The following is a 220,906-nucleotide window of genomic DNA, read 5'->3' as shown; positions in this document are numbered from 1 at the left end:
TACGAGTCCCTCGAAGAAGACACGGTCACCCTCCGCGAACGGGACAGCACCGACCAGAAACGCGTCTCCATCGACGGCCTCGCGGAGACCTTAGAGCGCCTCACCGAGGGCGAGACGACCTTCGACGCCCTGTAAGATGGCCGACGAGGTCGCCCGCCGACTCGTCCACGTCACCGGGTCGGCGGTCCCGGTATCGCACCTGCTCGCCCCCGACCTCGTCACGTGGCGGGTCGTACAGGCGTTCCTGTCGGTGTGTCTGGTCGCCGTCGTCACGCTGGAGTACCTCCGCCTCTCGGTCGGCCTCGACTGGGCTATCTACGACCGTCTCACCCGCGAGTACGAACAGGACAACCCCGCCGGCTACGCGCTGTACATCGTCGGGATGGCCGTCGTCGCCGGTGCCGTCGCCGTCGGCCTGCCGACCACCGTGGCGGTGCCGGCGATGTTCATGCTCGCCATCGGCGACCCCATCAGCGGACTGCTCGGGTCCGCCGAGGCCAGCAACGTCAAGCAGGCGTGGGTGTTGCTCGTGATGTTCGGCGTCTGTACGCTGCTTGCGGCCCCGTTCGTCTCGCCGGCCGCGGCAGTGCTGGGCGGCGTCGCCGCGACGTTCGCCGACGGCGTCAAGCCCACCGTCGCGGGCTACGTCGTCGACGACAACTTCTCGATTCCCGTGCTCTCGGCCGCCGCGATGTGGACGGGTCTGGCCGTCGTCCCGGTCTAGGCGAGTGCGAGTGCGACCAGTCCGAGCAGGAGGTACTCCCCGTCTTTGGCCAGACACAGCAGTTCCGTCGCGTTCGTCTGCCCGAGGAACCACGTAATCGACAGCGAGTAGCTCACCACGGCGAGGCCGAACACCGCCGGGAGCGACGCGTCGGCGACGGGCGTGAGCGCGACCAGGACCGCGAGCGAGCACCCGTCCAGCGTCGCGAGTAGGTGGCGCGTCCGGCCGACGCCGAGGACGACCGGGAGCGTGTCGACGCCCGTCACGGCGTCGCCGACGACGTCGCGGACGTTGAACACCTCGACGGAGACGACCGACCGGAGGACGAAGAACAGACAGACCGCCGCCGCGAGCGGTCCGGCGGGCCGACCCGCGAGCACGAGCGGAAGCAGCGTCACCGTCACGCCCCACGCACCCGCCACGAGCGCAGTGTTGACGAGGAACACGTCTTTCAGTCGCCGGCGACCGGATGCCACCGGGACGCTGTACAGGATAGAGGCGACGACCGGAACCAGCGCGACGGTGACGGCGGCCACGCCGCCCGCCGCGAGCGCCAGTCCGACACCGAGAAGCAGGCCGACGACGGCGAGGGTCGCGACCGTCGCCCAGTGGTCGGAGACGAACGCGGACCGTTCGGGACAGTTGATGCCGTCTTCGGCGACGTCGGCGAGGTCGTTGGCCGTGTAGATGGCGAAGGTGACGAACCCGACGACGACGGGGGCCGCCGGGGCAGTCACCCCGAGGAGAGCCATCGCGAACGCCGTCTTCGCGGCCGCGACGACGCTCTGGACGACGCTGAGTTGCTGTGCCCACCACAGACACCGGACGGTGGTGTCCCAGAGCGAGTCGGCGCCGCGGTGACTGTGGAACGACATTCTCGTCGGCTACTCCCCCGGCGATAGTGAGGACTGTGCGCCACGCCCCGAGTTGCGGACCACGCGTCACCCCTCCAGTTCCGCCGGCGCACGGACGAGTGTGAACGACACTTCGCTCCCGCCCTCCGGCCCCAACTCGAAGGTCAGGTCGCGGCCGGACTGTTCGACGAAGCAGTAGACGAGCCACAGTCCGACGCCGGAACTGTGCTGGAGCGGCGTCTCCCCCTCTTCGAGGATGCGCCGCTCCGTGTCGGGGATGCCCGGCCCCTCGTCGGCCACGGTGACGGTCACTTCGTCGCCGTCGACGGCGACGGTGACGGTCACCGACGGGTGGGGGTCCGGGTCGTGTTCGATGCCGTTCGCGACGAGGTTCTCGAGGGCGGCCTGCAGTCCGACCGTCGAGCGGACGAACACCTCGTCGGGACAGGAAGCCGTCACCGTCGCCGCCGGGAACTGGTCCGAGTACCGGGCGACGACGGCCGCGACGGTGGCAGAGACGTCGGTCCGCGCTCTGCTCCGCTCGCTGGTGACGATGCGCTGTATCGTCCGGAGTTTCGCGCTCGTCTCCATGATGGAACTCGCGCTCTCGTCGATGGCGTCCAGATGTGTCCGCCCGCGTTCGTCGACGAACTCGTCTAACACCTCCGCGTGGCCCATGATGGTGTTGATTCGGTTGGCCATGTTGTGTCGCAGGACCCGGGAGACGAGACGGAGGTGGCGCTGTCGCCGCTCCTGGTCGGTGATGTCCGAAAGGACGACAGTCCAGCCGAGGTGGTGTGGCCCGTCGGTTATCGCGGACGTCTGGACCGAGAGGTACCGGTCTTCGTCGGTCTGGGGGGCGAACTCTATCCGCCCGCCGTCGGCGTCCTCGAACCACTCGTCGGCGTTCTCGACCACCCGGTCGAGCGGGTCGTTTCGGTGGTCCGCGAGCGACGGCAGGAACGCCGCGGCCGTGGGGTTGAAGTCGCGGATGCGACGCTCGGCGTCGAGGATGACCATGCCCTCGCTACTCTGCTCGACGGCCGTATCGCGGGCCAACGGCACGATGTCGAAGAAGTCTAGCTGGATGGACCACGTCGTCGCGATGCCGAACAGCGCCAGTCCGATAGGGGTGTAATCGAGCCCCGGAATCGGGGCACTGTCCAGTAGCGAGACGACGTTGACGAACAGCGGTAGCGCGCTCCCGAAGGCGACGAGCAACACCGACTCGGTGCTGTACCGACTCCGGAGGTGGATGCCGAGCAGCGCGTACACCGCGAGACAGTACAGCCCGTACGAGAGGAGGACGTAGAGGAAGTACAGCGGCCCCAGTCCCCTGTGGACGAGGTGGGGGAACACCGCCGTCGACAGTTCGATGTCCTCCCAGAACAGGTGGTGGAGCGGGTTCGTGAGGATACCGAGTCCGAGGCCGAGTAGCACGACCACCACGTACGCGACGAACACGGGGCGGCGGTGCCAGTCGCGGCCCGTGTACTGGGAGGCGAACACGAAGAAGACGAGGACGAACAGCACCCCCAGCGGGAGTTCGAGCGCGACCAACAGGCGTTCGACCGGCGTCGGCGAGACTATCTTCGCGGCGGCGCCGAACGACCACGCCGCCGTCAGTGCCAACAGGGCGGTAAACGAGCGGACACCCCGAATGCCGGTCGGATAGGTCCGGAGGTACAGCGTGAGCCCGGCGAGCGACAGCCCCGAAACCGAGAAGAACGCGACGAGTGCGATTTCGACCGGGCCGGTCACCGTCATGCCGTATGATTATCAGAAGATGAAATAATACCTTCGTCCACGCGGTTTCACTTCCACCACGCTACCTGAACCCTTAACCACCGCCGGGGCCAACGCCACGCCAATGGCGACCACCGACGCCGAGTCCGGTGGCGAGTACGTCACGGAACCGCTGGTCACCGACGGCTTGCTGGAGAACCGTCGGTATCAGGTCGAACTCGCCGACACCGCCGACGATACCCACGCCCTCGTCTGTCTCCCCACCGGCCTCGGTAAGACGACCGTCTCGCTGCTCGTGACCGCCCGACGCCTCCACAGCGTCGGCGGCACCGCCCTCCTGCTGGCGCCGACGAAACCGCTGGTCCAGCAACACGCCGAGTTCTACCGCGAGGCGCTGACGATTCCCGACGACGAGATCGTCGTTTTCACGGGTGAAGTCAGACCCGACGACCGGGCCGAACTGTTCGAGCGCGCCCGTGTCGTCATCGCGACGCCGCAGGTCGTCGAGAACGACCTCGTCGGCAACCGCATCGACCTCTCGGGGGTCACCCACTGCACGTTCGACGAGTGCCACCGCGCGACCGGCGACTACGCCTACAACTACATCGCCGACCGCTACCACGCCGACGCCGACGACCCCCTCGTCACCGCGATGAGCGCCTCCCCCGGCGACGACGAGGAAGCCATCCTCGAAGTGTGTGAGAATCTCGGCCTCTCGGAGGTCACCGTGATGACCGAGGACGACGCCGACGTCGCCGAGTACACCCACGACACCAGCGTGGTGTGGCAGCGCATCGAACTGCCGGAGGTGGTGATAGAGATACGCGACGCCGTCAACGAGGTGGTCGCGGACCGCTTAGAACAGTTGAAGGAGCTGGGCGTCACCAACAAGTCCTCGCCGGACCTCTCCGAGCGCGAGATTCAGGGGATGCAGGCCGAGTTGCGGAAACTCATGGACAACGACCAGAGCGAGGGGTATCAGGGGATGAGCCTGCTCGCGGAGATTCGGAAGTTGCGGACGGCGGTCACCTACGTCGAGACCCAGAGCGTCGAGTCGCTGCGGCGGTACTTCGAGCGCCTGAAGGAGGCCGCCCGCTCTTCGGGGGCGTCGAAGGCCGACCAGCGACTCGTCAGCGAACCCAAGATTCGCGAGGCGATGCGCAAGGCCAACGCGTACGACGACCTGCACCCGAAGTTCCGCCAGACGCGGATGTTGCTGGCCGAGACGCTGGGCATCGAGAACGGCGAGCGAGTCATCGTCTTCACCGAGTCGCGTGACACCGCCGAGACGCTGGTGGACTTCCTCTCGGACCACTTCCAGACCGAGAAGTTCGTCGGACAGAGCGACACCGACGGCAGCGAGGGGATGACCCAGACCGAGCAACAGGACACCTTAGACCGCTTCCGGGCGGGCGAGTTCGAGGTCCTCGTGTCGACCTCCGTCGCCGAGGAGGGACTGGACGTGCCGGAGGTCGACCTCGTGATGTTCTACGAACCGGTGCCGACGGCCATCCGCGCCATCCAGCGCAAGGGCCGGACCGGCCGGCAGGCGGAGGGCCGCGTCGTCGTCTTGCTGGCCGAAGACACCCGCGACGAGGCGTACTTCTGGAAGGCCCGGAACGACCAGAAGCGGATGAAGCGGGAGTTACAGAACCTCAAGAGCGTCGCCGGGGAGTTGGAGGCCGAACTCGACCAGACGGGCTTAGACGAGTACGCCGACGCCGAGGGTGACGGGACCGAGAGCGAGGCCGACCGGGACACCACCACAGACGACGGCTCCGGGTCCGCTCCAGCCGAAACCGGGGGCGAGAGCGGCGGCGGGGGCGGCGCCGAGAGCACGAGCGACGACGGACAGGCCGGCCTCGACGCGTTCGCCGGCGAGGACGTGGCCGACGAGGCCGGGACCGACGCCGACGAACTGGACGGGACTGTCGCGACGGCGGCCGGCGACACCGAAACCATCGAGATAGTGGCCGACCAGCGCGAACTCGACTCGACCATCGCCCGGGACCTCTCGACCCGCGACGGCGTCGAGACGCGACTGGAGACGCTGGCCGTCGGCGACTACGTCCTCTCGGACCGCGTCGTCGTCGAGCGAAAGACCGTCGCGGACTTCCTGGACACGCTGACCGGCGGCGACCGGTCGATGTTCGAGCAAGTCGGCGACGCCACCCGCCACTACGCTCGCCCGGTCGTCGTCGTCGAGGGCGAAGACCTCTACGGCGCCCGGAACGTCCACCACAGGGCCATCAACGGCGCACTGGCCTCGCTGGCCGTCGACTTCGGTGCCAGCGTGATGCGCACCGCGGACGAGGCCGAGACGGCCGACCTGCTAGAGACCATCGCCGGCCGGGAACAGGACGAGGGCGACCGAGAGGTGAGCGTCCACGGCGAGAAGCAGTCGAAGACGCTGGCCGAGCAACAGGAGTACGTCGTCACCTCCGTCGCGGAAGTCGGGCCGGTGACCGCCCGGAACCTCCTCGAACACTTCGGGAGCGTCGAGGCGGTGATGACCGCCGACCACGACGACCTCCTCGCCGTCGACGGCATCGGCGACGTGACCGCAGACCGTATCCGCGACGTCGTCGGCGGCGACTACGAGCCCTGACTCGCCCGGACCGGGACGACGGCAGTCCCCCGCGTGGCGACCCCGCCGTCCCGGTGTTACCCGACTATCGCTCGCTCCGCGACAGACTCGACGCCCATCGCGACGGAGCCGCCGTCGAACCCACCGACGCGGTCCGCGCCGACGGCTGACTCCACCACCGGGTACTCGCCAGACGCCGGACTCGCTCAGAACCTCGCCGCGTCGAGGGCCTCTGCGGCCTCGCGGGCGGCCGCGAGGTGTTCGCGTGCCTCTCTCGGGTCCTCGGCCGCCGCCGCCCGTTCCGCGAAGCGTCGGACCGTCTCCGCCAGCAGCGACTCCGCGGCGGCGAGGTCCGCGCGGACGTCACTCCGTGACCCCTCACCGGACGCGGTTCGAGTGGAAACGTCCGGGTCAGGCCGCCGGCCCGTGTGGTCCTCGCGGTCGGGAGACCGGCGCGGCGCGCGCTCTGGCTGGCGTGTGGCGTCGTCTCGCTCGTCCGTGGCTCGGTCGCCCCCCGCTTCGTCTGGAGTACGGGCGGGGTCGGCAGACGGCACTTCGCGTCGCGGTTCCGCCGGCGACGCCGGCTGCTGGTCGGCGGCAGTCTGGTCCGAGGGCTGTGAGTCCGGCCCGGCCTCGGCGTCGCCCTGAGCCTGCTCGTCCGTCCGGGCCGCCGGGTCGCTCGCCGCTTGGTCGCTCGCCGCCGCGTCGTCGCCACCGAACTGGACGCGCGCCTCGTCGCTCGGGTTCGCCACCTCGATGTGGTCCCCTGACTGGCCGTCGGCGGACTGGTCGCCCTCGTCGTCGGTCCCGTCCTCCGACGCTCCCTGCTCGCGTGTGATGGGCTTCTGGCAGGTGGGACAGAACTCCTGCCCGTCGTAGCGGAAGATGGGGTCCCCACAGTCCGAACAGTGGGCGTTCGTCATCGTGGCCCCCTTCAACAGGAGTTCGCTCATCTGCTCGGTGGCCGCGCGCTGTTCCTCCTCTTTCTCGAACTTCTCGCGGAGTTTCTCGCGTTCGGCTTCCTTGTCGAAGTCGCTCATACACGTACCAACGCCGTGGCGCTGAAAACCGTTTTCGGGTGCAATCAGCGACCCGTGGAGGGGGGTTTCGACACGTTTAACGTTCGCGCGAGAGGCGTTCCGAATGGTATGACAAAGGTAAGCGTAGTCGGCGCGGCCGGAACGGTCGGCGCCGCGGCAGGGTACAACATCGCGCTCCGCGACATCGCGGACGAAGTCGTCTTCGTCGACATCCCGGACAAGGAGGAAGACACCATCGGGCAGGCCGCCGACACCAACCACGGCATCGCCTACGACTCGAACACGACGGTCCGACAGGGCGGCTACGAGGACACCGCCGGCTCGGACGTCGTCGTCATCACGGCCGGCATCCCCCGTCAGCCGGGCCAGACCCGCATCGACCTCGCGGGCGACAACGCGCCCATCATGGAGGACATCCAGTCCTCGCTGGACGAGCACAACGACGACTACGTCTCGCTGACGACGTCGAACCCCGTCGACCTGCTCAACCGGCACCTCTACGAGGCCGGCGACCGCTCGCGCGAGCAGGTCATCGGCTTCGGCGGCCGACTCGACTCCGCGCGGTTCCGCTACGTCCTCTCCGAGCGCTTCGACGCCCCGACCCAGAACGTCGAGGCGACCATCCTCGGCGAACACGGCGACGCACAGGTCCCCGTCTTCTCGAAGGTCCGCGTCGACGGCCGTGACCCCGAGTTCGACGACGACGAGCGCGAGGAGATTCTCGGCGACCTGCAGGAGTCCGCGATGGACGTCATCGAACGCAAGGGTGCGACCGAGTGGGGCCCGGCCCGCGGCGTCGCCCACATGGTCGAAGCCATCGTCCGCGACACCGGCGAGGTCCTGCCCGCCTCCGTGAAACTGCAGGGCGAGTTCGGCCACGAGGACACCGCCTTCGGCGTCCCCGTCCGACTCGGCTCGAACGGCGTCGAGGAGATCGTCGAGTGGGACCTCGACGACTACGAACAGGACCTGATGGCCGAAGCGGCCGAGAAGCTCTCGGACCAGTACGACAAAATCGAGTAAGCCGCCGTCGCAGTTCTCCTCTCCCGTTTCCTCTCGTGACGCTCAGACGTGCTCTGACTGCTCTTCCAGCACGTCGGTCTCGTCCGTGTGGTCGCGTGACTCCTCGGCGATGTCCGTACCGAGGAGTGACGCCCACTCGTCGAGGTGTGCGCCCGTCTGTCCGTAGTCCCGGTGTGTCATGGTCGTACGCGATTCATCTCCGCGGTGTTATATAACGATTGTGCCGGGTTCGACCCGAAGAATGAGGGGTTACTCGCGGAACGACTCCGGGACCTGGATGGAGTAGCGCCCGTCCTCCTGCAACGCGACGATGTACTCCTCGCGGTCGTACAGTTCCATCAGGTTGAGTTCGTACTGGCCCGGTTCGAGGACCTTGATGGACTCGAACTGGTCGTTGAGTTCCTCGCGGAGTTCCTTGAGGTCCGGGCGCTCCGTCTCCTCGGGTTCCTCGGGCGGGTCCGGGTCGGCCCCGACGGGCCGGAAGCGATGTTCGCTCTCGGCGTCGGTCTGTGGCTCCTGTGGGAGTTCGTCCGGCGTCACCACGTCCGCGCGGGCGCTCGCCTGTGCGGCGTCCTCGGTATCCGTCCGCTGGGCCTCGACCTCCGGACGCGTCGCCGCCTCGTTCCGGTCTGTCTCGGGGGACGTCCCCTCGGCCCCGGTGGTTCCAGTGGAACTGCCGGCCCCGTGGTCGGCACCGACGCTCGGGTCGTCGCCCCCGTTACCGCCGACGATGTCACGGACCGTCGCCGCCGTCTTCCCGACGGTGCGGGCGACGGTGCTGTCGGCCCCCGGAGGCTCCGGGGGTTCCGGTGGCTCCGCGTCCGGGTCCGGCGGGTTCGAACTGTCGACGCCGTCGGGCCGGAACTGGAACTTGTTACCGCCACAGTCCGGACACCCCGACAGCATCTCCTTCGAGCCGTCGTCGAACGCGCGGCCGCAGTTCGTACACTGGTGTGGCATTATTTCCGGGAGACGAGCGCGCTGATGAGGGTTTCGTCCTTGTGGAGTGTCTCTATCTGGTTGGCAGGACCGATGACGGTCAGTTTCTTCGTCGACTCCTTGCCCATGATGCGGTCCAGGATGCTCTGGTCTGCCGTTTCCGATTTGGGGTAGGTCTCTATCTCGATGCCGTTGAACTCGTCGGGGCTTATCTCGGTCATCGTCACCTCGATGAGACGGGACTCCTCGTCGGGCGAGAGACCCTCTTCGAGGATGACGATGTTGCCGTCGCGCACCCCGTCGAGGATGATGCGTATCTTCTCCATCGAGGCGAGGCCGTCCATCCGTTCGCCGCTGATGAGGTCTATCTGCACGCCGTCGTCGGGGCCTTTTATCTCTGCCATGGTATCACCCGAAGTACTCCGCTATCTTGTCGTAGACCTCGTCCATGTTGTCGCCCTCCAGCGCGGAGAGCGGGATGGTCTCGTGTTGTGGGTAGGCGTTCCGAATCCGCTGGACCGACGACTCCTCCAGGTCTATCTTGTTGGCGAGAATCAACACCGGGAGGTCCTGACTCTCGATGATGCCGATGAGCATCGTGTTGACCTGCGTGAACGGGTCCGTCGCCGAGTCGAGGACGTAGATGACGCCGTCGACGTCCTCGCGAAGCCAGTGCATCGCTTCCGCCACCCCTTCGGTGGCTTCGCGGGAGCGACGGACCGCGTCGTCTTTCTCCATGTCGTGTTCCAGGAACTCGGTGTAGTCGACTTTCGTCGTCACACCCGGCGTGTCGACGATGTCGATGGTCACCTTCTTCCCGTCCCGTTCTATCTCGACGTTCTCCTTCCGGCGCGCGCGGCGCGTCTCGTGTGGCACGTGACTCTCCGGGCCGACGGCGTCGCCGGTCCAGTCGCGTGCGATACGGTTCGCGAGCGTCGTCTTACCGGCGTTCGGCGGACCGTATATCCCGATGCGCTTCGGGTCTTCTTCGGAGAACAGCGTCGATGCTGCCCGTGAAATGCTGTCTTTGAGGTTTGTTAGCAGTCCCATCCTATCCTCCCGCCGCCCGGACTTGCCGGTTTGGCGGCTTCTGCCCGTAGAAGAAAGGCGAATTCACTTAAGGCTACGTCAGACAAGCATAAAATCTTAGAGAGGTCTTGGAGAGCCGACTGAGCCGTCGTCGTGCTGAAACACAGGCGGCCGGCCGAGTGGAACGTCGAGGCGAGAGCTGACGACTCGGTTCGGCGTCGCGTGCGTTCGGATGCACGAGAAACCGAGGGCCTCACGCGGAGAAAGGGAACGAAGTCTCCGGGGCTACGGGGATCGGTGGCCGGTACACTGCCGAACGACCGAACCGAACGCGACGACCGAGCGTGCGAGCGGGTGAGGAGGACAGAGGGGAAACGGTGGGGAGGGTGTAGCCCCCCACCCCTTCGTTTCAGGTGGAACGACGAGCAGGCCCGGGGCGGACGGCGTCGAGACGGCACTCGACGGGAAGGAGTGGGGCGTCCGCTGTGAGCTAGACTAGCGTATTCGCGGACGAGAAGCGTCGAGACACTAGTCTAGAACAACTGTAGCACTCTAGTCACTTCTTTTTGTTTCCCGCGGGTTTGGTTTTTCTGTATATGTATTAAATCTTTCCTAGTCTAGAGCGTTCCCGTTCGCCCCCTCACCCCCCACCCCTGCTCGTTCCCCGCTCCACCTGAAACGAAGGGGTGGGGGGGGTCCACCGGAAATATCACTCTCTATTCACGTCGTCGGACAGTACCGTCGATATGCCCCACCTACTCACACTCACGTCCCCTCGCTCGTAGCCGACGGCCCTTGGCCGACCACCCCCTAGTTCGCCTGCAACCTTCGGTATCCACCAGTCTCGTCGACGAATTCGACGGTAATTCGTGCTTAAGTCGTGATTATCTCGGCGACTGACCCGCCTCGACCGCAGCAGCTCGCTTCGTGGAGGGGGACCTTTTCACGTGGACCCACGGCCACGATTCGACCGAAATGTTTAATATCGACTCACCCACGGGTTCATGTGGTTCAACTGGACGCACCCGAGAGCGTCGTCACTCGCCAGCGATAGCACAGACGTGGTCTTCACGTCCGCTCTTCGGGAGTATCCGTTGCTCTCCACTCGAAACAAGGGGGTTGCGCTCTCGACTATGACCGACTCACTCGACGACTCGGACGCCGGGCCCGACACATCGGAGGACTCGGAGTACGAACTCTCGTCCGACGACGCGGCCGACGACCAGTCCTCTCAGACACCGGACCTGGACGACGTCGTGCTCGACAACCTCGACACGGGGAGTAGCGACGACTCCGACGAGGCCTCTCGCGGCCTGTTCGACGACTTGCTCGAAGGTGAACCCATCTTCGAGAACAAGGAGGTACTGCGACCCTCCTACACGCCACACAAACTCCCGCACCGCGAAGAGCAGATAAACAACATGGCGACCATCCTCGTCACCGCCCTCCGCGGGGACACTCCGTCGAACATCCTCATCTACGGCAAGACGGGGACGGGGAAGACGGCCAGCGCGAAGTTCGTCAGCGAGGAACTGGAGACCACCTCCCAGAAGTACGAGGTGCCCTGCGAGGTCGAGTACATCAACTGCGAGGTGACCGACACCCAGTACCGCGTCCTCGCCCAGCTCGCGAACAAGTTCATCAACAAGAACGTCGACGTCATCGACGACCGGATCGAGACGCTCGAGGACACGCTGTCACGCGCACGCGAGGACGCCACCGCACTCGAAGGGACGGAGTTCGACAGCGTCGACGCGCTCGAAGCCGAAATCGACGCGCTCGAATCCGACAAGGACGACTTCGAGGAGGTTCCGATGACCGGGTGGCCGACCGACCGGGTGTACTCCTCCTTCTTCGACGCCGTCGACTACCACGAACGGGTCGTCGTCATCATGCTCGACGAGATAGACAAACTCGTCGAGAAGTCCGGCGACGACACCCTCTACAACCTCTCGCGGATGAACTCCGAACTGGAGAACTCCCGCGTCTCCATCATGGGCATCTCCAACGACCTGAAGTTCACCGACTTCCTCGACCCCCGCGTCAAGTCGAGTCTCGGCGAGGAGGAGATCGTCTTCCCGCCCTACGACGCCAACCAGTTGCGTGACATCCTACAGGCCCGTGCCGACGTCGCGTTCAAGGGGAGTGCGCTCTCCGACGACGTCATCCCCCTCTGTGCGGCCTTCGCCGCACAGGAACACGGGGACGCCCGCCGGGCACTCGACCTCCTCCGGACGGCCGGGGAACTGGCCGAACGCGACCAGACCGACCAGGTCGAGGAGGACCACGTCCGGCAGGCCCAGGAGAAGATAGAACTGGACCGGGTCGTCGAAGTCGTCCGCACCCTGCCGACCCAGTCGAAGATAGTCCTCTTCGCCATCATCCTCCTAGAGAAGAACGGCGTCCGCAACATCAACACCGGCGAGGTGTTCAACATCTACAAGAACCTCTGTGAGGAGATAGACGCCGACGTGTTGACCCAGCGCCGGGTCACGGACCTCATCTCCGAACTGGACATGCTGGGCATCGTCAACGCCGTCGTCGTCTCGAAGGGCCGTTACGGCCGGACGAAAGAGATCTCGCTGTCGGTCCCGACCGAAGAGACCGAAGCGGTGCTCCTCTCGGACTCGCGACTCGGCGACATCGACGACGTCCAACCGTTCGTACAGGCGCGCTTCGACAACTGACTGCGGGTGGCTACGCGCCGACGACAGTTCCGTTCTCCGCTGTGACCGACGTCCCGACCGTGGAGACGCGCGCGGCCTGATTCCAGCCGAGCCGAATCTCGCCGAGCAACGGCACGCGCCACTCGGCGGTACCGATGACCCACGTGGGCCTGACCGGGTCGCTGATGGGACTTGACCCCACCTGATCGTAGCGGCGGTTGTTGTCGCCTTTGGTGATGAACCCGTCGTGGGGCGCCGGACAGTTGGTGAGTTCCCGGCAGTTGTCCGCGACGCCGACGGCGGCGGGGTCGGCGCGGTCGTACCAGTTCTCGCCGTCTTCGACGTACAGCATCGCTCGGTGGATGATGGGTGTCGTCCCGTTGTCCCCGTCGGGCGCGTACACGATGACGTCGCCCGGTCGGCTGAACCGGACGTAGCGCTCGCCACGTGCGGCCGTGACGACGCCGTGCTCTGCGTTCGCTCCGGCGAACCGCTCCTCCTCCATGACGAAGACGAGGTCGCCCTTCTCGATGTGGGGGTCCATGCTGGGGCTCTCGATGGCGACGAGCGGGGGCCAGACGCCGCTGACGGCGAACAGCAACAGGCCGACCAGCAGGACGGCGCCGGCGCTCCCGACCATGTCGGTCACGTACACCAGTACACCAGCCCCGTCGTCGCTCGCCGACGGACGGTCGTCGCCGGACATGCTACCGGGACTACCGGGAGACGAACAATCAACGTTCCGTTGTGTGACCTACGCCCCCGTGGGCCGTGGACCGACCAGCAGGTGGCCGGACTGGAGTCGAAGCCACCCGAGGCCCGGAACGCGCAGTTCGGCCGTGCCCACGACCCACTCGGCACGGACGACCGTACTGGTCCCAGTCACCTGGTCGTAGGCGTCGTTGAAGTCCCCTTTCGTCACGAACCCGTCGTGCGGGGCGGGGCAGTTCCGGAGGTCGGCACAGCTATCGGCGGCACCGATAGCGTCGGGGTCGGCGCGGTCGTACCAGTTCTCCCCGTCCTCGACGTAGAACATCGCCCGGTGGATGACGGGGGTCCGCTGTGTGTCGCCGTCGGGTTCGAAGACGATGACGTCGCCGGGTTCGCGGAACATCACGTAGTTCGACTCGCTGCCCGTCTGAGCGGTGACCACGCCGTGCCGAGCGTCCGGGCCGGGAAACCGGTCTTCCGCCATGATGAACACCATGTCACCGGTGTCGATGTTCGGGGTCATGCTCCCGCTCTCGATGGCGACGAGCGGGGGCCAGACGCCGCTGACGGCGAACAGCAACAGGCCGACCAGCAGGACGGCGCCGACGCTCGTCCCGACGTCGCGAACGTACACCGAGACCGGGACGCCGTCGCTGTCGTCGCCGCTCCGGCCGCCGGCGTCGCTCGCAGGAGGGCCGCCGTCGGCCGACAAGTCGGGGTCCATCCGTACCTCGGCTTGTCAGCACCACGGCATCAATGTTGTGTCGCCCCGCGTCGTCTGCCGGTCCGCTACGTTTTTGCCTGCCGACGCGGAGTAGCTAACGTGCCGCTTTCGACGCCGGCCCGTATCGTCAGCGAACTCGCCAGCCGCGGCTACAACGCGGAACGCGACGCGGTGACGAAACTGGCCGACGCTCCGGACCCGGAGCGCGCTCTCGACCGCGCACTGGAAACGATGCCGGACGACGCGCTGAAACTCACGGCCGACCACGTCGACTCGGCGCTCGACCGTGGAGAATCGAGGGCCGACGCGACCGCCGGTGGTCGTCCGACGACCGACGGGACGACCGAGTCGAGCGCTACGGCAGACCCCCCTATTTCGACTGGAACAGACTCTCCCTCGTCGCCGGACACGGGCGGGGACGTTCCACCGGAAACGAGGGGGTCTCGCGACGTCGACCTCTCGAAGCGGGCCATCGAGGTCGCCAACGACATGACCGGCAACTCCACGGGAACCGGGGAGTACAGCGACTTCGTCTCGGTGTTCCGGGACCGCTACGAGAAACTCGCGAGCAAACTCCGGGGTCGCGTGAACCACCGCCCGACCGACGCCATCCAGAACATGACCGGCGGCAGCGAGGCCGCCCTCATCGGGATGGTGTCGGATATCCGCTCGACGGCCAGCGGGCACTGGCTCGTCGAACTCGAAGACACGAACGGGACGTTCCCCTGTCTCGTGATGAAAGACCGCCCCATCGCCGATCTGGTCCAGCAACTCCTGTTGGACGAGGTTATCGCCGTCGACGGGACGCTGGCCGACGACGCCGGCATCCTCTTCGTCGACTCGATGTACTTCCCGGACGTCCCGCGGACCCACTCGCCGTCGACGGCCGACCGCCACGTGCAGGCGGCGCTCATCTCCGACGTCCACGTCGGCAGTCAGGAGTTCATGGCCGACGCGTGGCACCGCTTTACGGACTGGCTCCACAGCCCCGAAGCCGAACACGTCGAGTACCTCCTCGTCGCGGGCGACATGGTCGAGGGCGTCGGCATCTACCCCGACCAGGACGAGGAACTGGACATCGTCGACATCTACGAGCAGTACGAGCGGTTCTCGGAGTACCTCAAGGAGGTCCCCGGCGACATGGAGATTCGGATGATTCCGGGCAACCACGACGCCGTCCGCCTCGCGGAACCGCAACCCGGTTTCGACGAGGAACTGCGGGACATCATGACCGCCCACGACGCGCAGGTCCACTCGAACCCCGCGCTCGTCACGGTGGAGGGCGTCACCGTCCTGATGTACCACGGCGTCTCGCTGGACGAGGTCATCGCCGAACTCCCCGACGAGGAGGCCAGTTACGAGGAACCCCACAAGGCGATGTACCAACTGCTGAAGAAGCGCCACGTCGCCCCGCAGTACGGCGGCCACACCCGACTGGCACCGGAGGACCGGGACTACCTCGTCATGGAGGAGGTGCCCGACGTCTTCCACACGGGTCACGTCCACAAACTCGGCTGGGGGAAGTACCACAACGTCCTCGCGCTGAACTCGGGGTGCTGGCAGGCCCAGACCGACTTCCAGAAGTCCGTCAACATCGACCCCGACGCCGGGTTCGCCCCGATTCTGGACCTCGACACGCTGGACATGACCGTTCGGAAGTTCGCCTGACGACCCTTTCCGTCGTCGGGTGACACCTCGCGGCGCTTCGTGCTGCTGTGGGCACCACTCGCGACCGCCCGGTTGTCAGTTGGTAGCCACGTAGGTATTAGAACGCCCCCCGTTTCCACTCGAACCTATTTGCCTCGGGCGGTCGAGGGCCCGCTATGGACGTCGTCGAGAACACCCTCGATACCTCGCTGGACGACTTTCTCGCTCGCCCGCTGTTCTGCTTCCTCGCGCAGTCGTCGGCGTCCGGGCCCCGCGTCTCGCCCCTGTGGTTCCACTGGGACGGCGAGGCGGTGTGGCTCGTCGCCATGGAGAACGGTCGCTCGTACCCCGAGCGAGTCCGAGAGTTCCCGGAGTCTGCCCTCGCAGTCGTGGACTTCGACCCGAACTCGGGGGGTGTCGAACACGTCGGGATGCGCGGGACGGCGACGCTAGAGCCGTTCGACGACGGGGTGGCCGGCCGGCTACTGGAGGCGTATCTCGGGCCCGACCGAGACGCGTGGGACGAGCGGTTCCGTGACCTCGACGACGACGGCTACGGCCTCGTTCGGTTCGACCCGGCGACGGTCGTCGCCCGCGACCAGTCGTACGCGGGTTCACTCGACCGCTGAGGACTCGGCGTCGGGCGTGGTGACGTCGCTGACCTCGAACCGAGCGCCGCCGGCGTCGCTCTCCCCGACAGCGACGGTCCAGCCGTGTGCGTCCGCGATGGTCTTGACGATGGCTACGCCGAACCCGGCGTCGTCTCCCGTCGCGGTCTCGAACAGCCTGTGGCGCTGGTGTTCGGGGATGCCGGGGCCGTCGTCGGCGACGTAGAAGCCGGCCTCGTCCGAGAGCGGCCCGACGGTGACGGTCACCGAGGGGGCGCTGTCGTCGGGTTGCGTCGGACTGTCGGTGGCGCCGTGTTCCCCGCCGTCTTCGTCGGCCTGCGAACCGGAATCCGTCGAACCGTGTTCGACGGCGTTCCGAAAGAGGTTCTCGAACACCTGTCGCAACCGTGTCTCGTCTGCGAGGAGCGTCCCGACGCCCGGTTCGACTTCGAGGGCGGCGGTGCCCGTCTCGGTCGTCTGCCACGCCGCCCGGGCGACCACTGCCACGTCGACGGCCACCGTCTCCCCGACTATCTTCCCCTCCCGGGCCAGCGTCAGGACGTTCTCGGCGAGTTCCTCGGCCCGTTCGATAGCATGGTGGGCCGCGTCGAGGTGTGTACTCTCCCCGTCCTCTCGAGCGAGTTCGACGTGGGCGGCGGCGATGCTCAGGGGGTTCCGGATGTCGTGGGTCACGACGCTCGCGAACTCTTCGAGCCGTTCGTTCTGGCGCTCCAGTTCCTCCCGATAGGCGGTTCGCTCGGTGACGTCGCGGAACACGGTGACGGTGCCGGCGAACGCCCCGTCGTCCAGCGGAAGCAGTCCGAGGTGGGTGTCGAACAGTCGCTTCTCACCCTCGGCCGTCTGGACGGGGACGGCGTCGATAGTCGCCGTCTCGGCGTCGGTGCGCGAACTCAGGAGTCGGCGGACGACGTCGTCGTACGCGTCGGATATCCACTCGGGGACGTACCCCTGTTCGATAACCCTCGTGTAATCCGTGCCCTCTATCTCTTCGGGCGTCGTCCCCATCGTGGTCGCGAAGACGTCGTTGACCCAGAGGAACGTCCCAGTCTCGTCGAGGACGTGAACACCTACGGGGACCGTCTCGACGATTCGCTCGTACAGTTCCAGTTCGGCCTTCCGTTCTTCTCGGTCAGTGACGTCCCGGGAGTTGATGACGATGGCTTCCAGTTCCGGGTCGTCGAGGCGGTTCCGGCCGATTGACTCGAGGGTGCGGTAGTCGCCGTCGGCCGTCCGGAACCGGTAGGTCACACGCCGCGTCTCACCGGCCGAACCCCGCAACGCGTCGAAGAAGTCGGCGATTCGGTCCCGGTCGTCCGGGTGGACCTTCTCTATCGGGTCCTCGCCGACGACGTCGGCAGGGTCGTATCCCAACGTGTCGGTGACCGAGTCGTTCACGTGGCTCAGATGGCCCGCCCGGTCGTACGTCGCGATGATGTCCGAGGAGTACTGGACCAGTTTCTCGTGGTGGTCCATCGACGCCGACCCGTCCCCCGTCTCGACGACCGCGGAGACGGCATCGGCGACGTCGCCGGCCGCCGATTCCGGGTCGTCTGCCGGGACGTACCGGTCGACGCCCGCCGCGACGGCCTCGGCGGCGACGGTTTCGTCACCGTCGAAGGCAACGAGGACGAACGGGTCGTCGCACGCGCCCCCGCTGTGACGCTCCAGCAGGTCCAGACCGCTCCCGTCCGGGAGGTCGACGCCACTGACGACGCAGTCGATGCCGTCGTGGAGGTGCCGTTCCGCCGCCGTCACCGAGTCCACGTCCCTGACAGTCGCCGCAGACGACGCTCGGAGTCGCTGGCCGACCTCGGCCTGTGACGGCGCCGAGACCAGGAGGACTGTCGTCTCCCGGGGGATAGTCATACCGTACGCATTGCACTACTGGGTGATAACTCTTTGATTTATCAGGGTGGTCGAACTGGGGCCGAACTGGTTCGGACCGGCGCGGGAATATCACCGGTATCTCGGATTCGGGGGGTGTCTCGCCGCCGTAGACGGAACTTAAGAGGGTAGCCCGTTACTACCCCAGTGTATGAGCGACGACGACCGCGGATTCGAGACAGACGCCCTCCACGTAGGGCAGGAAGAACCGGACGCTGAGGCCCGTGCCCGGGCACCACCGCTGTACCAGACAACCTCGTACGTCTTCGAAGACGCCGAGGACGCCGCGAAGCAGTTCGCCCTCGAAAAGCCGGGACACATCTACTCCCGGTTGATGAACCCCACCGTCGGGATGCTCCAGGAGCGACTGGCCGCACTCGAAGGCGGGGTCGGGGCCGTCGCCACCGCCTCGGGGATGGCGTCGCTGAACCTCGCCACGTTCCTCTTGGCCGACGTGGGCGACAACGTGGTCACCGCCTCCTCGCTGTACGGCGGCACCTACACGTACTACACCCACACTGCCCCCCGGAACGGCGTCGAGACGCGCTTCGTCGACACGCTGGACTACGACGCCTACGAGGAGGCCATCGACGAGAACACGGCCTACGTCCACTGCGAGACCATCGGCAACCCCGCGCTCGTGACGCCGGACTTCGAGCGCCTCGCGGACATCGCCCACGACAACGGCGTCCCCTTCTTCGTGGACAACACGTTCGCGACGCCGTACCTGTGCAACCCCATCGAACACGGCGCGGACCTCGTCTGGAACTCCACGACGAAGTGGATTCACGGCCACGGCACCACCGTCGGCGGCGTCCTCGTCGACGGCGGGTCGTTCCCGTGGGACGAGTACGAGGAGAAGTACCCCGAAATCGCCGGGGACAACCCGGCCTACCACGGCGTCAACTTCCGCGAGCGGTTCGGCGACGCCGCCTTCACCTACGCCGCTATCGCCCGCGGCCTGCGTGACCTTGGCTGTCAGCAGTCCCCCTTCGACGCCTGGCAGACCATGCAGGGCTTAGAGACCCTGCCGACGCGGATGGACCGCCACTGCGAGAACGCGATGGCCGTCGCGGAGTTCTTGGACGACCACCCCGAGGTGTCGTGGGTCACTTACCCCGGCCTCGAGGACCACGAGACCCACGACATGGCGACGAAGTACCTCGACGGCGGGTACGGCGGCATGATCACGTTCGGTCTCGCGGAGGGCTACGACGCCGCCCGGACCACCGTCGAGTCGACAGAAATCGCCAGCCTGCTGGCGAACGTCGGCGACGCGAAGACGCTGGTCATCCACCCCGCGTCCACGACTCACCAGCAGCTCACTGACGAGGAGAAGGACGCCGCCGGCGTCACCGACGACATGGTGCGTCTCTCGGTCGGGACGGAATCGGTCGACGACATCATCGGGGACCTCGACCAGGCCATCGCGCAGGCCACCGAGTAACGCCGAGCCGTTTTTTCCGCGTCGACGCCTCTTTCAGGGCACGCGACCCGTTTCCCGCCCGACGAGAACGGTAGGACGCCCGAACGTATTCGGTTCTCAATACTTGAGAACGGGACTCTCTCTTCAAGCCCTCTCCACACCGATTACTACCTGTAGAGGAAATCAATCATGTCTACCGACACCCGACACATCGACGTCGAACTGTTCGGCCGTAAGGCCGACTTCGCGTACTCCGAACACTGGATCGGCTACGCCATCCTGTCGCTCCGCCTCACGATGGGGTGGGTCCTGTTACAGGGCGGCCTCACGAAACTCGTCACGTACCTCGACGCCACCGCCGAGAACAACTGGACGGCGGCCGGTTACCTCGCCAACGCCATCCCCGAGGGCAACCCCTTCACCGGGATGTTCGCCTCGATGGCCGGGAGCCCGCTCGTCGACATGCTCGTGATGTGGGGGCTCACCCTGACCGGCATCGGCCTCATCGTCGGCGCGTTCGTCCGCTGGAACGCGTTCTGGGCCGCCGTCATGATGATGATGTTCTGGGCGGCGAGCCTTCAGGGCGGTCTCATGGCCGGCCTCCCGCTGGCCCACGGCTGGGTCATCGACGACCACGTCGTCTACGCGGCGCTCCTGTTCGGCCTCGGGGCCATCGGCGCCGGCCGCATCCTCGGCCTCGACGCCTACCTCGAACAGCTAGAGGTCGTGCAGAACAACGCGTGGCTCCGCGCCCTCCTCGGGTGACGCGCACGGGCCTGCCGCCGCTCGCCGGTCCGGCGACGGCGGTTCCGCCACCGAAGCAACATTTCAGTACACGGAGAGACAGATGGATACGACACTCTTGACGATGCTCGCGGTGCTCACGAGCGCCGTGGTCCTCGTCCTCGGCGGCGTGATTACCCACCTCGCCTACCGGGCGGCCCGCCGGAACGGGTCCCCGGTGATGCGCCGCTTCGCCGCCGGGTTCGGCCTCGTGACGCTGGGGCTCCTCCTGGGCGGCGGCGTCCACCAACTGCTCGGGTGGAGTTTCCTCGGCGGCGTCCTCCTCCAGCGGTCGGTCACCGCGCTCGGGTTCGGCCTGCTCGTCTACTCGCTGTACGGCCACGCGGACACGGAGACGGCGCGGGCCTGACTAGAGAATCTCCTTCTCCTCGAAGAGGTCCTGCAGTTCCGCCATCGTCGAGACGGTCACGTCACACGACGGGGCGACGGCCGGTTTCGGTTCGAACCCGACGGCCAGTCCCGCCACCTCCAGCATCGGCAGGTCGTTGGCGCCGTCGCCGACGGCGACGGTGCGGTCGCGGTCCTCGCCGACGATGGCCGTCGCCACCTCCAGCGCGTCGTCTTTCGTCCCCTCGACGAGCGGTCCCTCGACGGTGCCGGTGAGTTTCCCGTCCGCGACCGGCAGGCGGTTGGCGACGATGGCGTCGACTTCGACCCCCTCCTTCGCGAGTGCGGCCTCGACGCCGCGCTCGAAGCCGCCGGTGAGGATGGCGACGTAGTGGCCGGCCTCGCGTAGGGCAGCGATGACGTCGGCCGCGCCGGGGCGCAGTTCCACCTCGTCGAAGGCGGCCTGTGCCTGCTCGTCGGGCAGGTCTTCGAGCAGCGCACAGCGCTGGCGCAGGCTCTCGGCGTACTCGATTTCGTCGTTCATCGCTCGCTCGGTAATCGACGCCATGTCCTCGGCGGTGCCGTTCTGGTTGCCCAGCAGGACCGTCATCTCGGAGTCCGAGAGGGTGCCGTCGAAGTCGAAGGCGACTAGCATTGCCCGGGGATAGCAGAGCGGGGGTTTTCTATCCACCTCTTTCCGCCCGATGCGGTTCGACTGGCCGTTCGAGGCCGTTCCTCAGTCGGTTCGTCGTTCGGCTACGGCGACGAGGACGTACAGCAACCCGACGAGGCGGGTCCCCGAATACACCCAGCCTTTCCACTTGCAGTCGGCGGCGTCGGTGTACGCTAGCGCCGCGCCGTAGTCGACGTAGGCTTGCGGGGCGACCAGAGCGACGACGCCGACGAGGCCGAGGAGTCGCTTGAACGCCGAATACGAGGCGTCACTTCGTCACATCACGAATAGGATGGCGAGTCCTTCCGCTCGTGCCCCGGGCACGACCCACGACCGTAACTCGCACTCGTCTGGGTTGTCGAGTGCTATCCGTTCGGCCGCGCCGACGAGTGCTTCGGGAAACAGGAGTTCGACGATGCCGACGGCGGTGAGTGCGTTACGAATCATCGACAGTTCGACGTTGGTCGTCCGACGTGATGAACGACGCTGTCGTCCGAGTGTTCGTCGACTGTCACACCCACTGGCTCGTCGAACGGCAGGCCGGGGGTAACGAAACTGTCCTACGGCATCCGTGGCGGTTCACTGCTCAGGGCTTCGGCGGCGGCCCGTCGTAAGCGTCCATGTCCTGATAGAAGTTCAGCAGGGCGAACTTCAGTTTCTCGGGGCCGATGTCGACCATCTCGCGGCGTTCCTCGGGCGGGAAGGTGCCCCGGACCGCGTAGTCGCGCATGTCCATCTCGGCGTGTTCGGTGTAGCGCTTGTCGAGCAACACCCGCGAACCAAAGTCCTCGGGCGAGCGGACGACTCGACCGAGCGCCTGTCTCGTCTTGCGCACCGTCGGAATCTCGACGGCGTAGCGCCACCCGGCCTCGTCGGCGTCCTCGTCGCCGAACGCCGTCGCGTAGGCGTCCTGTACGGCCTCCATCCGGTCGTCGAGGTGGGGGTAGGGGACGCCGAGGACGACGACGGTGCGGGCGTCGTCGCCGTCGTAGCTCACCCCTTCGCCGAGGGTGCCCCACAGCGAGGTAAAGAGGACGGCGCCGTCGTCGTCGGTGAAGGCCTCGCGGAGGTCACGGGCCTGTTTCCCGGGTTCGTCCAGATACCGGGTGCCGCTGACGGCGACCATGTCGTGGTAGCGCTTCGCCTCGCTGTAGGACGGACAGAACACGAGGGTGTTGCCCGGCGTGAAGCGGACGACGTCTTCGAGGGTGCGAGCGATGGTCTGCTGTGTCTCTGGGTTGTCCCGTTCGCTCGAGAAGAGGGCGGGGCCGTCGACGGCGTAGGTCCGCCGGCGTTCCTCGGGGAACTGCGCGCCGTAGGCCATCGTCACCGGGTCGTCCACCCCGACGACGTCTTCGGTCACGTCGAACGGTCGCAGCGTCGCACTCATCAACACGGCCGCGTGCAGGTCGTCGAACAGGTCCCGGGTCACCTGCTCGGGGATGCAGGTGTACAGTTCGGCACGGCCGTAGACGTCGCCGCTGCCCTCGTCGCGGCGCACGCTCACCACGGGATACTGGCCGGCGGCGTCCGATTCGGCCAGCCAGTCCGAGAGGAAGGCGGCGGCCTGCAGGGTCTGACACTCCTTGCGCGTGTCGAGTTCCCCCTCTTTGAACTGCTCCTCGTACGTCGCGTCGAGTTCCCGACCCAGTTCGACGGCGTGGTCGACCTCCTCGTGGAAGCCGGGGCCGGTGTAGTGCTGGAAGAACGCGAGGGTGAGGTCGTCTTTCTTGTCGTCGTTGGCGACGGTGACGTCGTCCCAGTGCTCGTCGACGGCCTCCCGGTCGCCGAAGCCGAACGAGTCCTCGTACGTCTCGACGAGTGCGTCCCGGAAGGTTTCGAGGACGTTCGCGGCACCCTCCGCGCGGGCGTCGTCGCTCCCGTCGAGTTCGTCTAACGCTTGGTCCAGCGTGTTCTCGGTCAGGGTGCGCCGGGCGTGGTCGCGGGCCGCGGACTCGACGTTGTGGGCCTCGTCGAAGACGGCGACGACGTCCTCGGGTTCCCGGCCCAACCACCGGAAGAACTGCTCGCGGATGGTCGGGTCCAGCAGGTGGTGGTAGTTACACACCACGAGGTCGACGCCGTCCATCCCCTCCTTCAGCAGTTCGTAGCCACACATCCCCTGCTGTTCGGCGTACTCGTACACGTCGTCGGGCGTGCGCACGTCGTCGTAGAGCCACGCGTAGAAGTCGGTGGTGTCGACGGTGAGGTTCCGGTAGTAGTGGTCGCAGGTCGACCGTTCGCTCTCCAGTTCGTCGCGTTGCTCCTGTAAGTCCCGCAGTTCCTCGACGACGGCGCTACGGGCCTCCATGGCCTCGCTGTCGCCCGACTGGCCCGCTTCGAGCAGTTCCCCCTCGCGCCGTTCGAGGTCGGCGATGTCGCCCTCGACGTCGACCAGTTCGCGCGTCGTATCGCGAAGGGCCTGACACTCCTCGTAGTCGACGTCGATGTGACACATCGACCCCTTGCCGCGGAAGACGACCGCTCGCAGGTCCTCGTGGTCCGTGATGGCGCGGGCGTCCTCGACGAACTGGCGCATCTGCTGGTGGACGTTCGTCGTGATGACCACCGTCTTGTCCGTCTCGCGGGCGTGTTCCAGCGCCGGGACGAGCGAGGCCAGCGTCTTGCCGGTGCCACAGGCCCCCTCGAAGAGGACGTCTCGTCCGTCGTCGAGGGCGTCGTAGATGGTGCCCATCGCCTCGCGCTGGTGGTCGTACGGCTCCTCGTAGGGGAAAAAGCGGAGGTAGCCGTCGTCTGTCGTCGCCACGGGGGTCCGTTGGCCGTTCTCGGGCAAAAGGGTTCGCCCCAGTAGCTATCCCGCTCGCGCCCCTCTGGACACCCATGTGGCGGCCGGTGCTCCTCGTCGCGGTGGTCGCGCTCGCGGGCTGTTCGGGGCTGTTCGCGAGCGCCGATACGTCCTCGCCGGAGCGCCCGCTGACGCCCGCGCCGGTGCCGGAGACGACCACCGAGAACGTCACGCTCCCCCGCGAGAACGGGAGTGTCGACCTCGACCGAATTCTGGCCCGGCACGAGGCCGCGCTCGCCGAGCGGAGCTTCCACCGTCACGTCGAACGCGAGGGACCACAGAACACGCGGGACGTGTGGGTCGACCGAGAGCGCAGGATAACCCGCGTCCGGCGGACGTTCGGCCCGCTGACCGACGACGCCGTCGTCGCCGACGGGATGCTGTACCGCAGCGTCCGCGACGACCCCGACACGGACTACACCGCGACAGCCAGCGACGGGCAGATACCGTACGTCCCGTCGGCGTCGGGCGTCGCCAGACTTCGGGTGGTCCTCGACGCCGAGGGGTACGACCGCCTCGGAACGGTCCGGCGCGGCGGCCGCACGCTCGCCGTCGTCGGGTCCAACGACACGGGGGCCCCGGTCAGCGGCGCCGACCCGGACCCGGTCGTCGCGGTCCGGTCGCGCATCTACGTCGACCGGACGGGTATCGTCCGGTACGTCGACCACTGGATGCGACGGTCCAACGGCACGGTGTTCGTCCTCCGGTGGCAGGTCACGACCGGCATCGACCGCGTCCCGGTCCCGTGGTGGGCCGACGAAATCGGCCTGTACGGCTGACTCATGCCGTCTCGGGTTCGATGTACACTTTCCGGATGTCGCCGTTGAGCGCCTTCAGCGCGTCCTCGATAGCCGTGATCGCGTCGTCTATCTCCGCGGTGTCGAGGCCCTCGTCGAACACCACGTCGGCGGAGACGACCACGTCGTTCGGGCCGAAGTACACCGTCCGGAAGTCGACGATGTCGCTGACGTGTTCGTGGTCGGTGACGACGGCGCGGAGTTCTCGGCCCACGTCCGCCGGGAGGCTCTCGCCGAGGATGAGGCGTTTGTTCTCCCACGCGAGCGCCAGCGCGAAGCCCATCAGCATGATGCCGATGAGCACTGCCGATATCTGGTCGAACACCGGGTTGCCGGTCTGCTGTTCGAGGAACAGGCCGACCAGCGCGATGACGATGCCCGCCAGCGCGATGGTGTCCTCGGTCAGCGCCGTCAGCGTCGTCACGTCGCTGGTCTTGCGGAACGCCTCCCGATAACTGCCCCAGTCGTTGCGCTTCATCTGGCGCTGCATCTCGGCGCGGGCCTTGTACAGCGCCCACGTCTCGAAGACGAACGCGCCCAGCAGGACGGTGTAGTTGACCCACAGCGGGTCGAGCCACGCCGGCGGCGTGAAACTGATGAACAGGAACTCGACGGCACCGCCGGCGGCCTCTCCACCGTGACCGCCCGACGTGAGTTCGCTGTACCCGTGTTTCAGACTCTCCCACCCGGCGATGCCGAACAGGAAGACGGAGACCAGAAAGCTGTAGAAGAACTGTGCCTTGCCGTAGCCGAAGGGGTGCTCTCGGTTCGCCTCGCGCCCGGAGAACCGGATGCCGATGAGAAGGAACACCTGATTGCCGGTGTCGGAGACGCTGTGGTACGTCTCCGATAGCATCGCGGCGCTCCCGGTCAGGAGGAACCCGAAGAACTTCAGCACCGCGATGGCGCCGTTGGCGACGAGGGCGGCGAGGACGACTGATTTACTGCCTGCCATGCCCGGGCAGTCACGAGGCTGGGGGAAAGTGGTTCTGGATTTACGGCTGGAGACGCTATCCGGGGTATGCTCACTGTCGTCTCCGATACGCACGGTACCGACGGCCACCGACTCGACGGCCACACGCTCGACGCGGTCAGGGCCGCGGACCACGTCGTCCACGCCGGCGACTTCACCACCGAGTCGGTCCTCGACGCCGTCGCGGCCGAGGCGTCGGCGCTCACCGCCGTCTACGGGAACAACGACACGACGGCGGTCCGGGAGCGCCTCACCGACGTCGCGACGCTCTCGTGGGCGGGGCTGACGGTACTGGTCGTCCACGGCCACGACCACTCGGAGACGGCGCTGGGGCTGCTCGCCCGGCAGGAGGACGCCGACGTGGTGGTCGTGGGTCACTCCCACCGACCCGAAATCGGGGCCCTCGACGGCCGCCTCCTCGTCAACCCGGGGAGCTACGCCGACCCGAGACGCTACCGACCTGCCCACGCAGAACTGGAAGCGACCGACGGCGGGGTCCGCGTCAGCCTCCGGTCGCCGGATGGAGCGGTGTTCTCGACAGCGACCCGAGAACGGTGAGAGGGAGTGGGGAGTGCCGGCCGCGCCGTCGCGGGAATGCCAGATGGGAGTGTCAACTGCGGACCGTGGCGCGCCGAGCAGTTCGGCGCACGTGGTACGTTGCCACTACGCGATAAAGGACCTGTTGGAGAGTGAAACGCGGATTTGACACTTACTGACGGACGTACCAAGTGGCCCCGAGTACGGCGAGGACGAACGCCCCGCCGGCGAAGAAGGCGAGCCCCGGTGGTAGGCTCCCGAGCAGTTCCGCACCGCCCTGTGTCGCGGCGTCGGCCGTCTGTGTGGCCACCTCGCCGCCGTCCGCGACGCTCCCGTTCTCGATGTAGTAGTTCGGGTCGGGGTCGGCCGTGTCGGCACTGCCGCTTCGCACCGTGGGGCCGAACAGGGACCCGAACCCGCGCCCGAACACCTGCTGGACGAAGAGACTCGCCAGTCCGACGACGGCGAGGGCGCCCAGCAGGTTCGACAGCGCGGCCCGCAGGCCGGACGTCTCCTGCTCGTCGCCGGCACAGATGACCAGCGGTTGGTTCGCGGGCGCGAACACGTCCATCTCACGGCCCTTCTCGGAGTACGCGGTGTCGACGACTTCGACGGCACCGGCGTTCTCGAGTTTCTTGAGGTGGTACTGTGTGTTCTGGAGCGAGGTCCCCACCCTGTCGGCGAGTTCCGCGGGCGGCGCTGGCTCACGGTTGAGTGCCGCCAGCAACTCGCGGGCAGTCTCCGAGGAGAGCGCCGAGAGGACGTCGTCCGCGTCCTCGCTGTCGACCCCGATGACCCGGGGTTCCGCGTCGGGAATCGCCGGGTCCCGAGAGGGCAGCAACGACATGCGATATCGTATGTACTATGATGTTATGAGTCTTTGCCAAGGTAACACGTGCGTTGCACATATCGCTCAAAGACGGATTTCACTCTTCGAAATCGACCGTTTTGGGCGCGCTGCGTCGGGGTGGCGAAACCTCTTTGTCTCGTGCCTGTCAACCGCCGGGTATGCAGGATATCCTCATCTACGGACTGCTGGCCGCTGTGCTCGCGTTCTTCTTCTTCATGTACCTGATGCTCCGCCGGACCTTCCAAGGGTTCAGAGAGGGGTTCCAGCAGAGCAAAGAAAAGTAGCCGACGGCGAAAGTGGTTTGGGCCCGTCGCCGGACCTTCCCCTATGGACCCGCGCATCCGCGAACACGCAGAAGTCGTCGTCGACCACTCCATCGACCTGAGCGAGGGCGACGACGTCGTCATCGACGCCCACCCCGTCGCAGAGGACCTCGTCGTCGCGCTACACGAACTGGCCGCCGACCGCGGCGCGAACCCCCTCGTCGTGCAGGAGCGACTCGGCGAACGGTTCAACCGGGCGTTCCTCCGCAACCGCGACGAGTTCGAGACGCCCGGCCACATCGAAGCCCTCTACGAGGCGATGGACGCCTACATCGCCATCCGCGGCAACGCCAACGTCACCGAGGCCAGCGACGTCGACCCGGAGACCACCGCCGCCTACCAGCAGGCTCAGCAACCCCTCCTCGAAGAACGTCTCTCGAAGACGTGGTGTCTCACCCAGTACCCCGCGCCGGCCAACGCGCAACTGGCCCAGATGTCCACCGAGGGTTACGAGAACTTCGTCTGGGACGCCGTCAACAAGGACTGGGACGCCGTGCGCGAACACCAGTCCCAGATGGTCGAGATTCTCGACCCGGCCGACGAGGTGCGTATCGTCTCCGGTGACACCACCGACGTGACGATGTCCGTCGCTGGCAACGTGACGCTCAACGACTACGGCGAGAAGAACCTCCCCGGCGGCGAGGTGTTCACCGCGCCCGTCCCCGACAGCGTCGAGGGCGAGGTGCTGTTCGACAAACCGCTGTACCACCAAGGTCGGGAGGTCACCGACGTCTTCCTCCGGTTCGAGGACGGCGAAGTCGTCGACCACAGCGCCGAGAAGAACGAGGACCTGCTGACCGAAGTCTTAGAGACCGACGAGGGCGCGAGTCGCCTCGGCGAACTCGGCATCGGGATGAACCGCGACATCGACCGGTTCACCTACAACATGCTGTTCGACGAGAAGATGGGCGACACCGTCCACATGGCCGTCGGCCGCGCCTACGACGAGACGGTCGGCGAGGGCAACGAGCAGAACGACTCGGCGGTCCACGTCGACATGATAGTGGACATGAGCGAGGACTCCCGTATCGAGGTGGACGGCGAGGTGGTCCAGCGGGATGGGACGTTCAAGTTCGAAGAGGGCTTCGAGGCGTAGAGAGAGCGTACAGGTCGTCTCACACCGCACCGAGCGAAGCGAGGTGCGGCCTTTTTCAGTCGCCCTTCTCTAGCCGCGCCACGTACAGCGCTCCCTCACGTTCCACCTCGGCGACCGACCACACGGTGTCGGCCACCAGTTCGCGCATCGTCTCCGGCGCGACGTGGAGGTAGTCGTGCCACACGCCGGTGTACCGGCGGTAGCGGGTCCGGATGCGGAGGCGACCGGGGAGCCACCCGCGCTCGCGGTTGCGCTCGTGGTAGTCCAGATGTGCGGGGTCGTCGGTATCGAGAGGGTCGAGACTCGACGCGACGAGCGTGGCGTCGTGGGTCGTCGCGTCGGCCAGCGCCCCGAGAACCGTCGGCGCTCGGTCGGCACTCCCGACCAGCCCGAAGTTGTTGCCCAGCATGAGTGCGGTGTCGAACTGCTCGTCGAGGCCGTCGGCGTCGGCGACGTCGCACTCGCGGACGTCTGCGACCCCTCGGTCGCGAGCGACCGCCATCGCGCCCGGCGACAGGTCGATGCCCGTCACGTCGTGGCCGCGACGCTGGAGTTCCAGCGCGTGCCGGCCGGGGCCACAGCCCACGTCGAGGACACGCCCCTCCGCCCACGCCAGGGCGGTGTGTTCCCGTCCGTCCCACTCCTCGGGCGGCGAGAAGTACACTTCGGGGCCAGCGGGGCAATCGACGAACCCGTCGTCGCGCTCGACCACCTCGAAGGCGTCGCCGTGGTCGTGGTAGTCCCGACACATCGCACCGAACGCGTCGGTTTCGGGGAGGTCTGCCATGATTCCCTGCCCGTCCGGGCCGTAGAAAAGTGTTTCTCGGGCACGAGAGGACGTAGCAAGCTTCCCACCGGCGATTCTGTCGGCTCCGACTGGACAGGAAGCTTATGTCGCGCGGTGGGGTAGTGTCACTCATGAGTGACCAACGCTCCCTGCTGGTGCGGGCGGTGTGGTTCCTGCTGGTCGGGTGGTGGCTGACCGGCGTGTGGCTCTCGATAGCGTGGCTGCTTAACGTCACGATAATCGGCATTCCGTTGGGCATCAAGATGATAAACCGGGTGCCGCTGGTGCTGTCGCTGAAACGGCGGGGGACGCTGGTCGAGGAGAGCGACGGCGGCAGTCAGCACTCCCTACTGGTGCGGGCGGTGTGGTTCCTGCTGGTCGGGTGGTGGGCGAGCGGTATCTGGACGGGCGTCGCGTACGCGCTGACGCTGACTGTCGTCGGCATCCCGCTGGCCGTCTGGATGTACAACCAACTCCCGTACGTCGTCTCGCTGTACAACTACTGACGGCGCCGAAGGCTTCTCGTCGCTCCAGCACCATGTGGGTGTATGGCAATCGGCCAGCTAGAGCTGGCGTTCCGGGTGGCGTCGGGGCTGTTCGTCATCGTCGCCCCGACGGTGATGTTTCTGGCCCTGTGGCGCGGCTTGGAGGCGATGCGAGACGACGAACTCATCGAACGCGCCCAACAGCGTGCCGAGGCGATGGAGCAGTCGGGGTCGGAGTGGAGCGTCGACGCGACCGCGGTCACGGCGGCGGTGACGAGCGGCGACCCGGTGCCCGACGAGATGGTCGCCTGCCCGAGTTGCGGGACGGCGAACCGTGCGGGCGTGACCTACTGCCAGCAGTGTCTGCACGAACTCGACGACTGACTCAGTTCCACCGCAACTCGTCCTCGCCGACGGTCACGAGGAGCGTCGGGGACCGTCGGTCGACGGTGCAGTCGCGCCCCCGTTCGATGGCGTAGGTCGTCGACTCGGTCCGGTTCACGTCCACCGGGATACCGGCCTCGACGTCGAACTGACGCGTGACCCCGCCCGCGATGGTGTCGTCGCGGCTGTAGTCGACGTCTCGGTAGGAGAGCCAGACGTCCCGGCGGGGCACGTCGTCGACGCCGACCAGACACCCCTGCAGTCGCGGGAGCGACATGGCACGCGTGAACACGAACTCGTTGGTGACGGTCAGCGTCCCGACGCGTGCCTGTCGCTCGACGTACTCCGGTCGCGGGTCGGTCGTCGGCGCGTCGACGGTGACCGACTGCGCGGTCTGCAACTCGTAGCTGACGCCGCCACCGACGGCGTCGACGCCGACGAGGACAGTACTGAGGAGTACTAGTCCGACCACGACGCCGGTAGCGGTCCGGACGGGGAGCCGCAGGTCCCGCTCTCGGAGTGCGTATCCGAGCGCGACGAACAGTGCCGCCGACAGTGCGAGCAACAGGAACGTCCCCGTCTCGCCGGGGCCGTACCGCAGGACGACGTACCCGACGAAGACGACGTAGGAGACGCCGGAGAGGGCGAAGGCCACCACGTCCAACACGTCGCGCTGGACGGTGACGCCGGCGACGAAGAAGACGACGAACGCCGCGAACAGCAGGGCGGCTTTCACCGTAATCGAGAGGCCGAACACCACGTCGCGGACGAAGTAGACGAACGCCGCCGCGGCGAACACCACGCCGAGCGCGTACAGTAGTTTGCCGCTGTCGATGTCGAAGTTCATGGAGGGCAACGAGTAGACACACTCGGATCACCGGCATGAATCTTGGTCGGCGTCGGGCCTGTCGGCGCAGTTCAGTCGTCGTTCTCGGCCCGTACGACGACCCGTCCCGGTTCGGCCATGTACGGGTGACCGTATCCGCAGTAGACCGTACACGCGAAGCCGAACGACCCGGTCGTGTCGACGACGAACCCCATCTCTGCGGGCACCGTCGAGTGGTGCCAGAGGTACGTCGTCGGGGCGAGCGTCCCGGCGAACGCCGGCCCCCAACACCCGCCGGGCCCCATCGGCCCCTGTCCCGGCCCGTAGGGACCTCCACCCGGCCCGTATCCGCCACCCGGACCCTGGCCGCCACCGGGGCCGTGTGGCCCGTGATGGCCGCCCCACGGACCGCTTCCGGGGCCGTAGGGCCCGCCACCCGGGCCCTGTGGTCCTTGCCCGGGTTCACCCTGTCCCCGCCCGCCGGTCCGCAGGAACTCGTCCGAGACGATGGCGAGACTGTGGTCGGGATAGGCCGCTTCGGCGGCCTCGTGCAGGGCCTCCAGCGACGTGCCCCGAGGAACCGGAATCACCTGTTCGTTCCGCCGCGCTCGCTGTTCGGAACTCGGGACGCCCGCCCGGACGGCCCGTGGCAGTTCGGCCACGGCGTCGTCGGCCTCCACGTTGAACAGCGTCAGACGGAGTTCGTCGCCGGGCGACAGCGTCAGTCGGTCCACCTCCGTGCCGTCGGCGTCCAGCAGGAAGTACCCCCAGTGGTACGACCCGACGAAGGCCCGGACCGTCTCGCCGGTTCGGTCCGTCCCGTCGTCGTCGGCACCGGCGTCGGTCGGCGACTCCTGTTGGTTCGCTGCCCCCGTGGCGCTCTCCCGAGTCGTCGGTAACAACCCCGAACACCCGGCGAGCGACGTGCCGGCCGCGAGCGCCAGCATCTCCCGTCGCGTAATCGTGGGATACTGTGTACCCATACCTCTCCAGTCGAGAGGGTACCGGATTGCTATACTCACCTTACACTTCTCGGTCGGTTACCCACTTCCGACGCCGTGCTCTCCGGGTGTCCGGGCTACGTCGGTACGCTCCGTCCGCTCAGTCGTCGGCCGCCGCCCGGCCGCCCGTCGACCCGCCCGACAGCGGCGTCCGCTCGACGACGGTGCCGTCGTATGTCGGGTACTGCTCGACGATTTCGCCCTTCGGCACGTCGCCCTCCTCGACCATCTCTTCTAAGAGCCACCACGCCAGTTCGACGTGGTCGGACTTGACCGTGTAGAACTCCTCGGGGACGCCCAACTCTTCGAGGCGGGCCTCGCTCACCCACGCCTTCCCGTAGACGAGGGTACCGTCCTCGGTCACGTCGTCGAACTCGCGGCGGATGTTGCGGGCCATCCGCTTGAGTCGGGAGCGGTGCTGGGCGGCGTCCTTGAAGACGCTCGTACAGAAGTACACCTTCTCGTGGTCGCCCATCGTCTCTAGGATGTCGTGGCTCCCCTCGACGGCGCTCATGTGGTCGTCTTTGAGTTCGAAGCCCTCCTCCTGCATCCGGCGGTAGTTGCCGTCGGACATCTCGAACTCGTTGATGTTACAGAAGTCGGCGGCGCCCTCGTCTAAGAACTCGAGGAACTCCTCCTCGGCGCGGATGCCCGGAATCTCGAAGGCCGGCGTCAGACCCTCCTCGCGGGCGATGTACAGAATCTCCTCCCACTCGGTGCCGTGGAGGTCGCCCCACAGTTCCAGCGGCGGGTGGAAGCGAATCTCGTCGAGTCCCGCCTCCGAGAGGCGGCGCATGTTCTCGCGGCCGCCGGTGATACCGGTGTAGAGGTGCGTGTGGTGGTCCTCGCCGAACTCGTCTTTCAGCAGTTCCAGGTAGTGACAGGTCCGGTCGAGGGCCTCCTGCGGTTCGCCGCCCGTGATGGAGGTGCCCAGCGCGCTCATGCGCTTTGCCTCCTCGATGACGTCGCTGTCGTCCTCGACGGGACGCTCGTTGGCGTACATCTGGGTGACGTTCTTGCGGTTCTCCCCGAGGGGACAGTAGAAGCAGTCTCGCTGGTCGCAGTAGCCGTAGACGAACAGCACCATCTTCCCGCCTTTGGCGCACTGTTCGCAGCCCTCGGAGATCATCGTGTACGGCTAGGACTGCACCCAGCGGGAAAAAGCGTGCGCATCTACGCCGCCGTGGTGTGGGTCGGCACGGGTCGTCCATGCTCACTCAGAACAGTCGGTCGAAGGCCCCACCGAGGAGGCGGATGGCGAGTAGCACACCGACGAGTAGTCCCACCGCGAACAGGAAGTCGAAGACGGTCCCTGCCCCTTCGATACCGTACTGCAACGGGAGCATCATCGTGGCCGTGCGTCTCCGCCGGGAGTGTATAGCCTTTCGGGCTATCCGGGAGCCGACTTGCCCGGGGCCCCACCGGTTCTCCCCCACGCGCTTATCCCCTCGCCCGCCCGATTCCGTCCCATGTCGGACGCCGGCCGTCGTCGCGGCCTCGCAATCGTCTTCGCCGTGGTCTTTCTGGACTTGCTCGGGTTCGGTATAGTCATCCCCATCCTCCCGTTCTACACCCGGTCGTTCCCCGGCGGCACCGAGTTCGTCATCGGCCTGCTCGCGGCCTCCTACTCGGCGATGCAGTTCGGGTTCGCGCCGCTGCTGGGGTCGCTCTCGGACCGCGTCGGCCGGCGGCCGGTCCTCGTCCTCTCGCTGTGTGGATCCGTGCTGGCGTGGACGGTGTTCGGACTCGCCGACGCGCTGTGGTTGCTGTTCGCCTCGCGGATGCTCGCCGGTGCGATGGGCGGGAACCTCTCGACGGCGCAGGCCTACGTCGCGGACGTGACCCCGCCCGAGCGACGGGCCGCCGCACTCGGGTTCATCGGCGCGGCGTTCGGGTTGGGCTTCATCTTCGGGCCGGGCATCGGCGCCGTTCTGAGCTTCGACGCCACCGTCGCCGCCGTCGACGCGGCGCTGCCGGCCGCCGTCCCGATAACCCGCTTCTCCTTACCGAGTTTCGCCGCCGCGTTCGCCAGTCTCTGCGGCGTCGTCGTCGCGCTTCTCTTCCTCCCGGAGTCTCGGACGCCGACCGCCGACGGCGAGGCGACCGAACGCACGTCCTCGCTGGCCCAACTGCGCGCCGCCGTCGCCACGCCGGGCCTGCGGGAACTGCTCGGCGCGTTCTTCCTCGTCTCCTTCGCCTTCTCGGGCGTCCAGATAATGTTCATCCCCTACGTCGCGGACATCTACGGCTACACCGCGGCCCAGAGCGCCGTCCTGCTGACCTACATCGGCCTGCTCGCCGTCGTGACACAGGGCGTCCTCGTGGGCCGGCTTACCGCGCGATACAGTCCGGTCACCCTCTCGCTGGCCGGGACGGCGACCCTCGTCGTCAGCGTCGGGGCGCTCCCGTTCTCCCGGTCCCTCGCCGTCGTCCTGCCGGACCTCACCGCGCTGGCCCCGTTCCTCACCGACGAACTGCTCGGCCTGCTGGCCGTCCTGACGCTGTTGCCCGTCGGGAACGGCATCCTCTCGGTGACGCTGACGGCGCTGGTCTCCCAGCGAGCCAGTGCCGACGTCCAGGGGAGCGCCTTCGGCGTCACACAGGGGGCCGGCAGTCTCGCACGGACCGTCGGCCCGCCGGTGATGGGGGGTCTCTACGCCGCTATCGGCTTCTGGTCGCCGTTCGTCGTCGGGAGCCTCCTCTTACTTCCCGTGGGATTGCTGGTCGCCCGCCTGGGTACGCCCGAGGAGCCACCCGAGGCCCGGCCAGCGGACCCTGGCCACATCAGATAGGGACGAGTTTGATGTAAATCGGTGCACAGGTTCTCCTATGAGCGACGACGAGGCCGACGACCCGGTGGGTGGCTCGCTCACGCCGGCCGATACGCTCGACGAACGGGTGCTGGCCCGCAGCGAGGACCTGATGCGCTACGTCGAAGTGGTCGCGGCGCTCGTCCTCGTGGTACTGTTCGCTATCGGCGTGTTCGATCTGGGCCTCCAGATCGTCCAGCGCGCACTCGACGGCGACATTACCGACCCGCTGGTCGTCGTCGGCTTCATCGACACCGCGCTGCTCCTCTTCATCATCGTCGAGGTGTACCAGACCGTCGTCGCCTACACGCAGGAGGGAGAGACGCGCCGCATCGTCCGTCTGGTCATCTACACCGGCGTCATCGCGATGGTCCGAAAGGCCATCATCTTCCGAACCGGCGAGTATCCGAGCGAACAGGCCGCCCTGTTCGCCGCGGCCGCCTACACCCTCATCATCCTCGGTCTGGCGGCGCTACTGGTCGTCGAGCGGCGCACTCGCGAGGCGGCCACAGATGCCATCTAACCACAGGCCCGAAGACAGATAAACGCGGCTGGCGTACCCTCGCACGATGCTGCTGGTGCTGTGTGTGGACCTGGACGACGACCTCGGCCGCAAGACGGACGTCGAGACGCCGGTCGTCGGCCGTGACAACGTGGTCGACGCCGCCGTCGCCCTCGCGCAGGCCGACCCCGAAGACTCGGACGTGAACGTCCTCTTCGAGGGGGTCCACATCGCGGACGACATTGACGACGAACCCGTCGAGGTAGCGGCGGTGACCGGCGTCGACGCCGGCGACGTGGCCGCCAACCGCGCCGTCGGCGAGGAGGTCGACACCGTCCTCGCGTCGCTGGCGGCCAGCGAAGACGTCCGTGCGCTCGTCGTCACCGACGGCGCACAGGACGAGTCCGTCGTCCCGGTCATCCGCTCGCGCATCCGCATCGATGGGGTCCGCCGCGTCGTCGTCCGACAGGCACAGGACCTCGAGTCGATGTACTACACCATCAAGCAGGTGCTCGACGACCCGGAGACGCGGGGCACGCTCTTGGTGCCGCTGGGCATCCTGCTGCTCATCTACCCGCTGACCATCGCCGTCGACTCGCTGGGACTGCCCGGGTCCGCACTCGGCATCATCTCCGGGTTGCTCGGGCTGTACGTCCTCGCCCGCGGCCTGGGCGCGGAGCGACTGCTGGACGAGGCCGTCGACCGCGCCACCGCCGGGTTCTACGCCGGCCGAATCACCATCATCACCTACGTCGTCGCCGCCGCGCTGCTGGCTATCGGCGGCGTCAGCGGGGTCAACACGCTCGAAGCCCAACCGGAACCCCTCTCGCCCGTCGAGGTGCTCGCCGCGCTGGTCAACGGCGCCGTCCAGTGGTTCGCCGCCGCCGGCATCACCTCCAGTCTGGGCCGGGTCACCGACGAGTACCTCCACGACTCGTTCGAGTGGCGCTACCTCAACGCCCCCTTCTACGTGCTGGCCATCGGCGCCGTCCTCCACGGCCTGAGCGCCTTCTTCCTCGGGACGCAGGACCTCGAGTACCTCGCCGTCGTCCTCACCGGCGGCACGTTGCTGGGACTCGCCAGCACCCTCGCCTTCGCCGTCGCCGAGTCCCGCCTCGCGACGGGCGAACGGCACAACCAAGGGCCCGGCGGCCCATCGTCCGAGTGATGTACGTCTCCCGCGCCGTCGAGAGCATCCGTGCGGACCCCATCGAGGGCGAGTCGGTCGCGCTGGCACTGGAAACGACCGACGACGCCGACCCCGAGGCCGTCGCCGCCGCCGTCGAGGACGCCGGTGGCACGGTCGAACGCTACCTCCAGTTCGACGACCTCGCGGTGTCGGTCCCCCACGACCGGGTCGACGCCGTCTGTGCCATCGACGGCCTCGCCGCCGTCGAGACGACGGACGCCATCGCCATCACGACGGCCGAGGCGACCGACGAGGACGTGGAGTTCGACGGCTAATCCACACGGCTTTTGAGAGTGCCCCACTACCTCCGGGTGAGGGCACGTAGCTCAGTCCGGATAGAGCGTCGGACTTCTAATCCGACGGTCGTGGGTTCGAATCCCACCGTGCCCGTGAAGTCGCCGAGCACTGCGAGGCGTGCTGACATCGCTGCACGCAGAGGATTCGAACTACGCGAGACGAGTGCAACGAGTCTCGCCGTCGAGTGAGGGTCCCACCGTGCCCGTCCACTTTTTACGTCGTCGGGTTTCCTCGCTCCCGCCGGTCGCTGCGGGAACCACTCCTCGTAAAAACGTGGGGAAAAACTGCTCACCCTCACTCCGTTCGGGTGAGTGAACCGCGGCGCGGTGCGCCGAAGACGCACTGGGCGGATAGGAACTGCCCCCGACCTTTTGAGGGTGCGATTGCTACGCAGGCGCATGATAGACCTCCGGAGCGACACCGTCACTCGGCCGAGCGACGCGATGCGCGACGCGGCCCGGGACGCCGCCGTCGGCGACGACGTCTACCGCGAGGACCCGACGGTCGACGAACTCCAGGAGCGGGTCGCCGACGTACTCGGGACCGAGGCGGCGCTGTTCGTCCCGTCGGGGACGATGGGGAATCAGGTGGCCGGCCGGACACACACGGAGCGGGGGCAGGAGGTGCTCTGTGAGCGCGAGAGCCACATCTACAAGTGGGAACTCGCCGGCCTCGCACAGCACGCACAGGTCCAGCCACGCACTCTCGACGGCGACCACCGGGGCGTCGTCGCGCCCGAACAGGTCCGCGAGGGGTACGTCGAGGCCGACGGTCACCGGGCCGGAACCGGGTTGCTCACGCTGGAGAACACGCACAACAGCAAGGGTGGGACCGCTATCGCGCCAGAGCGCATCGCCGAGACGGCGGCCGCCGCTCACGACCTCGGGGTCCCGGTCCACCTCGACGGCGCCCGCCTGTTCAACGCCGCGGCGGCCCACGACGTCCCCGCCGCGGAGTTCGTCGCCCCCGTCGACACCGTGATGTGCTGTCTCTCGAAGGGGCTGGGCGCGCCGGTCGGGTCGGTGCTGGCCGGCCCCGACTCGTTCGTCGAAGCGGCCCGCCGCAACCGGAAACTGCTCGGCGGCGGGATGCGGCAGGCCGGGATGATTGCCGCCCCGGGACTCGAAGCGCTCGACAACCGTGACCGACTGACCGAGGACCACCGCCGGGCCGAGCGACTGGCCGCGGGGCTGGACCGTATCGACGGCCTCTCGGTCGACGCCCCGGAGACGAACATCGTCATCGTCGAGACGGACCGGCCGGCCGAGGCGTTCCTCGACGACTGCGCCGCGGCGGGCGTACAGGGGGTCCCGTTCGACGACCACGTGGTGCGCTTCTGTACCCACTGGGACGTCGACGACGACGACGTCGACGCGGCTATCGCGGCCGTCGAACGAGCGGTCTAACGTCGACGTGGCCGGTCCCGCCAGAGGACGCCGGCGAGGACGAGCCACACGGCGAGGACAGCGAGCCAGAGCGGCGGCGGTGGCACCTCCGAGCGTTCGGGGCCGCTCCGGTCGGCACCGGTCCCTGACGCACCGGCGACGCCGACGCGGTCGGTCGCCGCTCGCCCGTCACCCTCGTCGCCCTGTTGTCCCAGCGCGTCGTCTACCCGGGTTTCGGTGTGGTCGGCGCTCCCGTCGCCCATCGCCGCTCGGTACGGGTCGGTCCCGCGCTGTCGCTCCGCGTGCGTCGAGACGCCGTCACCGTCGGGGTCCGCGGGGACGGGCGGTGCGGGGCCGGTGACGGCCTGCCGCACGAACGCGTCGAGGTCCCGGCCCGCGACGGCGGAGACCGTCTCGGCGAACAGCGAGAGGGTGACTCGCTCGTCGGACCGCGAGAGGCGTCGGAGGACGGTCGCGAAGGTGCGCTCGCCGCCGGTCGCCTGCCGGATGTGGACGTCGAGGGCGGCGACGACGCGCGTCCCCTTGTCGTACTGGACGTCGGGCGACGGCCACGTCCCCGGACGGGTGAGGTTCGCGTCGTGGTACCGGTCGGTCGTCACCCGCCGTCGGTAGCGGTCGTAGCCGATGCGGCCCTGCCGATACGTCAACCGGGCGGCGTAGTAGTCGGCGCTCCCCTCCTCGAGCCACGTCATCCCGGCGCTGGTCCGGTAGGTCTGGCGCGTGTGGCGGTACTCGTGGACCCAGACGTTGGTCGGTACCCCGACGGGTTCGCCGGCGTTGACGAGGGCGACGGGCGCGCCGTTCGACGGCGTGTACCCGCCGACGGCGAGGTCGTTCGGCGTGGCGATGACCGTCACCGCGTCGTGGCGCTCCCCGATAGTGGTCGACCGCTGTGCGTCACCGATGGTGTCGAGGACGACCGCCGGGGCGGGTCCGAGCGTCGCCGCGTCGGGGACGACCAACCGGACGGTGCCGGCCGGCGTCGTCCGGGTCGTCGTCTCGTGGGGGCCGACGAAGACGGCCGTCTCCCCGCCGACCCCGGGTTGGCCGGCCGCGACCGTCATCGTCTCGTTCCAGCCGGGGTCGGGCCCGGTCTGCCAGCGCCAGCGAGCGTGGAGTGCGACCTCGCGACGGACGACCAGCGACCACTCTGCGGTGTCCGCGGTCCGCTGGCCGTACGCCGTCCGCAGGCCGACCGGCACGGTGTAGGTCACGGAGACGGTGTCGCTGTCGCCGTCCCATCGCCAGCGACTCCCGGTCGACGCGAGGCCGTCGGCGCTCAGGACCGTCGCGTTCGCCGGCGTTCGGACCGAGAGCCCGCTCACGCGGTCCGGGACGTCGACGACGGCCGTGACCTGTACGCGACCCACCTCCGACGGGAGGCGGTCGACGACGTAGCGGACGTCCATCGTCTGGACGCCCTCGCCGCCGCCCACCTGTTGCTCGGCGGCCAACACGGACGGCGCGCTGACCAGAACCGCGAGACACAGGAGGGCTGCCACGGCGCGGGTCCCCATGCGTGTTCGTTCCTCGCTATCGTGTGACTAGTTACCAGTCCAGAAGGAAAAGCGTTCGCCGGACGACCCCGCCTTCGAGACGGTGCACTGCCGCCCTCTGGCAGGTCGCAAGCGTTTTGCCGGCGGCCCATCTACGCGATGCTATGCCCGACTGTCCGCTCGCAGACGAGTGCCCCAGCTTTACCGAACGCATCGAGGGCATGGGCTGTACGCACTACGGCGACCGAGGTGGCGCCGAGTGGTGTAACCACTACAACCAGCCCATCTCGGACCTGAAGAGCCAACCCGTCAAACCGGGTCAGGAGGTCGTCGTCACCGTCGACGACATCCACGAGAGCGGCGCCGGCGTCGGCCGGACCGAGGACGGATTCATCGTCATGGTCGACGGCGTCCTGCCGCCGGCCAAATCGAAGGTCCAGATCACCAAGGTCCGCTCGAACCACGCGCGAGCGGAGGAACTCGAACGCCTCGAACTCGACGAGGGCGACGACGAGGCGGAGGACGACGACGAGGGCGGCTATCAGGGCGAGGACGACGACGAAGACGACGAACGGCTCGGCAGCCGCGACAACTTCTGGGGCAGCTAGGGACAGTCACCACGGAGCTTTTTGGGCCACTCGACCGTCGTGTCGGCTATGGACCTCGAACTCGACGGGAACGCCGCACTGTGTACGGCCGCGACGAGCGGACTCGGACTCGCGAGCGCAGAGCGACTGGCGAGCGACGGCGCAAACGTCGCCGTCTGCGGGACGACGCCCGACCACGTCGACCGGGCGCGCGAGCGCTTGGAGGCGGCCGGCGACGGCGACGTACTGGCCGTGCAGGCCGACATCACCGACCGCGACGAGGTCGAAGCGCTCGTCGAGGAGACGGTCGAGACGTTCGGCGGGCTGGACCACGTCGTCACGAGCGCCGGCGGTCCCGCACCGGGGCCGTTCCTCGACACGACCGAGCGGGAGTGGTACGGCGCCTACGACGTCCTCGTGATGAGCGTCGTCTGGACCACGCGCTTCGCCTACCCGTACCTGCGCGAGTCCGAGGCCGGCACCATCGTCAACATCACCTCCCGGTCGGTCGCGGAGGTCATCGACGACCTCGTCCTCTCGAACGCCGTCCGCCGGGCGGTCATCGGCCTGATGAAGACGCAGGCCCGCGAGTTCGCCCCCGAGGTGCGCGTCAACGCCGTCCTCCCGGGCGCCCACGAGACGCCGCGCATCGAGGAACTCGTCGAGGACGCCGTCGAACGCGGGGAGTACGACTCCTACGAGGCTGGCATCGAGTCGTGGTCGGACGCGCCGCTCGGCCGGGTCGGTCAGCCGGACGAACTCGGCGACGTGGTCGCGTTCCTCTCCTCGGCCCGGTCGTCGTACGTCACCGGGGTCTCCCTGCCGGTCGACGGCGGGTCGATGCGGAGCTAGCGACCGGGCCGCTCGAACCGGTCCCTGCTGGACCCGCCGCCCGCGAGTTGCCAGACGAGCAAGCCCAGCGAGACGAGCGCGACCGCCGCCGTCGCGACGTAGCCGACGCTCCCGACCGGGTACAGGTGTTCGGGAAAGAGTGCCGCGAAAACCAGGAGCCCGACGGCCGAGAAACCGGCCAGCAGCGGCACGACCGTGAGCCAGAACCGCCGCGCCATCCCGTCCATACTGCCCGCGTCACCGCCGACGGTAATGACACTTTCCCCGACACTGTGCCGGTGGTCCTCGCTAGCGATCTCGCTTCTGCCGTCCAGTCGAAACGGACCTTCGGAACTGTGGCCACACTCTCTCGCTCTCACGTAACGACGCGAATCGGCCCAGAAACACGCTTTTGGTGACAAAACGTGGCCGAGGAATCGGCGACAGGGCCACGTGACCGATACCCAGACCCCTCCGTTTCGACTGCGTCTCGGCCCTGCCGCTGGTGAGTACGTCGGTTGTCACCTTCGCTGACGTCGCGCGCCGTCCCGGCGTCGGACCGGGCGCGGTCACCACGTCTCGACGGTGCCGTCCCGGATGTCCTCGACACACCCCTGACAGTCGGGGTGGTCGGCGTCGAAACAGTCGGGGCGGGAGACGGGGTCCAGCGAGACGGCGCGGCGCTCGGCGTGGCGCCGACAGACGATTCGCGCCCGTCCGTCCTCGTCGCGGGGGAGGCCGGCGAGGGCGGCGCGCTTCCCGTCGCTGTACGCGCGCTTGGCCTCCGAGAGTTGGTTCCCGACCGACCGGAGCGTCCCCTGGATGAACCGCCCCAGTCTGGCCTCGTCTCGCTCGTCGCCGTCACCCATACCGCCACGTAACGACTGCCGCCAAATCAATCTTCTCGCGTGTCGCGTGGTACCGCGCACGTCCGCGGTGGGCCGCGCCCACGGACCTCGGCGGCGGAAACGGGACGCCGAGGCCCGTATCGTTCGTTCAACTCGGATTAAAACGATAGTTAGACGGGCTAAATCGGCTGAATACGAGTTAATTCGGCTTCTCCGCTTGTCCCCTTGAAGTGGTGTCGGTCGTGAGGGTGGGATGGAGACAACGCACGATGAAGCTCACAAAGATTGCCGGCGCGCTGCTGGCCGTCCTCGTCGTCACGGGGTCGGCGGCGGCGCTGCCCGCGGCGGCAGGCGCACAGGCCAACGACAACGCGGACGGCGCACAGGCAGACGAGTACGCGAACGAGACCGTCACGGACGCCGACGACAGCGAGGCGACGAACGAGTCGAACGAGTCTGACGCGGACGCGGAGGCGTCGAACGCGAGTGCGGCCGCCGAGCGTCAGGGCCCGCCCGCCGACGTCGGCCCGGACGGTGAACGCGGTCCGCCCGCGGACCTCCCCGAACAGGTGCCCGACTTCGTCAGCGAGATTCACTCGCTGGTCCAGCAGCACATGAACGGGAACCTCGACGGCAACCTCGGCGAGCAGATTAGCGACGTCACCCCCGACGACGCTGACGACAGCGACGCCGAGAGCGACGAGGAGAACACTGAGACCGACGACTCCGAAGACAGCGACGACAGCGAGGAAGAGACGACCGAGACCGAAACCAGCACGGACAGCGACGACCAGACGACCGACAGCGAGCAGTAACCCGGCCGATTCTTCGCCCGTTCCACCGACCCGACCGACGTAGCGACACGCTCGACTCGTTCTCCGGTGACACTCCGGGTCGCTCCACTCGTTCCACGACACCAGCGCCACAGTAGCGGTTCGTCTGACCACGGTTCTCTCACCGTGACGCTGCCTGCGGCGTCGCTATCGTCCGGTTTCACTTTCACCGTGCCGGGAGAGGGTTTATACGCTAAGGCGACCAACCGTCGAATGTCTCCCATCGAAAACAAGGCGGAGACAGTGACAGCACATGACTGAGTCAGATTTGCGTACACAGGCAGAAGAGATACACGAGCAGTTCGCCGACCAGCTAGACCTGGACGTCGACGACGTCGAGGAGCGCCTCGACACGCTGGTCAACGAGTACAAGGTCCCCCTCAACGAGGCCCGCCGGAGCGTCACCAACACGTACCTCGACGAGGCCGGCATGGACCGCGACCAGCTCGGCGGCGGTGGCGGCGGCAACGAACAGGTCGAGGTGGCCGACGTCGACTCGCCCGAGGAGTGGGTCGACATGCGCGTCACCGTCGTCGAACTGTGGGACCCGCGCGCCGACGCCGTCGCACAGGTCGGCTTGCTCGGCGACGAGACGGGCACCATCAAGTTCACCAAGTGGTCGAAGTCCGACCTCCCCGAACTCGAAGAAGGGAAGTCCTACTCCCTGCGAAACGTCGTCACCGACGAGTATCAGGGCCGCTTCTCCGTGAAGCTCAACCGGACGACCACCATCGAGGAACTCGACGAGGAGATAGAGGTCGGCGACGACAGCATCGAGGTCGAGGGCGCGCTGGTGGACATCCAGTCGGGGTCGGGCCTCATCAAGCGCTGCCCCGAGGAGGACTGCACCCGCGTCCTCCAGAACGGCCGCTGTAGCGAACACGGCGAGGTCGAAGGCGAGTTCGACCTCCGCATCAAGGGCGTGCTGGACGACGGCGAGGAGGTCACCGAGGTCATCTTCGACGAGGAAGCCACGGAGAAACTGACCGGTATCACCCTCGAAGAGGCCAAGGAGATGGCGATGGACGCGCTCGACACCACCGTCGTCGCCGACGAGATGCGCGACGACATCCTCGGGCGCTACTACCGGGTCACCGGTCCCACGTTCGGCCGGTACGTCCTCGCGGACGACCAGGAGCGACTGACCGGCGCAGTGGATGCGGACGAAGTACTCATCAAAGCGAGGTCGATATAGATGGCGAGCACCCCCACCCGCGAAGTCGCCCGACGCGTCTTCGCCCGCGAGTTCAACGACGCGAGTTACACGTTCAAGGAATCCGACGACGACCGAGCGCCGGTGTACGTCCTGCTGCCGACGGGCCAGCGCGCCAACCGCGTGTTCCTCGTCGGGACGCTGACCGAGACGGAGGACGTCGGCGAGGACAGCGAGTACTGGCAGGGCCGCGTGGTCGACCCCAACGGCGACACGTTCTTCATGTACGCCGGGCAGTACCAGCCAGACGCCGCCTCGATGCTGCGGGAACTGGAACCGCCGGCGTACGTCGCCGTGGTCGGCAAGCCACGCACCTACGAGACCGACGAGGGCGACGTGAACGTCTCCGTCCGCCCGGAGTCCATCTCGCAGGTCGACGAGGCCACGCGTGACCGCTGGGTCGTCGAGACGGCCGAGCGCACCTTAGAGCGCATCCGCCGGTTCGACGACGCCGACCCGGACGACCCCGACGTCGACGAGTACGTCCAGATGGCTCACGAGGAGTACGGCGACGACGTCGAGCGGTACCGACAGTCCGTCGTCGGCGCTCTGGAGAGCATGCAGGACGAACAGGCGGAAGCCAGCGCCGACTGAGTCGGCGCCTGCGGTTCGGTTCTTCGCGGTTCAGGTCTCTAGCAGTTCGACAAGCGTCCCCTCCGGGTCCCGCAGGAAGCAGATGCGGGTGCCGCTCTCGGTGGTCTGTGGCTCCGAGAGCGTCTCCACGTCGTCGGGGAGGGTCTCGTAGACGGCGTCGAGGTCGTCGACTGCCAGTCCGAGGTGGGTCGCGCCGGGTTGGTTGAGGTCCGCTTCGGTCCGTGAGTCTCCCTCGGGCGTGTACTCGACGAGTTCGACGCGGGCGCCCCCGGCGTCCAGATGCGCGAAGTCGGCGCTCGCGCCCGCGACGTCGACGCCGGTGGCGAACGCCTCGCCGCCGACGGAGAACCGCGAGAGCACGTCCAGTCCGAGGACGTCGCGGTAGAACTCGACGGCGCGTTCGAGGTCGCTGACGGTGACGGCGTAGTGGTGTGCAGTCGCGTCCATGTCCGGGGCGGGGAGCGGGTCGGGCTAAACCGCTTCGCTCTCGGCCGCGTTCGTGCCGAATATCGGCGTCGCGTGCGAGCGTCTGACAAACGATTAAATACGATGAGTGACGAGTAGGACACAACGATGGGGAACAAGAACAAGACCATCTCCTTCCGTGTGAGCGAGGACAAGTTCGAGACGCTTCGCGAAATCGCGGAGGAGCGTGACATCTCCCTCTCTGCGGTCTTCCGGGACTACGTCGACACGTTGGTGGCCCACGACGGGCAAGTGAAGGTCGCGCCGGAGCACGAACTGGAAGACGCGGCCGAGGAGAGCAGTACCGAGAGCTTCCCGCCGAAAGTCGAGGTGCCCAAGAGCTTCGTCCGCGAGCACGAACGCCTCGAACTGGAAGCCGAACACCTGCGCGAGCAACTGGAAGAACACAAGCGCTACGTGACGAAACTCCGCCAGCAACTCGACGAGATGGACCAGGACGAGGTCATCCACCTCGAAGACTTAGACGAAGGCGAGGAGGAGGACGCCTCCTACCGCATCGGCAGTTTCGACGACGTCTGAGCGAGCGCGACCGACACGCCGCCGCTCTTTCTCCGATATCCGTCTCAGTCGTCGTCGGCGGTGTGCCGTGCCGCGTCGACCGGTTGGTCGGCCGCGACGTCGTGGAGTGGGTTGCTCACCGTCCCGTGCTCGCAGGCGTGGGGGCGTCCGGGGGCGTCGTCGTAGCCGTACTCGAAGATGCGGTTCCGGTTGAGCGTGAGTTTCGTGAACTCCGGCGCGAGCAGGTCGAACAGTTCGAAGCGGTCTTCGAGTTCGGGGAACTGCGCCTGATAGTCGAGTATCGCCTCCCGTGCGTGGGTCCAGAACCGCTCTTCGGGGTACGCATCGTGCGTTTCGAGGATGTCGGCGACGTACCGGAGGACACAGACGAACAGGCCGGAGAAGATGAACTGGCAGAGCCCTTCGGGTGGCTCCTTCCGGAGGACGTCGTGCATCTCGTCGGAGAGCCGTTCCAGTTCGGGCAGTGGCTGGTCGCTGACGTTCACGTCGTCGACGAAGTCCTTGACGGCCAGTCGGGACGGGACGCCGTCGTCGTCGTCGAGGACGAGAATCGTGTTCTGCCCGTGGGGGGAGAACACCGTCCCGTAGCGATAGAGGAAGTGGAGGAGTGGCGGGAGGACCGTCCCGAAGAACTCGTCGAGCCACTCGTCCGTCGTGAGTCCCGACTGCTCGATTAGTCGCGAGACGTAGGGCACGCCCTCGCCGTCGACGTGCATCAGCGCCGAGAGGGTTACGGCACGCTCGTCGTCGTCGAGGAAGGTGTAGATTGACTCCCGCCAGACGGCGCCGAGCAACTCGTGGTACTGGTAGGGCGAGTCGTCGATGTCGGTGAAGTCCGAGTGGTCGTAGTTGACGCCGGCAATCTCGCCCGGTAAGACGAGGCCCTGCGCCTGCAGGAACTCGTCCTGTTCGTAGATGCCCTGGATGTACTCGGTGACCGTCGGCGCGAGTTCCGTTCGCTCGCCCGGCAGGCCGCGCCAGACGAGCGTGTTGAGGATGCGCATCGGGAGCTTCACGTGGTGTTTCGTCTCGTCGTCGACGTTGACGAAAGTGCGGACCGACTGCTGTGGGAGGTACTCGTCCGGCCCCTCGCCCAGCGCCACGACGTCGTCGGCGGCGATGTGGTCGGGGAACAGGGGGACGACGCTGTGCTCCCACTGCCAGTCGTGGACCGGGAGGAAGTAGTAGGCGTCCGGGTCCAGCCCCAGGTCGGTGAGGCGGTCGCGGAACACGTCGTAGTGGTCGCCGAGTTCGCGCCGGACCAGCGAATCGTGGGAGACGTCCTCGGTGCCGACGAACGTCGACTTCGACTTGCGGACGGCGGCCCACGAGAGGGTCACGGGTTCCTTCGACTCGGGCGCGTAGGCCCGGTAGTCGTCGTACCCCCACCCGAGGCGGCCCTTGTTGTAGGTTATCCACGGATGGCCCGCCATCTCGCCTTCGAGGTGGGCGTAGTCGAGGTCGGTGGGGTCGAACGCCTCGCGCTCTCGCTTGCGGGCCTCGACGTGGGCGTCGGCCAGCAGCGTCCGTTTGTACTCCCGGACGAGGTTCCCCTCGGTGAGGCCGTCGAGGTCGGTCGTCTCGCCGAGGTCGCGGAGCAGGCGAAGCGGGTCGTCGAGCCGTTTCCACTCCCCGTCCACACGCCGTTCGACCGTCCCCTCGTCGACGCTGAGGCTGTCCAGCAACCGCTCTGCGGCCTCGAAGCGATAGATCGCCTCGCCGAGGTCGAAGCGGTAGACGGCGTGATCCGCGTCGCCGTCGACCGCCCGTGGGTCGAGTATCTCCTCGTAGGCGAACTCCTCCAGCATCTTCGTCAGAAGGCGTCGCTCGACGGTCTGCCATACGTCCGGGTCCAGTGCGTCTCGTCGCGTGGTGTCGTTGGGGTTCATGGATTAGTCGTCCTGCGTGGGGGTCGGTTCCGGCCCGCGCGCTGCCGTCGCGCCGGGCGCGTGGTCGACGAACTGTTCGACGGCGAAGTCCTGATAGACGGTGTTCGCGTCCTCGGGGTAGGCCTCGCGGCCGACGAGTCGGTTGACGAACCGCGTGTTGCGGTGACAGCCGAGACCGAGGTCGGGGACGCCGACGCCGTGGGTGTGCAGGTCGGCGTTCTGGAGGAAGACGTCGCCGGGCAGGTCGATTTCGAGGCGGTGGTCCTCGGTCACCTCGAACCGGCCCCGTTCGTCCCAGTTGACGGCGTCTTCGAGCGGTTCGAGGAACCCCGGCATCGGCCGTTCGTACCCGGTCCCGAGGACGACTACCTCGCTCTCGTGGACGAACGACGTCTCGGACTGCCACTGGTGACAGTCCAGCGCGTAGGCGTCGCCCGCCGACGCGATGTCCCGCACCTCGGTCATCGCGAACAGGCCGACGTCGGGATCGCGGTCGCCGATGGACCGGCGGTAGAGCAGGTCGTAAATCTCGGCGCTCGTCCCCGGGTCGACGCCCTTGTACAGCAAGTCCTGGTTCGGGACGAGGTCGTCCTTGGTCTCCTGCGGGAGGTCGTAGACGTACTGTTCGTACTCGGGCGTGAAGTGCTGGAGACCGAGTTTCGAGTACTCCATCGGGAAGAACCCGTCAGAGCGGGTGAGCCAGTCCAGCCGGTAGTCGTGGGCCGACTGGCGTTCGAGCAGGTCCCGAAACACCTCGGCGGCGCTCTGGCCGGACCCGACGACGGTGACCGAGTCGGCGTCGACGACGCGGTCGCGGTTGAAGCGGTACTTCGCCGTGTGGAAGACGTCCTCCTCGGGGTGGCCCTGCAGTTGCTCGGGAATCTGGGGGCGACTGCCGACGCCGAGCGCGAGGTGCTCGCCGCGGTACTCGAAGCGCTCGTCCGTCTCGGGGTGGTGTGCGGTGACGACGTAGCACTCGTCGGCGTCGTCCCACCGGACGTCGGTTACCTCGCGGCTGAACCGACACGAGTCGAGACGCTCGGCGACCCAGCGAAGGTAGTCGTCGTACTCCCGTCGGGGCGTCTGGAACGTCTCGTAGAAGTAGAACTCGTAGATGCGGCCGGTCTCCCGCAGGTAGTTGAGGTAGCTGTGGGGGTTGGTGGGGTCCGCGAGGGTCACGAGGTCGGCGAGGAACGGCACTTCCAGCGTCGTCCCCTCCAGCAACATCCCCTCGTGCCAGTGGAACTCGGCGTCGCGTTCGAGGAACGCGGCGTCGACGGACTCCTCGACGCCGTCTATCATGGCCGCGATGCCGAGGTTGAACGGGCCGACGCCGACGCCGACGACGTCGTGGACCGTCTCGCTCATCCCCACACCCCCGTGGTCGGCACGGCCGCCGCGTCCGTGAGGACTTCCGACTCGAAGCGGTCGCGCTCACAGACCAGCAGCAGGGCGTCCTTCTCGGCCTTCTCGAAGTGGAACTCCCCGCGTGGCTCGAACCCGCACTGCTCGAAGACGTGGACGACGTGGTCGTTGCGCACGTCCGGTTCTGCGATTACCCGGTCGGTCTCGGGGTGGCGGAACTGCATGGCGACGACGGCCCGGAGCAGCGGCCGGGCGTAGCCGTTCCCGAGGTACTCCTCGGGGCCGACGAGCAGGTGGACGCCCTGATCGGCGGGGTCGGCGTCGTAGTGGGCCGCGACGTCGTCCTCGGCCGCCCAGTAACACTCCCAGTAGCTCATCGGGACGTGGTCGAGACAGCCGACGTAGGGCGTGAGGTGGTCGTCGTCCAGTTTCCCTGCGAGGCGGTCACGGAACGCCGGGAGCGGCAGGTCGAGTTGCCAGTACGGCTTCACGTGGTCGCTGGAGAGCCACGCGTGCAGGCGACCGAGGTCCCGGTCGAGCGTCGCCTGTCTGAACGATATCGTGCGGTCGATGCTCGGATCGTAGGTCTGGTAGTCGTACGCTGTCGCGATAGTGGCGTCTGGTCCTGTCATGTGTCGAGTTCGGTGACGAGCGGGTTCGTGACGTCCGTGTAGACGGACTGGTTCTCGATGTCGTTCTCCAGTTCGTCCAGCCCCCGGAAGCGCGTCAGCAGGTTGGCCTTGCAGGAGACCGTGGGCGATTCCAGTAGCGGGTCGAGGAAGTCCGAAGAGGGGCGGTCGTACCGGTCGCGGGCGCGTTCGAGTTCCTCGCGCAGATGCGCCAGCAGGCGCCGTTCGTCGACGAGGCCGGCGCTCCCGAACGCGTTGATAACGTCGAAGGCGTTGTTCAGGACGACGTAGTACCGCAGGCGCTCGTCGGCGACGGCGTCCGCACAGACGGTGTCCGCTCGCTCGCCGACGCCGGGGAGGTACGTCTCGACCCGGTCGTACTGCGACTCGGGGAAGTAGAACCCCTGATTGTCCCGGTAGCGGAACTCGCTGGGGTAGCCGTCGGCGTCCAGCGTGAGTACCGAGTTCTGCTGGTGGGCTTCGAGGCCGACGCCCTGTTCGAGGTAGAGCCACAGCACCGGCCGAATCGCGGTTTCGAGATACCGGCGGAACCACTCCTCGCTGACCGCCGCCGCGGTGCGGTCCTCGCGGTCGGCGATGGCCGTGACGAGACGGCCCAGACGCGACTGTCCGACGACGGCGTCCTGACACAGCGCCACGAGCGGGGTCGACCGCTCGGCCAGTTCGCCGCGGAACGGGTTCGCCCGCAGGACCGTCTCCAGCCCGGACTCCGGTCCATCGCCGGCGTCGAGTGCGAGATACGCGGGATCCCGAACCACGTCGAAGTCCGGGAACGCCGCGTCGAGTTCGTCACCGAAGCGGGTGTCGAGCAGTTCCGCGACGGCCACGCCCCGTTCGAGTTCGGGGCGCTTGTTCGTCCGGACGGAGTTGGTTATCTGGACGTTCAGCGACGACTTCACCATGAACGGGGCGTCCGGCGCGTACAGCGTCCGAACCGATGTGGTCGGGTAGAACTCCCGACCGACTGACCCGAGGTGTTCGAGGCCGTCGCCGAGGTGTCGTCGGACGTGCTGCTGGTCGAGGAGGAACTCCGCCTGCCACGGGTGGACCGGAAGCAAGACGTTCTCGCTCTCGACGTGTTCCTCGACGAACGAGTCCGAGACGGCGGGGTCCCCCCGGAGCGTGTCGTCCACCCACGCCGCCGCACCCGTCTCGAGCGCGGAGTCGGCCGCGACGAGGTCGGGCGACGCCCGGAAGTAGTGCAGCGGGAACGCCCCCTCCAGTTCCGGCGCGTACGTCTCCCGATTGCGGTCGGCGATGCCCTGCCGACTCTTCGGCGTCGGGTGGCGGTGGTGGCCGAAGGCAAGCGACTGTTCGGCCTCCCGGAACGACTGGTCGACGGCGGTGCGCGGGTCGTCGGTCCGCGCGGCCACGAACCGCTCGACGTTGCGCTTGCTCCGCAGGACGCGCTCAAGTACGGCATCCGGCACGGCCTCGCCGTCTCGTTCGAGCGAGAGGTCTTTCACCACGAGCGAGGCGAGCGTGGCCGTATCCGCGGCGTGGGTCGTCCCGTCGGGGAGGCGGTACCGGACGGGCGTCTCGAACAGGTGGCGCTCGGTCGGCGAGCGGTGGGCGAGCGGTGCCAGCAGGTCGACGCCCTGTTCGGGCAGTCGTTTCCGCAGGAGGCCGTCGGGGCCGGGGTCGACGCCGGCCACCGCCGCCTCGCCGACCTCGTAGTCGCCAGTCTCGCGCAGGTAGCAGTTGAGGAACGCGTGGACGGTGGCCGCGTCGGCCCGCCGTTCCGGGTCGACGGCTCGGTCGTCCCGTTCGAGGCCGAGGCTCATGCGGTCACCTCCAGTTCTGCGAGAGCGTCCCGCCCACAGTCCCGAACCACGTCCAGCATCGCCGCGACGTCGTCGAGCGTGGCCGTCGGGTTCAACAGCGTGACCTTCAGACTGGTCACGCCGTCGACGGTCGTGCGGGCGACGACCGCCCGGCCGTCGTCCAGCAGTCGCCGCCGGAGGGCGGCGTTCAGCCGACTCACCGTCTCGTCGCCTATCCCCTCGCGCGGCCGATAGCGGAAGACGACGGTGTTCAGCGTCGGGTCCGAGAGCAGTTCGAAGTCCTCGGCGTCGTTGAGGAGCGCCGCCGCGTCGTCCGCCAGTTCGAGCGTCGACTCGACGAGCGTCCCGAATCGCTCGCGGCCGACGGCGCGGAACGCGACGTAGGGTTTCAGTGCGTCGAAGCGACGCGTCGTCTGGACCGACTTCGCCACGAGGTTCGGGACCCCGCCCTCGTCGTGGGCCGTTGGGTTGAGGTAGGCGGCGTTGCGTGCCATCGAGCGGAAGTTCTCGCCGTCCCGGAGCAGGAACGCCCCGCAACTGATGGGCTGGTAGAACAGTTTGTGGAAATCGACCGCCACCGAATCGGCGAGCTCGATGCCGGAGAGGCGGTCGGCGTGGTCGTCGGTCAGTGCCAGTGCCCCGCCGTAGGCCGCGTCGACGTGGAACCAGAGGTCGTGTTCCGCGGCCCGGTCGACGAGTTCGTCCAGCGGGTCGACGGCGCCGAAGTCGGTCGTGCCGGCTGTCCCGACGAGGGCGAACGGCCGCCGGCCCCGGTCCGTGAGGTCGGCGAGCGTCCTATCGAGGGCGGCCACGTCCATCTGGTGGCCGTCGTCGGTCGGCACCGTGACGACGGCGTCCTCGCCGAGGCCGAGGTGGTGGGCCGCCTGCTTCACGGTGAAGTGGGCCGTCTCCGAGCAGACGACGCGGAGCGAGTCGGCCTCGGGCGGGAGTCCCTCGGCCTGTACGTCCCGACCGAACGCCCGGTGGCAGTACCGGTCCCGGGCGAGCAAGAGTCCCTGGAAGTTCGACTGGGTCCCGCCGCTGGTGAAGACGCCGTCCGCGCCGCTCGGGAGGTCGAACAGCCCACAGAGCGCGTCGACGACACGCTGTTCGAGGACGGTGGCGGCCGGCGCCTGGTCGAAGGAGTCCAGTGACTGGTTCGCCGCGGTGAGCATCGCCTCGGCGGCCAGCCCCGGCACCATCGGAGGACACTGGAGGTGGGCGCTACACCGCGGGTTCGACGTGGCGACCGAGTGGGCCAGCACCGTCTCGGCCACCTCGTCTATCGCCGCGTCGAGGCCGACGCCCCCCTCCGGGACGACCGGCGCGTCGAACTGCTCCGCGAGCGCCTCCGGTGAGCGACCCGTGTACGGCGCGTCGCCGTCGGCGACCGTCTCGACGACGGCCTCGGTCGCCCGGCGCATCGCCTCGCGGTAGGCCGCGTCGCCCGCCTCGGACCCGAGGAACAGGTCGGTGGCGCTCACGCGGGCACCTCCGCACGGGACGCCTTGTTCAGGACGGCGGTGACAGCCTCGTCGAAGATGGCCGCCACGTCGTCTATCTGCTCGCGCGAGACGACGAGCGGCGGGAGGAACCGCGCGGTGGCGCTGTCGCGCCCGCCGAGTTCCACGATGAGGCCGCGGTCGAAACACTCCGATTGGACGGCCGCCGCGAAGTCGCCGTCCGGCGCGTGCGGGCCGGCCCCCTGCCAGTCGGCGTCCGGGTCGACGAACTCGACGCCGAGCATCAGCCCGCGGCCGCGAACGTCGCCGATGGCGTCGACGCCCGCGCCGGTGCTTTCGAGGTGGTCGCGCAACCGAGCGCCCACCTCGGCGGCGTGGTCGTCGAGGTCGTTCTCCAGTACGTAGTCGATGGTCGCCTCGCCGGCCGCCATCGCCAGTTGGTTGCCGCGGAAGGTGCCAGCGTGGGAACCCGGGTCCCAGACGTCCAGCGACTCGTCGTAGACGACGACGGCGAGTGGGAGGCCGCCGCCGATAGCCTTCGAGAGCGTGAGCACGTCCGGCGTGATGCCCGCGTGCTCGAAGGCGTACGTCTCGCCGGTCCGTCCCATCCCCGCCTGAATCTCGTCCAGAATCAGCGGGATGTCACGCTCGCGCGTGATGCGGCGCATCTCCCGGAGCCATTCGTCGGGCGCGGGAACCGCGCCGCCCTCGCCCTGCACGGGTTCGAGAATCATCCCCGCCGGGTCGGTGATGCCGCTCTCGCCGTCGTCCAGCAGGTTCTCGACGTACTCGCTGGCGATGCGAGCGCCCTCTGTGCCGCCGACGCCGAACGGACACCGGTAGTCGTACGGGAACGGGAGGTGGTGGACGTCGTTCATCAGCCCCGAAATCGGTTCCTTGGCGTCGGTGTCGCCCATCAAGGAGAGCGCGCCGCTGGTCATCCCGTGGTACGCCCCCTGAAACCCGAGGACGCTCCGGTTGCCCGTGGCCGTCTTGACGAGTTTCAGCGCCGCCTCGACGGCGTCGGTGCCGGCCGGGCTACAGAACTGCACCTTCGATCGCTCGCTGAACGCGTCGGGGAGGCTCTCGAAGAGCGAGTCGACGAACCGCTCTTTCGCCGGCGTGGAGATGTCGAGCGTGTGAATCGGGTTCTCGGCGGCCAGTGCCTGCTCCATCGCCTCGACGACGCGCGGGTGGTTGTGGCCGAGCGCCAGTGTCCCGGCCCCCGCGAGACAGTCGTAGTACTCGTCGCCGTCCATGTCGGTCACGGTACATCCCTGTGCGTCGCGTATCGCCAGCGGGAGGTGACGGGGGTAGGTCCGCGCGCTCGATTCCCGGTCGGCTTGCTGGGCGAGGATGGCGTCGTTGCCGCCGTCCACGTAGTTCATGGCGTGACCCCTCCGAAACCGCACGGTGTGACCCTTCGATACCGCTCTCGTCGTGTCTTCGACTCTCGCATACAGTCTTTAGGCCAGCCTAAAAATACATAAAACCACTAGATTTTTAGGCCGGCCTAAAGCAATAGGCGAGGCGGGGTCGTAGGCCAGTCTCCCGTCGAAAAAACGCGACGATTTAGGCTTACCTAAACACGGTTCGCACTTCACTGTTCGGACTCGTTACATCCCCAATGGGTTCGGCGACGGCGCCACTGTCACACAGAACTGCCCGTGGCGGCCGCTCGGCGTCTCACGTTGGCGTGGTCGCAGACACACACTACACCAGTCGGTTGCGCCGCCGCTGGACTTCCTCGGCCACCTCGCGGTTGCCGTCGACGTCCGCCAGCGTCTCGACGGCTTCGAGGGTTCGCACGCTGTCGTCGAGGAACGAGAGCACGTCGCCGGGGTAGGCGTACAGCATGTAGTCGTCGCTCATCACGTCGACGATGGCGTCCGGCCCCAGCCCCTGTTCGCGCAGTTCCAGCAGGTACGCGACGAACTTCCGTTCCGGACAGCCACAGTGGGGCGCGGCCTGACAGTCACAGTCCATGAAGTCCTCGGCGAAGTCCAGCACTCGCTCGCGCGAGGCGTCGTCGAGTTTGGCCAGCCCCTCGCCCTGAAAGAGGATGTCCAGCGTCGCCCCCTTGAACGCACCCTTGGGGAAACTCGTCTCTAACTGGGAGACGAGCTGCTGGTGGTTCTTGACGTAAATCTTGTCGGTGATGGCCACGCTTGGCCGTCTGTACGCCGTGACCGTGTAAAAGCGTCCCGAACTCACCCCGGAGTCGTAACGTATTTCTGTGACAGCAGGATATCTAAGGATGCCTCAACGAGCGTGTCCGGGTTGGGGTAGTGGTATCCTTCAGCCTTGTGGTGGCTGAGACGTGGGTTCAATTCCCGCACCCGGACTTGGAACTTCTCCCGCCGGACGTCGACGACGTAGCGTCGCGACTCGCGGCCGACGGTGGCCGCTCAGGGTTCCGGCCGCAGCGTCCGTGACTCCGAGCTACCGCCGATAGAGCCGTACTCGCTGCTGGACTTGATGATGGAGAGCGCCGTCATGATGTCCGAGCGCGTGAGCAGGCCGAGGAACGCGCCGTCCGCGTCGGTGACGACCAGTCGGCCGACGGAGTTCTGCTGGAGCTGGGTGAGCGCGTCCATCACGTCGGCGTCCGGCGAGACGGTGTAGAGGTCGGTGGTCATCACGTCGCCGACAGTGTAGGCGTCGCGCTCGACTTCCCGCACCGCGCGGGCGTCCTCCAGCGTGACGAGGCCGACGACTTCGCCGTCCTTCTCGACGGGGTAGCCGGTGTGACGCTCCTCGAACATCGTCCGGATGAGGTCTCGCACGGACAGCCGCGGGGTGACCGAGGTGACGTGGTCGGCGGGGGTCATCACGTCCCGCACGGTCACCCCTTCGAAGGCGGCGGCCATCGTCGTCTGACGGGACTCGCCCTCGGCGCCGATGTAGATGAAGAACGCGAGGCCGGCGAGGAAGATGTTGCCGGCGACGAACAGGCCGAACAGGCCGAGCATGATGGCGAATATCTTCCCCACCTCGGCGGCTATCTTCGTCGCTCGGGCGTACGGGCGGGTGCGGGCGAGCAGGGCACGCAGGACCCGGCCGCCGTCCATCGGGAACCCCGGGAGCATGTTGAACACCGCGAGCGCGAGGTTCATGACGGCGAGGTAGGCCAACACGAAGCGAGCGGCCTCCACGACCGTCGACTGGGTGCCGGGGAGGACGAAGAAGGCGACGTACGACAGCACCCCCAGCGCGACGCTGACGGCGGGGCCGGCGACGGCGATGGCCAGTTCCTGTTTCCAGTCCTCGGGCGTCTCGGTCAGCTGGGCGATGCCGCCGAACAGCCACAGCGTGATGGAGTCGATGGGGTAGCCGTAGCGGATGGCGACCAGCGAGTGGCCCAGTTCGTGCAGGACGACGCCGGTGAAGAGGCCGACGGCGGCGACGACGCCGAGCACCCAGACGAGACTACCCTCGGTCAGCACGGCGGGGTCCAGCCCCGCCCCGAGCGAGTCGTTCAACAGCTCCGTCGTCTGCTCGACCTGCGTCCCGATGATCCACGCGAACAGGGGCAGGACCAGCAGGAACGTCAGGTCGAGCTGGATAGGGATGCCGAAGGCGCTCCCGATGCGAAACCGACGCATGTGATACTGTTGTCGGCCGACCGACTTAAACGCCCTGTGGCCAGCAATCGGTGGAGTACCGGCCGTCACAACCACTGCATCCCGGCCGCTTTCTGACCGTTCTGCACCGTCTTCTCGACAGCCACTACCGGTGGTGCGTTCGCCGAGCCAGTGCGAGTGACTGAAGTAGGTGCCACGTCGTACGTACAGGCGTGTCGCAGCAGGCCGCGAAGGTGGATACGCTGTTCCTCCACGAGCACGGCGAGGACGTCCGGGTGGTCGCCCAGCGCGACGGCGGGCGCCTGTTCCACGGCGTCCTCGAACTGAAGGAGACGGACGCGGGGCCGCGACCCCGCCGCCTCCGCATCAAGGACGGCTCCGGCGAGGACTTGCGCGCGCCCGACCAGTTCGTCGAACTGGCGCGCCGAGCCACGCGTATCCGCATCTCCGAGCAGACGTCGCCGCTGGCCCGCGAGCGCATCCGCGAGATGCTCGACGGCTACCAGCTCGAGGCGAAGGTGGTCCGGACCTGTCGGTACTGCTCGTCTGCCGGCCGGTACTCGCCCATCACGAGCGAGACGGCCATCGAGGCCGACGGGGAGAGCATCTGTCCCGACTGCGCCCGCGAGGAACTCGACCGGGAACTCGCGTTCGAGGGGGACATCACCGGCGACGCCCGGAAACGACTCGAGGAGCTCCTGCTGGAGGTGCAGGACCTGGACCGCATCACGAACCTCCTGTCGGGCCAACTGGACCCGGACCTGACGAAGTTCGACGAGATATCGGCGACCGTCGACGACATCGACCTCGTGTCGACGGAGACGCTGAACCTCCACCCGGGTATCCAACAGCACGTCGAGTCCCGGTTCGACACGCTGCTGCCGGTCCAGAGTCTCGCCGTCGACCACGGCGCGATGGACGGGCAGGACCAACTGGTCGTCTCCGCGACGGCGACGGGGAAGACGCTGGTCGGCGAACTCGCCGGACTGGACCGCGTCCTCAACGGCAAGGGGACGATGCTGTTCCTGGTCCCGCTGGTCGCGCTGGCCAACCAGAAGTACGAGTCGTTCAAGGAGCGCTACGGGGACATGGTCGACGTCTCCCTGCGCGTGGGCGCGAGTCGCATCGCCGACGAGGGCGGCCGGTTCGACCCCGAGGCCGACGTCATCGTCGGTACCTACGAGGGTATCGACCACGCCCTGCGGACGGGCAAGGACCTCGGCTCCGTGGGCACCGTCGTCATCGACGAGGTGCACACGCTCGGGGAGGACGAGCGAGGCCACCGCCTCGACGGCCTCGTCTCGCGGCTGAAGTACTACTGCGAGCGCGGGACGACCGAGGCCGCTCGCCACGACCGCGGCGGTGGGGAGCAAGCAGACGGGGACACCCAGTGGATATACCTCTCGGCGACGGTGGGCAACCCCGGCGAACTGGCCGAGAAGTTGGGGGCCCAACTCATCGAGTTCGAGGAGCGCCCGGTGCCCATCGAACGCCACGTCACCTTCGCCGACGGCCGCGAGAAGATAGACACGGAGAACAAACTGGTCAAGCGGGCGTTCGACACGAAGTCGAGCAAGGGGTACCGCGGCCAGACCATCATATTCACCAACTCCCGACGGCGCTGTCACCAGATTTCGCGCAAACTGGAGTACAGTTCCGCGCCCTACCACGCCGGGCTGGACAACCGCAAGCGCCAGCAGGTCGAGAAACAGTTCGCCGACCAGGAGTTGGCCGCCGTCGTCACGACGGCCGCGCTGGCCGCGGGGGTGGACTTCCCGGCCTCGCAGGTCGTCTTCGACTCGCTGGCGATGGGTATCGAGTGGCTCACTGTCCAGGAGTTCGAGCAGATGCTCGGCCGTGCGGGGCGGCCCGACTACCACGACAAGGGGACCGTCTACCTCCTCGTCGAACCCGACTGCTCGTACCACAACAGCATGGAGATGACCGAGGACGAGGTGGCGTTCAAGCTACTGAAGGGGGAGATGGAACCGGTCATCACCCGCTACGACGAGGGCGCCGCCGTCGAGGAGACGCTGGCGAACGTCACCGTCGCCGGCACGCAGGCCAAACGGCTCAACGACCGGATGGTCGGCGAGGTGCCGACGAAACACGCGCTCGGGAAACTACTGGAGTACGAGTTCATCGACGGCCTCTCGCCGACGCCGTTGGGGCGCGCGGTCACCCGGCACTTCCTCGCGCCCGACGAGGCGTTCCAGTTGCTCGACGGCATCCGGAAGGGGCTGGACCCCTACGACATCGTCGCCGAGATGGAACTGCGCGAGGAGCAGTAGGGGCGTACCTTCTTGTAGATAGCCCGTCTTGCGGTGGCCATGGGGCTGTTCGACAGCATCCGCCGTGCCGTCGGCGGGGGCGACGACGGGTCGGACGAGACCGAGGCGCGACCGAACATGGTCGACGTCACCGCACTCGGTCCCGACGCGTTTCGTGACCGTGCCGAGAACGCCGCCAGCGACGGCGACCCGCTCGACTTCTCGGTGGCCTCGCTCGAACGGCTCGACGAGGCCATCGCGGCCAAGGACGACTGGACCGAGCGCAGGCCGTCCGACGGGACCGCCTACTCCCCGAAAACCGTCCAGTTCGGGAGCTACCTCGGCGAGGTGCTGGTCCGGACCTACGACGGCGAGTGGACGGCCGACGACGGGTGGGGCGTCACCGTCGCCGGCCGGGACGACGACGTGACCGTCGACGTCTTCGAGGTGGCCGCCCGGTCGGTGGCCGGCGACCCGGTGTTCGCCGCCGTCGCCGAGCGGTTGGAGGCCGAACTCGAACTCGGCGACGAGAGCGGGTCGGACGAGGCCGATTCGACGACCGTCGACGACGAGACGGTGGCCGATGAAGTGTTCCCGACGATGGACGCGGTCGAAACCGACGACGAGACCCCGCCCTCGGCCGAGGACGGGGCCGAGCAACCGCCGGTAGCCGACGCGGCAGACGGACACGCCGACGACCCGGCGACGACCACGGAGACAGTCCCGTCGGACGCCGAGACAGAGCGCGACACGGCGACGACACCCGACCTGCCGGCCGATAGCGACCCCGAAACAGACGCGGCGCGAGCGACCGACGCGGCCGAGGCCGAGCAGTCGGACGTCGACCTGCTCGGTTCTGGTGCGCCCGATTCCGACACCGACGACGACGTCGAGACGGACACGCCGACCGCCCCCGATCCGACCGTCGGGGTCGGCGAACCCCCCTCGACGACTGGCGATACGGGTCCGGCCACGGAGACGGACCCCACGGCGGGCGACGGCCTCCGGGCCGAGTACGCCGCGACGGCGACGGAGTTCACCGACTTCTGGACCGAACACGTCCTCGACTTCACGCCGGCGTCGCTCGCCCGCCTCGACGACCTCGTCGGGGCCGAGTGGGACGACGACCGCTTCTCGGACGCGACGTTCGGGAGCGAGGCCACCTTCGACGACCGCGCGTTCACCAGCGTCACCACCGAACTCGGGAGCTACTTCGGCGAGGTGCTGGTCCGAGCACTCGACGGCGAGTGGTCTGCCGACACCGACCACGAGGCCGTCGTAGTCGTCGAGGGCACCGACGGTCCCCTCGCTGTCCCGGTGTTTCAGGTGGCGGCCAACTCTCTCCGGACGGTGCCGGTGTTCGCCCGGAGCTACGAGGCCCTGTTGTCTGACCTCGGGCGGGACGGCTGACGTAATCCGCAATCTTTTGGCAACCCCGGTCTACTCACCGATGTGTCGTTGCCCCCGGTCACGCCCGCCATGGCGTTCGTGTTCGCGCTGATACTCGTCGCCCTCGCGCTGTTCGCGACGGAGGCGGTGCCGGTAGACGTGACGGCCATCGCCGTGATGGTCGCGCTGATGCTGGCCGAACCCGTCACGGTGACGCTCGTCGACGCCGGCCTGCTGGCCGACCCGCTGTACGTGCTCCACCGACCGGGCGACGATGTCTCGCCCCTGACACAGGGGCTCTCGGGCTTCGCCTCGACGGCGACTATCACCGTGCTGGCGATGTTCATCCTCTCGGACGGCGTCCAGCGGACGGGCATCGTCCAGATCCTCGGGTCGAAACTCGCCGCGCTGACCGGCGACAGCGAGACGCGCCAGCTGGGCGCGACCGTCGGCCTCGTCGGCCCCATCTCCGGCTTTATCAACAACACCGCCGCCGTCGCCATCCTCCTCCCGATGGTGACCGACATCGCGCACAACGGCAAGATTTCGCCGTCGAAACTCCTCCTCCCGCTCTCCTATGCCTCGATGTTCGGCGGGATGCTCACGCTCATCGGCACCTCGACGAACATCCTCGCCTCGCAACTCTCCGCGGAACTGCTCGACCACCCGTTCGGGATGTTCGAGTTCACGCAACTGGGCGTCGTCGTCACCGTCGTCGGCACCGTCTACCTGATGACCGTGGGCCGGTGGCTGGTCCCCGGTCGCATCGAGGCCCGGGAGGACCTCACCGACGAGTTCGAGATGGGCGAGTACCTCACCGAAGTCGTCGTCCGCGAGGACTCCCCTATCGTCGGCCAGACGGTCCGGGAGGCTCTCTCGGAGACGGAGTTCGACGTCGACGTCATCCAACTCGTCCGGGGTGACCGGGTCTTCCTCGAACCGCTGGACCCGAAGTCGATTCAGCCCGGCGACGTGTTCGCGGTCCGGACCGACCGAGACACGCTCGTCGACCTGCTGGACGCCGAGGGGTTGGACCTCATCCCCGAAGTCGACGTCGACGACGCGGAACTGGAGAGCGCCAGCGAACAGCAGAACCTCGTCGAACTCGTCGTCGCGCCGGGGTCCTCGCTCGTCGGCGAGACGCTGGTGTCCTCGAACTTCCGACAGCGCTACGACGCGACGGTGCTGGCCCTGCGCCGCGGGCGCGAACTGTTCCGTCAGCGGATGGACCGCGTCAGCCTGAAAGTCGGCGACACGCTCCTCGTGCAGGCCACCGCCGACAGCATCGAGCGCCTGAACGTCAACCGCGACTTCATCGTCGCACAGGAGGTCCAGCGGCCGGACTTCCGCCGGTCGAAGATTCCCGTCGCCGTCGGCATCGTCGCGGCCGTCGTCGGTGTCGCCGCACTGACTCCCATCCACATCGTCGTCTCGGCGCTGGCCGGCGCCGTGGCGATGGTGCTGACCGGCTGTCTCCGCCCGCAGGAACTGTACGACGCCGTCCAGTGGGACGTCATCTTCCTGCTCGCCGGCGTCATCCCGCTGGGCATCGCGCTGCAGGAGACCGGCGGCGCGGACCTGCTGGCGGACCTGTTCGTCCTCGCCGCCCCCGGCTTGCCCGGCATCGTCGCGCTGGGCCTGATGTACGTCGTCACGGCGGTGCTGACCAACGTCATCTCGAACAACGCCTCGGTGGTGTTGATGATTCCCGTCGCCGTCGAGGCCGCCCAGCAACTGAACGCCAACGCCTTCGCGTTCGTCCTCGCGGTCACGTTCGCCGCGTCGACGGCGTTCATGACGCCGGTGGGCTACCAGACCAACCTCCTCGTCTACGGGCCGGGCGGCTACCGCTTCACCGACTACCTGAAAGTCGGCGCGCCCCTGCAGGCGGTGTTCGCCGTCGTGACCACGCTCGGCATCGCCTTCTTCTGGGGACTTGCGCCTGCGTGACACGGTGCGACGGCCAACGAAACCCTTTACTCGGTGACGGGCGCACGGTGAGATACGGGATCGTGGGGTAGCTTGGTAACCTTCGGGCCTTGGGTGCCCGTGCCCCTAGTTCAAATCTGGGCGATCCCATCCCCTTATCAAAGAAGCAACAAAAACAGCCGGTAGCTAAGCGGCCGTTCGGAGGTGTCTGGGCGTGAATCTTCCAGATACCACCGAGTCGGAGCTATCACTGGGGGACCTACCGGACCCGGTGTGCCGCTTCTGCGGCTGTTTCATCGAAGTGCGCGAGCAAGAGTGCCCCGCGCGAGACGAGGGGGTGTGTCGACCATGAGCCGCGCCGAGCGTAGCTGGCAACCGAGCGACGACCTCCCCGGCATGGTCGGCGGGCCGTCGACGCTCTCGTTCCCCGAGGACTGGACGCTGTCGACAGCATGGGAGCGTGCCCAGCGCGAGAGCGACGAGGGCGGAGCCGTGAACGACGCCGAGCGTATCGTCAGTCTCTCCGACGGCGACGACTACCACCGCGTTCTGTGGGCGCTCAAGGGTCGTACGCTCGTCGCTGAGTGCGACTGTGCGGGCTACAAGTACCATGACGGCTGGTGCGCTCACGTCGCCTCGCTGTGGTGGCAGTGGGTCCGTGGGTGCATCGTCGTGGCCCACCTCGACACCGGGAGAGAGTACCCAGCACCACCAGCATGGCTCCGCCTCGACGACGACCCGACCGCCTACGACTACCTCACTCCTGCCGAACTTGACGCGCTCCTGTCCTGCGACCTCGGTAGCTTCGGCGTTCGGGAGTTCGCCCGCTACACCAACCGCGCGGCCGGCACCATCGGCAACCTGCTGGCCGACGCCCGAGACAAGATGGAGGAACGACGATGACGGAGACCCCACCCTACACACTCTCAGAGCGGGGTGCGGGGGGGTGTCCGCCACCATACCGTCCACTCGAAATGAACCCGAGGTTCACCGCCACCCGGATGCGGGGTACTCGGACCCCTGTTTCATCTGTGTCCGCAACTGACCCCCAATCTGCGGACAGGAGGAACCCATGAGCGGGTCCGGCAGTCGGCTCCCCGGTGACTCCGAGAGCAACGACCGGCACAAGAGCGAAGAACGCGCCGAAGCGCGCTTGAAGGGCACTCTCAGTGCCCGTTTTGCCGAGTACGTCGACTCCCACGACGTTGCCAAGAGCGAGGTGGTCCGCAACGCACTGGACGAGTACCTGCCAGACTCCGAAGGCTCTCAGTACGTGCTGCCCGAGGACCCGGAACTTGCTGATGCGTACCTTGCTCTCGCCGGGGACGAGAAACGGGTGATGACCGTCGATAAGGCCAAGAGCGTGCTGTGTCAGGAGACGCACCCGAACACAGCGAAGAAGCTCATCCGCGAGGAAGTGCTTGAGCCACTGGCCGAGACACCGTTCTTGACGGTGAGCTACGGCCGGGTGGCCCTGCTACCCCTCACTCCAAAAGACAACCTCGCAGGTGGTGACGACGATGAGTGAGCAGTCTGCAGACGATACTGAGTCTACCGTGGACCGTATCCTCGATGTCGTTGATGAGTCCGTTGGTGTCCACACCTACAACACATGGACTGACACCGACGATTACCTCTTTCGCGGCCCTCACGGTCTGCTCGAAAGCATCGGCTGGAACGAACACCATGAGTGCTGGACTCGAAGCCCCTACTGTCGCCAGCCTGTGCTTCGGAGCTACGTCGAGAAGGCGACCGAAGGCAGTCCGGAGTACGTCGCGTGGCACTATGTTACGCGCGACGAGATTGGGGAACCAGAACCGGTATCGGGCGACCCTGTCCGTTGTACGCTCTGTGGAGAAGAGTTCGAGGGCGGGAACATATTGGCGTGGCACCTTGCCGACGTCCACCAACTTGCCGAAGACAAGCACCAGATGGAGTTTGGGGCTAAAGTCCCGACTGGTCAGCAGTCACTTGCCCGATACGCTACCGATGGTGGGCGCTCAGTAGACACGGCCACTGACCAGCAGAGCGACACGTAGTTATCCGGCTACTGTCGCTTTGGTTGCTTGCTTAATTATTAATTTCTCAACAGGTTTTATTTCTAGTAGGTCCGTCCGTTGTTTCGGAGGACCTTACAGAAGTGACTGAGAGAATTGAATATGGTACAAAAGCGGCCGCTGACGCCGCGAGAGATGAGTATAGCGAGTACCTGTGCAGTGACGACGACAAGCGCCTCAAGACCGTAGCGTTCGCGGAGAGCGGCACGCCCGAGAGTGTGCTTGAGGACGCCCGCCTGATGGCCGACGATTCGCACGTCGACACGGGCGAGAGTAGCGGCAGTGTCCCGCTCACCGACGAAGAGAAGGACGAAATCGACTTCTCAGAAACGGATACATGGACCGCGAGAGCGGCGAAAGGGGCGTTTCTGGACGAAGGTGTGAACGACTGGCTCACCTACTGGTCGGAGGACCTGACGACGACCGGCGAAGCCCGCGAGGCGGCAAAGCGAGCGAAGCAAGACGAGAAAGATACCCGCCTCGACGCCGGCCCCAGCGACGAAGAGCGCGCCCACCAGTACGGGAAGCGCGCTCGGCAGGCACAGGACCGGCAGTGCAACCACATCGAGGGCGAGTGTGAGAACGGCGATCCGGAAGCCTGCGAGTTCCTGACCGAACACTGCGGCTACGACGAGAGCGAGGTTTCGGCACTCCTCGACGACCAGCGCCATGCGAGCGAGCAGGATGTGTTGGTCACTGTCGGCGGCGACGAGTACCCCGAGATGGAGGTAACGCCCGAGGTAGCCGGTGCGCTTCGGGACTCGTGGACCGGCTACAAAGGCGGTCTAAGCGGCATTGAGCGCGCTTTATCCGATGCCCGCGAAGCGGTCATCAACACGCGGCAGGCATGGCGGGCCATCAACCGGATTCGGGAAGCGAACGGGCAGGACCCGATGCACCCCGACCGGCTGCACACCCTGCTTGACGCCCTTGACGGGATGCCCGCGAACATCCCCGAGGTGCGGACGCTCGACCACTACGCCGGGTCGGAGACCGACCGGTCGGCGGTGCTTGAGACCGACGACCAGCGCACTCTGGGCGGCGACCGCGCCGACGACCAGGCCCGACTGGCCGGTGGTGAGCAGGGCGAGCGCGGTCAAGGCGAGGTGGTCGACCAGACCGAGGAGAATCCCGGCGGCCTGCTGGCCGACGAGCGTGCCGACACCACCGACCCCGAGGACACAGAGCAGCAGAAACCCGACGCCTTCCGGGTCGCTGAAGGCGGTCAAGAGACGCTATGAGCAAGAAACCCAGTATTTTCACCCGCATCTGCATGGCTATCTCGGCCTTGCAGGGGAACGAGGTAGAAATAGTCACCTACGAGCAGCAGACCAGAGGAGCGTATCAGTGCCCTGTAGACGGCTGCACTGAGCGGTTTCAGTTCCCGAAGGCGGTGAAAACCCACATCGACGCCTCAGGTGACACGACGCACGAGGACGAGACCTCCCGAGACTACGACATTCATCCGGTGGAGCTATGACAGGACCAGCCTGCCCCGTTGAGGGGTGCGACTACAACGAAGACGGCGAGAAGAGCAAGCAGAGCGTCCGACGGCACATCAACGCGAAGACCGACGACGCTCACAGCGACAAGCAAGCACTCAGGAGCGCGCTTAACCGCCCTGACGAGGGCGCCGAGCAGGGCGCTCAGGGCGCTCCCGACGAGGACGGCGACGACGAGCAGGGCGAAGCAGCAGAAGAGGGCGCTGAACCGGCCGACAAGCAGGAGAACGACCAGCAAGAGATGGACCAGTCTGAGGAGTACGAGCAGCAGTTAGAAGCATCGACCGGCGAAGAGAGCGGAGAGAGCACCGACGAGAGCACCGAAACCGAGGGACAGCAGGGGAGCGAGAGCAGCACCACGAGCGGCGGTAGTGGCCCCTCACTGAGGGCGGTGCTGGGTGGTCTCGGTGGTCTGGCCCTGATCGCTATCGCGCTCGCCGGTGGCTCCGACGACGCCGACCAGCCGGAACCGGAGCCGATGGAAGTGGAGAGCGAGGTGGCCGACGTAGACGAGGACACCGAGGACACTGACGAGAACGGCGACGGCTTCAGTGCCACCGGGTGGGACGAATGAGCGGTGCCGAAGCGACCGATGCAGAGCAGGCACCGACCGACCCGGAGAGTGACCAGCCCGAGGACGACGGCGAGGAGGTGCCCGACGTCGAACCTGACGAGAAAGCCGACGTGGACCTCGAAGCGCTGGACGTCGACCCCGACGAGGTAGAGGAGACGGCCGGTGCCGGCGCCGAGGACGACCGCGACGACGAGCAGGACGATACTGGCGACGAGCAGCCAGACGACGGACTCCCCGCCCCGGACAGCGAGACGTGGGGAGACCAGTACGTCGACATGCTGGCACTCGTCCTCGGGGAGATAGCGGCGGCAGACGGTGAACCGGGCAAGACCGCCGAGGACATCGAGGAACTGGCGCGTGCCCCGCCGGTCGAACTTGACGACAACGTAGATCAGTGGCTTGCCGAGGCCGGCATGGGGCAGGACGTACCGCCCGGCAAGGCCGTCGCAATCGGCACAGCGGGCCTCGTGCTGGTTATCCTGCTGACGGAGACCGACATGGCGACCGACGCAGTGGACGCACTGAGCGAGCAACTGAACGGCGACTTACTCAACTTCTGACGATGCTTACGGACAAACTTCAGCGAGCGCGAGAGGCAAAGGCAGAAATCCAGAACCCCCACGAGAGCGAGCGAATCCGTGCAATCGCGGAGGTGCTGGCGACCATCCAGACCGAGACGAGAGGTGCAGTGATGGACCAGCGGGATACCCTCGGTGTCGAGACCGACGACGACACCGATCGACTCGACAAGAGCGAGCGAGTCGGCCAGATTCTGGACGTGGTGGACGGCTACGGGCCGGGCGGGCCGTCGCTGGCCGAAATCTGGCTTCGGCAGTGCGCTCCCGACGACCTCAACACCGAGGACCCGGAAGCACTGGCGCAGTACGCGGAGATGAGCCACGAGGAGTGGACTGCCCAGATAGAGCGATGGGCACAGACGTACCGTGACAGTGGCGCCGACGCGATGCATTCGGACCGCTCGCTGGCTGACGCGCACGTTTCCGGGAAGTGGGGCGTCTCACTGGAACGGTTCGAGTCGGTGGTGGTCGACTGGAACGCGGGGGACGCCCTGACCGACCTGCTGGGCGGTCCGTCCGAAGCGACCGAGGAGGCCGTGCGGGCCAACACGGAGGCGCTGGCATGAACCCCGACACAGACGAGGTGCTGCAAGCTCTCGGGGTGGGTCTGCTGGCCGCTGCACTCATCGCCACAGTGGAACGGCGTGGGCGAGACCGGGCACAGTCAGAAACCGACGAGAGACCGGACCACGCCGTTCTAACAGAGGTGGACCTGACAGCACTGGCTGACGGAGAAGCACAGACGGTCGGCACTGCACAGGGCGAGACGGTGCGCCTCGAAGCGGTCGACGTCGAGGAGGACGACAGCGACGAATGAATGACGACTGTACGCGCTCCCGGCGGGAGTGTGATGCTTGCGGCCGGCCCATCTGCCGGCGTTGCTCCCGGTGCTGTGAGCGGGTCCCTGCCGACCCCCACGCGACGGCGTGGACGGTCCGGTGCCCGTCGTGGTGGTGCCGTCTCCGCAAGCGTCTCCGCCGTCGACCACTCCGGCGCGGCGACACACCACGAACCGGCGTCTGCACGGGGGCCGACGAGTGAGCGCCCTGCTGTTCGCCGCACAGAGCGGCTGGGGGAAGTCCTACCACGGGCAAGCGTGGATGGAGAGCAACGCAGACGCCTACGAGTCGCTGACAGTCCTGGACTACTGTGGCGAGTACCGCGGTCTCGTCAAGGCGGGGCTGGCCTCTCACTGGATAGTGGGACCGGCCGAAAAGGACCTATCAGCCGACCAGTGGCGGCACATCCTCGTGAGCAACCCTCACGTCGTTCTTGAACGTCACAGCGTGCTGACGGCCGACGAGTGGCGCGTGGTCTGTGCCCGTGTCGCCGCGGCCGCTCGGACCATCGACAGGGACGAGTTGATAGTGGTCGACGAAGCCCATTTCGTCGCCCCGCAGAAGGAGAAGACCCCGAAGCCCATCAAGGAGATAGCGACGACCGGCCGGGGTGACGGTACTTCCTCGATGTGGATTTCTCAGCGGCTTGCTGAGTTGGAGAAGACCATCACAACACAGTGTCAGGCACGGGTTCTCGGTGGCTTCCGTGGCGGTGATGTAGGGGCAGTGGACCTTGAGTACCCTGAGGACCTGCACAACCCCGCGACAGACGTACCAGCATCCCGACTCCCTGACGCACTACTGCCAACGGACCGTAAGACGCCGACGACGCTTCAACTCCACAAGGACGACGACGGCAACACAGTGGGCAGTGAGTGGGTATACAGCGACAACAGCGGTGAAGTACGCCGTATCAACACGGCCAACGTGACCATGCACAGCACGCACTACGGGAGCGAAGGGAACGACCTCCAACCACCGGAGTACACTGCATGAGCGTACAAATCACACTCTACGGAGAGAGTGCCGAGCGATTCGAGAACGCACAGGAGCAGATTGCACGGGACCGTCCCGGTAGCAAGCCGGGCAACGCTGAGACGGTGCGCGTGCTGCTGGACGAAGGCGGCTACTGAACCGGTCAGACTGTCTCGCACATTCGCGTCCGATTCACACCCAATTCTCAATTCGTCGGTTCTTGAAGTTTAGAGAGTCTAAACGGTGGGTTGCATGGATTTTGGTAATGCAATGTCGACCCTCGCATCCGAGGACTACGTGACGGACGTGGCTCTCGTGATGGGTGGGTTCGCTGCACCGGCAGCAGTCAAGTACGGAGTCGAAGACAAGATGGGCAAGGACCTGCCTGACGAAGCGTACGGCCTGACAGTCGCGGCGGGCGGGGCCCTCTACGGCGGCGCCGGTCGCAAGGTCGCTATCGGCGGCGGCGTCCACACGCTCGAAGCGCTCCGAACGCGGTTCATGGAGGGTAACTGATGGGGGTCGACCTCTTCGCGTCTGAGGGCAAGACGGCCGACGCCGTCACCGTCTCGCAGAACGCGCCCTCGTCGCCGGTCCCGACGCCGATTCTCGAAATCGATCCGAACCGGGGCCAGTTCCTCCGGTTCTTCAACAAGGTGGCGAAGGGTGCCGCGCAGGGCATCCCCATCTATCTGGACCTGCGGGACTCCAACGACGACCCGCTTCCGGTGAACACGACGCTGTACTTCGCCATCAAGCCCAACGGCCACACCACCAACATCCTCGTCTCCGAGGTGGTCGAGTCCATCGACCAGTACGTGACGCTCTCCATCTCGGAGCAGCGGAACGTGGACAACATCGACGCGGCGAAGCTGACGCTTCAGTTCCCCGAGACCCACCCCGAGAAGGCCGGGGACCCTACCGAGTTCGTCGACGTCCGAGACATCGACCAGCTCTTCCTCTTCTGCGACTCGCAGGCACAGGTTGACTGGTCGAACTCCTCGGCGTACATCGAGAGTGATGCCGTCGAGCAGCGGAACCGGGCGTGACCATGAACGGAGACCTCGCACAGCGGCTTGAACGGACGAACCGCCAGCCCGGCCACATCACCCCCGGCAAGATGGACACGCAGGTCAACAGTCAGGGGCAGCGGTCGGAAATCGGCAGCTACCGGCTGGACACTGCCCACTACCTGCGACAGGGGCGGGACAACGCGCTCAAGGTCGCTGTCCCGGCCTACGAGGGCAAGACCAGCGACGGCACGGCCGACAACACCGAGACGTTCACACTCTCGCACGACGTGACGGACACGCCCGTCACGCAGTCGGTCGTCGTCTGGCTGGACGGGACGTACTACGGGACGCCTGACTCGGTGGACTACACCAACAACACCATCGACGTGACGGACCCCGGAACCGGCAGCAACGTCCACATCTACTACGTGGCTGCTGACGCCGCCTCGCTGGAGATTCGGAAGGTCGACCCCGGCGAGTCGACCAGTCAGAGCCAACGGGTCTACTCGGGCAACCTCGGACTGGTCCACCAATCGCCCCAGCTAGAGCAGCCCGAGTACATGACGCTGAACGACGGCGAGATGCACCCGTGGGTGGCTGCCGACCAGCAGCTCGTTGCTTACGTCGACGCGCCGTACACCATCCGCTGGACCGACCCGGACGGCGACGGTACAGAGCCGACGAACGCACTCCTGCATGTCCCTGTCCTGCGAGGGAGCCGCGAGGTGCCCGGCCTCCGGTCGGCCATCATCGCAGGCATGGGGCGGTAGTCGGAGGCCCTACCGTGACTTTTCAGAGCGATTACACCGCGATATGGGAGAGCGGCGCAGACCCCGCCAGTGACGACTTCGAGGACTCGGTGAGTATCACCACCGACGAGCAGGCAGACGAGTCGGCACAGGCGAGCAACAACCAGACTAACGGCCCGCTGACGCCTACGACCGTCGTGCAGGGCAGCGGGTGGACCGAGGACGACGTGATGCTGGCCGCGCAGGCCATCAACGTCCTACTGTTCCTCATACTGGTCTACGAGACGTTCTACGGAGGTGCCTGAGATGGCATACACGTACAACGGCGTGACCTACGGGTCTGGCGGGACCATCACCGACGGAGAGGAGAATCTGGACGACGCCAGAGAGGCAACAGCAACGTGGGAGTCCGACACGTCCGACGACTCCGACACCACCGACACGTCGACCAGCAGCGACAGCTACGACGGCTACACCGGTGGCAGTGCGTCGGACCACTACGGCGACAGCGACCCGGACGCCAACAACGAGGACGGCGCCAACGTCGTGGACGGCGACGGTGACGGGTCGGTCAACACTCCCGACGGCAGCACGTCGACCGACACCGACGACGGCGACCGCCACGAGGGGCTGTTTGGCGGTGCGACCGGCACCGAGTCCGACGACGGCTTCGGAGTCGACACCGACGACGACGGGGTGCAGGACCAGAACGACCCCAACCCCGACCGGAGCAACGGGGGTGACTCGTCTACCGACGACGGGGTGAACCAGTCCGACCCCGACGCGGCCCCGACCGAGGACCAGAACGCCAACGAGAGCGTCCAGCAGGTAGAGGAAAGCGTGACGGCACTCCGCGAGGACGTGCGCGACTCCATCGAGGCGCTGCAAGCCGAGATGCAGGGACAGACCGCAAGCACCGACGCCAGCCCGGCACTGGCACTCGGCCTACTGGCGCTCGTCGGTGGAGGTCTCTACGTGACTCAGGGAGGGCCGTCGGATGCCTGAGATAGAGGCCAGCATCGAGGAGATGGACGAGCAAGAGCGAGAGACACAGCGCCAGCGCATCGAAGAAGACGGGGGTGCAGCGTGACGGTCGTACCGGAACCCTCCGAGGGAGATGTGGGGTACAACGATCCCATCACGCGGCGCCTCAACGCTGGCGAAGTGCTGATAGTGACGTTCGAGCCGACCCAGCGCGTGACGGACTTCGTGCTGCCGTTCCTCGCCATGTCGAAGCAGCCGGACAGCAGTTACGAGGTGTGGATGGACGGGCAGCGCCAGTACGGCCCGGCACCCATCCCGCCGACGGACATCGACGACATGACGCCGACGTTCCTGCCGGCGAAGCGGTTCAGTGAGTCCATGACCGTCTACGTGCGGAACCTCTCGGACACGACCGCCCGGACCTACTCGGTCCAGCCCATCGGCTGGGAGGTGAACGATGGGACTTGATACCTTCGCGGAAGTGGGCGAACTCCAGACTGTGCAGGACAGTCAGGGGGACAAGCAGGCCCCGGCCAACGAGGCCGAGCAGCAGGCCATCCGCGAGGCCGTCGGGAACCCGAGCGGCGCGACCATCGAGACGTACAACACCAGCAGCACGAGCGCCGAGCAACTGCCCGACCTGACGATACCGGACGGGGTGACGGCACTCGTCGTCTACCTGCCGGGCAACGCCGGAGACGTGTATCTCGGGGACTCGGCCGAGCAGTTCATCCCGCTCACCGACCCCGGTCACGTCTTCGAGTGGGAGGCGTCGACCACCGCCGACCTCTACGTGAAAGCGAACTCGTCGGGTGATGGCGTCGGCATCGTCTTCGAGGGGGCGCAGTAGATGGCTGACATTCGCGTCCGATTCGTCGACTACCGAGACGAGCAGGCCGCGGACCAGCCTTTCCCGGTCGAAGTCGGTATCAACAACCTCGAAACGGTTGGGCCGGTCGGCTGGGGTCCGGTGGTCTGTCCCGACTCCGGCGCCGTCAACAACGGCCACATGACCGACGTGACGCTCACTATCCGCAACTCCTCGGGGTCGACCGTGGAGACGCTTGAGGAGCCGCTGTGCGTCCCGGTCAACCGTCCCTCGCTCGCCGGACAGGCCAACGCGACGGCGGAGTTCCAGCCGTCGCTACCGCCCGGAGAGTACACCGTGACGGCCGAGGTGGCCGTCCGGGGAAACAACGGGACCGACACATCACAGCCGCAATCTCTCACCGTCTCGGAGGGGACAGACAGTCTCCCCGGTGGCGATGCAGACCGCGGGTTCTGGCAGGACCCCGGCCCAGACGGGAACGACGGGAGCGACCCGTTCGCCGCCATCCCCGGAGTGACCGCGACCGAGGCGAAGGTCGGCGGAGGGCTACTGGTCCTGTTGATGCTGCTGTGGGTAGCGGCGCCGTACGCCTCTCTCGGGGCGTCCCTCGCGGGAGGTGGTCGGTGATGGAGGCAGTGACTGCCTACGTCGTGCAGGCAGCGGCCATCATCACGGCCTCGGCAGCGATCTACGCGGCGGGGGCCATCCGGTCCATCAAGCAGCAGGTATCGACCAACACCCAGCGGAGCAAGCGCAACGCACAGATGCTCACCGGCAGGAACTCGCACCTACGCGGGGCACTCCCCCGGCTCCGGCGCATTGAGCAGAAGGTACTCGGCGCCGTCCGAACCGTCGCCAGTGGCGACGAGGAGGGCCAGTAAGATGGCCGGACTCAACGCGGCACCCGGCGGCGGGTGGGACTACATACAGGCCGACACGCCCGCCGACCCTGAGAAGGGAGAATCGTGGTACGACACGGACGGCGGGACCGACGGGAACGGCGAGGCGAAGGTCTACGATGGCACCCAGTGGGACGTGACGGGGTACATCAGCCACGACCAGCTCAACAACGTCTCGGCGGCCGACCATCACGACCCGGTGACGGTGACGGCACCGCTCACCCGGTCGGCACAGGCCCTCGCTCTGGCGCTGGGCAATGCGCTCACCGTCGACGCGAACGACGACCTCGCCGTTGACGAGTCGGCCATCTCGCTGTCGAACCTGTCCGGCTACCCCATCGGGACGGGGGACCTCGGGTTTGACACGGCCACGCAGAGCGAGTTAGACGGCCACGCCGGGGACACGACGAACCCCCACAACGTCACCGACGACCAGACCGGAGCGGCCGCGGCCCTGTCGAACCACGAGAGCGACCCCGACCGCCACCACAGTCAGCCGACCGGGACGCAATCCCAATCGGTCGACGGGACGTTTCGGACGGACATTACGGGGACCAATTCTGCGTATGTTATACTGACCGAGGGTGAGACTGGTACGGCGGTGACAACGGTCACCCAACCGCAAAATCTCATAGTCGCCTCGGGGTGGCAATCGGATGTAGAAGTTAGCCCCTACATATCCTCGGACACCTTCGACGCCGACTACACTGTGAGGGTGCGAGACTTCAGCGGACAGACGCACTTCTTAGAATCGGGGACGCTAACTCAGGATGGCCGCGTCACGACACAGTCTACAGATATGCCGCCCCGTGCGGTGGAGAAAGTGGAGTGTACGTTCACCCTGAATAGCGCCGAAAGTCCGAACGATGACCACGAGTGTTACGTGTACAGCGGATACCCGTACCAGACCTACGTCGGCAACCACAGCCACAGTATCTAACCATGCAGGCAACACTACCAGCGATTCCGACGCCAGAGGCACAGACTCTCGCTCTCGCGGTCCTATGCTTCGTGGGAGGGATGGCGGTGCCCACCCGCTTCGGCATCGAGCGAGTGGAAGGGTTCGGCCGGTGGGTCGCCGTCAAGCTGCCGTACAAGTCCCCGCCGGGGATGGACGAGCAGCAGGGAATGAAGCGGGCGGTCTACGGTGAGGGCAGTGTCGTCGAGGACGGCGACGACCAACAGGCCGACCCCGACACGGCGCCGGTCGACAGTGAGGCCGGCGGGGAGAGCGCCCAGCAGTGATGTGGCCGTACCATCTCGCGCCGGACGGCAACGCGGCGCTGCCCCATCACTACTACATCGGCATGGGACTGGTCGCTCTCGTCGCGGCCATCGTTTGGGACGACCATCCGAAGCGGGAGCCTGTGGCGGTCATGATGGCCGCTGTGGGCGGTTGTTTCGCTTTCGGGTCCGTCTGGCCCCGGTACCCGGTCATCGGCGCCACGCTGGCGCTCGTCGCCAATGCGATGGTGATACTCGCTCCGCTTCGGCCGGCGTGGTGGTCGCTGTGGCCCCGGCGGCATCAGGTGGGCATCATCCTGTTGGGACTGCTGGCCGCCGACGACGTGGTACAGCACGCGATGGGCTGGCCGACGCCGATTGACCACCTCTGGAAGGCGGGCGGTCGGGCGGCGGTGGTCGACGTCTTCGGGGTGGTCGCTCATGTCGTCTGACCGGCCCGACGACCTGCTGGCGACGGTCGCGGAGCCGGTCGACGACTCGCCGCCCCTGCGCTTCGAGGAGATCGGGGACGAGGCGGTGGTGACAGTCGGCGGCACCGAGGAGCTACTCCGATGCGACCCGTCGGCGGTCGTCGAGGCGACCAGATAGGCCGCCCGAGAACCCCTCATTCTGGTGCAATCCTACCCGATTTGAGGCCTGCTGACCCCCGAGTTGACCGAAAAAACTAGATGTTTTGCAATAGAACTGAGGAACGAGTGCATGAGACTGAAGGACTACGACAACGACGACGGTAAGCGAGTGTGGCTGTCCGACGACGAACTGAAGCGATTCATCGAGCAGGCCGAGACGCCTCACCAGCGACTGGCCTTCTTGCTCGCCGGCCGGGTCGGACTCCGGCGCTCGGAAATCATCGAGGTGTGCCCGCAAGACCTCGTCGACGGACCGACCGGCGACCACATCCGCGTCTGGGAGAGCTACGCGAAACGCGACAAGTACCGAGAGCCGCCCGTGCCGAAGGAGGTCGTCACCATCGCGGAGACGCTGGCGTTCCAGCAGGACAACGATGAGCCGCTTCTCGACGTCGCTGGGTCGACCGTCTACCGCTGGGTCCGGCGCGCCGCCGACGCCCTCGAAGACGAAACGGGAGACGAGGGGTGGCAGTATCTCGACGTCCACGACCTTCGGCGGACGTGGGGCACGTACCTACTGGAGCAGGGCGTGATTCCGTCGGTCGTGATGGCCTTCGGCGGGTGGGAGGACTGGGACACGTTCAGAAAACACTACCTCGGGGAGTTCAGCCCGGAAGCGATTCGTCGGGAGCGTGGGAAAGTCGACTTCCTCGAGGGCGGCGACGAGGACACCGAGGTGGTCCACCCGGGAACCATGCCGGCGTCGACGCCACACTCGGCAGACTGAATCCATTTGCGAGGTTGCGACATCCTTTTTGGCAAGTAATTGGATATATCAGTGTGACCGAAACAACACGCCGGAATACCATTCTCAGTATTGCTGCTATGCTTCTGTCGGGATGTACGGGAGTTCTTAGCGAATCCGATACACCCACAGAGACGACAACACCCGCACCAGTTCCTGAATCAACCCCTACACAGACGCCTACACCTACGCAGACACCTACTTCTACACCAACACAGACAGAGACGCCAACTCCAGAACCGCGAACCATTGTTGACGAAACTGTAACTGTACCGCTCGGTGAGTGGGAAGCGTGGGAGTTTGAGTTATCTCGCGAACGGCACCTGCACCTTACAACGACTGTCCGCTCAGGCCCTGAAGTCGATGTTTTCGTAGCCCGCCCGGAAGAATACGAGCATTATACCGAAGGCGACCGTTTCCGTGCGTATACTGCAATCAGTCAAAGAGGGACTATCGGTGAGTCGACTGATGCAGAACTTGGCCCAGACACGCTATTCTTGTTCGTTGACCACACTTCTTCAGGGCCTACAGAACCAGCAGACGATTCGGAACTAGTCGAGATAACAGTCGAACTGATTGCGGAGTAGATTCAGCCGCGAAGAACGGGCATTATTGCTATCCTTAGAGACGAACCCGAAACGTCACCCCTGACTCTATCCAGCCGGGCGGCGTCGCGTACCGGTCCTCGAAGACCTTGCTGGGCGTCGGCCGTGGGCAGTGTCTCGCGTCAAGTTCGCCCTTCAGATACAGGATGCCCTCGGTCGTCAGGTCGTACAGATCGCCGCCGATGGGTGCGACCAGACCAGCGTACTGGAGCCACTTGCACCGGTCCCGAATATGGCCCGATGAGACGCTGAAACCACGTTCACGGGCGAGGATACCCGGCGACGCAAACCCGTTCTCGCGTATCCATTCCATGATACGCTCGTCTACCTGATTCATCCACGAAGCGGATTTTCGCTGTGTCATTACACCTGCTCGTGGTTCCCGCTCGCGCTGGGGCCGTCGTCTGCGTGCGACTCGACTTCGTCTGGTGCGTCCTCAGAGGTGTCTATCTCGCCGTCTAAGTACCGCTCTCCGCGGTCGGTAATGATGTAGACTCCGTTTCCAAGATGCTGGAGTAGCCCGTACTCGACCAGTTTCTTGCAACGTTGGTGAATGTACTGTCTGGAGTACCTAACAACACCACTGTTGGCCATCGCGGTTGGGCGACCAGATTCGTTTTCACGGATATATTCCAGAATCCGGTCATCAGCGAGTACCATCCAGTCGCCCGAGTAGCGCATAAACAAACAATTAAGACGAGCGTTCTTATTGTCCTCGATTGTCTGATTATCTAGACATTAACGTATCAGAGCGAACGTCGTAAACTATATTTGACTCTGGTTAATTAACAACTAACGCAATGCCACGAAGAAGCCTATCGGTAACCATCTCGATTCCGATGGAGATGGACGAACAAATCGGTAAAGAAGCTGAGAAACACGGAATGACGTACTCTAAGTACGTTCGTCAAGCTCTGCGAGAGAGTATGGGGACGCCCTTCGACTGCGACGAGACTGTTTTGTGCGTCGACGAGAACGGCGAGAATCGCCGAAGTGAGGGGGCCGCGTAAACTATGTCCAGTAGTCCAGCCCCCGAGTCTGACGACGGTAGCGACGAGCAAAAGCATGGCGACAACGCGGAGGACGGCCCATGAACGGTGCCTTTCGAGCGCGGCCCGTCGCCGTTGTCCGCGACGGCGACCGCGTGGCCGCTGGTGCGCTGATGCCGGGCGGCAACGTCGTCGTCCAGTGGAACCGTCAGGCGTTCCCTGAGGGCGAACGGACGGACAACCTGACGTTCTCCCACTACGCACACATCAGCGACGCCGAGCAGGCCACGGGCGGCACCGTTATCGTGAACCCCGGAGACGGCCCGATTTTGCTGGGCGAAGTGGACGACGAGAGTGACGGGGACGGCGACGCAGAGGGAGGTGAGAAGTGATGCGCGACCCGGATCCAGAAAACCTCCGACAGTCGGAGCATCCGGCGATGGTCGAAGTCGTCGGTCAGGGCGGTGTGTTCGCCGCCGACGCGACGCTGAAGGACAACGGCTGGCTTCGTGTGAAGCACTGGGACAGCAGTGTTGTCTACCTGCCGCCGCGCCGCGTCGACGCCGTGAAACGCATCATGACGGAAAGGCGCGAGGGCGGCCCTGACGAGCCGCATTCGGTTCGGTACATCGCCGAAGACGACTACCTCGCGCTGGCGAAGGAGTGGACGGCCGACGACACGGACGCCGACGCCGAGGCCGCCGAGCCGGTGGTCGGTGATGACTGACGACCCTCTCACATACACTGTCAAGCTGAAGCGCGGCGACGATACCCAGAAGTGCAAGGTCACTGCCCCGGATATAGAGACGCTGACCGAGCGGGTCGATGCCGTCCGCGAGAAGATGGCCGACTGGGCCGGCGACTATCGCCAAATCCAGCCTGACGATAGTCCCCGAGTCGCTGACGACCAGAGCGAACTGGGGGAGATCGAGGCGTGACAGGCCCGCCCGACCTGTCTATCTCAGACGCCGTCAGCCGGTGGCTGGACAAGCGGAGCGGCGAGATGCGGGAAGCGACGATCAGCACTTACCACTACCAGCTAAAACTGTTCGTCGACTGGTGCGCCGAGAACGACATTCAGCAGTGCTCGGACCTGACCGCGTGGGACCTCGATACCTACGAGACACACAGACGCCAGACCGCCGCGCAGGTTACGGTGGCGAAGGAACTCGGCACCCTCCAGCGGTGGCTGAAGTGGGCTGAGGGCGTCGGTCTACTCGAGGACGGTCTGGCCGACGCCGTCGAGCGACCGCGGATGCCAGACGACCCGAGCGACGACACGAAGCTCGCCCCCGAAGTGGGGACAACACTGCTTGCGTCCTATCGCGGTTCCGCCGACCACGCATCGCGCAGTCATACGCTGTTGGAGCTGCTCTGGACTATCGGCGCTCGTGTCGGGGGTATCCGCTCCCTCGATCTCCAAGACTTCGACGCCGAGGGCCAGTATATACAGTTCGTCAACCGGCCTGACACCGATACCCCGCTGAAGAAGGGTAGCAAGGGCGAGCGGGTCGTCGGTCTGACCGACACTGTCACCGAGGTGGTCGCCGAGTACATCGACGAGCACCGGATACCGCTTCAGGACGACTACGGCAGGACTCCGCTCTTTACGTCGCAGCGGGGACGCCCTGTTGCGAATACCCTTCGGACTTGGACCTACGCCGCTACCCAGCCGTGCCACCACAGGCCGTGTCCCCACGGGAAGGAGCGGCCGACTTGTGAGTGGACGAGCTACACGTCGTCGTCACAGTGTCCGTCGTCGCGGTCGCCGCATCAGGTCCGTACTGGCGCTATCACGTGGATGCGTCATCAGGGCGTCCCTCGTGATGTCGTCAAGGACCGCGCGAACGCTTCTGAGCGGGTGATAGAACAGCACTACGACAAGAGCGACCCCGTCACCGAGATGGAAGAACGGCGGCGTCAGTACACGGAGAATCTGGAGATCGAAGAATGAACCCAACAAAAACAACCGCAAGACAGCAGTACGACGATAGACTCGCAAAGACTCTGGGCGATCCCACTTCTTCGCGACCGACACTGCGAGCATCGCAGCCACAGCTCCCGGCGACAGAGGCGACGTCGTATCGGCGCCGACGGCGTGGGCCGCGTAAACGTGGGGCACAGAACTTACTTATCGATGATTACATAATCGGGTATGGCAACCGAGGACGCCGACGGGACCTGGTCGGTCCGCGAACTCGACCTCGACCGACCCGACGACGACACGTACCGCGACCTGGCAGCGGACCTGCGCTCGCGCGTGACGGGTGAGGTAGAGTTCGACGAGTACGCCCGGGTCCTCTACGCGACGGACGGGAGCATCTACCGCGCCGAGCCGGCCGGCGTCGTGTACCCGACCGACGTCGCCGACGTCCGGGCGGCCGTCGAGGTCGCGACGAGCCACGGCGTCCCCGTCCTCCCGCGCGGGACCGGGTCGTCGCTCGCGGGTCAGGCCGTCGGGCCGGGGTGTGTCGTCGTCGACGTCTCTCGGCACATGACCGACGTCCTCGAGGTGCGCCCCGAGGACAAGCGGGTCCGCGTCCAGCCCGGCGTCGTGCAGGACGACCTCGACGACGCCCTGAGCGAGTACGGGCTGAAGTTCGCGCCGGACCCGGCCTCCTCGAACCGCGCGACGATAGGCGGTGGCATCGGGAACAACTCCACCGGCGCCCACTCGGTCAGGTACGGCATCACCGACGCCTACACCGAGTCGGTGACGGCCGTCCTCGCCGACGGGTCGGTCGTCGAGGCCCGCGAGGTGGTCGTCGACTCCCCGGAGTGGGACGACATCGTCTCGAAGGACGACCGCGAGGCCGAGATATACCGGACCGTCCGGGAGGTGGTGACCGAACACGCCGACGAGATAGCGGCCCGCTATCCCGACCTCAAGCGTCGTGTCTCGGGGTACAACCTCGACCGGGTCGTCTACGAGAACGACGACGGCGACCGGGTGATGAACCTCGCGAAACTGTTCGTCGGCGCCGAGGGGACGCTCGGGGTCGTCGTCGAGGCGGAACTCTCGCTCGTGACGGTGCCCGAGGAGACGGCGCTGGCGCTGTACTGCTTCGACGACCTCGAGGCGGCGATGGCGGCGGTGCCGGTCGCGTTAGAGTACGACGTCAGCGCCGTCGAGCTGATGGACGACGACCTGTTCCGGCTGGCGGCGGACTCGGACGGCTACGCCGAGTACGTCGAGCCCATCCCCGACCGGGCCGCCGCCGCGCTCATGCTGGAGTACGACTCGGAGCTCCACGACGACTTCGCGGCGGCCATCGAGCGCACGACCGACCGGTTCGTCGAGGCGGGCGAGGCCTTCGCGGTCGTCGAGGCCTACACCGACGCGGACCAGGCGGCCCTCTGGAAGCTCCGGAAGGCGGCCATCCCGCTGTTGATGTCCATGGACGGCGACCCCAAACCGTACCCGTTCATCGAGGACGCGACGGTCCCGCCCGACGAACTCGCCGAGTACGTCGGGAAGTTCGAGGCCGTCCTCGACGACCACGACACCTCCGCGTCGTACTTCGCCCACGCGGGGTCGGGGACGCTCCACATCCGGCCGATACTGAACCTGAAGACGGAATCGGGCGTCGCGGCCATGCACTCCATCAGCGAGGACGTGACCGACCTCGTCCTCGACCACCACGGCTCGTTCTCTGGCGAGCACGGCGACGGGATGGCCCGCACCGAGTTCAACCCCAAGATGTACGGCGAGGACCTCTGGCACGCGTTCAAGCGGGTCAAGACGGCCTTCGACCCGGAGTGGTGGCTCCACCCGGGGAACGTCGTCTACCGGGACGGACCCGAGGACCCGGGCCCGGACACCGACCGCGGCGTCGGCGCGGACATGCGCGACCACCTCCGGTACGGCCCCGACTACCAGTCGCTGGAGCCACAGACCACCCTCGACTTCGAGAGCGAGGGCGGCTTCTCGCACCTCGTGGAGCTGTGCAACGGCTGTGGCACCTGCCGCCAGACCGACCAGGACGTGATGTGTCCGACCTACCGGGCCTCCCGGGAGGAGGTCCAGACGACCCGCGGGCGGGCGAACCTGCTCCGGGCGGCCATCAGCGGCGACCTCCCCGAAGAGGAACGCCACTCCGAGCGCTTCCAGGCCGAGGTGCTGGACCTCTGTATCGGCTGTAAGGGCTGCAAGAGCGACTGCCCGACCGGCGTCGACATGGCGAAGCTCAAGGCCGAACTGACCCACCAGCACCATCAGGAGGCGGGAGTCGGCCTCCGGGAGCGCCTCTTCGCCAACATCGACACGGTGTCGCGACTCGGGTCGGCGCTGGCCCCGCTGTCGAACTGGGCGACCGAACTCCCCGGGGCGCGGCGTCTCATGCAGACACTGCTCGGCATCGCGCCCGAGCGCGACCTGCCGCCGTTCCGCCGGGAGACGCTGCAGGACTGGATGCGTGCGCGGGGCGGGTCGACCGTCTCGCGGGCCGACGCCGCCCGCCGGGTCCTGCTGTTCCCCGACACGTACACGAACTACTCCTACCCGGCGGCGGGGAAGGCGGCTGTCGAGACGCTCGAGGCCGCGGGCTGTCACGTCGCCGTCCCCGACGACACCGCCCCGTCCGGGCGCGCGGCGTTCTCGACCGGGCTCCTCGACCGGGCGCGGGAACGAGCGCGGGCGAACACGGACGCGCTCGCCGACCGGATCGCCGACGGCTGGGACGTGGTGTTCGTCGAGCCCTCCGACGCGGTGATGGTCCAGGACGAGTACCGCGACCTGCTCGACGGGCCCGCGGTCGAACGGCTGGCCGACGGCGCCTACGGGGTCATGGAGTACCTCGACACCTACCGACTGGACGAGGACCTCCCGGTCGCGGACCGCTCGCACGGCGCGGCCGGGGCAGTGAGCTACCACGGTCACTGCAACCAGAAGGGGGTCAACGCCGACCACCACGCCGTCGGGGTCATGCGCCGGGTCGGGTACGCGGTCGACCCGCTGGACACGACCTGCTGTGGGATGGCCGGGAGTTTCGGCTACCACGACGAGCACTACGACCTCTCGCAGACCATCGGCGGTCTCCTGTTCGAGAAGGTCGCCGACAGCGACGCCGACCGCGTCGTCGCCCCCGGTGGCTCCTGTCGGTCGCAACTGGGCGACCGCCCCGACGCCGACGACGTCCCGCCCCACCCCATCGAGGTCGTCGCCGAGCGCCTCTGAGGGCGTCGGCACGCTCCGCAAGGCGGTCGTCGAGCACGACGCGGAGGCCGCCGACCGAACCTTCTTGCTGGCCCCAGTCGTTTCGCCGACATGCCCGATTACGCAGACTCCCACTGGCTCCGGGGGCACCTCCGGGGCGTGCTCGACCACTACTACCCGACCTGTGTCGACGAGACCCACGGCGGGTTCGTCGCGCAACTCGACGCCGACACCGGCGAGGTGTACGACCCCGACGCGAAGCACCTCGTCGCGGCGGCGCGGTTCACCCGGAACTTCGCGCTGGCCAGCGAGGTGCTCGGCGAGGTCAAGTGGCGCGAGGCGGCCGAACGCGGCGTCGAGTTCCTGCACAAGCGCTTCCGGGACGCCGAACGTGGCGGCTACCACTGGCTGCTCGACGGCACGACGCCGACGGATTCGCGGCGGGTCTGCTACGGCCACGCCTTCGTCGTCCTCGCGTACGCTCGCGCGGCCGACGCGGGTGTCCAGAACGCCGGGAAGTACTTAGACCAGACGTGGGACCTGCTGGACGAGCGGTTCTTCGAACCCGAGCACGGCCTCTACCGGAGCGGGTGGGACGCCGACTGGCGCGAGGCCGACCCCTACCGCGGGCAGAACGCCAACATGCACGCCTGCGAGGCGGCGCTGGTCGCCTACGAGGTCACCGGCCACCAGCGCTACCTCGACCGTGCCGCCACCGTCGCGAAACGGCTCTGTGTCGACCTCTCGACCGGCGACGGTCGCCTCTGGGAACACTTCGAGACCGACTGGACGCCCGACTTCGACTACAACCGCGACGACCCAGCCCACCAGTTCCGGCCGTGGGGGTACCAGCCCGGCCACCACATCGAGTGGGCGAAACTCCTCGCCGTGCTCGACCGGCATCTGGACGCCCGGTGGCCCGGTCAGCGCGCGCCCGAACTGTTCGAGACGGCACTGGACGGGTGGGACGACGACAGCGGTGGTTTCTACTACACGCTGGACGAGGACGGCGACCCGGTCGTCGACGACAAGTACAGTTGGGAGGTCGCGGAAGGCATCGGCGCCGCGGCGGCACTCGCCGAACGGACCGACGACGACTGGTACCGCGAGTGGTACGACCGGTTCTGGGACTACGCGCTCGACACCGTGGTCGCGCCCACCGGCGGGTGGTACGAACGGGTCAGCCCCGAGAACGACCCATACCCGACCGGCGACGACCCCGTGGTCGAACCCGGCTACCACCCCATCGGCGCGTGTTACGAGAGTCTTCGGAGCCTCGGCGAGTGACCGCCCCACCCCTTCGATTCGGCGTCGCACCGACCGCTGTCTCCGGGTCCGAGGACCGGCCCGACCACTTTCACTAACCTTTGCGAACCTTCTTAGGCCAGTGGGCGTAACGTCTGTGCACTCAGATGGCGACCGCCGAGAACACCGAACTCATCGACCGCTTCGAGGAGTTCTACCGCAACTACTACCGAAACGAAATCGGTGAGCTCGCCCAGAAATACCCGAACGACCAGAAGTCGCTGTACGTCGACTGGCAGGACCTCTACCGGTTCGACCCCGACCTCGCCGACGACTACCGGACGAAACCCGAGCAACTGCAGGAGTACGCCGAGGAGGCCCTTCGCCTCTACGACCTCCCGGTGGACGTCTCGCTCGGACAGGCCCACGTCCGCGTTCGGAACCTCCCCGAGTCCGAGGACATCCGGGACATCCGCCACGAACACCACGGCAACCTCATCTCCGTGCAGGGCATCGTCCGGAAGGCGACGGACGTCCGTCCGAAGGTCCTCACTGCCGCCTTCGAGTGCCAGCGCTGTGGCACCCTCACCCGTATCCCACAGGCCGCCGGCGACTTCCAGGAACCCCACGAGTGTCAGGGCTGTGAGCGACAGGGCCCGTTCCGCCTGAACACCGACCAGTCCGAGTTCATCGACGCCCAGAAGATTCGGGTCCAGGAGTCCCCGGAGGGCCTTCGCGGGGGGGAGACGCCCCAGTCTATCGACATCAACATCGAGGACGACATCACGGGGAAGGTCACCGCCGGCGACCACGTCCGCGCGACCGGTATCCTCAAACTCGACCAGCAAGGGTCGGACCAGGACAAGTCCCCGATGTTCGACATCTACATGGACGGCGTCAGCATCGTCATCGAGGACGAGCAGTTCGAGGACATGGAGATAACCGACGCCGACAAGAAGGAGATCGTCGAACTCTCCAACGAACCCGACATCTACGACCAGATGGTCGGAGCCATCGCGCCCTCCATCTACGGCTACGAGAAGGAGAAACTCGCGATGATGCTCCAGCTGTTCTCGGGGGTGACGAAGGACCTTCCTGACGGTTCGCGTATACGTGGAGACCTCCACATGCTGTTGATAGGAGACCCTGGAACCGGCAAATCCCAGATGTTATCATATATTCGAGAGATTGCACCTCGGTCCGTCTACACCTCCGGGAAGGGGTCCAGTTCAGCAGGGCTGACCGCAGCAGCCGTCCGGGACGACTTCGGCGACGGTCAGCAGTGGACGCTCGAAGCGGGGGCACTCGTCCTCGCGGACCAGGGTATCGCCGCCGTCGACGAGTTGGACAAGATGAGCCCCGAGGACCGCTCGGCGATGCACGAGGCCTTAGAACAGCAGCGCATCAGCGTCTCGAAGGCGGGCATCAACGCCACGCTCAAGTCGCGCTGTTCGCTGCTGGGCGCGGCGAACCCGAAGTACGGCCGGTTCGACCAGTACGAACCCATCGGCGAGCAGATAGACTTAGAACCCGCGCTCATCTCCCGGTTCGACCTCATCTTCACCGTCACCGACAAGCCGGACGAAGAGGCCGACCGTAACCTCGCGGAACACATCATCCAGACGAACTACGCGGGCGAACTCCACACCCACCGCACGCAGAACCCGACCTCGAACTTCTCCGAGGAGGAGGTCGACACCGTCACCGACGAGGTGGCGCCGACCATCGAACCGGACCTCCTGCGGAAGTACGTCGCCTACGCGAAACGGAACTGTTTCCCGACGATGACCGAGGAGGCGAAGACGGTCATCGAGGACTTCTACGTCGACCTGCGTCTGAAGGGTCAGGACGACGACGCGCCGGTGCCAGTGACCGCCCGGAAACTCGAAGCGCTGGTCCGCCTGGCCGAGGCCTCTGCCCGCATCCGCCTCTCCGACACCGTCGAGGAGACGGACGCCGACCGGGCGGTCGACATCGCTCACTACTGTCTGAAGGAGATCGGCGTCGACCCCGAGACGGGCGAGTTCGACGCCGACGTGGTCGAGACCGGCACCTCGAAGAGCCAGCGCGACCGCATCCAGAACATCCGGGGCATCATCGCCGACATCGAGGACGAGTACGACGAGGGCGCGCCCATCGACGTCGTCGTCGAACGCGCCGAGGAGGTCGGTATCGACGAGTCGAAGGCCGAACACGAGATAGAGAAGCTCAAACAGAAAGGCGAGGTGTACGAACCGCGCACCGACCACCTCCGGACGACGTAGATGGACCGCATCTCAGCCCTACGCAACGTCGAGGAGGCGCTGGCCGCCTTCGAGGCCGGCGAGTGCTCGCTCTCCGATCTCGAAACCGACGTCCGCAGCGTGTTGCGAACCTACGCCGCCGACTTCGAGGGCGAGATGCGGGCCTATCGGGCCAGCGGCGACGGACCGGCGGACGGCCTCGTCGTCCTCGCCGCCTCGGCACCCGAGGCCCGAGAGCGAGTCGCGGACCTCGTCGACGACTCGGTGACGTTCTCGGTATCGGCGGTCGACTGAGCGGCCCGGCGACGACCCGACAGATCACTATGTGTGACCTACCAGACGCGCTCGTGGACGCCGGGACGACCCTGCTGTGTCGCCCGTCGACCCCCGGCGAGCGTGGCCACGTCGGGAGCGAGACCTGTCTCGACCTGTTGGCCTCCGCGGGGTCGGACTCGACGGTCGTCGTGGTGACCTGTACTCGTTCCCCGGCAGCGTGTCTCGACGTGTACCCCCACGCCGTCGGGGCGGACGACACCCCCTCGCTGACCGTCCTCGCCGTCGGCGACGCGTCTACGGCGGCCGACCCGTCGCTTCCGGGTGTCGACGTCGACACCGTCTCGGCGCCCAGCGACCTGACCTGTCTCGGCATCACGCTGAGTCAGTCGCTGTCGTCGGCCGACGACGTCGTCCTCTGTTTCGACTCGTTGACCGCGCTGCTCGAGCACGTCGCCGAGGAGACGGTGTACGAGTTCCTCCACGCCGTCCTCGGGCAACTCGACGCGGCCGACGCCGACGCACACGTCCATCTCGACCCGACCGCGCACGACCGCCAGACGGTCGACAAACTGGCGCCGCTGTTCGACACCGTCGTCGAGGAGTGCCGAGATGGCGGCCGAACGGTTCGGACGCGGAAGTTTTCTGAATCTAGATAGCATAAAATTTTAGCCGAAGCGAGACCGAAATACGAAAGTGCTGTTGGTCGTGGCCCACTCCCGCCCTGCCCGCCGTGACCTGCGCAACGTCTGTCGAGCGCACGAGGACTGCGTCGTCAGGCAGTTCGGCCGGGCGGCGCTGCTGTCGTGGACGGAGTTCGCCGCGTTTCAGGCCCTCCGCCTCTACGAGAAACACGGTATCGACGTCCAGCTAGAGCGTGTCGTGCCGTTCGAACCCGCCGACGCGCCCGACGACGTACGGGCGGCGGCACGCGCTTACGAGGACCGCGACGCGCCCTCGACGCCGTACGCGCGGTTCGCGTCGGGCCGGGACCTACCCGCCCCCGACGAGATGCGGGGGACCGACCTGTGAGGCTCACCGTCCGAGGGACGACCTACGAGGGCCGGGCCGTCGACCTCCGGGGTCTGGGGGTCGACGGTGCGACGCTCGCGGCGGCCGTGCGCGGCGACTGCTGTCTCCCCGCCGTCGCGCCCACGGCGCCGTCGTCTGTGTACGACTACTGCGGTCACGTCCACCCGGAGATGGGGCTTCGGACCCGGACGGCCCTCGCCGCCGCTGGCCGCTCCCACGGCTACGAGACGCCTCACGACGACGCGATAGCCGACCGCCGCGAGCGACTGGCGTCGCTGGACCCCGACGAACCGTCGTTGCCGCCGGCCCGGGACCGAGTCCCGCAGTCGACGCTCGCCGACCTGCGGGAGACGGCCGCCACCGAGCGCGGTCGACTGACCGCTCGGGAGGCCCTCGACGGCGACACCGACGCCGCCGAGCAGGCGGTCCGGGAGGCCACCCGGACGCTCAGCGAACGGGAGACCGAGCGCGCCGCCGCCGAGGAGAGCCGACGGCGTCGTCGCGAACTGGCACGGGCGTACCGGGACCGGATGGCCGAGCGGCGCCGACTCGCCGACGCCCTCGCGAACCGTCGACGCGACGCCCGCGAGTGTCTCGTAGACCGCCTCCGTGACCGGTACGCCGCGGCGCTCGACGCCGTCCCGGGGCCAGCGCCCACCGACCCGTTCGAGGCACCGCCCGTGACGGCCGCGCTGGCCGTCCTCCGCGTCGCCAGAACCGAGGCCCCGGTCGTCCTCGAAACTGCCCGGTTTCCGGACCCGGCGACGGCCGCGGACACCCTCGATGCCCCGATTATCCGGTGCTGAGATTTAAACCCGAACGGGCGACCACGTCTGGCCATGGTTACGCTCGACTGCACGACCAGTCACCACGACGAGGTGACGCTGGTCACGCTCCGCCTGCGGGACCTCGACGCGCCGACTCGGGTGACCGTCCGTAACTGCCTCGACGGCCCGGTGTGGCCACCACGCCGCGAGGGACTCCCGGTCACTGGCTGGACCGAGGCGGGGTTCGAAGGTGTCGTCGGCCCCGGCGACCACGCGCTCGGCTACGCGACGCCGGCGTCGCCGGCCGACCCGCCGGCGGTCCTCGACGACGTGACGCCGGCGCCGGACGCCGACGGCACGCCCTCCGAGAGCGCCACCGACGTGGTCCGCGACCTCGGCGACCCGTCGCCGCCCGCTGACGCCGTTCCGGCCGGTGCAGCGACGACCGACGCGGAGTCCCGTGACACCGATGCCGACCCGTCTGAATCGGCCCCCGCGACACCCCGGTCCCGGGCCGACGGTCGGACGCCAGCGGTGGTCGAACCGTGGCTGGAGGCGATGACTGCCCGGGTCGAGGTGGCGGAGTCGCTGGCCGACGCCGACACGCTCCCGGCGGCGACGGCAGCGGTTCGCGAGGCCGGCGGACTGGCCGAGGTGCGGGCGCTCGCCGCGTCCGGGGCGGCCGACGAACGACGGCTCAGAGAGGTCGCGCGACGCGCGGAGACGCTCGCCAACCGCCGTGCCGCCGCCACCGTCCCGGTCGAGACGCTGGCTCGCATCGCATGATTCTGGCCGTCACCGGCGGGAAGGGCGGCGTCGGGAAGTCGACGGTCGCGTACAACCTCGCGGCCGAACTCGACGGCGTGGTCGTCGACGGCGACCTCGCGATGGCGGACCTGCCGGCCGGCCACGGCCCGGACCTCCACGACGTCCTCGCGGGCCGAGCGACCGTCCACGAGGCGGTTCGTCCCGACGGGCCGGTGACGACCGTGCCCTGCGGGCGGACGCTCGCGGGGGCCCGAGCGGCCGACCCGCGAGCACTGACCGACGCGCTGGCAACGCTCGACCGGACCTACCGCTGGGTCGTCGTGGACTCGCCGGCCGGCCTGCGCGCCGACGTCGGACTCCCCCTCACGGTCGCCGATGCGGCGGTGGTGGTGACGACGCCGTCGACGGCCGCTATTGCCGACGCGCTCCGGGTGCGCGAACTCGCCCGCGAACTGGACGCCGGGCTCTGTCGCGTCGTCCTCAACCGAACCGGGTCGGACCCGGCGACGCGACCGGTCGCCGACCGATTCGGTGCTCCTGTCGTCACGATACCCGACAGCGACGCGCTTGCGACGGCCCAGCGCCACGGCGTCCCGGTTCGGCAGACTGCGCCGGACTCGCGTGCGCGTGGCGCCTTCGAAGAACTCGCGGCGGCCGTCTACGACTGTAGCTCTGTGTAGGTCCCCCGGAGCGTCACCGGCGTCACGTCGCCCACCTCGGCCGCTTCGGCCTGTGTCAGCGCGACGCCCCGTTCCTGTGCCGCCGTGTAGAGACACGCCGCGGCGACGCCGGCAGGGTTGCGCCCGCCGACGATGTTCCGGTCGCGGGCCTCCGTGACCAACTCCTCCGCGCGACTGCGAACGCCCTCCGAGAGGTCCAGTTCCGTCGCGAACCGGGGGACGTACTCGCGGGGGTCGATGGGTCCCGTCGGTAGACCGAGGTCACGGTTGAGCGCGTCGTACGCGGCCCGGAGTTCGTCCGGGTCGGCGCGGGCCGCGCGACACAGCTCTTCGACGGTCCGGGCGACGCCCTCCGTCCGGCAGGTGGCGTACACCGCGGCGGCGGCGAACCCCTCCAGCGACCGCCCCTGCAGCAGGTCCTCGTTCTGCGCCGACTCGAAGAGGACACAGGCCCGGTCACGGATGGCGTCGGAGAGACCGAGCGACCCGACGACGCGCCGAATCTCGGTGAACGCGTATATCTGATTACGCTCGCGTTTGGAACTGACCTGTGCGCGACGGTGTTCGCGGCGGAGCCGGGCCATCTGCCGGCGCTTCCGACCCTTGAGCCGCGTCGAGCGGCCGATGTCCGTCGAGAGGCCACGGTCGTGGCGCGACCGGGTCAGCGGCGCACCGGTCCGGGCCCGCTGGATGTCGTCGTCGGCGAAACTGCGCCACTCCGGCCCCCGGTCGATGGTGTCCTCGCCAACGACCAGTCCGCAGCGGTCACACACCGTCTCCGTGCCGTCCTGTCGGAGTGCACCGTCGCACTCGGGGCACCCCGTCGTAGTCGTGCTCATCGTAGTTCGAGCTACGGCCGGGTGGCGGGTTAAAAAACCGATGGAAGCGCCCGTCTGCGGGCGGTTTCGGGCGCTACTACCGACCGGTCACCGGTAGGTACGTGAGCGACCGCTCGCGTCGACGGCGACCCGAGACACCATCCTTAAATTACGGGACGATAATCGTTGTACCAATGGGGTTGGCAGACATCGCCGCAGGCGTCGAGGTGACCGAGCGGCAACGCGACTGTGGGGTGGCAGCCGTCGACGACACCGACGCGCCACTGGCCGAGCGGTTGGGGCCGTTCGCCGAGGCGTTGCCGTGTTCGGCCGAGGCGGCGGCGACGGTGGTCGAGTCGTACGCCGCCGGTAACGCCGTCGACGACTGCGGGCACGCGGCGGGCGTCCCGCCGGTGACCGCGGCGAAGACGCTCCACCTCCTCGGCGAGCAGGTGTCCCCGCTCGGACCGCGTGGCCGCGATATCGTCCGGGACTGGCTCTCGGGGACGCTCTCACGGGGCGACGCTCGGACGCTCGCCGACGTCGGCGAGCGCACGTTCGCGCTGGCGGCCTACGTCGAGAGCCACGACCCGGTTCCGGCGGCCCGCGACGCCGTCGAGGGGGCGCTGTCGACGCCCGACGCAGACCCGCTTGCGGAGACCCACAGCGACGTCGACGACCTGCTGTGAGCGGCGTCGAACCGGGCGACGTACCGTACTCGGGGTGACTGGACCACACTTAACACGTCCGAACGTGAACCCGCGCCCATGTCGGCATCGGAACTGGCTGCGGCGGTCACACGGGCGCTCGACGTGGACCCCGAGGCGTTCCACGCGAACGCGCGCGAGGAGGCCGAACAGCTCAAAGAGGAGGTCCGGTCGGGAACGTTCGACAACACGGAGGCCATCGTCGGGATGGAGCTGGAGCTGTACGCCGTCGACGACCAGACCGACGCCCTCCGGCGAGTTCCCCGACAGTTGCTCGAACTCATCGGCTTCGAGAAGGAACTCGGACTCCACAACGCGGAGATGCAGACCAGCCCACAGCCACTGAACTCCCACGGACTGGCGGCCCAGCGCGACGAACTGAAGGCGTCGCTGATGCCGGCCCAACAGCGACTCGGGACCGAGGGGATTCGACTCGTCTCCGACGGGATGTGGACGGTGCCGCCGAACGGCGAGACGGCCGAGGGCTACCTCTGTGACGCCGTCTCCGAGGACGGCGTTCGCATCGGGACCAACATGTCCGACGCGGTGCGGTACCACACGATGGCCAACACCGACTACCCCTCGGCGTTCGAACTCGACGCGCCACACGTCTCCCTGCAGGCGGAGACGGTGATGCCCGAGGCGCTCATCACCTCCATCCAACCGCACTACCAGATTCCCCACGCGCCGGACCTCCCCGAGTACTTCAGCTACGCCCTCCGCGTCGCCGCGCCGCTGCTCGCACTCGGTGTCAACGCTCCCTTCTTCCCGCCGGACCTCTACGACGACGCGCCGGCCGAGGAGATACTCGACGACGCCTATATGGAGCACCGCATCGGCGTCTTCGAGTCCGTCCTCAACCCGCCCGAGGACGACCCGACGCCGCCGAAGGTGTGTTTCCCGCCGGATTTCGACACCGTCGAGGACGCCATCGACGACATCGTCGCCGACGACACCATCGTCCCGATGGACGTCCAATCCGGCACCCGCTTCGACGACGCGTTCGTCCACCTCCGGCACAAACACGGCTCGTACTGGCGGTGGATTCGCCCGGTGTTCGAGGGGGCGACCCGCTCTGCGGCCAACGCCCGCATCGAGTTCCGGCCGCTGCCGGCCCAACCGACCGTCGACGACGCCATCGCCTTCGAGGCGCTGTTCGCGGGTCTGATGGAGAGTCTGCCGCGACTCGAACACCCCATCCAGTCGCTGGACTGGGAGACGGCCAAAGAGAACTTCTACGCGGCCACGCGCGACGGACTGCGGGCCGACATCGAGTGGATAACGGCCGACGGCGCGACCACGACGTCGACGGACGAACTGTACGGCGAACTGTTCGAACACGCCCGCGAGGGCCTCGAACAGCGCGGGCTCTCCGCCGAGGAGGCCCACGCGTACATCCGCCCGCTCCGCGAACGGGTCGACCGTCGACTCACGCCGGCCCGCTGGAAACACGACTACGTCCGCCGGCGCGTCGAGGAACACGTCCCGCTGCCGGAGGCCATCTGGGGGATGCAGTCCACCTACATCCACCGGCAGAAGGAGACGCTACTCGACGGGAGTTTCGTCGACTGGTTCGAGTGACCCGAGCGCCGACTACACCGCCGACTCGACGTAGTCGACCGCTTCGGCGGCCGTCTCGACGTGTTCGATGCCGTCGACGCCATCGACCGTGTGTGTCCCCAGTCCGGCGACCGGCCGTCCCATGTCGAGCGCGTGACCCAGCTCCGAGAGCGTCCCGGTGCCGCCGTCGACGGCGACGACCGCCGCGCCGTTCATGACGACGAGGACGTTGCGGGCGCTGCCCATCCCGGTGGCGACGACGGTGTCGACGTAGTCGTTGGCCGCCGCCCGGTGTTCGCCCGGGAGGATGCCGATAGTGTGGCCGCCGGTCTCGCTGGCACCCTTACAGACCGCTTCCATGACGCCGGTCAGGCCGCCACAGACGACCTCGTGGCCCTGTTCGCCGAGCAACCGCCCGACTGTCCGTGCCTGTCGGTACTGTTCGTCTGTCACGCTGGACCCGCCGATGACGGAGACGCGCATAGCGATGCTTCGGCGGGCAGTGAGAAAAGGTGTCGCCGGGCTAGAGCTGGTCGAGCCAGTCCCGTGCGCGGGACTCGGTCGTCTCGGCGATGTCCGCGAGTTCGGCGGCGTCGTACCCCGCGAGGTCGCCGACGGTCTCGACGCCGGCGGCGCGCAGGCGGTCGGCGTAGGTCGGGCCGATGCCCGAGACGGTCTCGACGTCGGCGCCGGCCTCGGTGCCGAACTCCTCGGCCTCGACGGCGTCGTCGGCCGCGTCGTCTTCGGTCGCGTCGACGACGTCGTCGGCGACCTCTTCGACGGCTTCGGCGGCCGTCTCGCCGGGGGACTCGACCTCGATGTCGACCTCGTCGGACGGGTTGCGCTCGCTGTACCACTCGGCCACCTCGGGCCAGAGGTCCGCGTGCGTCGAGGAGGACACCGACAGGCCGATGTGACCCGTCGAGAACTCGATGGTCTTCGTGTCCTCGCTCGGGATGACGTCGGTGAACGGCTTCGAGGCCTCCGGCGGGATGAGGTGGTCGTACTCGCCCATGAGCTGGAGGACGGGCATGTCGATGTTCTCGAGGTCGACGTGCTTGCCGTCGAGTTCCAGTTCGTTCTTGTAGAGCTTGTTGTCCTGATAGACGTCCTCGAGGAACTGGACGTAGGCGTCGCCGGCGACGTCGATGCCGTCACCGAGCCACTTCTCCATCCGGCCGAAGTTCTCGACGAACGATTCGTTCTCTAAGTTCTCGGCGAGGCGGATGTACTTCGAGACGTAGTTGTCGACGGGGTCCATCAGCGCGAAGCCGATGTCGAGCATATCTGCGGGGACGTTGCCGAACGTGTCGACGACGTCCTGGGGGTCGTAGTACTCGTCGGAGCCCCACTCTTCGAGCACACCGCCGGTCTGGTCGAAACAGAGGCCGGCGGCCATCAGGCCGAGCGTGTTGACCTTCTCCTCGTGGAGGGCGGTGTACATCACCGACATCGTACCGCCCATACAGTACCCGAGGATGTTGATGGCGTCCTGCCCGGAGCGCTCGCGGACCACGTCGACGCAGTTGTCCATGTAGCGGTTGACGTAGTCGTCCAGCGTCAGGTGCTGGTCGAGCCGCGAGGGCTCGTTCCAGTCGATGAGGTAGACGTCGTGGCCGGCCTCGAGCAGGCGCCGGACCACCGACCGCTCCTCCTGCAGGTCGAGGATGTACGGGCGGTTGATGAGCGCGTAGACGATGAGGATGGGCACCGCTTCCTTGTCCTCTTCGGCCACCTCGATGCCGGCAGCCTCGGCGTCGTAGTGGAGGAGTTCGAGCTTGTTCTCCTCGTAGACGACCTCCGAGGGGGTCTGACCGACCTCGACGGACTCCATCAGTTCGAGCCGTTCGTCGGCGACCTGACTCGTCTCGGCGGCCTCGGACATCGACTCTATCGTCTTCGTCTGCCAGTCGAGCGCAGCCTTGAACGGATTGAATGGGTTACTGGACATGGCTTACTCCTCGAGGTGTTCGAGGACCCGGTCGAGCTTCTCCTCGACGGCGTGCTGGCGGCGTTCGACCTCGACGAGTCGCTCTGCGACCTCGTCCATGTCGTCGCGGGTCGGGAATCCCATCTGGGCGATGGCGTCCTGGTTGAGTTCGTCGGCCTCCTGTTGCATCTCCATCATCGACTCGACGAGCTGGCCGTTGGCCGCGGCGAACGCCGACGTGCCCATCACGTGCTTGAACGCCTCGTTGGCCGACTGGAGCCAGATGTCGCGGAACTCGGCGGGGTCGACGTCCTCGCCCTGCGCGGCCTCGGTCGAGCGCTCGACCATCTGCTCGGCCGCGTTGACCCACTCCTCGTAGGCCGCGTTGTAGCCTTGCAGTCCCTCGGAGAGTTCGTCTTCCTCCGGGATGGAGTCTTCTACGGCGTCGGCCCACGACTCGACGAAGGCCGCTTGGGCCTTCATGTTCTGTTCCATCGAGTCGGCGACGGCGTCGTTCATCTGTTCGACCATCTCCGCCCATTCGTCTTGCATCTGGTTCGTATCGCTCATAATTGTAGTCTAAGTGTATCTCGCGCGCTCGCGCACAAAAAACGGCTGGTTCGTTACGCTTCGACGGCGTCAGCGGCCTGCGCCTGCACTTCTTCGACCTGCTCCTGCATCTCCTCGACCTGCTCCTGGACCTCTTCGAGCTGGTCACCGAACTGCTCGGCGACCTCGACGGACTGGGACTCGAGTTCCTCGTGGGCCTCGACGAGGAGCTGGACCTGCTCGTCGACGGCGTCGACGTAGTCGGCGGTCAGCTCGTCGTAGGACTCGACGCCTTCGACGAGTTCGCTCTCGAGGTTGTCGAACACTTCGGCGTGGTTCTCGAGCAGGAAGTCGTACTGCTCGTCGACGGCCTGACGGACCTCGTCGACGGTGCCGGCCATGCCGGGGACCGTACTCTCGACGGCGTCGAGGTAGCTGTGGAAGACGGTCTTCGAGAGCTCGACACCGCGGCGCTGGGCCGACTCCTGCGTGTCGAGGCTGTCGATGACGGCCTCGTTGACGTTCTGCTGGAACGAGACGGTCTGTTCGAGGGCCTTCTGGCTCTGTTCGATGGACGCGCGCTGCATTTCGAAAGCGGTCGTGACGGGGGTTGTGTAGTCTACCATTGTTGTATTACTCGCTGTTGTTGTTGCTGACCGGGAGGACGACTGTCTGGACGATATCGCCTTCTTCGATTCCGAGCGCTTCACGCTCGGCGTCGGGGATGCTGATTCGTCCGCCGCTCTGGACGCGGGTCTTGAACGTCGCCATCTGACTCATCGCGCCGAGCTGATTCATATCGAAGCTCGGCATGCCGCCGCTCGCGAACATCTGCTTCATCAGCTGCTGCTGCTGTTCCATCGCGTTCTCGCTCGCCTGCTGCATCCCCTTGAACATCGGGGGCCACATCAGACCATCGTCCTCTTCGGCCATCTGTACTACTCACTACACTGTTCAGTGACTTAAAACTTCCCCCGATTTACCATCTGATACCATTGAGTACCATTGAATGGTGCGAGGTGATGAGAGATGGTGAGCGACGCGTTCGCCGCCGTTGGAGTCGTCATCGAGCCGCCATTACGCCGTTGTCGGTCGGTAGAAGCCGTCTCGTGGCCATCGAGGACGAAATAACACCAAGATTTAATAGCCGGACCGCTAAATACGACCCATCGATGAGTTCTGAATCACATCGGAATCCGCTGCTCGATACGTGGACCGAGACTTCTTCCCACATGTTCAACAGCGTCGTCGCGGCGAACCGAGCAGCGTTCGCGGCGTTCGGCGTCCAGCAGGACGAGGACGCCGCTGCCCCCCCTGCCGAGCGTATCGAACCGAACGAGGACCTGCCCGAGTGGCACGTCACGATCTCCGAGGACCACCCGGACGACCTGGGCGTCGGCGACCGCGTCGAGTTCACCAAGACCATCTCCGACGGCGACGTCAAGCAGTTCGCCGCCGCGAGCGGGGACACGAACCCGCTCCACCTCGACGACGAGTTCGCCGAGCAGACACGGTTCCGCGGTCGTATCGCCCACGGGACGCTCGTCGGCAGTCTCATCAGCGCGGCCCTCGCGCGCCTGCCTGGACTGACTATCTACCTCTCGCAGGACCTCGAGTTCCACAACCCCGTACGTATCGACGACCGTCTCACCGCCGAGTGCGAAATCGTCGAGGACCTCGGCGACGACCAGTATCGCCTGACGACGCGGGTCAAGAACGAGTCGGACGTCGTCATCGACGGCGAGGCCGTCGTCCTCATCGACGACCTGCCGAACTAACAGAACGAGCGCAGGGCCCGGTTGAACCGGTCCGGTCGCTCACGGGGTGGGCAGTGCCCGCAGTTCTCGACTATCTCTAACTGGCTCTCGTCTAGCGCCGCCGCCGCTCGCTTCGACCACGATTGCGGGAGGAGCGGGTCGGCCTCGCCGTGGACGAGGAGCGTCGGTACCGACAGTTCGTCGAGGCGGTCGGAGTAATCGGTCCGAAATCCCGTCCGCCCGAACTCGCTGCGTTGCCAGCGTCGCATCGCCCGCACGGTCTGCCGGTCGACCACCGCGTCCACGTCGTCGACGAGTTCCTGTGGGGGTTCGGTCGCGCCCATGCTCCGCAGTCCCGTCCTGATGGCCGGTTTCGAGGCGCTGACGCCCTGCCAGAGCATGTTCCCGAGGACCGGCGTCTGCAACACCCCGCTGGCGGCCGTCCGCCAGTAAGCGTCGGCACCCAGTCCGTAGCTATCGACGAGAGCGAGTCGCTCGACGTCGCCTCCGTCGAGTGCGTGGCCCAGCGCCAGCGCCCCGCCCATCGAGAGGCCGGCCATCGCCGGAGTCTCGATGTCGAGTGCGTCGAGGAACGCTTCGACCGTCTCCAGATAGTACGCCGTCGTGTACGCGCGGTCGGGTTTGTCACTCTCGCCGTGGCCCGGCAGGTCCGGCGCGTAGACGGTCCGCTCCTCGGCCAGTTCGGGGAGCGCGTGGCGCCACGAGACGGTGGCGGCGTCCAGCCCGATGCCGTGCAGGAACACCATCGGCGGTCCCTCGCCACCGGTGCGGTAGTGTACGTCCACGTCGTCGCCGTCGACCGTCAGGTCGAGGCGTTCCGACGTAATCTCGGCAGTCATCGCCCGACAGTCAGTGTTCGAGGGGGATGAGGCTTTCTCTCGTGCCCGTCGGTCACAGAATAAACTGTAGGCTGAGAGACGTTTCGAGCGGGCGAGACGGGACGCCGAGTACGATTCGACGGCCAACGACTCACGTGTCTCGATTGTTTCTCTCGTAGGCACCGTCTTTCGAGAGCCGTGCCTGTGCCCGCACGACAGACGGCGTCCGACACCGACCCGGTTCGCCGGCCACCTGCGGGACGGTGCAGTTGTTGCAACTCGCACACAGGGCGTCGTGGCCGTCCAGCAACCGGGCGCCGAGACGCGGTTCGGCGTAGAAGGGCCGCGCCATCCCGACCACGTCGGCCGCGGGTCCCTCCTCGTCGGCGCCCAGATACCGGTCGCAGTCGGCCCGCGTCCGCAGGCCGCCCTCCAGCATCACCGGCACGTCGACGCGCTCACGGACCCGACGGCAGAAGTCGGCGTTCCAGCCCGGTTCGTGGTCGAAGCGGCGCGCTTGCAGTCGGTTCAGGAACTCCACTGCTCGCGCGTGTGCGCGGCCACCGAACGCCGCCGCGTAGTCGTCCTGCAGGTCGCTGGCGGTCCACGCCCGGTCCGGGAACGCGCCGCGGACGATGCTCATGTCCCAGAACGTCGACACCTCGACGGGGACCAGTGCGTCGTAACCGATGGCTGCCAGTCGCTCGGCGACGTCGACACCGTCCGACAGCGCCAGGTGCCTTCGAACGAAACTGGGCGCGACGGTCTCGGCAGGCACCTTCGTCACCAGCGGCACGTCCCCGGCGTGGTCCCGGACGGCGTCGTGAACCGCTTCGAGGAAGCGGACGCCGTCGGCGAACTCGTCGGTCCGGTGGTTGTAGAACGGCGAGAGGAACTGCTGAATCAGGCTCATGTTCGCCGCCGAGAGGTGGATGCCGTCGTAGCCGGCGTCGACGGCGTAGCCCGCACACCGACCGAACTGCTCGGCGAGGTCGTACACCTCGTCCGTCGAGAGCACGGCCGGGTCGAGCGAAATCAGTCCCAGCCGGTCGAGCGCACGTAGCTGCCACGGCGGCCGGGAGACGGCCAGCTGTCGCTCCTCGGGATGGCGCTCCCGGTAGCCGGCGTGCCACGTCGCCATGCTCCGAAGCCCGCCGTGAGCGAGCTGTAGGAATATCTTGCCTTCGTGTGCATGAATCGCGTCGGTCAGCCGTTCGAGGCCCTCGACGAAGTCCGGGTCGTGGACGCGAGTCATGTTCGGCGCCGCACACCCGCCCTCCGGCGTGACGATGCTCGCACCCTGAAAGACGAGGCCGACGCCGGAGGCGGCGGTCGGTTCGAGTTCGTCGACGAGGGTGTCGACCGCACCGTCGCCGTTGCCGGCACACTCCAGTACCGGGGCGCGGTAGAGGCGGTTCGGCAGCGTGAGGCCGCCGACGGTCACGGGGTCTGTGAGCGTACTCATCGACGTCCCCGTGTGCGCTGCTGCGGGTCCATGTGTTCCCATAACGTACGGTTCGGCAAAACGATGGTGCTCGATGCCTCGCTACTGCTCTGCGGTCCGTTCCGTTCCCCGCGTCGCTTCGAGGACTCTCGCGGCGCTCGGTCCCGCTCGACGGCTCTCAGCCGTCGCCGCTCCGTCGAGGGCCGCGCTTCGCGCGCCCCTCGCTACTTCTCGACCGGCAACAGCGCCACCCGCTCGCGGACGGCGTCGGCGAGCGACCCGTCCGTGGCTTCGAGTTCGGTGTCGGTCACGCCGAAGAAGGAGCGGACGCGCTCGGGGTCGTACGTGCCGAGGACGTCGGCGGGTTCGAGGTGGGTACGCAGGTCGTCGGCCGCCCCGGCCTCGTCGCCGCCGACCACGACGGCGACGACCGGACACTCGCCCTCGCTGACGCCCATCTCCAGCGCGCGGTTTATCTGCCGGCGGCCGGCCGCGTACAGCAGTATCTCGACGCCGAAGTCGTCGGCGATGGTGTCGTCCCGCTCTCGGGCGCGGTCGGCCAGCGCCACGGCCCGTTCGAGGTGTGCGCGGTCGACGACGTAGCGCGCGTCGAACGCCTGCACCGTCGCGCCGTGTCGCTCGCCGACGGCGTCCAGTTCCGCGACGAACGCGCCTACGTCCGGAATCTCGGCGCGGCCCTCGACGACCCGCATCAGAAATCACCCAGACTGGACTGGTCCTCGCCGGTCTCGACGCCGTCCTCGTCCTCGCCGCCGTCCCGTGGGTCCTCGTCGAGGACGTCGACGTCTGGGTCCGGTTCGATACCGTCCATGGAGGGGTCGCGGTGACCGGCGTTCTCCAGTACGTTCTCGGCGGTCTTCCGGCGGCCCCGGAGCGCCGCCAGTACGACTGGCTTGGCGGCGTCGCGCAGTTCGGCGCGGTCGCCGATACCGGCCTCGAACAGGCGACGGGCGCGCTTCCGACCGACGCCGCGCACGCCCGCGAGGTCGACCAGTTCCTCGCGCACCCCGTGTTCGACGCGGATGCGGGCCTCGCTGACCGCGCGGGCGGCGTCGGTGTCTATCTCGCTGGCCAGCGACTCGGCGGCCCCCAGCAACCACTCGGCCGTCTCGACCTTCCCGCGGATGTCGCCCGGACCGACGCCGTAGCGCTCGGTGATGGTGTCCTCCTCGACTTCGTCCGCCCAGTCCTCCAGCAGGCGGGCGGTCTTCAGCGCCGACAGCCAGTCCTCGAAGCGCTCGTCCTCGAACTCCGAGGGAGTCGGGCCGAGCAGTTCGTCCTCCCGTTCGTACAGTTCCATCTCGTACTCCTCGCGGTCGCCGGAGCGCAGATAGAGTTGGTACATGTCCGGCGTCCGCGAGACGAGGTGATAGAGGCCCAGCGCCGAGATGTCGTCGGGGTCAGCCTCGCCCGCGGCGGCCTGTCCGTCGGCGAGTTCGCTCGCCGTGGTGAACCCGCCCTCGGCCGCGTCCGCGGTCGTCGACTCGGCGGCCGACCGCTGCCAGTCCCGGAGGCCGTCGATGATTTCGGCGGCGCTCATCGGGTCCAGATAGAGGCTGGAGACGGTGTGGCCCAGCGACGTGGCGTCGAGTTCGCCGCCGTCGATCTCCAGAAAGCCGTTCCGTTCGAGGTAGGTCAGCATGTCGTCGACCACACGTTCTAACCGCCCCGTCTCGTCGGTCTGACTGGCATAGAGCGTCTCTTCGAGGAACTCCAGCAGGCCAGACCGCGACCGGGCGAACCCGGAGGCGACGGTGGCGAGGACGTGGGTCCGCATCGCGGGTTCGGCGGCCAGTTTCGACCGCACCGGCTCCGGGTCGGCCCAGACGTACCGCTCGAACAGTTCGTCCAGTTCGTCGTGGCTGTTGGCGACGAGGACGGCCTCGCCGTAGGGGTCCAGTCCCGGCCGGCCAGCCCGCCCCATCATCTGGTGGACCTCCAGCACCGAGAGGGGTTGCATCCCGCCCGCGGTGCCGTCGTAGCGCCGCCAGTCCCGGACGACGACGCGCCGGGAGGGCGTGTTGACCCCGGCCGCGAGCGTCGGCGTCGCACAGACCACCTTCACGAGACGGTCCCGGAACGCGTCCTCGACGAGTTCGCGGTGGCCGCGGGCGAGGCCCGCGTGGTGGAAGGCCGCGCCCTGTTCGACGGCCTCGGCGAGGTCGTCGCTCGTCTCCGTGTCGCTCACGTCCCGAATCTCCGCGGCGACGTCCGCGAGTTCGGCCTCCTCCTCGCTCGTGAGGTGGGGGTGGACCGTACTGCCCAGTCGCCCCGCGGCGGCCTCGGCGTTGCGCCGGGAGTTGACGAACACGAGCGAGGACCCGCCCTCCTCGACGAGGTCGCCGTCCTCGTCGTAGTCGTCCTGCAGGGTGTCGCGGACGACGGCGGCGGTCGGTTTCTCGTTGTTCTGCACGGCGAGGCGCCGCTGACTCCCGTCTTCTAGGTGCAAGGCCTGCCCGTAGTGGACGCCCTTCTGCAACTCGATGGGGCGCCAGTCCGAGTCGACGAGTTCGGCGTCCAGCCACGTCGCCAGTTCGTCGGCGTTGCCGATGGTCGCCGACAGCGCCACCGTCTGCAGGTCGGGGTTCAGGCGGCGGAGTTTCGCCAGCGTCACCTCCAGCGTCGGGCCGCGTTGGCTGTCGTCGACGAGGTGGACCTCGTCGCTGACGACGCAGGTCAACTCTTCGAGCCACGGCGCATCGTTTCGCACGAGGGAATCGACCTTCTCGCTGGTGGCGACGACGATGTCCTTGTCGCCCAGCCACCCGCCGTCGGACTCGTAGTTCCCCGTCGAGACGCCCACGTCGAGGCCGTACTGCTCGAACTGCTCGAACTCGGCCTGCTTCTCGCTGGCGAGCGCCCGCAGGGGGACGATGTAGAGGGCTTTCCCGCCGCGGGCGACGGCGGAGAGCATCGCCAACTCGGCGACGAGGGTCTTGCCGCTGGCGGTGGGGATAGCCGCGACGATGTTCTGTCCCTGAGTGACCCCCGCGTCGACGGCCTCGGCCTGTGGGGGGTACAGTTCCTCGATACCGTCGTCGCGTAGGTGGTCGGGAAGCCAGTCTGGGACTCCCGGCAGGTCCGCAACGTCCATTACACCTCCGTTGGACCCCGCTCCGATTTAAACTGTCGTCATGAGTGCGGCCCCGAGGGGAACGCCTTTGGCCGTCACGGGCCAACCCGACTGTATGTACGTCGAATACGACCGTGACACCTGTATCGGGATGTTCCAGTGTGTCGCGGAGTGGGACGCCTTCGAGCGAGACGAGGACGCCGGCAAGGCGGTGCTGGCGGACAGCGAGGAGGAGTCCGAGGACCTGTTCGTGCGCGAGATACCCGACGACGCGGAGTTCGACGCGAAGTTCGCGGCCCGGGCCTGTCCCGTCGAGGCCATCACCGTCTACGACGACGACGGCGAGCAGTTGGTCCCCTGACGCCGAAACTGACAGGGGCTTGCCGTCCTCACTCCCGGTAGATGGTCCGCTGGCTCCTCCACCGCCTCGTACAGGGTGTGCCCGCCCTCCTGGCGCGTGCCGGACTGGTCGACCGCCAGAAGGCCACCGAGGCCACCGACCTCGCCGCGCCGGTGATGGTCACCGGCGGTCTCCGCATCCTCCTGCGACTGGCCGACTTCCTGATGGTCGGCGTCGCACTGGGCGACGCCGCCATCGCCGGCCTCGAACTGGGCTTTCAGTACTACTTCGTCGGCTTCGGCCTCTCGCTGGCGGTGTCCTCGGGTACCATCAGCGTCGTCTCCCGGTTGCAGGGGAGCGACCAGTCGGCCCGCGCCAACCTCGCGGCAAGCAGTCGCTGTGGATAGCGCTCCTCCTGTCGGCGCCGCTGACGGCCGTCTCGTGGCTCTACCCGGACGTGCTCGTCGGTGTCCTCGCCGACGACGCCGCCACTATCGACTTCGGCGCGACGTACCTCTCCATCGTGATGCTGTCGATGGCCCCGCGCTTCTGGAGCTTGGTCGCCTCGCGGGCGCTCGCGGGGAGTGCCGACACCCGCACCCCGATGTACGTCCGCCTACTCACGCTCCCGACCAACGTCGTGCTCAACGCCGTCCTCATCTTCGGACTCGGTCCGTTCCCGCGGCTGGACATCGCCGGGGCGGCCATCGGGACGGCCGTCGCCAACACGCTGGCGGCGACCATCTTCTTCGGCCTGTTGGCCTCCGGGCGGTACGCGGTGCGGTTGCCGCTGCGGGGCCCGCAGTTCGACCTCGGCCTGCTGACCGAAATCGTCCGCGTCGCCCTGCCGCTGTCGGGGATGCGCCTGCTCCAGACGTTCGCGCGGTTCCCGTTCCTGTTCGTCCTCGGGGTGCTGGGGACGCCGACGCTGGCGGCCTACGCCATCGGTCGGCGGGTGATGTTGCTGGCGCTGATGCCCGCGTGGGGGTACGCGACGGCGGCGTCGACGCTCGTGGGCCAGCACCTCGGGTCGGGCGACGAGTCCTCGGCGGCCGAGTACGGCTGGCAGACCCTCCGGGTGGCGCTGGCCGTCCAACTGGCTATCGGCGCCGTCCTCGTCGTCTTCGCCCGCCCCGTCGTCTCGCTCTTTGGCACGGAGTACCCGGGACTGGCCGCGCAGTTCGTCCGGGTGTTCGGCCTCATCGTCGCCGGGTTCTCCATCTCACGGACGATGCGGGGGAGTCTCCGGGGTGCCGGCGACACTCGCTGGCCGCTCTACGGCACGATTCTCGGCGGCTACTGTTTCCGTCTGCCCGTCGCGGCCCTCGCGCTTCCGGCGTCGTTCGTCGTGACGGTGCCGCTTGTCGGGGTGAGCGTCTCGCCGGGCCTCGGGCTCGGTCTGCCCGCCGTCTTCGTCGCCCTCGTCGGCGACTTCTACCTGAAGGCGGCGGTCAACACCGGCCGCTTCTGGACGGGGAAGTGGCGCGACGTGGCCCGCCGCTCCGGCGTCGGCGTGGCCGACGACTAATCGACTCTGGCCTCGGCCTCCACCTCGACGATGGCCCCCTCGGCGGCGAGTCCCGACACCTCGACCATCGTCGCCGCCGGTCGCACGTCGCCGAACACCTCCTCGTGAGCGCGGCCCACGTCGGTCTGGTGGGCCATCTCGGTGACGTACATCCGGGTGGCGACGACGTCGTCGGCGCTCGCCCCGAGGTCGTCCAGCGCGTCCGTGACGATAGCGAGCGCGTGTTTCGTCTGTTCGTAGGGCTGGCCGGGCGCGACCACCTCGCCGTCGTCGTCCGTCGCGATGGTCCCGGCGACCCGGACGGTGTCGCCGGCGCGTACCGCCCGCGAGTAGCCGACCTGCGATTCCCACTCCGTCCCGGTCGAGACGCGCTGTCTGTCCATACCGAGGCAGGGGTCCGGCAAGCGGATAGTCGTTTCTCAAGGTTTAATGCGGGGCCTGCGATAGACTCGGCTATGAGCACGGCAACGAAACTCGTCCTCGGGACAATCGCTGCGTCGGCACTGCTGTCACTCGTCATCGTCGCCAACCTGATCCTGTTCTCGGCCTGATGTTCACCGAGCGCTCGCTGGACGGAGAGTTACCCGCGGTCCGCGAGGCGTACGCCCCCGAGACGCTCGTCCTGAACTGCCAGCGGGACTTCGAGACGCTGGACTCGGCCGTCGCCGAGGAACTCCTCCTCGTGACGGACTCCGTCGACCCGCTCTCGTACGACCCCTCGTGGGTCCCCGAGGACGCCCCGGACCCGCTCCGTCGCTTCGCCGGGAGCGACCTCACCATCGGGATGCCCGGCGACGGCGGCGTCGCGTGGACCCACCAGACCGAGCCACCCTGCGTGTTCGTCAAGCCACGTCTCGAAACCTCGCCGTCGTCGTTCGTCGACTTCCTCGTCGCCGAGGCGCTCGTCGAGGTGGGGCTGGACGAACCCGAGCACTTCCTCGGCTTCTTCGGCGAGCGCTACCCCGAGTTCGCTCGCGTCACCGACCCACGACTCGGCCCTGCCGACACCTATCAACTCGCCGCGGCGCTGTACGACGCCTACCTCGGTATCCAGACCCGCGCCGCCTTCCGCGAGTGGGCCGAGGACTACCCCGCCCTGTACGACGCGTGGGCCGACGCCGGCGAGCGCCTCGAACCCCGCCTCTCGGACCTCGCGGGCGAGATTGCCCGCGGCCAGACCGGGTTCGCCGCGGCCGCGGAACTGGCCTGTAGCGCGGTCAAACACGGCGTCGACCTGCCGGCCCCCTTCGCCGCACTCGACACGGAGGCCTACCGCGAGTACGGCGCCGACTACGCGATTCAGTGGGCCGAGTCGACCTTCGAGAAACTGGAGTGAGAGTCGGCCCGGAGTTGGAAGAGAGTCGATACGGTTTCGACCCGCATGCGGCAGAGAGTCGGCCCGAACTTCGAAAAACGGCCTTTTACCCCCGCTACGTCGTCCCGACCGGGAGGTGCCCACCTCCCGTGACTCCCATGGACGAGCCAACTCCGACCCGACGACGACTCCTCCGCGCGATCGGGGCCCTCGCGATGGCCACGGTGGGTGTGGGGGCCACCGGCACCGCGGCCGCCGGGAGCAGTAACGCACGCGAGTTCGGACGCGTCTACGCCAACGACGTGCTGTGGCGGACGAACGTGGTTCGGCAACTCGACGAGCGACCGGACCCCGAGGACAAACTCTACTTCCTCCACGACGGCACTCGGCCTATCGTGGCCAACGAGGACGCGAGCGACGAGCAACTGTCCCCGTTCGTCTCTGAATCGGCCCCCGGTGACCGAGACTGGAACGGCGGCCAGTGGACCCACTTCGGCGCGAAGGTGACGGACGTCGACGCGTTCAACGCGGACGCACCGCTCTCGAACGACGCGGATATCCTCGACGCCGACTACGTCGAGACGGAACTCGGCCGCCCCGGCTTCGGCCCGCCGAACTACTTCGTCTGCCCGCTGAACGGCCGCGCGTAGGGCCGTTCAGCCCGCTCTCGTCGCGATACGTTTACGCCGACTGACAGCGTGTTACAGCCGCTCCAGCACCGCGTCGGCGTCGTAGTTGAGGCGCAGTTCCCGCGAGCGCCCGCGGCCTTCGACGTCGGTGTAGTCGGCGTCGATGATGCCCAACTGGTCGAGTTTGTTGATGATCTCCGAGTAGCGGGTGTAGCCCAGTCCGCTGGTGTCGTTGAACGCGTCGTAGATGTCGCCGGCGCGCTTGCCGTCGTGGTCGGCGATGACCTCCACGAGGGTCGCCTCCGAGTCGGACAGTTCCTGCAACCGTCGCGAGAGGTGGACGTACTTCGACTTGTCGTAGGCCGACTCGACGTCTTCGAGTTCGACCGACCGCGAGGCCCGCATCTCGGCGTTCATCCCGGCCCGGCGCAGGAGGTCGATGCCGACCCGCAGGTCCCCGCCCTGTTCTTCGGTGAGTTCGGCGACCCTGTCGAGGACTGCGGGCCCGACGACGCCCTCGTTGAACCCGCGCTCGACCCGTTCGTCGAGGATGTCCACGATTTCGGTCTGGTCGTACTTGTTGAAGTACACCTCCTCGGGCCGGAACACCGACTGCACGCGCGTGTCCAGCGCCTCGATGACGTCGAGTTCGAGGTCCGAGGAGACGCAGATGACGCCGATTTTCGCGCCGGAGTGGGCCTCGTGGGCCCGCAGGAGCGAGTACAGCGTGTCGCTGGCCTCGGACTCGTAGAAGAGATAGTTCACGTCGTCCAGCGCCACCACCAGCACCTCGTCTTCCTCGACGAGTTTGTCGGTTATCTGTGAGAACAGCTTCTTGAAGGAGATGCCCGAGGAGGGGGGTTCGTAGTCGAATATCTCGGCGAACAGCCGCGAGAAGACGGCGTAGCGCGTCGAGTCGACCTGACAGTTGACCCGGACCGCGCGCACGTCCGTCTGGGCGGTCAACTCGTCGAACAGAATCTGGGTCGCCGTCGTCTTCCCGGTGCCGGGCGGGCCGCGAGCGATGACGTTGAGCGGTCGCGACCCCCGGACGGCGGGGCGAAGCGAGTACTTCAGCGTCTCCATCTGGGTCTCCCGGTGTTTGAACGTCTCCGGGAGCCAGTCTATCTCGAAGACGTGCTCGTCCCGGAACACGGACTCGTCCCAGCCGAGCATCCCCTCCTCGGGGTCGTCGCTCATCACTTTCACCGAACTTCCCGGACCACTTAACCATTTGCCACCGATAGTGAAAGTGAAACTGCCAGTGGGCGTCCGGGCGCCTGTGGCCGGCGTGTTCCGGGGCGACTGCGGTCCGTCGTCGTCGGTCGCCCGGACGGTCAGTTTCGCGCCGGAGACACGCGTCCAGCAGACGGCACCGACGCCTAGTCGAACTTCCCGAGCAGACCGGCGTAGAAGCCGTCCTCGCCGTCGTCGTCGGCCAGTTTCTCGACGATGAGTTCCGGCGTCGACCGGGCGAGTTGCCCCTTGACCGGCGAGCGGTTCACCCGGAGTTCGCCGTCGACCAGCCCCTCCGCCTGGATGCCGTCGATGGTGAGGTCGGCGTCGGACGCCGCTACGATGTCCTCGGCGAGGTGCGAGACGAACACCCCGGTCGCCTCGCGGTCGGTCAGCGACTCGAGGATGCCGGCGACGATGGTCGCCGCCGCGCCGGGTTCCGTGATGGACTCCAGTTCGTCGACGAGCACCATCACCGGACGGTCGGCCGTGATGTCCGTGACCAACTCCCCGAACTCCCGGAGCGTCGACTCGAAGGCGCCGGCGTCCAGGGTCCCCTGCGTCTTCGCGTGGTAGTGCAGTTCGGCGACCCGGCCCACTCGCGCCGACTCGGCGGGGACGGGCAGGCCCATGTGCGCGAGCGTCGTCACCAGCGCCACCAGGTCGAGCGTGGAGGTCTTCCCGCCGCTGTTGACACCCGAGAGGACGGTGACGCCGTCGACGGCGTAGTCGACGGGTTCGACGGCCTCGAAGGGGACGTCCAGCAGGGGCGAGCGCCCGCCCTCGATGTCGAACCCCCCGTCGTCGGTGACCTCGGGCATCGTACACTCGAAGTCCGCCGCGAAGCGGGCGACGGCCAGCTCCACGTCCAGTTCGAGGGCGTTGGCGACCAACTGCTCGGCGTCGCCGCGCACGTCGGCGAGGTCGTCGGCCAGTGCGCGTTTCTGTCGGGTCGCGCGCTGGTCCCGGGCGGCGGTCAGTTCCTCGCGCAGGCGACTCACCACGTCCTCCTGTCGCTCGACGGGGTAGGTGGGTTCGTCGGGGAACGCCCGCCGGGCTATCGCCTCGGTGTCTCGCAGTTCGAGGGCGTCGACGAGGTGGTCGCGGGCCTGCTCGACGGCGGCGGCGTACTCGTCGGCCAGTTCCCGGCCCAGCAGCGAGTCGACGCCCGCGCCGCGTTCGACCAGCGAGAGGAGGTCGGTCCCCTCGATGGTCACGTCCCGTTCCTCGATGGCCTCCCGGAGGTGGTCGTTGGCGACGCTCTCGGCCGTCGAGACGGCCGCGTCGAGGTCGTCGACGGCCGTCGCCAGTCGGTCGAGTTCGTCGTCGCCGCGCACGCTGCCGTCTGCTTCCAGTCTGTCGAGCGCGTCGGCGAGCGTCTCGAGGTCACAGGGGGCCGCCAGCCCGGCGACGCGGTGGACCTCGGCGGCCGCGCGCACCCGGTCGCGATTGCGCGCGAAGAAGGTGAGGACGCGTTCGGGAACGACCGACGCGGGTTCCGCCAGCGCGTCCGGTTCGACGCGGACGTCGCCCTCGACGTCGACGCCGGCGAAGGCCTCGTCCAGCGCGACTACCGTCGAGTACGACCGGGCCAGTTCCGCGAGTTGGCGGGCGTCGTCGACGACTTCGACGCTCACCTCGGGGATGGCCTCCTGCGCCTCGGCGTAGCGCTCGGCGTCGCTCGTGGCGAGACAGCGGTCGCGGACCCGCACGTCGCCGGGGTCGGCCAGCGGTTCCACGCCCGACAGCGCCTCGCGTACGGCGGGGTCGGGGTCCCGCGCTATCGCGCGCTCGGTGAACTCGCGGACCTCCTCGATGCGACTTCGGACGCCGCTGGGGTACAGCGTCTCCAGTCGCTTCGCGGCGTAGTCGGTGACGGTCCGCTCCTGCAAGAGGCCGAGCGCCTCGCGGAAAATCTCTCGGGCGCGCGGCGTCGCCGCGAACCCGCCGGGGTCGTCGTGGTCCGCCCGGATAGCGCCCCGGGCGATGCGGGCGGCCCGCCCCTCGCTGACACCCGGTGCCTGCGAGAGGGTGGCGACGTCGCCGTCGCGCAGGGCGCGTTCGGGGTCGTCCAGTTCCCGAAGCGCCGTGGCCGTCTTCGCCCCGACGCCCGGCACCGATTCGAGTTCCATCTGTCCGCTCATTCGACGCCGACGAGAAAAAACCTCGCGTCACTCACAGTCCTCTCGACGCCGCCCTCGGTCCGACCCAAACGAGAAAAGTTATAGTGTTTAGGCTAACCTAAACAGAGTGTCGAAGATGGAACCGCAGGCAACGACTGTCGCTGTCGACACGCCGGCCCGTGACGAGGACTCGTCGCCGCAGGTCACGGCGCAGGAGACCGTTCCGGGGCGCACAGTGTTCACGGCGACCGACAACACGGACGGGTGGATAGCGACCGACCTGACGGTCGACGCCGCCGACGTCCGGTGACGAACAGCGCGACAGACGCTCGACGATTCGACAGCGAACGACCACCGATGACAGAGCCTACAGACGATACGACTACCGACGGCGAGAAGACCACGATTACGACCGGGCGGAACTTCGAGGAGGAGTACCGACTGCGCGCGGCCGACGCGGGCGAGTTCCTCGTCGACCTCGGCGAACAACTGCAGGAGACCGACGAACTCACGCTCGAAGGCGACGAGTGGGAACTCCCCTTCGCCTTCGGTGAGCCGGTGCGCCTCGAAATCGACTTCGAGGGCGTCGACGACCCGGAACTCGAAATCGAGCTCGAAATCCCGGGCCGCACCGACGAAACGGCGCCCGACGTCAGCTAACCGCGGTCGTCCCGTCTCGCCTACCGCGTCGCGGATTCGAGGACGAGCGTGTCGTCTTCGAGGTAGTGGTCGATGACGTGGGCGTGTTCCTCTAAGTCGACGAGTTGCTGCCGGAGCATCTCGCCCGTGGCGTGGTCGCCGAGGTTCTCGGCGAGGCTGATGTGGTCGCGGTAGCTCTCGATGACGTCGCCGTACATCTCCAAATCGTTCCCCAGCGATGTCCGGATGTCGTAGACGTCCTCGTCTTCGGCCTCGACGGACGCCGCCTCAGCGAGGGCCGGCATACTCGCGTGTGGGACGCCGCCGAGCGCCTGAATCCGCTCGGCCACGGCGTCGGCGGCCGCCTCTACGTCCTCGTAGGCCTCCTGTAACCAGACGTGGATGTCGTGGTGTTCGGCGCCCTCGACGTTCCAGTGGTGTTTGTGGAGCTGGTGGTAGAGGACGTACGCGTCCGCGAGGTCCCGGTTCAGCGCGTCGATAATCTGTTCGGCCTTGTCCGTGTCGAGACGGACGGGATTGTCCCCGACGGTGCCTGCCGTTCGACGGGTGAGTTGCTCTGTCGCCATGCCAAGTGTTAACAACACTGTCACTATACTAAACAGTTCCGTGTGGCTCGATTCTCGCGGTTTCCCGGCACGAACCGACTCTATGTACGGTACGTACACTTGCTCCTCACGACGCTAGCCGATAGTCCCCGTCTCCGAACGGACCGGTAGGGATGCAGAAAACCTATGGTCGCGTTGGCCGCCTTGCGAGATAGATGGCGACAGACGCCACCGACGTTCGCGGCCCGGTACGGACCTTCGCCGAGGACTACGGTCTGCTCGTCGTCGCCGGCCTCTTCGCCGTCCTCGGCGTCGTCGGCATCGCGCTGTACGTCTTCGGCGACACGGCCTACGCCCAGCGGCTCCTGGAACGGTACGGCCTGCTGGCGCTGTTCTTCGTCTTCGTCCTCGAAGGCGCGATGTTGCTCTACTTCGCGCCCAGCGAGGGCCTCGTTCCGGCCGCCGTCGCCGTCCTCGCGCGGACCGCCGGGGGGTACGACCTCCCGGCCGTCGCGGCCATCCTCCTCGTGGCCGTCCTCGGCGCGACGGCCGGCCAGACCGCGCTGTTCCTGCTGGCGAAACGCGGCGGCCGCGAGTGGCTCTTGGACCGGCCGTGGTTCCGCGTCGACGAGGCACAGATGGACCGCTTCGGCGCGATGTTCGACCGCTTCGGCCTGCTGGCGGTGCCGCTGTCGAACACGCTGCTGTTCACCCGCGGAATGTTGACGGTGCCGGCCGGCGTCGCCGGGATGGAGACCAAACGGTTCGTCCCGCTGTCGGCGCTCGGCACGCTCTCGTTCGAGGTTCTCCTCGCCGCGGCGGCGATGGGCGTGTTGGAACTGCTCTAGTCGACCGTCTCGATGCGCTCGCGGAGCCATGCCGCGGCCTGCCGGACGGACTCGGGGTCCTCGCCCGTCACCTTCACTCGACCCGGCGTGTCGTCCTTCCGGGGGTAACTGCCGACGGCGACGCCGAAGGACTCGCGGGCCTCCGTGACGACGCCGACGACGGCGCCCTCGGGGGCGGGCGTGTGGAGCGTCTCCGTCGTCCGGTCGCCGCCGAACTCGTCGGCGACGGTGGCGAACATCGCCTTCAGTTCCTCGGGGATACCGGGCATGACGTAGACGCCGTCTAGCACACAGCCGGCGGCGAAGCTCTCGTCGGTCAGGAGTGGCTCGGCCCCTTCGGGGACGCCCGCCCACGCGTCCAAATCGAGGTCCATGTCGTAGCGGTCGACCAGCTCGGGATTGTCGGCGGCGAACCGCTCGGCCTTCGCTTCGAGGTGAGCGCGGACGTCCTCGGGCACGACCAGCTCGCGGTCGAACGCCCGTGCGACCGCCGCCTTCGTCACGTCGTCGGGGGTGCCGCCGATACCCCCCGTCACGACGACGGCGTCGAACGCGTCGTGGTAGCGGGCGACGGCGTCGGCGATGACCGCCTCGTCGTCGGGGACGGTCAGAATCCGCGTGACCGTCGCGCCCGCGTCGCTCAACTGGCGGGCCAGCCACGTCGCGTTCGTGTTCTCGGTGTCGCCGGAGAGCAGTTCGTCGCCGACGGTGAGCAACGCTACGTCCATACCGGTCGGAAGCGAGCGAGCGAGGTAAGCGCGTTGCTCGTCAGGCGGCGACGGCCTCGGCCAGCAACTCGGTGAGGCCGACGATTTCGACGTCGTCCTCGTAGCCGCCCGTCTTGCGGCCGTCCTCGTACATCGTCATGCACATCGGGCAGGCGACGACGAACTTCTCGACCCGGTCGCCGGCGTCGGTGTCCTCCAGCGCCTCGCGCAGGCGCTCCTCGCTGGGTTTGGGCTCCTCGTCGAAGTCCATCCAGAGGCCGCCGCCGCCGCCGCCACAGCAAAAGGAGTCGGCGCGGTTGCGCGGCATCTCGTAGCGGTCACACCCGGTCGCGTCCACAAGGGCCCGCGGGGCCTCGAAGACGTCGTTGTACCGCCCGAGGTGACAGGGGTCGTGGTAGGTGACGGTGTAGTCGAGTTCGTCGCCAGAGAGGCCCAGCGCGCCCGACTCCGCGAGGTCGGCGACGACCTGCGTGTAGTGGAACACGTCGTCGGCGTCCCACTCGCAGGCCTCGAACTCGGGGTACTCGTTCCGGAAGGTGTTGAACGAGTGGGGGTCGGTCGTCACGATGGACTCGAACTCGCAGTCCTGTATGGCGGCGGCGTTGTCCTCGACCAGCATCTCGTAGAGGCCCTCCTCGCCGACGCGGCGCACGTCGTTGCCGTCGGTCTGTTCGGCCTCGTAGAGGATGCCGTACTCGACGTCGGCGGCCTCGAAGACCCGAGCCAGCGCTCTCGCCACCCGCTGGTTGCGCTCGTCGTAACTCGGGTAGTCGCCGACGTACCAGAGGTACTCCACCGACTGGTCGCGGGCGTCTGGCACGTCGAAGTCGAGGTCGTCGGTCCAGTCCGGCCGTCTGCGCTCGGGGTCGCCGAAGGTGTTGCCGTGCTGGAACACGTTCATCATCGCGTCCTGCACGTGCTCGTCCATCTCGCCCGACTCGGTGAGCCGTCGGTTCATCTCCGTGAACTGCGTGACGTGCTCGATGTCGACCGGGCAGGCGTCCATGCAGGCCATGCAGGACATACAGGACTCCATCGTGTGGGCGTCGATGACCGAGGTGCCGCCGTCGGCGACGATGGGCACCTCCTCGCCGCCGGCGTCTCGCGCCTCGCGGTAGCGCTTCAGGTCCAGAATCACGTTCCGAGGGTCCAGCGGCCGCCCGGACGCTTTCGCGGGACAGACCGACGAACAGCGGCCACACTTCGTGCAGGCGTCGTGGTCCAACAACTGCTTCCACGAGAAGTCGTCGATCTCGCTGGGGCCGATGTCCTCGGGGGCGGCGTCTTCGGGGACGCCCGGCAGTCGCACCCCCGCGTTCTCGTCGCGGGCGACGATGTTGCCGAACGAGGAGAGCATGTGGAACGGTTTGGCGTAGGGAATCCACGCGACGAACCACAGCGCCACCAGCGAGTGACTCCACCAGACGAACGGGTAGGCGGCGGCGGCCGTCTCGGGGGTCACGCCCGCGAGGACGAGGACGTCCTTGAGGAACCACCCGACGAAACTCACCGTCTCGAAGGAGACGTCACGGACCGTCGACGTCCCGAGGATACGGACGCCCTCGGTGAGGTAGCCGCCGACGCCCAGCACGAACAGCGCCCCCAGAAACAGGTCGTCTTCGCGGGACGTGTGCCGGTCGTGGAGTCGCTCCATGCGGCGGCCGTAGCGCCGCCAGAGGGCCACGCCGACGCCGACGACGAACAGCAGGCCCATCGCGTCCATCACGAAGGAGTACGAGAGGTAGAACCGACCGACGAAGAAGGAATCGCCGGTCAGCGGGCGGTAGAGGTCCATGTCGACGCCCAGAATCGTCGTCCCGATGAGCAGCGTCAGGAAGCCCCAGACGACGAAGGCGTGCATCACGCCCGCAACGGTGTCTCGGTCCAGTTGCTTGCGGTTCGACAGCGCCAACCGGGCCGCCGTGAACACCCGGTCGGGGAGGCTGTCCAGTCTGTCGAAGGGGTCCTCGCTCGCCCGCGCGTATCGCGACACGCGGCCGTACACGCCGTAGAGGAACACGAGGATAGCCAGCGCGGCCAGATAGTAGAAGACGGCTTTCCCCACGGGACCGATGCGCCAGAACGTCGGCCGCGTGGTCGTCTGCAGCGCGAGTGACATACACTACCACGAGGCACGATGACACTTGAAGCTTGGCACGAACCGTCGCCGTACCCGAGAATTTGTAAACGGTTGAAAGTTTCTGGCAGAATCGAGTCGCCCACCCAACACCTATATACGTCGGCGATGGAAGGTCCGGTCCGATGGACGAGAAGACCGAGGAACTCCGTGACATCTTCATGGACGTCGCCGAGGAGGGGACGGTCACGGAGTCACAGGAGGCCTCACGCGGGTCGCTGACCGACGTCGACGAGTCGACGGTCGCCGAGCGACTCCGGGAGGTGGTCGCCCGGATGCGGGACCGCTACGAGTTCCGCACCGACCTCGACACCGACGCCCTCGTGACGGTCGTCCGGGAGTTCTACGAGGGCCACGAGGACGACGCCATCGCGTCGGACCTCGGAGTCGACGAGTCGACGGTGTTCGAGGCCCGTCTCGACCTCCACCTCCTGCGTGAGGCCGACGACGCCGACGTCGCGTTCGACATGGCGGCGTTCCGCCGGCGGACCGTGGCCGGCGCGACGACCGACGAACTGGCCGCGACGTTCGACGTCGACGCCGACGACGCCGCCCACTACCGCCGCGTCGTCGAGGCCCAAGCCGCCAGCCGTCGGGTGAGTCACCGCTTCCAGAGCGAGTTCGAGGACGTCCTCACCGACGCCGGCCTCGCCACTCAGATGACCGCCGCCGTCCGCGAGAGCGGCCTCGACGAGGCGACCGAGGACATCGACTCGCTGGACTCGGACGCCGACGTCTCGATGTGACCCGGCGAAGCTTTTTGACCGAACGGGGGACCAGCGGCGGCTATGGCAGCCCACACCTTCCGCGAGTTGGAAACAGCGGCCTACTGCCCCCGGAAACTCTACTACCGTCGTCGCGACGGCCCGCCGGACGTCCCCGAGGGCGTCGGCGCGGTACGTGACCTCGCGTTCGACTACGAGCGGCTCCTGACCGACGACGCCGCCCTGCTGACCGCGCCTATCGAGGCAGACCCGACCACCGTCCGGAACCGCCTCCGCGACGCCCGGGAGCGTCTGGACGACTGGGACGCACTCGCCGACCCGGCCGACCGGGACGTCTACCTCTCGGGGAAGGACGCCCGTGGCGTCGCGCACAAACTCGTCCGGACGGACGCCGGCCCGGTCCCGTCGCTCGTCTTCGCCGGGAAGCCGCCCGAACAGGGCGTCTGGGGGCCACAGACTGTTCGACTGGTCGCGGCGGCGAAGGCGCTCTCGTGGGGCTGTGAGCGCCCCGTCGAGCGTGCGTACGCGGAGTACCCGGCCTACGGCGTGGTCCGGGACGTGGAACTGACGGCCCGGCGAGCGGGCGTCTACCGGCGAGCGCTCCGGACCGCCGAGAGCATCGACGGGCCACCGGCGCGGGCCGACAGCGACGCCAAGTGCGAGCCGTGCGAGTACCGCGAGGACTGCGGGGTGCGGACGCGTTCGCTCCGCTCGCTCCTCTAGGTCAGTGCTCGGCCAGCCACGCCTCGACGGCGTCGGCGTCGGCGCCCCGCCGGTGGATGGTCCCGGCCGACACGTCGACCACGGTCGACCCGGTGCCACCGGGCGTCTCGCCCGCGTCGAGGACGACGGCGGCCTCCGCCCGAATCGCGTCCAGTTCCGCGACGGTGGTCGCACTCGGGTTCCCGGAGACGTTCGCGCTCGTGGCCGTCAGCGGGGCGACCCGCTCCAGCAGCGCGAGCGCGACCGGGGCGTCGGGGACGCGCACCCCGACCCGCGACCCGCCGGCGGTCAGCACGTCCGGCACCGCCTCGCGGCGCTCGACCACGACGGTGACCGGGCCGGGGAGGAACTCGCGCATGAACCGCTCCTCGCGCTCGGTGGGTCGGGTGTACTCGAGGGCGGCGTCCACGTCGGGCACCGCCATAGAGACGGGCTTGTCCCGCGCCCGCCCTTTCGCCTCGAACACCCGCTCGACGGCGGCGGCGTCGGTCGCGACCGCACCCAGCCCGTACACCGTCTCCGTCGGGTACACCACGAGGTCACCGTCGCGGAGCGCCGCCGCTGCGGCCTCGAACTCGGTCTCGTCCGGTTCCGCCGACACGGTTACAACTGGGCTTCCACCGCGTCGTAGTCGGGGAAGGCGGGCCACTCCTCGCCGACCCACGCGTACTCGACGGTCCGGTCCGAGTCGAGGACGAAGACGGCGGGCCGCGGTTCCGCGAGGCCTGCCATCCCGTCGAGGTCCATGGCGATGCCGTACCGTTCGGCGACGCCGTTGGCCGGGTCCGAGTAGAGCCGGTAGTCGCCCTCGACGTTCCGCTCTTCGAGCAGGTCCTTGTGGGCGTACGGCGTCGAGATGGACAGGCCGACGACGGTGGCCCGTTCGTGCCACGAGCGGTCGCGAATCTCGTTCCAGATGTACGTCGCCGGGAACGCGCCGTCCATCGCGTGGAACACGAGGACGACGGGGCCCTCGCTCTCGGCACACAGCTCCGAGAGGGCGACGTCCTCCCAGAACTCGTCGTTGACCAGCGGCCGGGTGAAGTCCGGCGCTCGCTCGCCCGCCTCCGGGTGGTCGGCCTCGCCGAGTTCGACGACGTCGAATTCGAGGTCCATCGTTACGCGGCCTCCCCGTACGTGTTCTCGATGTACTCGACGATGTTCGCGCTCTCGCTCATCGTCACGCCCGTGTTCTCGTCGACGATGGCGGGGACGGTCCGCTTCCCGGAGAGTCGCTTGACCACGTCGCGTTCGGAGTGCATCGGCTCGACGAACCGCGAGCGGTACTCTAGCCCGTGTTCGTGGAGTTTTCGCACGACGCGCTCGCAGTACGGACACGCCTGCAACCGGTAGAGTGTGATGTCGGGGTCGCTCATACGCCCGTTCGTACGCCGGAGACGCTGGTAAGCGCTTCGGCGGTCCTGCCATGACAAGCCTTAATCCCCGGCGATTACAACTTCGACCGTTGATGGCTCTGGACCCCCCAGCGACGTTCGAGCTGCCCATAGCGATGCTGCAGGCCATCGAGGTCGTCGGCATCGCCGTTCCGCAGAGCGCCGTGTTGTTCGGTGGCATCGCCACCATCGTGTTACTCATCGTCCTGTCGGCCTTCTTCTCCTCGTCGGAAATCGCGATGTTCTCATTGCCCGCGCACCGGACCGAGGCGCTGGTCGAGGACGGCGTGCCGGGCGCGAAGACGCTCAAACAGCTCAAGTCCGACCCACACCGGCTCCTGGTGACGATTCTCGTCGGCAACAACCTCGTCAACATCGCGATGTCCTCTATCGCGACGGGGTTGCTCGCGATGTATCTCACGCAGGGACAGGCCGTCGCCGTCGCTACCTTCGGTATCACCGCTATCGTCCTGCTGTTCGGCGAGAGCGCCCCGAAGAGCTACGCCGTCGAGAACACCGAATCGTGGGCGCTGACCATCGCCAAACCGTTGAAGGCCGCCGAGAAGTTCCTGCTCCCGCTCATCCTCCTGTTCGACTACCTCACCCGCATCGTCAACAAGATAACCGGCGGCCGGTCGGCCATCGAGACGTCCTACGTCACCCGCGAGGAGATTCAGGACATCATCGAGACCGGCGAACGCGAGGGCGTCCTGGACGAGGAGGAACGCGAGATGCTCCAGCGGACCCTCCGCTTCAACGACACCATCGCCAAGGAGGTCATGACGCCGCGGCTGGACATGACCGCCGTCGCGAAGGACGCCACCGTCGAGGAGGCGCTGGAGACCTGCATCCACAGCGGTCACGCGCGCGTTCCCGTGTACGAGGGGAGTCTGGACAACGTCATCGGCGTCGTCCACATCCGCGACCTCGTGCGGGACCTGAACTACGGCGAGGCCATCCCCGAGGACATCGTCCTAGAGGACCTCATCGAACCGACGCTACACGTCCCCGAGTCGAAGAACGTCGACGACCTGTTGACCGAGATGCGCGCCGAGCGGATGCACATGGTCATCGTCATCGACGAGTTCGGGACCACCGAGGGGCTGGTGACGATGGAGGACCTCACCGAGGAGATCGTCGGCGAGATTCTCGAAGGCGAGGAGGAGGAACCCATCGAGTACGTCGACGACGACACGGTCACCGTCAAAGGCGAGGTCAACATCGAGGAGGTCAACGAGGCGCTGGAACTCGACCTCCCGGAGGGCGAGGAGTTCGAGACCATCGCGGGCTTCATCTTCAACCGCGCCGGCCGCCTCGTCGAGGAGGGCGAGACCATCACCTACGACGGCGTCGAGATTCGCGTCGAACAGGTCGAGAACACGCGCATCATGAAGGCCCGCGTCGTCCGCCTCGATCAGGACGACGCGGAGGTACCCGAAGCGGACGGCGACGCCGAGGAAGCCCAGCCGGAGTGACTCAGAACAGCGCGCTGACGCCGAGGAACAGGCCGTAACTCACGCCGAACGCCAGCACGAGCGACCCGACCCACGCCAACGCCGTCTTCCCCATCTTCTCGCGACTCACCTCGCCGCCGCCGGCGGCCGCGCCGGACCCGACGATGGCCGAGACGATAATCTCGTTGAACGAGACGGGGATGCCGAAGAAGACGGCCGTCTGCGCGATGAGGAAACTCGGGATGAGCGCCGCGATGGAGCGGCGCGGCCCCAGCGAGGAGTAGTCCTGTGAGAGGGCCTTTATCATCCGCGGCGCGCCGGTCCAGGACCCGAGGAGCAGGCCGAACCCACCGAACAGCAGGACGCCCGTGAGTGGGATGACGGCCGCTGGCCCCGAGTCGAGGAGCGGGAGCAAGGGGCCCAGCGCCAGTCCGACCTGACTCCCGCCAGCCGAGAAGGCGACGAGGCCGCCCAGCACCAGCAGGAAGTGGCGCTGGCCGGCCGCCTCGTCCGCGTTCACGTCCCGGTAGAGCAAGCCACCGCCGAGCACCGCGGCGAGAACCGTGAAGCCGACTATCGTCGGGAGTGTCGGCGTCTGGAGGGCGGCGGCGAGGGCCCCGGCGACCGAGGCCTGTGCCGCGCCGGGCGCCAGCAGCACGAACCGGACGTTCGCCAGCAGCGCCGCGACGAGGCCGCCGAGGGCGGGCACCAGCAGTCGCTCCGGGACGTCCTCGTGGCGCAGGAGCCACGCCGTCGTGAAGGCGATGCCGCCGCCGACGAACGGCACCGCGACCCACAGCGAGACGATTTCGACGTACTTCGCCGTCGCCGGTTGGCCCCCCATCGCGAGGCCGACGCCGACGACGGCCCCGGTGACGGTAAAGGCCGTCGCGATGGGGTAGCCGGTGAAGATGCCGATGGCGACGAGGACGGCGGCGGTGACCAGCGCGACGATGGCGGCGATGGCCGAGAGGCCACCGCCCTCGGGGAAGAGGACGAGGCCGCCACCGACCGTCTCGGTCACGTTCGCGCCCTGCAACACCGCGCCGGCCAACCCGAGAATCCCGACGAAGAAGCCGGCCCGCATCACCGATATCGCGTTCGCGCCGACGGCGGGCGCGAACGGTGTCGACCCCGAGGACCCCGCACCGATGGCCCACGCCATGAACAGACTCGCCGCCGACGCGACCACTAGCGTCACCAGCAGACTCGTCGCGACCATCTACACCCGCCTTTGCCCTTCCCCGCAATGAGGGTACCGTTCGCCGCGTCGGCTATCTCCACCCGAAGCGGAGGGGTATGGTAACTATACACATGGTGTGGCCGTGCGTTCGTTACTTACCGCGTGTAAACGAAATCTCGGTCCGACAGTGTCTGCGTTCGAGCCACGGTGCCGTCGTGGGTAGCGTCAGTGGTCCGCGACGACGGCGTCGGCGGCGTGTTGTCCGCTGATGAGACACATCGGGACGCCGACGCCCGGCGTCGTGAACGACCCGGTGTAGTAGAGGCCGTCGAGCGCCGAGGACCGGTGGCCCGGGCGGAGCGGCCCGGTCTGGCGCAGGGTGTGTGCCAGTCCCAGCGCCGTCCCCTGCGGGTCGTCGTAGCGCTCCGCGAACTCCGAGACGCAGGCCTCCTGTTCGACGACGATGCGGTCCCGCAGGTCGACGCCCGTGTGGGTCGCGAGGTCCGAGAGGACCCGCTCGCGGAACCACCCTCGGGTCCCCTCGTCGTCGTCCAGTCCGGGCGCGACGGGGACGAGGACGACGACCGTCTCGTGGCCCGCCGGGGCGACGCTGTCGTCGGTGACCGACGGGACGTTGACGTAGTAGGAGGGGTCCTCGGGCCAGCGCGGGTCCTCGAAGATGCTCTCGAAGTGCGGTTCCCAGTCCTCGGGGAGGAGCAGCGTGTGGTGTTCCAGCGGGTCGACGCTCCCCTCGACGCCCAGATACAGCATGTACGCCGACGGCGCGTAGGTCCGGTCGTCCCAGTACCCCTCGCGGTACTCCCGCGTGCCCTCGGGCAGGAGGTCCCGGTCGACGTGCGCGAGGTTGGCGTTCGCGACGACGACGTCGCGCGTCTCGACGCCGTCGCCGGTGACCACGGTGACGCCGTCGCTCGCGCGGGCCAGCCCCGACACCTCGCAGTCGGTCCGGACCGAGACGCCGAGTTCCTCGGCGAGGGCGACCAACCCCTCGACGACGCTGTACAGTCCGCCCTCGGGGTAGTAGACGCCGAGTTCGAAGTCGACGTGGCTCATCAGGTTGTACAGCGCCGGCGTGTTGTACGGCGACCCGCCCAGAAACACGAGCGTGTACTGCAGCAGTTGGCGGAGTTTCGGGTGATCGAAGTAGTCCGCGACGTGGTCCTGCATCGACCCGAGGAAGGTCAGTCCACGGGCCGACCGGAGGACGTCCACGTCGAGGAAGTCGCGCAGGCGCTGGCGGTCCTCGTAGACGAACCGTTCCATCCCTACCTCGTAGGTGTGTTCGGCCTCCTCGAGGTAGCGCTCCAGTGCCTCGCCCGCGCCGTCCTCGTAGGACTCGAACACCGCGCGGTTGTGCCGCATGTCGGGCCGCACGTCCACGCTGTCACAGACGTCGCTCTCGTCGCCCTCCTTCCAGACGACGCGGTAGTGGGGGTCCAACTGGACGAGGTCGTAGTAGTCGCTCGGGGCCCGACCGAAGTGGCCGAAGAACCGTTCGAACACGTCGGGCATGAGGTACCACGACGGCCCGGTGTCGAAGGCGAACCTGCCGTCCTCGATGCGGTTGGCGTGCCCGCCCGGGCGCTCGTGGCGTTCCAGCACCGCCACGTCCGCGCCGGCGTCGGCGAGGTAGCAGGCCGTCGCCAACCCCCCGAACCCGGCGCCGACCACCGTCGCCGTCCGTCCGGCCAGCGGCGTCCTCGTCGTGGGTGTCTGCGTGGGCGTCATCGCCGGCCCTAGGGACAGTCCGTGGGTAGGTCGTCACCCGCGGTTCTGTGGGTTCTTACACCCACCCGTCCGGGACGGCCGTTCGGTCGGTGGCCCGGGACGTGGTGGTCGACACAGAGGGGGCCTCAGTTCGTCTTCGCGTCTGCGATGCTGGAAGACGATGCCGCGCAGACGGGACTGCGCTCAGTTCGTCTTCGCATCGGTCTCCTCGCCCGGTTCGACCGCGTCGACACCTTCGGCGGCCTCGACGGCCTCGGTCACTTTCTCGGTGTCGACGTGCCAGCGGTCGACCGACTGGTCGTAGTCGGCCAGTCGGTTCGAGACGCGCATCTTCAGGTCGTCGTCGTTGACGTTGACCTCGAAGACGTACTCCGGGCGGTCCTCGTCGCCGATGCGCCGGAGGTTCGCGCTGACGAGTTCGTTGTCGAAGTAGTACGGCGCTATCTGGGTCATCACGTTCTTGTAGACGGCGTCCTCGACCTTCCGGAGCGCTTTCCGGCCCGCGGAGTCCGCGGCGCGGGCGACGTAGTCGACGGACTCGCCCCACTTGTCCATCGCCTCGTCGGGTTCGTCCAACTTCTCGTAGGACTCGCTCAACTTCTCGCCGGCCTTCTGGAGGTCCTCGTCGGGGTTCTTGCCTGCCTGTTCGCCTTTCCCTTCGTCGACGCTGGCCTGCTCGGCGGTCTTCTCGTTGACGTCCTCGTCGAGCCGCTCGTGGCTCTTCGGACGCCACTCGTCGAACTCCGAGAGGGCGCCCTCCTCGAAGTCGGTCGTGACGTCGTCGTCCGCGACGAGGTCTTTCAGTGCCTGTGTGATTCGCTCGCCGTGTTCGACGACGGCGACCCAACCACCCTGTGTCTTGAATCCGGAGACGCTCTCTTCGATGTCTGCCATTGTAGAACGAGTTCGTGGTAACGACGGTCTGTTACCTCAGTTGAAAAGTATTGTCGCTCCGTCCGGTTAAGCGTTTCCGCCTCGACGGGCGGCGGCCACTTATCAGGGTCGACCGTGTACTATTCGTCGATGCCATCCGCACTATTCGTAGTCAGCGAGCACGGCTACTGGGGCGAGGAGTGTATCGAACCGCTGACCACGCTGTCCGACGCGGGCGTCGACGTCACCGTCGCCACGCCGACGGGCGACAAACCGGTCGTCGACGAGCGCTCGGTCGACCCGGACGAGATCGGCGAGGAGGCCGCCGAACACATCATGGACGTCCACGAGAACGACGAGCGACTGAACGACCCGACACCCATCGCGCGGGTCGACGCCGCCGACTACGACGCCGTCGTCTTCCCGGGCGGCCACGGCACGGAGTGGGACGTCAATCAGGACTCCGACGCGCGTCGCCTCCTGCGGGACGCCGTCGAGGGCGACGACGGCAAAGCGCTCGTCGTCTGTCACGCCGTCGGCATCCTCGCGTTCACGCGGGACAGCGACGGCGGGTTCCTCGCGGCGGGCCGGTCGGTCACCGGGTTCCCGAACGCGTGGGAAGAGGGCATCGTCGACGAGGACGACCTGATGCCGGACGGCCGGAAACTCCCCTACTGGGTCGAGGACGAGGTCGAGGCCGTCGGCGCCGAGTGGGACGCCGAACTCGACGCCGACACGAGTGTCACCGTCGACGGTGACCTCGTCACCGCCCGGGGGCCGCCCTCCTCGGCGGCGGCCGCCCGCACCCTGCTGGACGAACTGGGCGTCGAACACCCGGCCTGAGCCGTTCGAACGAGCGGGCGAGTCGCCGCACCGCCCGATCTGTCTTTTTTAATACAGTAGAAAAAGCAGAAAAACTGTGGTACATAGTCCTAATGTAACTCACATAGCCGCTTTAATCACACGTATCTTAATATATATCCCCTACGATAGGACCGCCCGTATGACGGAAAAGCACACCCGAAGACGCTTCATCCAGACCGCAGGCATAACAGGAGTCGCAGCGCTCGCCGGCTGTGGCGGAGACGGCGGGGACGGCGGTGGCGACGGCGGCACCGATGGCGGCGACGGTGGGGACGGCGGGGACGGCGGCGACACGACGACCACGGGCGACGGCGGCGACGGTGGCGGACAGACGGAGACGCGCCTCTCGTGGCACGCCGGCGGGACCGGCGGGACGTACTTCCCGCTCTCGAACGAGTTCAAGACTATCGTCGAGGACAACACGGACTTCACACTGAACGTCCAGTCGACCGGGGCGAGCGTCGAGAACGTCGGCAACCTCGCCAGCGGGGACGCCGACTTCGCGCTCATCCAGAACGACATCGCCTCCTTCGCGAAGAACGGGACCGGCATCGAGGCGTTCCAGGGCAACGCCGTCGAGAACCTGATGGGCGTCGCGACGCTGTACCCAGAGACCATCACGGTCGTGACGCTCGCCGACACGGGCATCACGCAACTGTCGGACCTCTCGGGGGCGACCATCAACACCGGTGACCTCGGGTCGGGGACGCAGGTCAACGCCCTCCAGATTCTGGAGGCCGTCGGCATCTCCGACTTCAACGAGCAGAACGCCTCCTTCTCGCAGGCGGCCGACCAGCTCAGGAACGGCGACATCGACGCGGCGTTCGTCGTCGGCGGGTGGCCCGTCGGCGCCATCGAGGACCTCGCGAACACGAACGACCTCGTCATCGTCCCCATCGAGGGCGACAACCGCGAGGCCGTCAAAGACGCGGCGTCGTGGTTCGCCGACGACACCATCCCCGCAGGGACCTACACCGGCGTCGAACAGGCCGTCGATACCGTCGCCGTGCAGGCGATGATAGCCACCCGCAGTGAACTGTCCGAGTCGACGGTCCAGACGGTCACGGCGTCCATCTTCGACAACGTCGACCAACTCACCATCAAGACGGACTTCATCAGCAGGGATTCGGCACAGGACGGCATGTCCATCGAACTGCACCCCGGAGCGGCGGCCTACTTCGAGGGCTGACCCGACCCGTGGTGTCCGTATCGCCCGCCAACCGCGTCAATCAGATACCCACGACATGAGTCGGCGCGTCGCCGTCGCACTCGTGCTCGCCGCGGTGCTCGCAGTCGGGACCGTCGCGGCCGTCCCGACCCAGCGGACCCTCGTCGTAGAGGACGCCGAGACCGGGGAGACGTACCTGACCGTCCCGGTCGAGAACGGGACGACCGTCGCGCTGGAGTACACCCACAGCGTCGAGAAGACCCGGGTCTACGACGGCTACACCGTCCGCGGTGACCGCCTCGTGATGACTCGGATGGAGTTCGAATCGTACGGGTGGGGGCTGCCGAGTCGCGCGAACGTCACCCGGGAGAACGGGACGCTGGTCTACGACCCGCCGGGCGTCTACACCCGGCTTACCGTCGCGCCCGGCTCGGTCGCCGGGCACCGACTCCACGTGGGCGACCGGACCTACGACTTGGTTGCACTGACCGACGAGCGCTCGGTGACCCTCCACCTCACCCGGCGGTCGGCGCTCGCGACCGCCACGGATTCACTGGATACATGACTACGACACCACCTGACGACGACGGCTCGACGGAGGACGCGGCCGTCTCCGACGAAGAAGTAGAGGAGGTCTTACAGGAGATAGAGCGCAAACGGTCTCTACAGGGGGCCACGGCGGTCGTCGTCGCCGTCGTCGGTATCTCCTTCTCGCTGTTCCAGATGTGGCTGGCAGCGAAGGGGTTCGTCCTCTCTATCGACCTGCCGGGGTTCGGCACGATTCAGTTCGCATCGCTCCAGCTACTCCAGATAAACGCCATCCACGTCGCCTTCGGGCTGGTACTCGCCTTCCTGCTGTATCCGACCTCGACCGGCGACGGGCCGCTGTCGCGGCGCGCTATCGCGCTTGCGGGGTGGCTCGACGGCCGACTCGGCGCCGACCACCCCGTCACGCGAGCGGTTCGCGGGGTCGGTGGCGCGCTCGCGTGGGTGTTCGTCGACCCGGACTTCGACCGCGTGACGCCGTTCGACGTGGTGCTGATGGGCATCTCGGTGCTCGCGGCGGCGTACTTCATCACCGACTTCAGCGAGATACAGCGGATGCGCGCGCTCGGACTGGAGTCCGGGCGGCCGATACAGGAGGTGTTCACGTTCCTCGAACCCCTCGCCGGACTCCTCGGACCGCTCACCGACACCTCCTACGCGTTCGTGCTGGGCGTCGTCGGCGTCTTGCTGGTGCTGGAGGCGACCCGGCGGGCCATCAGCCTCTACCTGATGGTCATCGTCGCGGCGTTCGTCGTCTACGCCCGTTTCGGCTTCCTCATCCCACAGAACGCGGCCTACGTCGGCGTCCTCTCCATCCCGCCGCTGGACTGGACCTCCATCGTCCAGAACCTCTGGTACAACACGGAGAACGGTGTGTTCGGCATCCCGGTCACGGTGTCCGTGCAGTTCATCTACATCTTCATCCTGTTCGGCGCGTTCCTGGAGATGTCCGGGGCCGGCCAGTGGTTCATCGACCTCGCGTACGGCGCGACGGGGACCCGACGGGGCGGACCGGCGAAGGCGTCGATTCTGGCCAGTGGCTTCATGGGCACCATCTCGGGCTCGTCCATCGCCAACACCGTCACGACGGGCGCGTTCACGATTCCGCTGATGAAGCGCTCGGGCTACCGGCCGGAGTTCGCCGGCGGCGTCGAGGCGTCGGCCTCCTCGGGCGGCCAGATTCTCCCGCCGGTGATGGGCGCCGCCGCCTTCCTCATCGTCCAGTACACCGTGACGCCGTTCCGCGACGTCATCATCGCCGCGACCATCCCGGCCATCGTCTTCTTCTTCGGCGTCTGGGTGATGGTCCACTTCGAGGCGACCAAACGCAACATCGGCGGTCTCGACCCCTCCGAACTGGTGGACATCCGGCAACACCTCAAGAGCGGGTGGTTCTACCTCGTGCCCATCGGCCTCCTGCTGTACTACCTCATCATCGAGCGTCTCTCGGTCGCCCGGTCGGCGTGGTTCACGCTCATCGCTATCGGGGCGCTCGTCGCCCTCGTGGCGGCGTACAGCGACGAGACACGGGGACGCCTCGGTGCCGTCTTCGGCGCGCTGTTCGTCGCCAACTTCCTCGCACAACTGCTCGCAGGCGTCGGGTTCCTCGGTGCACTCCTCGGTGACGGCACCGGCGGCCAGTCGGTGCAGGCGGCCTTCGCGGCCACGGTCGGCGGCCTCGGCGGGATGGCCATCGTCGCGGGTGTCGTGACGCTGGCGACGAAGCCGTATCTCGACTCGCCCATCCTGTCGTTCGACGACGCCGTCGACGACGCCGCCGAGACGACGGCCGACGCCGTCGGGCAGTCGGAACTGGCACAGAACGGCCTCTACCGACTCACCGTCTTCCTCGGGAAGTCCATGGAGAGCGGCGCGCGGACGGCGGTGCCGGTGGTCATCGCCGTCGCCGCGGCGGGCATCATCCCCGGCGTCATCAGCGTCTCCGGTCTCGGCCCGAATCTGGTGGCGCTCATCCGGGCCGTCGCCGGCGGGTCGCTCGTGTTGCTGTTGCTGGTGACCGCCGTCGCCTCCATCATCCTCGGCATGGGGATGCCGACGACGGTCACGTACATCATCCTCGTCTCCCTGCTCGCCCCGGCGCTGGTGGGGTTCGGCGTGCCGGAACTGGCCGCCCACCTGTTCATCCTCTACTTCGGGGTGATCGCCGACATCACGCCACCGGTGGCGGTCGCGGCCTACGCGGCCTCGGGGGTGGCCAAGTCCGACGCCTTCCAGACGGGCATCGAGGCGTTCTCGCTGTCGCTGAACAAGGCTATCGTCCCGTTCGCGTTCATCCTCGCGCCCGGTATCGTCCTCCTGCGGCGCAAGGAGAACGCCGCGGAACTCCCGCTGGGCGAACAGTACCGCGTCGTCCAGCTAACCGACTTCCTGGACCCCGGATTCGCCATCTTCGAGGTGTTCGTCCCGGTCGCCGGGGTGTTCCTCGGCGTCGTGGCGCTGGCGGCGACGGTCATCGGGTTCGTCGAGGCCCCGGTCTCCCGGGGCCAGCGGGTCGCCTTCGCGGTCAGTTCGCTCCTGTTGATGGCGCCCGGACTGGCCGTCTCGGGGCTGTTCGACCTCCTCGGACTGGCCGGCTTCGGCGGCGCCGGCGAGGTGACGCTGGTCGTCGACGTCAGTCTCCGGGCGGTCGGTCTCGTGCTGTTCGTCGCGCTGATGCTGGAGAACCGCCGCCGTGGCGAGGCCGTCACGGACTCCGCTCCGAGTCCGGAACCGGCCTGACCCGGCGGCCCGTCGCCGCCGACCCGGCCCACGCGAATGTCGTCACAGTTTAATCGGCGCGCACCGACGGGCCGGGTATGACTATCGAAGAGCGCGGTGACGCCTCGCTCGTCACGCACGCCCTCGCGAAGGACGAACTGTCGCGACTGCGCGACGTCGAGACCGAACAGGTCGAGTTCCGGAAGGGGCTGGTCCGACTGGGCCGCATCTGCGGCTACGAGATAATCGACGGTCGGATGGAGACGGAGTACACCGAGATTCAGACGCCGCTGACGACGACGATGGGCGAACGCGTGAAAGGACTCGACGACGTGGTCATCGTCAACGTCCTCCGGGCCGCGACGCCGTTCGTCGAGGGCCTGCTCAAGGCGTTCCCCCGCGCCCGGCAGGGCGTCATCTCCGCGAGTCGCGACGAGTCGGCGGGGATGAACGAGGACGGCGAGTTCCCCATCTCCGTCGAGTACGAGAAGATGCCCGACATCAGCGAGGACGACACCGTCATCGTCGCCGACCCGATGCTGGCAACCGGGTCGACGATGTGTTCGGTCCTCGACCACATCACGAGCGACGGCCCCGACCCGGAGCGACTCATCGTCCTCTCGGCGGTGTCGGCCCCGCCGGGCGTCGTCCGCGTCGCCGAGGCGTTCCCCGACGTGGACCTCCTGACCGTCGCCATCGACGACGAACTCGACGACGACGGCTTCATCGTCCCGGGACTGGGCGACGCCGGCGACCGCGCGTTCCGCACGGACTGAGCGCGACGCGAAATCCCTTTAGGTAGGACCACACAACAGGCGTGACACCCCGATTCCGACGGTCTCTTCGTCGGTTGTCGAACCCCCTTTCTTCGGCTGGAGAACCGATAGACGAAGGCTTGTTTGCCCCTCCACCCGAAACGCCGTCAGACGCACGCATGACTGGTCAAGGCCCGGCCCGCCTAGTCGCCCGTCGAACTGTCACTCGTCGGACGCGTCCGCGTCGCCGGCCGACAGGCCCGCGTCCGCCGGTCGCTCGAGCGCCCGGTCGGCGTCGTGGTGAGCGGAGTAGCCGTCGAACCACCGGGCGATGCGCTCGATGCGGTCGACGACGTGACTCGGTTCGCCCGAGCGGGAGAGTTCGTGGCCCTCGCGGGGGTACCGGACCAGTCGCGTGTCGACGCCGTGCTTGCGGAGGCCGCGGTGGAACAGTTCGGCCGTGTTCGCCGGCGTGCGGTAGTCGTCGTCCGAGTGGAGGACGAGCGTCGGCGTCGACGTAGGCCGCCGGCGAGTGGCCCCAGAGCCGTTCGGGGTCCCCCCACGGCGTCGTGTCGAAGTCGCCCTCGACGAGTCTGTAGGCGGCGTCGGTCGACCCGTAGAACCCCGTGAGGTCGTAGACGCCGCGCTGGGAGACGGCGGCACGGAAGTAGTCGGTGTGACCGACGGCCCACGCGGTGAGGTAGCCGCCGAACGAGCCACCGGTGAGGAAGACGTTCTGGTCGTCGACGTAGGGTCGCTCGGCCACCTCGCGGGCCACGGCCTCGACGTCGGTCAGAGTCACTGCGCCCCAGTCTCGCTCGATGGCCTGCATGAACGCCTCGCCGTACCCCGTCGACCCGCGCGGGTTGCACCACGCGACGACGTACCCCCGCGCGGCCAGCGTCTGGAACTCGTGCCACACCGTCCCGCTGTCGGTCCACATCGCGTGGGGGCCGCCGTGGACTTCGACGACGAGGGGGTAGCTTTCGTCCGGGTCGAACGACGGTGGCGTGAGCACCCACCCCTCGACGCGGCCCTGTTCGGACTCGACGACGAGCGGTTCCGGGTCGGCGACGGCCACCGAACCGAGGTAGTCGGCGTTCAGGTCGGTGAGGCGTCGCGGGGCCTCGCCGTCGCGCACGAGGAACACGTCGCCGGGGTGGTCGGCCTCGCTCCGCGTGAGGGCCACGGCCTCGGCCCCGGCGTCGAGGCCGTCGACGTCGCCGCCTCGGTGGAGTCGCTCCGGGGCCTCGCTGGCGTCGCCCTGGGCGCGCCAGACTGCGGTCTGGCCCTCGTCCGGCGTGGTGAAGTACAGCGTCTCGCCCTCGGGTCCCCAGACCGGCGCGGCGTCCAGTCCCAGCGAGCGGTCGATGGGCGCGGTCACGTCGTGGAGCGTCTCGCTGGCCCGGTCGTAGACGTGGAGGTCGGTCGGTTGCATCGAGGAGCGCTCGCGTTCGTTGTGGAGGTGGGCGATACGGCCGTCGGCGGTTGCCGCGAGGCCGGCGGCCCACCCTGACGAGCGGTGGACGTCCGTCCGCTCGCCGGTCCCGGTGTCGTGGGCGACGACGTCGTAGCGAACGTCGTCGTCCGGGTCCGGGCCGACCTTCTGCGCCGCGACGTACAGCGTCTCGGCGTCGCCCCACGTCGGACTCGCGTGGTCGTGGTCGCAGTCGGTGATTCGCCGGACCTCGTCGCTGGTCACGTCGACGACGTACACCTGCGGTCGGCCGCCGTCGAAGTACTGCTGGCCGGTCCGGTACACCGTCCGGTCGACGACGCGCGGGTCCGGGTCCTCGGGGTCGTACTCCTCGGGGACCGACAGGTCACGGTCGGCGTCCCTGTCCTCGGGCGTGACTCGCTGGACGAACGCGATGCCGGTGCCGTCGGGACGCCACTCGACGTCCGAGACGCCGCCGACCACGTCGGTCACCTGCCGGGCCTCGCCGCCGTCGGTCGGGAGGACCCATAGTTGCTGTCGGTCGTCGGCGGCCCCCCGCGTCGACGTGAAGGCGAGGCGGTCCCCGGAGGGTGACCACCGGGGTTCGGCGTCCTCGCCCTCCGCGAGCGTGAACCGTCGCGTCGGGCCGCCGTCGGTGGGGACGACGTAGACCGTTCGCTCGTAGCGCTCCTCGTCGGTGGGTTCCCGCCTGACGAACGCGACGCGGTCGCCGTCGGGTGAGATTCGGGGGTCCTCGGGCGTCGCGACGTCGTGATAATCCGCCGCCTCGATGGGTCGGCCGGGCATACCCCACCCTACGGTCGGTCCGTGAAAGTCGTTCGGGCCTCAGCGGCCCGCGTCGGCGTCGATGGTCGCCCGACCGCTGGTCGCACTGCGGATGCGGTCACGCAGGCCCGCGCCGTCCTCGCTCGGGACGCGGACGGCGAAGGTGACCTCGGCCTCGTAGTCGGCTTCGAACTCGACGTCGGCCGATTCCAGCAGACTGCGGACGCTCCCCGAATCGTCGTACTCGACCGTGACCGTGAAGTGCTCGTGGGGCACCGACTCGACGACGCCCGCGGCGTCGACGCCGTCCTTGACCGCCCGACCGTACGCCCGAGCGAGTCCGCCGACGCCGAGGTTCGTCCCGCCGTAGTAGCGGGTGACGACGGCGACGACGTTCTCTATCTCGCGTTGCTGGAGGACGTTCAGCACGGGTTTGCCGGCGCTCCCGCTGGGTTCGCCGTCGTCGCTCGAGTACTCCCGGAACGGCGACGCGCGAACGCGGTAGGCCGGGACGTTGTGGGTCGCGTCGGCGTACGCCTCGCGGACGTCGGCGACGAACGCCTCGGCTTCCGCGACAGTCTCGACGGGCGCGACGCGGCCGACGAACTCCGAGCCCTGCACCTCGAAGCGGGCCTCCGCACGCTCCGCGACGGTCCGATAGCGCTCTGCCACGCTCGCCGGTACTCCCGGCGGGTGAATAGCCCTTACCGTTCGTCCGACCCGCCGTCGGTCTCGCGCCCGCCCCACACGCGCTTGTCGAGCACCTGTACCCGCATCCCGTCCCGGACTCGTAGCTGACAGGACAGTCGCGGGTAGCCGAAGCGGTCCGCGAGGTCATCGTGCCAGTGGTCGGGGTCGGGCGCCGCGGCCAGTCGGACGCCACAGGTCGCACAGAGGCCGCGGCCGCCGCAGTTGAGGCGTCTCGCGTAGCGGCCGTGCGGCGAGATGCCGGCGTCGAGGAGGGCGTCACGGAGCACGGCACCTTCGTCGGCGACGACCTCGCGGACCTCGCCGTCGGGCGTCTCGACGGTGACGGTGGCGGGGTAGCTCATACCACCCAGACGGCTTGCACCCGGAAAAAAAACGCTCAGGCCAGTTCGATGGTCCGGACGAACGGCATCTCCCGAATCTCGTTGATGAGGTCCCCCGGAAGCGCCTCGTCGGTGATGACGTACAGGCGCGGTTCGTCGGTGAACTCCGGGTCCTCTGAGAGGACCTGCCGGATGGAGATACCCCGCTCGGCGATGGCGCCCGTGACCGTCGAGACGATGCCCGACTCCTCGGCCGACCGCACGGAGACGGTGATGGCGGTGAGGTCCAGCACCGGTGCCAAATCGAGCAGACTCGGGACCGAGGAGATGTTCCGGAAGATACGCCGCAACTCCTCGTCGTCGAGGATGGCGTCGGTCGTCGCGTTCACGACTCGGCGGTCGACGCCGGCTTCGCGAGCGATGCCCGTGTTGGGAATCTCGATGCCGCCCGAGACGACCCGACCCTCCTCGTTGACCGAGAACCCCCGCTCCAGCAGGAGGCGGATGACCGCCTGCTGGCCCGGCGAGTCCTCGAACTTCGCCATTATCTCGTCGAACATCGGCGCTACAACTCGCCCTTCGTGCTCGCGACGTCCGACCGCCGCTCGTCGATGCGGGTCGCGTCGTCCAGCGCGCGGGCCAGTCCCTTGAACAGCGCCTCTATCTCGTGGTGGGCGTTCTCGCCGTCGACGCCGCAGTGGAGGGTCAACCCGGCGTTGGTCGCCAGCGAGCGGCCGAAGTGCTCGGCCATGTGGCTGGTCATCCCGCCGACCTCGCTCTGGGAGAACTCGCCCTCGAACTCGTAGTACGGCCGTCCCGAGACGTCCACGACGACGCTGGCGACGGCCTCGTCCAGCGGCACCTTCCGGTCGGCGAAGCGGACGATGCCGCGTTTCTCGCCCAGCGCCTCCTCGAACGCCTCGCCGAGCGTGATAGCCACGTCTTCGACGGTGTGGTGGTCGTCTATCTCCAAGTCGCCGTCGCAGTGGACGGTGAGGTCGAACAGGCCGTGCGTCGAGAAGGAGTCGAGCATGTGGTCGAAGAAGCCGATGCCGGTGTCGACGGTCGAGTCGCCGTCGCCGTCGACGTCGAGTGTCACCTCGATTTCCGTCTCGGCCGTCTCGCGGGTTACGGCCGCCGTGCGGTCGCTCATACGTTGACTCTGACGGGCCGCCTATATGGGAATTGTGTCCGCTAGCGACGTTCGGAGACGCTCGTGCGTTCGTGACCGTTCGACTCGAACAGCCAGAAAGTTCCACCCGATAGTCGACAGATGCAGGCGACGGCTGGGTCGTCGCGGCTAGGACTCCTGGACACTCCCGGCCACGTACCACGCCACGAGCAAGAGGGCGAGGAGCGCACACAGCGGAATCAGCAGGAGGCGCATCGCGCGGACGACGTCCGAGCCACTGATGACGAAGCCCATGATGGCCGGGACGGCGGCGAACCCCGCCGCGGACGTGACCGCTGCCGTCGAGTTGACCGGGGTGCTGTGTTCCGGCATGCCGTCGACGCCGTAGGCCACCAGCGTCGGGTACAGGCCCGAGAGCAGGAGGCCGAACGTGAAGATGCCCGCGAGGAGCGCGTACCCTTCGGCGACGAAGAACGTGAACCAGAAGGTCGGGACCGCCAGCGCCACGAGACTGGCACTCAGGCGCAGGTAGCCGAAGCGCTCCGAGAGACGGCCGGAGAGGAACCGTCCGGGGACGTACGCCGCCAGCAGGACCGACAGCGACGCCGTCGCCAGCGTGTCGGACAGTCGGCTCTGTGCGTAGGTGGTCAGCCACGTGAAGATACCGCCCTCGAACCCCGCCGTCAGGAAGACGCCGGCGGCCATCGCTACCACCTCTGGCCGGCGGAGGAGCCGCCGGACGGCGGCCAGATTCATCGGGTCGTCGCCGCCGCCGACGGAGGGCGCTGGCAGTGAGTAGACCAGCAGGAGGAGGGGGACGAACGCCACGGCGAGCGCGAAGTACGCGTAGCGCCAGTCGCCCGCGACGAGCGCTGCGGCCACGAGCAAGGGGCCGATAGTCGCGCCGACGGCCCACATCATGTCGTAGTAGCCGAACAGGCGGCCCCGCTGGCTCGGGTAGAGGTGGCTCAGGAGCGGACGGGCGCTCCCGCGGCCGACGCCGGTGAACATCCCCCGGCCGAACAGTGCCACGAGGAAGAACAGGAACGAGGGGGCGACGCCCATCGCGAGGATACCAGCGCCGGTGCCGACGACGGCCAGCAGGAGCCGACGGCGGGTGTCGAACCGGTCGCCGACGGCGCCGACGAGCATCACGATTACCAGAAAGCCGACGGTCCCGGCTGGCGCGACCAACCCAAGTTGCCACTCCGGCGCGCCGAACTGCTCGCGGAGCGCCGGGATGACCGCCCCGCGCATCTGCAGGCCAGCGCCCTCCAGTGCCATGTACGCGAACGCGACGACGGTCCACCACCGACGACTCGTCCGCTGGGCGTCGCTCTCGCCTTCCGTCTCCGCCGCCGTGGCGGTGGCCGTCTCGCCCATACGTTGGCCTGTGCGCACTAGTGGAAAAATATTTTGTATCTAATAACACAATCTTCGACCATGTCTGCGGAGACGCTACGCGAGCACCTCGCGACGTTCGGGCTCTCGGAGAAGGAGATAGCGGCGTATCTGGCGGTGCTGCGGGCCGGCGAGGCGACGACCGGCGAGGTGTCCGCGGCCGCAGACGTCTCGCAGGGGTACGTCTACGAGATAGCGGCGGCACTCACCGACCGGGGCCTCGTGACCATCGACGAGACGGCCAGTCCGACGGTCCTGCGGGCGCGGCCGCCGGAGGAGGCGCTGGGGTCGCTCGCCTCGCGACTCGACGAGGTCCGCGAGAGCGTCGAGTCGCTGTACACGGCCCCGGCCGACGAGGGGCCGACACTCGAAGTGGTCCACTCGCGGGCGACGGTGCGAAAGCGCGCCGCCCGCTACCTCGAGAGCGCCGACCGGGAGGCGTTCCTCGTCCTCCCGGCCCCCGAGGTGAGCCACCTCCGCGACGCGCTCGCCGCCGCACGGGACCGCGGCGTGTTCGTCTATCTGCTCGCCGCCGCTCCGCTCTCGGCCGAGGCCCTCGACGTCGACTGGGCCGCCTGTGCCGACGTGGTGCGGACGTGGGACGCCGCCCCACCGGTCCACGTCCTCGTCGACGAGACGACGGGACTGCTGGGGTCGCACGGCATCCTCTCCGGCCGGCACGGCGAGGAGTACGCGCTGGCGTTCTCCTCACGGGAGGTCGGCAGCGGGTTCTTCGGTAACGCCGTCGCCAACTTCTGGCCGATGGGCGAGGACCGCTACGTCACCGACCCGGACCCGCTCCCGGCCACCTACGGCCACCTCCGGACCGCCGCGACCAACGCCGCGCTCCACCGGGCGGCCGGTCGGGAGTTGCTGGCCGACGTCACCCTCGAAGACGTCGCCGACGGCACCGAGCGACGGTACGAACGGGCTCCGGTCGTCGACGTCCGCCAGAACCTCGTCGGCGACCCGACCAACGACTTCCCGATGGAGAACAGCCTCGTCTTCGAGACACCGGACGGCCGCGTCCCCGCGGGCAACGCCGACGGCGGCATCGGCCCGTTCTACGAGGGATTCGGGGCGAAGTCGGTGACGCTGTACGAGGGCTAGCGAGGGCCGCGAACGGAGTATGCGGCCCTCGCTACTCCACGGCGGCCATCGCCGATTCGAGCGTGAACGCCCCCTCGTAGAGGGCGCTCCCGACGACGACGGCCGCCGCACCCGCGTCGTCGAGGGCCACCACGTCGTCGACGGTGGCGACCCCACCGCTAGCGACCACGGGGATGTCGACGGCCTCGACGAGGCGGCGCACCGGGTCGGTCCGGACGCCCTCCAGTTGCCCCTCGACGTCGACGTCCGTGAAGAGGACGCCGCCGGCACCCAGTTCCTCGTAGCGCTGTGCGGCCTCGGCGGGGTCCAGTCCGGTCCCCTCGGTCCACCCCGACACGACGACCTCCCCGTCTTTCGCGTCGAGACTGACGAGGACGCTCTCGGGGTGGGACTCGCTGATGTCGGCGACGATGTCCGGGTTCTCGACGGCCGCCGTACCGAGGATGACCCGGTCGACGCCGCGGTCCAGCAGCGAGACGGCGTCGTCGGCGGTGCGGATGCCGCCGCCCAACTGCACGTCCACGTCGTCCCCGACGGCGTCCAACACGGCGTCGATGGCGTCGGCGTTCTCGCGTTCGCCCTCGAACGCGCCGTCCAGGTCGACGAGGTGGAGCGTGCGCGCCCCGGCCGCGACCCAGCGCTCGGCCGCCTCGACGGGGTCGCCGTACGTCTTCTCGGTGCCGCGTTCGCCGCCCACCAGTTGCACGACCTGCCCGTCCTGCATGTCGACGGCCGGCACGACCTCGAACTCTGGGAACATGGACGTGGCTGGGTCGGCGGCGGGCGAAAGCGTGTCGGTCCGGCGTGCGCGCGGCCCAGCGATGGGCGTCCACAGTGTCTGACACCGGCCCATCCCCACGTTTTTACGCTGGCGTGGGAAACGTCAGCTATGGCTACTGGAATCCTCATCCTCTCACCGTTGGCTCGTCGGCTCGAAGCCGCCATGTTCGGGCAGTACGAGGCCCAATACCGGCTGTTCGCACAGGCGATACTCGCCGTCGCCGTTGGCCTGTCACTGGCCTGGGGACTGACCGCGTTCGGTCTCGTGTCGGTGTCCGCCGGCGTGGCGTCGCTGCTCGCGACCGCCGCCAGCGTTGCTATCTCGGCGTTCGTCGTCGTCGGTCTCCTCCAGTTCCTCGTGATGGCGAACGTCCTCGAACGCACGAACGAGGACGTCGCCACCAAGGCGGCCGAACTGGAACAGGCCGCAGAGCAACTCGAACAGACCGCCGAGGAACTGGAGACGACCGCCGACGAGGTCGAGACCGCCGCGGAGACGGTCGACGAGGCCGCCGACGACGTGGAACAGACGGCCGACGAAGTCGAGCAGACGGCAGACGAGGTCGAACAGACAGCAGACGAAGTGGAACGGACCGTCGACGAGGTCGAGCAGTCGGCAGACGAGGTCGAACAGACGGCCGACGAGGTCGAACAGACCGCGACTCAGACCGGTGACGAGGAAGCGGCCGAGAAGGTCACCGAAGTCAAAGACAAGACGACCGAAGTGAAGGACAAGACGACTGAGGTCAAGGACAAGACGACCGAAGTGAAGGACAAGGCGACCGAGGCCAAAGACAAGACGACCGAAGTGAAGGGCAAGGCGACCGAGGCCAAGGACAAGACCAGCGACGCGAAGGCGACCGCCGAGTCGGTCACCGAGGAGGTCGAGGCCGCCAAAGAGACGGCCAGCGACGTCGAGGAGACGGCCGCCGAGAAACGCGAGCGACTGGCGAACGCAGACCCGGACGACGAAGACGACGAGACGAACGGCCGGTAACGCTCCGTGCCACCTGTGGTGCTGGCACAGGCCGAGACTGCTGTCGGTACCCTTTAACGGCCGCCCGGCTTGCATCCTGTATGGTCGAGGTTCTCTTCGCGCTCGGACTGGTAGTCGCCGTCTTCGTCGGTTTCAACATCGGGGGCTCCTCGACGGGTGTCGCCTTCGGCCCGGCCGTCGGGAGCAACACACTCACGAAACTCTCTGCGGCCGCGTTGATGACCGTCTTCGCCCTCGCGGGTGGCCTGCTCGTCGGCCCCGCCGTGGTCAAGAGCCTCGGGAGCGACCTCGTGGCGACCCAGTTCTCGCCGCTGGTCAGCATCGTCGTCCTCTTCTTCATCGGCACCGCGCTCTTCCTCTCGAACGTCGCGGGCGTCCCCGCGTCGACGTCGATGACCGCCGTCGGCGCCATCGCCGGCCTCGGACTGGCAGAGCAGACGCTCAACGAGGGGCTGATGCTCGAGATCGTCTCGTGGTGGCTCGTCTCGCCCATCATCGCCTTCTGGGTCAGCGGCGTCATCGGGCGGTACTTCTACCCGACGCTCGTCGAGTGGTTCGCCGTCTCCCAGAGCGAGGGGGCGCTGGTGACCGTCGATCGCTCGGGGACCATCCCGCGGGTCGAACTCGGCGACAACACCACCCCTCGGGAGTTCGTCGGCACCGCCGTCGTCATCGGTATCGGCTGTTACATGGGCTTCTCGGCGGGGGCCTCGAACGTCGCCAACGCCGTCGCGCCGCTGGTCGGGAACGGGTCGCTGGACCTCTATCCGGCCATCCTGCTGGGTGGCGGTGCCATCGGGCTGGGGGCGTTCACCATCGCTCGCCGGACGATGGACACCGTCGGCAACGACCTCACCGACCTCCCCCTCGTGGCCGCTATCGTCGTCGCTGCCGTCGCCTCGACCATCGTCACCTTCCTGTCGGCGCTGGGCATCCCCGCGAGTTTCGTCATCATCGCGACGATGAGCATCGTCGGCCTCGGGTGGGGCCGGGCGACGCGGACGACGACGCTCTCGGAGACGGTGAAAGGCGAGGTGCCGGCGGCCTCGGTCGGGTCGCTGACCGCCGACCCCGCGCCGACCGTCGGCGACCGGACCGGGAACCCGCCGCCAGAGGACCACGAACCCATCGGGAAGGAGTCCCGCGAGGACATCCCGACGGCGTCGGACCTGTTCGAACCCGGGACGACCGCACGGGTCATCTTCCTCCAGAACGTCGTCCCGTCCATCGCGACCGTCGCGGCGTACCTCGTGTTCCGCTACTTACCCATCGCGTGAACCCGCCGCTGTCCCTCACAATCGTTCATGCGAGCGTCCTGAAGGGCAAAGTCTAACAAGTCGGCCGCCGAACCACGCAGGTGATGCCCACGGTAGAGTACCTTAATTACGAAGTAGTGGACGACAACGGCTGGGACATGTACGACGACGACGTCTTCGGTGAGGCCGCGGATATGGACCTCAGCGACGAGGACTACGGCTCGCTCGAAGTCAACGAAGGCGAGTACATCCTCGAAGCGGCGGAGGCACAGGGCTACGACTGGCCCTTCTCGTGCCGCGCCGGCGCCTGTGCGAACTGCGCTGCCATCGTCCTGGAAGGCGACATCGACATGGACATGCAGCAGATTCTCAGCGACGAGGAAGTCGAAGACAAGAACGTCCGCCTGACCTGTATCGGCAGCCCCGACGCCGACGAGGTCAAGATCGTCTACAACGCCAAGCACCTCGACTACCTGCAGAACCGCGTCATATAACGCTGTTCTGCGGTTTTCACCGCTTTCTCACCGGGTAGCCACTGCTGTACCGAGGCCACGCTCTCGGACCCGGAACCATTAGGACCGTCGCCGTGGGACCACAAGGCGTGCTGGGGTCGATACCGGACCTGTTGCGACTGCTCGCGGTCCCCGTGTTCGGGTGGGCGGCGTACCGCGACGTGAAGACCCGTCGGGTTCCCAACCGGGCGTGGGTGCCACTGGCGGCGCTGGCGGTCGTCTTGCTCCTGTGGGACAGTTACGCGGTCCTCACCGGGCCGACGGCCGGCCGGGCGTTCCTGCTCCGCGTGGCCATCAGTCTGGGCTTCGTCGCGCCGCTGGCCTACGGGTTCTGGCTCATCGGCGGGTTCGGCGGGGCCGACGCGAAGGCGTTCATGCTCGTCGCCGTCCTCTTCCCCGTCTACCCCGTCTACTACCTCCCGACGGCGGCACTCCCGCTGGAACCCTCCGCCATCGGGGTGTTCTCGCTGACCATCCTCTCGAACACCGTCCTCGCGGGGGTGGTCTACCCGCTCGGCGTCGCGGTGACGAACCTCGCTCGCGGCCGCTTCTCGCTGGCGATGTTCATCGGCAAACCGGTCGCCGTCGAGCAGGTGCCCGAGGAGTACGGCCGACTGCTGGAGACCACCGACGGGTTCACCCGGAGCGGCCTCGACGTCGACGCCCTCAGGATGTACCTCCAGTGGCGTGGCGCCACGCTCGCCGAGGTGCGGGCCGACCCCGATGCCCACCGCGACCCCGACTCGCTCCCGCGGGTGCCCAACGACCCCGGCGACGGCTCTATCGCCACCGACGGCGGCGTCTCGACGGACGCACCCGAGTTCGGCACCGCCGCTACCGCCGACCCGTGGGGCGCCGAGCGCTTCCTGGACGACATCGAAGGGTCGGCCTACGGCACCTCGCCCGAGCAGTTGCGCGAGGGGCTGGAGGTGCTGGTCAGCGAGGACGAGGTGTGGATATCCCCCGGCATCCCCTTCCTCGTTCCGATGTTCGCCGGTCTGGTCGTCTCGCTGGTGTACGGGGACGTGCTGTACGCCCTGCTGGGACTCGTCGGAGTGGCGTGAGTCGCCCGGGCCGCGACCCCGAACCACGACAAAAGACCTATCTTCGGGACAGGCGACCCATCGGGTATGACAGACGTGGCCCTCGCGTTCGACGAGCAGGAGTACATCCCGGCGGTCGCACAGGACGCCGACTCCGGCGAGGTGCTGATGCTCGCCTACGTCACCGAGGAAGCGCTCGAACGGACCCGCGAGACGGGCTACGCCCACTACTACTCCCGGAGCCGCGACGAACTCTGGAAGAAGGGTGGCACCAGCGGCCACACACAGGCAGTCGAGGAGGTCCGGGTCGACTGTGACGGGGACGCCCTGCTGTACCTGGTCGACCAGTCGGGCGGGGCCTGCCACACCGGTTACGAGTCCTGTTTCTACCGCACCGTCGACGGCGAGACGGTCGGCGAGCAGGTGTTCGACCCCGACGACGTGTACTGATGGCCGACGCTGCCGCGACCCTCCACGCTGCCGCCGAGGAACGCGACCGGGCCAGAGAGCGCGTCGAGACGGTCGGCGAGGAGCGCTTGCGGGCCTGTCAGCGCGTCTACCGGGAGCTCCGGGACCTGCTGGACCGCTACGAGGACACCGCGACAGGGAGCGGCAATTTCAAAGCGTTCACGGAGTTTCAGGGCGCCGTCGCGACGCTGACCGAGGAGATGGACGAGGACCTGCCCGAGCGCGAGACGTTCGAGGCGATAGACGACTCGCTCCAGAAACGGCGCCTCAGCGAGAGCGACTTCGAGTCGGCCCGGTCGCGGCTCGACCCGGTCGCCGACCTCGTCGGCCGTCTCGACGAGTGGGAGCAGGCCCGCGAGGACTACGCCGACGCCCGCCGGACCGCCCGGAGACGGCTGGACGAGATAGCCGAGCGCGTCGACGAACTGGAGCGCCTCCAGCGACTCGGTGAGGCCGACCTTGACGCACCGGTCGACGCCCTGCAGGACCCCATCGCGGCCTACGACGACGCCGTCCGCGAGTCGTTCCGCGAGTTCCGCAGCGAGGCCCCCGCTCGCGAGGTGCTGGCGGCGGTCGAACGCGCCGAGGCCTTCCCGATGGTCGCGTTCCAGTCCCCGCCGACGGAGTTGCTCACCTACGTCCGCGAGCACGAGGCGGGGACCGAACCGATACCCAGACTACTGGAGTACGCCGACTACTCGGCGTCGAAACTCGACCACTACGTCGACGACACGGCGGCGCTCCAGCGGGCCGTCGCCACGCGGCGGACGTACCTCCGGAACCTGGACGCCGAACCGTTGACGGTGGGGTGGCCGCCGCCGCCCGCCGACCACCTGCCGTGGCTCGTCCGGGAGTACCGGTCCGTACTCGCCGGGTTCGCCGACGACGCGGTCGTCACGCGTCTGCGGGACGTGCGGGCGCTCGCCGACCGCGAGGACTACGCGACCCTGCGAGAGAGCGCGCTCGCCCGCGAGGAACTCTCCGCCGCGGAGCGCGACCGCCTCGAAGACGGCGCCGTCGCCCGTGAACTGGACTCGCTCCGGGCGGACCGGGAGGCTATCGAGTCGGCGCTCGACGAACACGACCCGCTGTGAGTCAGGCGTCGTTCGCGGCGGTCTGGTTCGTGGCGGCGTCGACCATCTGTGCGGCGAGTTCTTCGGCCCGTTCGGGCGACCGGGCCTCGGCGTAGACGCGGACGACCGGTTCGGTCCCGGAGGGGCGAGCCAACACCCAGCCGTCGCCGTAGTCCAGCCGCCAGCCGTCGGTCGTGTCGAGGTCGGCGACGGCCGCCTCGGCGTGGGCCTCGATGCCGGCGAGCATCGCCTCGCGCTGGGCCTCGTCCTCGACGGTGAGGTTCCGGCGGACGTTGTAGTACTCGTCGTAGGGCGCGACCAGTTCCCGGGCCGGCGTCTCCGCGACGAGTTCACAGAAGCGGGCCGCGGTGTAGGCGCCGTCGCGGGCGATGCGGTAGTCGGGGAAGAGGATGCCGCCGTTGCCCTCGCCGGCGACGCTGACGTGGGTCCCTTCGGCCTCCAGTTCGCGGATGCGACTGACGATGTGGGTCGACCCGATGGGCGTCAGCGAGAGGCGTGCGTCGGCGGCGTTCACGGCGTCGACGAGTCGCTGCGAGGCGTTGACAGCCGAGACGACGCCCTCACCGGCGTCGAGTTCGGCGGCCGCCAGCGCCGCGAGGGCGGCGTCGCCCTCGACGTGGTCGCCGGTGCCGTCGACGAACATCGCGCGGTCGGCGTCCCCGTCGTGGGCGATGCCGAGGTCCGCGTCCGTCGCCTCGACGTAGGCCCGCAGGTCGCGGAGGTTCGCCGCGACCGGTTCGGGGTTCCGCCCCGGGAAGTGGCCGTCCGGTTGGGCGTTGACCGTGTGGACCGTACAGCCCAGTTCGCGGAACAGGTCGGGACTGGTCAGACAGCCCGCGCCGTGGCCGGGGTCGACGACCACGGTGAGGTCGGCGTCGGCGATGCGCTCGCGGTCGACGGCGTCGACGACCGCCTCGCGGTAGGTCCGGCGCGCGCTCTCGACGGGGCGGTCCTCGCCTACGCCGTCCCACGCGGCCTGTTCGACGTCGCCCGACAGCGCCACCTCGACGCGGTCCAGCGTCTCCCGGGTCAACTCGACGCCGTCGGCCCCGACCAGTTTCACGCCGTTGTACGCCGGCGGGTTGTGGCTCGCGGTAATCATCACGCCCGGAATCCCCTCGCGGTCGCAGTAGGCCTGCAACCCCGGTGTCGGGGCGATGCCGAGCCGGTCGACGTCGAACCCGACGCCGGTGAGGCCGCTGGTGGCGGCGTTGACGAACGTCCGCCCGCTCGTCCGCGTGTCCCGCGCGATGGCCACGCGGTCGTACTCGTCGGTCCAGACGCTCCCAGCCGCCTGTGCGACCCGCAGGACGTACCGCGGGGTCAACTCTTCGCCCGCGACGCCCCTGACACCGCTCGACCCGAACACGTGCATTCAATCGGGAGTGTGTCGCCGACCGGCTTATGAATGTCGCCGTTACTCGGTGCGTCGACCGACGCCGACGGCTCCCAGAGTGATTCCAACAGCCATTAGCCACCGGCCCCGAACCAGAGAGTATGGCCAACGACGAACTCATCGCGGCGCTCCGGGACGCTGACGCGGTCAAGTACGGGGAGTTCGAGCTCTCCCACGGCGGCACCTCGAACTACTACGTCGACAAGTACGTCTTCGAGACGAACCCGCGGTGTCTGGAACTCGTCGCCGCGGCGTTCGCCGAACGGGTGACGGACACGAAACTCGCCGGCGTCGCGCTCGGCGGGGTGCCGCTGGTGGCGGTCACCAGCGTCGAGACGGGCCTGCCCTACGTCATCGCACGCAAACAGCAGAAAGAGTACGGCACCGGGAACCTCGTCGAGGGTGAACTCGCCGAGGGCGAGGAAGTCGTCGTCGTCGAGGACATCGCGACGACCGGTCAGAGCGCCATCGACGCGGCCGAGGCGCTGCGAGAGGCGGGCGCGGTCGTGAACCGCGTCCTCGTCGTCGTCGACCGCGAGGAGGGTGCCCGCGAGAACCTCGCCGAACACGACCTCGAACTGGAGTCGCTGGTCACGGCGTCGGACCTGCTGGCCGACGCGCCCGAGGACGTCGACGCGTAGCCGGGTCGGCCACCGAACTCGTCGTCCAGCCGACCATTACTGGCCGCTCTCGCCACGCTTAAGCCGGTCTGTACAGAGAATCGGGTAAATGGCGGGAACATTGGAGGAGTTGTTTGGACTCGAAGCGCACGACACGGACGTACGCACCGAGATTCTGGCCGGGATAACGACGTTCCTGACGATGAGCTACATCGTCGTCCTGAACCCGGCGATTCTCACGGCGTTCCCCGACGACAACACGCCGGGCGGCATCGCTATCTCCGGCTACGGCCCCGGCGAGATATTCCAGATGCTGGCCGTCGTGACCATCCTCTCGTCGGCGGTGGCGATGTTCGTCATGGCGTTCTACGCCAACCGGCCGTTCGGCCTCGCGCCCGGCCTCGGCCTCAACGCCTTCTTCGCCATCACCGTCGTCGGCGTCCTCGGCGTGCCGTGGCAGACGGCGCTCGCGGCCATCGTCGTCGAAGGTATCATCTTCATCGTCCTCACGGCCGTCGGTGCCCGTGAGTACATCATCAAACTGTTCCCGGAACCGGTGAAGTTCGCCGTCGGGGCCGGTATCGGCCTCTTTCTGGCCATCATCGGCCTGCAGGCGATGGGCATCGTCGTCGACGACCCGGCGACGCTCGTCGGCACCGGGCAAATCGCCAGCGACCCCGTGGCCATCCTCTCGGTGGTCGGCCTGTTCCTCACGTTCGTCCTGTACGCGGCCGGCCTGCGTGGCTCTATCATCGTCGGCATCCTGCTGACGACCGTCGTCGGCGCTATCGCGACGTTCCTCGGGATGGTCGAACCCGGCGTGCTGGCGACCGACGCGGTCCGGAACGGCGGCTTCGACGCCTCCCGCCTCGCCTCCGCACAGTACGACATCACGCCGCTGGCCGGCGCGTTCCTCACCGGGTTCGGCAACGTCGAGGCGTTCTCCTTCGCGCTCATCGTGTTCACGTTCTTCTTCGTGGACTTCTTCGACACCGCCGGGACGCTCGTCGGCGTCGGGCAGGCCGGCGGCTTCCTCGACGAGAACGGCGACTTCCCGGACATCGACAAACCGCTGATGGCTGACGCCGTCGGGACCACTATCGGCGGGATGCTCGGCACCTCGACGGTGACGACGTTCATCGAGTCCGCGACCGGCGTCGAGGAGGGCGGCCGTACGGGGCTGACGGCCCTCGTCGTCGCGCTCCTGTTCCTCGCGTCGCTCGTCGTCGTGCCGCTGGCGAGTGCGATTCCGCTCTACGCCTCTCACATCGCGCTGGTCGTCGTCGCCGTCCTCATGATGCGCAACGTCGTCGACATCCAGTGGGACGACTTCGCGCACGCGGTGCCCGCCGGTCTGACCATCATGGTGATGCCGTTCACCTACTCCATCGCCTACGGTATCGCCGCCGGCATCGTCTCGTACCCCGTGGTCAAGACCGCACAGGGCGAGTTCGACGACGTCCTCCTCGGGCAGTGGATACTGGCCGCCGCGTTCGTCCTCTACTTCGTCGTCCGGACCGGCGGTATCCTCTCCAGCGCGGTCTGACGGCGCTGTTCGACCGACACACACCACCGACGCCCTTTTTTTGGTCGAACCGCTACGACGTGTGAGATGGCGAACCTCGAACTCTACGAACTGGAAGGCTGTCCCTACTGCGCGAAGGTCAAGACGAAACTCGACGAACTCGGCCTCGAGTACGAGTCCCACATGGTCCCGCGCTCGCACGGCGAGCGGACCGAAGTGAAGGAGGTCTCGGGTCAGACCGGCGTGCCGGTACTGGTCGACGAGGAACACGGCATCGAGGGGATGCCGGAGTCCGACGACATCGTCGAGTATCTCGAAGAGACGTACGGCAGCGGCGCGGCGTAAGCTACGGAGACGTTCTCAGATTTTCCGCCTCCCCAGTGACAGCTACGCCACTTCTTCCGGTTCCTCGCCGCGTTCCATGATGAGGTCGCGCAGGTCGTCGGCGTCCTCTATCTCCTCCATCTCCCCCTCCTCGATGAGCGCCGTCCCCTCGACGGACTCGCGGGTGAGTTCGTCGACGACGTACACCGAGCGCGTGCGGGTGACCTCGCCGACGGAGGACATGATTCGGGCCCGTTTCTCGGCGGCCTCGGTGAACGCGGAGTGACCCGTCAGGACCTGCTCGCGCCGGCGCGCGTTCTCGTTGACCGTCTTGAACGGCGCGCGGTCGGTGGGGTGGACCTCGAAGCCGATGCGGGTGAAGACGGTGGCGATGGGTTCGTCTTCGGGGGCCACGTCCGGGTCCTCCGGTGTGGGTTCGTCGTCGCGGATGTCCTCGGTCCCTTCGAGGACGCTGACCGGCGAGGTCAGCGGCGCGTCGAACAGGTCCTCCAGTTCCGCGGCCACGTCCACGGAGGCGTCCATGCCGTCCTCGTACTTCGAGACGGTACGACGGGAGACGCCCAGTTCCTTCGCCAGACGACCCAGCGACCACTCTCGCTCCTCGCGGGCGTCCGCGAGGACTTCGGAGTCGATGTTGACGTACAGGCCGCCGGGTGCGGCGTAGATGAGCGGCGGGACTTCCTCGACGAACAGGTCCAGCGCCGTGTCCGGCGAGAGCACCGGGACGCCGTGGCGGAAGTAGACGACGCCCGGTTTCAGGTCCTCGTCGCGGGTCCGGAGGCCGACGACGATGGGCGTCGCGTTCAGGTAGGTGCCCAGACGCCGCATCTCGCCGCCGGTGCGGGCGTCGAAGGCGTCGATGTTGCCGAGTATCTTGACGAGCAACACGTCCTCGCCGCGGCGGGCCGCGACGTCGAAGCTCTTGGGTCGAATCGCACACCGGTCGCTCACGAGGAACCCGGCGTCCTCGAGCATGGCGGTGACGTTGCCGACCAGTGCCGACCGTGACATAGTACTCGGTACCTCTATTGATGGTAAGCCATTCACCGGATATATGAGTTGTGCCGCCCGCGCAGTGTCTCTCGAGCGACAAGACACTGCGAAACAGATTTGCCCGACAGTCGGATACGTCCGGTCGTGACAGTCGTCGGGCTCGACGATACGGACTCGCGCGAGACGGGGATGTGCACCACCTACGCGGCGGCCCAGTTAGCCGACGCCGTACGCGAGGAAGGGGGCAGCGTCGAGCGAGTCCTCCTGGTTCGCTTGAACCCTGCCGTCGAACACAAGACCCGCGGGAACGCCGCGCTGGCGGTCCACACCGACCTTGACGCAGAGCGCGCGACCACTCTGGTCCGGGAGACCCTCTCGCTCGCACAGACCGACGACCCGAAGACGAACCCGGGGGCCGTCGTCGCCGACTGCGCCCCCGAGGCGGTCCCACCGCAGGTGGCCGACTTCACGGTGGACGCCATCCGGGAGATACAGGACCGCGTGACGGCGACGACGCTGGCGGACTTCGCGGGATTCGCCCGGGTCGAACGCGGCAACGGCCGGGGCCTCGTCGGAGCGCTGGCGGCCGTCGGCGCGTGGGCGGCACTCGACGACTGGACCTACGAGCACATCGCCTACCGCGAGCAGTCGCGCTGGGGCACCGAGCGAGACGTGGACCCGGAGAGCGTGCGGGCCGCTGCGGACGAGCACTACCCGGTAGTGTGGGACACCGTCGACCGCGACTCGGGCTACCCGGTCTGTGTTCCGCGGACGCCGTGTCCCATCCTCTACGGGATTCGCGGCGACGACGCCGACGCGTGCCGGACCGTCGCCGACGCCGTCGAGAGCGAACCGGTCGCCGAGCGCGCGACGTTCGTGACGAACCAGGGGACCGACGTCCACCTGCAGGACGCCGCCCTCGGCGAGGTCACCGACGACAGCGCCTTCCGGGTCACCGGTACCGTCGCCGACCCGCCCGAGACGCGGCGGGGTGGACACGTCTTCGTCACGCTGGCGGACGGCGACGACCGCCTCCCGTGTGCCGCGTTCGAACCGACCAAGCGGTTCCGCGACCGCGTGCGTGCGCTCCGCGCCGGCGACCGCGTCACGGCCTGCGGTGAGGTGTCCGACGGGACGCTCAAATTCGAGAAGTTCGCGGTCCGCGAGTTGGTGCGGACCGAACGCGTGACGCCGACGTGTCCCGACTGCGGCGGGTCGATGTCCTCGGCCGGTCGGAATCAGGGGTATCGCTGTCGGGACTGTGACACCAGCGCCGACGGCAAGGTCGAACGACCGGTCGAGCGCACCATCGAACCCGGCTGGTACGAGGTGCCGCCGGTGGCGCGACGACACATCGCGAAGCCGCTCGTTCGCGGGGGGTTCGACGGCCCGACGCATCCGGCGCGGTAGGTGCGTGGCGTCTGTCCGATACGGCGGCCTGCGCGCCCGCTCTCGCCGCAGTTGGTCCGGCATACCGACCAGTCGTTACAAGCGAGAATCAGGTTATGCATGTTATAACAAGGATTACACCACCGTTAGTGGAGGCTATGAGTACCGAGCGCCGTCTCCCTGCCGACGACGGATTGCCACTCCCACAGGACGACTTCGCGGAGACGACACTGGTGGTCGAACTGGAACCGGCGGCCGACGGCGGCCAGCGAGCGCTCCTCTACCCCGACGACAGGCCCGGACACGAGGTGGCGACCCAGTGGTTGGCGGTCCCCGCCGACGCCCTCGTCGAACTCGACAGCGTTCGGTAGTCCCTTCTCTGAGATAACCGACTCGTAACAATACTGTCCCTCAGTGACGCCTCTCGGCATGGGCACGGACCACTGGTCCCCGACTGGCGGGACCCCGTCACCCGCCCCCGACGAGGGGGTCCTCCCTGCCGTCGTACGGAGTCGCTCGGACGGGACCGAGCGGTACATCTGCTACGCCGCCGACGTCGACCCGTCCGACGTCGAGACCCAGTGGATATCTGTCGACTCGGACATCCCGGTGTCGCTGCGCGTCTGGCGCTAGGCGTTCCGGCCCGTGAGGGCGACGACCACGTCGTCGGCGGTGTCGAGGACGCCACGCTCGCGAAACGCCGAGAGCGCCGCCGTCGCCGTCGCGCAGGTCGGTTCGACGTGGAACCCCGCCGCCGAGAGTCGGTCGTGGGCCCGCCGAGTGGCGGCCTCGTCGACGGCGACGGCGTCCCCGTCGGTGGCCTCGACGGCCCGCCGTATCTGGTCGGCGCGTGCCGGTTCTCGAATCTGGATGCCGTCGGCGAGGTCGTTCCGGCCTGCCGACTCGCCGTGCCGGTCGTCGGCGATGGGACTCGCGCCGGCGGCCTGTGCGCCCAGTAGCCGCGGCAGCTCGTCTATCCAGCCCGCCGCCTGGAGCGTCCGGAAGCCGCGATAGGCGCCCAGAAACAGCGTGCCGTGGCCCAGCGGCGTGACGATTGCATCGGGTGCCGTCCACCCGCGCTGGGCCGCCAGTTCGTAGGCGAACGTGGCCGTCCCCGCGAAGAAGGCGGGGTTCCACGCGTGGCTGGCGTACCACCCCTCGCCCGCCTCGACGGCCTCGATACAGGCGTCGGTGACGGCCTGCCGGTCGCCCTCGACGGCCACCACGTCGGCGCCGGTGCGCGCGATACGGCGACGCTTCTCGGCTTTCGCGTCGGCCGGGACGTAGATTTCGGCGTCGATACCCGCTCGCGCGGCGTAACTCGCCACCGCCAGTCCGGCGTTGCCCGAGGAGTCCTCCAGTATCCGGTCGGCACCGACCGACAGCGCCTCCGCGACGACGGTGGCCGCGCCGCGGTCCTTGAAACTCCCCGTCGGGTGGAGGAACTCCAGTTTGAGCGTCGCCTCGTACTTCGGGGCGTCGACCAGCGGCGTCCAGCCCTCTCCGAGAGTCACCCGGTCGTCCATCGGGAGGAACCCGTCGAACGCCCAGATACCGGCCTCGCGGTCGACGTCGGGCGGGGTGCCGCCGGGCGTCGGTTCGTCGGCGTAGTCGAGTGCGTGGCCGCACGAACAGCGCCACGGCCGGTCGCGGGGGTACTCGCGGCCGCAGGCCTCGCAGTGTCGCATGGATCGATGGACGGGACTGTGCGACCAGAAAGTGACGGTCGCCGTCTTAACGCACCGCAGAACTGACCGTGTGGACTCTCCGTCGGCGAGCGCCGACTGCCCCGTATGAACCGCACGACTGCACTGCACGGTGTGGCCTTCGACGAGGACGGAGACGAGGACGAGGCACCGGACGACGAGTACCGATTGGGGTGGCCCGAGTATCTGCAGTAGAGCGGTGACCGTGGCAACCCCGCAGTGACCCCTGAGGGGCCTAGTAGGTGTCCAGATTCGTCCCGACCGAGCAGACGTACTCGCCGGTGGCGACCTGCGGGAGGCGGCGCGACCGCCAGAAGACGCCGTCCGAGTCGGCGGTGATCTCGGCTTTCGACTGGCCGAACACGTCGGTTATCTCGAACAGCGTCTCGCCCCGCGAGACGCGGTCGCCGAGGTCGACGTGGAAGTCCACGAGGCCGCCGGCGGGCGATCCGTACTGTTCGAACCCGGTCGCGCGCGTCTGGGCGCGGGGACTGTACCGGCCGTCGAGGAAGTCGTAGTAGGTGAGGACGTTGAACACGCCGTCGACGCCCTTCTGGATGGAGGTCTCGTCCCAGCCGACACAGCCGCCGAGTTCGGGGTCGACGGTCGGGACGCCCTCGTCGGGCGCGGCCCGGGCGAGTTGGCCGTCGGGCCCCTTCTGGTCTAAGATGTAGCCACAGCCGAAGACCTTCGCGAGTTCGAGACACTCGCTGTGGAGGCGGTGGCGGGTGCCACACCGCACCCGGACTTCGTCTATCATCCGCGAGGTCGAGCCCTGATGGAGGTCCAGGACGAGGTCGGCGCCGACCGCCGCGTCGTACGTCGCGGCGGCGATACGCTCGCTGGAGGTCCCGTTCGCGTCGCCGGGGTAGGCCCGGTTCATCTTCGTGTCGTCGACGGGGTTGCGGTGTTCGGCCACCTGGAAGGCGTGGTAGTTGACGATGCCACACACCAGAAGCGTCCCCGAGAGTTCGGTCGGGTCCAGTCGCGGGAGGACCCGCTGGATGACCCCGACGCCGTTCAGTTCGTCGCCGTCGCTCGCCGCCTGCATGTAGAGCGTCTTCCCGTCGGCGGCGCCGTTGACGACGGCCACCGGGAGTCGCACCGGGCTACCGTCACGGGTTTCGCCGACCGCTAACCGCCCCGTGTCCATCTCTCCGGGGGCGGCACTCGCCGTACCGAGAGTTACCATTGGCGTGTCGTTCGGGGCGTTGACCTTTACTGGTTCGGATTTCCCGTGCCGAGGCCGACAGCGACCGGCCCCGGGCGGTGTCTGCGCTCGCCGGCGACGGACCGACGGGGCTTTTTGCGGGCGGACCGTACGCTCGCCCGTGTCAGAGTCCGAGCAACAGAGCGGCCCCGCCGCGATGATGGCGGCACTGAACGTCCCGCGCAACGCGAAACTCGGCTTCGGTCTCGCGGTGCTGGTGACCGCCGCCATCGTCGCGGTGTTCGTCCTGCCCGGCACTGCGCGGCCTTCGGCCCTCTACGTCGCGCTGGCGTTCGTGCTGGTCGTCTCGCTCGGTGGTCTGCTGACGACGGTGTTCACCGTCGTCTCGGCGGTCAGGTTGGCTCGTCGCTAGCGGCCGCCAGTTCGGTGAACCGCTCGGCACCGGTCCGGGTCCCCTTCGCGATGAGGACGTCGCCCGCCCGGAGCGGCGTCTCCGGACCCGGCGAGACGACCCAGTCGCCGCCCTCGCGGCCGGTGCGCTCGCTCTCGCCGGTGGCCCGGCGGACGGCGATGATACGCATCCCGGTGGCGGTCTTGACCGCCGCCTCGCCGATGGTCTGACCGGCGAGGTCGCTCGCCGCGTCGACGGTGGCGCGGATGATTATCTCGTCGGACTCCTGGACCGCCTCGGCGACCACCGGATGCGTCGAGAGGCCGCGCAGGACGCCCTCGCTGATTTCGAGGGCGGCGTCGGAGATGACCTCCGTCGACCGGGCCAGATGGACCAGTCCCCGGAGGGAGACCGGGTCGTCGACGTCGGCGGCCGCCCGCAGCGTCCACGCCTCGAACCGGGACTGGAGGGCGTCGACCTCCGCCTCCAGTTCGACGACTTCCTCGGCGACGGCTTGGCTGTCGAACAGCACCGCGCCGTAGGCCAAATCGACCGCGAGTTCGCCCATGTCTTTCATCAGGATAATCGAGTCGATGGCCCGTTCGAGGTCCTTGTCCTCGCCCTCGGGCGGTTCCGGTGGCACGTACGCCTCGCCGGTGGCGTCGGCGTACACCTCGCTGACGCCGGCCTCCGGGCCGCGGAACAGGACCACGTCGTCGGCTTCGAGTCGCGTCTCGCGGTCGGGGTTGAGCAGCCAGTTGCCCTGTCGACGAATCGCAAGCGCACGGACTCCGGTCTCGGTCTCTAAGTTCAACTCGCCCAGCGTCTCGCCGGCCAGCGGCGAGTCGGCGGCGACGGTCGCCCTGACCAGTGTCTCGACGGCCTCCGGCAGGGCCGCCCGGAGGGTGTCCGGCAGGCCGATGTCCTCTAGGACGATCTTCGCGATGTCGCCGGCGGCGTCGCTTATCTTCTCGGCGGCGCCGACCATCCCCAGCACCGGCGCCAGCGCCTCGGCGTCGTCCGTCGACCGACAGGCCATCAGGAGGCTCATGCGGGCCCGCATCTGGAGGACGTCCATCTTCGCCTCCAACTCCAGTACCTCGGCGGCCACGTCGTCGCTGCGCAACAGCACCGCCGAGTACGAGAGGTCGATGAGCAACTCGGCGGTGTCTTTCATCTCCGCCAGCACCGCCTTCACGCTCACCGGTTCGTACTCGACGGCTCCCGTCAGCTCCATGCCCACCGCTTCGGTAGCACGTCTCAAAAGCGTTCGCCGTCCCGTGGCATCCGGTCACGAACGCGAGGGTGGGTCACGGTACTACAAAAAGTGTGTTTGATGCCGTATATGTTCGATATGTTGGTCGTCACTTCGACGATAGTGGTCGAACGTCCAGTTTCACTCCCGACGACCGTGTGACACAGACGCCCGGAAAGAAAATGCTTTTCCCGGCAGGTCGGGAACCATTGGCGTATGTCCGACGACCTCAAGAAAGGGCTGGAGGGAGTCCTCGTCGCCGAGTCTGACCTCAGCGTCATCGACGGTGACGTGGGCAAGCTCGTCTACCGGGGGTACACGATAGAGGACCTCGCGAACGGCGCCAGCTACGAGGAGGTACTGTATCTGCTCTGGCACGGCCACCTCCCCGACGCCGGGGAACTCGCCGAGTTCGAGTCCGAGATGGCGGCCGAACGGGAGGTCGACGACGGCGTCATGGCGACCGTCCGCGAACTCGCGGAGGCCGACGAGGAGCCCATGGCCGCGCTCCGGACCGCGGTGTCGATGCTCTCGGCGTACGACCCCGCACCGGCCGAGGCCGACCCGACGGACGAGGCGGTCAACCTCGCGATGGGGCGGCGTATCACGGCCAAGATTCCGACCATCGTCGCCGCGTTCACGCGCATCCGCGACGGCGAGGACCCCGTCGAACCCCGCGAGGACCTCGACCACGCCGAGAACTTCCTCTACATGCTCAACGGCGAGGAACCCGACGACGTGCTGGCCGACGTCTTCGACCAGGCGCTGGTGCTCCACGCCGACCACGGCCTGAACGCCTCGACGTTCGCCGCGATGGTCACCGCCTCGACGCTGTCGGACGTGTACAGTTCGGTGACGTCGGCCATCGGGACGCTGGCGGGCCCGCTCCACGGCGGCGCCAATCAGGACGTCATGGAGATGCTCAAGGAAGTCGACGACGCCGACCAGGACCCGCTGGACTGGGTCAAGGAGGCGCTGTCGGAGGGCCGCCGTGTCTCCGGGTTCGGCCACCGCGTCTACAACGTCAAGGACCCGCGAGCGAAGATTCTCGGCGAGCGCTCGAAGGAACTCGGCGAGGCCGCAGGCTCCCTGAAGTGGTACGAGATGTCGACGACCATCGAGGAGTACATGGCCGAGGAGAAGGGCCTCGCCCCGAACGTCGACTTCTACTCCGCCTCGACGTACTACCAGATGGGTATCCCCATCGACATCTACACCCCCATCTTCGCGATGTCCCGCGTCGGTGGCTGGGTCGCCCACGTCATCGAGTACATCGAGGACAACCGTCTGATTCGGCCGCGCGCCCGGTACACCGGGCCGAACCCGGACGAGACGACGTTCGTGCCGCTGGACGAGCGATAGCCCGTCGGGTTCCGGTTTCGGCGCCCCCGAGCTGACAGACCCAGTCTCGACGCGCCGCCTGTGGTCTCACTCGAACAGCTCTGTGAACCGGTCGACGCCGTCGTCGGTGCCCGCGATGACGAGTTTGTCCCCGTACCTGATTTCGACGTCCGGCCCGAGGTCCGTGAGGACGGTGCCGTCGCGCTCGACGGCGAGAACGGTACAGCCGGTTCGCGACCTGACGTCGGCGTCGCCGAGGGTCTCGCCGGCGAGGTGCCCGGCGTCGGTACGGACGATTTCGACCTGCTGGTCCATCGAGATGACGTTCTCGTCCTCCAGAATCGTCGAGGCGAGCATCCGGCCGCTGACCGTCGCCAGCGAGAGGACGTAGTCGGCGCCGGCCCGGTACATCTTCTTGACGTTCTCCGTCTCCTCGGCGCGAGCGATGACCTCCACTTCGGGGTTCAAGTCACGGATGACCAGCGTGGCGAACTCGGTGTCGGTGTCTTCCGAGAGCGCGAGGATGACGGTGCGGGCGTCCTCGACGCCGGCGGCCCGCAGGTCGTCGGGTTCGGTGGCGTCCCCGACCACGTCGACGCCGGGTTTCTCCGCCCGGTCGAGGACCGTGTAGGGGACCCCGGCGACGGCGAGTTCCTCGGCGATAGTGTGGCCCACTTCGCCGTAACCGACGACCACTGTCTCGCCGCGGCGGAAACCGCGGACGCTGGAGAGGGTCTTCGACTTCAGCGTCTCCAGTTGCGAGGCCGTCCCCGAGACGAGTAGGACCGTACTGCCGTCGAGTTCGGCGTCCGGGTCGGGCGGGCTGACGAACTGGCCGCGGAACCACGCCCCGATGACGTTGACGCCCGTCTCCTCGCGGATGCCACTCTCGGCCAGCGTGGTCCCGACGAGGTCGCTCCCGCGGTGGATGGGGAGTTCGGCGATGTCGAAGTCGACGCCGATTTCGAAGTCCTCGCCGAGCGTCGTCGAGACGCCGGTCGTGACTTTGCTCGCCAGACTCTCGCCGAGCAGTTGCCGCGGCGAGACGACGGCGTCGGCACCCGCGAGGTCGTGATACTTCGCGCGGTCGGGTTCCTCGACGACGCTGACGGTTCGGACCCCCTCGTCGACCTCCCGGGCGGTGAGGACGATGCTGGTGTTGATCTGGTCCGAGGCGTCGGCGACGAGCGCACGAGCACCCGAGAGACGGGCTTTCTCTAGCCCTTCGATAGACTGCGGGTCGGCGTTGACGACGTGGTACCCCTCCGCGTACAGGTCGTCGGCCCGGTCGTCGTCGGGTTCGACGACCACGTAGTCGACGTCCCACGTCTCCAGTTCGGTCACCAGCGTCTCGCCGCGTGGCGTGAAGTGACAGATGACGACGTGGTCCGACAGTTCGGTCTCCAGCGTCGTCGGCGCGCGGGTCTCCATCGCCTCCTCGAACAGCGGAAAGAGCAGCACCGGCAGTGCGAGGAAGATGAGGACGACGCCGGTGATGTCCATCCCGATGATGAGCAGGCGCATCCCCGTGCTCTCCCACGGCGCGTCGGACCCGAACCCGGTGGTGGTGAACGTCTCGACGACGACTTGCAGCGAGTGGAGAAAGTCCCGCGGTCGCCCCTCCCAGACCGTCATCCCGTAGTCGTAGGCGACGGCGAACGCGAGGATGATGCCGGCGAGGCCGACGACGTACCCCAGTGTCCGTCGCTGCCAGGTATCCATCTACCGCATTGTCGCCGAGGCGGCGTAAAACAGTTCTGACAGCCGTGACCGCGGTCGGTCCGGTGTGAGTGTCCGTCACAGTGCGACGACCGTCTGACGCCGGGCTGACGGCCAGTTCACGGCGGCGCAGTCGTGCGGTTACACTTCCACTCCGCTTCGACGGAGTTTAAGTACGCTCGCACGCATCGTCCGGTTGCAGTCACACGCTCCCCCCATCCGTTCTCCGCCGCCACCGTCCGACAGCGCCGCGGCCCGACAGTATAACACCCACCAGCGAGTAGGCGGGGCCATGCTCTCGTTCGAGGACGTACTGGCCGCCCAAGACCGGGTCGCCGAGACGGCCCGGCACACGCCGCTCGACTACTCGCACACGTTCTCCGCGATGACCGGCGCGGACGTCCACCTGAAACTGGAACTGTTCCAGCGCACCGGTGCGTTCAAGATTCGGGGGGCGACCAACCGCATCGCCACGCTCTCGGCCGAGGAACGCGAGAACGGCGTCGTCACGGCCAGCGCCGGCAACCACGCACAGGGCGTCGCACTCGCCGCCACGCGCATCGGCGTCGACTCGACAATCGTGATGCCGAAACACGCGCCTATCTCGAAGGTGAAGGCCACCCGGAGCTACGGGGGTGAGGTCGTCCTCCACGGCGAGGACTACGACGAGGCCGCCGAGAGGGCCCACGAAATCGAACGCGAGGAGGGTCGCACCTACGTCCACGCCTTCGACGACGACCGCGTGATGGCCGGGCAGGGGACCATCGGCCTCGAAATCTACGAGGACCTCCCGAGCGTCGACACCGTCGTCGTCCCTATCGGCGGCGGCGGCCTCGTCAGCGGCATCGCCACCGCGCTGAAGGGCAAAGACGAGGACATCCGCGTCGTCGGCGTCCAGGCCGAGGGGGCCTCCAGCGTCGCCGAATCGCTGGCGAAGGGCCACCGCATCGAGCGGGACGGCGTCGAGACCATCGCCGACGGCATCGCCACCCGCACCGTCGGCGAGCGCACCTTCGAGGTCATCCAGGAACGGGTCGACGAGGTGGTCACCGTCTCGGACTCGGAGATAGCGGTGGCGCTGACCACGCTGCTGGAACGCTCGAAGACGCTGGCGGAGGGAGCCGGTGCGGTCGCGCTGGCGGCGGTCACCGAGGCGAAGTTCGACTACGCCGACGGCGAGACCATCGTCCCGGCGCTCTGCGGTGGGAACATCGACCTCAACACGCTGACCAACGTCATCATGCGCGGCCTCGTCGAGACCGGCCGGTACCTGAAGATACGCACCGTCCTCAAGGACCGCCCCGGCGCGCTGGAGGAACTGGTCGAGGTGCTGTCGGCCCAGCAGATAAACATCTACGGCATCGAGCACGACCGGACGAACCGCGACGTGGCGATGAACGACGCCGAGGTGGAACTGGACCTCGAAACCCGCGGTCCGGACCACGTCGACCGACTGCTGGCGGCCCTCCGCGAGAGCGGCTACGAGGTCGAAGTGCTGGTCTGACGGGCGTTTTATACGGCTGGCGCGACCCCTGTCGGTATGAGACGCACCGTCCACACCGACGACGCGCCCGCCGCCGTCGGCGCGTACAGTCAGGCGACGACAACCGAGGACCTCGTGTTCACGGCCGGCCAGATAGCGCTCACGCCGGACGGGGAGCTGCGGGCCGACGCGTCGGTCGCCGACCAGACCGAACAGGCTCTCTCGAACCTCCGGGCCGTCCTCGAGGAAGCGGGGTCCAGCCTCGACGACGTGCTGAAGGTGACCGTCTATCTGGCGGACATCGAGGACTTCGACGAGACGAACGCCGCCTACGGGACGTTCTTCGAGCGCGACCCGCCTGCCCGGTCGGCCGTCGGCGTCGACGCTCTCCCGAAGGGGGCGGCCGTCGCCACGACGTGATGGACCCGAAGACGAAATCCAGCCTCCTGTGGGGCGTCGTGGCGGCGCTGGCCTTCCTCGTCCTCGTACAGGGGTACGAACTGCTCTTCGGGGCCGGTGTCACCGTCCCGGCGAAGGCCGCCGTCGCCGTCGTCGTCGCCGCGGCCGCGACGGCGCTGACTTACGCGGCGGACGGACGCCTGCCCGGAAACGAAAGTCCTTAACCGACCGACCCCGCACACTCGACTGCGTGCCAGGATGGCCGAACGGTAAGGCGCACGCCTGGAAAGCGTGTTCCCTTTCGGGATTCTGGGTTCAAATCCCAGTCCTGGCGTTTCTACTGAACCACGCTTCGAGTGACACCGTCGCTCACAACTGTTCCAGACACTCCCGACAGTAGACGAAGTCGGCGTCGTTCTCGGTGCCACAGTGGGGACAGCGGGGGCGGTCCGGGTCGACCGACTGGCCGCCCGCGCCGGGGTTCGCTCCCTCGTCCGGGTGGGCCGGTGGCTCCTCGCCCAACCGCGCACGGCCGTCGACGACGATGCGGAGGAGGACCGGAATCGCCACGGCGAGCGCGACCAGTGCCATCGCGGTCACGAGGAGGACGTACACCTCACCGGGCGTGACCATGAGGGTGCTACGGGCCGGAAACGGGTAGCCGTGTCGGGGCTACTGGAGACGGTAGAACTCCAGCGTGTACCCGTCGGGGTCCTCCACGAAGGCGGCGTAGGCACCGGCCGCGTCGATCTCGGTCGGTTCGAGCACCGGCGCGGCGCCGGCGTCGATGGCCGCGTCGAACTGGGCGTCGACGTCCTCGACGGTGAAGGCGACGTGGTCGACGTCCGCTCGGGACGGTGCGATGGGCGTCGTCCGCTCGTCGTCGTAGCGCAACTGGAGGTACGGGTCGCCGTCCTGCCCGAGGTAGACGTTCTCGACGCCGTCGAGCGTGAACCGGTGGGTCTCTTCGAAGCCCAGCGCCTCGTAGAAGCGCATCGCGCGGTCGAGGTCCGAGACGCAGAGCGCGGCGTGTGCGAGTTCCATGGTCGGCGGTTCGCCCGCCGGTCGAAAGACTGTACCGGTTCGACGAACCGACCGTGGTGCGAGACCTGCTGTCGTCGCCGGTACTTTGGTTCTGGGGCCGTATCGTGCTGTCGAGATGGACGACTCGGAACCGACGGGACTCCTGCTGGATTACACGCAGGACAAGGTCGCGGTGCTCGACGAATCCGGGACCTACACCTACGTGAACGCCGCCGCCGAACACATCCTCGGGTTCGACCCCGACGCCCTCGTCGGACAGGACGCCTTCGAGTACATCCACCCTGAGGACCGCGACGAGGTACGGACGCGGTTCGAGGCGCTCGTCCGCACCGACGACGAGTTCGCGGCCGACACCGCGACCTACCGCCACCGCGCCAGCGACGGGTCGTGGGTGTGGCTGGAGAGTCGGATGTCGAACCTGACCGACTCGGAGTTGCGCGGCTACGTCGTCAGTTCGCGCGTCGTCACCGACCGCATCGAGGCCGAGCGCGAACGCCGCGAGACGCGGGAGCGACTGCAGGAACTCGCCGACACGACCGACGACGTGCTGTGGATGTTCGACGGCGACTGGTCGGAACTCCTGTTCTGTAACCCGGCCTACGAGAGCGTCTTCGGGGCCAGCGTCGAGGAACTGGAGGGGGACCCACAGAGCTTCCTCGAGTCGGTGTACCCGCCGGACCGGCCGGTCGTCGAGGAGGCGATGGGGTGTCTCTCGGACGGTGAGCCGACCGACCTCGAGATGCGGGTGAACCCGTCGAAAGACTACAACCGCTGGGTCTGGGTGCAGGGCGAACCGATACTCCGTGACGGGGAGGTGGTCCGTATCGCCGGGTTCACCCGCGACGTCACCGACCGGCGTCGTCGGGAACGGCAACTGGTCGTCATCGACAACTTCCTCCGGCACAACATCCGCAACCAGTTGAACGTCGTCCTCGGCAACGCGGAGACGCTGGCGGCAGACGCCGAGGGCGAGGCCGCCGACCGAACCGCGATGATTCGGCGGGCCGGCGAGGCGCTGCTGGAGACGGCCGAGAAGCAACGCGACATCGTCGACGTCCTCACGGCGATGCCACGCACCGCGACGACGGACGCCTGTGAGGCGGTCAGGGAGGCGGTCGGTTCGGTGCGCGACCGCTACCCGTCGGTGACCGTCGAGACCGACGTTCCGGCGTCGGTCACCGTCGAGGGACCGTCGGAACTGGCAGTCGCCGTCTCCGAACTCGTCGAGAACGGTATCCGACACGCACGTACCGAGCGCCCGTGGGTCGCCGTCTCCATCCGGACGACACCCGACCGTGTCGAACTGTCGGTCACCGACGAGGCCGCGCCGATTCCCGAGTACGACCGGAAGGTCCTGCTGGGCGACCACGAGATGTCGGCGGTCAACCACAGCCGTGGCTGTGGGCTCTGGCTTGTCTACTGGATAGTCGACCTCGCCGACGGGAGTATCGACCACGCGGCGGACGAGGACGGGAACACGGTCACGCTCTCCCTCCACCGCGCGTCGTAGCCCACGACGGCGTCGGTCGTCAGAACTGTTTAGGCGGGCCGGCCGTTGGGTCGGTCCATGGAGTACACGACCCTCGGCTCGACCGGGATCGAAGTCAGCAAGGTATGTCTCGGCTGTATGAGCTTCGGCAGCGACCGCGAGTGGATGCTGGACGAAGACGAGAGCCGCGACCTGATAGAGCGCGCCATCGAACTCGGCGTGAACTTCTTCGACACCGCCAACGTCTACTCGGCGGGCGAGTCCGAGGAGATTCTGGGCGACGTCCTCGCCGACTACGACCGCGACGAACAGGTCGTCGCCACGAAGGTCCGGTTCCCCGGCGCGAGCGACCACCGGAACGCACGGGGGCTCTCGCGGAAGACCATCGAACAGGAACTGTCGAACTCCCTCGACAGGCTAGGGATGGACACCGTCGACCTCTACCAGATTCACCGCTGGGACTACGACACGCCCATCGAGACGACGCTCAGAGCGCTGGACGACGCGGTTCGGCGCGGGCAGGTCCGGCATATCGGGGCCTCCTCGATGTGGGCCCACCAGTTCCAGCGCGCGCTCCACGTCAGCGACCGGGAGGGACTGGCCCGCTTCGAGACGATGCAGGACCTCTACCACCTCGCCTACCGAGAGGAGGAACGCGAGATGTACCCGCTCTGTGACCGGGAGAACGTCGGCGTCATGCCGTGGAGCCCGCTCGGCGCCGGCTACCTCACGCGCCCGCACGAAGAGTTCAAGTCGACGACCCGCGGCGTCCACGAGACGGAGAACGCCGAGGTGCCCTACGCCGAGGGGCCGGGCAGTCGGGAGATAAACGAGCGCGTGCAGGAACTCGCGGCCGACTACGGCGTGACGATGGCCCAAATCGCGCTGGCGTGGCAGTTCCAGAACGACAACGTTACCGCGCCCATCGTCGGCACCTCCAGCATCGAGCATCTGGAGGACGCCGTCGAAGCGCTCGACATCGACCTCTCGGCGTCGGACGTGGCGTATCTCGAAGACCCGTACGAGCCGGTGGAAGTGTACGGTCACGAGTAGCGAGGCTCCGAACGGAGTGAGGAACCTCGACGAAGCGGGGAGCGAAGCGACCCGCGGAGTAGCGAGGGGCGCGACCGAAGGGAGCGGCCCTCGGTGAAGCGGTGACCGCAGGGAACCGCGGCGCGGTCGGTGTCCCCCGCCAACCATTTGCAGGCTCGGCGACTACCGGCACGTATCGTCGCCAGTCCGGCACGACCATGATTCCACCCCTCGTCCGCCGCTGTCCCGACTGCGGACACCTGAGCTGGAGCCGCCGCTTCGCCGTCGTGAGCACCGCCGACGGCCCGCAACTCGTCGAGTGCCCGTCCTGCGGCCACCGGTTCGAGACGGTCGACGGCCCGCGACTCAACTGACGGCACGTAGCCTGCCGGCTCCGGATGCGTCGCGCGCGTCGTGGCTACGGGTCAAGCAACTCGCCGGTCGCGACCGGCACCACACCGCCGCCGACCTCGACGTGGACGTCCTCGCCCGCGCTCGCGTCGGCGTGGAGGTGGAGCAGCGACGGCCGCCCCATCTCGTAGCCCTGTTCGACCCGGACGCCGACGACGGGGCCGCCGCGGTACTCGGTGCGGGCGAGGTAGGCAGCGAGACAGCCGTTCGAGGAGCCAGTGGCGGGGTCCTCGACCACGCCGTAGAACGGCGCGAACACGCGGTCCGCGAGGTCGTTCTCGTCGCTCCGGGCGTCGGGCGCGAACGCCAGCACGTTCTTCGCCTCGCGGTCGCCGGTCACCCGGTCGTAGGCGTCGTGGTTGAGGGCGATACTGGTCAGCGCCTCGCGGTCGGTCAGCGGGACGACGATGGTCGGGAGGCCGGTCGAGACCACCTGCACGGGCCAGCGGTCGTCCAGCGCCTCCCGCGGCAGGCCCAGCACCTCGGCCAGCGCGGTGTGGTCGAGACGCTCGCCGAACTCGGGGGGTTGCTGTGTCATCCACAGCGTCTCGTCCTCGCGGGCGTCGACCGGGACCTCGCCCACGCCGAGGTCGAGCGTCACCGTCCCCGGCCTATCGTCGGCGAGGTGCTCTCGAATCACGTGGGCGGTGCCGAGCGTCGGGTGGCCGGCGAACGGAATCTCGCTATTCGGCGTGAAGATGCGGACCGGCCACGCGCCGTCGTCGGGCGGCCCGGTGACGAACGTCGTCTCCGAGTAGTCCATCTCGCCGGCGATGGCCTGCATCGTCTCAGTCGAGAGGTCGCTGGCGTCGGTGACGACGGCCAACTGGTTGCCGGCGTACCGCTCGCGGGCGAACACGTCGACGAAGTGGAAGGGCTGGGACATACGAGAGCCGAGGGCGCCGGGGACTAAGAGCGTGTGGCTCCCCTGTCTCGCCCTCACACACGGCACGCCTTTGACGCGCCGGGGCGTCGAAGGCCACATGGACACGGTCGCTATCGTCTGCTACGACGGGTTCGACGAACTGGACGCAATCGGCCCCTACGAGGTGTTCGAGAACGCCACCCGGTTCGGTGCGACGTGGGACGTGACGCTTCGGACGCTCGACGACCGGTCGACGGTCACCGCCAGCCACGGCCTCTCGGTCGGCGCCGACGGCTTACTCGCCGACGTCTCGCCGGACCTCCTCGTGGTGCCGGGCGGTGGGTGGAACGACCGGAGCGAGGCGGGCGCACGAACCGAAGCAGACCGCGGCGACTTGCCCGACGCCGTCGCGGCCGCCCACGAGCGAGAGACGACGGTCGCTGGCGTCTGTACCGGCGGGATGTTGCTGGCCCGCGCCGGCGTCCTCGACGACCGCCCGGCGGTCACTCACCGCGGCGCACTCGACGACCTGCGCGAGACGGCCGCCGAAGTAGTCGACGCTCGCGTCGTCGACGACGGCGACGTCCTCACGGCCGGGGGCGTGACCTCGGGGCTGGACCTCGCCGTCCACCTCGTCGACCGCGAGTGGGGCGCCGAGACTGCCGACGCCGTGACGGCGGAGATGGAGTACGAACCACGCGGGCCGGTCCACCGCTCGGGGTGAGCGGCACCGTTCTGACTCTCTGACGCGGGGTAGTCTGCGGAAAATCGGGTGAGAACTGCTACTGCTAGGCGTTCTGGCGGGCGTCGCCCAGCAAGTCCTGCACGTTCACGGCCTCGCCGCGTTCGCTGCTCTCGATGGCGGCGAAGACGACGGCCATCGACTGGAGCGTCTCCTCGACGCGGGTGGCCATGGGGTCGCCGCCGTCCAGCCACTCGCAGAACTGCTCGATGAGCCACGCGTTCTCCCAGAGCGGGCGCTCGGCGAGGGGGACCTGCTGGCCGTCGCCCTTCCGGACGCCCTCCCAGTTGCCGACGCGGTCCGGGTCGAAAGGGAACCGCTCGACTTCGCGGTTGTCCAGCAGCACCGTCTCCGCCTGACACTCCGCGCGGAACTGCTCGTGGCCCCAGCCGTTGAGCGTCGTCGCGTTGGCGTAACTGCCCTCGTACTGGGCGCGGGTGCCGTCCTCGAAGTGGAGGGTGACGAGGCCGGAGCAGTCCCCCTCGTAGTCGGCGCCGTCTGGCACCCACGTCTCGGCGTAGACGCGCTCGACGCGGGCGTCGACGAACGACCGGAGCATGTCCAGATGGTGGATGGCGCCGTCGAGCAACAGCATGTCCTCCATCTCGTGGACGTAGTCGGAGTAGTGGCCGCGTTCGCGGACGTTGCCGGTGTAGCGGGCGGTGAGGTAGTCGACGGGGCTGGCCTCCGCGAGCGCTCGCCGGAACGTCGTCTTGTCCTGGTCGTAGCGGTGGCTCATCGTGATGCCCATCTTCGCGCCGGCCTCGCGGACCTTCCGGGCGATTCGGACCGACCCTTCGAGGGTGTCGGCGATGGGTTTCTCGGAGATGATGTCGAGGCCGTGCGAGAGCGCCGTGTCGACGACTGGTTCGTGGGCCGACGGCGGCGTGACGACGGAACAGAAGTCGGCCTCACGCTCCGTGAGCGCGGTGTCGAGGTCGGTGTAACAGCGGTCCGGTGAGAGGCCGAGGTCGGTCTCGGCGCGTTCGAGGCGGTCGGGGTCCGTGTCGACGGCGGCGACGACTTCGACGCGGCCGGCGTCGACGTTGGGGGGAATCGCCTCCGTCGTCCAGTGCCGGCCCTGCCCACCGAGACCGACGTGGACCATCTGGTGTGTCATTGGTACGTAGCGACGCTGGCCGTCAATAAATGTCGCGCTATCCGTGCAGACTCACTCGCCGTCCGGGAACTGGACGTGTCGTTCCATCCCGTCCTCGGCGACGAACGCCTCGCCGTCGAAGCGCTCGCGGGCCTCGCCAGCCAGTTTCTCGGCCTGCCCGGCGTACCGGGTGGAGACGTGGGTCAACGCCAGCGTGCGGACGCCCGCCTGTCGGGCGACGTCGGCGGCCTCCTTCGCCGTAGAGTGGGCCGTCGCCTTCGCTCGCTCCTTGCGGTCCTCGGCGAAGGTGGCGTCGTGGACCAGCAGGTCCGCTCCCTCGCTGGCCTCGACGACCGACTCCGTGGGGAGGGTGTCGCCGGTGTAGACGAACGTGCGACCGGGCCGGGCGGGACCGACCACCTCCTCGGGTTCGATAGTCCGACCGTCGTGTTCGACCGGTTCCCCGCGGTGGAGTTTCGAGTACTTCGGTCCCGGCGGGATGCCCAGTTCCTCCTCGGCTTTCTCGCGGTCGAACTCGCCCTTGCGGTCGTCCTCGGCGAGGACGTACCCGACCGAGGCACAGCGGTGGTCGGTGGCGATGGCGCGAATCTCGTACTCCGGGCGGTCCAGTACGGTGTCGCCCGCGGACACCTCGTTGATACGGACCGGGTAGGAGGGGGTCGTGCCGTTGGCCTCGATGAGTTGCTTGACGTTCCCGCGGGTGCCCGCCGGCGTGTGGATGGCGACGGGCTCCTCGCGGTCGTTGAAGTCGAACGTCTGGAGGAGGCCCGGAATCCCCAGTACGTGGTCGCCGTGGAGGTGGGTGACGAAGAGGTGGTCGACGGCGAACCCGGTGCCGTAGCGCATCATCTGGCGCTGGGTGCCCTCGCCACAGTCGAAGAGGTGGTAGTCGCCCTCCCGGTTGACGAAGATACTGCTGGTGTTTCGCTGGGTCGTCGGGATGGCACCGCTCGTCCCGAGGAACGTCACTCGCATCGTCGTGTCGTCGGCCGTCGCCGCGTAAACGCGTGTCGAAAGCCGGCCGCCAAAGCCGACCTTTCGCGCGCTAACGTGAGCCTTGCGCTCGGATGGCTCTCTCTTCGGTTCTGAACTGTTGTAGCCGTTTATCCGATCCCCCCGTGTCACACCGGCAGCGTCGTCAACGAACTGACGCTACTGATTCACATGACACGGACTAAATTCGTCGCTGTGTTTTTGGCTGTCCTTGTGACGGGGCTGTTCGCCGCACAAGCAGTGGTTGCGGTGCCCGGCGTGACAGCACAGCAAGAGACACCAGAGACAGGCAACGAGACACAGGCCGAAAACGAGACACAGGCCGACAACGAGACGACGGCGACGGGTAACGAGACGGCGAACGAGACGCTGACGCCCTCGGTCACGTTCGACGACCAGGAGTCCGACGGGACGACCGTGACGGTGTCGAACGTCACGCTCCCGGACGGCGGCTACGTCGTCGTCCACGACGAACTGCTGCAGGACGGTGACGCGCTCAACAGCGTCATCGGCGTCTCGGAGTACCTCGAACCCGGGCAGTACGACGAAGTGACCGTCACGCTGTTCGACGTCCCCGGCGCCGACTTCGGTTCGGAGACGACGACGGACGAGGCGACCACCGCCAACGAGACCGAGACGACGACCAACGAGACCACTGCTGACGAGACCGAGACAGCGACGAACGAGACGGCAACCGAGACGACGGCTAACGAGACGACAACTGAGACTAACGAGACTGGGACAGCGACCGAAACGCCAACTGAGACCAACGAGACCGGGACGACGACCAACGAGACCACCGCTGACGAGACTGAGACGACGACGAACGAGACGACCAACGAGACCACCGCTGACGAGACCGAGACAGCGACGAACGAGACGACTAACGAGACGGAAGCCACCGAGACGACGACCGACGGGACGGCCGACGAGGGCGGTCAGGTGACGTTGACCGAAGACCAGACCCTCACGGCGATGCTCCACGTCGACAGCAACGACAACCAGACGTTCGACTACGTCACCACGTTCAGTCTGGAGGACGGTCCGTACGTCGTCGCCGGTGAACCGGTGACCGACAGCGCGAACGTCACTGTCGCCGACACCGGGAACGAGACCACCGAGACGGAGACGACGACCGACAACGGTACCGAGACCGCCACGCCGACCGAGAGCGGCACCGGGACGGAGACGCCGACGGAGTCGGGGACCGCGACGGAGACACCGACCGAGACCGGGACCGAGACTGCCACGCCGACCGGGACGGAGACCGGGACGCCCGGCGAGTCCAGCGGCTGACGCCACGCCCCGGCCTCGTCGGCCGCGGTCACCGTCGCGCGGCGCAGACAAAGTTCACCTTTCTCTCGCTAATTCGACCTTAGTGGTCGGTTGGTCGGTCCTTCGATTCTGAACTGTCTGAGCCGTTTATCGGCACTCCTACCTACCCATCGTTCGCGTCGTCGACCCACTGACGACAGGAATTAAGCCATGATACGAACCAGAACGCTCGCCGTATTGCTCGCATTGATAGCCACAGGCGCGGTCGCCATGCAGGTCGCCGCCGTCCCCGGAGTAACAGCACAACAACAAGACGGGCCGACAGCCCAGTCGGCGTCGTTCACCGTCGACATCCTGTCGGCACCCCAGAGCACCGCACCCGGGTCGACAGTCACCGTCGTCGCGGAGGTGACCAACGACGGCGCCCAGCGCGGCACGCAACCGGTCGAGTTCCGTGTCGGCGGGGCCGTCGCCGACCGGTCGGTCCTCACGCTTGACCCCGGCGAGAGTCAGGTCGTCACGTTCACCGCCGACACGGAGGGACTCGAACCGGGTGACTACCGCCACGGCGTGTTCACCCGCTCGAACGGACAGACGGCGCTGCTCGTCGTCTCGGAGTCGTTCACCATCGAGGACTTCGACGCGCCCGACACCGTCGAGGCCGGTGAGACGGTCACCGTCGACGTCGAACTGGAGAACCCCAACGACTTCGACACCACGCAGGACGTCTCGTTCTGGCTCGCGGGCTCACCCGTCGCCACCGAGGACGTCACCATCGACGACGAAGACACCGAAGACGTCACGTTCAACGTCTCCACGGAGGGCGTCCCGCCCGGCACGTACGTCCACAACGTGTTCACCCGCGACGAGGGCGAGTTCGCCGAGATTACCGTCGAGGAACCGGGGCCGGAGAACGCCTCGGTCGTCATGGACGACCAGGAGTCCGACGGGACCACCGTCACCGTCGACGAACTGGTCCTGCCGAGTGACGGCTACGTCGTCATCCACGACAGTAGCCTGCTGGACGGCAACGTCGTCGGGAGCGTCGTCGGCGTCTCCGAGTACCTCGAAGCCGGCGAGTACGAGAACGTCACGGTCACCCTGTTCGACGTCGAGGGGGCGGAGTTCAACGAGACGGAACTGACCGAAGACGGGACGTTCGTCGCGATGCCGCACAACGAGACGACGGGTGACGAGACGTACGACTTCGTCTCCAGCGACGGCGCCGACGACGGTCCGTTCCTCACCGACGGCGACCCCGTGGTCGACGCCGCGAACGTCACCGTCGCCGGCGCGGACGAGAACGAGACGGAGGCGCCCGAAGACAACGAGACGGAAGCACCGGCGGCGAGCGTGACCCTCGACGACCAGAGTTCGGACGGGACGAGCGTCGTCGTGACCGACGTCTCCGTCCCCGAGGGCGGCTACGTCGTCATCCACGACAGTAGCCTGCTGGACGGCAACGTCGTCGGGAGCGTCGTCGGCGTCTCCGAGTTCCTCGAACCCGGCGAGTACGACGAGGTGACCGTCGAACTGTTCGACGTGCCCGGCGTCGGGTTCGAAGAGCCGACCCTGACGGAGGACCAGACGCTCGTCGCGATGCCACACCTCGAGACGACGGGCGACGAGACGTACGACTTCGTCACGAGCGCGGGTGACGACGACGGTCCCTACGTCGCCGACGGCCAACCCGTCGTCGACGCGGGGAACGTCACCGTCGCCAACGAAACCGCCGGCTGACGCCCCTGTCACACGTTCACATTTTTATCCCTGGCTGTCGTACCCCGCGCCATGAAGTTCGTCATCGTCGGGTACGGTCGCGTCGGTACCCGGACCGCACGCATCCTCCAGAGCGAAGGCCACGACGTCGTCATCGTCGAACGAGAACCCGAGAAGGTCGACCGGGCCAGAGAAGAGGGGTTCACCGTCGTCGACGGCGACGGGAACGAGGAGTCGGCCCTCGAGGAGGCCGGCATCGACACCGCCGACGCCATCGGCGGCCTCACCGGCGACCTGAACACGAACTTCACGGCCTGCATGATAGGCAAGGAACACGGCTGTCGGACCGTCCTCCGCATCGACGCGGACTACCGCGAGGAGATATACGAGAAGTACGCCGCCGACGTCGACGAGATAATCTACCCCGAGCGACTCGGTGCTGCCGGCGCGAAGACGGCGCTACTGGGCGGGGACTTCAACGTCCTCGCGGACCTGACCGAACGCCTCTCCATCGCCAGCGTGCAGGTCCCCGATGGCTCGCCGGTCGTCGGCAAGCGCGTCGTCGAGGTGGAGTTGCCGGGCGACGCGCACATCTACGCCCACGGGAGCGGCCACGAACCGATGACGATTCCGCTGCCCCAGACGGTCATCGAGGCCGGCGACAGCGTCGCCGTGATGGCCGCCCCCGACGGACTCGACGACGTTCGCGCGTCGCTCCGGGGCGAGGCCTGAGACTGTCCGGTGTCGAGAACGGAAAGGGGTGCGGTGTCCGGGCGCGCGCCGGGAGGATGGGATGCGCTGCAAGCACGCAAGCAGCGGTGTAGATTGCCGTTGCGCGCCCGTGTGGACGGGATGCTCGCACCCGATATAAACTCCCGTCAGACGGACGGCACACGGCACGGCTTTTTGTCTCGGGTGGCGTCCCGTCGGGTATGGACTGGGCCGACATCTTCGAGCGAGCGCGGGCACACGAGACGAGCGTCGACGCCGTGCGGGCGCGACTCCGGGCGCACCGCGCGGAGGCCGACGATGACTGAGGCCGGCCCCGCCCGCGTCGTCGCCGACGCCGACGTCCTCGCGGCGGACCTGCTGTGTGGGGACGCGGACAACGCCGCCCGCGAGGCGCTGGACCACGTCCGGCGACACTCGTGGGTCACGCTCGTCGCCAGCGACCCGCTACTGGACGACGCCGAGGCCGTGATTCGGGACCTGAGCGACGACTCGCTCGCCGCCGACTGGCGCGAGCGCGTCGAGGCCGAACGGGAGCCCGTCGACCACCCCGAGGGCGACCACCCGGCGCTGGCCTCGGCCTACCGCGGCGACGCCGCACACGTCCTCACGTTCGACGAGGGGCTACGGAGCGCGAAGACCGGCCTCTCGCTCCAGCCACACATGCAGGTCAGCGTCCGGTCGCCGGACGCCTTCGCCCGCCTGTTCGACCCCGAACCGCTGTACGAAGTCGTCGAGGGCGGTGCCTACCCCGGTCCGGACCGGGACCCCCGAGCTTAGTCGTCGGCGCTGGGCGCGACCGCCGCCGCCCGTCGCCGGTCGGTCTCGTCGTCGTCGACGTGGAACGCCGTCAGCAGGTCGTGGAGGTCGTCGGTCCGGTCGGCGACGGCACGGACCTCGTCGGTCACCTCGGAGATGCTCGCGGTCTGTTGCTCGGTCGCGGCGGCGACGGACTCGGCCTCCGCCTTCGTCTGGTCGCTCACCGCCGCTACCTCGTCGACGGCCGCGACGACCTCCTGAGTCGTCTCGGCCTGCTGGGCGGTCGCGTCGGAGATCTCCTGAATCGCGTCGTTGACCTCGCCGACCACGTCGACGATGTCCTCGAAGTCGCGGAGCGTCGCCTCGATGGTGTCCGTGCTGTCGGCGACTCGCTCGTTCGTCGCCTCCACGTCGCTGACCGTCTCGTTGGCGGCCGTCTGGACTGTGTCGATGCGCTCGGAGACGTCCGCCGCCGCGTCGCGGGTCTCCTCGGCGAGGGCCTTCACCTCGTCGGCGACGACGGCGAACCCGTCGCCCTCGGCGTCGGCCCGCGCCGCCTCGATGGAGGCGTTCAGTGCGAGCATGTTCGTCTGCTCGGCCACGTCGGTGATGAGGTCGACCACCTCGTCTATCTCGGCTATCTGCTCGACGAGGCCGTCGACCGAGGTGGCGATGTCGTCGATGCGGCCCGCCATCGTCTCCAGTTCCTCGATCGCGGCGGCGGCCTCCTCGCGCCCCTCACGGCCACGGGTCGCGGCCCGCTCTGCGGTCTGGGCGGCGTCGTCGGCGGTGGCAGCTATCTCCTCGACGGTCGCCGACAGCGTGTTCATGTCCTCGGCGACGCTGTCGTGGCGGTCGGACTGCTGGCTCGCCCCCGCGGAAATCTCCTGCACCGAGCGGGCTATCTCGTCGCTGGCCCGGTCTATCTCGGCGACGCTCTCGGTGACGGTGTCGCTGGTCTCGGCCACCTCGTCGGCGAAGGCGGTCACCTCGCCGACGGTGTCGGCGAGCGTCGTCACGAGGTCGTTGTAGTCGGCGACGACGCGCTGGAACTCCGGGTCGACGTCGTCGAACTCGGCGTCGATGGTCGCGGTCAGGTCGCCGGCCTTCGCCCGTTCGGCGGCGTCGCCGAAGGCCGCTACCAGTTCCGAGAGCGCCTCGGAGCGGCGTTCGAGGTCCGCGGTCATCTGCTGGAGTTCGGTCGTGTACTCGTCCATGTTGGTCGCCATCCGGTCCAGTGACTCTCCGAACGTACCGGGGACGTCCTCGTCCATCACCGGGTCGTCGAACGCCTGTCGCGAGAGCGCGTCGGCCTGCCGGGACACCGTCTCCAGCGAGGACTGCATGGCGTCGAACGAGGCCAGCAGACTCGCCACCTCGTCCTCGCGGTCGCTGTCCGGCACGTCGACGTCCACCTCACCGGCGGCGATGCGGTCCGCCCGTTCAGAGAGCGTGACGACCGGGTCGACGAGGTCCTCGCGGGTGATGAACACCGTGTTGGCGAAGGCGACTGTCGCGCCGGCCAGCAGGAGCGCGGTGAGTGCGAACCGGGCGACGCCGCTCAGGAGGAAGGCGACGGCGGCGAGCGCCACCGAGGCCGCGAACTGGAGGCCGACGGCCGTCAGTACCTTTCGCTCGACGGAACCAGCGACGCCGAGGACGTCGAGCGACCCGCGTATCAGTTCTTTGTACCGGCGGACGAACGTGTTCGACATACGCCACTGTTGACCGCTACGGTACTTCAACTCGCCACGCCGTTCCCGAGATTTGAAAAGACTGGCTCTGTCCCGCGGACCGCGCCGCCGGACTCGGCTGTCGGTTCCCCGACTCAGCGGCCGCCGTTGACCCACGACGCGACCCGCCGGACGACCGACCGCGGCGTCACGCGGCCCACCAGGTCCACGACCCGCATCGCCCGACTCGGAATCACCACCGTCTCGCCCGCCAGCAGTCCCTCGTAGGCGGCCTCGGCGACGGCCGCCGGCGTGTTCGACGTGAGACTGCCGACCGCCGAGTCGCCCATCCCCGCTCGGTCCTGGAACTCCGTGTCGACCGGGCCGGGACACAGCAGCGTCACGCCGACGTTACCACGCAACTCCTCGGCGAGGGCCTCGGTGAAGCTGTTGACGTAGGCCTTGCTGGCGTAGTAGCCCGCGAGGTTCGGGCCGGGCTGGAACCCGGCGACGGACCCGACGTTCAGCACCTTCCCGCCGCCGTCGAACTCGTCGAGGAACAGGCGTGTCAACTCGACCGGGAGGACGACGTTCAGGCGCAACTGGGTGCGCTCGGCGTCGAGGTCGCTCTCGGCGAACGGGCCGTAGGTACCGACGCCGACGTTGTTGACGAGGACGTCGACGTCGATGCCGCGGTCGGTGACCGTCTCGTGAAGGTCCTCGGCGGCCGACGCCGTATCGAGGTCCATCGCGACGGTCTCCGCGCTCACCCCCTCGCGTTCGAGGTCGGCGGCCAGCGACGCGAGACGCTCCTCGCGCCGGGCCACCAGCACCACGTCGTGCCCGTGGCCGGCGAACTCGCGGGCCAGTGCCTCGCCGATGCCCGCCGACGCCCCCGTAATCAGGGCCGTGCCGCGCTCGTCGCGTCCGGCGGACGCCTCGCTCATCGTTCGGCGTACCACTCGGCGAACTTCGCCAGCGCACGGCCCCGGTGGGAGACGGCGTTCTTCGCCTCGGTGCTCATCTCGGCGAACGTCGCCCCGTCGTGTTCGAAGATGGGGTCGAAGCCGAACCCGCCGTCGCCGCGCGGCGCGACGAGTTCGCCGGGCACTCGTCCCTCGAACAGTTTCACGGGCAGGGCGTCCTCGCCGCCGGCAACTTGCTCGTCGGTGGTGGCGGCCCCGCGTTCGTCGCTCGCGAGGTCCTGTCCCCGCCGTTCGTCGCGGTCGACGGGTTCCGGCGTCGCCGCGAACCCTTCGCCGTCACAGTAAGCGATGACCGTCTTGAACGACGCGGCGTGGTCGTCTTCGGGTTCGGTCATCCGCCAGACGCCCTCGACGCCGACGGTGTCCTCGACGTACGAGGAGTAGGGGCCGGGGAAGCCGTCGAACGCGTCGATAAAGAGGCCCGCGTCGTCGACGATGACCGGGCCGTCGGCGGCGCGGTAGGCCGCCCGCGCGCCGTGGGCCGCCACCGCCCCGAGGTCGTCGGCCTGTATCTCGGGATAGTCGAAGTCGAACTGGACCACCTCGTCGTCCAGATACTCGGTGGCCTCCCGGACCTTCCCGGGGTTGGTCGTGACGAAGTTGAGCATACCGGCACAGGGGCGGCCGGTGACAAAAGAGGCGTCGGTCTGTCGAACGGCGTGGGCCGTCTCAGTCGACGACGACTTCGACCGGTTCGTCGGCTTCCTCGTCGTCTTCGAACTCCTCGGACCCGCTGTTGCGTTCGAGGTACAGCATGACGCCGGCCACGAGGAGGACGACCCAGGACCGCCAGTTGGCCAGGTTCAGCGTGTAGCCGATACCGAACGGCTTCTCGACGAGCATCCCGTCACCCGGCTGCCAGTACGACGACACTAACCGCTTGAGGCTCGGTCGCTCGAAGTTGTACGGCACGCCAAACAGGGTCCCAGACTGCGGTTTGTCTGCCATACGTCTCTGTACTGTCCCCGCCGTTAAGTCGTTTGTCACTACCCGCCTTTTTCGGCCTCGGGTTCGCACCAGGTGCGGACCACTCGCCGAAAACCGTGGTCTCGCCGAGCGAAGCAAGACTCGTCAGAGGTTGCTCTGACGGTGGCGAGACAGGCGCGAATCACGTGAAACCGTCCGCCAGCGGCGAGCGGGACCCTCTCGCTGGCACGCCTGCCCTCCCCCGTCGTCGCGGCACGGAGGCCGCTCCCGGCCACCGCGCGCCGTGGTCACTCGACGGAGGTCAGATACACCGCCAACACGGCGAGTCCGATGCCGGTCACCTTCCGCGCCGTCAGCGACTCCTCCAGAAAGAGGATGCCGACGATGGAACTGGTCGCGATGAACATCCCGAAGATGGGGACGACGACGCTGACCGGACCGGCCGCCAGCGCCCGGTAGTACGCGACGATGCCGACGGTCAGGGCGACACCGGCGCCGTAGGCGTAGATAGCGTCCTCGTGGGTGAGGTACTTCGTCACCGAGAGGTCGGTGGCGACGACGAGGCCGACGGCAGCGACGACCAGGATTCCGTTGGAGATGAGGAGGACGACGTCGCTGGGAATCTCGGCCGTCGCCAGCTTCGCCAGCGGCGGGACGAGCGTGTAGCCGACGAGTGCGAGGATTGCCCACGCGATGTAGTTCATAGCTACGTCCAGCGGGCCCTGGCCCCTGTGCGTTCCGGTTACTGGTACCGGCCGCGCCCCTCGATGTCGTCGAGGCTGGCGAAGACCGACTCGGCGTGGTCGCTCTCGGCGCGGTAGGCGTCCTCGGCGGCGGCGAGCAGCGTCTCGGGGTCGTCGGCGGTGCCCGACAGCGACTGTGCGAGGACATGGAGGTCCATCGCGTGGTCCTCGGGTTCGTCGGTGTAGTAGCCCAGTCCGAAGTCGATGAGGAAGACGCGGCCGTCCTCGCCGGCGTCGACGCGGACGTTTCTGGTCGTCGGGTCGCCGTGGACGAACCCGGCGTCGTGGATGCGGGCGAGATGGCGGCCGACGGCGGCCACACGCGCCTCGGTCAACGCCTCCCGAAGGTCCGACGCGCCGACCCGCTGGAACACGAGGCGGGCCTGTTCGGGGTCGGTGTCGAGCACCAGCGGCGTCGGGACGCCGTGCCGCCGGGCCTCGGCGGTGAGGCGGGCCTCCTGCCGGGTGCGCTCGACGCGCAGACGCTCGTCCAGCGCCGGGTGGCGGTAGCTTCGCGGGACGCGGTCCTTGACGACGCGGTCGGCCTCGATGCTGACCGTCGCCTCGGCGCCCTGCACTTCGCTCTCCGTCTCGACGACCCGGTCGACGGACTCCTCGGGACCGCGCCACGACACCGCGACGTCGTCGGGCCGGAAGTTCGAGTCGATACCGGACTCCTCGATAGCGAGGGTGTCCCCGGCGGCGTACATCTTCGCGCCGAGGATGGCTATCATGCCGGCGTTGTCCCGCAGGAACCGGTTCTCGGGCGCGAAGAAGTCGGCGCCCCGTTGCTCGCACATCTCCCGGAGCATCCGCTGGAGGCGGTCGTTCTGGCCGACGCCGCCGCCCAGCACCAGTTCGTCGGCGCCGGTCAGCGACAGCGCTCGCTCCGAGACCTCGGTCAGCATCGCGAAGATGGTCTCCTCCAGTCCACGGCAGACGTCCGCGACGGGCACGTCGTCGTCGTAGGCCTGCTTCGCGGCGCTCATGATGCCCGAGAAGGAGAAGTCCATCCCCTTGACGACGTAGGGAAGCGGGTGAAAGTCGCCCTCGCGGGCGTGGCGTTCGACCTTCGGGCCGCCGGGGTGTTGCCAGCCGACGTGCCGGGTGAACTTGTCGATGGCGTTGCCGACGCCGGTGTCCATCGTCTCGCCCAGCACGCGGTAGCGACCGTTCCGGTAGCCCAGTAAGTGAGCGTTCGCGCCGGAGGCGTTCAGACACACCGGCGACTCGAACCCGGAGCGGTGGCGGCCGACCTCGAGGTGGGCGACCATGTGGTTGACGCCCACCAGCGGGACGTCGAACCGCTGAGCGACGGCGCGGGCGGCGGTGCCGACGATGCGAAGACACGGCCCCAGACCGGGGCCACGGGAGAAGGCGACGGCGTCAATCGGCGGCCCGGACTCGCCGGCCGCGTCCGCTCGCTCGCGGGCGTGGTCGATGGCCGTCCGGACCACTTCGGGAATCGCCTCGCCCATGTGTTCGGCGGCCTCGCGCGGGTGGATGCCGCCGCTCTCGGGTTGGTAGGCGTCGCTCTCGACGAAGACGTGTTCGTCGTCGGTGGCTCGGGCGGGGCTATCGGTTTCGAAAACCGCAGCACTGGCTGCCCACGCGGTGCCCTCGATACCGAGAACGCGCATGTGGTGGCCTTACTTCCACTCGGTGTAGCCGCACTTGCCGCAGTGCTTGCGGTCGTCGTGGTCGGCCAGCACCGTGTCGCCGCAGCGCGGGCAGTTCTCCTTGACCAGTTCGCCGTCCTCGTAGTACTCGTTCCGGGCCATCTATGCTTCCTCCGCCTCTTCCTCGCCGTCGGCGACGATCTTGTTGCGTTCGAGCATGTGGTCCTGCTCGACGTCGCGGGCGTACTCGGGGCTGTCGTAGACCTTCGCGTAGCCGACCGTCTTGCGCATGCCGAACTTCGTGTCGAGTTCGTGGATGACGACTTCCTCGGCGTCCTTGTTCAGCGTCGCCGCCAGAGAGTCACGCACAGAGAGACGGGAGGGCGTCGCTTCGTCGTGGACGACCTCGAACCGGACGTCCGTTCGGTGCAACATGGGATTCGTTTCTTCTTCGATGATGTCGATATCCATGGTTCGTTGTCCATAGATTCCCGCCGAAGCGCCTAAAAGGATTTCGAAGCCGTAACTCCCGGTTTGCGGGGCTGGCGCTGGTGTGCAGTTCACACGGCTACGTCCGTAGCTGTGCGAGGAGGCGCGAGAGGTGGATGCGCTCGTTGGCCGCGTCGGTCAGCGCCATGTCCGTCTCGCCGGCCAGTCGGTGGACCTCGGCGAGTCGCTGGCCGGAGTACCGCGACCGGGCGACGTCTAAAACTTCCTCCAATACGTCTTCGGCGCCGTACCCCTCGTCGACGAGCAGGTCGTCCAGTGTCGAGCGCGCGTCCGAGAACCGCCCCTCCTCGGCGGCCTCGACCATGTCCGCGACGGCGTCGTCGGCCTCGACGTCGGCCAGCACCTCGTAGGCCGTCTCCATCGTCACCTCGCCGGCCTCCTCGTAGGTGGTCTGCGCGGCGAGGATGGCCTGCCGCAGGTCGCCCTCGGCGTAGCCGGCGACGTACTCCAGTCCGTCGTCGTCGTGGTCGGCGCCCTCGGCGGTGACGACGTCCCGGAGCACGGACACCGTCTCCTCGTGGCTCGGCGCTCGCATCACGACGGGGAAACACCGCGAGCGGATGGGCGGAATCAGCGCCGAGGGTTGGCGGGTGGCGATGACGAACTGCGTCGCCTCGTAGTACTGTTCCATCACCCGGCGGAGCGCCTGCTGGAAGTCCTCGCGCATCCCCTCGGCGTTGTCCAGCAGGATGGTCTTGTAGCTCCCCGACATCGGCGTGTAACTGGCCGACTCCTTCAGGACGTGGTTGATGAGGTCGGCCTTCGAGGACTCCCGGCGGCGCTTGCTGTCGATGAACGACGCGAACCGGGGGTCGTTCGCGACTTCCTTCTTCGTCATGTCGAACACGTCGGCGACGTTGAGTTCGGTGAAGTCGGCGTCGGCGTTGTCGTGGACCGTCTCGGCGAACGCGCGCACGGCGGCCGTCTTACCGGCCCCCTTCGGCCCGTGGACCAGCAGGTTCATCGGCTCCTCGACGGCGCCCTGCAGGTGCTCGCGGGCCTTCGGCTGCGGGATGTCTTCGAGTGTCGGCGCGTGGGTCTCGGTCCACAACGGCGCGTCCATCTGTCGGGCTGAGGTAAGCGAGGGCCCGACAAGTATCCCCCGGTCCGGGTGCCGGCGTCGGACGGAACCCTACGGCGACGCACGCCGGTTCGACGCCGCCGTCCCGTCGTCGCTCCGGTCGGCCCCGACGGCGGGCGAGGGGTCGGTGTCCGCGAGCGGCAGGACCAACTCGACGGCGGCACCGCCCAGCGTCGACTCGCTGATTCGGACCTCGCCGCCGTACTGTCGGACCGCCGACGCCGTCAGGAACAGGCCGAGACCGTCGCCGTCGCTCTCCAGCCCGCGCTGGTTGGCCTCGAACACCCGCTCCCGTGCGCTCTCGGGGATGCCGGGGCCGTCGTCGGCGACGGTCACGACCGCCACGCCGTCGGCGACGGTCGCACTGACGGCCACGGTCGGTCGGTCGCCGTCGTTGTGTTCGACGGCGTTCTCGACGACGTTCCCCAGTGCCCGGTCGAGGAGGTCGTTCGCCCGGACCGCACAGTCGGGCACCGAGTCGACGGTCACCGCGGCGTGCGGGTGGCTGTCGCGGGCGGCGGCGACGCGCGACCGGACGACCGCGGGCAACGACCGCGCGCCGAGGTCGGTGTCCTCGGTCAGCGTCCGCGTTATCCGGGCTATCTCCTCGACGGTGTCGGCCATCCGGTCGGTCCGGTCGACGACAGTCGTGGCCCACCGCTCCGGGTCCGCCTCGGTCCGCTCCGCGAGCAGTTCCGCCCGTCCCCGGACGACGGTGAGGCTGTTGAGCAGTTGGTGCCGGAGCGTCCGGTTCAGCAGGTCGTTGGCCTCTCGCTGTCGCTCGAGCAGTTCCTGCCTGACGCGGGCCTGCGTGGCTCGCTCGGCGGACTGGCGTGCCTGCACGCTGTACACGCCGACGAGCAGGCCGAACAGCCCGCCGGCGATGATCTCTGTCAGCAGGCGGACGCCGACCGGGACCGTCGGTTGCCCGACCGCCCGCAGGAGCACCGGCCACAGACCGAGACAGGCCATCACGACGAGCCCCCCGGTGAACCACCGGACGACGGTGTCGAGGTCCTCGAACCCGTCGGCCCGGTGGAGTCGGAGCCCCTGCCAGACGGCCACGCTGACGAACGCCGTCGGCAACAGGATGTCGAGCAGGGCGTACGCGGGTGTCGACACCTGCACCCAGACGACGGCCGTCAACGCCCCCAGCGCCATCAGACTCACCGTCGGCACCCACCACTCTCGGACTGTCCGCCACCGCTCCCGGTCCCCTCCCCGTCCCATCTCTACCCAAATGTCAATCAGACGTGTAATATACGTTGCCCCAGTGTCAGGATGTGACACCACCGCCAGACGGGGGCCGTTCGCTCTCACTCCGTGGTTTCTGGCGGTCACCGTGTCGCTTCGAGGGACGTCGCTGTCGCTCGGTCCCTCGCTACTGCTTCACGGCTCACTCCGTTCGCCGTCGCGCTTCGAGGGTCCTCACCTACTCGGACTCTCGCTATCGCTCACGGGTCGCGCTGCTCCCCGTTTGCGTTTCGAGGGTCTTCGCTGCCGCTCGGTCCCTCGCTACCGCTCGAACAACTCCTCGAACACCTTCTGCTGGGCGGCCCGGAGGTGCTGGTGGTACGTCGGCCGCGAGATGTCCATCGCCGTCGCGAGTTCGTCGCCGTCCACCTCGCGGGGCCACTCGAAGAACCCGCCGAGGAACGCGGTTCGCAGGGCCGTCTCCTGCCGGTCGGTGAACCGTTCCGCCAGCGACGCCCGGAACTCCTGTTGGGTCTGGACCGGCCGCTCGTGTTCGTGGTAGCCGACGAGGTCGGTGTTGCCGTAGTTGTCCTCGACCAGCGAGAACACCTCTCTGGCCTCGGTCTCGTAGGGCAGTTCGATGGTGTACCGGACGATACCGCTCTCGCCGGAGATGGCCTTCGGCACCGCGCCGTGGTCGACCAGCGTCCCCAGTAGCGACTCGCCGACGGTGACGTCGAACAGCGCACGCCCCTCGTGTTCGGCGACGCAAGTGGCACCGACGACGGCGTCGTCGTCGGTCAGTTCGGCGAGAATCGCCTCGCTGTCCCCGCCCTCGACCGTGAGGTAGAGGCGGATGGACCCGTCGTCCTGTGTGACCGCGCCGGCGGACGTGAACGTCGCACCGGTCGAGGCCGACAGCCGACTCAACAGGAGGGCCCGGTCGTCGACGGTGAACTCCAGTTCGACCACCTTGTCCGCCGAGAGAATCTTCCCGCTCTCGATGGCGTTGATGGCGTTGGCGACGGCCCGACCCAACGCTTCGAGGACGACCTGCTCGCGGTCGTCGAAGGCGTCCGGTTCGTCCGCACAGACGTACAACACGCCGTAGGTCGAGTCGGTGTACGACAGCGGGATGGCCATCACCGAGGCGACGCCGGCCTCGCGGACGCGGTCGACCCACTCGCCGTCGGCGGCCGAGAGGTCGTCCAGTATCTCGGTCGTGTGGTCGGTGAAGGCGACGCTGCCGGGCGTGCCGTCGCCGATCGGGACCGAGAGGTCGTCCATCGCTATCGCGGCGTCGCCGGCCCACTCGCTCGGCAGCAGCGCGCTCCCACGGACGTCGGGCCGGCCGACCCACGCGAAGGTGTAGGGGTCGGTCGCGGCCAGTTGCTCGCAGACGCCGGCCTCGACGGCCTCGCGGGTGGTCGCCTCGACCAGCACCTCGACGGTGTTCTCGATGAGGCCGTTGATACGGTCGAGGATAGTCGCGATGCGTTCCCGGGTCTCTCGCACCTCCTGTTCGCGCTTGGCCCGGTTGCACGCCGCCGCGGCGTTGGTCGCGAGCAGCGCGACGACTTGCCGGTCGATGTCGTCGAAGGCGTCGGGTTCCATCGACAGCACGCTCAGCGTGCCGTGGACGCCGATGGGGAAGTAGAGGCCGGACTGAACCGTCGGGCCGCCGTCGTCGAGTTCGTGGGACTCGCTCAGCGTCGCGGCTTCGCCCGACGCGAACACCTCTCCCGGCCGACCCTCGTCGAGTGCGTAGACGGGGCGCTCGCCGAGTCGTTCGACCACGGTGTCGGTCGTCGCCGCGGGCCGCAACACCCGCTCGTCGGCGTCGTAGAGGCGGACGACGGCCATGTCGAGGCCGAGGACTCGCTCGGCCGCGTCCGCGACGATGCTCGCGACCTCCTCTCTGCTGGGGGCTTGCATCAGCGCTCGAGACGTCTCTTGCAGGGCCGAGAGCATCTCCTCGCGGCGCTTCCGTTCGGTGATGTCGCGGATGACGCCCGCGGTGCCGCGGAACTCGCCGTCCGGTCCGTACAGCACCGTCATGTGGTCCTCGCAGGGCACCGTCTCGTCGTCCGCCCGCCGGAGTTCCAGTTCGAACGTCGTCCCGACGTCGTCGGGGCCGTCCGAGGAGAGCAGCGTGGCGAGTTTCGACTCGGCCAGTTCCACCGTCTCGCGGTCCTTGATGGCTGCGGTGTGCTCGCCGAGCAGTTCGTCCACGCTGTACCCGGTGAGGTCGGCCATCCCGTCGTTGACGAAGACGAACTCCCCCTCGTCGTCGAGCGCGTACACCCCGTCGTCGAGCGCTTCGATGACCTCGCCGTGGCGGTCGAACTCGCCAGCGCCGACCGTCCCCGAACCGCGGTCGGTGCCCACTACCCGTTCGATGCGGTGGGCGAGGACGACGTACTGCTCGTCGGTCCCCCGGTGGACGTACTCGACTCCCCCGGACGCCAACACCGCGTCCACGGCGTCCGGCGACCCGCGACCGAAGACGACCAGTGGGACGCCGGGCCGGTCCCGCCGTATCTGTTCGACCAGTTCCGTCACGTCGACGCCGTCGTTCACGATACAGTCGACCGCCCCGACGGCGCTCGCCGTCGCCTCGCCGTCGGCCGTCACGACGTCGAACTGCTCCCCCACCTCCGCCAGTCCTCGGGCCGTCTCTGCGACGGCCGCCTCGTCGGTCCCGCAGACGAGGACGGTAGCCCCGCTATCCATACCTAACTGGTTAGCCACTCCGTCACAAGAATGTGCAGGGTCCCGGACCGCTACGCACCTTCGTTGCGGAGTGTGTCGCTCATCCCCGGGTGACACCGCGCACAGAGCCACTCGACCGTCCGATGTGTCGTCGTCTCCGTCGGCCGGCGGTGTTTCCAGACGTGTGTCGACTCCTCTTTGCAATTGGTACACTCTGCCATCGTCACACGAACGAACGTGCGTTTCTATCGCATAAAGCTGACGTATGGTCGTGTTTAAGGAGATATAGTGTATGGTGACGGGAGTTCTGACGCGTGTCCGAGTGGCGTCGACGCCGCCGCTTCGCCCGCCGTCGACACTCGTCCACGAGAACGTCTGGGCGTGCAGACCGAGCGTGAGCGGTCCGAGCGGCCGCTCGCGGCTTCCTCACAGCAGAATGCGCCGGCCGGGAATTGAACCCGGGCTATTGGCTTGGGAAGCCAATGTCCTACCACTGGACCACCGGCGCGCTCACTAACAGTCTCTACGACCGTCGCACTTGAACGTAGCGCTTCCGGTGGACGGCGACCGACTGGACACGGCGTTCGGACGCCGCCCGTTCGTTGGACACACGTCCGAAAATACGGCGTCGATGGATGGCTATTTGTTCGATTAGGCCTACCGATAGGTATGGCCCAAGCCGACACCGTCGTGCAGGCGGACACCCCGCTCGACCTCACGTTCTCGGAGGCCGAACTGGCGGCGCACCGCGAGCACATCACCGACTTCGTCGAGGCGCAACTCGACGCCGCGGGCGTCGACCGGGCGGTCATCGGCCTCTCCGGTGGCATCGACAGCACGCTGACCAGTCACCTCGCAGTCGAGGCGCTCGGTCCCGACGCCGTCCACGGGCTGGTCATGCCCAGCGAGGTCAACCGCCCGGACAACATGAGCGACGCCGAACGCGTCGCCGACGAACTGCTGGGCATCGAGTACGACGTCGTCGAAATCAACCCGCTCGTCGACGCGTTCCTCGACGCCTACCCCGACGCCGAGGACGACCAGCTGGCGGTGGGGAACCTCCGCGTGCGCTGTCGGGCCGTGCTGAACTACCTCGTCGGCAACCACGAGAATGCGCTGGTGTTGGGCACCGGCAACCGGAGCGAGGCGCTGGTGGGCTACTACACGAAGTACGGCGACGGCGCCGTCGACTGCCACCCCCTCGCGACGCTGTACAAACAGCAGGTCCGCCAGTTGGCGAAACACGTCGGCGTCCCCGACGACCTCGCCGAGAAGACGGCGAGCGCCGAGATGTGGAGCGGGCAGACCGACGCCACGGAGATGGGGATGGACTACGACACGCTGGACTCGATTCTCGCGCTCCACGTCGACGGCGGTGTGCCGAAAGCCGCCACCGCCGACCACGTCGGCGTCCCCGAGTCACTCGTCGAACAGGTCCGCGAGATGTACGAGTCCAGCGCGCACAAGCGCGCGATGCCGCCGGGTCCGGACCCACTGTACTGACCGCCCTCGCCAGCGCTCGGCCGCGTCGTCGGCCCCCACCGTGCTTTATTTAGCTCCCGGTCGTCGGTCCGGTATGTCCCACCGCGCGAACTACGCACGCTGTACGTTCCAGCAACATCTCGGCCCCGGCGAGGACTCGCTGGACGTCCCGTGGGCCGAGTTCTCCGGCGACAGCACCGACCGGGTCGCGTTCGACGTGCCGACCGACGCGCCGGCCGAACCGTACGTCGAGATGCAGGTGTACGACGTCGACGCGTTCACGCACGAAATCTGTCTCAACGACCAGCCACTGTCGGGGTTCGACGTCGCGCCGGGCACCGGCTGGCAGTACTGGATGGACACCGTCGCCGCCGACCACCTCCACGCCGGGGAGAACACGCTCCAGTTCGAACGTGACCGGGACAGCGAGGACGCCTTCGTCGTCGGGACGGCCATCGTCCACTGGAAGGAGCCGGTGGAGTGAGTATATAAAATGCCGCCACAGCCGGCGAGTGGCCGTGGCACACAGTCACACGCTATCACGCGGTATTGGTCGCAGTCCGGTGGTTTGGGCGCGTCTCGGTCGTCGAACCTCACCCCCGCGACTCGCTTCTAACCCGCACTTTTATATAGAACCACATGCAATCTTTCGCTGACTATGAGCCAGCGCCAAATGCAGGGCCAGCCGATGATAATTCTCGGTGAAGACGCCCAGCGGATGAAGGACAAGTCCGCACAGGAGCACAACATCTCGGCCGCTCGCGCGGTCGCGGAGTCCGTACGCTCGACACTCGGACCGAAAGGGATGGACAAGATGCTCGTCTCCTCGATGGGTGACGTCACCGTCACGAACGACGGCGTCACCATCCTCACGGAGATGGACATCGACAACCCGACGGCCTCGATGATCGTCGAGGTCGCCGAGACGCAGGAGGACGAGGCCGGCGACGGCACCACCTCCGCCGTCGCCATCGCCGGGGAACTCCTGAAGAACGCCGAGGACCTCCTCGACCAGGACATCCACCCGTCGGCCATCATCAAGGGCTTCGACATGGCCGCGAAGGAGGCCAAGTCGGAGATTCAGGACATCGCGACCGACGTCGACCCCGACGACGAGGAACTTCTGAAGAAGGTCGCCGAGACGTCGATGACCGGCAAGGGCGCGGAACTCAACAAGGAACTGCTCGCCCAGATCATCGTCGACGCGGTCAACGCGGTCACCGTCGAAGCCGAGGACGGCTCCGTCGTCGCCGACCTCGAGTACCTCAACATCGAGACCCAGACCGGCAGCTCCGCCGGCGACTCCGAGCTCCTCGAAGGCGCCGTCGTCGACAAGGACCCCGTCCACGAGGAGATGCCGACCTCGGTCGACGACGCGAAGGTGCTCCTGATGGACACGGCCATCGAACTCGACGAGACGGAGGTCGACGCCCAGCTCTCCGTCGACGACCCGAGTCAGCTCCAGAACTTCCTCGACAAGGAGGAACAGCAGCTCAAGGACCTCGTCGACAAGGTCGAGGCCACCGGTGCCAACGTCCTGTTCTGTCAGAAGAACATCGACGACATGGCCCAGCACTACCTCGCCGAGAAGGGCATCCTCGCCGTCAAGCGCGCGAAGAAGTCCGACATCGAGTTCCTGAAGGAAGTCCTCGGCGCGAGCATCGTCTCGGACCTCGACTCGGCCAGCGAGGACGACCTCGGTCACGGGACCGTCTCCCGTGACGAGAACGAGGGGCTGTTCTACGTCGAGGGCGGCGAGAACGCCCACGGTGTCACGCTCCTCCTGCGTGGCTCGACCGACCACGTCGTCGACGAACTCGAACGCGGCGTCACGGACGCGCTGGACGTCGTCGCCTCCACCGTCGCCAACGGCGCGGTGCTCGGCGGCGGCGGCGCACCCGAAATCGAGGTCGCCGCTCGACTGCGCGACTTCGCCGACTCCGTCGAAGGTCGCGAACAGCTCGCCGTCGAGGCCTTCGCCGACGCGCTCGAAATCATCCCGCGCACGCTCGCGGAGAACGCCGGCCTCGACTCCATCGACACGCTGGTCGACCTGCGCGCCGCCCACGAGGACGGCGACGTCAGCGCCGGCCTGAACGTCTTCACCGGCGACGTCGAGAACACGCTCGACACCGGCGTCGTCGAACCGGCCCACGCGAAGACCCAGGCCGTCTCCTCGGCTGCAGAGGCCGCGAACCTCGTGCTCAAAATCGACGACATCATCGCCGCCGGCGACCTCTCGACGTCCGGCGACGGTGACGAAGGCGGCCCCGGCGGCCCCGGTGGCGCCCCCGGCGGCATGGGCGGCATGGGCGGCGGCATGGGCGGCATGATGTAGGGTAGGGCCGAGCGAAGCGAGGGCCTACCTCACAGTCGAGCGGCGGAAGCCGCGAGGCAAGCGAGGTTCCGTAGGAACCTCGATAGCGAACGGGCGAAGCCCGTGAGGTAAGACCACTTTTTGCAACTCTCTCGGGCGGCAAAGCCGCCCTCGGTCGTGCAAAAACGTGGGGAAAAATCGCGGCGTGCTCCTGTCGCGCGGCAAAGCCGCGCGGTAGTCGGTTCGCCGCGGCTGAACCGGCGCGCGCAGCGCGCCGGATGCTTACTGCGGCTCCTTTCTGCGATACGTTGTCGTCGGTAGCTCACACCACGAAGAACACGCTCGCACCGACCAGCCCACCGCCCAGAATGAGGTACATCGTGTCGACGTCTCGGGTGAAGAGGGCGAACGTCGCCGCCGCGAGTGCCACCCGGAACGGGTCGACGCCGGGGACGCCCAGCGGCGGCCCGGTGACGACGGCGGCGGAGCCGAGACGCCGAACAGGAGTGAAGCGACCTGTGAGGCGAAAACCATCTCACCGGCTCGGCTCTGGGGCGGTCGCGTTGAGAGCCTGTCCGTCGTGGTGACTGATGGAGCGGTCAGGCCATCGGGACGACCGTCGAGACGAGCAGCGTCGTGAACAGGCCGACGAACGCGGGCAGTTCGAGCCACACGAGAAGGCCGATGACAGCTATCAAGCCGAGCAGAAACGTCAGTAACGGGCTGTGTGCGAATTCTAGTGCCATTGTGTGTCACACCCGGCCGGCGGACGTGACTTTACAACTAGTTATGAGTTGTGAAGAGTTTAATTAAAGCGAGGTGTCTCTCCGACGTCGGCGATACCCTCACTGGACGTCATAGTCGGACAGCGACTCCCAGCGGCGCTCACTCCGGCGAGGATGCCGGGCCCCGACGCGGCGTCGTCGTCCCGAGGTCGCTGTATCGCAGGGATTCGGTGACGTGCAGCGTCGTCCCGTTCCGGACGACGGTGTACTGCGTGCCGTAGCCGTAGACGACGCCGCTGGGCCCGACGACGGCGGTGAAGCGAACGTCGCCGACTCGCTCGGCGTGGACGACCGGGAACTGCGAGCGGTCGGCCGCCCCGTCGGCGACGACGCGGGAGACCGGTGCCCGGTAGGTCTGCATGACCTCCTCACTGGTCCGGGTGACGGCAGTGACGTTCGCGCCCGCAAACAGCGCGGCGACCCGGCCGTTGTACGTCGGGTCGAAGAACAGCGCCGCTCGGGGCGGGAGCGGTGGTGCGCCGATGCCCCGGCCGTCGGCGACGATTTCCCGTCGGGTCGTCCCGTTCACCGTCGTCCACTGGACCGCACGCCCCTCCGCCCAGCGTGTCCGAATCTCCGTCGGCGGCACCTCGGTGCCGGTAATCGTCCGGGTCGCGACGTACGTCCGGTAGTTCGCGGCGAACTCGCCGGTGGTGACCTGCCGCAGACGGACCGTGCCGTTCGCCGTCTGGACCGTGCGGGTGTGCCGGAGCGTGTAGGAGACGTTCCCGAGCGTCGTCACGTGGGCCCGTGCGAGCGCCCGCGTGTCGGTGACGCCCGCCTCCGTGAGTCCCGGGGCGACCGGCGCCGGCGGTTGTGCGGGTACCGGTGCCGGCGTCACCGTCTCGCCGGCCGACGGCGACCCCGACCCGACGAGGCCGGTACACCCCGCAGTGACGAGACACAGCGCCAGCGCCGCGACGGCGGCCCCCCGGTGCATGCGACCAGAGACGGACTGGAGACGGATAACGAGTCGGGGCCACGAAACTTCCCTCGTGGGCAGAGACGCGGGCAGTATAAGTGCCGCGACGTGCGACGTTTTCGCATGCAGACGCTGCTGCTCGGTCCCGACGACGTGGCGGAACACGCCGACCTGCCCGCGGTCATCGACGCCGTCGAATCGGCCTTCGCGGCCGACGCCCGCGGCGACACCATCATGCCCGCCAAGTCCTACATCGACCTCCCGAAGTACAACGGTGACTTCCGCTCGATGCCGGCGTACGTCCACGCCGGCGAGTGGGACGCCGCGGCGGTCAAGTGGGTCAACGTCCACCCCGACAACCCCGCCGACCACGGCCTGCCGACGGTGCTGGGGACGCTCATCTACTCGGACCCCGAGACGGCGTTCCCGCTGGCGGTGATGGACGGCACCGTCCTCACGCGCCTGCGGACCGGCGCGGCGGCGGCCGTCGCCACCGACCACCTCGCCGTTCCCGACGCCGACTCGCTCGGACTGGTCGGCGCCGGCACCCAGTCGTACACGCAACTGGAGGCCATCGCCAGCGTGCGGGACGTCGAGACGGTGGTCATCGCGGACCGCGACGCGAAGAAACAGCAGGCGTTCGTCGACCACTTCTCCGACCGCTTCGAGGTGCGCGCCGGGTCAATCGAGGACGCCGCCGGCTGTGACGTGCTCTCGACGATAACGCCCGTCGAGTCGCCCATCGTCGACCGGTCGTGGTTGGGCGAGCGCACGCACGTCAACGCCATCGGGGCCGACGCCGCCGGCAAGCACGAACACGACGACCGGACGCTGTTGGACGCGAAACTCGTCATCGACGACTACGAGCAGTGTACCCACTCGGGCGAAATCAACGTCCCGTGGAGCGAGGGAGTGCTCTCCGACGGGGACATCTACGGCGAACTCGGCAGCATCGTCGCCGGAGAGATTCCGGGCCGAGAGCCAGAGGACGGCCTCACCGTCTTCGACTCGACGGGGCTGGCGATTCAGGACGTCGCGGCCGCCCACGTCGCCTATCAGGGCGCACAGATAGCCGACGAGGGGACGGCCTTCTCGCTGGTCGGCACCGAGACGCCCTAGTTCGACGGCGTCACGGCCTCGGTCACCTTCGAGATGAGCCAGACGATGAGGACGAACGGCAACAGCGGCAGCAACAGGACCAGCAGGCCGAGGAACATCCCCCACCCGATGACGTCCATGCTCTCGTCACGGTGCGGGCCGGTGAGCGGCGTGACGGTTCGCAACGGTTCCGGCAGGATGGAGTCGCTCGACTCGTCGGCGTCGTCTGTCATACCGACCGATAGGTCCGGCGCGAGCATAAGGCTACGGCTGGCATCCCGTGCCGCCGCTCGAGTCCCGTGAAGGGAAAGGTATAGCACCGTCCGTGTCCGAAATCACGGTATCATGACCACGACTGGCGAGGAACGCGAGCGTGGGTTCGACCACACCGCCATCGAACCCCGCTGGCAGGCGGCGTGGGAGGACGCCGACGTGTTCCGCATCGACGACGACGCCGAGGACCCCGAGTACGTGCTGGCGATGTTCCCGTACACCTCGGGCAGCCTCCACATGGGCCACGTCCGGAACTACACCATCACCGACGCCTTCGCCCGCTTCGAGCGGATGCGCGGAGAGAGCGTCCTCCACCCGATGGGGTGGGACTCGTTCGGCCTGCCCGCCGAGAACGCCGCCGAGGAGCGTGACACGAACCCCCGCGACTGGACGATGCAGTGCATCGACTCGATGAAAGAGCAGTTGACCGAGATGGGCTTCGGCTACGACTGGGAGCGCGAGATAGCGACCTGCGAACCGGAGTACTACCGGTGGAACCAGTGGCTGTTCAAGCGCTTCCGCGAGGAGGGCCTCGTCGAGCGACAGGGTGCCGAACTGAACTGGTGTCCGTCCTGTGAGACGGTGCTGGCCGACGAACAGGTCGAGGAGGGGGAGGCTCCGGAGGAGCCTCACGGAGACGGCGGAGCCGTCGAAGTCTGCTGGCGCTGTGACACCCCCATCGAGCACCGTGAGATGGACCAGTGGTTCTTCACCATCACCGACTACGCCGAGGAACTGCTGGAGGCCTTAGACGAGTTGGACGGGTGGCCCAACAACGTCCGGGAGATGCAGCGCAACTGGATAGGCAAGCAGGAGGGCGCGAGCGTCGCCTTCGAGATTCCTGGCTACGGCGAGGTGGACATCTTCACGACGCGACTGGACACTATCTACGGAGCGACCTACTTCTCGCTGGCCCCCGGGCACCCCGTCGCACAGGAGATCGCCGAGGACGACGAGGACGTCGCCGAGTACATCCACGAGGCCGAACAGGCCGACGAGGACGACCTCGACGTCACGTCGGGCGTGTTCACCGGCGAGTACGCCGTCAACCCCGCCACCGGCGAGGAGATTCCGGTCTACGTCGCCGACTACGTCCTGACCGACGTGGGGACCGGCGCGCTGTACGCCGTGCCGGCCCACGACGACCGGGACCACGAGTTCGCCCAGTACCACGACATCGACATCGTGCAGGTCGTCGAACCGACCGAGGACGCCGACGTAGACCCCGAGGACGTCGACGTACAGGAGGAGGCCTACACCGAGGACGGCCTGCTGGTCAACAGCGGCGAGTACGACGGCCTCCACAGCGAGGAGGCCCGCGAGCAGTTCGTCGAGGTGTTCGACGGCGAACACCGTACGGAGTACAACCTCCGGGACTGGGGCATCTCCCGCCAGCGCTACTGGGGAACGCCCATCCCGATGATTCACTGCGACGACTGTGGCTACGTCGAAGTCCCCGACGAGGACCTGCCGGTGGAACTGCCGGAGTTCGTCCACACCACCGGGAACCCGCTGGACGCCGCCGAGGAGTGGAAACACGTCGACTGTCCCGACTGCGGCGGCGACGCCGTCCGCGAGACGGACACGATGGACACGTTCGTCGACTCCTCGTGGTACTTCCTGCGGTACACCTCGCCGGACCTGGAGGACGCCCCCTTCGACGCCGAGCGAGCGACCGACTGGATGCCCGTCGACCAGTACGTCGGCGGCATCGAACACGCCGTGATGCACCTGCTGTACGCCCGGTTCTTCACGAAGGTGCTGGACGACACCGACCTGCTCGAGGGTGTGCGCGAACCGTTCACGAATCTCACGAACCAGGGGATGGTGCTGGGCGAGGACGGCCACAAGATGTCCAAGAGCCGCGGCAACGGCGTCTCGCCCCAGCGCATCATCGAGGAGTACGGCGCCGACACCGCCCGCCTGTTCATCATGGAGGCCGCCCAGCCGGAGAAGGAACTGGCGTGGAGCGCCGAGGAGGTCCAGTCGGCCCACAGTTTCCTCCAGAACGTCTATCGGCTGGCCGAGGAGTACGCCGAGGGCGAGGTCGAAACTGGCGACGCCGGCGCCGACATCGCCGACTACGTCGCCCGTGAGATAGACGCCACGGCGGCCCGCGCCACCGAGGAGTACGAGCAGTTCCGCTTCAACCACGCCCTGCAGGCGGTGCGCGAACTCGTCTCCCTGCTCCGCCGGTACGAGGACGCGACGACGCCGGACGCCGAGGTGCTCGAACGCGGTATCACCACCGCCGCGAAACTGCTCGCGCCGGTCGCGCCCCACGTCGGCGAGGAGATATGGGACCGCCTCGACCGGGACGGCCTGATGGCCGACGCCGACTGGCCCAGCGCCGAGGCGCCCGAGGACTACGCCGTCGCCCGCCGTCTGGTCGAGAACACCCGCGAGGACGTCCGGGACATCGTCGACACCGTCGGCATCGAGGACCCCCAGACCGTCACGCTCGCCGTCGCACCCGAGTGGAAGCACCGCGTGGTCGACGTCGCACGCGAGGCCGACAACGTCGTCCCCGCGGTGATGCAGAACGAGGAGTTACAGCGGTACGGCGAGGCCGCTGCCGACTTCGCGAAGGACCTCGCGGGTCGCGCCCAGTACGACGAGACGCTCTCGCCCGAGGGCGAACGCGCGGCGCTGGAACGGGCCGCGTGGCTCGTCGAACGCGAGTTCGACGCCGAGGTGGTCGTCCTCTCGGCCGACGAGGCCGACGACGGTCTGGCGAAGAAGGCCGAACCCGGTCGTCCGGCCATCGACATCGAGTCCTGAGCCCGCACGCCGTTTCGGCCCGTTACTGTTCTGGGGTGTCGAGGAGTCCTGCCTCGCCGAGGTCACGTAACACGTCGGTCGCGTGTCCGTCCGGGCGGACGCCCTCGTAGACGCCGACGACCCGATTCTGGGCGACGACGAACGTCGTCCGACGGCTTCGACCGTCGACGAGGTCCACGCCGAACGCCTCCGCGAGGTTCCCGTTGGGGTCCGCGAGCAGGTCGAACGAGAGATCGTGTGTCTCGGCGAACTCGCAGTGGCTGTCGACGTCGTCGGTGGAGACGCCGTAGACGGCGACGCCGGCGTCGTCGTACTGCTCGTAGCGCTCGTCGAACTGTCTGGCCTCGGTCGTACACCCCGGCGTGTCGTCTTTCGGGTAGAAGTAGACGACCGTCGGCGTCGCGAAGTCGGGGCGGACCTCCTCGCCGTGCTGGTTCTCGGCCACGATGTCGGGCACCGACGTCCCCGGTTCGAGGACCATCTCAGTTCACCGGGATGTCCGTACCGTCGTCGCCTTCGACGCTGACTTTCGGCAGGCGGACGGTGAGGACGCCGTCCTCGTAGGCTGCGCTGGTCCCGTCCTCGTCGACGGCCTCGGGGAGGGTGACCGTTCGACTGGCCGACTGTCGGCGGCGTTCGTGCTGGACGTACCGGCCGTCGGTCGCCTCGGTCGACTCGCTGTGGTCGGCGCTGATGGTGAGTTTCCGCTCCTCGACCAACTGGACGTCTATGTCCTCGCTGTCGTAGCCGGGGAGGTCGGCGTGGACGACGAAGGCGTCGCCCTCGTCCAGAATGTCCGTCGGGACGGTGTCGAGGTCCACCCCGAACTGCTCGCTCAGTGTGTCGAACGCGCGTTCTATCTCCTCGAACGGATCACGGTCGCTCATGGTCGGGTGTACGCCGCCCCGGGACTTAAGCGCTGGACGCTCAGTTCAGGACGGTCACGCTGTCGTACGAGCCGAGGTGTCGGACCCACCCGTTCTCGGCCAGTTCCTCGATGTCGTCGAGGGCCTTCTGCGTGCGCTCCTCGTAGAGGCCGGCGGCCGCGTCGATGTGGAAGACGTAGTCGCCCAGACGCTCGCCGCTGGGGCGGGACTCGATGCGGGTGAGGTTGATGTCGCGGTCGGCGAAGGCCTCCAGCAGCTCCAGCAACAGTCCGGGGTAGTCGGCGTTCGGGTAGACGATGAAGGAGGTCTTGCTCCCCGCCTCCGTCCGCTCGCTCGCCGGGGCGACGGCGACGAACCGGGTGGCGTTCGAGGACTGGTCCTGGATGTCCTCGGCCAGCAACTCCAGTTCGGTGCCGTTGGTGGCGTTCTCGGGGTGGCCGATGGCGGCGACGCTCGGGTCCTCGCGGGCGCGTTCGACGCCGCGAGCGGTCGAGGCGACGGCCTCCACCTCGACGTCGGGGTAGTGTTCGTCCAGCCAGCCCCGGCACTGGGCCAGCGCCTGCGCGTGGCTACAGACCAACTCGAACGTCTCGCCCTGTGCCAGCAGAGCGTGGCGGATGGGCGTGATTATCTCCTCGACGACGGCGACGTCGTACTCCGAGAAGGCGTCCAGCGACTCCGTCACCGACCCTTCGATGCTGTTCTCGACGGGGACGACGCCGCGGTCGGCCTCGCCCTCGGCGACGGCCTCGACGATGGCGGTCATCGACTCCGCGAACTCGATGTCGCCGTCCTCGACCGCCTTCGCGGCCCGGTGGGAGTAGGTCCCGGCGGGCCCCAGCGTGATGGTCGTCATACCGTCGGGTAGTTCGCTCGTCATGAAAAGGACCCCGGTCGTCGCTCGTCGGGGCGGGCGCTCTGCCGGTGGCGGTAGAGTTCGGTCAGCGACCGGAGCAGACCGCCCAGCAGGACGAGCAGGCCGAGGCCGACCACCAGCAGGAACACCCCGACGGCGCCCGGTCCCGCCATCGGTCCGGCGGGGATACTGGCGACGACGACGGCCACCGCGGCGACTGCGACGACGGCCGTGCCGAGTTCGACGAAACGCACGACTGCGTAGCCCGGATTGGCGGTGAGTGTCTCCGTCACGGGGCCGTCGGTCCGCGCGGCCCGGTAGCCCGCGCACAGGGCCTCGCCGGTGACGACGAGCGCGAGGAGGAGTGCCAGCAGCGGGACGAGGAACAGGGTCGTGATACGCTCGCTCGGGATGACTCGGAGGTAGACGCCGGCCGAGTACAGGAGTGTCAGCACGACGGCGGTGAGCTTGGCGGCTTGGAGGGGCTTCGCACGGTGGAACTGGGGACGCATGGGCTCACGCTAGCCTCCACAGCATTCGAGCAAACCTCTTGTGGTGGGTCCGCTACGAGAGTCGCGCCAGTTCGTCGTCGGAGAGGTCGACGGCGCTCGCGGCCACGTTCTGCTCCAGATGGTCGACGCTCGACGTGCCCGGAATCGGCAGGGTCACGTCCGAGTGCTGGAGGAGCCACGCCAGCGCTATCTGGTAGCGCGTGGCGTCGTGGCGCTCGGCTATCTCGTCGATGCCGTCGACGTCGTCCAGTCCGCCCGCGGCCAGCGGGAACCACGGGACGAAGCCGACGTCGTAGTTCTCGCAGGCCGCCAACACGTCCTCGTCGTCCCGGTTGGCGACGTTGTACTGGTTCTGGACCGTCGCTACCTCGACGACGTCGCGGGCGGCGTCCAGTTGCTCGACGCTGACGTTCGAGAGGCCGACGTGCCGGAGCAGGCCCTCGTCTTTCATCTCGGCGAGCGCGTGGACGGCGTCCTCGAAGGGCGTGTCGGGGTCCGGGCGGTGGTACTGGTAGAGGTCGATGGGGTCCATCCGCAGGCGGTCCCGCGAGCACAGCAGGGCGTTGCGGAGGTAGTCCGGGTCGCCGTGGGGTATCCAGTCGGCGTCGGTGTTCCGCAGGAGGCCACCCTTCGTCCCGACGACCAGGTCCTCGCGCTCGGTGTCCAGCGTCTCGCCGACGAGTCGTTCGGAGACGCCGGGGCCGTACGAGTCGGCGGTGTCGATAAAGTCGACGCCGAGTTCGACGGCCCGCTCTAACACGGCGCGGGCGTTCTCGACGTCGTCGGGTTCGCCGACGATGCCCTCGCCGGTGATACGCATCGCGCCGAAGCCGAGTCGACGCACCGTGAGGTCGCCGCCGATGTCGAACGTGTCGCTCTCGTTGTGGACCATCGACGGTGGGTTGGCGGGCCACCCTGAAAGGCGGTCGGGTCGGTCAGACGTCGGCGCCGCGCTGCCGGATGCGTTCCAGCGCGATGCGGACGGCGAAGTAGCTGCCGGCGTAGAAGACGAGGACGCTGGCGACGAACCCCGCCAGCGAGACGGTGCCGACCGAGAGGTCGAACCCGGAGGGGGCGTACGGGTTCGCGCCGGCCGTCGCGACGTACGAGGCGACGGCGCTCTCGCCGCCAAGCCCTATCGCGAACAGACAGACGGTGAGCAGGATGGCGAGGCCACCGGTCCCGAGGCCGACGTACCGCGCGAAGTCCTCGGTGTCGAGGGCCGCGTGGGCCTGTGCCTCCGTGAGTGGCGCGCGGCGGACCCGGTAGGCGGCCGTGGCGACGAGCAACACCGCACCGAGGACCTCCAGCAGGCCGCCGAACACGCCCAGCAACAGCACCTTCGGCGACGCCACTTCGGGGTCGGCCGCCGGGAGGAACTGGGCGACGCTCTCGGGGAAGAGGCCGTACATCGGGAGCAGTATCGCGAGCAGTCCGAGGAAGGCACTCTGGAGCGCGAGCGTTCTGGGCACGGTCTGTCGGAAGTACGAGTGGCGTTCGTAGCGGAGGCGTTCGTACGTGCTACCGGAGAGAATCGCCTCGGTGATGTGGTCGTCTTGGGCGGTGTCGGAATCCATGTTTTTTGCCGGTTCTTCGTCTGCCGATAATTTCCCAAGCGGCAATATAATCCTTTCGCGTGGTTCGAACCTCGCCCGTCGGTACCGAGCGCCGTGAGAGCTGTTACCGAGTGTGAATCGCCTCACCGCGGGCGGCCTTCGCGGCCTCGTGGACGGCCTCGGAGAGCGTCGGGTGGGTGTGGACGGTGCCGGCGACGTCTTCCAGACGGGCGCCCATCTCGATGCCGAGGCCGACCTCGGCTATCAGTTCGGAGGCCTCCGGCCCGACGATTTGCGCCCCGAGCAGGAACTCGGTGTCGGCGTCGGCGACGACGCGGACGAACCCCTCCTTCTCGTCGAGCGTCAGCGCCCGTCCGTTCGCGCGCAGGGGCATCTCGCCGACGACGGGGTCGAACCCGGCGTCGTCGGCCTCGGCCTCGGTCATGCCGACGGTGCCGATCTCCGGGTCGGTGAAGACGGCGGCGGGAATCGCCTGCTGGTCCAGCGCCGCGGGTTCGCCGGCGGCGACTTCGGCGGCCACCTCTCCCTCGGCCATCCCCTTGTGAGCCAGCATCGGTTCGCCGGCCACGTCGCCGACGGCGAAGATGTGGTCGACGTCCGTGCGCGCCTGGTCGTCGGTCGCGAGGAAGCCGTCCTCGTTCGGAGCGAGGTCGATAGCGTCCAGTCCGAGCGTGTCGGTGACCGGTTCCCGGCCGACGGCGACGAGACAGCGGTCCGTGTTGTACTCGCTGACCTCGTCGTCGGCGTCGGTCGTCCGCACCCGGATGCCGTCGTCGAGTTCCTCCCAGTCGCGGGCGGCCTCGCCGAAGGCGAAGTCGATGCCCAGCGACTCGGCACGCTCCCGGACTACCTCGGCCACGTCCGACTCGTAGCCCGGCAGGACGTCGTCCAGCATCTCGACGACGGTGACGTCCGCGCCCAGTTTCGCGAACACCGTCGACAGTTCCATGCCGATGTAGCCCGCGCCGACCACGAGCAAGTCGTCGGGCACCGACTCCAGTGCGAGGGCGTCCCGCGAGGAGAGGATGTACTCGCTGTCGAACTCGAAGCCCGGCACCTGGATGGGTCGGCTTCCGGTGGCGACGACGGCGTGTTCGAAGGCGATGGACTCCGACCCCTGTCCCTCGCCGCCGTGGGCGACCCGGACCGTCTCCTCGTCGGCGAACTCGGCGGTGCCCGAGACGAGGTTGACGCCGGCGCTCTTACACAGCGACTCGACGCCCTTCGTCAGGCGCGTGACGACGCCGTCTTTCCACTCGGTCATCCCCGCCATGTCGACGGCGGGGTCGGCGAAGACGCCCATGTCCTCGGCGTGTTTGGCGTCGTGGGCCACGTCGGCCGCCGAGATGAGCGCCTTCGAGGGGATACAGCCGTGGTTGAGACAGGTCCCGCCGTAGGCGTCCTTCTCGACCAGCGTCGTGTCGAGTCCCAGTTGTGCGCCCCGGATGGCGGCGACGTAGCCGCCCGGCCCGCCGCCGATGACCAGCAGTTCCGTGCCCGTGGTGACGTCTCCTACGACCATAGCGGCCAGTCGACCGGCCGGGTGAAAAACTACGCGCCCTCGTCACCGGTCGCCGCCGAGCGACCTCAGGAGTACGACCCGTGTTACTAAGGGCCAAGCTATGTTACGCCCCCGCTCCAACACCCCGATATGGCGGACCAACTCAGCGAGACGGAGGACCTGCCCGCGACGCCCGGCCAGTTCGCGAAGGAGAACCCGGCGGTCTGGGAGGCGTACAGCGACCTCGGCGAGGCCTGTTCGGCGGCGGGGCCGCTGGACGACGAGACGAAGCGCCTCGTGAAACTCGCGCTCGCGGTCGGCGCACAGTCCGAGGGCGCGGTCCACTCACACGTCCGGCGGGGGCTAGACGAGGGCCTCACTCCCGAGGAACTCCAGCACGTCGCCGCGCTGTCGATTCCGACTATCGGCTTCCCGAAGGCGATGGCGGCCAGAAGCTGGATCGCGGACCTGACGGAGTAGCTACTCCAGCAACAGGCGCGTCGGGTCCGAGAGGTACTCCTTCAGCGTGGCGACGAAGCGGGCGCCGTCGGCGCCGTCGATGACCCGGTGGTCGATGGCCAGCGAGAGCGTGAGCGTCGGCTTCGCGACCACCTCGCCGTCCTCGGCTACCGGCCGTTCCTTCAGCGCGCCGACGCCCAGAATCGCCGTCTCGGGGACGTTGATGACCGGGTCGGCGTACTCGCCGCCGATGGCCCCGAAGTTCGTCACGGTGAACGTCCCGCCCTGCATCTCCTCGCGGTCGATGTCGCGGCTCCGCGCCCGGTCGACGAGGTCGTCGACCTCGGTCGCGAGTTCCAGCAGGCCCTTCTCGTCGACGTCCTCGACGACCGGCACCACGAGGCCGTGGTCGGTCGCTGTCGCGACGCCGACGTTCCGGTCGGACTTGAACACGATCTCCTCGTTCGCCTCGTCGAGTTGGCTGGCGAGGATGGGGTGGTCGTCCAGCGCCCTGGCGACGCACTTCAGCAGGAACGGCGTGTAGGTGAGACGGACGCCGCGCTCCTCGGCGAGTGGCTGGAGGCGCTCGCGGGCCGCCACGAGGTCGGGGACGGCCACCTCGTCGTGGTGGGTCGCGTGGGGGACCTCCCGCCGGGAGCGGGTCATCTGCTCGCCGATGGCCCGCCGGACGCCGCGGTACGGTTCCCGCCGGTCGCCCTCGGTCGCGTCGACCCCTGTTGTCTCCTCGGCAGCGGCCTCGTCGGCGATCGACTGCATCTCCGAGACGACCGCCTCGGTCACCTCGCGGACGTCCTCGTCGGTGACCTCGACCGACTCGGCCTCGGCGAACGCGCGGACGGCGGCCTCGTCGACGTACGGTTCGCCGTCGCGCGTCTCGTCGGTCGGCACGGCGTCGATGTCCACGTCGAGTTCGCGGGCCAGTCGCCGGGTCGCGGGCGTCGCCAGCGTCCGGTCGCGCCGTTCGGCCATCGGTTCCGCGGCCGACACCTTCCTGACGGCCGATTTGACCGCCCGTTCGTCTGATTCGCCGCCGTCGCTCTCGTCCGCGTCGACTCGCGACACCACCGAGGTCGGGCCGTCGTCCTCGTCTTCGCCGACTTTCGAGACGACGCTGGTGGGGCCGTCGGCGTCACGCTCGCTCGCCTCGGCCGCGGCCTCGACGTCGGCCTCCGTGACGCGGCCGCCGGGTCCGGACCCCTCGACGGTCGCGAGGTCGACGCCCTCCTCGCGGGCCAGACGGCGGACGCTCGGCGCGGCGAACACCCGTCCGTCCGCGGTCGTGACGTCCGTCTCGGCACCGGCCGCGGCCGTCTCGCCGTCGGTGGTCGCGCCCTCGCTCGCGTCCGTCTCGGCGGCCTCGCTCTCGGCGGCGTCGCCGTCCTCCTCGATGGTGATGAGCACCTCGCCGGTCTGGACTACGTCGCCCACCTCGGCGTGTAGTTCGCGGACGACGCCGTCGACGGGCGAGGGGACGTCGACGGCGGCCTTGTCCGTCTCCACCTCGGCCAGCACCTGGTCCTCGGTGACCGTGTCGCCGACGGCGACGTGCCACGCCAGCACTTCCCCCTCGGCGACGCCCTCGCCGAGGTCCGGGAGTTCGAACTCGAACATGCGCTAAAACTCCGCGGCCTCTCTGATACCGTCTTTGATGCGGGCAGGTTCGGGGAGGTAGTAGTCCTCCAAGGCGTACAGCGGGAAGGGGACGTCGAACCCCGTGATACGGGTGATTGGGGCCTCCTGATACAGGAGCACCTCCTCCTGGATGGTGGCGATAATCTCGCCCGCGAGGCCGCCGGTCTTCGGGGCCTCGTGGACGACGGCCGCCCGTCCTGTCTTCCGGAACGACTCGACGATGGCGTCGGTGTCCATCGGTTTCAGCGTCCGCAGGTCGACCACCTCGACGTCGATGCCCTCCTCCGCGAGGTCCTCGGCCGCTTCCATCGTCGGGCGAGTCATCGCGCCCCACGTGAACACGGAGACGTCCTCGCCCTCGCGGCGGACGTTCGCCTCGCCCAGCTCGACGGTGTAGGACTCGTCGGGCACCTCCTCGCGGAACGACCGGTAGATGAGTTTCGGTTCGAGGAAGACGACGGGGTCGGGGTCCCGAATCGAGGCGGCGAGCAGGCCCTTCGTGTCTCGCGGCGTCGACGGGACGACCACCTTCAGGCCGGGTTCGTGCGTGTAGAACGCCTCCTTGGACTCGGAGTGGTGTTCCGGGGCGCGGATGCCGCCGCCGTAGGGCGCCCGTATCGTCATCGGGCAGGTGTACCGGCCCCTGCTTCGGGTGCGCAGGCGGGCGGCGTGGCTCACTATCTGGTCGAAGGCGGGGTACATGAACCCGGAGAACTGAATCTCGGGGACCGGGCGCATCCCGTAGGCCGCCATCCCGACGGCGGTGCCGACGATGCCCGACTCCGCGAGCGGCGTGTCGACGACGCGGTCCTCGCCGAACTCCTCGTAGAGGCCCTGCGTCGCCCGGAAGACGCCGCCGTTCTTCCCGACGTCTTCGCCCATGACGACGACGTCGTCGTCCCGGTCCATCTCGCCGAAGAGACCGTCTCTGACCGCCTGTACCAGCGTGAGACTCTGTGCGCTCATTCCAGTAGCACCTCGTCGCCGTGTCGCTCCCGCAACGCCTGCAGATAGTCGAGTTGCTGTTCCAGTCGTTTCGGCATCTCCGCGTACACGTGCGCGAACATCTCCTCGGGGGTAGGTCGCTCCGTCGACTCGGCGGCGTCGATGGCGTCGGCCACCTCCTCCTTGATGGACTCGTCGATAGCCGCGACCCGTTCGTCGTCCAGTAGCCCGCGGTCACGGAGGAACGTCTCCATCCGTGGGATGGGGTCTTTCTGCTTCCAGCGCTCAACCTCGTCGTCGTCCCGGTACACCGACGGGTCGTCGGCGGTGGTGTGGGCGCCGAACCGGTACTGGACCGCCTCTATCATCGTCGGGCGGCGCTCGCCGTCGCCCGGGTCCCGGGCCTTCGCGACGGCCTCGCTGGTCGCCTGATACACCGCCAGCGGGTCCATCCCGTCGACCTGTACGCCGTCGAAGCCGTAGGCGTTCGCCTTCTGGGCCAGCGTCTCGCTGGCGGTCTGTCGCTCTCGGGGGACCGAGATAGCCCACTGGTTGTTGTTACAGAAGAACACCGCGGGCACGTCGAAGACGCCGGCGAAGTTCAGTCCCTCGTGGAAGTCGCCCTCGCTCGTGGCGCCGTCGCCGAAGTACGTGAGGAACACCGTCTGTTCGCCCTCGAGTTTCGAGGCCCACGCGGCGCCCGTGGCGTGGGGAATCTGGGTGGCGATGGGTACCGCGAGCGAGAACACCTGTACGTCCTCGGGCGGTTCGTTCCCCCACTCGTTGCCCATCCAGTACAGGAGGTCCTCCGAGAGGTCCCAGCCCCGGACGTACAGCGCGAGGTGTTCGCGGTAACTGGGGAACGTCCAGTCGCCGTCGTCGAGCGCCATCGCGCTCCCGACCTGTGAGGCCTCCTGTCCGGACATCGGCGGATAGGTTCCCATCCGACCCTGCCGCTGGAGACTCACCGCCCGCTGGTCGAAGTGCCGCCCCAGTTTGACGTTGCGGTACATCTCGACGAGCGTGTCGTCGGACAGGTCCGGCACCGTCGCGCCGTCGACGACCTGCCCGTCCTCGTCGAGTACCTGTACTCTGTCCGTGGGGTCGCGCTGGAGGACACTCAGAGAGACCACCTGCCCTGGTGTGACATGTGATAAACCTTGACCCGCGACGGGCTTAGCGTTTGTGTGGTGTTATATTCGCGGGCGAAACATTACCACTGGGTATTGCCTTCGTAGGCTGTAACGGTTCGGTGGGTCACAATCGGGAGGCGTCCTACGCGTTCCGCGCTCGCTCGCGGGCGTCGGCCACGTCCTCGCCGCGCCTGACCGCCTCGACGAACAGTTCGCCGGCCCGGTAGGAGGACCGCACCATCGGCCCCGACGCGCAGTAGAGGAACCCCAGTTCCTCCTCGGCGACCCGCCGCCACGTCTCGAAGGCGTCGGGGTGGACGTACTCCGAGACCTCCAGATGCGAGCGCGAGGGCTGGAGGTACTGACCCAGCGTCACCACGTCGACGCCGACCTGTCGCAGGTCCGAGAGCGTCTGGTACACCTCGTGGGCGTACTCGCCGACGCCGAGCATGATGCTGGTCTTGGTGTAGACGTCGCTCTCCCGACTCGCTTGCCGCAGGACCGACAGCGACTGCTCGTAGCCCGCCCGGCGGTCGCGGACCGGCCACTGGAGGCGGTCGACCGTCTCGACGTTGTGAGCCAACACGTCCGGTTCGGCGTCGATAATCTGCCGGACGAGGTGCTCCTCGCCGCGGAAGTCCGGAATCAGGCACTCGACGAGGACGTCCGAGTCCCGCCGTCGTATCGCCCGAATCGTCTCGGCGAAGTGGCTCGCGCCCTGGTCTGGCAGGTCGTCCCGGTCGACGCTCGTCAGGACGACGTAGTCCAGTCCGATGTCGGCGACGGCGTCGGCCACCCGCTCGGGTTCGTCGGGGTCTAACGCCTCCATCCCCCCGGTCTCGACGTCACAGAAGTTACAGCCCCGGGAACAGCGGTCGCCCATCAACATGAACGTCGCCGTCCCCGGGCCGTTCCGGCCGCTCCAGCACTCCCCGAGGTTCGGACAGTTGGCCTCCTCGCAGACCGTGTTGAGGTTCCGGTCCCGGAGGCTCTGTTTGATGTCGGTGAACCGCTCGCCCGACGGTGGCCGCATCTTCAGCCAGTCGGGCTTGCGCGCACGACTCATTGTCCGACAGTTGGGGACTCCGCTCAAAAGAGGTTGCGCTCTGTGCGGACGTCGTCACTCCAGACTCGTCAGGTCCTCGCCGCCACACTCCGGGCACTGGAACCAGTACGACCCGGGGTCGGCGTCGGACTGGAACTCGTTGCCACACTCTTCGCACCGGTAGGACGGTTTCTCGTCGGCGATTCCCACTTTCTGCTTGACGGTTTGGAGTACGGACATAGTATCCAGTCGACGTATAACAGCGTGAGATTGTTATAACCCGGTCGGGCGCTTCAACCTCTGAAACGTCCGATATCGGCAGCTCGAGCCGTTCCGGGCGTGTCGGGAACGAATCCGCCCGCTAGCCACCGTGAACGCCGGGAACTGTCTCTCGCCGGGCCGTTTCAGACCACGAAACTCCGCGACGGAACCGCTCGATGGCGTCGGTATTCCTCCGGCGTATCTCTCCCCGCGCTCGGCGCTCTCACTCCGAGTCGTCGGGCGTCGCCTCGTCGTGGTCGACGTCCGCCACCTGGTCGACCGTCTCCCGTCGGAGTTGCAGGTCCACTTCGAACCCCCCGCCGACCAGTTCGAAACACACCCGCTCCAGCGTCGTCTCGTACACCTTGTAGTGGTTCCCGTCGTCGTCGACCCGGTCGGCCTCCCGCAGGAGGTCGTACTCCTGACAGACGTTCACCCGGCGGTAGACCGTCGGTTCGGAGGCGTCCAGTCCCTCGGCGAGGTCCGGCACCGAGACGGGGTCGACGTTGGCGACGGCGAGGATGCGGCGCACGTCCTCGCTCCCCAGCACCTCGAAGATGGTCTCTGGCTCCCAGTCCTTGCTCACAGCCACTCCCCACGGAGCCAGCCACATAAAATCGATGTCACGACCGCCCGATTCGGTCCGAAAAAGCCCGCTCTCAGCGGCTCGCCGCGGGGGCCCGCCGCCACGTCTCGCTCTCGTCGAGGTACGATTCGAAGTCGGTGGTCTCGACGCCGTAGGTCGATTCGAGCGCCGCGACGTCGACGTCGTAGCCCACGTCGTTGAACCACTGGAACATGTCGGCCATCTCGTCGCCGGCCGTCTCGCGGTACGCTTCGAGGTCGGCGTGGACCGGTTCCACGTCGTACCCGAGGTGGTCGCCGAAGGCCGCGGCGAACTCCTCGAGGGTCAGTTCGTCACCACTCAGCGTAATCGTCTCGCCGGCGAACTGGTCGGGGTGTTCGAGGGCCCGGACGACGGTCTGGCCGATGTCGTGAGCGTCCACGACGGCCAGCGAGACACCCTCGTCGAGGGGCATCACGAGTCGGCCGTCCTCGATGTCCTCGCGCATCATGTAGTCGAAGTTCTGCATGAAGAACACCGGGCGGACGACGGTCGCCGGGAGGCCGAGGTCGGCGATGCGCTGTTCGACGGCGTACTTCGACTCGAAGTGTTCGAGGCCGGTGTCCGCGTCGGCGCTCCCGACCGAACTGTAGACGAAGTGTTCGACGCCCGCGTCGGCGGCCGCTTCGGCGACGGTGATGCCCTGCTGGCTCTCCACTTCGGGGCCGTCCTCGAAGAACGTGGTGACACAGTAGACGGCGTCTACCCCGTCGACGAGTTCGACCATCCGGTCGGCGTCGGTCATCTCGCCCTCGACGACGGTGACCCCGCGCGATTCGAGTTCGCGGGCCGCGTCGCTCGACGCGTCGCGGGTCAGGCCGTGAATCTCCCAGTCTTCACCGCTGGCGAGGAGGTGGTCGACGACTGCGCCGCCCTGAGTGCCGGTCGCGCCTGTGACGAGAATAGTTTTCATAACGTATGGATATACGACGGAGATATACATAAAGCCGTATGTAGCCGTGCTACCTCGGTTCACGACCGTCCCCGACGGCGAGCGTTCGTCGGCCGTCGCCGCCATGGAAACGCCTTTGGCGTCCCGGACCCGCCTCTGTGACGTGTCACGCCGAGCCGAGAGTGAGCCGACAGTGGCGGTCGACGAGGTGGTGCCCGACTTCGCCGACGCCTTCCCCTTCGAGCGGTTCAACGAGATGCAGTCGACGGCCCTGCCCGCCCTGCTGAACCGCGAGGACAACGTCGTCGTCAGCGCGCCGACCGCCAGCGGGAAGACGGCGCTCGCGGAACTGGCCATCTGCAAGACGCTCGCCGAGGGCGGAACCGCGCTCTTTCTGGCCCCGCTCCGCGCGCTCACCAACGAGAAAGAGAGCGAGTGGGAGCGCTTCGAGGAGATGGGCTACTCGGTGTACGTCGTCACCGGCGAACGGGACCTGAGTCCGCGCCGTGCCGAACGCGCCGACATCCTCGTGATGACTCCCGAGAAAGCCGACTCGGCGACCCGCAAACACGACACGGCCCGCTACTCCTTCATCACGGACGTGGACTGCTGTGTCATCGACGAGGTCCACCTGCTGGACTCCGAGCGCCGCGGCGCGGTGCTGGAGGTCACCGTCTCGCGGCTTCGACGCCTCTGTGGCCCGCGCGTGGTCGCGCTGTCGGCGACGATGCCCAACATCGACGACGTGGCCGACTGGCTGGACGCCCCCGAGGAGACCACCTTCGCCTTCGGCGACGACTACCGGCCGGTACCGCTGAACGCCGACGTGAAGACCTACTCCCACGGCGAGAACGCCTTCGCCGACAAGTACCGGCGGCTCTACCGCGCGCTGGACCTGGCCGAACCGCACATCCGCGACGAGGGGCAGGCGCTCGTCTTCGTCTCCTCGCGACAGGACACGGTACAGGCGGCGAAGAAGGCCCGCGACGAACTCACCGAGCGCGACATCCCGATGGGCGCGCGCGGGGACTACGACTTCCACACCGACGCCGCCGACCTGCAGAACGACACGCTCCGGCAGTCGGTGCTGGACGGCGTCGGCTTCCACCACGCCGGCCTCGCACGCGAGGACAAGAACCGCGTCGAGCAGTGGTTCAAGGAGGGGAAGATTCAGCTCCTCTTCTCGACGTCGACGCTGGCGTGGGGTGTGAACCTCCCCGCCCGGTGTGTCGTCATCCGCGATACGAAGCTCCACGACCCGCTGGAGGGCGAGGTGGACATGAGCCCGCTCGACGTCCTCCAGATGCTCGGCCGGGCTGGCCGGCCGGGCTACGACGACATGGGGTACGCGTGGGTCGTCTGTGACCGCTCGGACGCCGACAAGTACCGGCGTCTCCTGCGGGACGGCAAGGAGATAGAGTCCCGGCTGGCGGCGGAACTGGACGCCCACCTCAACGCCGAAATCGCGCTGGGGACGATTCGGGACGTCGACGACGTGATGGACTGGCTGGAGACGACGTTCTACTACGCCCGGGCGCAGTCGGCCCCCGACGAGTACGACGCAGGCAGTGACCTCCGGGAACGGGTGAGCAACACGCTCTCGGAACTGGTCGCCGACGGCTTCGTCGAACAGGACGGCCTGCGCGTCGAGTCGACTCGACTCGGCCAACTCGCCTCGAAGTTCTACCTCCGACTGGACACGGCCCGCCGGTTCGCCGACCTCGCGGAGCGCTGTGAGGCCGCCGCCGAAGACGGCGACGCGGACGCTATCGACGCCGACGACCTCCTGACGACCGTCGCGGGCGCCACCGAGTTCGACAGCGTCAGCGCCCGGTCCGACGAACAGGACGCGGTCCACGCCGTCGTCGGTGACGGCGCGCCCGACCACCTCGACTCGGGCCAGCGGAAGGTGCTGGCCATCCTCCGGTCGGGCATGACCGGGACGACGCCGACGGAACTCAAGAGCGACGCGTGGGTCATCCGGCAGAACGCGCTCCGACTGCTCGCCGCACTCCGAGAGTTCCTCGACAACCTCGCGCCCGCCCGCTTCGCCAACCTCGCCTGCCGCGTCGAAGCCCGGGTCGAACACGGCATCAGCGCCGACGCGGTGGGCCTGACCGCCATCGACGGCGTCGGGTCCGGGCGCGCGAAGAAACTCGCCGCCGCCGGCCTCTCGACGCCGTCCGACGTCGTTCGGGCGGGCGCCTCGGCCCTCGTCTCGGCCGGGCTATCGGAGGGCGTCGCCGACCAGGTCGCCTCTAACGCGCGCGACCTCCCCGTGGTCGTCGTCGACTGGGGCGAGTTCCCCGATACTGTCGCGCCCGGCGACCACGAGATGTGCGAGGTGACGGTGGCGAACAACGCCGGCGGCGCCCGCGCGGGCCTGCGCGTGACGGTCAACGGCCGCGAGATGACCGCGAAACCGGCGTATCTCGGACAGACGAATCTGCCGGTCGCTGTCTTCGGGGCCGACGCCGACGAACTGGAGTACACCGTCGAGGTGTCGTACCCCAACCTCCCGCTCCCGCCGGTGACGTCCTCGCGAACGGTCGACGTCCGCTAACCCGGCGGGCGAACGCCGACAGCGAACGGACGGCGCAGAAGACTTCGTAAAACTTCTAAAGCCCTCTAAAAACGTCTGCCTGCTTCCGAAAACGACGATGAAACGGCGTGAAACCGGACAGGAAGCGTGTAACCTCGCGAACTGTCCGTAAGCATCTGGCGTTTATATGGGGGTATGGGTCGTGCAGTAGCGTGAGGAGGAAACGAATGTCCAGTGTCTCGCCCTTCCAGTCCCCGACCGAAGCACTCCCCGAGAAGAGTGTCGACTTTCGAACGCTCGCCTTCCGACCCGTCCAGTTCCTCGCGTTCTGGACCGCAGTTCTGGCACCGCTGGCGTACCCGGCACTCCTGCTGAGCGGTCTCGACGGACAGACACTGCTCGTCCTCCTCACCGGCGTGTTCCTCGCGAACGTCCTCGGCCTCGTCCTCGGCCGTGACTACCGCGCGGACGCCTGACTCCCCCCACGCTCCACCGCATCGGCCGGTCCCCGCTCTCTCCTCGCTGGCTCACTCGCCGAGCAACAGCGTCCGCAAGTCGTCGGCGTCGTCGGCCAGGTGGTGGACCATCGAGAGGTCCGTCGCGTCGCCGTCGCCGCGAAAGCCCACGGTGGTCATGCCCGCGCGCACGGCCGCCCGTGCGCCTGCGGTGGAGTCCTCGACGGCCCAGCACTCCCCCGGGTCGACGCCCAGTTCCGCCGCCCCGCGCTCGTAGATACCCGGTTCCGGCTTGCCGGGGCCGTCGACGTCCTGTGCGCTCACCGCCGCGTCGAAGTGCGAGAGCAGGTCGAACCGCTCGTCGATGACGTCTATCCAGTCCCACGGAGCCGAGGTGGTGAGCGCGAGGCCGACGCCAGCCGCGCCGAGGTCGGCGAGCAGGTCGTGGGCCCCCGAGAGCAGCGTCGCGTGGTCCCGGTAGATCCGTTCGCCGGCTTCCTCGAACAGGCGCTCGTACTCCTCGCGAGAGACCTCGATGTCGTACTCCGCGGCGATGTCCGGGTACACTTCGGTGTAGTCGCGGCCCGTGATGGCCGACAGCGGGATGTCGTCGTTCGGTGCGACGGTCGGGAGGATGTGGTCGCGCTGGACGCTCACCCAGTGGTCCTCGGACATGACGAGGACGCCGTCCATGTCGAAGCAGATGGCGGTCGGTGCGTCGCTCATTGTCCACCCTCAATCGCCCGAGGGGTTTGCCTGTTGCGGCCGCCTCACGTACAGCGGACGCTCTCCTCGTAGCTCGTCTCGGTGACGACGCGTATCTCCAGTTCCATCCGGCCCTGGTCACACCAGCTGAACCCGTAGGACCGTATCTGCTCGCCGCTCGGGGCCACGAGGGTGAACACTCTCGTGTCCGGAGCGAGGCCGGTGAACGAACCCTGCCGTCGCTCCCCGGCCGCGACGGTCAGTTCCCGCCGGTCGACGCCCTCGCCCAGCGGTCGGAGTCCGACCGCCCCGTCGATGGCGTCGCTGGGAAGTTCCCCGAGGTCCGTCGCCTCGACGGTCCGGGTGGAGCCGTCCGCATAGGTGAACTCGAACCCGGTCACGCCGTCCGGTGTCGCCGCCAGTACGACGTCGTGCGGGCCGGCGTCGACGTTCTCGACGGTGTAGGCGATGTCGTCGGGCGTCGGCGTCTCGCTGTCCGTGCCCGTACACCCCGCCAGTGCGGCGGTCCCGACCGCGGTCAACATCGCCCGACGTGACAGGTCCATGCCTCACCCACCGGTGCCCGGGACAAAACCCTTGTTCCGGCCGAGCATTCATATACCGAGACGGAACCATCCCGGTCTATGCACGACGGAACGCGCGTGATGGCCGGCGAGTGTACGACTGTCTTCGAGGGGTCCCGCGAGCGCGAACAGCGCGGCGACGTACTGGTGGTGGTCAAGCCCGACAACACCGTCCTCGTCCACGACGCCGCCGGCTACCAGCCGGTGGCGTGGCTCACCCGGGCGGAGAGCGTCGCCGTCGAGGACGGCGTCGTGACCGCACGCGACGGCGAGGAACTGCTCCGCGTGGTCGCCCACGAGGAACACGGCAGCGCCCGGTTCCCGGCCTCCCACGCCGGCGTCCCGGTGGCCGACTGCCCGGACTGTGCCGGGACGCTCGTCCGCGCCCGCGGGAGCGTCACCTGCACCGACTGTGCGGCGGCGTACGGCCTGCCATCGAACGCCACCGTCACCGGCGGCCGCTGTGACGACTGTGGCCTCCCGACGATGCGCGTCGAACGCGGCGAGGCCTTCGAACTCTGTCTCGACCGTGACTGCCAGTCGCTGGACGACCGGGTGACCGCCGCGTTCGACCGCGCGTGGGACTGTCCGGACTGCGACGGTGACCTGCGAATCATCCGCCGCGGTGGGTTGCTGGCCGGGTGTGAACACTACCCCGACTGCGACACCGGCTTCTCCGTGCCGTCCGGTGTCGTCGTCGACGAGTGCTCGTGTGGTCTCCCGGTGTTCGAGACGGCCGGCGGCCGGCGGTGTCTCGACAGCACCTGTGAGCAGGAACTAGTCGGTACGCCCTGACTGGAATCCTACGAGGACCGGTGAAACAGAGCCGGAGTGGCCGGGGCTTTCGAGGCGTTCACGGTGGCGGTCCTCGCACGAGCGTTCCCGACCGACTGCCAGCCGTGACCCGCAGGGGATTTGTCCGCGCACGAACCACGCACAGACATGGACCTCACACTCGACGGCGACGTCGTCCGGGCCGGGGGCCGCGCCCGGGAGCGGTTCTACGACTCGCGCGGCTACGGCCGCGCACGGAACGGGGACCTCGACCTCGCGCCGGTGGAGGCGGCCCACCTCCTCTATCGGGGGGACGTCGAGGCCGTCGACGGGATGGCCTTCCGCGAACTGCTGGGGTCGTCGGCCGTCTCGATGGTCGACTTCCTCGTCTACAAGGACCTCCGGGACAGGGGCTTCTACCTCACGCCCGCCCGCGAGGACTGGGTCGAGGACCCTGACGGCGTGGACTTCGTCGTCTACCCCCGCGGGCAGGGACCGTGGGACGACGAGGTCGCCTACCGGGTACGCGTCGTCGGTGAACGGGACGACGTGCCGGCGTCGTCGCTCGGCGACTGCGTGCTGGCCGTCGTCGACGAGGAGAGCGAGATTACGTACCTCGAGACGGCCACTCGCGAGGTGGGCGGCACCAGCGACGCGAGCGTCACGGCGGTCGACGGCGAACTGCTCACGGAGCGTGTCGTGTGCTGGGACCCGCCGAGCGACGTGTACGAGCAGGCGTTCTACGGCCAGCGACTCGACGACGACGCGGTGCAGTTGTCGCTGGTCGAGGCCGCGTACCTCGCTCGGACGGGTGACCTGCGAGTCGAGGGCGGGCCCGACGCCGTCGCCGAACGCGGCCGCGAGGTGGAGGGCGAGCGGTTCGACCGCCGACTGACCGTCTACGCGGCCCTGCGGGACGCGGGCGTCGTCCCGAAGACCGGGTTCAAGTTCGGCGCGGACTTCCGGACCTACGCCGACGTCGAGAGCGTCGAGAACCTCGGCCACTCGGAACTGCTCGTGCGGGCGTTGCCGGCCGCCCACCGGTTCGAACCGCGGGACCTCGCGCTGGACGTCCGACTGGCCCACGGCGTCCGGAAGACGATGGTGTTCGCGCTGGTCGGCGACGGCGTCGAGTGGGTCGAAGTACAGCGTCTCACGCCCTGAGTGGCGGGCGACCGCCCGACCGACGGCGACCCGAAGCGAACCCTTTTTGCGCCGACCGGAGCCAACGATGACGTACGCAGTCATCCGACCATGACCGACAGCGACTCCCACCACGACGACGCATCGCCCGACGAGGACCGCCGCCAGTCGGGAGACTCGTGGCGGGAGTCCGACCTGCGGACGGATGGAGGGGCGGACGCCGCCGGTGCCGACGAGGTCAAACTCGACCCGTGGGGCTCTTCGACCATCGCGGACTACCGGAAACTGTTCGAGCAGTTCGGTATCGAGGAGTTCGACGCCGTCCTCCCGGACGTGCCGAACCCCCACTACCTGATGCGCCGGGGCGTCATCTTCGGCCATCGTGACTACGACCCCGTCGCCGAGGCCATGCGCGAGGGCGAGGAGTTCGCCGCCCTCTCGGGGTTCATGCCGACCGGCGACCCCCACATCGGCCACAAGATGGTGTTCGACGAGATAATCTGGCACCAACAGCAGGGCGCCGACGCCTACGGCCTCATCGCCGACCTCGAGGCCCACGCCGCCCGCGGCCTGACGTGGGCGGAGATAGACGAGCACGCCCGCAGTTACGTCCTCTCGCTGCTCGCACTGGGCTTCGACCCCGAAGAGGGCGAACTGTACCGCCAGTCCGAGAACCGCGAACTGCAGGACCTCGCCTTCGAACTCGGCGCCGAGGCCAACGCCTCCGAGTTGCAGGCCATCTACGACTTCGACGGCGAGACGAACATCTCCTACATGCAGTCGGTCGTCACGCAGATGGCCGACATCCTCTACCCGCAACTGGACGAGCCGAAACCGACCGTGATTCCGGTCGGCCCGGACCAGGACCCGCACATGCGACTGGCCCGTGACCTCGCGGCGCGGATGCGCTACTTCGGCGTGACCGAGGCGTTCGCGAGTTTCGAGGCCCAACCCGAGGAACGGCCACTGCTCCGGCAGGCCTACGACGCCCGCGCCGAGTACGCCGAGGACGCCGAGACGCCACGCTGTGGCGAGGCCGCGGACTGGCTCCGAGACAACGAACCGGCCTCGACCGACGTCCGCGAATCGACCGTCGAGAAACTCGCGAACGCCGGGAAAGAGCCGCTCCGGCCGCGGACGCGAATCTTCGACCGCCGGGCGACCGAGGAGGCGTTCGAGGCGCTCATCGAGGCCGTCGACGGCGAGAAACGGGTGTACGACGAACACGTCGACGCCTTCGACCTCTCGCAGTCCGAGGCCGAGGAGTTGGCCCGCGAGGTGGAACTGGACAACGGCGGCTACGGGTTCCTGCCGCCCTCCTCCGTCTACCACCGGTTCATGACCGGCCTCACCGGCGGGAAGATGTCCTCCTCGGTGCCGGCCTCGCACATCTCCCTGCTGGACGACCCGGAGGACGGCTACGACAAGGTGAAGTCGGCGACGACCGGCGGCCGCGCGACGGCCGAGGAACAGCGAGAGAAGGGTGGGAAGGCCGACGAGTGTCCGGTGTACGAACTGTACGCCTACCTGCTGTCGGGCGACGACGACGAGTTCGCGACCGAGGTGTACGAGGAGTGCGTCGGCGGCGAACGCCTCTGTGGCGGGTGTAAGGAACAGGCCGCCGAACTGATGGCGGAGTTCCTCGAAGACCACCAGGAGAAGCGCGCCGAGTGGGAGGAGAAACTCGACGAGCTGGACATCGACCTCGACTCGGACCGAAAACGGTCGTGAACGGTCGGTAAGTCGATACAAACCGTCCGGGCGGCGGCGCGACCCGCTCGACGGCGGCTTTCGTTCGGCTTACAACCGCGGTAAGGCTCACTTCCGCGTGTGCGACGGCGTGAACGATACTCCGCCGTTTTACTGTCGGTGTTCTAACTTTTGGGTGCCATGCACCGACGGGACTACCTCCAGTACACCGGTGCGACGCTCGGTGGTACCGCCCTCGCCAGCGGTGTCGCGTCCGAGGCAGCGGCCATCCCGCTCCCACTCGACGACCTCCCGGACGGACCGACGGCCGTCGCGTGGGGCGACGCCGACGACGACGGGCGCGACGAGGTCGCCGTCGCCCTCCGGACCGACGACGGGCCGCGGTTCTGGGTCCTCGACGACGAGGACGCGGAGTTCGAGGTGCTGTTCTCCGGCAGCGACGAGTGGGGCGACGGCGCCTTCGCGACGGCGCTGGCCTTCGGCGATTACGACGACGACGGGGCCGACGAACTCGCGGTCGGTCGGCGGGCCGGCGGCAACGCTCGCTTCTTCGTCTACGACGACGCCGACGAGGACTTCGACCGACTCCTCGCGGCGGGTCGAAACTGGGGGCGCGACGCCGACACGACGGCGCTGGCGGCCGGTGACTTCGACGACGACGGCGTGGACGAACTCGCCGTGGGACGCTCGGCCAGAACCAACGCCCGCTTCTTCGTCGTCGACGTCGAGGACGAGGACGTACTGCTCCGCGGCGGCCGCAACTGGGGCCGGGGCATCGCCACCTCGGCGCTGGCGGCCGGGGACGTGGACGACGACGGGGTCGACGAACTCGCAGTCGGTCGGCGGGCCGGCGGGAACGCCCGCTTCTTCGTCCACGACGACGCCGACGAGGACTTCGACGTGCTGTTCCGCGGCGGCCGCGAGTGGGGGTCGGACGCCTACCCGACCGACCTCGCGTTCGGCGACGTGGACGACGACGGCTTCGAGGAACTGGGCGTCACCCGGCGAGCGAGGTCCAACGCCCGCTTCTTCGTCTTCGAGGACGCCGAGGTCGACTTCGAACGGGTCCTCGCGGCGGGCCGCAACTGGGGCCGGAACGCCTACGCCACCGGCATCGACTTCGGCGACGTGGACGACGACGGCTACGACGAACTCGTGGTCACCCGACGGGCCGAGTCGAACGCCCGCTACTTCGTCCACGAGGACGAGGACGCGGAGTTCGAGTTGCTGTTCACCGACGGCGACGACTGGAACGCGGACGGGTACGCTATCGACGCGGCCCTCGGCGACATGGACGGCGACGACTTCGCCGAACTCGCCGTCGCTCGTACCGGACAGGGACCACGCGCCATCCTCCGAGAGGACGAGGGCGCCGACTTCGAGTTCCGCGGGTTCTTCCTGTTCCCGGTGTGAGCCGGCGGGACAACGTTTTTACTGGCGCGTTCCCACGGAATCGGTATGGCACCCGAATCCCACCGTGCCGGCGCCGCTCGACAGCCAGTTCGCCGTCCGGGGTTCGGTTTCTTCTTCGCTTCCGGCCGGTAGTGGACTCGGGCGGCGCCGAGAGGCGGCGACCCGACGAAACCGCTGGCGGGAAGTGAGAACCGTTAACTGAGCGACCCGCGCTATTTCCCGACAACGACCGAGACACCCGTATGAAACGACCACAGGCACAGGTGGCCGTCCTGCAGGCCGCCGACGCACAGGAGGACAGACGAATCGACGGGGTGGCCGAGGAGGCCGACCTCGTACCCGAGGCGGCGACGCGGGCCGCCTTCGAACTGGAGGCCGACGGTCTGGTGACCGTCACCGAGGCGACCCTCGAACACTACGACCTGACCGAGGAGGGCGAGCGCTACGTCCGCGAGAGCCTCCCCGAACAGGACCTCTACGAGGCCGCCATAGACGCCGGCGCCGACGAGGAATCGGTGCAGATGGGGCAGGTCATCGGCGCGTCCGGACTGGAGGGCGGTGCCGTCGACATCGCGCTCTCGAACTTCGCCCGGAAGGGGTACGGCCGGATAGACAGCGGCGAGATAACCGCCGATCCCGACGCCGCACCCGGACGAGACCCGGAGATGCACGCGCTGGAAGCCGTCGCCGACGGCCGCGCCGAGGACGCCGACGCCGACGCGCTCGACCAACTGGAACGCCGTGGCCTACTGGAAATCAGCGAGCAGACTGTCCGCTCGGTCCGCCTCACCGACGACGGCGTCACCGCGCTGATGGAGGGCGTCGAGGCCGCCGAGACGGTCGACCAACTCACGCCGGAACTGCTCACCAGCGGCGAGTGGAAAGACGTCGAGTTCACCGAGTACAACGTCGAAGCGGACGCCGAGGACGTTCCCCACGGCAAGGAACACATCCTCCGACAGACCGCTAACCGCGTGAAGGACACGTTGGTCGGTATGGGCTTTCGGGAGATGGAGGGTCCCCACGTCGACGCCCAGTTCTGGATCAACGACTGCCTGTTCATGCCACAGGACCACCCCGCCAGAACCCACTGGGACCAGTTCGCGCTGGAGCGACCGGACGAAATCGCGCACCTGCCCGAGGACCTCGTCGAACGGGTTCGCTCGGCCCACAAGAACGGCGTCGGCCCCGACGGCGAGGGGTACCACTCGCCGTGGGAGGAGGAGGTCGCCCGCGGTCTGGACCTCCGCGGCCACACCACCTCGCTGTCGATGCGCTACCTCTCGGGCCACGAAATCGGCGAACTGGAACCCCCCGAACGGTTCTTCAGCGTCGAGAAGGTGTACCGCAACGACACGCTGGACCCGACCCACCTGCTGGAGTTCTTCCAGATAGAGGGCTGGGTGATGGCGGAGGACCTCTCCGTGCGGGACCTGATGGGGACGTTCACGGAGTTCTACGAGCAGTTCGGCATCACCGACCTGGAGTTCAAGCCGCACTACAACCCCTACACCGAACCGAGCTTCGAACTGTTCGGCACCCACCCCGAGACCGGCGACGTCGTCGAGGTCGGCAACTCGGGCATCTTCCGCGACGAGGTACTCTCCCCGCTGGGCGTCGACTGCGACGTGATGGCGTGGGGGCTCTCGCTCGAACGACTACTCATGCTCATGTACGGCTTCGAGGACATCCGCGACGTGCACGGGACGCTCTGTGACCTGGAACTGCTGCGGGAGACGGAGGTGATGCGGTAATGCCCGTCGTCGACGTCGACCCCGACGAACTGCGCCATCTCACCGGCCACGACGAGAAGGACGACGAGGAACTCAAGTCCGACCTGTTCGACCTCGGACTGGAGTTCGAAGGCTGGACCGAGGACGACGAGTTCCAACTGGAGTTCGCGCCCGACCGCCTCGACCGCCTCTCCGTCGAGGGCGTCGCCCGGTCGCTGCGCTACCACTACGGCGACGACCGTGGCGTCTACGTCCCGACGACGAACAGCGCCGAGTGGACCATCGAAGTCGAGGACCAACCCGAGGAGCGCCCCTACGTCACCGGCGCCGTCGTCCGCGGCCTCGACATGAGCGAGGACGCGCTGGAGTCCCTGATTCAAGTACAGGAGAAACTCCACGCCACGATGGGCCGCAAGCGCGCGAAGGGCGCCATCGGCGTCCACGACCTGACGATGCTGAAAGGCGAGGCCGCCTCGGACGGCACCGGCAAGTCCATCACCTACACGAGCGCCGACCCCGACGAGGCGACGTTCGTGCCGCTGGACGCCGACCGGGAGATGACGCCCAACGAGGTGATGGCGGAGCACGAGACCGGTCAGACCTACGGTGACCTCGTGGCCGACTTCGACCGCGTGCCGGCCATCTACGACGCCATCGGCCTGTTCTCGTTCCCGCCGGTCATCAACGGCCGCCGGACCGAGGTCTCCGAGGACTCCCGGGACCTCTTCATCGAGATGACCGGGACCGACCAGTGGACCATCGACCGGATGTGCAACATCGTCTGCTACGCGCTGGAAGCCCGTGGTGGCAAAGTCGAACGCGTCGAGGTCCAGTACGCCGACGACGCGCCCGGCGAGTACGCCGGCCGGACGCTGGAGCGCCCGGACTTCGAGGTGCGGACGAAGACGGTCACGCTCGACCGCATCGAGTCCATCCTCGGCGTCGACCTCGACCCGCGCGACGTCGTCGACTACGCCGAGCGTGCCGGCCTCGACGCCACCGAGACGCGGAGCGAGGACGGCGTCTCGTTCGAGGTCGAGATTCCGCCCTACCGCGTCGACGTCATCCACCCGCTGGACGTCGTCGACGACATCGGGCGGGCGCTCGGGTTCAACAGCCTCGAACCGACCTACCCGGACGTCTCGACGGTCGGCGGCCGCCACGAGCGGTCCCGGCTGGAGGACGCCGCCCGCGACACCCTCGTCGGCCTCGGCTTCGAGGACCTGCTGAACTTCCACATGACCAACGAGGCGGAGAACTTCGACCGAATGAACGTGGCTCCCGACGACGACTGCGTGGGCGCGGCCGAACCGGTCACCATCCAAGAGCCCTACAGCGAGGACTACACCATCCTCCGCACGTGGGCACTCCCGTCGCTCATGATGGTGCTGGAGAACAACACCCACCGGCGCTACCCGCAGGACCTCGCGGAAATCGGTCTCGCAGCGTGGCTGGACGACACCGAGAACACGGGCGCCGCCGAACACCGCACCGTGGCCGGCGCCCTCGCCCGGACCGACGCCTCCTACGAGGACGCGAAGGCCCGCCTGCAAGCCATCGCCGAAGCGTTCGACGAGGACCTCCGGACGCCGGCGACGACGCACCCCTCGTTCATCGACGGCCGGGCGGCCGAGGTGGTACTGGACGGCGAATCGGTCGGTGTCGTCGGCGAGATTCACCCGAGTGTGCTCGTCGAACACGACCTCGAACTCCCCGTGGCGGCCTTCGAGTTCCGACTGGACGCGCTCGAGTAGGCCGCTAACCGGTTGTCGCTTCTCTTACCGGTCGCTCGGGTACACGTACTCGACGTCGCTCGGCCGTTCGTCGGCGTCTCCGTCCGTCTCGACGACGATGGTCGAAGAGAGCCTGTTGAACAGACGCAGTCCCTCCTTCTCGTAGGCGAGCCAGCCGATGACGATGTCGAGCGGCAGCAGGAAGGCCTTGCCGAAGCTCTCGATGGCGGCGGTGCCGTAGTCGATTGGGTCGCCGCGTTCGTCGGTGACCGCGACGTTCAGCACCATCTTGCCGGCGGACTGTCCCTGATACCCTTCGAGTGCCGTCCAGTACAGGAAGAGGGCGAGTCCGTTCAACCCCGCGAACGGCGTCGTCAGCGAGAGACTGCCGGTCAGGACTGCGAAGACGCCCGCGACTTCACCGAGGCTGGTGAGGACGGAACCGACCAGTAGTACGTCGACGAGCCACGCCAGAAACCGGTCGTCCCAGGTGGCGATGTGGAGCGTGCGAGGGGTGTCCGTCATGCCCCGTCTTCTCCGACCCGCTACTTCAGGGTTCGCTACAAGTCGGCACCGACGGCATCTTCGACGCTGTCGAAACCGTCCGCCTCTAACAGTTCGAGCAGGCCCCGGTTGATGTCTCGGGCGGTCGACGGGCCGTTGTAGACGAGGCCGGTGTACAACTGGACGAGGGAGGCACCGGCACGAATCTTCCGGTAGGCCCCCTCGGCGCTGGAGACGCCGCCGACGCCGACCACCGGCACGTCCACACGGTCCGCGACGAAGCGGACCATCCGGGTCGACTGTCCTTCGATGGGCTTGCCGGAGAGGCCGCCCTGCTCGCTGGCGTTCGGCGAGCGGAGGCTGGTCGGCCGCTCCGTCGAGGTGTTGGTCGCCACGACGCCGTCGAGGTCCAGTTCCGTCACGAGGTCGAGCGTGTCCTCGACGGCCGGTTCGGGGAGGTCGGGCGAGAGCTTCACGAGCAGCGGTGACGCACCGGCGTCTCGCAGTTCGGAGAAGATGGCTGTCATCGCGTCTCGGTTCTGCAGTTCCTCGAAGCCCTGTGAGTTCGGACAGGAGACGTTGACGACGAAGAAGTCCCCACCCTCGGCGACCCGTTCGTAGGTGTATCGGTAGTCCGCCGGCGCGCCGTCGGTGTCGACGTGCTCGCTCTTGGCGATGTTGACGCCCACCGGGACCGGTGCGTCTGTCGACGCGAGGCGTTCGCCGACGACGTCCGCGCCGTCGTTGTTCAGCCCCATGCGGTTGACGATGCCCTCGTCCTCGCGGAGCCTGAACATCCGCGGCCGGGCGTTGCCGGTCTGTGGTTCGGCGGTGACGCCGCCGACCTCGACGAACCCGAAGCCCAGTGACGCGAGCACCGACGGGATGGTCGCGTTCTTGTCGAACCCCGCGGCGACGCCGACGGGATTGTCGAACGTCTGGCCGAAGGCGTCGACCGTCAACCGTTCGTCCGAGACGGTGTACTGCCGTGCCATCACGTCGGCGAGTGGCGTTCCCTGTACGGCTTCGAGGAGCGTGTGGACGCCGTTGTTAGCTGTCTCTGCTGGCAGTGAGAACAGTGCCGGTTTCGCGATATCGTAGAGTCTCATGAGCGTTCTCGAACCCCTTCTCGGTGGCGCCGTGGCACCGACGGTGGGCCGTTAGAAATCGTGTTCGACCTCTTCGGGGTCGGCCTTCTGGATGATAATCTTGTTGTCCCGCACCCGCACGAACACTTCGTCGCCGATCTCCATCCCGGCGACGGCGAGTTCGTCTTCGTGGATGTTGATATGTACGTTGTGGTACTCGCCGTCCTCGTCCTTGGCGCCACTCGGGCTGAGCTTCTTTTTTCGCACCATCGCGCTATCCTATTCCGTGCATCGCCGTAGGATACACTTAAGTCTACCGTGCCGCAGGTCGGCAGACGGCGGGTGGTCGGGGTGCGCGCGCGCCGTCACGGCCGCTTTTCGGCCCGATTTCGACGTGTATTCCGGTCGATATCTGTCGGAGCCTCTCCTAGTATATAAACATACCCCGGGACGGAAGCCGGATTGGGGGGTATATTTATAATGTGCCATGTGCTGAATTGACATGGAGCGGTGAAAACCATGGCACGCGACAGTGACAAGCGCAACTTTGCGCTCCGTGAGGATGGTGACGAATCGAGCGTCTTCTCAGGCGGGACTCCCCGACAGGCTGCGTTGAAGGCAGCCCGACGGCTCGACCCAGCCGATAGCGAAGACGACGCCAACCGACAGGAGATACGACTCCGGGAGAAAGGGACTCACAAGGTCCATATCTACGAGGCATGGGCGTGGGTCGAAGAGGCTCCCGACGACAAACCCGACTGGATGCCGGGCGACATCACCAAGGGGAACGTCTCGAAACAGGGTGTCGAACACCTCGACGACATCTGAGTCGTCGACCAGCGCGGGATTTTTCGTGACCGATTCGTCCCCAGTCACGACTCTCTCCAGAGTCTGCGGGTGCGCTCCGTGCCACTCGCCGGTGTTCTACCACTCGCTTCCGAGTTTCCACGTATGTGCCTCTCTCACTCGTGTAACCGCCTGACGTAGCGCTCCCGGTCCGACGAGGTTAAGTGTGGTACTCCCATCGACTTCGATGTGAACTCGGTACGGGGCGACGCGCCCCGGTCAGGCCGACTCCCGACTCCGTCACTTAAGTACGACAGCAGGTTCGGATGTGAGGCGGTGCGAACTCACGTCGTGCGGTTCGGCGCGTCCGGACTCCGACGCACTTAAGTGATAGACGGCGTTCGGAACGAACGCGAACGAGGCCTGGCCGGGGCCGACGAAACCCGGCCGAACTGGACCGCGGCGAGGTCACTCGCCATCGTAACTCGAAGCCTTTAAGATGGCTTCGAGATAACATACAGGTCCGGAGAAATGAGGATTCCACCCCTGCGGTCCGCCGTCAAGATGGGATCTGATGTTAGCCCTGATAGTTCGGTGACACCCGGTCGATGGGTGTCCTCGAACACCCTTCGATAGCGACCACACCCTTACGGGTGTGATCCCGCCTAACCCTCCCGGCCTCGCGCCGGGATACATTCCGGTTGATCCTGCCGGAGGCCATTGCTATCGGAGTCCGATTTAGCCATGCTAGTCGCGCGGGTTCAGGCCCGCGGCGTATAGCTCAGTAACACGTGGCCAAACTACCCTATGGACAGGAACAACCTCGGGAAACTGAGGCTAATCCCTGATACAGCTCTCACGCTGGAGTGCCGAGAGCTGGAAACGCCCCGGCGCCATAGGATGTGGCTGCGGCCGATTAGGTAGATGGTGGGGTAACGGCCCACCATGCCCATAATCGGTACGGGTTGTGAGAGCAAGAGCCCGGAGACGGTATCTGAGACAAGATACCGGGCCCTACGGGGCGCAGCAGGCGCGAAACCTTTACACTGCACGACAGTGCGATAAGGGGACTCCGAGTGCGAGGGCATATAGTCCTCGCTTTTCTGTACCGTAGGGAGGTACAGGAACAAGTGCTGGGCAAGACCGGTGCCAGCCGCCGCGGTAATACCGGCAGCACGAGTGATGGCCGATATTATTGGGCCTAAAGCGTCCGTAGCCGGCCGTGCAAGTCCGTTGGGAAATCGACGCGCTCAACGCGTCGGCGTCCAGCGGAAACTGTTCGGCTTGGGGCCGGAAGACCTGGGGGGTACGTCCGGGGTAGGAGTGAAATCCTGTAATCCTGGACGGACCACCAATGGCGAAAGCACCTCAGGAAGACGGACCCGACGGTGAGGGACGAAAGCTAGGGTCTCGAACCGGATTAGATACCCGGGTAGTCCTAGCTGTAAACGATGCTCGCTAGGTGTGCCACAGGCTACGAGCCTGTGCTGCGCCCTAGGGAAGCCGAGAAGCGAGCCGCCTGGGAAGTACGTCTGCAAGGATGAAACTTAAAGGAATTGGCGGGGGAGCACCACAACCGGAGGAGCCTGCGGTTTAATTGGACTCAACGCCGGACATCTCACCGGTCCCGACAACAGTAACGACGGTCAGTTTGACGAACTTACCCGAGCTGTTGAGAGGAGGTGCATGGCCGCCGTCAGCTCGTACCGTGAGGCGTCCTGTTAAGTCAGGCAACGAGCGAGACCCGCACTTCTAGTTGCCAGCAATACCCTCGAGGTAGTTGGGTACACTAGGAGGACTGCCGCTGCTAAAGCGGAGGAAGGAACGGGCAACGGTAGGTCAGTATGCCCCGAATGGACCGGGCAACACGCGGGCTACAATGGCTACGACAGTGGGATGCCACGCCGAGAGGCGGAGCTAATCTCCAAACGTAGTCGTAGTTCGGATTGCGGGCTGAAACTCGCCCGCATGAAGCTGGATTCGGTAGTAATCGCGTGTCAGAAGCGCGCGGTGAATACGTCCCTGCTCCTTGCACACACCGCCCGTCAAAGCACCCGAGTGGGGTCCGGATGAGGCCAGGAAACCCTGGTCGAATCTGGGCTCCGCAAGGGGGCTTAAGTCGTAACAAGGTAGCCGTAGAGGAATCTGTGGCTGGATCACCTCCTACTGATCGGGATTGGGGCGCTGCCCCAACCCACCTACGGTGTTCGAGAACACTCGTCGACCGGGCACCTATGAACTATCAGGGCTAACACCTGCGGATCTGTCGGGCCCATAGCTCAGCGGCAGAGCGCCGCCTTTGCAAGGCGGAGGCCCTGGGTTCAAATCCCAGTGGGTCCATGTCACGTGCCAGCCCCGAACCGTGCCCCTTAAGTGTGGGACGGCGATGGGTTATGGTACGAAGACCGGTGCACTATTCCGGGTAAAACCGAGGATAGGAAGGGTCGATTCGCCCACCATCTACCACCTTGGGGGCGAGGATGAAACCGTGTGTACGTGCGATCCAGGCGTCCACTGGACTCGTTCAGTGTAACGAGTCACAACGACGTTGGCTACTATGCCAGCTGGTGGATAGCTCGGCTCGAGAGCTGAAGAAGGACGTGCCAAGCTGCGAAAAGCCTAGGGGAGCCGCACGGAGGCGAAGAACCTAGGATGTCCGAATGAGAATCTCCTCAGCAATTGCTTCGCGCAATGAGGAACCCCGAGAACTGAAACATCTCAGTATCGGGAGGAAAAGAAAACGCAACGTGATGTCGTCAGTAACCGCGAGTGAACGCGATAC

Annotated in this window: 233 protein-coding genes, 6 tRNA genes, 2 rRNA genes and 2 pseudogenes (1 of these 243 cut by a window edge); 134 read left to right on the top strand and 109 right to left on the bottom strand. The window is 67.6% G+C overall.

Annotated elements, in window-relative coordinates; all coding sequences use genetic code 11:
* On the top strand, positions 1-135 hold the 3' portion of the coding sequence (gene glyS, locus EGH21_RS05815; protein ID WP_220617535.1) for a glycine--tRNA ligase. 1,602 nt of this gene lie to the left of the window's left edge; only the last 135 of its 1,737 coding nucleotides appear in the window; its start codon lies off the left edge, out of view; it ends in the stop codon at positions 133-135.
* A gap of 1 nt (position 136) precedes the next feature.
* On the top strand, positions 137-724 hold the full coding sequence (locus EGH21_RS05810; RefSeq protein WP_220617534.1) for a diacylglycerol/polyprenol kinase family protein: 588 nt from the start codon (positions 137-139) through the stop codon (positions 722-724).
* Here EGH21_RS05810 and EGH21_RS05805 read toward each other — a convergent pair.
* Both EGH21_RS05805 and EGH21_RS05800 read right to left on the bottom strand, forming a co-directional pair.
* Positions 721-1,599 (bottom strand): UbiA family prenyltransferase, encoded by an 879-nt coding sequence (locus EGH21_RS05805; RefSeq protein WP_220617533.1) that lies wholly within the window; start codon positions 1,597-1,599, stop codon positions 721-723. The two genes, EGH21_RS05810 and EGH21_RS05805, sit on opposite strands and share 4 nt — an antisense overlap.
* Positions 1,600-1,665: 66 nt before the next feature.
* Positions 1,666-3,345, bottom strand: a complete 1,680-nt coding sequence (locus tag EGH21_RS05800; protein ID WP_220617532.1) for a histidine kinase N-terminal 7TM domain-containing protein — start codon at positions 3,343-3,345, stop codon at positions 1,666-1,668.
* Between the two features lie 103 nt (positions 3,346-3,448).
* On the opposite strand from EGH21_RS05800, the gene EGH21_RS05795 reads away from it, so the two are divergent.
* Positions 3,449-5,932 carry a DEAD/DEAH box helicase gene (locus EGH21_RS05795; protein ID WP_220617531.1) on the top strand — a complete coding sequence of 828 codons (2,484 nt, stop codon included), beginning with the start codon at positions 3,449-3,451 and terminating at the stop codon, positions 5,930-5,932.
* Positions 5,933-6,117: 185 nt separating this feature from the next.
* Here EGH21_RS05795 and EGH21_RS05790 read toward each other — a convergent pair whose 3' ends face one another.
* Complete coding sequence (locus EGH21_RS05790) at positions 6,118-6,951, bottom strand: Sjogren's syndrome/scleroderma autoantigen 1 family protein (protein ID WP_220617530.1); 834 nt, start codon at positions 6,949-6,951, stop codon at positions 6,118-6,120.
* Positions 6,952-7,059: 108 nt separating this feature from the next.
* Here EGH21_RS05790 and mdh point away from each other — a divergent pair, with 108 nt between their 5' ends.
* Positions 7,060-7,974 carry a malate dehydrogenase gene (mdh, locus tag EGH21_RS05785; RefSeq protein WP_220617529.1) on the top strand — a complete coding sequence of 305 codons (915 nt, stop codon included), beginning with the start codon at positions 7,060-7,062 and terminating at the stop codon, positions 7,972-7,974.
* Positions 7,975-8,016: 42 nt separating this feature from the next.
* On the opposite strand, the gene EGH21_RS05780 is transcribed toward mdh, so the two are convergent.
* The 4 genes from EGH21_RS05780 to EGH21_RS05765 form a co-directional block, all read right to left on the bottom strand.
* The gene (locus EGH21_RS05780) at positions 8,017-8,154 is read right to left on the bottom strand and encodes a hypothetical protein (RefSeq protein ID WP_220617528.1); all 138 of its coding nucleotides are present in this window, start codon (positions 8,152-8,154) and stop codon (positions 8,017-8,019) included.
* Positions 8,155-8,223: 69 nt separating this feature from the next.
* A complete protein-coding gene (locus tag EGH21_RS05775; protein WP_220617527.1) occupies positions 8,224-8,934 on the bottom strand; it encodes an OapC/ArvC family zinc-ribbon domain-containing protein in 711 nt (236 codons plus the stop codon).
* Positions 8,934-9,317 (bottom strand): DUF2073 domain-containing protein, encoded by a 384-nt coding sequence (locus EGH21_RS05770; protein WP_166967293.1) that lies wholly within the window; start codon positions 9,315-9,317, stop codon positions 8,934-8,936. The genes EGH21_RS05775 and EGH21_RS05770 overlap by 1 nt, the downstream gene beginning before the upstream one ends.
* A gap of 4 nt (positions 9,318-9,321) precedes the next feature.
* Positions 9,322-9,963, bottom strand: a complete 642-nt coding sequence (locus tag EGH21_RS05765) for an Era-like GTP-binding protein (protein ID WP_004590329.1) — start codon at positions 9,961-9,963, stop codon at positions 9,322-9,324.
* A gap of 1,112 nt (positions 9,964-11,075) precedes the next feature.
* Between EGH21_RS05765 and EGH21_RS05760 the strand changes: the two genes are divergently transcribed.
* On the top strand, positions 11,076-12,629 hold the full coding sequence (locus EGH21_RS05760) for a Cdc6/Cdc18 family protein (protein WP_220617526.1): 1,554 nt from the start codon (positions 11,076-11,078) through the stop codon (positions 12,627-12,629).
* A 10-nt stretch (positions 12,630-12,639) separates the two neighbouring features.
* Here EGH21_RS05760 and EGH21_RS05755 read toward each other — a convergent pair whose 3' ends face one another.
* Together EGH21_RS05755 and EGH21_RS05750 are read right to left on the bottom strand one after the other, a co-directional pair.
* The gene (locus EGH21_RS05755; protein WP_236035432.1) at positions 12,640-13,314 is read right to left on the bottom strand and encodes a S26 family signal peptidase; all 675 of its coding nucleotides are present in this window, start codon (positions 13,312-13,314) and stop codon (positions 12,640-12,642) included.
* Between the two features lie 48 nt (positions 13,315-13,362).
* Positions 13,363-14,043 (bottom strand): S26 family signal peptidase, encoded by a 681-nt coding sequence (locus tag EGH21_RS05750; protein ID WP_236035431.1) that lies wholly within the window; start codon positions 14,041-14,043, stop codon positions 13,363-13,365.
* 99 nt (positions 14,044-14,142) lie between these two features.
* Between EGH21_RS05750 and EGH21_RS05745 the strand changes: the two genes are divergently transcribed.
* Both EGH21_RS05745 and EGH21_RS05740 read left to right on the top strand, forming a co-directional pair.
* A complete protein-coding gene (locus tag EGH21_RS05745; RefSeq protein WP_220617525.1) occupies positions 14,143-15,711 on the top strand; it encodes a DNA-directed DNA polymerase II small subunit in 1,569 nt (522 codons plus the stop codon).
* A gap of 155 nt (positions 15,712-15,866) precedes the next feature.
* Entirely contained in the window at positions 15,867-16,319 is a 453-nt protein-coding gene (locus EGH21_RS05740) for a pyridoxamine 5'-phosphate oxidase family protein (RefSeq protein ID WP_220617524.1), read from the top strand.
* Here the strand turns inward: EGH21_RS05740 and EGH21_RS05735 are convergent.
* Positions 16,305-18,185, bottom strand: coding sequence for a PAS domain S-box protein (locus EGH21_RS05735; RefSeq protein ID WP_220617523.1), 1,881 nt, complete (start codon positions 18,183-18,185; stop codon positions 16,305-16,307). The two genes, EGH21_RS05740 and EGH21_RS05735, sit on opposite strands and share 15 nt — an antisense overlap.
* A gap of 169 nt (positions 18,186-18,354) precedes the next feature.
* Between EGH21_RS05735 and EGH21_RS05730 the strand changes: the two genes are divergently transcribed.
* The 3 genes from EGH21_RS05730 (at position 18,355) to EGH21_RS05720 (ending at position 20,782) form a co-directional block, all read left to right on the top strand.
* A complete protein-coding gene (locus EGH21_RS05730; RefSeq protein WP_220617522.1) occupies positions 18,355-19,650 on the top strand; it encodes an O-acetylhomoserine aminocarboxypropyltransferase/cysteine synthase family protein in 1,296 nt (431 codons plus the stop codon).
* Between the two features lie 168 nt (positions 19,651-19,818).
* The gene (locus EGH21_RS05725; RefSeq protein ID WP_220617521.1) at positions 19,819-20,394 is read left to right on the top strand and encodes a DoxX family membrane protein; all 576 of its coding nucleotides are present in this window, start codon (positions 19,819-19,821) and stop codon (positions 20,392-20,394) included.
* A gap of 82 nt (positions 20,395-20,476) precedes the next feature.
* Positions 20,477-20,782 carry a DUF7521 family protein gene (locus EGH21_RS05720; RefSeq protein WP_220617520.1) on the top strand — a complete coding sequence of 102 codons (306 nt, stop codon included), beginning with the start codon at positions 20,477-20,479 and terminating at the stop codon, positions 20,780-20,782.
* Here EGH21_RS05720 and serB read toward each other — a convergent pair whose 3' ends face one another.
* From serB to EGH21_RS05705, 3 genes are all read right to left on the bottom strand, one after another.
* Positions 20,783-21,415, bottom strand: coding sequence for a phosphoserine phosphatase SerB (gene serB / locus EGH21_RS05715; protein ID WP_220617519.1), 633 nt, complete (start codon positions 21,413-21,415; stop codon positions 20,783-20,785).
* A gap of 294 nt (positions 21,416-21,709) precedes the next feature.
* Positions 21,710-21,880, bottom strand: a complete 171-nt coding sequence (locus EGH21_RS24035; protein WP_236035430.1) for a hypothetical protein — start codon at positions 21,878-21,880, stop codon at positions 21,710-21,712.
* 139 nt (positions 21,881-22,019) lie between these two features.
* Positions 22,020-24,200 (bottom strand): ATP-dependent DNA helicase, encoded by a 2,181-nt coding sequence (locus tag EGH21_RS05705; RefSeq protein ID WP_220617518.1) that lies wholly within the window; start codon positions 24,198-24,200, stop codon positions 22,020-22,022.
* A 74-nt stretch (positions 24,201-24,274) separates the two neighbouring features.
* Here EGH21_RS05705 and EGH21_RS05700 point away from each other — a divergent pair, with 74 nt between their 5' ends.
* Positions 24,275-25,018, top strand: coding sequence for a hypothetical protein (locus tag EGH21_RS05700; protein ID WP_220617517.1), 744 nt, complete (start codon positions 24,275-24,277; stop codon positions 25,016-25,018).
* A 1-nt stretch (position 25,019) separates the two neighbouring features.
* Here the strand turns inward: EGH21_RS05700 and EGH21_RS05695 are convergent, their stop codons facing one another.
* The gene (locus EGH21_RS05695) at positions 25,020-25,991 is read right to left on the bottom strand and encodes a cation diffusion facilitator family transporter (protein WP_220617516.1); all 972 of its coding nucleotides are present in this window, start codon (positions 25,989-25,991) and stop codon (positions 25,020-25,022) included.
* A gap of 66 nt (positions 25,992-26,057) precedes the next feature.
* Here EGH21_RS05695 and EGH21_RS05690 point away from each other — a divergent pair, with 66 nt between their 5' ends.
* Complete coding sequence (locus EGH21_RS05690; protein WP_220617515.1) at positions 26,058-26,567, top strand: metallophosphoesterase; 510 nt, start codon at positions 26,058-26,060, stop codon at positions 26,565-26,567.
* 151 nt (positions 26,568-26,718) lie between these two features.
* On the opposite strand, the gene EGH21_RS05685 is transcribed toward EGH21_RS05690, so the two are convergent.
* Positions 26,719-27,393 (bottom strand): ArsR/SmtB family transcription factor, encoded by a 675-nt coding sequence (locus EGH21_RS05685; protein ID WP_220617514.1) that lies wholly within the window; start codon positions 27,391-27,393, stop codon positions 26,719-26,721.
* Between the two features lie 161 nt (positions 27,394-27,554).
* On the opposite strand from EGH21_RS05685, the gene EGH21_RS24380 reads away from it, so the two are divergent.
* Together EGH21_RS24380 and EGH21_RS05680 are read left to right on the top strand one after the other, a co-directional pair.
* Complete coding sequence (locus tag EGH21_RS24380; protein WP_268899046.1) at positions 27,555-27,680, top strand: DUF7859 family protein; 126 nt, start codon at positions 27,555-27,557, stop codon at positions 27,678-27,680.
* 43 nt (positions 27,681-27,723) lie between these two features.
* Positions 27,724-28,815, top strand: a complete 1,092-nt coding sequence (locus EGH21_RS05680) for an aminopeptidase (RefSeq protein ID WP_220617513.1) — start codon at positions 27,724-27,726, stop codon at positions 28,813-28,815.
* 55 nt (positions 28,816-28,870) lie between these two features.
* On the opposite strand, the gene EGH21_RS05675 is transcribed toward EGH21_RS05680, so the two are convergent.
* Positions 28,871-29,602, bottom strand: coding sequence for a class I SAM-dependent methyltransferase (locus EGH21_RS05675; protein ID WP_220617512.1), 732 nt, complete (start codon positions 29,600-29,602; stop codon positions 28,871-28,873).
* A gap of 131 nt (positions 29,603-29,733) precedes the next feature.
* Between EGH21_RS05675 and EGH21_RS05670 the strand changes: the two genes are divergently transcribed.
* Both EGH21_RS05670 and EGH21_RS05665 read left to right on the top strand, forming a co-directional pair.
* The gene (locus EGH21_RS05670) at positions 29,734-30,108 is read left to right on the top strand and encodes a YccF domain-containing protein (RefSeq protein ID WP_220617511.1); all 375 of its coding nucleotides are present in this window, start codon (positions 29,734-29,736) and stop codon (positions 30,106-30,108) included.
* Between the two features lie 42 nt (positions 30,109-30,150).
* A complete protein-coding gene (locus EGH21_RS05665; protein WP_220617510.1) occupies positions 30,151-30,471 on the top strand; it encodes a DUF7577 domain-containing protein in 321 nt (106 codons plus the stop codon).
* Position 30,472: 1 nt separating this feature from the next.
* Here EGH21_RS05665 and EGH21_RS05660 read toward each other — a convergent pair whose 3' ends face one another.
* From EGH21_RS05660 to EGH21_RS24375, 4 genes are all read right to left on the bottom strand, one after another.
* A complete protein-coding gene (locus tag EGH21_RS05660; RefSeq protein ID WP_220617509.1) occupies positions 30,473-31,318 on the bottom strand; it encodes a DUF1109 domain-containing protein in 846 nt (281 codons plus the stop codon).
* Positions 31,319-31,389: 71 nt separating this feature from the next.
* The gene (locus EGH21_RS05655; RefSeq protein WP_220617508.1) at positions 31,390-32,280 is read right to left on the bottom strand and encodes a cupredoxin domain-containing protein; all 891 of its coding nucleotides are present in this window, start codon (positions 32,278-32,280) and stop codon (positions 31,390-31,392) included.
* A 118-nt stretch (positions 32,281-32,398) separates the two neighbouring features.
* Positions 32,399-33,427, bottom strand: coding sequence for a radical SAM protein (locus EGH21_RS05650; protein WP_220617507.1), 1,029 nt, complete (start codon positions 33,425-33,427; stop codon positions 32,399-32,401).
* Positions 33,428-33,515: 88 nt separating this feature from the next.
* A complete protein-coding gene (locus EGH21_RS24375; RefSeq protein ID WP_268899045.1) occupies positions 33,516-33,647 on the bottom strand; it encodes a hypothetical protein in 132 nt (43 codons plus the stop codon).
* Positions 33,648-33,767: 120 nt separating this feature from the next.
* Between EGH21_RS24375 and EGH21_RS05645 the strand changes: the two genes are divergently transcribed.
* From EGH21_RS05645 to EGH21_RS05620, 6 genes are all read left to right on the top strand, one after another.
* Complete coding sequence (locus tag EGH21_RS05645) at positions 33,768-35,090, top strand: MFS transporter (protein WP_220617506.1); 1,323 nt, start codon at positions 33,768-33,770, stop codon at positions 35,088-35,090.
* A gap of 37 nt (positions 35,091-35,127) precedes the next feature.
* Positions 35,128-35,631 carry a phosphate-starvation-inducible PsiE family protein gene (locus EGH21_RS05640; RefSeq protein WP_220617505.1) on the top strand — a complete coding sequence of 168 codons (504 nt, stop codon included), beginning with the start codon at positions 35,128-35,130 and terminating at the stop codon, positions 35,629-35,631.
* Positions 35,632-35,677: 46 nt separating this feature from the next.
* The gene (locus tag EGH21_RS05635) at positions 35,678-36,778 is read left to right on the top strand and encodes a DUF373 family protein (RefSeq protein ID WP_220617504.1); all 1,101 of its coding nucleotides are present in this window, start codon (positions 35,678-35,680) and stop codon (positions 36,776-36,778) included.
* A complete protein-coding gene (locus EGH21_RS05630) occupies positions 36,778-37,074 on the top strand; it encodes a hypothetical protein (protein WP_220617503.1) in 297 nt (98 codons plus the stop codon). Before EGH21_RS05635 ends, EGH21_RS05630 begins: the two co-directional genes overlap by 1 nt.
* Before the next feature lie 40 nt (positions 37,075-37,114).
* Positions 37,115-37,189: transfer RNA gene (locus EGH21_RS05625), tRNA-Arg, on the top strand.
* Positions 37,190-37,494: 305 nt separating this feature from the next.
* The gene (locus tag EGH21_RS05620) at positions 37,495-38,502 is read left to right on the top strand and encodes a threonine aldolase family protein (RefSeq protein ID WP_220617502.1); all 1,008 of its coding nucleotides are present in this window, start codon (positions 37,495-37,497) and stop codon (positions 38,500-38,502) included.
* Here EGH21_RS05620 and EGH21_RS05615 read toward each other — a convergent pair.
* On the bottom strand, positions 38,499-40,019 hold the full coding sequence (locus tag EGH21_RS05615) for a hypothetical protein (RefSeq protein WP_220617501.1): 1,521 nt from the start codon (positions 40,017-40,019) through the stop codon (positions 38,499-38,501). The genes EGH21_RS05620 and EGH21_RS05615 overlap by 4 nt on opposite strands.
* A gap of 143 nt (positions 40,020-40,162) precedes the next feature.
* Between EGH21_RS05615 and EGH21_RS05610 the strand changes: the two genes are divergently transcribed.
* Positions 40,163-40,606: a TRAM domain-containing protein gene (locus tag EGH21_RS05610; protein ID WP_220617500.1), complete on the top strand. Its 444-nt coding sequence runs from the start codon at positions 40,163-40,165 to the stop codon at positions 40,604-40,606.
* A 48-nt stretch (positions 40,607-40,654) separates the two neighbouring features.
* On the top strand, positions 40,655-41,437 hold the full coding sequence (locus EGH21_RS05605) for an SDR family oxidoreductase (protein WP_220617499.1): 783 nt from the start codon (positions 40,655-40,657) through the stop codon (positions 41,435-41,437).
* Here the strand turns inward: EGH21_RS05605 and EGH21_RS05600 are convergent.
* Entirely contained in the window at positions 41,434-41,664 is a 231-nt protein-coding gene (locus EGH21_RS05600; RefSeq protein ID WP_220617498.1) for a hypothetical protein, read from the bottom strand. The genes EGH21_RS05605 and EGH21_RS05600 overlap by 4 nt on opposite strands.
* A 321-nt stretch (positions 41,665-41,985) precedes the next feature.
* Entirely contained in the window at positions 41,986-42,285 is a 300-nt protein-coding gene (locus EGH21_RS05595) for a DUF7091 family protein (RefSeq protein WP_220617497.1), read from the bottom strand.
* Between the two features lie 248 nt (positions 42,286-42,533).
* Here EGH21_RS05595 and EGH21_RS05590 point away from each other — a divergent pair, with 248 nt between their 5' ends.
* From EGH21_RS05590 to EGH21_RS05580, 3 genes are all read left to right on the top strand, one after another.
* Positions 42,534-43,079, top strand: coding sequence for a hypothetical protein (locus EGH21_RS05590; protein WP_220617496.1), 546 nt, complete (start codon positions 42,534-42,536; stop codon positions 43,077-43,079).
* A 271-nt stretch (positions 43,080-43,350) separates the two neighbouring features.
* Entirely contained in the window at positions 43,351-44,292 is a 942-nt protein-coding gene (locus EGH21_RS05585; RefSeq protein ID WP_220617495.1) for a replication factor A, read from the top strand.
* Positions 44,293-44,904: an RPA family protein gene (locus EGH21_RS05580; RefSeq protein ID WP_220617494.1), complete on the top strand. Its 612-nt coding sequence runs from the start codon at positions 44,293-44,295 to the stop codon at positions 44,902-44,904.
* Positions 44,905-44,934: 30 nt separating this feature from the next.
* Here EGH21_RS05580 and EGH21_RS05575 read toward each other — a convergent pair whose 3' ends face one another.
* On the bottom strand, positions 44,935-45,351 hold the full coding sequence (locus tag EGH21_RS05575) for a VOC family protein (RefSeq protein WP_220617493.1): 417 nt from the start codon (positions 45,349-45,351) through the stop codon (positions 44,935-44,937).
* A 126-nt stretch (positions 45,352-45,477) separates the two neighbouring features.
* Between EGH21_RS05575 and EGH21_RS05570 the strand changes: the two genes are divergently transcribed.
* Positions 45,478-45,909, top strand: a complete 432-nt coding sequence (locus EGH21_RS05570) for a DUF8146 domain-containing protein (protein WP_220617492.1) — start codon at positions 45,478-45,480, stop codon at positions 45,907-45,909.
* 44 nt (positions 45,910-45,953) lie between these two features.
* Here EGH21_RS05570 and EGH21_RS05565 read toward each other — a convergent pair whose 3' ends face one another.
* From EGH21_RS05565 to EGH21_RS05535, 7 genes are all read right to left on the bottom strand, one after another.
* Positions 45,954-47,798 (bottom strand): IucA/IucC family protein, encoded by a 1,845-nt coding sequence (locus EGH21_RS05565; RefSeq protein ID WP_220617491.1) that lies wholly within the window; start codon positions 47,796-47,798, stop codon positions 45,954-45,956.
* A 3-nt stretch (positions 47,799-47,801) separates the two neighbouring features.
* Positions 47,802-49,166, bottom strand: coding sequence for a lysine N(6)-hydroxylase/L-ornithine N(5)-oxygenase family protein (locus EGH21_RS05560; protein ID WP_220617490.1), 1,365 nt, complete (start codon positions 49,164-49,166; stop codon positions 47,802-47,804).
* Positions 49,163-49,795: a GNAT family N-acetyltransferase gene (locus tag EGH21_RS05555; RefSeq protein ID WP_220617489.1), complete on the bottom strand. Its 633-nt coding sequence runs from the start codon at positions 49,793-49,795 to the stop codon at positions 49,163-49,165. The genes EGH21_RS05560 and EGH21_RS05555 overlap by 4 nt, the downstream gene beginning before the upstream one ends.
* Positions 49,792-51,597: an IucA/IucC family protein gene (locus EGH21_RS05550; RefSeq protein WP_220617488.1), complete on the bottom strand. Its 1,806-nt coding sequence runs from the start codon at positions 51,595-51,597 to the stop codon at positions 49,792-49,794. The genes EGH21_RS05555 and EGH21_RS05550 overlap by 4 nt, the downstream gene beginning before the upstream one ends.
* Positions 51,594-53,081, bottom strand: coding sequence for a pyridoxal phosphate-dependent decarboxylase family protein (locus EGH21_RS05545; protein ID WP_328765339.1), 1,488 nt, complete (start codon positions 53,079-53,081; stop codon positions 51,594-51,596). The genes EGH21_RS05550 and EGH21_RS05545 overlap by 4 nt, the downstream gene beginning before the upstream one ends.
* The gene (locus EGH21_RS05540; RefSeq protein ID WP_220617487.1) at positions 53,078-54,448 is read right to left on the bottom strand and encodes a diaminobutyrate--2-oxoglutarate transaminase; all 1,371 of its coding nucleotides are present in this window, start codon (positions 54,446-54,448) and stop codon (positions 53,078-53,080) included. The genes EGH21_RS05545 and EGH21_RS05540 overlap by 4 nt, the downstream gene beginning before the upstream one ends.
* A gap of 325 nt (positions 54,449-54,773) precedes the next feature.
* On the bottom strand, positions 54,774-55,226 hold the full coding sequence (locus EGH21_RS05535) for a DUF5814 domain-containing protein (protein WP_220617486.1): 453 nt from the start codon (positions 55,224-55,226) through the stop codon (positions 54,774-54,776).
* 108 nt (positions 55,227-55,334) lie between these two features.
* On the opposite strand from EGH21_RS05535, the gene EGH21_RS05530 reads away from it, so the two are divergent.
* Positions 55,335-55,405: transfer RNA gene (locus EGH21_RS05530), tRNA-His, on the top strand.
* A 63-nt stretch (positions 55,406-55,468) separates the two neighbouring features.
* Here EGH21_RS05530 and EGH21_RS05525 read toward each other — a convergent pair.
* Complete coding sequence (locus tag EGH21_RS05525; RefSeq protein WP_220617485.1) at positions 55,469-56,665, bottom strand: site-2 protease family protein; 1,197 nt, start codon at positions 56,663-56,665, stop codon at positions 55,469-55,471.
* A gap of 191 nt (positions 56,666-56,856) precedes the next feature.
* Here EGH21_RS05525 and EGH21_RS05520 point away from each other — a divergent pair, with 191 nt between their 5' ends.
* The 29 genes from EGH21_RS05520 (at position 56,857) to EGH21_RS05380 (ending at position 75,832) form a co-directional block, all read left to right on the top strand.
* On the top strand, positions 56,857-58,935 hold the full coding sequence (locus EGH21_RS05520) for a DEAD/DEAH box helicase (RefSeq protein ID WP_220617484.1): 2,079 nt from the start codon (positions 56,857-56,859) through the stop codon (positions 58,933-58,935).
* 39 nt (positions 58,936-58,974) lie between these two features.
* Positions 58,975-60,324: a hypothetical protein gene (locus EGH21_RS05515; protein WP_220617483.1), complete on the top strand. Its 1,350-nt coding sequence runs from the start codon at positions 58,975-58,977 to the stop codon at positions 60,322-60,324.
* Between the two features lie 69 nt (positions 60,325-60,393).
* Positions 60,394-62,253 carry an SLC13 family permease gene (locus EGH21_RS05510; RefSeq protein ID WP_220617482.1) on the top strand — a complete coding sequence of 620 codons (1,860 nt, stop codon included), beginning with the start codon at positions 60,394-60,396 and terminating at the stop codon, positions 62,251-62,253.
* Between the two features lie 56 nt (positions 62,254-62,309).
* Positions 62,310-62,382 (top strand) — tRNA-Pro (locus EGH21_RS05505).
* Positions 62,383-62,580: 198 nt separating this feature from the next.
* Complete coding sequence (locus EGH21_RS05500; protein ID WP_220617481.1) at positions 62,581-63,135, top strand: SWIM zinc finger family protein; 555 nt, start codon at positions 62,581-62,583, stop codon at positions 63,133-63,135.
* 169 nt (positions 63,136-63,304) lie between these two features.
* Entirely contained in the window at positions 63,305-63,760 is a 456-nt protein-coding gene (locus EGH21_RS05495; RefSeq protein ID WP_220617480.1) for a hypothetical protein, read from the top strand.
* A complete protein-coding gene (locus EGH21_RS05490; protein WP_220617479.1) occupies positions 63,753-64,271 on the top strand; it encodes a hypothetical protein in 519 nt (172 codons plus the stop codon). Before EGH21_RS05495 ends, EGH21_RS05490 begins: the two co-directional genes overlap by 8 nt.
* 101 nt (positions 64,272-64,372) lie before the next feature.
* Positions 64,373-65,530, top strand: coding sequence for a hypothetical protein (locus EGH21_RS05485; protein WP_220617478.1), 1,158 nt, complete (start codon positions 64,373-64,375; stop codon positions 65,528-65,530).
* Positions 65,527-65,769, top strand: a complete 243-nt coding sequence (locus EGH21_RS05480; protein WP_220617477.1) for a hypothetical protein — start codon at positions 65,527-65,529, stop codon at positions 65,767-65,769. Before EGH21_RS05485 ends, EGH21_RS05480 begins: the two co-directional genes overlap by 4 nt.
* On the top strand, positions 65,766-66,365 hold the full coding sequence (locus tag EGH21_RS05475; RefSeq protein ID WP_220617476.1) for a hypothetical protein: 600 nt from the start codon (positions 65,766-65,768) through the stop codon (positions 66,363-66,365). Before EGH21_RS05480 ends, EGH21_RS05475 begins: the two co-directional genes overlap by 4 nt.
* On the top strand, positions 66,362-66,925 hold the full coding sequence (locus EGH21_RS05470) for a hypothetical protein (protein WP_220617475.1): 564 nt from the start codon (positions 66,362-66,364) through the stop codon (positions 66,923-66,925). The genes EGH21_RS05475 and EGH21_RS05470 overlap by 4 nt, the downstream gene beginning before the upstream one ends.
* Before the next feature lie 2 nt (positions 66,926-66,927).
* Positions 66,928-67,509 (top strand): hypothetical protein, encoded by a 582-nt coding sequence (locus tag EGH21_RS05465; RefSeq protein ID WP_220617474.1) that lies wholly within the window; start codon positions 66,928-66,930, stop codon positions 67,507-67,509.
* The gene (locus EGH21_RS05460; protein WP_220617473.1) at positions 67,506-67,760 is read left to right on the top strand and encodes a hypothetical protein; all 255 of its coding nucleotides are present in this window, start codon (positions 67,506-67,508) and stop codon (positions 67,758-67,760) included. The genes EGH21_RS05465 and EGH21_RS05460 overlap by 4 nt, the downstream gene beginning before the upstream one ends.
* A 220-nt stretch (positions 67,761-67,980) precedes the next feature.
* On the top strand, positions 67,981-68,778 hold the full coding sequence (locus tag EGH21_RS05455) for an ATP-binding protein (protein WP_328765338.1): 798 nt from the start codon (positions 67,981-67,983) through the stop codon (positions 68,776-68,778).
* A complete protein-coding gene (locus EGH21_RS05450; protein WP_220617472.1) occupies positions 68,775-68,915 on the top strand; it encodes a hypothetical protein in 141 nt (46 codons plus the stop codon). The genes EGH21_RS05455 and EGH21_RS05450 overlap by 4 nt, the downstream gene beginning before the upstream one ends.
* A 112-nt stretch (positions 68,916-69,027) precedes the next feature.
* Positions 69,028-69,273: a hypothetical protein gene (locus EGH21_RS05445; protein ID WP_236035429.1), complete on the top strand. Its 246-nt coding sequence runs from the start codon at positions 69,028-69,030 to the stop codon at positions 69,271-69,273.
* Positions 69,273-69,806: a hypothetical protein gene (locus tag EGH21_RS05440; RefSeq protein ID WP_220617470.1), complete on the top strand. Its 534-nt coding sequence runs from the start codon at positions 69,273-69,275 to the stop codon at positions 69,804-69,806. The genes EGH21_RS05445 and EGH21_RS05440 overlap by 1 nt, the downstream gene beginning before the upstream one ends.
* A gap of 2 nt (positions 69,807-69,808) precedes the next feature.
* Entirely contained in the window at positions 69,809-70,540 is a 732-nt protein-coding gene (locus EGH21_RS05435; RefSeq protein WP_220617469.1) for a hypothetical protein, read from the top strand.
* 14 nt (positions 70,541-70,554) lie between these two features.
* Positions 70,555-70,824 (top strand): hypothetical protein, encoded by a 270-nt coding sequence (locus EGH21_RS05430; protein WP_220617468.1) that lies wholly within the window; start codon positions 70,555-70,557, stop codon positions 70,822-70,824.
* Between the two features lies 1 nt (position 70,825).
* A complete protein-coding gene (locus tag EGH21_RS05425; protein ID WP_220617467.1) occupies positions 70,826-71,524 on the top strand; it encodes a hypothetical protein in 699 nt (232 codons plus the stop codon).
* An 81-nt stretch (positions 71,525-71,605) separates the two neighbouring features.
* A complete protein-coding gene (locus tag EGH21_RS05420) occupies positions 71,606-71,971 on the top strand; it encodes a hypothetical protein (protein ID WP_220617466.1) in 366 nt (121 codons plus the stop codon).
* Positions 71,961-72,353, top strand: coding sequence for a hypothetical protein (locus tag EGH21_RS05415; RefSeq protein WP_220617465.1), 393 nt, complete (start codon positions 71,961-71,963; stop codon positions 72,351-72,353). The genes EGH21_RS05420 and EGH21_RS05415 overlap by 11 nt, the downstream gene beginning before the upstream one ends.
* On the top strand, positions 72,354-72,959 hold the full coding sequence (locus EGH21_RS05410) for a hypothetical protein (protein WP_220617464.1): 606 nt from the start codon (positions 72,354-72,356) through the stop codon (positions 72,957-72,959). It begins immediately after the preceding gene.
* Positions 72,959-73,213: a hypothetical protein gene (locus EGH21_RS05405; RefSeq protein ID WP_220617463.1), complete on the top strand. Its 255-nt coding sequence runs from the start codon at positions 72,959-72,961 to the stop codon at positions 73,211-73,213. The genes EGH21_RS05410 and EGH21_RS05405 overlap by 1 nt, the downstream gene beginning before the upstream one ends.
* A gap of 1 nt (position 73,214) precedes the next feature.
* Positions 73,215-74,171, top strand: a complete 957-nt coding sequence (locus tag EGH21_RS05400; RefSeq protein WP_220617462.1) for a hypothetical protein — start codon at positions 73,215-73,217, stop codon at positions 74,169-74,171.
* Between the two features lie 86 nt (positions 74,172-74,257).
* Complete coding sequence (locus EGH21_RS24030; RefSeq protein WP_236035428.1) at positions 74,258-74,476, top strand: hypothetical protein; 219 nt, start codon at positions 74,258-74,260, stop codon at positions 74,474-74,476.
* Positions 74,476-74,907 (top strand): hypothetical protein, encoded by a 432-nt coding sequence (locus tag EGH21_RS05390; protein WP_236035427.1) that lies wholly within the window; start codon positions 74,476-74,478, stop codon positions 74,905-74,907. The genes EGH21_RS24030 and EGH21_RS05390 overlap by 1 nt, the downstream gene beginning before the upstream one ends.
* A complete protein-coding gene (locus EGH21_RS05385) occupies positions 74,897-75,064 on the top strand; it encodes a hypothetical protein (RefSeq protein ID WP_220617460.1) in 168 nt (55 codons plus the stop codon). The genes EGH21_RS05390 and EGH21_RS05385 overlap by 11 nt, the downstream gene beginning before the upstream one ends.
* 111 nt (positions 75,065-75,175) lie before the next feature.
* The gene (locus EGH21_RS05380) at positions 75,176-75,832 is read left to right on the top strand and encodes a site-specific integrase (RefSeq protein ID WP_220617459.1); all 657 of its coding nucleotides are present in this window, start codon (positions 75,176-75,178) and stop codon (positions 75,830-75,832) included.
* Between the two features lie 639 nt (positions 75,833-76,471).
* Here EGH21_RS05380 and EGH21_RS05375 read toward each other — a convergent pair.
* The gene (locus EGH21_RS05375; protein ID WP_236035426.1) at positions 76,472-76,792 is read right to left on the bottom strand and encodes a hypothetical protein; all 321 of its coding nucleotides are present in this window, start codon (positions 76,790-76,792) and stop codon (positions 76,472-76,474) included.
* Between the two features lie 26 nt (positions 76,793-76,818).
* On the bottom strand, positions 76,819-77,136 hold the full coding sequence (locus EGH21_RS05370) for a MarR family transcriptional regulator (RefSeq protein ID WP_220617457.1): 318 nt from the start codon (positions 77,134-77,136) through the stop codon (positions 76,819-76,821).
* A gap of 409 nt (positions 77,137-77,545) precedes the next feature.
* On the opposite strand from EGH21_RS05370, the gene EGH21_RS05365 reads away from it, so the two are divergent.
* From EGH21_RS05365 to EGH21_RS05305, 13 genes are all read left to right on the top strand, one after another.
* Positions 77,546-77,836, top strand: a complete 291-nt coding sequence (locus EGH21_RS05365; RefSeq protein WP_220617456.1) for a hypothetical protein — start codon at positions 77,546-77,548, stop codon at positions 77,834-77,836.
* Entirely contained in the window at positions 77,836-78,171 is a 336-nt protein-coding gene (locus EGH21_RS05360) for a hypothetical protein (protein WP_220617455.1), read from the top strand. Before EGH21_RS05365 ends, EGH21_RS05360 begins: the two co-directional genes overlap by 1 nt.
* On the top strand, positions 78,164-78,382 hold the full coding sequence (locus tag EGH21_RS05355; RefSeq protein ID WP_220617454.1) for a DUF7389 domain-containing protein: 219 nt from the start codon (positions 78,164-78,166) through the stop codon (positions 78,380-78,382). Before EGH21_RS05360 ends, EGH21_RS05355 begins: the two co-directional genes overlap by 8 nt.
* Entirely contained in the window at positions 78,379-79,398 is a 1,020-nt protein-coding gene (locus tag EGH21_RS05350) for a tyrosine-type recombinase/integrase (protein ID WP_220617453.1), read from the top strand. Before EGH21_RS05355 ends, EGH21_RS05350 begins: the two co-directional genes overlap by 4 nt.
* A 201-nt stretch (positions 79,399-79,599) precedes the next feature.
* Positions 79,600-82,620 (top strand): FAD-binding and (Fe-S)-binding domain-containing protein, encoded by a 3,021-nt coding sequence (locus EGH21_RS05345; protein ID WP_220617452.1) that lies wholly within the window; start codon positions 79,600-79,602, stop codon positions 82,618-82,620.
* A 90-nt stretch (positions 82,621-82,710) separates the two neighbouring features.
* Entirely contained in the window at positions 82,711-83,886 is a 1,176-nt protein-coding gene (locus EGH21_RS05340; RefSeq protein WP_220617451.1) for an AGE family epimerase/isomerase, read from the top strand.
* Between the two features lie 125 nt (positions 83,887-84,011).
* The gene (locus EGH21_RS05335; protein ID WP_220617450.1) at positions 84,012-86,108 is read left to right on the top strand and encodes a minichromosome maintenance protein MCM; all 2,097 of its coding nucleotides are present in this window, start codon (positions 84,012-84,014) and stop codon (positions 86,106-86,108) included.
* Entirely contained in the window at positions 86,109-86,381 is a 273-nt protein-coding gene (locus tag EGH21_RS05330; RefSeq protein WP_220617449.1) for a DUF7854 family protein, read from the top strand. It begins immediately after the preceding gene.
* 29 nt (positions 86,382-86,410) lie between these two features.
* Positions 86,411-87,019 (top strand): DUF7504 family protein, encoded by a 609-nt coding sequence (locus tag EGH21_RS05325; RefSeq protein ID WP_220617448.1) that lies wholly within the window; start codon positions 86,411-86,413, stop codon positions 87,017-87,019.
* Positions 87,020-87,056: 37 nt separating this feature from the next.
* Positions 87,057-87,392 carry a DUF7855 family protein gene (locus EGH21_RS05320; protein ID WP_220617447.1) on the top strand — a complete coding sequence of 112 codons (336 nt, stop codon included), beginning with the start codon at positions 87,057-87,059 and terminating at the stop codon, positions 87,390-87,392.
* Positions 87,389-88,198 (top strand): DUF7856 family protein, encoded by an 810-nt coding sequence (locus EGH21_RS05315; protein WP_220617446.1) that lies wholly within the window; start codon positions 87,389-87,391, stop codon positions 88,196-88,198. Before EGH21_RS05320 ends, EGH21_RS05315 begins: the two co-directional genes overlap by 4 nt.
* Before the next feature lie 33 nt (positions 88,199-88,231).
* On the top strand, positions 88,232-88,945 hold the full coding sequence (locus EGH21_RS05310; RefSeq protein ID WP_220617445.1) for a DUF7857 domain-containing protein: 714 nt from the start codon (positions 88,232-88,234) through the stop codon (positions 88,943-88,945).
* Positions 88,942-89,607: a MinD/ParA family ATP-binding protein gene (locus EGH21_RS05305; protein WP_220617444.1), complete on the top strand. Its 666-nt coding sequence runs from the start codon at positions 88,942-88,944 to the stop codon at positions 89,605-89,607. Before EGH21_RS05310 ends, EGH21_RS05305 begins: the two co-directional genes overlap by 4 nt.
* Here the strand turns inward: EGH21_RS05305 and EGH21_RS05300 are convergent.
* Positions 89,586-90,446 carry a transcription initiation factor IIB gene (locus EGH21_RS05300; protein WP_220617443.1) on the bottom strand — a complete coding sequence of 287 codons (861 nt, stop codon included), beginning with the start codon at positions 90,444-90,446 and terminating at the stop codon, positions 89,586-89,588. The genes EGH21_RS05305 and EGH21_RS05300 overlap by 22 nt on opposite strands.
* 173 nt (positions 90,447-90,619) lie before the next feature.
* Between EGH21_RS05300 and EGH21_RS05295 the strand changes: the two genes are divergently transcribed.
* Positions 90,620-91,114: a DUF7858 family protein gene (locus tag EGH21_RS05295; RefSeq protein ID WP_220617442.1), complete on the top strand. Its 495-nt coding sequence runs from the start codon at positions 90,620-90,622 to the stop codon at positions 91,112-91,114.
* Positions 91,115-91,192: 78 nt separating this feature from the next.
* Positions 91,193-92,713, top strand: coding sequence for a glutamate-cysteine ligase family protein (locus EGH21_RS05290; RefSeq protein ID WP_220617441.1), 1,521 nt, complete (start codon positions 91,193-91,195; stop codon positions 92,711-92,713).
* A gap of 12 nt (positions 92,714-92,725) precedes the next feature.
* Here EGH21_RS05290 and EGH21_RS05285 read toward each other — a convergent pair whose 3' ends face one another.
* From EGH21_RS05285 to EGH21_RS05265, 5 genes are read right to left on the bottom strand one after another with little or no spacing between them, the layout of a single operon-like run.
* Entirely contained in the window at positions 92,726-93,175 is a 450-nt protein-coding gene (locus tag EGH21_RS05285; RefSeq protein WP_220617440.1) for a TIGR00725 family protein, read from the bottom strand.
* Positions 93,176-93,215: 40 nt separating this feature from the next.
* Positions 93,216-94,643 carry a poly(3-hydroxyalkanoate) polymerase subunit PhaC gene (phaC, locus tag EGH21_RS05280; protein WP_220617439.1) on the bottom strand — a complete coding sequence of 476 codons (1,428 nt, stop codon included), beginning with the start codon at positions 94,641-94,643 and terminating at the stop codon, positions 93,216-93,218.
* Positions 94,644-94,646: 3 nt separating this feature from the next.
* Complete coding sequence (locus EGH21_RS05275) at positions 94,647-95,192, bottom strand: poly(R)-hydroxyalkanoic acid synthase subunit PhaE (RefSeq protein WP_220617438.1); 546 nt, start codon at positions 95,190-95,192, stop codon at positions 94,647-94,649.
* A 53-nt stretch (positions 95,193-95,245) separates the two neighbouring features.
* Positions 95,246-95,797 (bottom strand): hypothetical protein, encoded by a 552-nt coding sequence (locus tag EGH21_RS05270; protein ID WP_220617437.1) that lies wholly within the window; start codon positions 95,795-95,797, stop codon positions 95,246-95,248.
* Positions 95,798-95,804: 7 nt separating this feature from the next.
* Positions 95,805-96,104 carry an AbrB/MazE/SpoVT family DNA-binding domain-containing protein gene (locus tag EGH21_RS05265; RefSeq protein ID WP_220617436.1) on the bottom strand — a complete coding sequence of 100 codons (300 nt, stop codon included), beginning with the start codon at positions 96,102-96,104 and terminating at the stop codon, positions 95,805-95,807.
* A 299-nt stretch (positions 96,105-96,403) separates the two neighbouring features.
* Between EGH21_RS05265 and EGH21_RS05260 the strand changes: the two genes are divergently transcribed.
* Positions 96,404-96,949, top strand: a complete 546-nt coding sequence (locus EGH21_RS05260) for a MaoC family dehydratase (RefSeq protein WP_220617994.1) — start codon at positions 96,404-96,406, stop codon at positions 96,947-96,949.
* On the opposite strand, the gene EGH21_RS05255 is transcribed toward EGH21_RS05260, so the two are convergent.
* The 4 genes from EGH21_RS05255 to EGH21_RS05240 all read right to left on the bottom strand — a co-directional run bounded on the left by EGH21_RS05255 (position 96,946) and on the right by EGH21_RS05240 (position 102,326).
* The gene (locus tag EGH21_RS05255; protein WP_220617435.1) at positions 96,946-97,788 is read right to left on the bottom strand and encodes an alpha/beta fold hydrolase; all 843 of its coding nucleotides are present in this window, start codon (positions 97,786-97,788) and stop codon (positions 96,946-96,948) included. The genes EGH21_RS05260 and EGH21_RS05255 overlap by 4 nt on opposite strands.
* Positions 97,789-97,918: 130 nt before the next feature.
* Positions 97,919-99,232 carry an oxidoreductase gene (locus EGH21_RS05250; RefSeq protein ID WP_220617434.1) on the bottom strand — a complete coding sequence of 438 codons (1,314 nt, stop codon included), beginning with the start codon at positions 99,230-99,232 and terminating at the stop codon, positions 97,919-97,921.
* A 203-nt stretch (positions 99,233-99,435) separates the two neighbouring features.
* Positions 99,436-99,924, bottom strand: coding sequence for a KEOPS complex subunit Cgi121 (gene cgi121, locus EGH21_RS05245; RefSeq protein ID WP_220617433.1), 489 nt, complete (start codon positions 99,922-99,924; stop codon positions 99,436-99,438).
* Positions 99,924-102,326 (bottom strand): ATP-dependent DNA helicase, encoded by a 2,403-nt coding sequence (locus EGH21_RS05240; RefSeq protein ID WP_220617432.1) that lies wholly within the window; start codon positions 102,324-102,326, stop codon positions 99,924-99,926. Before EGH21_RS05240 ends, cgi121 begins: the two co-directional genes overlap by 1 nt.
* Before the next feature lie 94 nt (positions 102,327-102,420).
* Here EGH21_RS05240 and EGH21_RS05235 point away from each other — a divergent pair, with 94 nt between their 5' ends.
* Together EGH21_RS05235 and EGH21_RS05230 are read left to right on the top strand one after the other, a co-directional pair.
* Positions 102,421-102,666 (top strand): ferredoxin, encoded by a 246-nt coding sequence (locus EGH21_RS05235; RefSeq protein WP_220617431.1) that lies wholly within the window; start codon positions 102,421-102,423, stop codon positions 102,664-102,666.
* Between the two features lie 41 nt (positions 102,667-102,707).
* Positions 102,708-104,173 (top strand): annotated as a pseudogene (locus tag EGH21_RS05230) (MATE family efflux transporter).
* Here the strand turns inward: EGH21_RS05230 and EGH21_RS05225 are convergent.
* Complete coding sequence (locus EGH21_RS05225) at positions 104,170-104,556, bottom strand: RidA family protein (protein ID WP_220617430.1); 387 nt, start codon at positions 104,554-104,556, stop codon at positions 104,170-104,172. The pseudogene EGH21_RS05230 and the gene EGH21_RS05225 sit on opposite strands and share 4 nt — an antisense overlap.
* Before the next feature lie 167 nt (positions 104,557-104,723).
* Here EGH21_RS05225 and EGH21_RS05220 point away from each other — a divergent pair, with 167 nt between their 5' ends.
* Both EGH21_RS05220 and EGH21_RS05215 read left to right on the top strand, forming a co-directional pair.
* Positions 104,724-105,509, top strand: coding sequence for a DUF7089 family protein (locus tag EGH21_RS05220; RefSeq protein WP_220617429.1), 786 nt, complete (start codon positions 104,724-104,726; stop codon positions 105,507-105,509).
* A gap of 137 nt (positions 105,510-105,646) precedes the next feature.
* Positions 105,647-106,138 carry a hypothetical protein gene (locus tag EGH21_RS05215; RefSeq protein WP_220617428.1) on the top strand — a complete coding sequence of 164 codons (492 nt, stop codon included), beginning with the start codon at positions 105,647-105,649 and terminating at the stop codon, positions 106,136-106,138.
* A gap of 51 nt (positions 106,139-106,189) precedes the next feature.
* On the opposite strand, the gene EGH21_RS05210 is transcribed toward EGH21_RS05215, so the two are convergent.
* Together EGH21_RS05210 and EGH21_RS05205 are read right to left on the bottom strand one after the other, a co-directional pair.
* Positions 106,190-107,317, bottom strand: coding sequence for an ORC1-type DNA replication protein (locus tag EGH21_RS05210; protein ID WP_220617427.1), 1,128 nt, complete (start codon positions 107,315-107,317; stop codon positions 106,190-106,192).
* Between the two features lie 182 nt (positions 107,318-107,499).
* The gene (locus tag EGH21_RS05205; RefSeq protein WP_220617426.1) at positions 107,500-109,485 is read right to left on the bottom strand and encodes a helix-hairpin-helix domain-containing protein; all 1,986 of its coding nucleotides are present in this window, start codon (positions 109,483-109,485) and stop codon (positions 107,500-107,502) included.
* Between the two features lie 127 nt (positions 109,486-109,612).
* Between EGH21_RS05205 and EGH21_RS05200 the strand changes: the two genes are divergently transcribed.
* Together EGH21_RS05200 and EGH21_RS05195 are read left to right on the top strand one after the other, a co-directional pair.
* Positions 109,613-109,786, top strand: a complete 174-nt coding sequence (locus tag EGH21_RS05200) for a hypothetical protein (protein WP_220617425.1) — start codon at positions 109,613-109,615, stop codon at positions 109,784-109,786.
* Positions 109,787-109,833: 47 nt separating this feature from the next.
* The gene (locus tag EGH21_RS05195; protein WP_220617424.1) at positions 109,834-110,136 is read left to right on the top strand and encodes an amphi-Trp domain-containing protein; all 303 of its coding nucleotides are present in this window, start codon (positions 109,834-109,836) and stop codon (positions 110,134-110,136) included.
* A 20-nt stretch (positions 110,137-110,156) separates the two neighbouring features.
* Here the strand turns inward: EGH21_RS05195 and dpsA are convergent, their stop codons facing one another.
* Positions 110,157-110,702, bottom strand: coding sequence for a DNA starvation/stationary phase protection protein DpsA (gene dpsA, locus EGH21_RS05190; RefSeq protein WP_220617423.1), 546 nt, complete (start codon positions 110,700-110,702; stop codon positions 110,157-110,159).
* A gap of 194 nt (positions 110,703-110,896) precedes the next feature.
* Here dpsA and EGH21_RS05185 point away from each other — a divergent pair, with 194 nt between their 5' ends.
* Positions 110,897-111,529, top strand: coding sequence for a DedA family protein (locus tag EGH21_RS05185; protein ID WP_220617422.1), 633 nt, complete (start codon positions 110,897-110,899; stop codon positions 111,527-111,529).
* Here the strand turns inward: EGH21_RS05185 and EGH21_RS05180 are convergent.
* The gene (locus EGH21_RS05180) at positions 111,526-112,257 is read right to left on the bottom strand and encodes a competence/damage-inducible protein A (protein ID WP_220617421.1); all 732 of its coding nucleotides are present in this window, start codon (positions 112,255-112,257) and stop codon (positions 111,526-111,528) included. The genes EGH21_RS05185 and EGH21_RS05180 overlap by 4 nt on opposite strands.
* 40 nt (positions 112,258-112,297) lie before the next feature.
* Entirely contained in the window at positions 112,298-114,376 is a 2,079-nt protein-coding gene (locus EGH21_RS05175) for a (Fe-S)-binding protein (RefSeq protein ID WP_220617420.1), read from the bottom strand.
* A 143-nt stretch (positions 114,377-114,519) separates the two neighbouring features.
* Here EGH21_RS05175 and EGH21_RS05170 point away from each other — a divergent pair, with 143 nt between their 5' ends.
* Together EGH21_RS05170 and EGH21_RS05165 are read left to right on the top strand one after the other, a co-directional pair.
* Complete coding sequence (locus tag EGH21_RS05170; protein ID WP_220617419.1) at positions 114,520-115,140, top strand: conditioned medium-induced protein 4; 621 nt, start codon at positions 114,520-114,522, stop codon at positions 115,138-115,140.
* Positions 115,141-115,182: 42 nt separating this feature from the next.
* Positions 115,183-115,842 carry a CRISPR-associated protein Cas4 gene (locus tag EGH21_RS05165; protein WP_220617418.1) on the top strand — a complete coding sequence of 220 codons (660 nt, stop codon included), beginning with the start codon at positions 115,183-115,185 and terminating at the stop codon, positions 115,840-115,842.
* Position 115,843: 1 nt separating this feature from the next.
* Here EGH21_RS05165 and EGH21_RS05160 read toward each other — a convergent pair whose 3' ends face one another.
* From EGH21_RS05160 to EGH21_RS05150, 3 genes are read right to left on the bottom strand one after another with little or no spacing between them, the layout of a single operon-like run.
* Complete coding sequence (locus tag EGH21_RS05160; protein WP_328765329.1) at positions 115,844-116,443, bottom strand: L-threonylcarbamoyladenylate synthase; 600 nt, start codon at positions 116,441-116,443, stop codon at positions 115,844-115,846.
* A 2-nt stretch (positions 116,444-116,445) separates the two neighbouring features.
* Entirely contained in the window at positions 116,446-116,958 is a 513-nt protein-coding gene (locus EGH21_RS05155) for a redoxin domain-containing protein (RefSeq protein ID WP_220617416.1), read from the bottom strand.
* Positions 116,959-116,960: 2 nt separating this feature from the next.
* The gene (locus EGH21_RS05150; RefSeq protein WP_220617415.1) at positions 116,961-117,218 is read right to left on the bottom strand and encodes a glutaredoxin family protein; all 258 of its coding nucleotides are present in this window, start codon (positions 117,216-117,218) and stop codon (positions 116,961-116,963) included.
* Positions 117,219-117,310: 92 nt separating this feature from the next.
* On the opposite strand from EGH21_RS05150, the gene EGH21_RS05145 reads away from it, so the two are divergent.
* Positions 117,311-118,711, top strand: a complete 1,401-nt coding sequence (locus EGH21_RS05145; protein ID WP_220617414.1) for a hemolysin family protein — start codon at positions 117,311-117,313, stop codon at positions 118,709-118,711.
* Position 118,712: 1 nt separating this feature from the next.
* Here the strand turns inward: EGH21_RS05145 and EGH21_RS05140 are convergent, their stop codons facing one another.
* The 3 genes from EGH21_RS05140 to EGH21_RS05130 all read right to left on the bottom strand — a co-directional run bounded on the left by EGH21_RS05140 (position 118,713) and on the right by EGH21_RS05130 (position 122,516).
* On the bottom strand, positions 118,713-119,912 hold the full coding sequence (locus EGH21_RS05140; RefSeq protein WP_220617413.1) for an inorganic phosphate transporter: 1,200 nt from the start codon (positions 119,910-119,912) through the stop codon (positions 118,713-118,715).
* A 186-nt stretch (positions 119,913-120,098) separates the two neighbouring features.
* A complete protein-coding gene (locus EGH21_RS05135) occupies positions 120,099-121,622 on the bottom strand; it encodes a phytoene desaturase family protein (protein ID WP_220617412.1) in 1,524 nt (507 codons plus the stop codon).
* A 183-nt stretch (positions 121,623-121,805) separates the two neighbouring features.
* On the bottom strand, positions 121,806-122,516 hold the full coding sequence (locus EGH21_RS05130; protein WP_220617411.1) for a DUF5828 family protein: 711 nt from the start codon (positions 122,514-122,516) through the stop codon (positions 121,806-121,808).
* Positions 122,517-122,645: 129 nt separating this feature from the next.
* Between EGH21_RS05130 and EGH21_RS05125 the strand changes: the two genes are divergently transcribed.
* From EGH21_RS05125 to upp, 5 genes are all read left to right on the top strand, one after another.
* A complete protein-coding gene (locus EGH21_RS05125) occupies positions 122,646-123,338 on the top strand; it encodes a type 1 glutamine amidotransferase domain-containing protein (RefSeq protein ID WP_220617410.1) in 693 nt (230 codons plus the stop codon).
* A gap of 160 nt (positions 123,339-123,498) precedes the next feature.
* Positions 123,499-124,548, top strand: a complete 1,050-nt coding sequence (locus tag EGH21_RS05120) for a TAXI family TRAP transporter solute-binding subunit (protein WP_220617409.1) — start codon at positions 123,499-123,501, stop codon at positions 124,546-124,548.
* Between the two features lie 55 nt (positions 124,549-124,603).
* Complete coding sequence (locus EGH21_RS05115; protein ID WP_220617408.1) at positions 124,604-125,092, top strand: DUF1850 domain-containing protein; 489 nt, start codon at positions 124,604-124,606, stop codon at positions 125,090-125,092.
* Positions 125,089-127,812: a TRAP transporter permease gene (locus EGH21_RS05110; RefSeq protein ID WP_220617407.1), complete on the top strand. Its 2,724-nt coding sequence runs from the start codon at positions 125,089-125,091 to the stop codon at positions 127,810-127,812. Before EGH21_RS05115 ends, EGH21_RS05110 begins: the two co-directional genes overlap by 4 nt.
* A 77-nt stretch (positions 127,813-127,889) precedes the next feature.
* Positions 127,890-128,567, top strand: a complete 678-nt coding sequence (gene upp, locus EGH21_RS05105; protein ID WP_220617406.1) for a uracil phosphoribosyltransferase — start codon at positions 127,890-127,892, stop codon at positions 128,565-128,567.
* 201 nt (positions 128,568-128,768) lie between these two features.
* Here upp and EGH21_RS24685 read toward each other — a convergent pair.
* From EGH21_RS24685 to EGH21_RS05075, 6 genes and pseudogenes are all read right to left on the bottom strand, one after another.
* Positions 128,769-130,791: pseudogene (locus EGH21_RS24685) on the bottom strand (dipeptidyl-peptidase 5).
* Positions 130,792-130,830: 39 nt separating this feature from the next.
* Complete coding sequence (locus EGH21_RS05095) at positions 130,831-131,442, bottom strand: IMPACT family protein (RefSeq protein ID WP_220617405.1); 612 nt, start codon at positions 131,440-131,442, stop codon at positions 130,831-130,833.
* Between the two features lie 32 nt (positions 131,443-131,474).
* Positions 131,475-131,822: a 2Fe-2S iron-sulfur cluster-binding protein gene (locus EGH21_RS05090; RefSeq protein WP_220617404.1), complete on the bottom strand. Its 348-nt coding sequence runs from the start codon at positions 131,820-131,822 to the stop codon at positions 131,475-131,477.
* A gap of 35 nt (positions 131,823-131,857) precedes the next feature.
* A complete protein-coding gene (trpY, locus tag EGH21_RS05085) occupies positions 131,858-132,361 on the bottom strand; it encodes a TrpY family transcription regulator (protein WP_220617403.1) in 504 nt (167 codons plus the stop codon).
* A 5-nt stretch (positions 132,362-132,366) separates the two neighbouring features.
* Positions 132,367-132,954 carry an imidazoleglycerol-phosphate dehydratase HisB gene (hisB, locus tag EGH21_RS05080; RefSeq protein WP_220617402.1) on the bottom strand — a complete coding sequence of 196 codons (588 nt, stop codon included), beginning with the start codon at positions 132,952-132,954 and terminating at the stop codon, positions 132,367-132,369.
* 147 nt (positions 132,955-133,101) lie between these two features.
* Positions 133,102-134,316: an MFS transporter gene (locus tag EGH21_RS05075; protein WP_220617401.1), complete on the bottom strand. Its 1,215-nt coding sequence runs from the start codon at positions 134,314-134,316 to the stop codon at positions 133,102-133,104.
* Positions 134,317-134,376: 60 nt separating this feature from the next.
* On the opposite strand from EGH21_RS05075, the gene EGH21_RS05070 reads away from it, so the two are divergent.
* Positions 134,377-135,444, top strand: a complete 1,068-nt coding sequence (locus EGH21_RS05070; RefSeq protein WP_220617400.1) for a TrmB family transcriptional regulator sugar-binding domain-containing protein — start codon at positions 134,377-134,379, stop codon at positions 135,442-135,444.
* A gap of 31 nt (positions 135,445-135,475) precedes the next feature.
* Here the strand turns inward: EGH21_RS05070 and hisA are convergent, their stop codons facing one another.
* Entirely contained in the window at positions 135,476-136,204 is a 729-nt protein-coding gene (gene hisA, locus EGH21_RS05065; protein ID WP_220617399.1) for a 1-(5-phosphoribosyl)-5-[(5-phosphoribosylamino)methylideneamino]imidazole-4-carboxamide isomerase, read from the bottom strand.
* A gap of 129 nt (positions 136,205-136,333) precedes the next feature.
* Between hisA and EGH21_RS05060 the strand changes: the two genes are divergently transcribed.
* The 6 genes from EGH21_RS05060 to EGH21_RS05035 all read left to right on the top strand — a co-directional run bounded on the left by EGH21_RS05060 (position 136,334) and on the right by EGH21_RS05035 (position 141,594).
* Entirely contained in the window at positions 136,334-137,221 is an 888-nt protein-coding gene (locus tag EGH21_RS05060; protein ID WP_236035425.1) for a hypothetical protein, read from the top strand.
* Positions 137,222-137,301: 80 nt separating this feature from the next.
* Positions 137,302-138,498: an inorganic phosphate transporter gene (locus EGH21_RS05055; protein ID WP_220617398.1), complete on the top strand. Its 1,197-nt coding sequence runs from the start codon at positions 137,302-137,304 to the stop codon at positions 138,496-138,498.
* Between the two features lie 83 nt (positions 138,499-138,581).
* A complete protein-coding gene (gene fer1 / locus EGH21_RS05050) occupies positions 138,582-138,971 on the top strand; it encodes a ferredoxin Fer1 (RefSeq protein WP_220617397.1) in 390 nt (129 codons plus the stop codon).
* Between the two features lie 107 nt (positions 138,972-139,078).
* On the top strand, positions 139,079-140,053 hold the full coding sequence (locus EGH21_RS05045) for an A24 family peptidase (RefSeq protein ID WP_220617396.1): 975 nt from the start codon (positions 139,079-139,081) through the stop codon (positions 140,051-140,053).
* A gap of 66 nt (positions 140,054-140,119) precedes the next feature.
* The gene (hisI, locus tag EGH21_RS05040) at positions 140,120-140,482 is read left to right on the top strand and encodes a phosphoribosyl-AMP cyclohydrolase (protein ID WP_220617395.1); all 363 of its coding nucleotides are present in this window, start codon (positions 140,120-140,122) and stop codon (positions 140,480-140,482) included.
* Complete coding sequence (locus tag EGH21_RS05035; protein WP_220617394.1) at positions 140,482-141,594, top strand: DUF7118 family protein; 1,113 nt, start codon at positions 140,482-140,484, stop codon at positions 141,592-141,594. Before hisI ends, EGH21_RS05035 begins: the two co-directional genes overlap by 1 nt.
* A 1-nt stretch (position 141,595) precedes the next feature.
* Here EGH21_RS05035 and glmM read toward each other — a convergent pair whose 3' ends face one another.
* On the bottom strand, positions 141,596-142,969 hold the full coding sequence (glmM, locus tag EGH21_RS05030; protein WP_220617393.1) for a phosphoglucosamine mutase: 1,374 nt from the start codon (positions 142,967-142,969) through the stop codon (positions 141,596-141,598).
* 122 nt (positions 142,970-143,091) lie between these two features.
* On the opposite strand from glmM, the gene pyrE reads away from it, so the two are divergent.
* The 3 genes from pyrE to EGH21_RS05015 all read left to right on the top strand — a co-directional run bounded on the left by pyrE (position 143,092) and on the right by EGH21_RS05015 (position 145,480).
* Positions 143,092-143,631, top strand: coding sequence for an orotate phosphoribosyltransferase (pyrE, locus tag EGH21_RS05025; RefSeq protein ID WP_220617392.1), 540 nt, complete (start codon positions 143,092-143,094; stop codon positions 143,629-143,631).
* An 88-nt stretch (positions 143,632-143,719) separates the two neighbouring features.
* Positions 143,720-145,156: an NCS2 family permease gene (locus EGH21_RS05020; protein WP_220617391.1), complete on the top strand. Its 1,437-nt coding sequence runs from the start codon at positions 143,720-143,722 to the stop codon at positions 145,154-145,156.
* A 66-nt stretch (positions 145,157-145,222) separates the two neighbouring features.
* Complete coding sequence (locus tag EGH21_RS05015) at positions 145,223-145,480, top strand: glutathione S-transferase N-terminal domain-containing protein (RefSeq protein WP_220617390.1); 258 nt, start codon at positions 145,223-145,225, stop codon at positions 145,478-145,480.
* A gap of 42 nt (positions 145,481-145,522) precedes the next feature.
* Here the strand turns inward: EGH21_RS05015 and EGH21_RS05010 are convergent, their stop codons facing one another.
* Positions 145,523-146,491, bottom strand: a complete 969-nt coding sequence (locus tag EGH21_RS05010) for a transcriptional regulator (RefSeq protein ID WP_220617389.1) — start codon at positions 146,489-146,491, stop codon at positions 145,523-145,525.
* 126 nt (positions 146,492-146,617) lie between these two features.
* On the opposite strand from EGH21_RS05010, the gene EGH21_RS05005 reads away from it, so the two are divergent.
* From EGH21_RS05005 to EGH21_RS04995, 3 genes are all read left to right on the top strand, one after another.
* Positions 146,618-147,883, top strand: a complete 1,266-nt coding sequence (locus tag EGH21_RS05005) for a tRNA(Ile)(2)-agmatinylcytidine synthase (RefSeq protein ID WP_220617388.1) — start codon at positions 146,618-146,620, stop codon at positions 147,881-147,883.
* Between the two features lie 137 nt (positions 147,884-148,020).
* Positions 148,021-148,233, top strand: coding sequence for a DUF7511 domain-containing protein (locus tag EGH21_RS05000; protein ID WP_220617387.1), 213 nt, complete (start codon positions 148,021-148,023; stop codon positions 148,231-148,233).
* A gap of 58 nt (positions 148,234-148,291) precedes the next feature.
* Positions 148,292-148,495: a hypothetical protein gene (locus tag EGH21_RS04995; RefSeq protein ID WP_220617386.1), complete on the top strand. Its 204-nt coding sequence runs from the start codon at positions 148,292-148,294 to the stop codon at positions 148,493-148,495.
* Here EGH21_RS04995 and EGH21_RS04990 read toward each other — a convergent pair.
* Both EGH21_RS04990 and EGH21_RS04985 read right to left on the bottom strand, forming a co-directional pair.
* Positions 148,492-149,550, bottom strand: a complete 1,059-nt coding sequence (locus tag EGH21_RS04990) for a threonine synthase (RefSeq protein WP_220617385.1) — start codon at positions 149,548-149,550, stop codon at positions 148,492-148,494. The two genes, EGH21_RS04995 and EGH21_RS04990, sit on opposite strands and share 4 nt — an antisense overlap.
* Before the next feature lie 253 nt (positions 149,551-149,803).
* The gene (locus EGH21_RS04985) at positions 149,804-150,760 is read right to left on the bottom strand and encodes a succinylglutamate desuccinylase/aspartoacylase family protein (RefSeq protein ID WP_220617384.1); all 957 of its coding nucleotides are present in this window, start codon (positions 150,758-150,760) and stop codon (positions 149,804-149,806) included.
* A gap of 139 nt (positions 150,761-150,899) precedes the next feature.
* Here EGH21_RS04985 and EGH21_RS04980 point away from each other — a divergent pair, with 139 nt between their 5' ends.
* Positions 150,900-151,151, top strand: a complete 252-nt coding sequence (locus EGH21_RS04980; protein WP_425433296.1) for a DUF7536 family protein — start codon at positions 150,900-150,902, stop codon at positions 151,149-151,151.
* On the opposite strand, the gene EGH21_RS04975 is transcribed toward EGH21_RS04980, so the two are convergent.
* Positions 151,132-152,367, bottom strand: a complete 1,236-nt coding sequence (locus EGH21_RS04975; RefSeq protein ID WP_220617383.1) for a potassium channel family protein — start codon at positions 152,365-152,367, stop codon at positions 151,132-151,134. The genes EGH21_RS04980 and EGH21_RS04975 overlap by 20 nt on opposite strands.
* 234 nt (positions 152,368-152,601) lie before the next feature.
* Here EGH21_RS04975 and citZ point away from each other — a divergent pair, with 234 nt between their 5' ends.
* Positions 152,602-153,747: a citrate synthase gene (gene citZ / locus EGH21_RS04970; protein ID WP_220617382.1), complete on the top strand. Its 1,146-nt coding sequence runs from the start codon at positions 152,602-152,604 to the stop codon at positions 153,745-153,747.
* Between the two features lie 66 nt (positions 153,748-153,813).
* Here the strand turns inward: citZ and EGH21_RS04965 are convergent, their stop codons facing one another.
* On the bottom strand, positions 153,814-155,448 hold the full coding sequence (locus EGH21_RS04965) for a potassium channel family protein (protein ID WP_220617381.1): 1,635 nt from the start codon (positions 155,446-155,448) through the stop codon (positions 153,814-153,816).
* A 289-nt stretch (positions 155,449-155,737) separates the two neighbouring features.
* Between EGH21_RS04965 and ilvA the strand changes: the two genes are divergently transcribed.
* From ilvA to EGH21_RS04945, 4 genes are all read left to right on the top strand, one after another.
* Positions 155,738-156,949 (top strand): threonine ammonia-lyase, encoded by a 1,212-nt coding sequence (gene ilvA, locus EGH21_RS04960; protein ID WP_220617380.1) that lies wholly within the window; start codon positions 155,738-155,740, stop codon positions 156,947-156,949.
* A gap of 36 nt (positions 156,950-156,985) precedes the next feature.
* A complete protein-coding gene (locus EGH21_RS04955) occupies positions 156,986-157,348 on the top strand; it encodes a Rid family detoxifying hydrolase (protein ID WP_220617379.1) in 363 nt (120 codons plus the stop codon).
* Positions 157,348-157,551, top strand: coding sequence for a DUF7981 family protein (locus tag EGH21_RS04950; RefSeq protein WP_220617378.1), 204 nt, complete (start codon positions 157,348-157,350; stop codon positions 157,549-157,551). The genes EGH21_RS04955 and EGH21_RS04950 overlap by 1 nt, the downstream gene beginning before the upstream one ends.
* A 28-nt stretch (positions 157,552-157,579) precedes the next feature.
* Positions 157,580-157,661 (top strand) — tRNA-Ser (locus EGH21_RS04945).
* 35 nt (positions 157,662-157,696) lie between these two features.
* Here EGH21_RS04945 and EGH21_RS04940 read toward each other — a convergent pair.
* Entirely contained in the window at positions 157,697-157,960 is a 264-nt protein-coding gene (locus EGH21_RS04940) for a zinc ribbon domain-containing protein (protein WP_220617377.1), read from the bottom strand.
* 39 nt (positions 157,961-157,999) lie between these two features.
* Positions 158,000-158,371 carry a VOC family protein gene (locus EGH21_RS04935; protein ID WP_220617376.1) on the bottom strand — a complete coding sequence of 124 codons (372 nt, stop codon included), beginning with the start codon at positions 158,369-158,371 and terminating at the stop codon, positions 158,000-158,002.
* Between the two features lie 115 nt (positions 158,372-158,486).
* Here EGH21_RS04935 and EGH21_RS04930 point away from each other — a divergent pair, with 115 nt between their 5' ends.
* The 3 genes from EGH21_RS04930 (at position 158,487) to EGH21_RS04920 (ending at position 161,266) form a co-directional block, all read left to right on the top strand.
* Positions 158,487-159,881, top strand: a complete 1,395-nt coding sequence (locus EGH21_RS04930) for a PAS domain-containing sensor histidine kinase (RefSeq protein WP_220617375.1) — start codon at positions 158,487-158,489, stop codon at positions 159,879-159,881.
* A 57-nt stretch (positions 159,882-159,938) separates the two neighbouring features.
* Positions 159,939-160,913, top strand: coding sequence for an aldo/keto reductase (locus EGH21_RS04925; RefSeq protein WP_220617374.1), 975 nt, complete (start codon positions 159,939-159,941; stop codon positions 160,911-160,913).
* Between the two features lie 197 nt (positions 160,914-161,110).
* A complete protein-coding gene (locus EGH21_RS04920; RefSeq protein ID WP_220617373.1) occupies positions 161,111-161,266 on the top strand; it encodes a hypothetical protein in 156 nt (51 codons plus the stop codon).
* 44 nt (positions 161,267-161,310) lie between these two features.
* On the opposite strand, the gene EGH21_RS04915 is transcribed toward EGH21_RS04920, so the two are convergent.
* Entirely contained in the window at positions 161,311-162,189 is an 879-nt protein-coding gene (locus EGH21_RS04915; RefSeq protein WP_220617372.1) for a PhzF family phenazine biosynthesis protein, read from the bottom strand.
* A gap of 97 nt (positions 162,190-162,286) precedes the next feature.
* On the opposite strand from EGH21_RS04915, the gene EGH21_RS04910 reads away from it, so the two are divergent.
* On the top strand, positions 162,287-162,892 hold the full coding sequence (locus EGH21_RS04910) for a DJ-1/PfpI family protein (protein WP_220617371.1): 606 nt from the start codon (positions 162,287-162,289) through the stop codon (positions 162,890-162,892).
* 64 nt (positions 162,893-162,956) lie between these two features.
* On the opposite strand, the gene EGH21_RS04905 is transcribed toward EGH21_RS04910, so the two are convergent.
* Both EGH21_RS04905 and rnz read right to left on the bottom strand, forming a co-directional pair.
* Positions 162,957-164,030 carry a Gfo/Idh/MocA family protein gene (locus tag EGH21_RS04905; RefSeq protein ID WP_220617370.1) on the bottom strand — a complete coding sequence of 358 codons (1,074 nt, stop codon included), beginning with the start codon at positions 164,028-164,030 and terminating at the stop codon, positions 162,957-162,959.
* A gap of 51 nt (positions 164,031-164,081) precedes the next feature.
* Positions 164,082-165,005: a ribonuclease Z gene (gene rnz / locus EGH21_RS04900; protein ID WP_220617369.1), complete on the bottom strand. Its 924-nt coding sequence runs from the start codon at positions 165,003-165,005 to the stop codon at positions 164,082-164,084.
* 189 nt (positions 165,006-165,194) lie between these two features.
* On the opposite strand from rnz, the gene EGH21_RS04895 reads away from it, so the two are divergent.
* The 4 genes from EGH21_RS04895 (at position 165,195) to EGH21_RS04880 (ending at position 169,526) form a co-directional block, all read left to right on the top strand.
* Positions 165,195-166,319 carry a DUF7282 domain-containing protein gene (locus EGH21_RS04895; RefSeq protein ID WP_220617368.1) on the top strand — a complete coding sequence of 375 codons (1,125 nt, stop codon included), beginning with the start codon at positions 165,195-165,197 and terminating at the stop codon, positions 166,317-166,319.
* A gap of 189 nt (positions 166,320-166,508) precedes the next feature.
* The gene (locus tag EGH21_RS04890; RefSeq protein ID WP_220617367.1) at positions 166,509-168,038 is read left to right on the top strand and encodes a DUF7282 domain-containing protein; all 1,530 of its coding nucleotides are present in this window, start codon (positions 166,509-166,511) and stop codon (positions 168,036-168,038) included.
* A 51-nt stretch (positions 168,039-168,089) separates the two neighbouring features.
* Positions 168,090-168,749 (top strand): potassium channel family protein, encoded by a 660-nt coding sequence (locus EGH21_RS04885; RefSeq protein WP_220617366.1) that lies wholly within the window; start codon positions 168,090-168,092, stop codon positions 168,747-168,749.
* 297 nt (positions 168,750-169,046) lie between these two features.
* The gene (locus tag EGH21_RS04880; protein ID WP_220617365.1) at positions 169,047-169,526 is read left to right on the top strand and encodes a DUF7384 family protein; all 480 of its coding nucleotides are present in this window, start codon (positions 169,047-169,049) and stop codon (positions 169,524-169,526) included.
* Here the strand turns inward: EGH21_RS04880 and EGH21_RS04875 are convergent.
* From EGH21_RS04875 to EGH21_RS04815, 13 genes are all read right to left on the bottom strand, one after another.
* On the bottom strand, positions 169,523-171,220 hold the full coding sequence (locus EGH21_RS04875) for a methyl-accepting chemotaxis protein (RefSeq protein ID WP_220617364.1): 1,698 nt from the start codon (positions 171,218-171,220) through the stop codon (positions 169,523-169,525). The genes EGH21_RS04880 and EGH21_RS04875 overlap by 4 nt on opposite strands.
* Positions 171,221-171,333: 113 nt before the next feature.
* Positions 171,334-172,125: an SDR family NAD(P)-dependent oxidoreductase gene (locus EGH21_RS04870; RefSeq protein ID WP_220617363.1), complete on the bottom strand. Its 792-nt coding sequence runs from the start codon at positions 172,123-172,125 to the stop codon at positions 171,334-171,336.
* The gene (locus EGH21_RS04865) at positions 172,122-172,772 is read right to left on the bottom strand and encodes a non-canonical purine NTP pyrophosphatase (RefSeq protein WP_220617362.1); all 651 of its coding nucleotides are present in this window, start codon (positions 172,770-172,772) and stop codon (positions 172,122-172,124) included. Before EGH21_RS04865 ends, EGH21_RS04870 begins: the two co-directional genes overlap by 4 nt.
* Positions 172,773-172,833: 61 nt before the next feature.
* Complete coding sequence (locus tag EGH21_RS04860; RefSeq protein WP_220617361.1) at positions 172,834-173,112, bottom strand: DUF5808 domain-containing protein; 279 nt, start codon at positions 173,110-173,112, stop codon at positions 172,834-172,836.
* A 266-nt stretch (positions 173,113-173,378) separates the two neighbouring features.
* A complete protein-coding gene (locus EGH21_RS04855) occupies positions 173,379-173,795 on the bottom strand; it encodes an EamA family transporter (RefSeq protein ID WP_220617360.1) in 417 nt (138 codons plus the stop codon).
* Positions 173,796-173,833: 38 nt separating this feature from the next.
* Complete coding sequence (locus EGH21_RS04850) at positions 173,834-175,474, bottom strand: bifunctional N(6)-L-threonylcarbamoyladenine synthase/serine/threonine protein kinase (RefSeq protein WP_220617359.1); 1,641 nt, start codon at positions 175,472-175,474, stop codon at positions 173,834-173,836.
* A 9-nt stretch (positions 175,475-175,483) separates the two neighbouring features.
* Positions 175,484-175,615, bottom strand: a complete 132-nt coding sequence (locus EGH21_RS04845) for a 30S ribosomal protein S27ae (protein WP_135303338.1) — start codon at positions 175,613-175,615, stop codon at positions 175,484-175,486.
* Entirely contained in the window at positions 175,616-175,924 is a 309-nt protein-coding gene (locus EGH21_RS04840) for a 30S ribosomal protein S24e (protein WP_166967012.1), read from the bottom strand. It lies immediately after the preceding gene.
* Between the two features lie 97 nt (positions 175,925-176,021).
* Entirely contained in the window at positions 176,022-177,026 is a 1,005-nt protein-coding gene (locus tag EGH21_RS04835; protein ID WP_220617358.1) for an AAA family ATPase, read from the bottom strand.
* Positions 177,027-177,095: 69 nt separating this feature from the next.
* A complete protein-coding gene (locus EGH21_RS04830) occupies positions 177,096-178,274 on the bottom strand; it encodes a sensor histidine kinase (RefSeq protein WP_220617357.1) in 1,179 nt (392 codons plus the stop codon).
* Positions 178,275-178,559: 285 nt separating this feature from the next.
* Positions 178,560-180,971, bottom strand: coding sequence for a bacterio-opsin activator domain-containing protein (locus EGH21_RS04825; protein ID WP_220617356.1), 2,412 nt, complete (start codon positions 180,969-180,971; stop codon positions 178,560-178,562).
* Positions 180,972-181,021: 50 nt separating this feature from the next.
* The gene (locus EGH21_RS04820; RefSeq protein ID WP_220617355.1) at positions 181,022-181,171 is read right to left on the bottom strand and encodes a hypothetical protein; all 150 of its coding nucleotides are present in this window, start codon (positions 181,169-181,171) and stop codon (positions 181,022-181,024) included.
* Positions 181,172-181,387: 216 nt separating this feature from the next.
* Positions 181,388-181,458, bottom strand: a tRNA-Gly gene (locus EGH21_RS04815).
* Positions 181,459-181,619: 161 nt separating this feature from the next.
* Between EGH21_RS04815 and EGH21_RS04810 the strand changes: the two genes are divergently transcribed.
* From EGH21_RS04810 to thsB, 3 genes are all read left to right on the top strand, one after another.
* The gene (locus EGH21_RS04810) at positions 181,620-182,453 is read left to right on the top strand and encodes an NAD+ synthase (RefSeq protein WP_220617354.1); all 834 of its coding nucleotides are present in this window, start codon (positions 181,620-181,622) and stop codon (positions 182,451-182,453) included.
* Positions 182,454-182,526: 73 nt separating this feature from the next.
* Entirely contained in the window at positions 182,527-182,916 is a 390-nt protein-coding gene (locus EGH21_RS04805; RefSeq protein ID WP_220617353.1) for a DUF7383 domain-containing protein, read from the top strand.
* Between the two features lie 174 nt (positions 182,917-183,090).
* Complete coding sequence (gene thsB / locus EGH21_RS04800) at positions 183,091-184,770, top strand: thermosome subunit beta (RefSeq protein ID WP_425433295.1); 1,680 nt, start codon at positions 183,091-183,093, stop codon at positions 184,768-184,770.
* Positions 184,771-185,348: 578 nt separating this feature from the next.
* On the opposite strand, the gene EGH21_RS04795 is transcribed toward thsB, so the two are convergent.
* Positions 185,349-185,495 (bottom strand): hypothetical protein, encoded by a 147-nt coding sequence (locus tag EGH21_RS04795; protein WP_220617352.1) that lies wholly within the window; start codon positions 185,493-185,495, stop codon positions 185,349-185,351.
* Between the two features lie 139 nt (positions 185,496-185,634).
* Positions 185,635-186,474, bottom strand: a complete 840-nt coding sequence (locus tag EGH21_RS04790; RefSeq protein WP_220617351.1) for a hypothetical protein — start codon at positions 186,472-186,474, stop codon at positions 185,635-185,637.
* A gap of 105 nt (positions 186,475-186,579) precedes the next feature.
* Here EGH21_RS04790 and EGH21_RS04785 point away from each other — a divergent pair, with 105 nt between their 5' ends.
* Positions 186,580-187,575 (top strand): ornithine cyclodeaminase family protein, encoded by a 996-nt coding sequence (locus EGH21_RS04785; protein WP_220617350.1) that lies wholly within the window; start codon positions 186,580-186,582, stop codon positions 187,573-187,575.
* Here the strand turns inward: EGH21_RS04785 and EGH21_RS04780 are convergent.
* Positions 187,572-187,787: a DUF7535 family protein gene (locus tag EGH21_RS04780; RefSeq protein WP_220617349.1), complete on the bottom strand. Its 216-nt coding sequence runs from the start codon at positions 187,785-187,787 to the stop codon at positions 187,572-187,574. The genes EGH21_RS04785 and EGH21_RS04780 overlap by 4 nt on opposite strands.
* Positions 187,788-187,899: 112 nt before the next feature.
* On the opposite strand from EGH21_RS04780, the gene leuS reads away from it, so the two are divergent.
* On the top strand, positions 187,900-190,608 hold the full coding sequence (gene leuS, locus EGH21_RS04775) for a leucine--tRNA ligase (RefSeq protein ID WP_220617348.1): 2,709 nt from the start codon (positions 187,900-187,902) through the stop codon (positions 190,606-190,608).
* Between the two features lie 22 nt (positions 190,609-190,630).
* Here the strand turns inward: leuS and EGH21_RS04770 are convergent, their stop codons facing one another.
* From EGH21_RS04770 to lpdA, 7 genes are all read right to left on the bottom strand, one after another.
* Positions 190,631-191,089 carry a peroxiredoxin gene (locus tag EGH21_RS04770; RefSeq protein WP_220617347.1) on the bottom strand — a complete coding sequence of 153 codons (459 nt, stop codon included), beginning with the start codon at positions 191,087-191,089 and terminating at the stop codon, positions 190,631-190,633.
* 1 nt (position 191,090) lies between these two features.
* Positions 191,091-191,495: an Hsp20/alpha crystallin family protein gene (locus tag EGH21_RS04765; RefSeq protein ID WP_220617346.1), complete on the bottom strand. Its 405-nt coding sequence runs from the start codon at positions 191,493-191,495 to the stop codon at positions 191,091-191,093.
* Positions 191,496-191,535: 40 nt separating this feature from the next.
* Positions 191,536-192,351, bottom strand: coding sequence for a prephenate dehydratase (gene pheA, locus EGH21_RS04760; protein WP_220617991.1), 816 nt, complete (start codon positions 192,349-192,351; stop codon positions 191,536-191,538).
* 20 nt (positions 192,352-192,371) lie between these two features.
* Positions 192,372-192,863 carry a hypothetical protein gene (locus EGH21_RS04755; RefSeq protein WP_220617345.1) on the bottom strand — a complete coding sequence of 164 codons (492 nt, stop codon included), beginning with the start codon at positions 192,861-192,863 and terminating at the stop codon, positions 192,372-192,374.
* Between the two features lie 52 nt (positions 192,864-192,915).
* The gene (locus EGH21_RS04750) at positions 192,916-193,755 is read right to left on the bottom strand and encodes an aldo/keto reductase (RefSeq protein WP_220617344.1); all 840 of its coding nucleotides are present in this window, start codon (positions 193,753-193,755) and stop codon (positions 192,916-192,918) included.
* A gap of 43 nt (positions 193,756-193,798) precedes the next feature.
* On the bottom strand, positions 193,799-194,440 hold the full coding sequence (locus tag EGH21_RS04745) for a hypothetical protein (RefSeq protein ID WP_220617343.1): 642 nt from the start codon (positions 194,438-194,440) through the stop codon (positions 193,799-193,801).
* 103 nt (positions 194,441-194,543) lie between these two features.
* The gene (lpdA, locus tag EGH21_RS04740; protein ID WP_220617342.1) at positions 194,544-195,962 is read right to left on the bottom strand and encodes a dihydrolipoyl dehydrogenase; all 1,419 of its coding nucleotides are present in this window, start codon (positions 195,960-195,962) and stop codon (positions 194,544-194,546) included.
* Between the two features lie 129 nt (positions 195,963-196,091).
* Here lpdA and EGH21_RS04735 point away from each other — a divergent pair, with 129 nt between their 5' ends.
* Positions 196,092-196,421, top strand: coding sequence for a carboxymuconolactone decarboxylase family protein (locus EGH21_RS04735; protein WP_220617341.1), 330 nt, complete (start codon positions 196,092-196,094; stop codon positions 196,419-196,421).
* Here EGH21_RS04735 and EGH21_RS04730 read toward each other — a convergent pair whose 3' ends face one another.
* The 7 genes from EGH21_RS04730 to EGH21_RS04700 form a co-directional block, all read right to left on the bottom strand.
* Positions 196,422-198,032: a 2-oxo acid dehydrogenase subunit E2 gene (locus EGH21_RS04730; RefSeq protein ID WP_220617340.1), complete on the bottom strand. Its 1,611-nt coding sequence runs from the start codon at positions 198,030-198,032 to the stop codon at positions 196,422-196,424.
* Between the two features lie 3 nt (positions 198,033-198,035).
* Positions 198,036-199,019, bottom strand: a complete 984-nt coding sequence (locus EGH21_RS04725) for an alpha-ketoacid dehydrogenase subunit beta (RefSeq protein WP_220617339.1) — start codon at positions 199,017-199,019, stop codon at positions 198,036-198,038.
* Positions 199,016-200,122 carry a pyruvate dehydrogenase (acetyl-transferring) E1 component subunit alpha gene (gene pdhA, locus EGH21_RS04720; protein WP_220617990.1) on the bottom strand — a complete coding sequence of 369 codons (1,107 nt, stop codon included), beginning with the start codon at positions 200,120-200,122 and terminating at the stop codon, positions 199,016-199,018. Before pdhA ends, EGH21_RS04725 begins: the two co-directional genes overlap by 4 nt.
* 151 nt (positions 200,123-200,273) lie before the next feature.
* A complete protein-coding gene (lipA, locus tag EGH21_RS04715; protein ID WP_220617338.1) occupies positions 200,274-201,197 on the bottom strand; it encodes a lipoyl synthase in 924 nt (307 codons plus the stop codon).
* Positions 201,198-201,251: 54 nt separating this feature from the next.
* Complete coding sequence (locus tag EGH21_RS04710; RefSeq protein ID WP_220617337.1) at positions 201,252-201,416, bottom strand: FmdB family zinc ribbon protein; 165 nt, start codon at positions 201,414-201,416, stop codon at positions 201,252-201,254.
* A gap of 244 nt (positions 201,417-201,660) precedes the next feature.
* Positions 201,661-202,023, bottom strand: coding sequence for a winged helix-turn-helix domain-containing protein (locus EGH21_RS04705; RefSeq protein WP_220617336.1), 363 nt, complete (start codon positions 202,021-202,023; stop codon positions 201,661-201,663).
* 73 nt (positions 202,024-202,096) lie between these two features.
* Positions 202,097-202,975, bottom strand: coding sequence for an NmrA/HSCARG family protein (locus tag EGH21_RS04700; RefSeq protein ID WP_220617335.1), 879 nt, complete (start codon positions 202,973-202,975; stop codon positions 202,097-202,099).
* Between the two features lie 172 nt (positions 202,976-203,147).
* Here EGH21_RS04700 and EGH21_RS04695 point away from each other — a divergent pair, with 172 nt between their 5' ends.
* The gene (locus EGH21_RS04695; RefSeq protein WP_220617989.1) at positions 203,148-205,517 is read left to right on the top strand and encodes a DEAD/DEAH box helicase; all 2,370 of its coding nucleotides are present in this window, start codon (positions 203,148-203,150) and stop codon (positions 205,515-205,517) included.
* 107 nt (positions 205,518-205,624) lie between these two features.
* Positions 205,625-205,972: a DUF8028 family protein gene (locus EGH21_RS04690; protein ID WP_483867049.1), complete on the top strand. Its 348-nt coding sequence runs from the start codon at positions 205,625-205,627 to the stop codon at positions 205,970-205,972.
* 51 nt (positions 205,973-206,023) lie between these two features.
* Here the strand turns inward: EGH21_RS04690 and EGH21_RS04685 are convergent, their stop codons facing one another.
* Positions 206,024-206,677: an HAD family hydrolase gene (locus EGH21_RS04685; protein WP_220617333.1), complete on the bottom strand. Its 654-nt coding sequence runs from the start codon at positions 206,675-206,677 to the stop codon at positions 206,024-206,026.
* Positions 206,678-206,721: 44 nt separating this feature from the next.
* Positions 206,722-207,222, bottom strand: a complete 501-nt coding sequence (locus EGH21_RS04680; protein WP_220617332.1) for a hypothetical protein — start codon at positions 207,220-207,222, stop codon at positions 206,722-206,724.
* A gap of 78 nt (positions 207,223-207,300) precedes the next feature.
* Between EGH21_RS04680 and EGH21_RS04675 the strand changes: the two genes are divergently transcribed.
* The 6 genes from EGH21_RS04675 (at position 207,301) to pheT (ending at position 215,767) form a co-directional block, all read left to right on the top strand.
* Positions 207,301-208,035, top strand: coding sequence for a PDDEXK family nuclease (locus EGH21_RS04675; protein WP_220617331.1), 735 nt, complete (start codon positions 207,301-207,303; stop codon positions 208,033-208,035).
* Positions 208,036-208,182: 147 nt separating this feature from the next.
* Positions 208,183-209,178 carry a tRNA-intron lyase gene (endA, locus tag EGH21_RS04670; RefSeq protein WP_220617330.1) on the top strand — a complete coding sequence of 332 codons (996 nt, stop codon included), beginning with the start codon at positions 208,183-208,185 and terminating at the stop codon, positions 209,176-209,178.
* Positions 209,179-209,268: 90 nt separating this feature from the next.
* Positions 209,269-210,888, top strand: coding sequence for a tryptophan--tRNA ligase (locus EGH21_RS04665; RefSeq protein WP_220617329.1), 1,620 nt, complete (start codon positions 209,269-209,271; stop codon positions 210,886-210,888).
* A 159-nt stretch (positions 210,889-211,047) separates the two neighbouring features.
* Positions 211,048-212,280: a hypothetical protein gene (locus tag EGH21_RS04660; RefSeq protein WP_220617328.1), complete on the top strand. Its 1,233-nt coding sequence runs from the start codon at positions 211,048-211,050 to the stop codon at positions 212,278-212,280.
* Between the two features lie 242 nt (positions 212,281-212,522).
* On the top strand, positions 212,523-214,034 hold the full coding sequence (pheS, locus tag EGH21_RS04655) for a phenylalanine--tRNA ligase subunit alpha (RefSeq protein ID WP_220617327.1): 1,512 nt from the start codon (positions 212,523-212,525) through the stop codon (positions 214,032-214,034).
* Positions 214,034-215,767 carry a phenylalanine--tRNA ligase subunit beta gene (pheT, locus tag EGH21_RS04650; RefSeq protein WP_220617326.1) on the top strand — a complete coding sequence of 578 codons (1,734 nt, stop codon included), beginning with the start codon at positions 214,034-214,036 and terminating at the stop codon, positions 215,765-215,767. The genes pheS and pheT overlap by 1 nt, the downstream gene beginning before the upstream one ends.
* 24 nt (positions 215,768-215,791) lie before the next feature.
* Here pheT and EGH21_RS04645 read toward each other — a convergent pair whose 3' ends face one another.
* The 3 genes from EGH21_RS04645 to EGH21_RS04635 are packed head-to-tail and all read right to left on the bottom strand — an operon-like array spanning position 215,792 to position 217,608.
* Positions 215,792-216,271 carry an RDD family protein gene (locus tag EGH21_RS04645; protein ID WP_220617325.1) on the bottom strand — a complete coding sequence of 160 codons (480 nt, stop codon included), beginning with the start codon at positions 216,269-216,271 and terminating at the stop codon, positions 215,792-215,794.
* A gap of 35 nt (positions 216,272-216,306) precedes the next feature.
* Positions 216,307-217,359, bottom strand: coding sequence for a quinone-dependent dihydroorotate dehydrogenase (locus tag EGH21_RS04640; protein ID WP_220617324.1), 1,053 nt, complete (start codon positions 217,357-217,359; stop codon positions 216,307-216,309).
* Positions 217,360-217,410: 51 nt separating this feature from the next.
* Entirely contained in the window at positions 217,411-217,608 is a 198-nt protein-coding gene (locus EGH21_RS04635) for a hypothetical protein (RefSeq protein WP_004516407.1), read from the bottom strand.
* A gap of 249 nt (positions 217,609-217,857) precedes the next feature.
* On the opposite strand from EGH21_RS04635, the gene EGH21_RS04630 reads away from it, so the two are divergent.
* The 4 genes from EGH21_RS04630 to EGH21_RS04615 form a co-directional block, all read left to right on the top strand.
* On the top strand, positions 217,858-218,166 hold the full coding sequence (locus tag EGH21_RS04630) for a non-histone chromosomal MC1 family protein (protein ID WP_220617323.1): 309 nt from the start codon (positions 217,858-217,860) through the stop codon (positions 218,164-218,166).
* Positions 218,167-218,818: 652 nt separating this feature from the next.
* Positions 218,819-220,289: ribosomal RNA gene (locus EGH21_RS04625) — 16S ribosomal RNA — on the top strand.
* 103 nt (positions 220,290-220,392) lie between these two features.
* Positions 220,393-220,464: transfer RNA gene (locus EGH21_RS04620), tRNA-Ala, on the top strand.
* 203 nt (positions 220,465-220,667) lie between these two features.
* Positions 220,668-220,906 (top strand): 23S ribosomal RNA (locus EGH21_RS04615); the annotation flags it as partial.

Origin of the sequence: Haloarcula rubra, assembly GCF_019599465.1 — an archaeon.
GTDB classification, from domain to species: domain Archaea; phylum Halobacteriota; class Halobacteria; order Halobacteriales; family Haloarculaceae; genus Haloarcula; species Haloarcula rubra.
Note: the sequence above shows the minus strand (reverse complement) of the source record. Positions and strands in the feature narration are given on the sequence as shown.

Excerpts from the sequence above, each read along its gene's own strand:
- EGH21_RS05810 (WP_220617534.1), top strand. The coding sequence starts at position 137 with ATGGCCGACGAGGTCGCCCGCCGACTCGTCCACGTCACCGGGTCGGCG.
- EGH21_RS05805 (WP_220617533.1), bottom strand. The coding sequence starts at position 1,599 with ATGTCGTTCCACAGTCACCGCGGCGCCGACTCGCTCTGGGACACCACC.
- EGH21_RS05800 (WP_220617532.1), bottom strand. The coding sequence starts at position 3,345 with ATGACGGTGACCGGCCCGGTCGAAATCGCACTCGTCGCGTTCTTCTCG.
- EGH21_RS05795 (WP_220617531.1), top strand. The coding sequence starts at position 3,449 with ATGGCGACCACCGACGCCGAGTCCGGTGGCGAGTACGTCACGGAACCG.
- EGH21_RS05790 (WP_220617530.1), bottom strand. The coding sequence starts at position 6,951 with ATGAGCGACTTCGACAAGGAAGCCGAACGCGAGAAACTCCGCGAGAAG.
- mdh (WP_220617529.1), top strand. The coding sequence starts at position 7,060 with ATGACAAAGGTAAGCGTAGTCGGCGCGGCCGGAACGGTCGGCGCCGCG.
- EGH21_RS05780 (WP_220617528.1), bottom strand. The coding sequence starts at position 8,154 with ATGACACACCGGGACTACGGACAGACGGGCGCACACCTCGACGAGTGG.
- EGH21_RS05775 (WP_220617527.1), bottom strand. The coding sequence starts at position 8,934 with ATGCCACACCAGTGTACGAACTGCGGCCGCGCGTTCGACGACGGCTCG.
- EGH21_RS05770 (WP_166967293.1), bottom strand. The coding sequence starts at position 9,317 with ATGGCAGAGATAAAAGGCCCCGACGACGGCGTGCAGATAGACCTCATC.
- EGH21_RS05765 (WP_004590329.1), bottom strand. The coding sequence starts at position 9,963 with ATGGGACTGCTAACAAACCTCAAAGACAGCATTTCACGGGCAGCATCG.
- EGH21_RS05760 (WP_220617526.1), top strand. The coding sequence starts at position 11,076 with ATGACCGACTCACTCGACGACTCGGACGCCGGGCCCGACACATCGGAG.
- EGH21_RS05755 (WP_236035432.1), bottom strand. The coding sequence starts at position 13,314 with ATGTCCGGCGACGACCGTCCGTCGGCGAGCGACGACGGGGCTGGTGTA.
- EGH21_RS05750 (WP_236035431.1), bottom strand. The coding sequence starts at position 14,043 with ATGGACCCCGACTTGTCGGCCGACGGCGGCCCTCCTGCGAGCGACGCC.
- EGH21_RS05740 (WP_220617524.1), top strand. The coding sequence starts at position 15,867 with ATGGACGTCGTCGAGAACACCCTCGATACCTCGCTGGACGACTTTCTC.
- EGH21_RS05735 (WP_220617523.1), bottom strand. The coding sequence starts at position 18,185 with ATGACTATCCCCCGGGAGACGACAGTCCTCCTGGTCTCGGCGCCGTCA.
- EGH21_RS05730 (WP_220617522.1), top strand. The coding sequence starts at position 18,355 with ATGAGCGACGACGACCGCGGATTCGAGACAGACGCCCTCCACGTAGGG.
- EGH21_RS05725 (WP_220617521.1), top strand. The coding sequence starts at position 19,819 with ATGTCTACCGACACCCGACACATCGACGTCGAACTGTTCGGCCGTAAG.
- EGH21_RS05720 (WP_220617520.1), top strand. The coding sequence starts at position 20,477 with ATGGATACGACACTCTTGACGATGCTCGCGGTGCTCACGAGCGCCGTG.
- serB (WP_220617519.1), bottom strand. The coding sequence starts at position 21,415 with ATGCTAGTCGCCTTCGACTTCGACGGCACCCTCTCGGACTCCGAGATG.
- EGH21_RS24035 (WP_236035430.1), bottom strand. The coding sequence starts at position 21,880 with ATGATTCGTAACGCACTCACCGCCGTCGGCATCGTCGAACTCCTGTTT.
- EGH21_RS05700 (WP_220617517.1), top strand. The coding sequence starts at position 24,275 with ATGTGGCGGCCGGTGCTCCTCGTCGCGGTGGTCGCGCTCGCGGGCTGT.
- EGH21_RS05695 (WP_220617516.1), bottom strand. The coding sequence starts at position 25,991 with ATGGCAGGCAGTAAATCAGTCGTCCTCGCCGCCCTCGTCGCCAACGGC.
- EGH21_RS05690 (WP_220617515.1), top strand. The coding sequence starts at position 26,058 with ATGCTCACTGTCGTCTCCGATACGCACGGTACCGACGGCCACCGACTC.
- EGH21_RS05685 (WP_220617514.1), bottom strand. The coding sequence starts at position 27,393 with ATGTCGTTGCTGCCCTCTCGGGACCCGGCGATTCCCGACGCGGAACCC.
- EGH21_RS24380 (WP_268899046.1), top strand. The coding sequence starts at position 27,555 with ATGCAGGATATCCTCATCTACGGACTGCTGGCCGCTGTGCTCGCGTTC.
- EGH21_RS05680 (WP_220617513.1), top strand. The coding sequence starts at position 27,724 with ATGGACCCGCGCATCCGCGAACACGCAGAAGTCGTCGTCGACCACTCC.
- EGH21_RS05675 (WP_220617512.1), bottom strand. The coding sequence starts at position 29,602 with ATGGCAGACCTCCCCGAAACCGACGCGTTCGGTGCGATGTGTCGGGAC.
- EGH21_RS05670 (WP_220617511.1), top strand. The coding sequence starts at position 29,734 with ATGAGTGACCAACGCTCCCTGCTGGTGCGGGCGGTGTGGTTCCTGCTG.
- EGH21_RS05665 (WP_220617510.1), top strand. The coding sequence starts at position 30,151 with ATGGCAATCGGCCAGCTAGAGCTGGCGTTCCGGGTGGCGTCGGGGCTG.
- EGH21_RS05660 (WP_220617509.1), bottom strand. The coding sequence starts at position 31,318 with ATGAACTTCGACATCGACAGCGGCAAACTACTGTACGCGCTCGGCGTG.
- EGH21_RS05655 (WP_220617508.1), bottom strand. The coding sequence starts at position 32,280 with ATGGGTACACAGTATCCCACGATTACGCGACGGGAGATGCTGGCGCTC.
- EGH21_RS05650 (WP_220617507.1), bottom strand. The coding sequence starts at position 33,427 with ATGATCTCCGAGGGCTGCGAACAGTGCGCCAAAGGCGGGAAGATGGTG.
- EGH21_RS24375 (WP_268899045.1), bottom strand. The coding sequence starts at position 33,647 with ATGATGCTCCCGTTGCAGTACGGTATCGAAGGGGCAGGGACCGTCTTC.
- EGH21_RS05645 (WP_220617506.1), top strand. The coding sequence starts at position 33,768 with ATGTCGGACGCCGGCCGTCGTCGCGGCCTCGCAATCGTCTTCGCCGTG.
- EGH21_RS05640 (WP_220617505.1), top strand. The coding sequence starts at position 35,128 with ATGAGCGACGACGAGGCCGACGACCCGGTGGGTGGCTCGCTCACGCCG.
- EGH21_RS05635 (WP_220617504.1), top strand. The coding sequence starts at position 35,678 with ATGCTGCTGGTGCTGTGTGTGGACCTGGACGACGACCTCGGCCGCAAG.
- EGH21_RS05630 (WP_220617503.1), top strand. The coding sequence starts at position 36,778 with ATGTACGTCTCCCGCGCCGTCGAGAGCATCCGTGCGGACCCCATCGAG.
- EGH21_RS05620 (WP_220617502.1), top strand. The coding sequence starts at position 37,495 with ATGATAGACCTCCGGAGCGACACCGTCACTCGGCCGAGCGACGCGATG.
- EGH21_RS05615 (WP_220617501.1), bottom strand. The coding sequence starts at position 40,019 with ATGGGGACCCGCGCCGTGGCAGCCCTCCTGTGTCTCGCGGTTCTGGTC.
- EGH21_RS05610 (WP_220617500.1), top strand. The coding sequence starts at position 40,163 with ATGCCCGACTGTCCGCTCGCAGACGAGTGCCCCAGCTTTACCGAACGC.
- EGH21_RS05605 (WP_220617499.1), top strand. The coding sequence starts at position 40,655 with ATGGACCTCGAACTCGACGGGAACGCCGCACTGTGTACGGCCGCGACG.
- EGH21_RS05600 (WP_220617498.1), bottom strand. The coding sequence starts at position 41,664 with ATGGACGGGATGGCGCGGCGGTTCTGGCTCACGGTCGTGCCGCTGCTG.
- EGH21_RS05595 (WP_220617497.1), bottom strand. The coding sequence starts at position 42,285 with ATGGGTGACGGCGACGAGCGAGACGAGGCCAGACTGGGGCGGTTCATC.
- EGH21_RS05590 (WP_220617496.1), top strand. The coding sequence starts at position 42,534 with ATGAAGCTCACAAAGATTGCCGGCGCGCTGCTGGCCGTCCTCGTCGTC.
- EGH21_RS05585 (WP_220617495.1), top strand. The coding sequence starts at position 43,351 with ATGACTGAGTCAGATTTGCGTACACAGGCAGAAGAGATACACGAGCAG.
- EGH21_RS05580 (WP_220617494.1), top strand. The coding sequence starts at position 44,293 with ATGGCGAGCACCCCCACCCGCGAAGTCGCCCGACGCGTCTTCGCCCGC.
- EGH21_RS05575 (WP_220617493.1), bottom strand. The coding sequence starts at position 45,351 with ATGGACGCGACTGCACACCACTACGCCGTCACCGTCAGCGACCTCGAA.
- EGH21_RS05570 (WP_220617492.1), top strand. The coding sequence starts at position 45,478 with ATGGGGAACAAGAACAAGACCATCTCCTTCCGTGTGAGCGAGGACAAG.
- EGH21_RS05565 (WP_220617491.1), bottom strand. The coding sequence starts at position 47,798 with ATGAACCCCAACGACACCACGCGACGAGACGCACTGGACCCGGACGTA.
- EGH21_RS05560 (WP_220617490.1), bottom strand. The coding sequence starts at position 49,166 with ATGAGCGAGACGGTCCACGACGTCGTCGGCGTCGGCGTCGGCCCGTTC.
- EGH21_RS05555 (WP_220617489.1), bottom strand. The coding sequence starts at position 49,795 with ATGACAGGACCAGACGCCACTATCGCGACAGCGTACGACTACCAGACC.
- EGH21_RS05550 (WP_220617488.1), bottom strand. The coding sequence starts at position 51,597 with ATGAGCCTCGGCCTCGAACGGGACGACCGAGCCGTCGACCCGGAACGG.
- EGH21_RS05540 (WP_220617487.1), bottom strand. The coding sequence starts at position 54,448 with ATGAACTACGTGGACGGCGGCAACGACGCCATCCTCGCCCAGCAAGCC.
- EGH21_RS05525 (WP_220617485.1), bottom strand. The coding sequence starts at position 56,665 with ATGCGTCGGTTTCGCATCGGGAGCGCCTTCGGCATCCCTATCCAGCTC.
- EGH21_RS05515 (WP_220617483.1), top strand. The coding sequence starts at position 58,975 with ATGGGGCTGTTCGACAGCATCCGCCGTGCCGTCGGCGGGGGCGACGAC.
- EGH21_RS05510 (WP_220617482.1), top strand. The coding sequence starts at position 60,394 with ATGGCGTTCGTGTTCGCGCTGATACTCGTCGCCCTCGCGCTGTTCGCG.
- EGH21_RS05500 (WP_220617481.1), top strand. The coding sequence starts at position 62,581 with ATGAGCCGCGCCGAGCGTAGCTGGCAACCGAGCGACGACCTCCCCGGC.
- EGH21_RS05495 (WP_220617480.1), top strand. The coding sequence starts at position 63,305 with ATGAGCGGGTCCGGCAGTCGGCTCCCCGGTGACTCCGAGAGCAACGAC.
- EGH21_RS05490 (WP_220617479.1), top strand. The coding sequence starts at position 63,753 with ATGAGTGAGCAGTCTGCAGACGATACTGAGTCTACCGTGGACCGTATC.
- EGH21_RS05480 (WP_220617477.1), top strand. The coding sequence starts at position 65,527 with ATGAGCAAGAAACCCAGTATTTTCACCCGCATCTGCATGGCTATCTCG.
- EGH21_RS05475 (WP_220617476.1), top strand. The coding sequence starts at position 65,766 with ATGACAGGACCAGCCTGCCCCGTTGAGGGGTGCGACTACAACGAAGAC.
- EGH21_RS05470 (WP_220617475.1), top strand. The coding sequence starts at position 66,362 with ATGAGCGGTGCCGAAGCGACCGATGCAGAGCAGGCACCGACCGACCCG.
- EGH21_RS05465 (WP_220617474.1), top strand. The coding sequence starts at position 66,928 with ATGCTTACGGACAAACTTCAGCGAGCGCGAGAGGCAAAGGCAGAAATC.
- EGH21_RS05460 (WP_220617473.1), top strand. The coding sequence starts at position 67,506 with ATGAACCCCGACACAGACGAGGTGCTGCAAGCTCTCGGGGTGGGTCTG.
- EGH21_RS05450 (WP_220617472.1), top strand. The coding sequence starts at position 68,775 with ATGAGCGTACAAATCACACTCTACGGAGAGAGTGCCGAGCGATTCGAG.
- EGH21_RS05445 (WP_236035429.1), top strand. The coding sequence starts at position 69,028 with ATGTCGACCCTCGCATCCGAGGACTACGTGACGGACGTGGCTCTCGTG.
- EGH21_RS05440 (WP_220617470.1), top strand. The coding sequence starts at position 69,273 with ATGGGGGTCGACCTCTTCGCGTCTGAGGGCAAGACGGCCGACGCCGTC.
- EGH21_RS05435 (WP_220617469.1), top strand. The coding sequence starts at position 69,809 with ATGAACGGAGACCTCGCACAGCGGCTTGAACGGACGAACCGCCAGCCC.
- EGH21_RS05425 (WP_220617467.1), top strand. The coding sequence starts at position 70,826 with ATGGCATACACGTACAACGGCGTGACCTACGGGTCTGGCGGGACCATC.
- EGH21_RS05415 (WP_220617465.1), top strand. The coding sequence starts at position 71,961 with ATGGGACTTGATACCTTCGCGGAAGTGGGCGAACTCCAGACTGTGCAG.
- EGH21_RS05410 (WP_220617464.1), top strand. The coding sequence starts at position 72,354 with ATGGCTGACATTCGCGTCCGATTCGTCGACTACCGAGACGAGCAGGCC.
- EGH21_RS05405 (WP_220617463.1), top strand. The coding sequence starts at position 72,959 with ATGGAGGCAGTGACTGCCTACGTCGTGCAGGCAGCGGCCATCATCACG.
- EGH21_RS05400 (WP_220617462.1), top strand. The coding sequence starts at position 73,215 with ATGGCCGGACTCAACGCGGCACCCGGCGGCGGGTGGGACTACATACAG.
- EGH21_RS05390 (WP_236035427.1), top strand. The coding sequence starts at position 74,476 with ATGTGGCCGTACCATCTCGCGCCGGACGGCAACGCGGCGCTGCCCCAT.
- EGH21_RS05385 (WP_220617460.1), top strand. The coding sequence starts at position 74,897 with ATGTCGTCTGACCGGCCCGACGACCTGCTGGCGACGGTCGCGGAGCCG.
- EGH21_RS05380 (WP_220617459.1), top strand. The coding sequence starts at position 75,176 with ATGAGACTGAAGGACTACGACAACGACGACGGTAAGCGAGTGTGGCTG.
- EGH21_RS05375 (WP_236035426.1), bottom strand. The coding sequence starts at position 76,792 with ATGAATCAGGTAGACGAGCGTATCATGGAATGGATACGCGAGAACGGG.
- EGH21_RS05370 (WP_220617457.1), bottom strand. The coding sequence starts at position 77,136 with ATGCGCTACTCGGGCGACTGGATGGTACTCGCTGATGACCGGATTCTG.
- EGH21_RS05365 (WP_220617456.1), top strand. The coding sequence starts at position 77,546 with ATGAACGGTGCCTTTCGAGCGCGGCCCGTCGCCGTTGTCCGCGACGGC.
- EGH21_RS05360 (WP_220617455.1), top strand. The coding sequence starts at position 77,836 with ATGCGCGACCCGGATCCAGAAAACCTCCGACAGTCGGAGCATCCGGCG.
- EGH21_RS05355 (WP_220617454.1), top strand. The coding sequence starts at position 78,164 with ATGACTGACGACCCTCTCACATACACTGTCAAGCTGAAGCGCGGCGAC.
- EGH21_RS05345 (WP_220617452.1), top strand. The coding sequence starts at position 79,600 with ATGGCAACCGAGGACGCCGACGGGACCTGGTCGGTCCGCGAACTCGAC.
- EGH21_RS05340 (WP_220617451.1), top strand. The coding sequence starts at position 82,711 with ATGCCCGATTACGCAGACTCCCACTGGCTCCGGGGGCACCTCCGGGGC.
- EGH21_RS05335 (WP_220617450.1), top strand. The coding sequence starts at position 84,012 with ATGGCGACCGCCGAGAACACCGAACTCATCGACCGCTTCGAGGAGTTC.
- EGH21_RS05330 (WP_220617449.1), top strand. The coding sequence starts at position 86,109 with ATGGACCGCATCTCAGCCCTACGCAACGTCGAGGAGGCGCTGGCCGCC.
- EGH21_RS05325 (WP_220617448.1), top strand. The coding sequence starts at position 86,411 with ATGTGTGACCTACCAGACGCGCTCGTGGACGCCGGGACGACCCTGCTG.
- EGH21_RS05310 (WP_220617445.1), top strand. The coding sequence starts at position 88,232 with ATGGTTACGCTCGACTGCACGACCAGTCACCACGACGAGGTGACGCTG.
- EGH21_RS05305 (WP_220617444.1), top strand. The coding sequence starts at position 88,942 with ATGATTCTGGCCGTCACCGGCGGGAAGGGCGGCGTCGGGAAGTCGACG.
- EGH21_RS05300 (WP_220617443.1), bottom strand. The coding sequence starts at position 90,446 with ATGAGCACGACTACGACGGGGTGCCCCGAGTGCGACGGTGCACTCCGA.
- EGH21_RS05295 (WP_220617442.1), top strand. The coding sequence starts at position 90,620 with ATGGGGTTGGCAGACATCGCCGCAGGCGTCGAGGTGACCGAGCGGCAA.
- EGH21_RS05290 (WP_220617441.1), top strand. The coding sequence starts at position 91,193 with ATGTCGGCATCGGAACTGGCTGCGGCGGTCACACGGGCGCTCGACGTG.
- EGH21_RS05285 (WP_220617440.1), bottom strand. The coding sequence starts at position 93,175 with ATGCGCGTCTCCGTCATCGGCGGGTCCAGCGTGACAGACGAACAGTAC.
- phaC (WP_220617439.1), bottom strand. The coding sequence starts at position 94,643 with ATGTCCAGTAACCCATTCAATCCGTTCAAGGCTGCGCTCGACTGGCAG.
- EGH21_RS05275 (WP_220617438.1), bottom strand. The coding sequence starts at position 95,192 with ATGAGCGATACGAACCAGATGCAAGACGAATGGGCGGAGATGGTCGAA.
- EGH21_RS05270 (WP_220617437.1), bottom strand. The coding sequence starts at position 95,797 with ATGGTAGACTACACAACCCCCGTCACGACCGCTTTCGAAATGCAGCGC.
- EGH21_RS05265 (WP_220617436.1), bottom strand. The coding sequence starts at position 96,104 with ATGGCCGAAGAGGACGATGGTCTGATGTGGCCCCCGATGTTCAAGGGG.
- EGH21_RS05260 (WP_220617994.1), top strand. The coding sequence starts at position 96,404 with ATGTTCAACAGCGTCGTCGCGGCGAACCGAGCAGCGTTCGCGGCGTTC.
- EGH21_RS05255 (WP_220617435.1), bottom strand. The coding sequence starts at position 97,788 with ATGACTGCCGAGATTACGTCGGAACGCCTCGACCTGACGGTCGACGGC.
- EGH21_RS05250 (WP_220617434.1), bottom strand. The coding sequence starts at position 99,232 with ATGAGTACGCTCACAGACCCCGTGACCGTCGGCGGCCTCACGCTGCCG.
- cgi121 (WP_220617433.1), bottom strand. The coding sequence starts at position 99,924 with ATGCGGGTCGTCGAGGGCCGCGCCGAGATTCCGGACGTAGGCGCGTTC.
- EGH21_RS05240 (WP_220617432.1), bottom strand. The coding sequence starts at position 102,326 with ATGGACGTTGCGGACCTGCCGGGAGTCCCAGACTGGCTTCCCGACCAC.
- EGH21_RS05235 (WP_220617431.1), top strand. The coding sequence starts at position 102,421 with ATGTACGTCGAATACGACCGTGACACCTGTATCGGGATGTTCCAGTGT.
- EGH21_RS05225 (WP_220617430.1), bottom strand. The coding sequence starts at position 104,556 with ATGGACAGACAGCGCGTCTCGACCGGGACGGAGTGGGAATCGCAGGTC.
- EGH21_RS05220 (WP_220617429.1), top strand. The coding sequence starts at position 104,724 with ATGTTCACCGAGCGCTCGCTGGACGGAGAGTTACCCGCGGTCCGCGAG.
- EGH21_RS05215 (WP_220617428.1), top strand. The coding sequence starts at position 105,647 with ATGGACGAGCCAACTCCGACCCGACGACGACTCCTCCGCGCGATCGGG.
- EGH21_RS05210 (WP_220617427.1), bottom strand. The coding sequence starts at position 107,317 with ATGAGCGACGACCCCGAGGAGGGGATGCTCGGCTGGGACGAGTCCGTG.
- EGH21_RS05205 (WP_220617426.1), bottom strand. The coding sequence starts at position 109,485 with ATGGAACTCGAATCGGTGCCGGGCGTCGGGGCGAAGACGGCCACGGCG.
- EGH21_RS05200 (WP_220617425.1), top strand. The coding sequence starts at position 109,613 with ATGGAACCGCAGGCAACGACTGTCGCTGTCGACACGCCGGCCCGTGAC.
- EGH21_RS05195 (WP_220617424.1), top strand. The coding sequence starts at position 109,834 with ATGACAGAGCCTACAGACGATACGACTACCGACGGCGAGAAGACCACG.
- dpsA (WP_220617423.1), bottom strand. The coding sequence starts at position 110,702 with ATGGCGACAGAGCAACTCACCCGTCGAACGGCAGGCACCGTCGGGGAC.
- EGH21_RS05185 (WP_220617422.1), top strand. The coding sequence starts at position 110,897 with ATGGCGACAGACGCCACCGACGTTCGCGGCCCGGTACGGACCTTCGCC.
- EGH21_RS05180 (WP_220617421.1), bottom strand. The coding sequence starts at position 112,257 with ATGGACGTAGCGTTGCTCACCGTCGGCGACGAACTGCTCTCCGGCGAC.
- EGH21_RS05175 (WP_220617420.1), bottom strand. The coding sequence starts at position 114,376 with ATGTCACTCGCGCTGCAGACGACCACGCGGCCGACGTTCTGGCGCATC.
- EGH21_RS05170 (WP_220617419.1), top strand. The coding sequence starts at position 114,520 with ATGGACGAGAAGACCGAGGAACTCCGTGACATCTTCATGGACGTCGCC.
- EGH21_RS05165 (WP_220617418.1), top strand. The coding sequence starts at position 115,183 with ATGGCAGCCCACACCTTCCGCGAGTTGGAAACAGCGGCCTACTGCCCC.
- EGH21_RS05155 (WP_220617416.1), bottom strand. The coding sequence starts at position 116,958 with ATGGACCTCGAATTCGACGTCGTCGAACTCGGCGAGGCCGACCACCCG.
- EGH21_RS05150 (WP_220617415.1), bottom strand. The coding sequence starts at position 117,218 with ATGAGCGACCCCGACATCACACTCTACCGGTTGCAGGCGTGTCCGTAC.
- EGH21_RS05145 (WP_220617414.1), top strand. The coding sequence starts at position 117,311 with ATGGCTCTGGACCCCCCAGCGACGTTCGAGCTGCCCATAGCGATGCTG.
- EGH21_RS05140 (WP_220617413.1), bottom strand. The coding sequence starts at position 119,912 with ATGGTCGCGACGAGTCTGCTGGTGACGCTAGTGGTCGCGTCGGCGGCG.
- EGH21_RS05135 (WP_220617412.1), bottom strand. The coding sequence starts at position 121,622 with ATGACGCCCACGCAGACACCCACGACGAGGACGCCGCTGGCCGGACGG.
- EGH21_RS05130 (WP_220617411.1), bottom strand. The coding sequence starts at position 122,516 with ATGGCAGACATCGAAGAGAGCGTCTCCGGATTCAAGACACAGGGTGGT.
- EGH21_RS05125 (WP_220617410.1), top strand. The coding sequence starts at position 122,646 with ATGCCATCCGCACTATTCGTAGTCAGCGAGCACGGCTACTGGGGCGAG.
- EGH21_RS05120 (WP_220617409.1), top strand. The coding sequence starts at position 123,499 with ATGACGGAAAAGCACACCCGAAGACGCTTCATCCAGACCGCAGGCATA.
- EGH21_RS05115 (WP_220617408.1), top strand. The coding sequence starts at position 124,604 with ATGAGTCGGCGCGTCGCCGTCGCACTCGTGCTCGCCGCGGTGCTCGCA.
- EGH21_RS05110 (WP_220617407.1), top strand. The coding sequence starts at position 125,089 with ATGACTACGACACCACCTGACGACGACGGCTCGACGGAGGACGCGGCC.
- upp (WP_220617406.1), top strand. The coding sequence starts at position 127,890 with ATGACTATCGAAGAGCGCGGTGACGCCTCGCTCGTCACGCACGCCCTC.
- EGH21_RS05090 (WP_220617404.1), bottom strand. The coding sequence starts at position 131,822 with ATGAGCTACCCCGCCACCGTCACCGTCGAGACGCCCGACGGCGAGGTC.
- trpY (WP_220617403.1), bottom strand. The coding sequence starts at position 132,361 with ATGTTCGACGAGATAATGGCGAAGTTCGAGGACTCGCCGGGCCAGCAG.
- hisB (WP_220617402.1), bottom strand. The coding sequence starts at position 132,954 with ATGAGCGACCGCACGGCGGCCGTAACCCGCGAGACGGCCGAGACGGAA.
- EGH21_RS05075 (WP_220617401.1), bottom strand. The coding sequence starts at position 134,316 with ATGGGCGAGACGGCCACCGCCACGGCGGCGGAGACGGAAGGCGAGAGC.
- EGH21_RS05070 (WP_220617400.1), top strand. The coding sequence starts at position 134,377 with ATGTCTGCGGAGACGCTACGCGAGCACCTCGCGACGTTCGGGCTCTCG.
- hisA (WP_220617399.1), bottom strand. The coding sequence starts at position 136,204 with ATGTTCCCAGAGTTCGAGGTCGTGCCGGCCGTCGACATGCAGGACGGG.
- EGH21_RS05060 (WP_236035425.1), top strand. The coding sequence starts at position 136,334 with ATGGCTACTGGAATCCTCATCCTCTCACCGTTGGCTCGTCGGCTCGAA.
- EGH21_RS05055 (WP_220617398.1), top strand. The coding sequence starts at position 137,302 with ATGGTCGAGGTTCTCTTCGCGCTCGGACTGGTAGTCGCCGTCTTCGTC.
- fer1 (WP_220617397.1), top strand. The coding sequence starts at position 138,582 with ATGCCCACGGTAGAGTACCTTAATTACGAAGTAGTGGACGACAACGGC.
- hisI (WP_220617395.1), top strand. The coding sequence starts at position 140,120 with ATGACAGACGTGGCCCTCGCGTTCGACGAGCAGGAGTACATCCCGGCG.
- EGH21_RS05035 (WP_220617394.1), top strand. The coding sequence starts at position 140,482 with ATGGCCGACGCTGCCGCGACCCTCCACGCTGCCGCCGAGGAACGCGAC.
- glmM (WP_220617393.1), bottom strand. The coding sequence starts at position 142,969 with ATGCACGTGTTCGGGTCGAGCGGTGTCAGGGGCGTCGCGGGCGAAGAG.
- pyrE (WP_220617392.1), top strand. The coding sequence starts at position 143,092 with ATGGCCAACGACGAACTCATCGCGGCGCTCCGGGACGCTGACGCGGTC.
- EGH21_RS05020 (WP_220617391.1), top strand. The coding sequence starts at position 143,720 with ATGGCGGGAACATTGGAGGAGTTGTTTGGACTCGAAGCGCACGACACG.
- EGH21_RS05015 (WP_220617390.1), top strand. The coding sequence starts at position 145,223 with ATGGCGAACCTCGAACTCTACGAACTGGAAGGCTGTCCCTACTGCGCG.
- EGH21_RS05010 (WP_220617389.1), bottom strand. The coding sequence starts at position 146,491 with ATGTCACGGTCGGCACTGGTCGGCAACGTCACCGCCATGCTCGAGGAC.
- EGH21_RS05000 (WP_220617387.1), top strand. The coding sequence starts at position 148,021 with ATGAGTACCGAGCGCCGTCTCCCTGCCGACGACGGATTGCCACTCCCA.
- EGH21_RS04995 (WP_220617386.1), top strand. The coding sequence starts at position 148,292 with ATGGGCACGGACCACTGGTCCCCGACTGGCGGGACCCCGTCACCCGCC.
- EGH21_RS04990 (WP_220617385.1), bottom strand. The coding sequence starts at position 149,550 with ATGCGACACTGCGAGGCCTGCGGCCGCGAGTACCCCCGCGACCGGCCG.
- EGH21_RS04985 (WP_220617384.1), bottom strand. The coding sequence starts at position 150,760 with ATGGTAACTCTCGGTACGGCGAGTGCCGCCCCCGGAGAGATGGACACG.
- EGH21_RS04975 (WP_220617383.1), bottom strand. The coding sequence starts at position 152,367 with ATGGAGCTGACGGGAGCCGTCGAGTACGAACCGGTGAGCGTGAAGGCG.
- citZ (WP_220617382.1), top strand. The coding sequence starts at position 152,602 with ATGTCCGACGACCTCAAGAAAGGGCTGGAGGGAGTCCTCGTCGCCGAG.
- EGH21_RS04965 (WP_220617381.1), bottom strand. The coding sequence starts at position 155,448 with ATGGATACCTGGCAGCGACGGACACTGGGGTACGTCGTCGGCCTCGCC.
- ilvA (WP_220617380.1), top strand. The coding sequence starts at position 155,738 with ATGCTCTCGTTCGAGGACGTACTGGCCGCCCAAGACCGGGTCGCCGAG.
- EGH21_RS04955 (WP_220617379.1), top strand. The coding sequence starts at position 156,986 with ATGAGACGCACCGTCCACACCGACGACGCGCCCGCCGCCGTCGGCGCG.
- EGH21_RS04950 (WP_220617378.1), top strand. The coding sequence starts at position 157,348 with ATGGACCCGAAGACGAAATCCAGCCTCCTGTGGGGCGTCGTGGCGGCG.
- EGH21_RS04940 (WP_220617377.1), bottom strand. The coding sequence starts at position 157,960 with ATGGTCACGCCCGGTGAGGTGTACGTCCTCCTCGTGACCGCGATGGCA.
- EGH21_RS04935 (WP_220617376.1), bottom strand. The coding sequence starts at position 158,371 with ATGGAACTCGCACACGCCGCGCTCTGCGTCTCGGACCTCGACCGCGCG.
- EGH21_RS04930 (WP_220617375.1), top strand. The coding sequence starts at position 158,487 with ATGGACGACTCGGAACCGACGGGACTCCTGCTGGATTACACGCAGGAC.
- EGH21_RS04925 (WP_220617374.1), top strand. The coding sequence starts at position 159,939 with ATGGAGTACACGACCCTCGGCTCGACCGGGATCGAAGTCAGCAAGGTA.
- EGH21_RS04920 (WP_220617373.1), top strand. The coding sequence starts at position 161,111 with ATGATTCCACCCCTCGTCCGCCGCTGTCCCGACTGCGGACACCTGAGC.
- EGH21_RS04915 (WP_220617372.1), bottom strand. The coding sequence starts at position 162,189 with ATGTCCCAGCCCTTCCACTTCGTCGACGTGTTCGCCCGCGAGCGGTAC.
- EGH21_RS04910 (WP_220617371.1), top strand. The coding sequence starts at position 162,287 with ATGGACACGGTCGCTATCGTCTGCTACGACGGGTTCGACGAACTGGAC.
- EGH21_RS04905 (WP_220617370.1), bottom strand. The coding sequence starts at position 164,030 with ATGACACACCAGATGGTCCACGTCGGTCTCGGTGGGCAGGGCCGGCAC.
- rnz (WP_220617369.1), bottom strand. The coding sequence starts at position 165,005 with ATGCGAGTGACGTTCCTCGGGACGAGCGGTGCCATCCCGACGACCCAG.
- EGH21_RS04895 (WP_220617368.1), top strand. The coding sequence starts at position 165,195 with ATGACACGGACTAAATTCGTCGCTGTGTTTTTGGCTGTCCTTGTGACG.
- EGH21_RS04890 (WP_220617367.1), top strand. The coding sequence starts at position 166,509 with ATGATACGAACCAGAACGCTCGCCGTATTGCTCGCATTGATAGCCACA.
- EGH21_RS04885 (WP_220617366.1), top strand. The coding sequence starts at position 168,090 with ATGAAGTTCGTCATCGTCGGGTACGGTCGCGTCGGTACCCGGACCGCA.
- EGH21_RS04880 (WP_220617365.1), top strand. The coding sequence starts at position 169,047 with ATGACTGAGGCCGGCCCCGCCCGCGTCGTCGCCGACGCCGACGTCCTC.
- EGH21_RS04875 (WP_220617364.1), bottom strand. The coding sequence starts at position 171,220 with ATGTCGAACACGTTCGTCCGCCGGTACAAAGAACTGATACGCGGGTCG.
- EGH21_RS04870 (WP_220617363.1), bottom strand. The coding sequence starts at position 172,125 with ATGAGCGAGGCGTCCGCCGGACGCGACGAGCGCGGCACGGCCCTGATT.
- EGH21_RS04865 (WP_220617362.1), bottom strand. The coding sequence starts at position 172,772 with ATGCTCAACTTCGTCACGACCAACCCCGGGAAGGTCCGGGAGGCCACC.
- EGH21_RS04860 (WP_220617361.1), bottom strand. The coding sequence starts at position 173,112 with ATGGCAGACAAACCGCAGTCTGGGACCCTGTTTGGCGTGCCGTACAAC.
- EGH21_RS04855 (WP_220617360.1), bottom strand. The coding sequence starts at position 173,795 with ATGAACTACATCGCGTGGGCAATCCTCGCACTCGTCGGCTACACGCTC.
- EGH21_RS04850 (WP_220617359.1), bottom strand. The coding sequence starts at position 175,474 with ATGCGCGTTCTCGGTATCGAGGGCACCGCGTGGGCAGCCAGTGCTGCG.
- EGH21_RS04845 (WP_135303338.1), bottom strand. The coding sequence starts at position 175,615 with ATGGCCCGGAACGAGTACTACGAGGACGGCGAACTGGTCAAGGAGAAC.
- EGH21_RS04840 (WP_166967012.1), bottom strand. The coding sequence starts at position 175,924 with ATGGATATCGACATCATCGAAGAAGAAACGAATCCCATGTTGCACCGA.
- EGH21_RS04835 (WP_220617358.1), bottom strand. The coding sequence starts at position 177,026 with ATGGACGCGCCGTTGTGGACCGAGACCCACGCGCCGACACTCGAAGAC.
- EGH21_RS04830 (WP_220617357.1), bottom strand. The coding sequence starts at position 178,274 with ATGGGACGGGGAGGGGACCGGGAGCGGTGGCGGACAGTCCGAGAGTGG.
- EGH21_RS04825 (WP_220617356.1), bottom strand. The coding sequence starts at position 180,971 with ATGGATAGCGGGGCTACCGTCCTCGTCTGCGGGACCGACGAGGCGGCC.
- EGH21_RS04820 (WP_220617355.1), bottom strand. The coding sequence starts at position 181,171 with ATGGCAGAGTGTACCAATTGCAAAGAGGAGTCGACACACGTCTGGAAA.
- EGH21_RS04810 (WP_220617354.1), top strand. The coding sequence starts at position 181,620 with ATGGCCCAAGCCGACACCGTCGTGCAGGCGGACACCCCGCTCGACCTC.
- EGH21_RS04805 (WP_220617353.1), top strand. The coding sequence starts at position 182,527 with ATGTCCCACCGCGCGAACTACGCACGCTGTACGTTCCAGCAACATCTC.
- thsB (WP_425433295.1), top strand. The coding sequence starts at position 183,091 with ATGAGCCAGCGCCAAATGCAGGGCCAGCCGATGATAATTCTCGGTGAA.
- EGH21_RS04795 (WP_220617352.1), bottom strand. The coding sequence starts at position 185,495 with ATGGCACTAGAATTCGCACACAGCCCGTTACTGACGTTTCTGCTCGGC.
- EGH21_RS04790 (WP_220617351.1), bottom strand. The coding sequence starts at position 186,474 with ATGCACCGGGGGGCCGCCGTCGCGGCGCTGGCGCTGTGTCTCGTCACT.
- EGH21_RS04785 (WP_220617350.1), top strand. The coding sequence starts at position 186,580 with ATGCAGACGCTGCTGCTCGGTCCCGACGACGTGGCGGAACACGCCGAC.
- EGH21_RS04780 (WP_220617349.1), bottom strand. The coding sequence starts at position 187,787 with ATGACAGACGACGCCGACGAGTCGAGCGACTCCATCCTGCCGGAACCG.
- leuS (WP_220617348.1), top strand. The coding sequence starts at position 187,900 with ATGACCACGACTGGCGAGGAACGCGAGCGTGGGTTCGACCACACCGCC.
- EGH21_RS04770 (WP_220617347.1), bottom strand. The coding sequence starts at position 191,089 with ATGGTCCTCGAACCGGGGACGTCGGTGCCCGACATCGTGGCCGAGAAC.
- EGH21_RS04765 (WP_220617346.1), bottom strand. The coding sequence starts at position 191,495 with ATGAGCGACCGTGATCCGTTCGAGGAGATAGAACGCGCGTTCGACACA.
- pheA (WP_220617991.1), bottom strand. The coding sequence starts at position 192,351 with ATGACGACCATCACGCTGGGGCCCGCCGGGACCTACTCCCACCGGGCC.
- EGH21_RS04755 (WP_220617345.1), bottom strand. The coding sequence starts at position 192,863 with ATGCGTCCCCAGTTCCACCGTGCGAAGCCCCTCCAAGCCGCCAAGCTC.
- EGH21_RS04750 (WP_220617344.1), bottom strand. The coding sequence starts at position 193,755 with ATGGTCCACAACGAGAGCGACACGTTCGACATCGGCGGCGACCTCACG.
- EGH21_RS04745 (WP_220617343.1), bottom strand. The coding sequence starts at position 194,440 with ATGGATTCCGACACCGCCCAAGACGACCACATCACCGAGGCGATTCTC.
- lpdA (WP_220617342.1), bottom strand. The coding sequence starts at position 195,962 with ATGGTCGTAGGAGACGTCACCACGGGCACGGAACTGCTGGTCATCGGC.
- EGH21_RS04735 (WP_220617341.1), top strand. The coding sequence starts at position 196,092 with ATGGCGGACCAACTCAGCGAGACGGAGGACCTGCCCGCGACGCCCGGC.
- EGH21_RS04730 (WP_220617340.1), bottom strand. The coding sequence starts at position 198,032 with ATGTTCGAGTTCGAACTCCCGGACCTCGGCGAGGGCGTCGCCGAGGGG.
- EGH21_RS04725 (WP_220617339.1), bottom strand. The coding sequence starts at position 199,019 with ATGAGCGCACAGAGTCTCACGCTGGTACAGGCGGTCAGAGACGGTCTC.
- lipA (WP_220617338.1), bottom strand. The coding sequence starts at position 201,197 with ATGAGTCGTGCGCGCAAGCCCGACTGGCTGAAGATGCGGCCACCGTCG.
- EGH21_RS04710 (WP_220617337.1), bottom strand. The coding sequence starts at position 201,416 with ATGTCCGTACTCCAAACCGTCAAGCAGAAAGTGGGAATCGCCGACGAG.
- EGH21_RS04700 (WP_220617335.1), bottom strand. The coding sequence starts at position 202,975 with ATGAAAACTATTCTCGTCACAGGCGCGACCGGCACTCAGGGCGGCGCA.
- EGH21_RS04685 (WP_220617333.1), bottom strand. The coding sequence starts at position 206,677 with ATGAGCGACGCACCGACCGCCATCTGCTTCGACATGGACGGCGTCCTC.
- EGH21_RS04680 (WP_220617332.1), bottom strand. The coding sequence starts at position 207,222 with ATGGACCTGTCACGTCGGGCGATGTTGACCGCGGTCGGGACCGCCGCA.
- EGH21_RS04675 (WP_220617331.1), top strand. The coding sequence starts at position 207,301 with ATGCACGACGGAACGCGCGTGATGGCCGGCGAGTGTACGACTGTCTTC.
- endA (WP_220617330.1), top strand. The coding sequence starts at position 208,183 with ATGGACCTCACACTCGACGGCGACGTCGTCCGGGCCGGGGGCCGCGCC.
- EGH21_RS04665 (WP_220617329.1), top strand. The coding sequence starts at position 209,269 with ATGACCGACAGCGACTCCCACCACGACGACGCATCGCCCGACGAGGAC.
- EGH21_RS04660 (WP_220617328.1), top strand. The coding sequence starts at position 211,048 with ATGCACCGACGGGACTACCTCCAGTACACCGGTGCGACGCTCGGTGGT.
- pheS (WP_220617327.1), top strand. The coding sequence starts at position 212,523 with ATGAAACGACCACAGGCACAGGTGGCCGTCCTGCAGGCCGCCGACGCA.
- pheT (WP_220617326.1), top strand. The coding sequence starts at position 214,034 with ATGCCCGTCGTCGACGTCGACCCCGACGAACTGCGCCATCTCACCGGC.
- EGH21_RS04645 (WP_220617325.1), bottom strand. The coding sequence starts at position 216,271 with ATGACGGACACCCCTCGCACGCTCCACATCGCCACCTGGGACGACCGG.
- EGH21_RS04640 (WP_220617324.1), bottom strand. The coding sequence starts at position 217,359 with ATGAGACTCTACGATATCGCGAAACCGGCACTGTTCTCACTGCCAGCA.
- EGH21_RS04635 (WP_004516407.1), bottom strand. The coding sequence starts at position 217,608 with ATGGTGCGAAAAAAGAAGCTCAGCCCGAGTGGCGCCAAGGACGAGGAC.
- EGH21_RS04630 (WP_220617323.1), top strand. The coding sequence starts at position 217,858 with ATGGCACGCGACAGTGACAAGCGCAACTTTGCGCTCCGTGAGGATGGT.